General features: G+C 45.2%; 213 protein-coding genes, 3 tRNA genes, 2 riboswitches and 2 other annotated features. Of the genes, 19 read left to right on the top strand and 197 right to left on the bottom strand.

Going from position 1 to position 202,422, the window contains the following annotated elements:
• Positions 1–197 precede the first annotated feature (197 nt).
• The 12 genes from dpaL to Q0G26_RS01960 all read right to left on the bottom strand — a co-directional run bounded on the left by dpaL (position 198) and on the right by Q0G26_RS01960 (position 8,033).
• The gene (gene dpaL, locus Q0G26_RS02015; RefSeq protein ID WP_293828083.1) at positions 198–1,394 is read right to left on the bottom strand and encodes a diaminopropionate ammonia-lyase; all 1,197 of its coding nucleotides are present in this window, start codon (positions 1,392–1,394) and stop codon (positions 198–200) included.
• Between the two features lie 11 nt (positions 1,395–1,405).
• Entirely contained in the window at positions 1,406–2,029 is a 624-nt protein-coding gene (locus Q0G26_RS02010) for a CYTH domain-containing protein (protein ID WP_293828081.1), read from the bottom strand.
• On the bottom strand, positions 2,007–2,726 hold the full coding sequence (locus Q0G26_RS02005) for a TVP38/TMEM64 family protein (RefSeq protein WP_293828078.1): 720 nt from the start codon (positions 2,724–2,726) through the stop codon (positions 2,007–2,009). Before Q0G26_RS02005 ends, Q0G26_RS02010 begins: the two co-directional genes overlap by 23 nt.
• A gap of 121 nt (positions 2,727–2,847) precedes the next feature.
• Complete coding sequence (locus tag Q0G26_RS02000; protein ID WP_293828076.1) at positions 2,848–3,420, bottom strand: hypothetical protein; 573 nt, start codon at positions 3,418–3,420, stop codon at positions 2,848–2,850.
• A 600-nt stretch (positions 3,421–4,020) separates the two neighbouring features.
• Positions 4,021–4,494 (bottom strand): hypothetical protein, encoded by a 474-nt coding sequence (locus tag Q0G26_RS01995; protein ID WP_293828074.1) that lies wholly within the window; start codon positions 4,492–4,494, stop codon positions 4,021–4,023.
• Positions 4,467–5,048 (bottom strand): GTPase domain-containing protein, encoded by a 582-nt coding sequence (locus Q0G26_RS01990; protein WP_293828089.1) that lies wholly within the window; start codon positions 5,046–5,048, stop codon positions 4,467–4,469. Before Q0G26_RS01990 ends, Q0G26_RS01995 begins: the two co-directional genes overlap by 28 nt.
• A 26-nt stretch (positions 5,049–5,074) precedes the next feature.
• A complete protein-coding gene (locus tag Q0G26_RS01985) occupies positions 5,075–5,263 on the bottom strand; it encodes a hypothetical protein (RefSeq protein WP_021719948.1) in 189 nt (62 codons plus the stop codon).
• A gap of 52 nt (positions 5,264–5,315) precedes the next feature.
• Complete coding sequence (locus Q0G26_RS01980; RefSeq protein WP_293828071.1) at positions 5,316–5,912, bottom strand: hypothetical protein; 597 nt, start codon at positions 5,910–5,912, stop codon at positions 5,316–5,318.
• A 17-nt stretch (positions 5,913–5,929) separates the two neighbouring features.
• Positions 5,930–6,214, bottom strand: a complete 285-nt coding sequence (locus Q0G26_RS01975) for a PqqD family protein (RefSeq protein WP_021719946.1) — start codon at positions 6,212–6,214, stop codon at positions 5,930–5,932.
• Positions 6,211–6,405 carry a hypothetical protein gene (locus tag Q0G26_RS01970; RefSeq protein WP_293828068.1) on the bottom strand — a complete coding sequence of 65 codons (195 nt, stop codon included), beginning with the start codon at positions 6,403–6,405 and terminating at the stop codon, positions 6,211–6,213. The genes Q0G26_RS01975 and Q0G26_RS01970 overlap by 4 nt, the downstream gene beginning before the upstream one ends.
• A gap of 14 nt (positions 6,406–6,419) precedes the next feature.
• A complete protein-coding gene (locus Q0G26_RS01965) occupies positions 6,420–7,469 on the bottom strand; it encodes a radical SAM protein (RefSeq protein WP_293828066.1) in 1,050 nt (349 codons plus the stop codon).
• 327 nt (positions 7,470–7,796) lie between these two features.
• Positions 7,797–8,033, bottom strand: a complete 237-nt coding sequence (locus tag Q0G26_RS01960; protein ID WP_044484232.1) for a helix-turn-helix domain-containing protein — start codon at positions 8,031–8,033, stop codon at positions 7,797–7,799.
• A gap of 840 nt (positions 8,034–8,873) precedes the next feature.
• On the opposite strand from Q0G26_RS01960, the gene Q0G26_RS01955 reads away from it, so the two are divergent.
• A complete protein-coding gene (locus tag Q0G26_RS01955) occupies positions 8,874–9,425 on the top strand; it encodes a gamma carbonic anhydrase family protein (RefSeq protein WP_293696430.1) in 552 nt (183 codons plus the stop codon).
• Positions 9,426–9,631: 206 nt separating this feature from the next.
• On the opposite strand, the gene Q0G26_RS01950 is transcribed toward Q0G26_RS01955, so the two are convergent.
• Positions 9,632–11,035: a sodium:solute symporter family protein gene (locus Q0G26_RS01950; RefSeq protein ID WP_293828063.1), complete on the bottom strand. Its 1,404-nt coding sequence runs from the start codon at positions 11,033–11,035 to the stop codon at positions 9,632–9,634.
• Positions 11,036–11,362: 327 nt separating this feature from the next.
• Between Q0G26_RS01950 and Q0G26_RS01945 the strand changes: the two genes are divergently transcribed.
• Positions 11,363–11,439: transfer RNA gene (locus Q0G26_RS01945), tRNA-Arg, on the top strand.
• Between the two features lie 209 nt (positions 11,440–11,648).
• On the opposite strand, the gene ptsP is transcribed toward Q0G26_RS01945, so the two are convergent.
• The 9 genes from ptsP to Q0G26_RS01900 all read right to left on the bottom strand — a co-directional run bounded on the left by ptsP (position 11,649) and on the right by Q0G26_RS01900 (position 20,286).
• Complete coding sequence (gene ptsP, locus Q0G26_RS01940; RefSeq protein ID WP_293828061.1) at positions 11,649–13,268, bottom strand: phosphoenolpyruvate--protein phosphotransferase; 1,620 nt, start codon at positions 13,266–13,268, stop codon at positions 11,649–11,651.
• A 36-nt stretch (positions 13,269–13,304) separates the two neighbouring features.
• A complete protein-coding gene (locus Q0G26_RS01935) occupies positions 13,305–13,562 on the bottom strand; it encodes an HPr family phosphocarrier protein (RefSeq protein ID WP_293828058.1) in 258 nt (85 codons plus the stop codon).
• Positions 13,563–13,643: 81 nt separating this feature from the next.
• Entirely contained in the window at positions 13,644–15,548 is a 1,905-nt protein-coding gene (locus tag Q0G26_RS01930; protein WP_293828055.1) for a fructose-specific PTS transporter subunit EIIC, read from the bottom strand.
• Positions 15,549–15,570: 22 nt separating this feature from the next.
• Positions 15,571–16,488 carry a 1-phosphofructokinase gene (gene pfkB / locus Q0G26_RS01925; RefSeq protein ID WP_293828053.1) on the bottom strand — a complete coding sequence of 306 codons (918 nt, stop codon included), beginning with the start codon at positions 16,486–16,488 and terminating at the stop codon, positions 15,571–15,573.
• A complete protein-coding gene (locus tag Q0G26_RS01920) occupies positions 16,485–17,237 on the bottom strand; it encodes a DeoR/GlpR family DNA-binding transcription regulator (RefSeq protein WP_293828051.1) in 753 nt (250 codons plus the stop codon). Before Q0G26_RS01920 ends, pfkB begins: the two co-directional genes overlap by 4 nt.
• 211 nt (positions 17,238–17,448) lie before the next feature.
• The gene (locus Q0G26_RS01915) at positions 17,449–17,976 is read right to left on the bottom strand and encodes a hypothetical protein (RefSeq protein WP_293828048.1); all 528 of its coding nucleotides are present in this window, start codon (positions 17,974–17,976) and stop codon (positions 17,449–17,451) included.
• Between the two features lie 12 nt (positions 17,977–17,988).
• Complete coding sequence (locus tag Q0G26_RS01910) at positions 17,989–18,633, bottom strand: coenzyme F420-0:L-glutamate ligase (protein ID WP_210684837.1); 645 nt, start codon at positions 18,631–18,633, stop codon at positions 17,989–17,991.
• Positions 18,634–18,637: 4 nt separating this feature from the next.
• A complete protein-coding gene (locus tag Q0G26_RS01905) occupies positions 18,638–19,063 on the bottom strand; it encodes an acyl-CoA thioesterase (protein WP_009146111.1) in 426 nt (141 codons plus the stop codon).
• Positions 19,064–19,158: 95 nt separating this feature from the next.
• On the bottom strand, positions 19,159–20,286 hold the full coding sequence (locus Q0G26_RS01900) for an AI-2E family transporter (protein ID WP_293828033.1): 1,128 nt from the start codon (positions 20,284–20,286) through the stop codon (positions 19,159–19,161).
• Positions 20,287–20,436: 150 nt separating this feature from the next.
• On the opposite strand from Q0G26_RS01900, the gene Q0G26_RS01895 reads away from it, so the two are divergent.
• Positions 20,437–20,511, top strand: a tRNA-Arg gene (locus tag Q0G26_RS01895).
• Between the two features lie 796 nt (positions 20,512–21,307).
• Here Q0G26_RS01895 and Q0G26_RS01890 read toward each other — a convergent pair.
• The 8 genes from Q0G26_RS01890 to Q0G26_RS01855 form a co-directional block, all read right to left on the bottom strand.
• Complete coding sequence (locus tag Q0G26_RS01890; protein WP_293828030.1) at positions 21,308–22,453, bottom strand: hypothetical protein; 1,146 nt, start codon at positions 22,451–22,453, stop codon at positions 21,308–21,310.
• A gap of 126 nt (positions 22,454–22,579) precedes the next feature.
• Complete coding sequence (locus tag Q0G26_RS01885; protein WP_293828028.1) at positions 22,580–22,936, bottom strand: molecular chaperone Hsp90; 357 nt, start codon at positions 22,934–22,936, stop codon at positions 22,580–22,582.
• Positions 22,937–23,156: 220 nt separating this feature from the next.
• Positions 23,157–24,773: a gamma-glutamyltransferase family protein gene (locus Q0G26_RS01880; protein WP_293828025.1), complete on the bottom strand. Its 1,617-nt coding sequence runs from the start codon at positions 24,771–24,773 to the stop codon at positions 23,157–23,159.
• Between the two features lie 76 nt (positions 24,774–24,849).
• On the bottom strand, positions 24,850–25,569 hold the full coding sequence (locus Q0G26_RS01875; protein ID WP_044484609.1) for an amino acid ABC transporter ATP-binding protein: 720 nt from the start codon (positions 25,567–25,569) through the stop codon (positions 24,850–24,852).
• Positions 25,570–25,577: 8 nt separating this feature from the next.
• Positions 25,578–26,228 (bottom strand): amino acid ABC transporter permease, encoded by a 651-nt coding sequence (locus Q0G26_RS01870; protein WP_009146117.1) that lies wholly within the window; start codon positions 26,226–26,228, stop codon positions 25,578–25,580.
• A gap of 52 nt (positions 26,229–26,280) precedes the next feature.
• On the bottom strand, positions 26,281–27,048 hold the full coding sequence (locus tag Q0G26_RS01865; RefSeq protein WP_210684841.1) for a basic amino acid ABC transporter substrate-binding protein: 768 nt from the start codon (positions 27,046–27,048) through the stop codon (positions 26,281–26,283).
• Positions 27,049–27,145: 97 nt separating this feature from the next.
• A complete protein-coding gene (locus Q0G26_RS01860; RefSeq protein ID WP_366517713.1) occupies positions 27,146–27,925 on the bottom strand; it encodes a basic amino acid ABC transporter substrate-binding protein in 780 nt (259 codons plus the stop codon).
• A 248-nt stretch (positions 27,926–28,173) separates the two neighbouring features.
• A complete protein-coding gene (locus Q0G26_RS01855) occupies positions 28,174–29,778 on the bottom strand; it encodes an AAA family ATPase (protein ID WP_293828022.1) in 1,605 nt (534 codons plus the stop codon).
• 565 nt (positions 29,779–30,343) lie between these two features.
• Here Q0G26_RS01855 and Q0G26_RS01850 point away from each other — a divergent pair.
• Positions 30,344–30,961 (top strand): HD domain-containing phosphohydrolase, encoded by a 618-nt coding sequence (locus Q0G26_RS01850; RefSeq protein ID WP_293828020.1) that lies wholly within the window; start codon positions 30,344–30,346, stop codon positions 30,959–30,961.
• A gap of 100 nt (positions 30,962–31,061) precedes the next feature.
• Here Q0G26_RS01850 and nrdG read toward each other — a convergent pair whose 3' ends face one another.
• Together nrdG and nrdD are read right to left on the bottom strand one after the other, a co-directional pair.
• A complete protein-coding gene (nrdG, locus tag Q0G26_RS01845) occupies positions 31,062–31,601 on the bottom strand; it encodes an anaerobic ribonucleoside-triphosphate reductase activating protein (RefSeq protein ID WP_293828016.1) in 540 nt (179 codons plus the stop codon).
• A gap of 19 nt (positions 31,602–31,620) precedes the next feature.
• Positions 31,621–33,747, bottom strand: coding sequence for an anaerobic ribonucleoside-triphosphate reductase (gene nrdD, locus Q0G26_RS01840; RefSeq protein ID WP_293828013.1), 2,127 nt, complete (start codon positions 33,745–33,747; stop codon positions 31,621–31,623).
• A 466-nt stretch (positions 33,748–34,213) separates the two neighbouring features.
• Between nrdD and Q0G26_RS01835 the strand changes: the two genes are divergently transcribed.
• Together Q0G26_RS01835 and Q0G26_RS01830 are read left to right on the top strand one after the other, a co-directional pair.
• Positions 34,214–35,146, top strand: a complete 933-nt coding sequence (locus Q0G26_RS01835) for a DMT family transporter (RefSeq protein ID WP_293828011.1) — start codon at positions 34,214–34,216, stop codon at positions 35,144–35,146.
• A 199-nt stretch (positions 35,147–35,345) separates the two neighbouring features.
• Complete coding sequence (locus Q0G26_RS01830; protein ID WP_293828009.1) at positions 35,346–36,533, top strand: iron-containing alcohol dehydrogenase; 1,188 nt, start codon at positions 35,346–35,348, stop codon at positions 36,531–36,533.
• A 111-nt stretch (positions 36,534–36,644) separates the two neighbouring features.
• Here the strand turns inward: Q0G26_RS01830 and rpmA are convergent, their stop codons facing one another.
• The 6 genes from rpmA to guaA form a co-directional block, all read right to left on the bottom strand.
• Positions 36,645–36,938 (bottom strand): 50S ribosomal protein L27, encoded by a 294-nt coding sequence (rpmA, locus tag Q0G26_RS01825; RefSeq protein ID WP_021720615.1) that lies wholly within the window; start codon positions 36,936–36,938, stop codon positions 36,645–36,647.
• Positions 36,939–36,943: 5 nt separating this feature from the next.
• The gene (locus Q0G26_RS01820; RefSeq protein WP_009145438.1) at positions 36,944–37,270 is read right to left on the bottom strand and encodes a ribosomal-processing cysteine protease Prp; all 327 of its coding nucleotides are present in this window, start codon (positions 37,268–37,270) and stop codon (positions 36,944–36,946) included.
• A 5-nt stretch (positions 37,271–37,275) separates the two neighbouring features.
• The gene (gene rplU, locus Q0G26_RS01815) at positions 37,276–37,587 is read right to left on the bottom strand and encodes a 50S ribosomal protein L21 (RefSeq protein ID WP_009145437.1); all 312 of its coding nucleotides are present in this window, start codon (positions 37,585–37,587) and stop codon (positions 37,276–37,278) included.
• A gap of 129 nt (positions 37,588–37,716) precedes the next feature.
• Entirely contained in the window at positions 37,717–39,132 is a 1,416-nt protein-coding gene (locus tag Q0G26_RS01810; protein ID WP_293828006.1) for an Rne/Rng family ribonuclease, read from the bottom strand.
• Between the two features lie 121 nt (positions 39,133–39,253).
• On the bottom strand, positions 39,254–40,006 hold the full coding sequence (locus tag Q0G26_RS01805; RefSeq protein WP_293828003.1) for an EFR1 family ferrodoxin: 753 nt from the start codon (positions 40,004–40,006) through the stop codon (positions 39,254–39,256).
• 224 nt (positions 40,007–40,230) lie between these two features.
• The gene (gene guaA, locus Q0G26_RS01800; protein ID WP_293828001.1) at positions 40,231–41,784 is read right to left on the bottom strand and encodes a glutamine-hydrolyzing GMP synthase; all 1,554 of its coding nucleotides are present in this window, start codon (positions 41,782–41,784) and stop codon (positions 40,231–40,233) included.
• 378 nt (positions 41,785–42,162) lie between these two features.
• Here guaA and Q0G26_RS01795 point away from each other — a divergent pair, with 378 nt between their 5' ends.
• Complete coding sequence (locus tag Q0G26_RS01795) at positions 42,163–43,446, top strand: dicarboxylate/amino acid:cation symporter (protein ID WP_293827999.1); 1,284 nt, start codon at positions 42,163–42,165, stop codon at positions 43,444–43,446.
• A gap of 103 nt (positions 43,447–43,549) precedes the next feature.
• On the opposite strand, the gene Q0G26_RS01790 is transcribed toward Q0G26_RS01795, so the two are convergent.
• The 15 genes from Q0G26_RS01790 to Q0G26_RS01720 all read right to left on the bottom strand — a co-directional run bounded on the left by Q0G26_RS01790 (position 43,550) and on the right by Q0G26_RS01720 (position 56,025).
• Positions 43,550–43,625 (bottom strand) — tRNA-Thr (locus tag Q0G26_RS01790).
• A 76-nt stretch (positions 43,626–43,701) separates the two neighbouring features.
• The gene (locus Q0G26_RS01785; protein WP_293827996.1) at positions 43,702–44,505 is read right to left on the bottom strand and encodes an undecaprenyl-diphosphate phosphatase; all 804 of its coding nucleotides are present in this window, start codon (positions 44,503–44,505) and stop codon (positions 43,702–43,704) included.
• A gap of 201 nt (positions 44,506–44,706) precedes the next feature.
• Positions 44,707–45,801 (bottom strand): ATP-dependent 6-phosphofructokinase, encoded by a 1,095-nt coding sequence (locus Q0G26_RS01780; protein WP_293722834.1) that lies wholly within the window; start codon positions 45,799–45,801, stop codon positions 44,707–44,709.
• 23 nt (positions 45,802–45,824) lie between these two features.
• On the bottom strand, positions 45,825–46,289 hold the full coding sequence (brxF, locus tag Q0G26_RS01775) for a BREX-3 system P-loop-containing protein BrxF (RefSeq protein ID WP_021720626.1): 465 nt from the start codon (positions 46,287–46,289) through the stop codon (positions 45,825–45,827).
• A 163-nt stretch (positions 46,290–46,452) separates the two neighbouring features.
• Positions 46,453–47,190, bottom strand: coding sequence for an RNA polymerase sporulation sigma factor SigH (sigH, locus tag Q0G26_RS01770; protein WP_366517712.1), 738 nt, complete (start codon positions 47,188–47,190; stop codon positions 46,453–46,455).
• Positions 47,191–47,297: 107 nt separating this feature from the next.
• Positions 47,298–47,816 carry an NYN domain-containing protein gene (locus Q0G26_RS01765; RefSeq protein WP_293827987.1) on the bottom strand — a complete coding sequence of 173 codons (519 nt, stop codon included), beginning with the start codon at positions 47,814–47,816 and terminating at the stop codon, positions 47,298–47,300.
• Positions 47,817–47,828: 12 nt separating this feature from the next.
• Complete coding sequence (gene rlmB / locus Q0G26_RS01760; RefSeq protein ID WP_293689769.1) at positions 47,829–48,575, bottom strand: 23S rRNA (guanosine(2251)-2'-O)-methyltransferase RlmB; 747 nt, start codon at positions 48,573–48,575, stop codon at positions 47,829–47,831.
• Positions 48,576–48,584: 9 nt separating this feature from the next.
• Positions 48,585–49,286 (bottom strand): FAD-dependent thymidylate synthase, encoded by a 702-nt coding sequence (gene thyX / locus Q0G26_RS01755; RefSeq protein ID WP_293827985.1) that lies wholly within the window; start codon positions 49,284–49,286, stop codon positions 48,585–48,587.
• 44 nt (positions 49,287–49,330) lie between these two features.
• Positions 49,331–49,798, bottom strand: coding sequence for a ribonuclease III domain-containing protein (locus Q0G26_RS01750; RefSeq protein ID WP_293827983.1), 468 nt, complete (start codon positions 49,796–49,798; stop codon positions 49,331–49,333).
• Positions 49,798–51,243 carry a cysteine--tRNA ligase gene (gene cysS / locus Q0G26_RS01745; RefSeq protein WP_293827981.1) on the bottom strand — a complete coding sequence of 482 codons (1,446 nt, stop codon included), beginning with the start codon at positions 51,241–51,243 and terminating at the stop codon, positions 49,798–49,800. Before cysS ends, Q0G26_RS01750 begins: the two co-directional genes overlap by 1 nt.
• 126 nt (positions 51,244–51,369) lie before the next feature.
• Positions 51,370–52,845: a glutamate--tRNA ligase gene (gltX, locus tag Q0G26_RS01740; RefSeq protein ID WP_293827977.1), complete on the bottom strand. Its 1,476-nt coding sequence runs from the start codon at positions 52,843–52,845 to the stop codon at positions 51,370–51,372.
• 132 nt (positions 52,846–52,977) lie between these two features.
• The gene (ispF, locus tag Q0G26_RS01735; protein ID WP_293827975.1) at positions 52,978–53,478 is read right to left on the bottom strand and encodes a 2-C-methyl-D-erythritol 2,4-cyclodiphosphate synthase; all 501 of its coding nucleotides are present in this window, start codon (positions 53,476–53,478) and stop codon (positions 52,978–52,980) included.
• Positions 53,468–54,190 (bottom strand): 2-C-methyl-D-erythritol 4-phosphate cytidylyltransferase, encoded by a 723-nt coding sequence (gene ispD / locus Q0G26_RS01730; protein ID WP_293827973.1) that lies wholly within the window; start codon positions 54,188–54,190, stop codon positions 53,468–53,470. Before ispD ends, ispF begins: the two co-directional genes overlap by 11 nt.
• A gap of 11 nt (positions 54,191–54,201) precedes the next feature.
• Positions 54,202–55,332: a PIN domain-containing protein gene (locus Q0G26_RS01725; protein WP_293827968.1), complete on the bottom strand. Its 1,131-nt coding sequence runs from the start codon at positions 55,330–55,332 to the stop codon at positions 54,202–54,204.
• Between the two features lie 207 nt (positions 55,333–55,539).
• A complete protein-coding gene (locus Q0G26_RS01720; RefSeq protein ID WP_293827966.1) occupies positions 55,540–56,025 on the bottom strand; it encodes a CarD family transcriptional regulator in 486 nt (161 codons plus the stop codon).
• A 289-nt stretch (positions 56,026–56,314) separates the two neighbouring features.
• Here Q0G26_RS01720 and Q0G26_RS01715 point away from each other — a divergent pair, with 289 nt between their 5' ends.
• Both Q0G26_RS01715 and Q0G26_RS01710 read left to right on the top strand, forming a co-directional pair.
• Positions 56,315–57,121, top strand: a complete 807-nt coding sequence (locus tag Q0G26_RS01715) for an HAD-IIA family hydrolase (protein ID WP_293827964.1) — start codon at positions 56,315–56,317, stop codon at positions 57,119–57,121.
• Positions 57,122–57,246: 125 nt separating this feature from the next.
• Positions 57,247–58,329 (top strand): metallophosphoesterase, encoded by a 1,083-nt coding sequence (locus Q0G26_RS01710; RefSeq protein ID WP_293827962.1) that lies wholly within the window; start codon positions 57,247–57,249, stop codon positions 58,327–58,329.
• A 105-nt stretch (positions 58,330–58,434) separates the two neighbouring features.
• Here the strand turns inward: Q0G26_RS01710 and Q0G26_RS01705 are convergent, their stop codons facing one another.
• The 91 genes from Q0G26_RS01705 to metA all read right to left on the bottom strand — a co-directional run bounded on the left by Q0G26_RS01705 (position 58,435) and on the right by metA (position 138,926).
• Positions 58,435–58,827 (bottom strand): YegP family protein, encoded by a 393-nt coding sequence (locus tag Q0G26_RS01705; RefSeq protein WP_293827960.1) that lies wholly within the window; start codon positions 58,825–58,827, stop codon positions 58,435–58,437.
• A gap of 102 nt (positions 58,828–58,929) precedes the next feature.
• Positions 58,930–59,838 carry a fumarylacetoacetate hydrolase family protein gene (locus tag Q0G26_RS01700; RefSeq protein ID WP_293827958.1) on the bottom strand — a complete coding sequence of 303 codons (909 nt, stop codon included), beginning with the start codon at positions 59,836–59,838 and terminating at the stop codon, positions 58,930–58,932.
• A gap of 161 nt (positions 59,839–59,999) precedes the next feature.
• Complete coding sequence (gene rplQ, locus Q0G26_RS01695) at positions 60,000–60,338, bottom strand: 50S ribosomal protein L17 (protein WP_293722806.1); 339 nt, start codon at positions 60,336–60,338, stop codon at positions 60,000–60,002.
• A gap of 19 nt (positions 60,339–60,357) precedes the next feature.
• On the bottom strand, positions 60,358–61,323 hold the full coding sequence (locus Q0G26_RS01690; RefSeq protein ID WP_021719373.1) for a DNA-directed RNA polymerase subunit alpha: 966 nt from the start codon (positions 61,321–61,323) through the stop codon (positions 60,358–60,360).
• A gap of 71 nt (positions 61,324–61,394) precedes the next feature.
• Positions 61,395–61,988, bottom strand: coding sequence for a 30S ribosomal protein S4 (gene rpsD / locus Q0G26_RS01685; protein WP_293827955.1), 594 nt, complete (start codon positions 61,986–61,988; stop codon positions 61,395–61,397).
• Between the two features lie 16 nt (positions 61,989–62,004).
• Positions 62,005–62,397 (bottom strand): 30S ribosomal protein S11, encoded by a 393-nt coding sequence (gene rpsK, locus Q0G26_RS01680; protein ID WP_009145409.1) that lies wholly within the window; start codon positions 62,395–62,397, stop codon positions 62,005–62,007.
• Positions 62,398–62,419: 22 nt separating this feature from the next.
• Complete coding sequence (rpsM, locus tag Q0G26_RS01675) at positions 62,420–62,788, bottom strand: 30S ribosomal protein S13 (protein WP_009145408.1); 369 nt, start codon at positions 62,786–62,788, stop codon at positions 62,420–62,422.
• Positions 62,789–62,805: 17 nt separating this feature from the next.
• Complete coding sequence (gene rpmJ / locus Q0G26_RS01670; protein ID WP_004092858.1) at positions 62,806–62,919, bottom strand: 50S ribosomal protein L36; 114 nt, start codon at positions 62,917–62,919, stop codon at positions 62,806–62,808.
• A 28-nt stretch (positions 62,920–62,947) separates the two neighbouring features.
• A complete protein-coding gene (gene infA / locus Q0G26_RS01665) occupies positions 62,948–63,166 on the bottom strand; it encodes a translation initiation factor IF-1 (protein WP_009145407.1) in 219 nt (72 codons plus the stop codon).
• Between the two features lie 12 nt (positions 63,167–63,178).
• Positions 63,179–63,829: an adenylate kinase gene (locus Q0G26_RS01660; RefSeq protein ID WP_293827953.1), complete on the bottom strand. Its 651-nt coding sequence runs from the start codon at positions 63,827–63,829 to the stop codon at positions 63,179–63,181.
• Positions 63,830–63,841: 12 nt separating this feature from the next.
• Positions 63,842–65,098, bottom strand: coding sequence for a preprotein translocase subunit SecY (secY, locus tag Q0G26_RS01655; protein ID WP_293827950.1), 1,257 nt, complete (start codon positions 65,096–65,098; stop codon positions 63,842–63,844).
• Position 65,099: 1 nt separating this feature from the next.
• The gene (gene rplO, locus Q0G26_RS01650; protein WP_009145404.1) at positions 65,100–65,540 is read right to left on the bottom strand and encodes a 50S ribosomal protein L15; all 441 of its coding nucleotides are present in this window, start codon (positions 65,538–65,540) and stop codon (positions 65,100–65,102) included.
• Between the two features lie 20 nt (positions 65,541–65,560).
• A complete protein-coding gene (gene rpmD / locus Q0G26_RS01645; RefSeq protein WP_021719369.1) occupies positions 65,561–65,740 on the bottom strand; it encodes a 50S ribosomal protein L30 in 180 nt (59 codons plus the stop codon).
• A 13-nt stretch (positions 65,741–65,753) separates the two neighbouring features.
• The gene (rpsE, locus tag Q0G26_RS01640) at positions 65,754–66,254 is read right to left on the bottom strand and encodes a 30S ribosomal protein S5 (protein WP_009145402.1); all 501 of its coding nucleotides are present in this window, start codon (positions 66,252–66,254) and stop codon (positions 65,754–65,756) included.
• A gap of 17 nt (positions 66,255–66,271) precedes the next feature.
• Positions 66,272–66,634 (bottom strand): 50S ribosomal protein L18, encoded by a 363-nt coding sequence (rplR, locus tag Q0G26_RS01635; protein WP_021719367.1) that lies wholly within the window; start codon positions 66,632–66,634, stop codon positions 66,272–66,274.
• Between the two features lie 25 nt (positions 66,635–66,659).
• Positions 66,660–67,208 (bottom strand): 50S ribosomal protein L6, encoded by a 549-nt coding sequence (rplF, locus tag Q0G26_RS01630; protein ID WP_040565066.1) that lies wholly within the window; start codon positions 67,206–67,208, stop codon positions 66,660–66,662.
• Between the two features lie 27 nt (positions 67,209–67,235).
• Positions 67,236–67,634 (bottom strand): 30S ribosomal protein S8, encoded by a 399-nt coding sequence (gene rpsH, locus Q0G26_RS01625; protein ID WP_009145399.1) that lies wholly within the window; start codon positions 67,632–67,634, stop codon positions 67,236–67,238.
• Between the two features lie 31 nt (positions 67,635–67,665).
• Positions 67,666–67,851 carry a type Z 30S ribosomal protein S14 gene (locus Q0G26_RS01620; RefSeq protein WP_009145398.1) on the bottom strand — a complete coding sequence of 62 codons (186 nt, stop codon included), beginning with the start codon at positions 67,849–67,851 and terminating at the stop codon, positions 67,666–67,668.
• A 16-nt stretch (positions 67,852–67,867) separates the two neighbouring features.
• A complete protein-coding gene (rplE, locus tag Q0G26_RS01615; protein WP_009145397.1) occupies positions 67,868–68,413 on the bottom strand; it encodes a 50S ribosomal protein L5 in 546 nt (181 codons plus the stop codon).
• 27 nt (positions 68,414–68,440) lie between these two features.
• On the bottom strand, positions 68,441–68,770 hold the full coding sequence (gene rplX / locus Q0G26_RS01610) for a 50S ribosomal protein L24 (RefSeq protein WP_009145396.1): 330 nt from the start codon (positions 68,768–68,770) through the stop codon (positions 68,441–68,443).
• 37 nt (positions 68,771–68,807) lie between these two features.
• On the bottom strand, positions 68,808–69,176 hold the full coding sequence (gene rplN, locus Q0G26_RS01605) for a 50S ribosomal protein L14 (RefSeq protein WP_009145395.1): 369 nt from the start codon (positions 69,174–69,176) through the stop codon (positions 68,808–68,810).
• A 38-nt stretch (positions 69,177–69,214) separates the two neighbouring features.
• Positions 69,215–69,475, bottom strand: a complete 261-nt coding sequence (gene rpsQ / locus Q0G26_RS01600) for a 30S ribosomal protein S17 (RefSeq protein ID WP_021719365.1) — start codon at positions 69,473–69,475, stop codon at positions 69,215–69,217.
• A gap of 32 nt (positions 69,476–69,507) precedes the next feature.
• A complete protein-coding gene (rpmC, locus tag Q0G26_RS01595) occupies positions 69,508–69,702 on the bottom strand; it encodes a 50S ribosomal protein L29 (RefSeq protein ID WP_009145393.1) in 195 nt (64 codons plus the stop codon).
• Positions 69,702–70,154, bottom strand: a complete 453-nt coding sequence (gene rplP, locus Q0G26_RS01590; RefSeq protein ID WP_021719364.1) for a 50S ribosomal protein L16 — start codon at positions 70,152–70,154, stop codon at positions 69,702–69,704. The genes rpmC and rplP overlap by 1 nt, the downstream gene beginning before the upstream one ends.
• Positions 70,155–70,160: 6 nt before the next feature.
• On the bottom strand, positions 70,161–70,829 hold the full coding sequence (gene rpsC, locus Q0G26_RS01585; RefSeq protein WP_009145391.1) for a 30S ribosomal protein S3: 669 nt from the start codon (positions 70,827–70,829) through the stop codon (positions 70,161–70,163).
• 27 nt (positions 70,830–70,856) lie between these two features.
• Positions 70,857–71,189, bottom strand: a complete 333-nt coding sequence (gene rplV, locus Q0G26_RS01580) for a 50S ribosomal protein L22 (protein ID WP_009145390.1) — start codon at positions 71,187–71,189, stop codon at positions 70,857–70,859.
• Between the two features lie 20 nt (positions 71,190–71,209).
• Positions 71,210–71,485 carry a 30S ribosomal protein S19 gene (rpsS, locus tag Q0G26_RS01575; RefSeq protein ID WP_009145389.1) on the bottom strand — a complete coding sequence of 92 codons (276 nt, stop codon included), beginning with the start codon at positions 71,483–71,485 and terminating at the stop codon, positions 71,210–71,212.
• A 31-nt stretch (positions 71,486–71,516) separates the two neighbouring features.
• Positions 71,517–72,347 carry a 50S ribosomal protein L2 gene (rplB, locus tag Q0G26_RS01570; protein ID WP_009145388.1) on the bottom strand — a complete coding sequence of 277 codons (831 nt, stop codon included), beginning with the start codon at positions 72,345–72,347 and terminating at the stop codon, positions 71,517–71,519.
• Between the two features lie 23 nt (positions 72,348–72,370).
• Positions 72,371–72,661, bottom strand: a complete 291-nt coding sequence (gene rplW, locus Q0G26_RS01565; RefSeq protein WP_293827947.1) for a 50S ribosomal protein L23 — start codon at positions 72,659–72,661, stop codon at positions 72,371–72,373.
• Complete coding sequence (gene rplD, locus Q0G26_RS01560) at positions 72,661–73,287, bottom strand: 50S ribosomal protein L4 (RefSeq protein WP_293827945.1); 627 nt, start codon at positions 73,285–73,287, stop codon at positions 72,661–72,663. Before rplD ends, rplW begins: the two co-directional genes overlap by 1 nt.
• Positions 73,288–73,319: 32 nt before the next feature.
• The gene (rplC, locus tag Q0G26_RS01555; protein ID WP_293827943.1) at positions 73,320–73,961 is read right to left on the bottom strand and encodes a 50S ribosomal protein L3; all 642 of its coding nucleotides are present in this window, start codon (positions 73,959–73,961) and stop codon (positions 73,320–73,322) included.
• 15 nt (positions 73,962–73,976) lie between these two features.
• Entirely contained in the window at positions 73,977–74,288 is a 312-nt protein-coding gene (gene rpsJ / locus Q0G26_RS01550; RefSeq protein WP_021719359.1) for a 30S ribosomal protein S10, read from the bottom strand.
• A 171-nt stretch (positions 74,289–74,459) separates the two neighbouring features.
• Positions 74,460–75,650 carry an elongation factor Tu gene (tuf, locus tag Q0G26_RS01545; protein ID WP_009145072.1) on the bottom strand — a complete coding sequence of 397 codons (1,191 nt, stop codon included), beginning with the start codon at positions 75,648–75,650 and terminating at the stop codon, positions 74,460–74,462.
• A gap of 39 nt (positions 75,651–75,689) precedes the next feature.
• A complete protein-coding gene (gene fusA / locus Q0G26_RS01540; RefSeq protein ID WP_210684867.1) occupies positions 75,690–77,792 on the bottom strand; it encodes an elongation factor G in 2,103 nt (700 codons plus the stop codon).
• A gap of 35 nt (positions 77,793–77,827) precedes the next feature.
• Positions 77,828–78,298, bottom strand: a complete 471-nt coding sequence (gene rpsG, locus Q0G26_RS01535; RefSeq protein WP_009144757.1) for a 30S ribosomal protein S7 — start codon at positions 78,296–78,298, stop codon at positions 77,828–77,830.
• Positions 78,299–78,344: 46 nt separating this feature from the next.
• Positions 78,345–78,725 (bottom strand): 30S ribosomal protein S12, encoded by a 381-nt coding sequence (gene rpsL, locus Q0G26_RS01530; protein WP_009144758.1) that lies wholly within the window; start codon positions 78,723–78,725, stop codon positions 78,345–78,347.
• A gap of 52 nt (positions 78,726–78,777) precedes the next feature.
• Positions 78,778–79,047 carry a ribosomal L7Ae/L30e/S12e/Gadd45 family protein gene (locus Q0G26_RS01525; protein WP_293827940.1) on the bottom strand — a complete coding sequence of 90 codons (270 nt, stop codon included), beginning with the start codon at positions 79,045–79,047 and terminating at the stop codon, positions 78,778–78,780.
• Positions 79,048–79,323: 276 nt separating this feature from the next.
• Entirely contained in the window at positions 79,324–79,656 is a 333-nt protein-coding gene (locus Q0G26_RS01520) for a hypothetical protein (RefSeq protein WP_293827938.1), read from the bottom strand.
• A gap of 29 nt (positions 79,657–79,685) precedes the next feature.
• Entirely contained in the window at positions 79,686–80,207 is a 522-nt protein-coding gene (locus tag Q0G26_RS01515) for a nitroreductase (RefSeq protein WP_293827936.1), read from the bottom strand.
• A gap of 126 nt (positions 80,208–80,333) precedes the next feature.
• Positions 80,334–81,545 (bottom strand): DUF1343 domain-containing protein, encoded by a 1,212-nt coding sequence (locus Q0G26_RS01510; protein WP_293827934.1) that lies wholly within the window; start codon positions 81,543–81,545, stop codon positions 80,334–80,336.
• A 181-nt stretch (positions 81,546–81,726) separates the two neighbouring features.
• A complete protein-coding gene (locus Q0G26_RS01505; protein ID WP_293827932.1) occupies positions 81,727–82,074 on the bottom strand; it encodes an arsenate reductase family protein in 348 nt (115 codons plus the stop codon).
• 12 nt (positions 82,075–82,086) lie between these two features.
• Positions 82,087–83,241, bottom strand: a complete 1,155-nt coding sequence (locus tag Q0G26_RS01500) for a S41 family peptidase (RefSeq protein ID WP_293827930.1) — start codon at positions 83,239–83,241, stop codon at positions 82,087–82,089.
• 25 nt (positions 83,242–83,266) lie between these two features.
• Positions 83,267–84,412, bottom strand: a complete 1,146-nt coding sequence (locus Q0G26_RS01495; RefSeq protein WP_293827928.1) for a M23 family metallopeptidase — start codon at positions 84,410–84,412, stop codon at positions 83,267–83,269.
• A gap of 14 nt (positions 84,413–84,426) precedes the next feature.
• Positions 84,427–85,314 (bottom strand): permease-like cell division protein FtsX, encoded by an 888-nt coding sequence (gene ftsX / locus Q0G26_RS01490; protein ID WP_293827926.1) that lies wholly within the window; start codon positions 85,312–85,314, stop codon positions 84,427–84,429.
• The gene (gene ftsE, locus Q0G26_RS01485) at positions 85,304–85,990 is read right to left on the bottom strand and encodes a cell division ATP-binding protein FtsE (protein WP_293827923.1); all 687 of its coding nucleotides are present in this window, start codon (positions 85,988–85,990) and stop codon (positions 85,304–85,306) included. The genes ftsX and ftsE overlap by 11 nt, the downstream gene beginning before the upstream one ends.
• Positions 85,991–86,006: 16 nt before the next feature.
• Positions 86,007–87,089 (bottom strand): polysaccharide pyruvyl transferase CsaB, encoded by a 1,083-nt coding sequence (gene csaB / locus Q0G26_RS01480; RefSeq protein WP_293827920.1) that lies wholly within the window; start codon positions 87,087–87,089, stop codon positions 86,007–86,009.
• Positions 87,086–89,185: a DUF5693 family protein gene (locus Q0G26_RS01475; protein ID WP_293827918.1), complete on the bottom strand. Its 2,100-nt coding sequence runs from the start codon at positions 89,183–89,185 to the stop codon at positions 87,086–87,088. The genes csaB and Q0G26_RS01475 overlap by 4 nt, the downstream gene beginning before the upstream one ends.
• Before the next feature lie 28 nt (positions 89,186–89,213).
• A protein-coding gene (prfB, locus tag Q0G26_RS01470) for a peptide chain release factor 2 (protein WP_337365634.1) occupies positions 89,214–90,318 on the bottom strand; the annotation gives its coding sequence in 2 pieces (ribosomal slippage) (positions 89,214–90,248 and positions 90,250–90,318; 1,104 coding nt in all).
• Between the two features lie 119 nt (positions 90,319–90,437).
• Positions 90,438–92,888 (bottom strand): preprotein translocase subunit SecA, encoded by a 2,451-nt coding sequence (secA, locus tag Q0G26_RS01465; protein ID WP_366517711.1) that lies wholly within the window; start codon positions 92,886–92,888, stop codon positions 90,438–90,440.
• Between the two features lie 139 nt (positions 92,889–93,027).
• Complete coding sequence (gene raiA, locus Q0G26_RS01460; protein WP_293827911.1) at positions 93,028–93,567, bottom strand: ribosome-associated translation inhibitor RaiA; 540 nt, start codon at positions 93,565–93,567, stop codon at positions 93,028–93,030.
• A 196-nt stretch (positions 93,568–93,763) separates the two neighbouring features.
• Entirely contained in the window at positions 93,764–94,177 is a 414-nt protein-coding gene (locus Q0G26_RS01455) for a DUF296 domain-containing protein (RefSeq protein ID WP_293827909.1), read from the bottom strand.
• Positions 94,167–95,387, bottom strand: a complete 1,221-nt coding sequence (locus tag Q0G26_RS01450; RefSeq protein ID WP_293827907.1) for a M20 family metallopeptidase — start codon at positions 95,385–95,387, stop codon at positions 94,167–94,169. Before Q0G26_RS01450 ends, Q0G26_RS01455 begins: the two co-directional genes overlap by 11 nt.
• Positions 95,388–95,404: 17 nt before the next feature.
• On the bottom strand, positions 95,405–96,274 hold the full coding sequence (locus tag Q0G26_RS01445) for a MetQ/NlpA family ABC transporter substrate-binding protein (protein ID WP_293827904.1): 870 nt from the start codon (positions 96,272–96,274) through the stop codon (positions 95,405–95,407).
• A gap of 17 nt (positions 96,275–96,291) precedes the next feature.
• On the bottom strand, positions 96,292–96,957 hold the full coding sequence (locus Q0G26_RS01440; RefSeq protein ID WP_293827901.1) for a methionine ABC transporter permease: 666 nt from the start codon (positions 96,955–96,957) through the stop codon (positions 96,292–96,294).
• Positions 96,957–97,976 carry an ATP-binding cassette domain-containing protein gene (locus Q0G26_RS01435; RefSeq protein ID WP_366517722.1) on the bottom strand — a complete coding sequence of 340 codons (1,020 nt, stop codon included), beginning with the start codon at positions 97,974–97,976 and terminating at the stop codon, positions 96,957–96,959. Before Q0G26_RS01435 ends, Q0G26_RS01440 begins: the two co-directional genes overlap by 1 nt.
• 23 nt (positions 97,977–97,999) lie before the next feature.
• The gene (locus tag Q0G26_RS01430; protein WP_293827897.1) at positions 98,000–98,911 is read right to left on the bottom strand and encodes a dihydrodipicolinate synthase family protein; all 912 of its coding nucleotides are present in this window, start codon (positions 98,909–98,911) and stop codon (positions 98,000–98,002) included.
• A gap of 247 nt (positions 98,912–99,158) precedes the next feature.
• A complete protein-coding gene (locus Q0G26_RS01425; RefSeq protein WP_293827895.1) occupies positions 99,159–99,566 on the bottom strand; it encodes a GNAT family N-acetyltransferase in 408 nt (135 codons plus the stop codon).
• Positions 99,566–99,919 carry a CGGC domain-containing protein gene (locus tag Q0G26_RS01420; protein ID WP_293827893.1) on the bottom strand — a complete coding sequence of 118 codons (354 nt, stop codon included), beginning with the start codon at positions 99,917–99,919 and terminating at the stop codon, positions 99,566–99,568. The genes Q0G26_RS01425 and Q0G26_RS01420 overlap by 1 nt, the downstream gene beginning before the upstream one ends.
• Positions 99,916–101,115 (bottom strand): hypothetical protein, encoded by a 1,200-nt coding sequence (locus tag Q0G26_RS01415; RefSeq protein ID WP_293827891.1) that lies wholly within the window; start codon positions 101,113–101,115, stop codon positions 99,916–99,918. Before Q0G26_RS01415 ends, Q0G26_RS01420 begins: the two co-directional genes overlap by 4 nt.
• A gap of 61 nt (positions 101,116–101,176) precedes the next feature.
• Positions 101,177–101,947 (bottom strand): ABC transporter ATP-binding protein, encoded by a 771-nt coding sequence (locus Q0G26_RS01410; RefSeq protein WP_293827885.1) that lies wholly within the window; start codon positions 101,945–101,947, stop codon positions 101,177–101,179.
• A gap of 2 nt (positions 101,948–101,949) precedes the next feature.
• A complete protein-coding gene (locus tag Q0G26_RS01405) occupies positions 101,950–103,005 on the bottom strand; it encodes an iron ABC transporter permease (protein ID WP_366517721.1) in 1,056 nt (351 codons plus the stop codon).
• A gap of 2 nt (positions 103,006–103,007) precedes the next feature.
• Positions 103,008–104,054 (bottom strand): ABC transporter substrate-binding protein, encoded by a 1,047-nt coding sequence (locus tag Q0G26_RS01400; RefSeq protein WP_293827879.1) that lies wholly within the window; start codon positions 104,052–104,054, stop codon positions 103,008–103,010.
• A 97-nt stretch (positions 104,055–104,151) separates the two neighbouring features.
• Positions 104,152–106,527 (bottom strand): TonB-dependent receptor, encoded by a 2,376-nt coding sequence (locus tag Q0G26_RS01395; protein WP_366517720.1) that lies wholly within the window; start codon positions 106,525–106,527, stop codon positions 104,152–104,154.
• A 124-nt stretch (positions 106,528–106,651) separates the two neighbouring features.
• Positions 106,652–107,056 carry a hypothetical protein gene (locus Q0G26_RS01390; RefSeq protein WP_293827875.1) on the bottom strand — a complete coding sequence of 135 codons (405 nt, stop codon included), beginning with the start codon at positions 107,054–107,056 and terminating at the stop codon, positions 106,652–106,654.
• A gap of 224 nt (positions 107,057–107,280) precedes the next feature.
• A riboswitch (cobalamin riboswitch) is annotated at positions 107,281–107,452 on the bottom strand.
• Positions 107,453–108,180: 728 nt separating this feature from the next.
• Positions 108,181–109,860 carry a 2-isopropylmalate synthase gene (gene leuA, locus Q0G26_RS01385; RefSeq protein WP_293827873.1) on the bottom strand — a complete coding sequence of 560 codons (1,680 nt, stop codon included), beginning with the start codon at positions 109,858–109,860 and terminating at the stop codon, positions 108,181–108,183.
• Between the two features lie 76 nt (positions 109,861–109,936).
• Positions 109,937–110,171, bottom strand: a binding site (T-box leader).
• A 202-nt stretch (positions 110,172–110,373) separates the two neighbouring features.
• On the bottom strand, positions 110,374–112,998 hold the full coding sequence (locus tag Q0G26_RS01380) for a calcium-translocating P-type ATPase, PMCA-type (RefSeq protein WP_293827871.1): 2,625 nt from the start codon (positions 112,996–112,998) through the stop codon (positions 110,374–110,376).
• A 255-nt stretch (positions 112,999–113,253) separates the two neighbouring features.
• Positions 113,254–113,712 (bottom strand): YbjN domain-containing protein, encoded by a 459-nt coding sequence (locus tag Q0G26_RS01375; RefSeq protein ID WP_293827869.1) that lies wholly within the window; start codon positions 113,710–113,712, stop codon positions 113,254–113,256.
• A 101-nt stretch (positions 113,713–113,813) separates the two neighbouring features.
• Positions 113,814–114,995, bottom strand: a complete 1,182-nt coding sequence (locus Q0G26_RS01370) for an FprA family A-type flavoprotein (RefSeq protein WP_293827867.1) — start codon at positions 114,993–114,995, stop codon at positions 113,814–113,816.
• Between the two features lie 12 nt (positions 114,996–115,007).
• A complete protein-coding gene (locus tag Q0G26_RS01365) occupies positions 115,008–116,732 on the bottom strand; it encodes an ABC transporter ATP-binding protein/permease (RefSeq protein ID WP_293827865.1) in 1,725 nt (574 codons plus the stop codon).
• A gap of 165 nt (positions 116,733–116,897) precedes the next feature.
• The gene (locus tag Q0G26_RS01360; RefSeq protein WP_293827863.1) at positions 116,898–118,028 is read right to left on the bottom strand and encodes a sodium ion-translocating decarboxylase subunit beta; all 1,131 of its coding nucleotides are present in this window, start codon (positions 118,026–118,028) and stop codon (positions 116,898–116,900) included.
• A gap of 108 nt (positions 118,029–118,136) precedes the next feature.
• Positions 118,137–118,526: a biotin/lipoyl-containing protein gene (locus Q0G26_RS01355; RefSeq protein WP_021719200.1), complete on the bottom strand. Its 390-nt coding sequence runs from the start codon at positions 118,524–118,526 to the stop codon at positions 118,137–118,139.
• Positions 118,527–118,581: 55 nt separating this feature from the next.
• Entirely contained in the window at positions 118,582–118,932 is a 351-nt protein-coding gene (locus tag Q0G26_RS01350) for an OadG family protein (protein ID WP_009145659.1), read from the bottom strand.
• Between the two features lie 60 nt (positions 118,933–118,992).
• Complete coding sequence (locus Q0G26_RS01345) at positions 118,993–120,492, bottom strand: carboxyl transferase domain-containing protein (RefSeq protein ID WP_210685480.1); 1,500 nt, start codon at positions 120,490–120,492, stop codon at positions 118,993–118,995.
• A gap of 161 nt (positions 120,493–120,653) precedes the next feature.
• Positions 120,654–121,085 (bottom strand): methylmalonyl-CoA epimerase, encoded by a 432-nt coding sequence (mce, locus tag Q0G26_RS01340; protein ID WP_293827861.1) that lies wholly within the window; start codon positions 121,083–121,085, stop codon positions 120,654–120,656.
• 34 nt (positions 121,086–121,119) lie between these two features.
• Complete coding sequence (gene meaB, locus Q0G26_RS01335) at positions 121,120–122,058, bottom strand: methylmalonyl Co-A mutase-associated GTPase MeaB (RefSeq protein WP_293827859.1); 939 nt, start codon at positions 122,056–122,058, stop codon at positions 121,120–121,122.
• A gap of 80 nt (positions 122,059–122,138) precedes the next feature.
• Positions 122,139–122,528: a cobalamin B12-binding domain-containing protein gene (locus tag Q0G26_RS01330; protein WP_293690592.1), complete on the bottom strand. Its 390-nt coding sequence runs from the start codon at positions 122,526–122,528 to the stop codon at positions 122,139–122,141.
• A gap of 43 nt (positions 122,529–122,571) precedes the next feature.
• Positions 122,572–124,221 (bottom strand): methylmalonyl-CoA mutase family protein, encoded by a 1,650-nt coding sequence (locus Q0G26_RS01325; RefSeq protein WP_293827857.1) that lies wholly within the window; start codon positions 124,219–124,221, stop codon positions 122,572–122,574.
• Positions 124,222–124,484: 263 nt separating this feature from the next.
• Positions 124,485–126,023: a succinate CoA transferase gene (locus tag Q0G26_RS01320; protein WP_293722725.1), complete on the bottom strand. Its 1,539-nt coding sequence runs from the start codon at positions 126,021–126,023 to the stop codon at positions 124,485–124,487.
• A 423-nt stretch (positions 126,024–126,446) separates the two neighbouring features.
• Positions 126,447–128,171: an NADH-dependent [FeFe] hydrogenase, group A6 gene (locus Q0G26_RS01315; RefSeq protein ID WP_293827855.1), complete on the bottom strand. Its 1,725-nt coding sequence runs from the start codon at positions 128,169–128,171 to the stop codon at positions 126,447–126,449.
• 14 nt (positions 128,172–128,185) lie between these two features.
• Entirely contained in the window at positions 128,186–129,976 is a 1,791-nt protein-coding gene (nuoF, locus tag Q0G26_RS01310) for an NADH-quinone oxidoreductase subunit NuoF (protein WP_293827850.1), read from the bottom strand.
• A 74-nt stretch (positions 129,977–130,050) separates the two neighbouring features.
• Entirely contained in the window at positions 130,051–130,419 is a 369-nt protein-coding gene (locus Q0G26_RS01305) for a (2Fe-2S) ferredoxin domain-containing protein (protein ID WP_293827848.1), read from the bottom strand.
• A 4-nt stretch (positions 130,420–130,423) separates the two neighbouring features.
• Complete coding sequence (locus Q0G26_RS01300; RefSeq protein WP_293827846.1) at positions 130,424–130,951, bottom strand: ATP-binding protein; 528 nt, start codon at positions 130,949–130,951, stop codon at positions 130,424–130,426.
• Between the two features lie 25 nt (positions 130,952–130,976).
• On the bottom strand, positions 130,977–131,486 hold the full coding sequence (nuoE, locus tag Q0G26_RS01295) for an NADH-quinone oxidoreductase subunit NuoE (RefSeq protein WP_249747318.1): 510 nt from the start codon (positions 131,484–131,486) through the stop codon (positions 130,977–130,979).
• 114 nt (positions 131,487–131,600) lie between these two features.
• Positions 131,601–132,371: a PHP domain-containing protein gene (locus Q0G26_RS01290; RefSeq protein WP_293827844.1), complete on the bottom strand. Its 771-nt coding sequence runs from the start codon at positions 132,369–132,371 to the stop codon at positions 131,601–131,603.
• 3 nt (positions 132,372–132,374) lie between these two features.
• On the bottom strand, positions 132,375–132,728 hold the full coding sequence (locus Q0G26_RS01285; RefSeq protein ID WP_293827842.1) for a serine kinase: 354 nt from the start codon (positions 132,726–132,728) through the stop codon (positions 132,375–132,377).
• On the bottom strand, positions 132,718–134,097 hold the full coding sequence (locus tag Q0G26_RS01280) for a [Fe-Fe] hydrogenase large subunit C-terminal domain-containing protein (protein ID WP_293827839.1): 1,380 nt from the start codon (positions 134,095–134,097) through the stop codon (positions 132,718–132,720). The genes Q0G26_RS01285 and Q0G26_RS01280 overlap by 11 nt, the downstream gene beginning before the upstream one ends.
• Before the next feature lie 28 nt (positions 134,098–134,125).
• Positions 134,126–134,569 carry an anti-sigma regulatory factor gene (locus Q0G26_RS01275; RefSeq protein WP_009145643.1) on the bottom strand — a complete coding sequence of 148 codons (444 nt, stop codon included), beginning with the start codon at positions 134,567–134,569 and terminating at the stop codon, positions 134,126–134,128.
• Between the two features lie 5 nt (positions 134,570–134,574).
• Entirely contained in the window at positions 134,575–134,928 is a 354-nt protein-coding gene (locus Q0G26_RS01270) for a DRTGG domain-containing protein (RefSeq protein WP_366517719.1), read from the bottom strand.
• Between the two features lie 221 nt (positions 134,929–135,149).
• Positions 135,150–136,250: an RNA-guided endonuclease TnpB family protein gene (locus Q0G26_RS01265; protein WP_293722709.1), complete on the bottom strand. Its 1,101-nt coding sequence runs from the start codon at positions 136,248–136,250 to the stop codon at positions 135,150–135,152.
• A gap of 340 nt (positions 136,251–136,590) precedes the next feature.
• Complete coding sequence (locus tag Q0G26_RS01260; RefSeq protein ID WP_293827835.1) at positions 136,591–137,880, bottom strand: O-acetylhomoserine aminocarboxypropyltransferase/cysteine synthase family protein; 1,290 nt, start codon at positions 137,878–137,880, stop codon at positions 136,591–136,593.
• A gap of 35 nt (positions 137,881–137,915) precedes the next feature.
• On the bottom strand, positions 137,916–138,926 hold the full coding sequence (metA, locus tag Q0G26_RS01255) for a homoserine O-succinyltransferase (protein ID WP_293827833.1): 1,011 nt from the start codon (positions 138,924–138,926) through the stop codon (positions 137,916–137,918).
• A gap of 87 nt (positions 138,927–139,013) precedes the next feature.
• Positions 139,014–139,273: a binding site (T-box leader), on the bottom strand.
• Positions 139,274–139,682: 409 nt separating this feature from the next.
• On the opposite strand from metA, the gene Q0G26_RS01250 reads away from it, so the two are divergent.
• The 4 genes from Q0G26_RS01250 (at position 139,683) to Q0G26_RS01235 (ending at position 140,826) form a co-directional block, all read left to right on the top strand.
• Positions 139,683–139,943 (top strand): DUF4160 domain-containing protein, encoded by a 261-nt coding sequence (locus Q0G26_RS01250; protein ID WP_276764708.1) that lies wholly within the window; start codon positions 139,683–139,685, stop codon positions 139,941–139,943.
• 17 nt (positions 139,944–139,960) lie between these two features.
• The gene (locus Q0G26_RS01245; RefSeq protein ID WP_293827831.1) at positions 139,961–140,215 is read left to right on the top strand and encodes a DUF2442 domain-containing protein; all 255 of its coding nucleotides are present in this window, start codon (positions 139,961–139,963) and stop codon (positions 140,213–140,215) included.
• Positions 140,216–140,336: 121 nt separating this feature from the next.
• A complete protein-coding gene (locus Q0G26_RS01240; protein WP_277259171.1) occupies positions 140,337–140,576 on the top strand; it encodes a DUF2442 domain-containing protein in 240 nt (79 codons plus the stop codon).
• Between the two features lie 64 nt (positions 140,577–140,640).
• Positions 140,641–140,826, top strand: coding sequence for a hypothetical protein (locus tag Q0G26_RS01235; RefSeq protein WP_293827827.1), 186 nt, complete (start codon positions 140,641–140,643; stop codon positions 140,824–140,826).
• A 171-nt stretch (positions 140,827–140,997) separates the two neighbouring features.
• Here Q0G26_RS01235 and Q0G26_RS01230 read toward each other — a convergent pair whose 3' ends face one another.
• The 36 genes from Q0G26_RS01230 to Q0G26_RS01055 all read right to left on the bottom strand — a co-directional run bounded on the left by Q0G26_RS01230 (position 140,998) and on the right by Q0G26_RS01055 (position 179,133).
• Entirely contained in the window at positions 140,998–141,933 is a 936-nt protein-coding gene (locus tag Q0G26_RS01230) for a glycosyltransferase family 2 protein (RefSeq protein WP_293827825.1), read from the bottom strand.
• Positions 141,934–141,986: 53 nt separating this feature from the next.
• A complete protein-coding gene (locus Q0G26_RS01225) occupies positions 141,987–142,973 on the bottom strand; it encodes a hypothetical protein (RefSeq protein WP_293827823.1) in 987 nt (328 codons plus the stop codon).
• Positions 142,974–143,073: 100 nt separating this feature from the next.
• Positions 143,074–144,063, bottom strand: coding sequence for a Stealth CR1 domain-containing protein (locus Q0G26_RS01220; RefSeq protein ID WP_293827820.1), 990 nt, complete (start codon positions 144,061–144,063; stop codon positions 143,074–143,076).
• A 153-nt stretch (positions 144,064–144,216) separates the two neighbouring features.
• The gene (locus Q0G26_RS01215; protein ID WP_293827818.1) at positions 144,217–145,227 is read right to left on the bottom strand and encodes a glycosyltransferase; all 1,011 of its coding nucleotides are present in this window, start codon (positions 145,225–145,227) and stop codon (positions 144,217–144,219) included.
• 9 nt (positions 145,228–145,236) lie between these two features.
• Positions 145,237–146,388, bottom strand: a complete 1,152-nt coding sequence (locus tag Q0G26_RS01210; RefSeq protein ID WP_293827816.1) for a glycosyltransferase — start codon at positions 146,386–146,388, stop codon at positions 145,237–145,239.
• 11 nt (positions 146,389–146,399) lie between these two features.
• Complete coding sequence (locus tag Q0G26_RS01205) at positions 146,400–147,158, bottom strand: glycosyltransferase family 2 protein (protein WP_293827813.1); 759 nt, start codon at positions 147,156–147,158, stop codon at positions 146,400–146,402.
• A gap of 336 nt (positions 147,159–147,494) precedes the next feature.
• A complete protein-coding gene (locus Q0G26_RS01200; RefSeq protein WP_293827811.1) occupies positions 147,495–149,420 on the bottom strand; it encodes an LTA synthase family protein in 1,926 nt (641 codons plus the stop codon).
• Between the two features lie 14 nt (positions 149,421–149,434).
• Positions 149,435–149,734, bottom strand: a complete 300-nt coding sequence (locus Q0G26_RS01195; protein WP_293827808.1) for a winged helix-turn-helix transcriptional regulator — start codon at positions 149,732–149,734, stop codon at positions 149,435–149,437.
• A 79-nt stretch (positions 149,735–149,813) separates the two neighbouring features.
• Positions 149,814–151,088, bottom strand: coding sequence for a DUF4143 domain-containing protein (locus tag Q0G26_RS01190; protein WP_293827806.1), 1,275 nt, complete (start codon positions 151,086–151,088; stop codon positions 149,814–149,816).
• A gap of 355 nt (positions 151,089–151,443) precedes the next feature.
• Positions 151,444–152,121, bottom strand: a complete 678-nt coding sequence (locus Q0G26_RS01185) for an RloB family protein (protein WP_281737843.1) — start codon at positions 152,119–152,121, stop codon at positions 151,444–151,446.
• Positions 152,112–153,320: an ATP-binding protein gene (locus Q0G26_RS01180; RefSeq protein WP_366517718.1), complete on the bottom strand. Its 1,209-nt coding sequence runs from the start codon at positions 153,318–153,320 to the stop codon at positions 152,112–152,114. Before Q0G26_RS01180 ends, Q0G26_RS01185 begins: the two co-directional genes overlap by 10 nt.
• Positions 153,321–153,601: 281 nt before the next feature.
• Positions 153,602–154,960 carry an MATE family efflux transporter gene (locus Q0G26_RS01175; RefSeq protein WP_293827801.1) on the bottom strand — a complete coding sequence of 453 codons (1,359 nt, stop codon included), beginning with the start codon at positions 154,958–154,960 and terminating at the stop codon, positions 153,602–153,604.
• A gap of 145 nt (positions 154,961–155,105) precedes the next feature.
• Positions 155,106–156,998 (bottom strand): ABC-F family ATP-binding cassette domain-containing protein, encoded by a 1,893-nt coding sequence (locus tag Q0G26_RS01170; protein ID WP_293827798.1) that lies wholly within the window; start codon positions 156,996–156,998, stop codon positions 155,106–155,108.
• Between the two features lie 99 nt (positions 156,999–157,097).
• Positions 157,098–157,367, bottom strand: a complete 270-nt coding sequence (locus tag Q0G26_RS01165) for a barstar family protein (RefSeq protein ID WP_293827796.1) — start codon at positions 157,365–157,367, stop codon at positions 157,098–157,100.
• 10 nt (positions 157,368–157,377) lie between these two features.
• A complete protein-coding gene (locus tag Q0G26_RS01160) occupies positions 157,378–157,908 on the bottom strand; it encodes a ribonuclease domain-containing protein (protein ID WP_293827794.1) in 531 nt (176 codons plus the stop codon).
• Positions 157,909–157,923: 15 nt separating this feature from the next.
• Positions 157,924–158,532 carry a hypothetical protein gene (locus tag Q0G26_RS01155; RefSeq protein ID WP_293827792.1) on the bottom strand — a complete coding sequence of 203 codons (609 nt, stop codon included), beginning with the start codon at positions 158,530–158,532 and terminating at the stop codon, positions 157,924–157,926.
• Between the two features lie 740 nt (positions 158,533–159,272).
• Entirely contained in the window at positions 159,273–159,854 is a 582-nt protein-coding gene (locus tag Q0G26_RS01150) for a hypothetical protein (protein WP_293827789.1), read from the bottom strand.
• 19 nt (positions 159,855–159,873) lie between these two features.
• On the bottom strand, positions 159,874–160,533 hold the full coding sequence (locus tag Q0G26_RS01145; protein WP_293827787.1) for a hypothetical protein: 660 nt from the start codon (positions 160,531–160,533) through the stop codon (positions 159,874–159,876).
• 464 nt (positions 160,534–160,997) lie between these two features.
• On the bottom strand, positions 160,998–162,584 hold the full coding sequence (locus Q0G26_RS01140; RefSeq protein WP_366517717.1) for an FAD-dependent oxidoreductase: 1,587 nt from the start codon (positions 162,582–162,584) through the stop codon (positions 160,998–161,000).
• Between the two features lie 35 nt (positions 162,585–162,619).
• Positions 162,620–163,294 (bottom strand): 4Fe-4S dicluster domain-containing protein, encoded by a 675-nt coding sequence (locus Q0G26_RS01135; RefSeq protein ID WP_276706372.1) that lies wholly within the window; start codon positions 163,292–163,294, stop codon positions 162,620–162,622.
• A 34-nt stretch (positions 163,295–163,328) separates the two neighbouring features.
• Positions 163,329–164,165, bottom strand: a complete 837-nt coding sequence (locus Q0G26_RS01130; protein ID WP_293827782.1) for an FAD/NAD(P)-binding protein — start codon at positions 164,163–164,165, stop codon at positions 163,329–163,331.
• Positions 164,158–165,216, bottom strand: coding sequence for a 4Fe-4S dicluster domain-containing protein (locus Q0G26_RS01125; protein ID WP_293827780.1), 1,059 nt, complete (start codon positions 165,214–165,216; stop codon positions 164,158–164,160). The genes Q0G26_RS01130 and Q0G26_RS01125 overlap by 8 nt, the downstream gene beginning before the upstream one ends.
• Positions 165,209–166,198 carry a 4Fe-4S dicluster domain-containing protein gene (locus Q0G26_RS01120; RefSeq protein WP_293827777.1) on the bottom strand — a complete coding sequence of 330 codons (990 nt, stop codon included), beginning with the start codon at positions 166,196–166,198 and terminating at the stop codon, positions 165,209–165,211. Before Q0G26_RS01120 ends, Q0G26_RS01125 begins: the two co-directional genes overlap by 8 nt.
• Positions 166,186–166,626 carry a hydrogenase iron-sulfur subunit gene (locus tag Q0G26_RS01115; protein ID WP_345740549.1) on the bottom strand — a complete coding sequence of 147 codons (441 nt, stop codon included), beginning with the start codon at positions 166,624–166,626 and terminating at the stop codon, positions 166,186–166,188. The genes Q0G26_RS01120 and Q0G26_RS01115 overlap by 13 nt, the downstream gene beginning before the upstream one ends.
• A complete protein-coding gene (locus tag Q0G26_RS01110) occupies positions 166,617–168,605 on the bottom strand; it encodes a CoB--CoM heterodisulfide reductase iron-sulfur subunit A family protein (RefSeq protein ID WP_293827774.1) in 1,989 nt (662 codons plus the stop codon). Before Q0G26_RS01110 ends, Q0G26_RS01115 begins: the two co-directional genes overlap by 10 nt.
• A gap of 11 nt (positions 168,606–168,616) precedes the next feature.
• Complete coding sequence (locus Q0G26_RS01105; protein ID WP_293827772.1) at positions 168,617–169,006, bottom strand: 4Fe-4S dicluster domain-containing protein; 390 nt, start codon at positions 169,004–169,006, stop codon at positions 168,617–168,619.
• The gene (locus tag Q0G26_RS01100) at positions 169,006–169,809 is read right to left on the bottom strand and encodes a CoB--CoM heterodisulfide reductase iron-sulfur subunit B family protein (RefSeq protein WP_293827769.1); all 804 of its coding nucleotides are present in this window, start codon (positions 169,807–169,809) and stop codon (positions 169,006–169,008) included. The genes Q0G26_RS01105 and Q0G26_RS01100 overlap by 1 nt, the downstream gene beginning before the upstream one ends.
• Positions 169,810–170,065: 256 nt before the next feature.
• On the bottom strand, positions 170,066–171,112 hold the full coding sequence (locus tag Q0G26_RS01095; protein ID WP_293827767.1) for a WYL domain-containing protein: 1,047 nt from the start codon (positions 171,110–171,112) through the stop codon (positions 170,066–170,068).
• Between the two features lie 78 nt (positions 171,113–171,190).
• Positions 171,191–172,453 carry an MBL fold metallo-hydrolase gene (locus Q0G26_RS01090; protein ID WP_293827765.1) on the bottom strand — a complete coding sequence of 421 codons (1,263 nt, stop codon included), beginning with the start codon at positions 172,451–172,453 and terminating at the stop codon, positions 171,191–171,193.
• Between the two features lie 41 nt (positions 172,454–172,494).
• Positions 172,495–172,707 carry a cytoplasmic protein gene (locus Q0G26_RS01085; protein ID WP_366517716.1) on the bottom strand — a complete coding sequence of 71 codons (213 nt, stop codon included), beginning with the start codon at positions 172,705–172,707 and terminating at the stop codon, positions 172,495–172,497.
• Between the two features lie 266 nt (positions 172,708–172,973).
• A complete protein-coding gene (locus tag Q0G26_RS01080) occupies positions 172,974–174,032 on the bottom strand; it encodes a hypothetical protein (protein WP_293827760.1) in 1,059 nt (352 codons plus the stop codon).
• Between the two features lie 500 nt (positions 174,033–174,532).
• The gene (locus tag Q0G26_RS01075; protein WP_293827758.1) at positions 174,533–175,726 is read right to left on the bottom strand and encodes a hypothetical protein; all 1,194 of its coding nucleotides are present in this window, start codon (positions 175,724–175,726) and stop codon (positions 174,533–174,535) included.
• 309 nt (positions 175,727–176,035) lie between these two features.
• Positions 176,036–176,977 carry a hypothetical protein gene (locus Q0G26_RS01070; protein WP_293827756.1) on the bottom strand — a complete coding sequence of 314 codons (942 nt, stop codon included), beginning with the start codon at positions 176,975–176,977 and terminating at the stop codon, positions 176,036–176,038.
• 85 nt (positions 176,978–177,062) lie between these two features.
• Positions 177,063–177,341: a DnaB-like helicase C-terminal domain-containing protein gene (locus tag Q0G26_RS01065; RefSeq protein ID WP_366517715.1), complete on the bottom strand. Its 279-nt coding sequence runs from the start codon at positions 177,339–177,341 to the stop codon at positions 177,063–177,065.
• Positions 177,316–177,840 (bottom strand): hypothetical protein, encoded by a 525-nt coding sequence (locus Q0G26_RS01060; protein WP_293827751.1) that lies wholly within the window; start codon positions 177,838–177,840, stop codon positions 177,316–177,318. Before Q0G26_RS01060 ends, Q0G26_RS01065 begins: the two co-directional genes overlap by 26 nt.
• Before the next feature lie 573 nt (positions 177,841–178,413).
• Positions 178,414–179,133 carry a hypothetical protein gene (locus Q0G26_RS01055; protein ID WP_277250000.1) on the bottom strand — a complete coding sequence of 240 codons (720 nt, stop codon included), beginning with the start codon at positions 179,131–179,133 and terminating at the stop codon, positions 178,414–178,416.
• Between the two features lie 325 nt (positions 179,134–179,458).
• On the opposite strand from Q0G26_RS01055, the gene Q0G26_RS01050 reads away from it, so the two are divergent.
• Entirely contained in the window at positions 179,459–180,709 is a 1,251-nt protein-coding gene (locus Q0G26_RS01050; protein WP_293827749.1) for a DUF4143 domain-containing protein, read from the top strand.
• 152 nt (positions 180,710–180,861) lie between these two features.
• Here Q0G26_RS01050 and Q0G26_RS01045 read toward each other — a convergent pair whose 3' ends face one another.
• From Q0G26_RS01045 to Q0G26_RS00995, 11 genes are all read right to left on the bottom strand, one after another.
• The gene (locus tag Q0G26_RS01045) at positions 180,862–182,265 is read right to left on the bottom strand and encodes an alanine/glycine:cation symporter family protein (protein ID WP_293827747.1); all 1,404 of its coding nucleotides are present in this window, start codon (positions 182,263–182,265) and stop codon (positions 180,862–180,864) included.
• Between the two features lie 143 nt (positions 182,266–182,408).
• Positions 182,409–183,053 carry a hypothetical protein gene (locus tag Q0G26_RS01040; protein ID WP_293827744.1) on the bottom strand — a complete coding sequence of 215 codons (645 nt, stop codon included), beginning with the start codon at positions 183,051–183,053 and terminating at the stop codon, positions 182,409–182,411.
• Between the two features lie 2 nt (positions 183,054–183,055).
• Entirely contained in the window at positions 183,056–184,102 is a 1,047-nt protein-coding gene (locus Q0G26_RS01035) for a glycosyltransferase family 9 protein (protein WP_021719467.1), read from the bottom strand.
• Positions 184,102–185,145, bottom strand: coding sequence for a lipopolysaccharide heptosyltransferase I (waaC, locus tag Q0G26_RS01030; protein ID WP_293827741.1), 1,044 nt, complete (start codon positions 185,143–185,145; stop codon positions 184,102–184,104). Before waaC ends, Q0G26_RS01035 begins: the two co-directional genes overlap by 1 nt.
• A 2-nt stretch (positions 185,146–185,147) precedes the next feature.
• A complete protein-coding gene (gene gmhB / locus Q0G26_RS01025; RefSeq protein WP_293827739.1) occupies positions 185,148–185,654 on the bottom strand; it encodes a D-glycero-beta-D-manno-heptose 1,7-bisphosphate 7-phosphatase in 507 nt (168 codons plus the stop codon).
• Positions 185,644–186,618 (bottom strand): ADP-glyceromanno-heptose 6-epimerase, encoded by a 975-nt coding sequence (gene rfaD / locus Q0G26_RS01020; RefSeq protein ID WP_009145598.1) that lies wholly within the window; start codon positions 186,616–186,618, stop codon positions 185,644–185,646. Before rfaD ends, gmhB begins: the two co-directional genes overlap by 11 nt.
• Positions 186,615–188,105, bottom strand: a complete 1,491-nt coding sequence (gene rfaE1, locus Q0G26_RS01015; protein ID WP_366517710.1) for a D-glycero-beta-D-manno-heptose-7-phosphate kinase — start codon at positions 188,103–188,105, stop codon at positions 186,615–186,617. Before rfaE1 ends, rfaD begins: the two co-directional genes overlap by 4 nt.
• A complete protein-coding gene (locus Q0G26_RS01010; protein WP_293827737.1) occupies positions 188,095–188,658 on the bottom strand; it encodes a D-sedoheptulose 7-phosphate isomerase in 564 nt (187 codons plus the stop codon). The genes rfaE1 and Q0G26_RS01010 overlap by 11 nt, the downstream gene beginning before the upstream one ends.
• 11 nt (positions 188,659–188,669) lie before the next feature.
• A complete protein-coding gene (locus Q0G26_RS01005) occupies positions 188,670–190,148 on the bottom strand; it encodes an OstA-like protein (protein ID WP_293827735.1) in 1,479 nt (492 codons plus the stop codon).
• Positions 190,149–190,271: 123 nt separating this feature from the next.
• Entirely contained in the window at positions 190,272–191,201 is a 930-nt protein-coding gene (locus tag Q0G26_RS01000) for a hypothetical protein (protein WP_293827733.1), read from the bottom strand.
• A gap of 149 nt (positions 191,202–191,350) precedes the next feature.
• Complete coding sequence (locus Q0G26_RS00995; RefSeq protein ID WP_293827732.1) at positions 191,351–192,256, bottom strand: VirK/YbjX family protein; 906 nt, start codon at positions 192,254–192,256, stop codon at positions 191,351–191,353.
• Positions 192,257–192,403: 147 nt separating this feature from the next.
• Between Q0G26_RS00995 and Q0G26_RS11455 the strand changes: the two genes are divergently transcribed.
• Positions 192,404–192,505: a putative holin-like toxin gene (locus tag Q0G26_RS11455; protein ID WP_366517709.1), complete on the top strand. Its 102-nt coding sequence runs from the start codon at positions 192,404–192,406 to the stop codon at positions 192,503–192,505.
• A gap of 144 nt (positions 192,506–192,649) precedes the next feature.
• Here the strand turns inward: Q0G26_RS11455 and thiC are convergent, their stop codons facing one another.
• Both thiC and Q0G26_RS11450 read right to left on the bottom strand, forming a co-directional pair.
• Positions 192,650–193,951 (bottom strand): phosphomethylpyrimidine synthase ThiC, encoded by a 1,302-nt coding sequence (gene thiC / locus Q0G26_RS00990; RefSeq protein ID WP_293827730.1) that lies wholly within the window; start codon positions 193,949–193,951, stop codon positions 192,650–192,652.
• Between the two features lie 63 nt (positions 193,952–194,014).
• Positions 194,015–194,113, bottom strand: a riboswitch (TPP riboswitch).
• Positions 194,114–194,309: 196 nt separating this feature from the next.
• A complete protein-coding gene (locus tag Q0G26_RS11450; RefSeq protein ID WP_366517714.1) occupies positions 194,310–194,357 on the bottom strand; it encodes a hypothetical protein in 48 nt (15 codons plus the stop codon).
• 568 nt (positions 194,358–194,925) lie between these two features.
• Here Q0G26_RS11450 and serC point away from each other — a divergent pair.
• From serC to Q0G26_RS00975, 3 genes are all read left to right on the top strand, one after another.
• Entirely contained in the window at positions 194,926–195,999 is a 1,074-nt protein-coding gene (serC, locus tag Q0G26_RS00985; protein WP_293827728.1) for a 3-phosphoserine/phosphohydroxythreonine transaminase, read from the top strand.
• Positions 196,000–196,287: 288 nt separating this feature from the next.
• Positions 196,288–197,874 carry a phosphoglycerate dehydrogenase gene (serA, locus tag Q0G26_RS00980; protein WP_293827726.1) on the top strand — a complete coding sequence of 529 codons (1,587 nt, stop codon included), beginning with the start codon at positions 196,288–196,290 and terminating at the stop codon, positions 197,872–197,874.
• Between the two features lie 36 nt (positions 197,875–197,910).
• Entirely contained in the window at positions 197,911–198,549 is a 639-nt protein-coding gene (locus Q0G26_RS00975; protein WP_293827721.1) for a histidine phosphatase family protein, read from the top strand.
• A gap of 79 nt (positions 198,550–198,628) precedes the next feature.
• Here Q0G26_RS00975 and Q0G26_RS00970 read toward each other — a convergent pair whose 3' ends face one another.
• A complete protein-coding gene (locus Q0G26_RS00970; protein ID WP_293827719.1) occupies positions 198,629–198,922 on the bottom strand; it encodes a DUF2442 domain-containing protein in 294 nt (97 codons plus the stop codon).
• A 152-nt stretch (positions 198,923–199,074) separates the two neighbouring features.
• Between Q0G26_RS00970 and Q0G26_RS11445 the strand changes: the two genes are divergently transcribed.
• On the top strand, positions 199,075–199,176 hold the full coding sequence (locus tag Q0G26_RS11445) for a putative holin-like toxin (protein WP_363316993.1): 102 nt from the start codon (positions 199,075–199,077) through the stop codon (positions 199,174–199,176).
• Positions 199,177–199,673: 497 nt separating this feature from the next.
• Here Q0G26_RS11445 and Q0G26_RS00965 read toward each other — a convergent pair whose 3' ends face one another.
• The 3 genes from Q0G26_RS00965 to Q0G26_RS00955 all read right to left on the bottom strand — a co-directional run bounded on the left by Q0G26_RS00965 (position 199,674) and on the right by Q0G26_RS00955 (position 202,272).
• A complete protein-coding gene (locus Q0G26_RS00965; protein ID WP_293827716.1) occupies positions 199,674–200,888 on the bottom strand; it encodes an S-layer homology domain-containing protein in 1,215 nt (404 codons plus the stop codon).
• A gap of 368 nt (positions 200,889–201,256) precedes the next feature.
• Positions 201,257–201,808, bottom strand: a complete 552-nt coding sequence (locus Q0G26_RS00960) for a hypothetical protein (protein WP_293827713.1) — start codon at positions 201,806–201,808, stop codon at positions 201,257–201,259.
• An 80-nt stretch (positions 201,809–201,888) separates the two neighbouring features.
• A complete protein-coding gene (locus Q0G26_RS00955; protein WP_293827711.1) occupies positions 201,889–202,272 on the bottom strand; it encodes an endonuclease domain-containing protein in 384 nt (127 codons plus the stop codon).
• Positions 202,273–202,422: the final 150 nt, after the last annotated feature.

Genomic DNA, 202,422 nt, shown 5'->3' with positions numbered 1-202,422 from the left:
GGGGTTGGATTCGAACCAACGAAGCGAAACGCGGCAGATTTACAGTCTGCTCCCTTTAACCACTCGGGAACCCATCCGTTTGCGACAAAAAGAATTATACAGGATTTAGGCCAGTTTGTCAACAGCTTTTCCTAAATTTATTTGCATTATTTTTCAAAACAGCTGTAAGCCACATCACTAAGCTATTTTTTTACACCTTAAAGCTTATCCAGGCTATAGTCTCCGGACCAGACAATGCTTCTGTATTTCGCCGGCGCCGTATCACCTTCGGTAGAAATGCACAGCACAACAGAGCTTTCATCAAGCTGCAGAAGAGACTTGGCCTGTGCGTCACTACGTCCCAGCAGGGCAAAGCCCAGACCTGCTGCGCCGCTTTCACCGGAAACAATAGCAGCATCACCACTTAAGGGATTGCCTAACACGCGCATGCCATAGGCAGCAAATTCATCCGGCATAGAAACAAAATTATCTGCATAACGCCTGAGCATCTCCCAGGCAAGGCTGCAGGGTTCGCCACAGCACAAGCCGGCCATGATGGAAGCCAAATCGCCTGTAACATTATGAAGCCTTCCGTCATCAGCCTTAGCTGTCCTGAAAATGCAGTCAGCCCTTTCAGGCTCCACTATGGTGATAACCGGTTTAGCTTCTTTATAATAATCAGCCAGAAAGGCAGCAACAGCACCGGCCATTGCGCCTACGCCTGCCTGCAGAAAAACATGCGTCGGACGCACGCCCTGCAGCTGCTGCACTATTTCATAACCCATAGTAGTGTAGCCCTGCATAATGTGCAGCGGTACCTCTTCATAGCCTTCCCAGGAAGTATCCTGCACCATAATGCCGCCGCAGTCAGCAGCCACCTGTCTTGCCAGGCGTACAGTGTCATCATAATTAACATCCGTGATATATGCTTCAGCACCAAAGGCTTTGATTGCCTCCAGACGCGCCAGTTCCGTTCCCTTAGGCATCAGCACGATAGCCTTCTGCTGCAGACGGTTAGCTGTCCAGGCAACGCCTCTGCCATGATTGCCGTCTGTTGCTGTAACAAAGGTCAGCTCGCCCAGCTTTTCCCTCACCTCACGCGCCATCAGCTTATCGTAGGTAAGCTCCTCCACCGGAAGCTGCAGGCGTTTGGCCAGCTCGCAGGCAATAGCATAGCTACCGCCCAAAACCTTGAAGGCATTCAGACCAAAGCGATAGCTTTCATCCTTAACATAAATATCCTTAACACCAAAAAGCTGCGCCAAATTTCGCAGACGCACCAAGGGCGTAACCGTATACTCCGGGAAGCTGCTATGAAAGCGGCAGACCTTTTGTGCCTGCTCATAGCCATAATAATTGACAAATGAAGTGTCCTGTTCTTTATGCTGATGCAGATAATGTAATAATTCCGCCATCGTCCTGCTCCTTATTTTGCCTGCAGAAGTGCCAGGCCACGTGCAAACTTGCTGCGTTCTTCCGCACGCAGCTCCACCTGCGAGGCAATTCTGTTCTTAAGCTCCAGCAACGCGTCTACAGTGCCGCTCATAAGCTCAAATTCGACCTCATCAATGCTGTCACTTTGCTCACCGCAATGAATGGCGCCCTTATCAATTGCCAGCTCAATAACAGCGCCTTCATAATCCAGAATATAGGTTATGCGCTCCACATCAACCGTAAACAAAGCATGTACGCCAGCAGGAGCAAGCTCGCTAAGCTCATAGCCCAGTCCAAGCGCTGCAAAGCCGTTCAGCTCAAGCTTGGCCTCCTGCAGCGGCAGGTTCAGCTCCAGGCGCTCGCTCAAGCCTTCCTTGCTCTGCTTAGAAGTCTTTACCGTCGCCTCAAAGCTGCCATCGCCCTTATCGCGCACGCGGTAAGCAATACCATGCTGCGTCAGCGTCATATCCGCTGTATCATAATAGGTACTTACCAGACGGCGTTTTTTGTAGCTGCCGGGGCGCATGGCCTGCTGCATGAAATCCAGCTGCAGCATTTTCTCCAGGCCTTCTCTGCTGAGCAAAAGCTTCAATTCAATCTCTGTATTCTTTGCCATTATTATCACTGCCCTTACCAAAAATTTTTAAACTTCCCAACGCCTGCGCCGCAGAATTCTTCTGCCACCAAACGAGCGGTAGGCCAAAAGCCAGCAGCGTCACCGCCAGCGCCGCATAAAAGCGTGGCGTACCAAAAGCATCTGCCAGAAAGTTATAGGCAATCGCCCCAGGAAGCATGCCAAGAACCGTGGCTGCCGCATAAATCTTAAACGGCAAACGCACGCTGCCGGCAATAATACTCACCGGATCATAAGGAAAAATCGGCACTGTGCGCAAAATAATCATCTTCTTAAAGCTGCCATCGCCAACAAGATAACGCGTCAGGCGTTCACCCCAGCTGCCGCCGAAATTGCGCAGCAGCCAATTACCGCCGCCAAAGCGCCCCAAAAGATAGCAAAAGCTTGCACAGCCAAAGCCCCCAAGAAGCAGGAACAAGATGCCCCACCAGGGACCGAACAGCACGCCTGCGCTCAGGTTCAAAAGCAGCGTCGGAAATAAAAGCAGCGGACGAATCGTGTACACCGCCACATAAATAAGCGGTGCCCACACGCCAAAGCCCACCACCCAACGGCGGATATCCTCAGCACTGTGCGGATGCGGGTTATACGGCGATTCGTACAGGCCATATAAAATTGCCCCCAACGCCAGCAGATAGACAAACACGCGTAAAAGTAAATATAGATATTTTTTCTTCATATAAACCTCTGATTTTCAAACTCTCATCTATTATACGGCGTTTGGAGGAATTTACGCAAGCAGTATTGGCAAATTGTTTCCAAATATAAAAAGGCCGCCACTTACGTGGCAGCCCCGCGTCCTAGTCGACGCGTTTCACCTTGTAGACAGGAAGGTTATCCTTTTGGGCCAGCTCCAGGAGCTCGGCCAAGGCCTTGCCGGTACCGTACTTGCTAGCAAGCAGCTCGCGCATAGCTCCTTCAGAGTAGAAGGTGCTGCGACGAACAAGCGACGAGGTGTAGGAACCATCGGCGCAACGTCCGGGAACGGCATAATCTGCGGTGATTTTCCGCTTCAATTTATCGTTGGTAATGTACAAGCCTGTGCAGGATTCCTCCGCCAGGTAGCAGGACCAGCTGCGCGGTGCGAACTTACGCACCAGCGCCTCCCAGAAAGCAGGCTGCGGGCCATCTGCAGATATATACTTGATAAAGAGCTGTCCTTTGCCGTCGAACTGGATTTTTTCAACGCCAGCGCGGAGATCAAAGGCCTGGATGCCGGCGCCCTCAGCGATGAAGCCGAGCCAGCCGCAGCCAAAGGCAGATTTCGGTTTGCGCTCATCCTTGCGCGTCCAGCGCTTGAGCTTTTTAAAGAGGTTTGCCAGCTCCTCTTGAGAACCGTAGACATATAAATTTGTGTAACAATAATTTGCCATATAAGAATCATCCTTTCTTTAAAACACTTAAATAGGCTAGAAAAAGGCAATAAAAAAAGCCATTATGGGAATCAATTTTTGGGTACACTAATAGCATACACACTACTAGTACACACAATCTTAGATTTTTCCCGTAATGACATCTTACAATTCTTATATGGTTGAATTATAGGTAGCGGCTTACGCGCTACCTATATTGTACAATACAATACAAAGTGTGTCAAGAAGTTTTTGAGAAGTTTTTTACTTCTCTTACTCTGCACCACTACTTTTGGTGCAAAAAGAAAAACTGCACAGTTAATCATAACATATATCCCTGTAAGTAAAGTCTTCACAAGGGTTCTAATCCTTTATTTTATGGCATTTGCAGCTATTTAAAGAAATTTTTATTTATATTATATTAAAATTTTCGAGCCACTGTTTTTTAGCAAAAAGGCTGAAAAAAGTGGTGCAACTGGTGCAAGTAGAGCATTTTCTCCACCTGCTCCGTCAAGCTCAAAGCATGCATGCATACATCCACCTTCATGCTGCACCACGAGGCAAGCAGGTAGATGAAAAATAATACACACTTCAAGCATTCTCAACCCTAGTTTTTATGCACTAATCGCAACTCTTTTTATTTTTTATTTCTTCTTTACTATTTATTACTTCATATTCAAGAATTTTCTTTGCCATTTCGTAACAATTATCTATATAATATTTTCCTAATGTTTTGGTCATAGCAAAACCAGCACAAGCTGCTACAACTGGTCCGACATAAGGAATATATTTTAAAAATCGTTTTTTAGCATATCGTTCAGCTACTTGCCTAAGAACCAACATTATACCTTCTTCGGTAAGATATGCAAGCACCTTATCCGCAAGTTGTTTCCCTACGGGTCCTAATACAGTCATGTATTTCTCTATAACTGTTTCATCAAGCCCAAAACTTTCTCTAATTTCTTGAGCCATCTTATAAAAAGCCGCTAAATCAAAGCTAACATCAACACCAGGGATAGGATTTAAAGCATTAGCAGCTACCGCCCAAGCATAGGTATTAATATCATCTAAACATTTTCTTCTTTTTCTAGCCAACTCTTGAATACTTTCTGCTTTAAAGCCGCAATGATTTTATCCTTCTTTACATCATCAAGGTCAGAAGCAAAAATATCGTCCTTTAATTCTTTAATCCCAATGCCAGTCTTACAGCTTGTAAAATAAACTTTTATGTCTGTAGCACCTACTTTAGAATAAACATCTTCAACGATTTCTTTCTTCAGATCGTCTAGTGTCCTTTCACCATCCCATATATCGTCTTCCTTATTGCGCACAATAAAATAAGGATGCTTCCTAGATTGATTCCATTCCTTAAATTTTTTAAATAACTTTCCGTCGGCATCATGTAATTTACCGGCAAATACGAACAGATACAAATCATAATCCTCTACAGAAAATTGTTTGCACCAGTCTTCAAAAGGAAATCTTTTCGTGTCATATCCAGGCAAATCAACGATTCTCAATGCTCCCCAAGATGCTTCTTGGCTTTTCACTGTGGTATCTGTATATACTCCAGATTTAAATAAATTTTTGCCTATCAATTTGTTAATAACACTCGATTTACCTGCACCCGGCTGCCCGACTAAAGCAATTTTAGTATGCGTACCCTGATTTCTTTTTATTTTTGAAGAACAAGATTAGATCTAAACGACACTATATCATTTGAACCTTTTGAAGCTGCCATCCCAACCGCAAGACCAACTACTGATGCTACGCCAGCTAATTCAGCTACGCTAAGTGCTGCCAATGGTATTATGCCTTTAACCTTAGATTGAGTTACTAAACAAGGCTTTCTATATTTTTTCATTATCGTAAATCTCCTCTTACAAAACAGGCAATGATATTTTTATATTTAGTTGTTAATTATACATCAGCTTTACATAAATTTTCGATGGTTCCCAATTATGTTCTGTATTCTTCTCAGAATTAACACGAAGCCTAATATATTTACCAGTATCTTTATCTATCATTGCGGAAAGTACACAACCATCTTTATATTCAATAGCTAATACAGTGCCGGGAAAATAGTAATCAATCACTCCAAATCTCGTGATATTTTGGGCTGTATGTTCTTTGATTTCTCTTTCATTTGCTACCCTGTTAGATAGCTTAAGCAATCTTGTGCATAACGTTGTACTTTGTATTTCTGTAAGTATATGCGCAGAAGTTTTCCCAGAAAAGGCAGATTGCCAATCTTTATCTAATCTTGTCTTACGTATGGTATATTCTGAACTTAAAACTGTACGTAGTTCATCAGGATATTCTTTATCCCATACTGGTGTAAAGTCACCAATATATGCATCAAGAGCAGGGGTCTGCCATTCTATATCAGATGGTATGTAAATTTTGGGAAGCGGCGAAGGCTTTAATGTATAAAATGCACCCAATACTACTAATACAGACAAGATTATACCTGCTAATACTTTTTTTGTAATTTTCATGGTCGTAAATTTCATTATCGTACCCTCCGTAATTATTCTTCTAGTCTCACAAGTCTTTTCCATTGCAATTCTCTAATCAAACATAGAATATCTTCTCTTAATTCATTTTCATCAACATCATACGTTTGCAGCAACATATCAGCAATATCAGAAGCTGTATTTTTGCAATTACTCAAAGAAATTATTTCTCCACCTATTTTATTCAAGTAACATATGTCCAGTTCTTTGCCATATAACACCATAATATCTTTTTCCCAACGTTTTTTCAAAGAAATATCGACAAGCTTTTTATGCTTAAGCCACTCCCATGTAATCATGCTCTCCCCTCCACTTCAACTAGTTGCTGAACCTTACCCCAACCAGTACGACCATTCAGCATCTTTTTGACTTGTGTCCCAACAGCCACACCTACAGCAAAAGCTTCAATAGCCGCCGCCAAACCGGCTGGAATAACCCCTTCAATACTCACATTTGAAATAACCATTGGTTTCTTATATTGTTTTTTCATTTTAACTTGTACCTTCATATTCTTATATCATCATTGACGTGATTAAGTATATTACCTTTCTGCTTTTCAGCATCAATAGAATTTATAAACTCTAAGACTTTTGGATTATGCCAAGCATATTTGCCCTTATTTTTCCAAATAGAATCTATCGTTTCGTCCAAAATATTGCCTATTGTAAAAGGAGTCATGCAATCTAATCTAAAATCTCCATTCGGGCGGATAATACCACCACTATTAGGAGCAGATACATATCGTTCCATAGATGTATTAACATTCATAGATCTTTCAATTCTTATTTTTCCTGCATATTCCCTAGACAATTTATCAATCTGTTCATAAAGATAATTGCGTTGCTCATGTGTTAAAAAAATATCTTTATTAAAAATAGCTCTACCACTTGGCAATATCTCACCAATCATAATGCTGCCAGCACCTACTGAATAAGCTAATTTAACCATATCATCTAAATAAGGCAATGTTTTAGGAGTAACAGAATGTGCTATAACCAATGGTATTCCACTATCAGAAATTTCCATTGCTCCATTAACAGCTTTCTCCCAACTGCCTTCTACACCTCTAAACGAGTCATGCAACTCAGGTGTTGAACCATCAATAGAAATTTGAAACCAAAAATAGCGGTACTTAGAAAATCTTTTGACTTTTTCTTTGCTTAACAACATACCATTCGTAATAACAACAAACGAAGTCCCGTCTTCATGTAGTATATCCATAATATCAAATAAATCTTCTCCTAGAAGCAATGGTTCCCCTCCGGAAATAATGCATTGAAAAATGCCACCTGCTTCAACAATTTGTTTAGCTAAACTTTTCCACTTTTGCGGAGTCATGCTTGTATATTGAACACGATCAACATCCCCAGATCTATTATAACAATGCTTACATTTTAAGTTACAAGCTCCTGTCAGTTCAAATTGTAAAGTAATTGGGAAAGAGAACTCCTTTGGATACAAGTCTGCTGCTTGCATAGCAATAATATTTTCTGCTTCCTGTTTTGCTCTCTTTAAATCAACAGCATTAAAAATTTTTACATAATCCTTACTCAATCTATCTTACCTCCACGAATCATATTACAGTAATGGTGCAATATTTTATAATACTCTTCAACATCCATACCTTCAAAATATAAATGATACAAGTACTCCCCTCTACAAATATTAGGTCTTTTATTGTATATCGAGCACTTATTATTAATTAAATATTTGCATATTCCGTCTCCTCTATTGAAATTTTTCATTGCAGGTATTTTATATAAATGTTTGCAACATTCTCCACATTGATTGCAATCAAATATTTTACCATTTATAATTGTTACTTGATCCAAAATATTCTCCCTTATAATAGGTGATAGTATGTATACAAACTATCACCTATCAAGCCAACATTTCATTTTTTATCAGCAAATTAACATCAATCTCCAACGCATCAGCAATCTGATACAGAGTTTCTAAAGAAAAACTGTTGCCTCTATTCCCTCGCTCAATCTGCCCAAGATAAGCGGCACTCATACCAATCCGCTCGGCCAGCTCTGCTTGCGTATAGCCTTTCTTTTTTCTATAATATGCTATTTTCAATCCAATATTCTTGTAACGTGTAGCAAACAACGTCATCACCTCTTGTCAAGCTTCTCTTTATAATATTAACAGTTTATATAAATTATTTTTTAGGTATATAGTCTGCTTTTTTAGGTTAATAGCTTCAATCAGCTTTTTTCTCTTTTTTAGTTAATCTTTGAAAACAACTTGCAACTTCAATTCAACTTGCTTGCAACCATATACGATTGCTTCTGCTCAATTATTTTTTCAAGAAGCGACAGCCCCTCACTGCCGCTTCCTGCACCCATCAAGCCTCTCGCTTTACCTCATACACTGGCAAGCCATCGTACTGAAATGTTTCCACACTAGCGCGATTATCAAAGGCTTGCATACCTGCCCCTTGGGCAATAAAGCCAATCCAACCAGAGCCGAAAGGCGTACGCTCTTTGCGCTCGTCCTTGCGCGTCCAGCACTTGAGCTTTTTTAAAGAGGTTTGCCAGCTCCTCTTGCGGACTATGAACATATAAATTTGTGTAACTGTAATTTGCCATATAAGAATCATCCTTTCTTTATAACACTGAATATGCGAAAAACGCAACAAAAAAAGCTATTATAATGAAATTTTCGCATAGGAAAATATCATTATAATAGCCTAAAATTCTTATATAAACAAATGTATACAGCTTGTCTAAGTGCTGTGTGGTTATTATATAGCGAATCAGTAAATCTGTCAAGGTAACACAAAAATTTTTTCTACCGCCCACCCACAACTAAATCCAATCCTTCACATCTGCAAAATAAATGTGAACGCCTTGACTTTATTATCTGCTCATATGATAATAATAGTGTGAGAAGAAATTGTTTATCTTTCAAGACTGCCGCGAAGGCAGCCAATTTATAGAAAGTGGTGATAAGATGATTTTTAAATTTGAAGCACAAGCCCCCAAAATTGACGAGAAGGCCTACGCCTTTAATACTGCTACCCTGATTGGCAAGGTTGAGCTTAAGGAGTACGCCAGCGTCTGGCCCGGCGTTACTATCCGCGGCGACGTTAACCGCATCGAGGTTGGCCGCTACAGCAATATTCAGGACAACAGCGTGCTGCACGTTGCTGATAACTACGCCTGCATCGTCGGTGATTATGTAACTGTAGGCCACTGCGCTCTGCTGCATGCCTGCACTGTTGAGGACCACTGCCTCATCGGCATGCATTCTACCGTACTTGACGGCGCTGTAATCGGTCACGGCTCTATCGTTGCTGCCGGTGCTGTTGTAACCAAAGGCACCATCGTACCGCCGAATTCCCTGGTTGCCGGCATTCCTGCCAAGGTTATCAAAACCCTGGACGAAAAAGGTATCGCCGCTATCCACGCTCAGGCGCTGAAATACAAAACCCTGTGGACCGAACGCTACGGCCTGCTGCCTGACAATGATGGTGAACGTTATCACGGTGAAAAAATCGTTTAATTTCTCCAAGCAAGGAAGCATGACAATGTCCTCTGATTAATCAGGTCACGCTTCACTCATAATGCAAAAAAATCCCGTTACACAGCGCAAGTCTGTGAACGGGATTTTTGCTTACAGCAAACACTTAACCTTATAATCAAAAAGCCATCTCCGCATTCCTCAAGAACAACGGAGATGGCTTTTCAGCTTCAAATATACTTTTTTATTTAGTTGCTTTCGGCAGCAACAGCTTTTTTAGCCGGGCAAACAATAGCTACAATAGCGTAAGCAACAATGCATACCAGCCATTCCATATAGATTACGTTCGGGAAAATGCGTACTACCGGGGTAAGCTGCCACAGCACCAGCAGCACCAAACCTGCCAGCAACGTCCAGAAGCCTGCGGCTTTAGAAGCATACTGCGGGAAGAACAGCGCTACGATTACGATAACGCTGAAGGCAGCAGTCAAAGATAGACCAATCATAATCGTACCCAAAATGCTGGATACGCTCATAGCAAGTCCCAAGGTAAGAATACCACTGATAATGATGCAGGCACGTGTCATCAGCAGCTGACGCGCCTGGTCACACTGCGGATTGATGAAGCGCTTGTAAATATCACTGGAGAACAGGGTACCAGCACTCAACAGCAGGTTGCAGGCAGTAGATACGTCTGCAGCCCACAGAGCTGCCAGAGTGATACCTGCCAACACCGGCTGCAGGCCTACGATAACCTGCGGCAGCGCCAATGCAGCCTGCGCATCAGGATACATAGCCTTGGCAACAAGACCAAGGAAGGCAGCCAGAACACCTACCGGAAGCATCAGAATGCCGCCCCAGACGAAGCCTTTTTTAGCAGTTGCAGCGTCTTTAGCGCCCAAAGAAATCTGCAGAATACTTTGCAGAGAAAGATTTACGGTAATCAAAGTTACAACCCAGCTGGTGATGGTTACAGGACCAACACCGTCAATAAAGCTGAACCAGGGCACATTAGCCGGCAAAGCAGCAGCCAGATGATCCATGCTGCCGATTTTTTTGAACTGAATAACAGTTGCCGCCAAAATGCCAACGTAAATCAGGATAATATTCAATACATTAGATAAGGATGCAGACCACATACCACCGATAAAGGTAATACCGATAAAGGTGATAGCGCTGACAATCATACCTGTGTGGAAATCAAAGATATCCGGCAGGATTGCGTGCAGAATACTGCCACCGGCAATGTATTGCAGACTGATAATTACCAATTGGATAACAATCTGGCATAAAACGCCTAAAATTACCGCGCCCTTAGTATGATGGCGTTCAATAAGCTCGGTGATAGTCGTAATGTTCTGCTCACGATATTTTTTTGCCATGAACAGGCCCATAACAATCGCACCCAAGGCCCAGGCAATGGTATACCAGCCGGCACTCAGACCAACGCGGAAGGCGTGCTCAGAAACGCCGATAGTCGACGCACCGCCAACAGCCAGACCGATGATAGTAACACAAATCAGAGGCGCAGAAAGTCTGCGTCCCGCAAGAGCAAAGTTTTCGTTGTTTCCTTCACTACGTTTTTTAGCATACCAGCTGATAGCGAACAAAGCAACAATGTACAATATTAAGATAACTAAAGAAACAGGCACAAAAAATCCTCCTTTAAATTATACATGCCTGTTAAAGAAATACAACGTCATAGCTGGCAGTATCCCTATACTGCCTCACATCAGACCTAATCGTGCAGACTTCAACAACATATAATACAAAACCATTTGTGCTGTCATTACAATTCCCCATCGCCCATACTGGCAAGCATCCCTATGCAGACCTCATATGCGCCTCCTGATGCTTCCTTGCAAAGCAGCCACAGATATATTAGCTAAATTATAGCCCGACAAGCAAAAACAGTCAAGATTTTTTCTAAAAAAGTATTGACAAAATATCGATTTGCCGTTAAAATAAATACTGTTGTTGGCCTCGTAGCTCAGCTGGATAGAGCGTTTGACTACGAATCAAAAGGTCGCAGGTTCGAGTCCTGCCGAGGTCACCATTTTGAAATTGACATCGCAAGAAATTGCGGTGTTTTTTTGTTTTTCTGATAAAAAATAATCCTTCGTATACAAAAAAAGAACCAGTCATACAACCGGTTCTCCCCAAAGCAACAACAAAGCATTGCCGCCGAAAGCTGCCCCTGATACTGCTCACGCATTATCAGGGGTATTTTCATGCGTTATATAGAAATATGAGTATGAGTAAAAATTACAGGCTGCGGATTTTTTTGCGCAGCGGCAGAATGCTTGCCGGACTTACGGAAAGCTCGTCCATGCCCATGCGTACAAATTCCTTCGTCAGGCTCAAATCAGCGCCCAGCTCGCCACAGACGCCGCACCAGATACCTGCTGCATGCGCTCCCTGCACCGTCATTTCAATCAGGCGCAAAATTGCAGGATGGTGTGCGTCAAAGAACGGCTCTAACCGCTGGTTCTGGCGGTCTATCGCCAAGGTATACTGACTCAAATCGTTTGTACCGATGCTGAAGAAGTCAACTTCTTTCGCCAGCTCCGCGCTGATCAGCGCTGCCGCCGGCGTTTCAATCATAATGCCGACTTCCATCTTCGGATCGTAAGATACGCCTGCATACTTCAGCTCTGCCTGCACCTCGCGCAGAATTTTGCGCGCCTTGCGCACCTCTTCAACGCTGATAATCATCGGAAACATCACCGCCAGCTTGCCATAAGCAGAAGCGCGGCAGATAGCGCGCAACTGCGTAGCAAACAGCTCCGGTCTTTCCAGACAGATACGGATAGCGCGATAGCCAAGCGCCGGATTTTCCTCCTGCGGCAGCTCGAAGTAATCAGCCTGCTTATCTGCACCGATATCAAGTGTACGGATAATAACACGCTTGCCGGCCATAGCTTCCGCTGCCAGCTTATATTTTTCAAACTGCTGCTCCTCGGTCGGATAATCCTTGCTTTCCAGATAAATGAACTCGCTGCGGAAAAGGCCGATGCCCTCTGCATCGTTCGCCAGCACGCTGGCCAGGTCACCCGTGCCGCCGATATTGGCATAAACATGCACCTGCTGGCCGCCGCCGGTAATGCTCTTTTTACCCTTGAGCTCCTCCAAGAGCTTTTTATGCTGTGCATCCTGTTCCATCTTCGCTTTAATACGTTCCAACGTTGCTTCATCAGGATCAACGAAAACCTCGCCGGTGTAGCCATCAACCGCTACCAGCTTGCCGTCATATTCTTCACCGATGCTGCTGCCGGTGCTGACAACCGCAGGAATACCGATAGTACGCGCCAAAATTGCCGTATGCGAATTTACGCTGCCTGCCGCAGTGACAAAACCTTGCACACGCGATTTATCAAGCTGCACAGTTTCGCTGGGAGCCAGGTCGTCTGCTGCCAGAATATAGCGGCCACTGCCGCTTTCCCAGCTGCTGCCTGCATCACCCAGGCAGCCAAGCACTTTATTGGAAATATCCTTGACGTCGGCAGCACGTGCACGCATATAATCATCTTCCATCGAAGAAAAAATTTCTGCAAAATTAGCTGCGGTAGTCTGCACTGCATATTCCGCATTAACCTGCTGTGTGCGGATAATGCCTTCAACGGACTCGATATAATCAAGATCCTCCAGCATCATCTGATGGATTTCAAAAATAGCGGCATTATCCTTGCCTACATCTACAACAGCCTTTTCATAAAGCTCTGCCAGCTTAGCAATAGCCTCCTGACGTGCTGCCTGAAAGCGTGCTACCTCAGCCTCGGCATTCTGCACCTTACGGCGTTTAACTGCTGCTGCATTACGACGCAGTACAGCCAAGGTTCCCAGCGTAACGCCACCGCAAACGCCCTTACCCTTTAATGAAAGCATCTTATCACCTCGCGAAAAATCACTCTTACTGCGAAATTACAGGTTAGCTTTGAAGAAAGCCTCCAAAGCTGCTGCTGCTGCGTCCTCATCAGCACCCTCGCAGGTAACGGTAATCTCTTCACCCTTTTTTACGCCCAAGGCCATAACACCGAAGATACGCTTCAAATCGCCTTTTTTAGCACCCTTAGCAATAGTGGTACTGCTGGCAAATTTAGCAGCCTCTTTAACGAGCAGTCCTGCCGGACGTGCATGGATACCTGCTTCGTCAGTAATAACATAAGTAAATTGTTGCATTTTTATTTCCTCCGTTTCGCTAATGAAAATAATCTACCGCTAAATTCTTAAAATCCTGTTTTTTATCTTTTTCTCTATCTGTTATTCGTTCACGTTCTGTTTAACAAACCCCATAAGCACAGCTGCCAGCACACTTCCTGCTGCCAGAGCTGCAAAATACATCGGCCAGTTCTGCACTACGCCGAAAACAAACACGCCGCCATGCGGTGCCGGAACGCTGCAGCCAAAGGCCATGGACAAAGCACCGGCTACACCGCTGCCCAAAGCGCAGGTCGGAATTACACGCAGCGGGTCACTTGCTGCGAAAGGAATTGCACCCTCAGTAATGAAGGACAGGCCCATAATAAAGTTAGTCACACCAGACTGACGCTCCTTAGAAGTAAATTTACTCTTAAACAGCATGGTGCACAGTGCAATCGCCAGTGGCGGCACCATACCGCCAATCATAACGGAAGCCATAATCTCGCTGCTTACGGCGCTGCCGTCAGCTGCAGCCAGAGAAGCAGTACCGAATACATAGGCCGCCTTGTTCAAAGGACCGCCGAAGTCGATGGACATCATAGCACCCAGCACAAAACCCATCAGTACCTTACTGGTTGTGCTCATGCTTGCCAGCGCACCTGCCAGCCATTGGTTGAAGGCTGCAGTCGGCGGGTTGATAACGTAGGTCATCAAAATGCCCATAAGCAGCAGGCCGATAACAGGATACAGCAGAATCGGCTTCAGGCCTTCCAGGCTGTCAGGCAGTACACTGAATACCTTGCGCAGTGCCAGAATCAGATAACCGCCGATGAAGCCTGCAAACAGCGCGCCGAAGAAGCCGCTGCCGCCGGAGGCTGCCAAAAAGCCGCCTACGATACCCAGCATCAGTGCCGGACGCTCGCCGATACTCATAGCGATATAGCCTGCCAGAATCGGCATCATCATGCTGAACGCCAGACCGCCGATGTTCTTGAAGAAGGCTGCCAGCGGCGTACCGCTGCCAAACTTAGCTGTACCGGCAAATTCCATATCGAACAGGAAAGCTAGCGCGATAAGAATACCACCGCCGATTACAAACGGCAGCATGTGAGAAACGCCATTCATCAGATGCTTATAAATTTGTCTCCCCAGACTTTCCTCAGCATCTGCCACGTTACTGGTCGTTTCGCTGCCACCCTTGCCTGCGTAAGCAGGAACCTTACCGCTCAGAATCTCCTCGATAAGCTCCTTCGGCTTGTTGATACCGTCAGCTACCTTAACGAAGATAACAGGCTTGCCTGCAAAGCGCTCTACAGGCACATTCTTGTCAGCAGCCACAATAATGCCTTCGGCTTCTTCAATATCTGCTGCCGTCAGTTTATTTTTTACGCCGCCGCTGCCATTGGTTTCAACCTTCATAGCAACGCCCAGCTTACCGGCCATCTCCTGCAAAGCCTCTGCTGCCATATAGGTATGTGCAATACCTGTCGGGCAGGCAGTAACAGCCAGCACCTTGCGCTGCTTAGCAGGCTCTGCTGCCGGTGCCTCTTCTTCCTCGTCCTCAAACTTTTCGTTTTCGTATTTATCGATAACTGCCAAAAAGTCCTTAGCGCTGCCGGCATTCAGCAGCTCACTGCGAAAGTCATCATTCATCAGCAGCATGCTCAGATGGCTCAGCACATCAAGATGCACATTATCCTTCGTATCAGGTGCAGCAATCAGGAAGAACAGCTTCGCAGGCTCTCCGTCCAGACTGTCGAAGTCAACACCGTCCTTTACCAGCATAGCTGCCAGTCCCGGTGCCTTTACCGCACTCGTCTTGGCATGCGGAATAGCAATGCCTTCACCGATACCTGTGCTGCCCTCCTCCTCACGACGCAGCACGCAGGCTCTGTATTCATCCTTATCAAGCAGATTACCGCCGCTCTCCATAAGCGTAATCAAATGCTCCAGCGCTGCTGCCTTATCCTTAGGCTGCGCTTTTAGGTCAATGCTTTCTAACTTCAGCAAATCAACTATTTTCATCTTATTTTTTGCCCCTTCTTTTTTATTTATTAGTCACGCCCTGTAAAATAATTTCATCAATATCCTTACGTGTTGCCAGCCAATCATTAAACGCGCTTGCGCTGCCTGCAGCTACGCCCAGGCGCAGCGCTTCCTCATAATCCTGCGTTTTGAGATAGCCTGCCAAAAAACCTGCCACCATACTGTCACCGGCACCAACAGAGTTTACTAGCTTACCCTGCGGTGAAGCCATCATATGCTGCCTGCCATTTTCGTCCAACAGTACAGCACCGTCCGCTCCACGCGAAACCAGCACATTACATGCTCCCTGCTGCTGCAGCTTCAGCGCAGCAGCAAGAATATCCTCCTCATTCAGCAACGGTCCCAGGCCAAAGAACTCTCCTAATTCCTCATGGTTTGGTTTGATTAAAAACGGCTTATATTTCAGCACCTTGAGCAGCAAATCGCCGGTAGCATCAACCACAACCCGTGTGCAAGCAGGCTGCAGCAGCTCCAGAATCTGCTCATAAATATCATCCGGCAGCGAAGCTGGTATGCTTCCTGCCAGCACCAAAATATCATCCTGCGTCAGTCCCTGCAGCTTGGTGAAAAGCTTTTGCAGCTCTTCCTTGCTCAGTTGCGGCCCCTGACCGTTCAGCGCCGTTTCCGAGTCCGAAATAATCTTCGTATTAATGCGCGAGTAGCCTTGACCAGCCTGAATAAAATCGCAGCGGCAGCCTGCCTCCTGCAGCAGGCGTTCTATCTCTGCACCGCTGAAGCCGGCTGTAAAGCCCAAAGCTACCGATTGCAGCCCCAAATTTTGCAGTACCAGCGAAACATTGATTCCCTTACCACCCGGATATATATTTTCTACTTGGGTGCGGTTAATCTCGCCTACTGCAAAATCATCAACCTTTACCACATAATCCAAGGAAGGGTTAAAGGTTACAGTATAAATCAAAGCACAATCACCTCCGTATGCTGCTTATAAGGCTTAACGTTCAAGCCCTCCTGCGCAGCTGTAATAATCACGCCATTGGACAACGGGCCGAAGGACACGTTCGACAGTGCTTCAAACTTGCTGGCATCTGCAAGCACATAGCATTTATGGCAATGCTCCATCGCCACGCGCTTATTCATGGCCTCCTCTATATCAGGAGTAGTGAAGCCCTCTTCCACCGTAATGCCGTTGGTTCCGAAAAAGCCCTTGCTGAAATGGTAAGGCTGCAGGGAAGCAACCGCTTCCGTACCGATTACCGCATCAGTTGTTGCCTTTACGCGTCCTGCAAGCAGCAATGTCTTCAGGCCGCGCTGCGCCAGCTTCTGTGCCAGCGTAATACCGTTCGTTACATAAACAGCATCCTTTTCCGTCAGATAAGTTGCCAGCTGCTCGGTTGTCGAGCCTGCATCAAGAAAAATAAAATCGTTGGGACGCACCAGCGTTGCCGCATACGCAGCAATTGTACGCTTATCTTCAATGTTACGACTGTATTTTTCCTGCATATTGCGCTCCTGCACAGGCTCCGCCTCGCGCAAGGCAGTCGCACCGCCATGCACCTTGCGTACCTTGCCCAAGCTGTCCAACTGCACCAAATCACGGCGGATAGTGGACTCAGAGGTTTCCAGAAGCCTTGCCAGCTCCGGTACTGTCGCCGCACCGTCACGCGTGACAATGCGGACAATTTCTTCAAATCTTTCTTGTGTTAGCATGAGCATCTCTCCTCTTGCAGATATTATATAACCATTTTCACGCAAAATCAATCATTTTTGAGCAATAATCTGCATTTTTTTGAATTTTTTTTGCAGATTATCTTCAGCACTTCCAAGGCAAAGAAAAATGGATGCCTCTCCTATAGCAAAGAAACATCCATCATAAAGTATCATTTATATAATTTTAAAGGCAGTGCATAAAAGCGTCAGCTTATTTTACCAAAGCACGCATTTCATCCGCAGTTAGAGTAAAGTATTCCTTTACGGTATAGAGCTCACGGCGACCGCGGCAATCAGCAAACAAAGCAACATCAACATCAGGAATATTTTCCATTGCTTCCTCTAAGCTCTTGCCGTTTTTGGCATAAGATTCAAAGCGCAGGACAAATTTTTCGCCGGTACCTGCGGGAACCAGCATTGCTTCAAAATAATCATCCTCGCGCAGATAGCCCTCACGGTTAACCTTGCCACGCAGCAACACATCACCATACTGCTCCTGCGGCAGATAAATACGCATATAAGCATCCAGAATCGTACCTTCCTGCTTACCTACGTTATCAAAAGGTACTTCCAGGGAAAAATCAATTCTGTCGGCATATACCTTGTCTAAAACAGCCTTAGTGCGTTGCTTTAACAGCAGACGCATTACAGCATCACCCTGCATAGAAATATATACACCTACAATTATAACGCCCAAAATAAACAGTCCTACAAGGACTCCCACAATCGTCATCAGCATCTTGCTTCCTCCTTACGCCTTATGATAATCCTTGATAATGCAGATTGGTGTTTTTTCACTGCCGTTGCCAAAGGGATTATCAATGAGGATTTCCGCAACCTTATCAGGATCAACGCCCTTGGACCAGCCAAGCACAGCAGAACGCTTTAAATCGTTAACGTCGGCAATAGCAGCGCCATAACAGCCGCAAGCCTTGGTAATAGCTTCGGCAACCTTTTCCGGTTCTGCCGGACCATAAACAATATGCTTGTCATACGGAGGCATCGTGCCGGTAACGTCGTCAATCAGGCGTGCCTGCTTGCCTGCCATACGGTAGAAAGTACCGCTTACGCCTACGCATTTAGCAGCAAAGCCGCAAATTACTGCCCACAGAACGCGCGCACCGCCCTCTGCGTCAATCAAAGACTGCATGCTGTACCAGCTGCTGATACTGCCCTTAGCAGGGAACAGATGCGACAGCACCTTGGCCAGCGGTCCAGGATGGAACTCCTCGCAACGCATTGCTCTGCCCTGGGTAATTGCTACTACGCTTTCGGCAGTGCAGACAACATCGTTAGGGCCGATTTTATCCTTGGCATATTCCAGAATAGCATCACAGATATCATCGTGATGAGTCAAAATTCTTGTCGGCACAGGAACAATCTTATACTTTTCCATACTCTCACATCTCCTCCGCAGCCTTATCCGCTGCATATACCTTCTGAATTTTATCATACCATTCAGGCTTCAGACGAACAATGTGGCCTTCATTATCGGTAAACACATTGCGCGTATGTCCTTCCACCGCTACAGCGCCGTCGCGCAGACGGATAACAGTATAATCAAATTCCATTTTTGCTTTATTAAAGGCACTCATTTTTACCTGTACTTCAAAATCATCATCAAAGGTACAGGAATTTTTATACTTGGCGCGCACCTCGGTAATCGGGAAAATAACGCCGTCAGCCATCAGCTCGCCCAGGGAAATACCGCAGGCACGCAGATATGCTACACGTCCCATTTCAAACCAGCGCAGATAGTTGGCATGATGCACAACACCCATCATATCAGTTTCAACAAAACGCACCTTATCTCGTATTGTAATCATAAAATCCCCTTTTCATCTTCAAGGCTGCCTGCAGATAACAGGCTTACAATCAATTTATTATTATAGCACTTTTAGCGCCAAGTGCCTAACAAATCTTATAAATTAGGTAAATTTTTCTCTGCCAGCAAACGCTTAACCTTTTCAGCCAGCAAAGCATAAAGCACGGAAAACAGCGGTACGCAGACAATCATACCGGCAACACCGCCAAGGCTCGCGCCAATCGTCACCGCCGCCAGCACCCACAGCTCCGAAAGACCGACAGCCTTGCCCACAATCTTAGGATAAAGCAAATCAGCCTCAATGCGCTGCAGCACAATGTATAATATGATGAAATACCAGATTTTCTCCGGCGCAGCCACCAGTATTAAAAAACAGCCGATAAGAGCACTGATTAAGGTACCCAGAATCGGTATCAGGCTCAGCACCGCTACCAGCAGTGAAATTACCATCGCATATGGGAAGCCGCAAAGCTTCATACCCACGAAATACATCACGCCCAAAAGCAGCGCCACTACCAGCTGTCCACCTACAAAGCCGCGGAAAATCTGCTCTGCCGTCTGTAAAACATGCAGGATATAAGCGGCACGTTCCTTCGAGCAGAAGGCAAAAATTACGCATTTAAAGTTGCGCACCAGGCGATGCTTTTCCAACAGGCAATAAATTGCTACGACAAACCCGACAACACAACTTGCGAGTACCTCCAGAAGTGATGCCGTTGCCAAAAACGTCTGCTCCAGCAAAAGACGTTTGTTGTTCTGCAGATAATTAAGCAGCGTCTGATAAACTTCCTTAGCCTGCGCCTGTACTACAGCCAGCTCGTCTGCGGAGAAGGAAAGCTCTTGCGCCTTCTGCTGCAGATAAATATTCAGCTTAGCCAACGCCGGCGGCAGCATCTTGACGAGCATTTTCATGCTGGCATGCAGCTCAGGCACAATCGTCAGCACAAAGAAGGCCAAAAAGCCAATGATAATCGCAAGGCTCAAAAGCAGGCACACGGGGCGCTCGAAACGCGATACCACGCTCTGCTTAAAAATCCTGCGCCAATATTGTTCCAGCTTGTTCATCAGCACGTTGACGATAAAAGCCATACAACCGCCAATAACAAACGGCAGCAGAATATCATATAAACCTGCCAGCAACCGTAAGCTAACGCTGTAATTCCACAGCGCCCAAATCAGCACTATCGCAAAGGCCAACAGACAATACGGATTTCTTTCTTTCATAAGCAACCTCTATTCCAAGCGCATGTCCAAGGTAATACATGCTTATTAAATTAATAATATTATTGTAACATATAAGAGCGTGCAAGACAAAAAAGATGGCTTTTCTTTGCATAAGTTTCACATCTGTGGTATAATTCCATTGTAGTTTTTGCGCCTGTAGCTCAGTGGATAGAGCAATGGTCTCCGGAACCGTGTGCGGAGGTTCGATTCCTCTCAGGCGCACCAAAAAAGAAAAGTACCCTTTCCATTTGTTTGGGAAGGGATTTTTTATGCACGAATATTATCGACTGGTTTTATATTCCTGTGTTTTCACTTTTACCCAAACATATGTTAAAATTAATTAGTGCTACCTCAGCGGTAGGCGGTTGCTCTCCTCGGAGGGCTTTGCGGCTCTCCTATTGCAAGAATCCATGTCCTTATGGAAATCTACAAGAAAGAGGGTGGCGCCGATGAATATTCTTGAAGTCCTCGCTTTATTAGGCTTCGGTTTGGCTTGTGTCAAATTCGGCTATGAACTCGGTAAAAACGCAAAAAAATAACCGCCCAGTATGCAAACTTGCGGTTATTTTTTAACTACATGATTTAAAAGGCAACCGTCTATCGGTAGCACTTTTTCTATGTTTATTATACTATATCCAACAACTAAAGACAAGTAGTTTATAACTTTTAATATCGTACAATACAATCATGCTATTTCTCCGGAACCGTGTGCGAAGGTTCGATTTCTCCCAGACGCACCGACTCGGTAAAAAAATAACCGCCCCGTCCTAGGAAAACGAGCGGTTATTTTCAACTAACATTTTCTAAGGGCAACCGTCTATCGGTAGCACTTTTTCTATGTTCATTATACTATATCCAACAGCTAAAGACCAGTAGTTTATAGCTTTGAAATTCGTTACATAACAAGCATACTATTTCTCCGGAACCGTGTGCGGGGGTTCGATTCCTCTCAGGCGCACCAAAAAAAAGAAAAGTACCGCTAAAGCTTTTGAAGGCTTTAGCGGTTTTTTGATACTCATTTTCAGTTTAGCTTGCTCAAATAATTCTTCAGTCCACGCGCACGATTATCAACTGCTTCGCTGATACGCGTAACGCGCTCTTTATCCAAATACGGACTTATCGATAAGGTATTGCGTACTATCTCAGCGCAAGCATCAATACCATTAATATCAATAAAACACTCTTTAACTAAGGTAAGCTGCTTTTTCTGCGAATCCTTAAACGGCATAGCAGGTAGCGCTGTTCCTATTTCGCTATTCAAGGATTCGCACCACAGGCTTGTACCATTATCAAATAACGGTGCCGGACCTAGGAACTTCAAAGAATCAACATCACGGATAAAACCGAAATTACCATAATGCCTGTCGCTATTCTCAATCAGGTAATCCAGGCAAAGCATCTGTTGCAAATAGCTTGCAACATCAGGTATTTGCAAATAGTCGCAGCATCTGAGGAAATGTCCGTAAGCAGAATCATTATTAGATCTCGGAAGAATCTCCTTTACAAAATAAGCAGGCACAAATTCTGTTTCCGTAGTAATAAAATTAGGACAAAGGCACAGCGGACGATTATCCTCTATAATCAGCTCATAGGGAACATGCTTAATCGCCAAAGCCTCCGCTAACTTAGCGATAGCAATTTCATTATATGGTTGCTGCAGCAGCGGCACGGAACCTGCTTTGGCAAGATACGTAATACCATTGATTTTTACCCATTTTTTCTTTAGCCAGCCATTGCTTGAAGCATCCGGCGTAAACGGGTTTATCGCAGGCCTGGAGGATTCCTTTTGGAAAAAAGCTTCTCCTAACTCCTTAGAAAAATCGTTAGTGAAAAAGTTAACCTCCTGCCATGTCAGCTCACTGCCAACAGGCTTCAGCCAATATTGATCGGACAGACTCAACCCCAAACTGCGCTTGCTCAAAACCGCCGGAGATTCTACATCATACAAATGCAAAATATACCGCAATCCGTCGCGACTGGCAGGAATAATACGGCTACGCCACCATTGATTTAATCTGTCCACGAGCTTATTGAAATCATCGGTAAAAATACCTACCGGGAAGGCTTCTGGATTATATACCTGCAGCACTTCGGTTATGTAACCTGCAGCGGACATCGTTGTCTTAACCAACGGAATATTTTTATTCATGATTATATACTTATCCATGCTTTTCCCTCCTTCAGTATTTTTTATATTATACCGCAAGCAGCATTTTTTTGAAAGAAAATTATAACCGCCCGCATCTCACCTTCACAGGAGACACTGGCGGTTAATGTTATTGTTGAAGATTAATTACAGCAGCTCTGCCTTTTTATCCAGAATTGCTTTGCAGGCAGCGCAGGCCGGGCAATCACAATAGGCAGCACCGGCAGCCTTGATTTCCTTAGCATGTGCCAGAATATTTTTAGCCAGTTCAACGCCAAAAACGCCAACACCTGCTTCAGAATCAGCAAAAGCAATCAGGCCATCAATCGGCATGATATCTGCTTCAAGTTCTGCGATATAAGCTTTGGTTTCCTCTGCTTCTTCCGCAGTACCAACAGCAGCCAGCCATTTTTCGGCAGCAGCCTTTGCTTCGGCGCTGCAGCTCGGAGCAGCAATCAAAGCTTCAGTTTGTTCTTTTACAAAATTCAAAGTTTCTTGTGTCATAATCTGTTAACCTCCTTGTGATGCAATGCGCATCATCTGTACATATCATAGTACCAAAGCGCAAACATGTAAAGTACGCACTTTCATGTGCGCTAGTTACCGCAAGGTTACTATTGTAGTATCCTGCACATTCACATTCTCAGAATAGTAGCTTGATGATAATGACATTCGTACTGCAAGCAGCGAAAAGTATCATATTAATGCACCAAAACTTATAAAATTACCAGGCAGCCACTGTTCCGTCCGCACGCGGCTCCGTTGCTCCCGCCAGTACGCCGTCAGCGCAGCGCCAAATGATTTCGCCCCTGCCAAAGCTGGTGTAATCGCTCATAACGCGCACCTCATGACCTTGCTTGCGCAGCTGCTCCACTACCTCCGGCGCAAAGCGGTCCTCCAGCCACACCTCGCGTCCGTCAATCCACTGCCAGCGCGGCGCATCAAGCGCAGCCTGCGGATTCAGCAGGAAATCAATCGTGTTCATCAACACCTGCACATGACCTTGCGGCTGCATATAGGCACCCATAACACCAAACGGACCAACTGCTTCACCGTCCTTAGTCAAAAAGCCTGGGATAATTGTATGATAAGGCTTCTTACGCGGCAGCAGGAAATCATCAGAAGATTCGTCCAGGCTAAAGCCTGCACCCCTATCATTAAAGTTAATGCCATAACCAGGCAGCACAACGCCACTGCCAAAGTCTTTGTAGTTGCTCTGGATAAAGGAAACCATATTTCCCTCGTTATCTGCAGTACACAGATAAACAGTACCGCCGCAGAAGGGCTTGCCTGCTTTCGGCAGCAAGGCCTGCTCGCCAATCAGCGCCCGGCGTTTGGCTGCATATTCCTCGCTCAGCATAGCTTCCACCTTAGTACGCATATAGCGCGGGTCGGCAATATACTGCATGCCATCGGCAAAGGCCAGCTTCATAGCCTCAATCTGCTTATGCAGCGTTGCTACGCTATCACGTCCGTCAAAATCAAAACCCTTCAGGATATTCAAAGCCATCAGCGCTGTAATACCGTGACCGTTTGGCGGCATCTCCCACACATCATAGCCACGATAATTAATATGCACCGGTTCAACAAATTCTGCACGATAATCAGCCAAATCCGCCAAAGTCAGGCAACCGCCGGTCTTTTCACTGAAGTCGACAATCTTTTCGGCAAGCTCACCGCGATAATAGCTTTCGCAGTAGCTTTCCGCCAACAAGCGCAGTGTTTTGGCATGGTCAGGCAAGCGCACCAGCTCTCCTGTGCGCGGTGCCACCCCTTGAGGCGCAAATGTTGCAAACCAAGGTGCAACAGCAGGATTATCCTTATACGGCGCCAGCGCATCAATTCCCTCCTGCCAGAAGCGTGCTACTATCGGCGAAACAGGATAGCCGTTTTCCGCATAGTCAATAGCAAGTGCAAACAATTGCGCAAAGGGCAAACGGCCGAAACGCTTGTGCAGCTCCGCCCAAGCTGAAGGCGCCCCCGGAACCGTCACAGCCTGCCAACCTCTGAACGGCATTTTATCTGTATGTCCTGCAGCACGCACTGCCTCCGCCGTCAGGTTTTGCGGCGCATAACCGCTACCGTTGATGCCATAAAGCTTATCCTTTACCCAGACAATCGCAAAGCAGTCGCTGCCAAGACCGTTATTCGTAGGCTCCACTACGGTCTGACAAATTGCTGTGGCTATGGCGGCATCTACCGCGTTGCCGCCTTGCTGTAAAATTTGCAGGCCCGCCTGCGACGCCAATGGCTGCGAGGTGCAAACCATCCCGCGTCTGCCATAAACTACGCGACGGCGCGAAACATAGGAATATTGTTGTCCGTCGAATTGAATTTGCATAGTTATCACTCCATAAGTTATGATTAGTTGAAAAAAGCACACCTTTGCAGATGTGCTTTTAATAGAATTTGAGTAATTATAAAATCTTGGACAGGAAGTTTTTAGTGCGTTCCTCTTTCGGATTGCCAAAAATCTCCTCAGGAGTACCTTCTTCCAAAATTTTGCCGCCGTCTACGAAGCATACACGGTCGCCAACCTCACGGGCAAAGCCCATTTCGTGAGTAACAACAGCCATGGTCATACCTTCGTTAGCCAGCTGCTTCATAACATCCAGAACCTCGTTAACCATTTCCGGGTCAAGAGCACTGGTAGGCTCGTCAAACAGCAAAGCCTTCGGCTTCATGCACAGCGCACGCGCAATAGCAACACGCTGCTGCTGACCACCACTGAGCTGATCAGGATAATTGTTGGCTTTATCTTCCATGCCAACCTTTTTCAGGTACATATGCGCAGTCTTTTCTGCTTCATCCTTAGAAACGCCACGCACCTTCATCGGTGCCAGCATCAGATTCTGCATAACAGTCATATGCGGGAACAGATTAAAGCGCTGGAATACCATGCCGACTTCCTTACGGATTTCGTTGATATTAGCCTCACCGTTCAGAGGAATACCGTCGATAACGATGCTGCCACCGGTAGGCTCCTCCAAAAAGTTGATGCAACGCAACAGAGTACTCTTACCGCTGCCGCTAGGGCCGATAATAACAACAACCTCTTTTTCCGCAATAGTCAGGTTTACACCCTTGAGTACGTGCAAATCACCAAAGCTTTTCTTCAGATCTTTGATTACAATCATTTCCTTGCTCATTTCGTGTCAAACCTCCGCTCCAGATAACCGGTAAACCTTGCAACAGCAAAGGTCATAATCAGATAGATAATAGCTACAGCCATCCAGATTTCAAAGGAAGCGTAGGTACGGGCAATAATAAGCTGGCCGCGACGTGTCAGTTCTTCGAAGCCGATAACGGAAACCAGAGAGGAATCCTTCAGCATGGCGATAAACTCATTGCCCAGAGGCGGAATGATGCGCTTGAAGGCCTGCGGCATGATGATATAGCGCATAGTCTGCGCCCAGGTCATGCCAAGGCTGCGGCCTGCTTCCATCTGGCCCTTGTCGATAGACTGGATGCCGGCACGGAAGATTTCGGCAACATACGCACCACTGTTGATAGAGCAGGCGGAAATTGCTGCCACAAACGGATCAACACGGCTGCCGATAATGTTAGGCAACGCAAAATACACGAGGAAGATTTGTACCAGCAGCGGGGTGCCGCGGATAAAATCGACATAAACATTGGCAAAATAACGCAACGGCTTAATGCTGCACAAACGTGCAATACCGATCATGCAGCCAATCAGCAGACCGAAGGTAACGCTCATCGCCGTAATCTCTACGGTAATAGCGGCACCGGCCAACAAAAGCGGAAACGAATTTGCCATAAGCTCAAAATTCATATTCTCCCAATCCCTTCTAAATTCTTAGTTTCAGGCCGGAGATAACTACTGCTTATTTTTTCTCTCCAAACCATTTAGTATAAAGCTTATCATATTCGCCGCTCTTTTTCAATTCAGCTAAAGCTTTATTTAAATCACCGGCCAGCTTGCTGCCTTTTTTAACAGCAATACCGTAAGGCTCAGCTTCCATTCTTTCACCAACAGTTTTAGCAAAATCCTTGCCTGCTTTGGTCATATAGTATTCAACAACCGGAGCATCACCGATTACAGCATCAGCACCGCCGTTTTTCAACTCCAGAGAAGCCTCGTCCTGAGTATTGAATGCCTTTACCTTAGCGCCTTCAACAGTTCTGGATTTGTTTTCACCGGTAGTACCGATTTGGCAGGCAATAGTTTTGCCCTTCAAATCATCGATGGATTTTACATTGCTGTCTTTACGTACCATGATCATCAGACCTGAGGTGTAATAGGATTCAGTAAAATCAACAACCTTTTTACGCTCGTCGGTAATGGTCATACCGGCAATAGCAACATCAATATTGTTGGAATTCAGCGCCGGAATCAGAGCATCAAAGCCCATGCTTACCATTTCAACCTTGTAGCCCATTTGCTTACCAAGAGCTTCTATCAGTTCAATATCAAAGCCGGTCAGATCCTTGCTGCCTTCCTTAGGAAATTCAAACGGTGCAAATACAGGCTCAGTGCCGACACGCAAAACCTTTGCGCTGTCAGCAGCCTTTTTTTCTTCACCGCCGCAGCCGGTCAGCAACATGCTGCAGGCCATAATAGCCATCATTAAAAACACTAATACCTTTTTCATTTGTTGGTCCCCCTCATTTTTTCTTTTCTAATTTTTTAATATCAAACGGAGCACGTCCGGCAATAAAACCCTGTCGTGCTCCGTAGTGAACAAAATATTATTTCTTTACTTCACCAAACCAGGTTTTGTAAATCTTGTCATATTCACCATTTTTCTTCAACTCAGCCAAAGCCTTGTTGATTTCGCCCGCAAGCTTATCATTACCTTTTTTTACAGCCAGACCGTATTGCTCTGCTTCCATGATATCACCAACAGTCTTCATGCTGTTGTTGCCACCCTGTGCCAGGTAATAACCAACTACAGGACTATCATTGATAATCGCATCAACGCCTTTGTTTTTCAGTTCCATAACAGCTTCATCATTAGTGTTGAAAGCAGTTACTTTAGCGTTAGCAACTTTTCTTGCATTCTTTTCACCGGTGGTACCGATTTGGCAGGCAATACGTTTGCCTTCCAGATCTTTAACGCTCTTAACTTCGCTGTTGTCCTTATTTACCATAACGATCAGACCAGAAGTATAATAAGGCTCAGAGAAGGTAACAGCCTTTTGACGCTCTTCGTTAATGCTCATGCCTGCAGCAACAACATCAATGTTACCTGAGTTCAGTGCCGGAATCAAAGCATCAAAGCCCATGCTGACAATTTCAACCTTGTAGCCCATTTGCTTACCGATAGCACGTGCCAGATCCATGTCAAAGCCATCGTAGCTCTTGCTGCCTTCTTTTTGGAATTCAAAAGGTGCAAAGGTAGGCTCGGTACCAACGCGCAGTACCTTTTCCGGTTCAGCAGCTTTTTTATCGCCACCGCCGCAGCCGGCAATCATCATAGAAGCAGCAGCCAGAACTGCCATAACTAAAAATAAAATCTTCTTCATCATCAATTTCCCCTTTCGATATTGTAAGCCATTTTTGAGATACGTACATTATATACCTAAATTCCCGCAAGGTAAAGTATTTTTATGAAAAAAATCGGTATAAAAATAAAAATTTGCTGCATTTTTTTTCAAAATGCAGCAAACTGTAATTTAGGTAACAAAAAAGACAGTACAATCACCATTACGTAGAGTGAATCACGGTCAATAAAGAAATGCTATTGGGGCAAATCCTTCCCATACCATCTGACTTCTTAATTTAGCAAATCCAATAAATTCTCGACGTTATTTACATTAACAACACTTTTAAAAAACAGTTCTGCTGAAAAAAACTTAATTTCTCCCAAAGCTGATTCAAGAGTGTCATTCTCGCCGGTATAAATAACGTAACGTCCTTTTATTTTGCCAAAGCTCTCCTCAATATAATTATTGAACTCTTCGTTTGCTAAATTTTTAACTTGATTATCAGCTTTATATTGTGAATACCCCACTTCAAACAAATATGTATCCTTGTACTGCTTATCAACTATAGCCAGATTAACTTCTTTACCATCAGAATTTCTACGAATTTTAGTCACATAATAATTTTCATGAAGCGCCTTATAGGTATCATAGATAACAAGGTTTGCTAAAATAGCACCTTTAATTTGACGCTCTGCTTTTTCTATGAATTTTTCCTTATTCTCTAAGCCGCATACTTTTAAATTTTTCCAATGCTCATCACTAGTAATTAATCTAAGTAATTCTGTAGCATGACTATAAACCATGCCCGCCTGGCTTATAATCTGCATATTTCTTCCGCGAACAGGCTGCTCCCCTTCTACCGAAAGATATGTTGGAACAGTCAATACCAAATCCAAATCCTCAAGAAATTTTCTTATAACATCTACATCTTCTTGCCTCATATTGACATGCATTTCATCTTTATTCAAAACTTCTAACGATTTTTTTATCTGCACATCAAGCATTTCAACATCCAAATGATTGCGGTAAAGAAAATTTCGATCATTATCAACGCCAAGATGCAAAGGATGTGATTCAAAAATACCATTATTTCGATTAATCGCAGAAACAAGAAAATCCTGATTCATCTGATTAATACATCTATGAATAGTTGAAACAATATCATCTTCAGGATACAACAAAGTAAGTGCATGAGTATCCTTATGCTCATTTCCACGAACCGAACGAATAATATTTTTTACAATAGCCTTATTAGTATATTCTATCGTAGAAGATCCATCTTTATAAGGTGATTCCTCTTTCAATGTTCCACCAAACTGGATATAATCATTAAGTCCTTTACCTAATAATCTATTGTATTCCGAAAAAGAAACATATGAAGTATGTACAGGCTTAAGGCGGTCCATCATATCATCTTGAGACAATAAAGTAAAACTCAAAGAATCCGTACCCGCAACAATAATATTCAAACCCTGATTACCATAATAATTAGATAAAACATTACCCTGACCAACAAAATCTTTGATCAAAGTTATTCCATCTATAAAAACATAATTATAATCTTCTTTGATTGCGCTATTTAACAATTCATATAATTCATTAATTTCAGGTTTATGAACAATATTGTTATTACGATCCTTAATTATATTTTCATATTCATCAGAACAACTAAGATATAAACACTTATAACCTTTTGCGTGCAGTTCCTTCGCTATCTGATTAAGAAGTACCGTTTTCCCGGTAGAAAGCAAACCACCTATAGTACAAATTTGTCCTTTAGTGCCCTTATGGCTATTCACGAAATCCTCTATTTCAGAATAGCAATTACGTTTATCTTGATAAACATCAAGCTTATCGATATCTACAATTCTAATCTGCTTAAATTTTTCATCCATAACAATCACCTCGTATAAACTACAAATTTACCACACTAATAATAACAATCTACCTATTACCATGCTAACTAATTACAGTATAAAGCATTACTTTAATATCAGACAAGGAGTAAATATCCATATTAAGATCAACAGGAGAGAATTTTCTTCAAAATCCTCTCCTGCTTCATAATCCCAATATGTAAAACAATTCTCAATTTACTTCATCTTGTTTTCTTGCACAAAAAACAACTCAGCTGACCTGGTTTTCGCCCCCACACTCGCCTGCTGGAAGGTTCGCTCCTAAGCATTGCGCTCCCCACTACTACCTCTCTCGCCCATAATTTTTTTGCGGCAGGACTTACTTCTAAGCTGCACCGTGCTCACAGCAAAATTTTGCTGCTTACGTGGATCGTTTCGCCTGCAACTGGCATCGACTTGCAACCACAGACCTGAGTTGTCCTATCTATTATAATGGCTAAAAAATTTTTTTGCAAGTCAATCGGCCTGCATACTTTTATCTTTTGTCAAAAAGTGCTATACTATTTGTACTCGATATTGAACGGATAAAAAGGAAATACGCTTTATGATTGCTATACCACAATGCCTGGACTTTGCAGATGCTCGCCTGACGAAGGATATCTGCGAGTTCTATTTAAGAATGCTGGAAATTAAAAATAGGGAAATTTATCTGCATAGCCAGCAGGTTGCCAATTATTCTGCCAGTACGGCGGCTAAGCTAGGTCTGCCTGCCAGCGAGGTTTCGCAGATAAAAACAGCAGCACTGCTACACGATATCGGTCAGCTTTCCGTACCCAATATTATTTTGGCTAAGCTGCCGTTTCTTTCTACGCGCGAGCAGTCTATTTATAAACGTCACTGCATTGCAGGCTCCAGCATGCTGGAGAACATTCCCGGCTTTGATACCATCAGCGATATCATCCGCGCCCACCACGAAAAATGGGATGGTACAGGTTATCCCAAACGCCTTAAGGGACAAAACATTCCTATCGGTGCACGCATAGTTGCTGTTGCCAACTATTATGACCGCAACCTTAACCCCTGCACCCAGCATTGGCAAAAAACTCACGCCGACGCTATCATCGAGCTGCAGAACAAGGCAGGCCTTGATTTTGATCCGGCAATAGTTAAAGCCTTTATTGAATCAGTTATCCCACAATCATTACGCACACAATTAAAATAGCATTGTCAGTCCTGCCAAGACCGACAATGCTATTTTCTTTCACAAAGCTTCCCTGCATCTTTATGCCGGAAAGCTTTGCTGTTTATTGTTTTGTATATCACTAGATGCTTAAGCCTTCGCCATCATCCCATTGTACAATGCCATCTGCCTTCAGCGATTCCTGCACCAGGATTACACGTTGGTTTTCGCTGCCGCGAAAACGCAGATTAGGATTTTTCAGCTCCAGCTTAAATTCTCCGTCTACCAGTACGTCAATGTAGGACAACATTTCCTCAGTGATTTCCCATGGACCAAGATTACCGGTCAGCATATCCTTTTCGAAATTATAACCGCTGTAGCACCAGATATCCTTATTGGGAAAGCGTTCCCTTACCTTACGTAAAAACGGCAAAAGTGCTGCCTGATTAGCAGGCTCAAAGGGTTCGCCGCCCAAAAGCGACAGGCCACGGATGTGCTCGTTCTCCAACAGCTGCAGCAAATGCTCTTGCGTTGCTTCCGTAAAAGGCTGGCCGTAATTAAAATTCCAGGACTCCGGGTTAAAGCAGCCCTTACAATGATGCGTACAACCGCTGACAAACAGCGATACGCGCAAGCCCGGTCCGTTAGCAATATCCAGATTTTTTATTTCTGCGTAATTCATTACGCTCTCACCTCGCAAATTACAGATGCATTACTCTGGCTTTGATTTCCTTAGTCTTGCCAACATTCCAGAAGTTCTCTCCCAGATAACCGCAGGTACGGCGAATAACTGTCATCTTGGAATGATCCTTGTTATGGCATGCCGGGCATTCCCATTCGTTATCATCGTTAATGGTAATTTCACCGTCAAAGCCGCAAACATGGCAATAATCGGATTTGGTATTAAACTCCGCGTATTGGATATTGTCATAGATGAATTTGACAACCTCTTCCAATGCTTCAGTGTTGTGACGCATATTGGGGATTTCTACATAAGAAATTGCGCCGCCGGAAGAAATGTTCTGGAACTGGCTTTCAAAGGAGAATTTGCTGAAAGCATCAATCTTCTCACGCACGTCAACGTGATATGAATTGGTATAATAACCCTTATCGGTAACATCTTCAATAGTTCCGAAGCGCTCCTTGTCGATACGTGCAAAGCGGTAGCACAGGCTTTCTGCCGGTGTACCGTACAGACCGAAGCCAAGACCGGTCTGTGCCTTCCATTTATCGCAGGCACCGCGCAGACGGTTCATAACGCGCAGGGCAAAATCCTTGCCTGCAGGATCAGTGTGGCTTACACCCTTCATCAGTTTGGTCAGCTCATAAAGACCGATATAGCCAAGAGAAATGGTAGAATAACCGTTTTCCAGATATTTATCAATGGTCTCCCCCTTACCCAGACGGGCAATAGCACCGTACTGCCAATGTACAGGGCTGACATCACTCTTAATGCCCTTCAGCGCATTGTGGCGGCACATGAGCGCTTCAAAGCACAACTCCAGGCGCTCATCCAGCAGCTTCCAGAACTTCTGCTCATCACCCTTGGCAACAATGCCAATCTGCGGCAGGTTCAGGGAAACTACGCCCTGATTGAAGCGGCCTTCAAATTTATAGTTACCGTTTTCATCCTTCCAGGGAGACAGGAAGCTGCGGCAACCCATCGGGGAGAAAACATTTCCTTCATAGTTTTCACGCATTTTCTTAGCGCTGATGTAATCAGGATACATACGCTTAGCGCTGCATTTTACTGCCAGACGTGTAATATAATCGTACTTGCCGCCCTTCAGGCAGTTATGCTCATCCAGAACATAAACCAGCTTTGGGAAGGCCGGGGTTACATAAACGCCCTTATCATTTTTGATGCCCTGGAGACGCTGACGCAGAATTTCTTCTACAATCATAGCGTTTTCCTTCAGATACGGATCATCCTTCTGCAGATTCAAAAACAGGGTAACAAACGGAGATTGACCATTGGTGGTCATCAAGGTATTAATCTGATACTGAATGGTCTGTACGCCGCCCTTCAGCTCGTAGCGCAGGCGCTCGTTTGTCAGACGCTCCAGAGTTTCCTCATCAATATTGCCTCCGGAGGTTTCCTTGATGCTCTTTTTAAACTTTTCGTAGCTCTTACGCAGATATTTGCCCAGATGACGGATATCAACAGACTGACCGCCGTACTGGCTGGAAGCAACGGATGCAATAATCTGTGTCATAACGGTGCAGGCAACCTGGAAGCTTTTAGGACTTTCAATCATTTTGCCGTTCATAACCGTGCCATTATCCAGCATATCGCCGATATTAATCAGGCAGCAGTTGAAAATAGGCTGAATAAAATAATCGGCATCATGAAAATGCAGCACACCTTCCTCATGCGCTTTGGAAATCTTTGCCGGCAGCATGATACGCTTCGTCAGATCCTTGGAAACCTCACCGGCAATCAGGTCGCGCTGGGTAGCAGCCATCGTTGCATTTTTATTACTGTTCTCTTCCATTACGTCCTTATTGCTGTTGCGGATTAAGGACAGAATAGAATCATCAGTAGTGTTGGCCTTACGCACCAGAGCACGTTTATAACGGTAAATAATATATTGTTTAGCCAGCTCAAATTTACCTGCGTCCATCAGGCTATGCTCTACCATATCCTGAATATCTTCCACAAGCAGGCGCATACGGTTACGAGATTGCACGCTATCCGCAATTTCTTGGATTTTATCCTCCTCTATACGAAATTCCGGCTCTACGGCAGCATTGGCTTTTTGAATAGCAACAACAATTTTAGCGGCATCAAAGTCTACTGTCTTACCATCGCGCTTAATAACTTTCATAACCTTTCAGCATCCTTTCTTGTAAAATTTTGAGATATAAATCCAAGCCTTCGTATAATAACTAAGTTGCATAAGTAATTCTTAAAATACACCTATACGTGATTCAAGGCTCTGACCATAACAGCCAAAGCCCTGAGTTTCTAATAAAAAACTACTACGATTACTGGTAGTTTTTTCGGTAGCTTTATTCTACCACAATATATCGTGGGTGTCAAAGATAAATTCATCAATATGTTGATATTTTTGCTTGTAGACGATTTTTTTGCCAACTTTGCACTTAGCTTTATTTTTGTCTTTTTCTGCCAATTGCTTTACAAAAAAGTCCTGCGCAAGAGAATGTTCTGCAAGAAAATAGACCAAATTATTACGCTCAACAGCGATTTTTCAAGCTGTTACCTTTGTACACGCATCACAAAATATGGTATAATATTTTTTATCTTATTGTTTTGTTATAGGGGTGTTGTTTATGCAAAAATCAACAGAAAATAATCACAGTACACGCGGCGTTTTTATGCTCACATTGTGTGCCTTCATTTGGGGTACTGCCTTCATCGCGCAAAGCGTCGGCGGCGATTACGCCGAGCCTTTAACCTTTAACTGTGCTCGCAGTGTTTTGGCTACTGTCTTTTTGTTCGGCTGCTGTTTATTGTTCGACAAAACGGCAGGTAAGCGCTTTACGGTTTTAGGCAGTGATGATCCTGTATATAAAGACCGTTTGCTTAAGGGCGGCATCACCTGCGGTCTGTTCCTTTCACTCGCCTGTTTTTTTCAGCAGCTTGGCATTATGTATACCACAGTCGGCAAGAGCGGCTTTATTACAGCCCTCTATATAATCCTGGTACCTGTTTTGAGCTATATCTTCTACCGTCGCTCCGTTTCCCTGCTACAGGGCATAAGCGTCATCGTAGCAGCTGTAGGTATGTACTTCATCTGCATCAACGAAGGCTTCTCTATAAACAAAGGTGATTTATACACCCTTATCTGCGCCTTCTGCTTCGCCGCGCAGATTATCGCTATAGAAAATATCATAAAAAACCTTGATGGTGTGCGCCTGTCACTCATACAATTTATGACCTGCACCGTAGTCAACGGCGTGCTGATGTTTATTTTCGAAACACCGTCCATGAGTAATATCATTGCAGGCTGGGCACCTATCGCCTACGCCGGTATTATGTCCAGCGGTGTAGCCTACACGCTGCAAATTGTCGGCCAAAAACATGTCAGCTCCCTGGTTGCCTGCATGCTGATGAGTTTGGAATCTGCCTTTGCGCTTGTAAGCGGCTGGCTGATTTTAGGACAGGCTATGAGCAGCCGTGAAATCTTTGGCTGCGCTCTGGTTTTTGCAGCTATTACCTTGGCGCAGCTGCCAGAAGAAATACTGGGATTAAAGAAACGTTAAGCCTTATGTTTAAAATAAATTGACAAAGAAAATATAATTTCCTATAATAAGCAAAGTAAGAGAGATTTCTGATAGCCGTATGTCAGTCCTCTCCAGATTTGTTTTGAGAGAGACTGCCTACGACACTAGGCAGTCTTTTTTGTTATTACTTCATCGCATTTAGTCAATGCTAATTTATTACTCGCAAGGAGCTGACATTATGGAACATTTTCAGATTCACGCACCCACACAGATAATCTTTGGTAAAAATACCGAAAATGAAGCCGGTAAATGGTGTAAATATTACGGTGCCCACAAGGTACTTGTTCACTTTGGCGGCCACAGCGCTAAGAAAAGTGGCCTGCTTGACCGCGTCTGCGCCAGCCTGCAGGATGCAGGCCTGGAATACGTGCTGCTGGGAGGCGTTGTGCCCAATCCGCAGCTTTCCATGGTTAAAAAGGGCGTAGAGCTGTGCCGTGAGGAGAACGTTGATTTTATTCTCGCAGTCGGCGGCGGCAGCGTTATCGACAGCGCCAAGGGCATCGGCTACGGCCTTGCTAATCCCGGAGAGGTTTGGGATTATTACGCCAAGAAAAAAGAGATTACCGCCTGCGCTCCGCTCGGCGCTGTGCTGACCATTGCGGCAGCAGGCAGCGAGATGAGCAACTGCAGCGTTATTACCAACGAGGACGGCATGCTCAAGCGTGGCCTTTCTACCGATTACGGCTACTGCAAATTCGCTATAATGAACCCTGAGCTTACCTATACTCTGCCTGCATACCAGACAGCCAGCGGCTGCACCGATATCATGGTACACACCCTGGAGCGTTACTTTACCGCACCTGCCACACATCAGCTGGCACTAATCGACGGCATTGCCGAAACTTTGCTGCGCAACGTTATCCGCTATGCCAAAATCGCGCTCAAGGAGCCGGATAATTACGATGCACGCGCCGAAATTATGTGGAGCGGCACCCTGTCCCACAATGAAACTACCGGCGACCGCACCTTCGGTGACTGGTCCTGCCACCAGCTGGAGCATGAGCTGAGCAGCATGTTCGGTGTTGCTCATGGCGCAGGCCTGGCAGCAGTCTGGGGTAGCTGGGCACGCTATGTTTATAAAGAGAATGTAGGCCGCTTTGCACAGCTGGCAGCTAATGTTTTCCATATTCCCTATAACTTCCGTAATCCTGAAGCCACAGCTTTGGAAGGCATCGCAGCAATGGAAAGCTTCTTCCATCATATCGGTATGCCTACCAGCATTCACGAGCTGACAGGCAAGGACCTCACAGAAGATGAAATCAAAGAGCTGGCATATAAATGCAGCTTTATGAATACGCGCACAATCGGCCAGTTTAAAGTACTGACCATCGAAGATATGGAAAATATCTACCGCGCAGCAAAATAAACTGCTGTTAACACCAAAAAGCTTCCCCCTGCGGGAAGCTTTTTATACTTTAAGTACCTGAAATACAAAAAACTCCGTAACCCAAGGGTTACGGAGTAATTTTTATGAAGATTACATTGCTGCTTCTTCAACAGGATATACACTGATTTGGCGTTTGTCGCGGCCTTTGCGTTCAAATTTAACGCGACCTTCAACCTTAGCATAAATAGTGTAGTCCTTGCCCATGCCAACATTGTTGCCCGGATGGAATTTAGTACCACGTTGACGAACGATGATGCTGCCAGCGGTTACCAGCTGGGTGTCATGAGCTTTGGTACCCAGACGTTGTGCGTTAGAGTCACGACCGTTGTGGGAGCTACCAGTACCTTTTTTATGTGCATGTAATTGCAGAATAATTTCAAACATTACTTTCACCTCCTATGTTCTTGAATGCGAACATATTGCGGACACTGACGCGCTATTGATTCCACTCCATAAATCATGGTTTGCAATATAGCCTCTGTCAGGTCGGTAGGAGCACTGTTCAATGCTACCTCGAAGATTCCGTCCTCCTGATTAACGACATAGGACGGATTGAGTTTCAAATGTTTTTCCAAGCCAAGCAAGGGAGCCTGTGTCAGAGCGGAAACCGCACTGCAGACAATGTCTGAGCCTTCTTCGCTGTAACCTGCATGACCACTGACCTTATAGCCGGTAATCATACCCTGCCTGTTCCTGAATAAATCAACACTTACCATAAAAATTATGCGTTAATAGCGGTGATTTCAACAGTAGTGAACGGTTGACGATGACCTTGACGTTTACGGTAGTTGGATTTAGCTTTGTATTTGAAAACGAAAATTTTGTCTGCTTTGCCGTGTTCAACAACTTTAGCAACAACTTTTGCACCTTCAACTACGGGCTTGCCAATCTTAACATCAGCATCATTTACAACGGTCAGAACTTCTTCAAAAACTACTTCAGCGCCAACTTCTGCGTTCAGTTTTTCAACTTGCAGAGTTTCGCCTTCGCTTACGCGGTATTGTTTGCCACCGGTTTTGATAATTGCGTACATCTATTGCACCTCCCTTAATGATAGACTCGCCAAATACGGTACCCTGACGCCAGGGATTTTCAGAACCTCTCTGCGCGGTTGGGGACGGACCAAATCAGTCCATACTGGAATATTTTACCTTAATGTCTGCTATTTGTCAACACCGCTGTTATCTAAAATCATAAAACTTTCTACATGCAGGGAAGCATCTGCCTCAACCTTCAGGGTGCAGGCCAATTCTCTTTCCCAAGCACGCAAATCCTTGCTCACAAGCCACTCTGCCAGCCATGGATTAGCAGTAATCAAAAGATTCTTTGAGCTGCTGCGGCGCTTCAGCAAAGTACGCAGGCGACGCTTAATTTCCAAAGAAAGATTTTCTCTGCTCTGCACACGTCCGCTGCCGTTGCATACCGGGCAAGGTGTATATAATACGCTTGATAAATTCTGACGCGATTTTTTTCTGGTAATCTCCACCAGATTCAGTACCGTGATATCCTGCACCTTTGGATGCATTTTATCACCCTTCAGCGCCTGCTGCAGCGAATTCATAATCTCTCTCTTGTGATTATCGGTATGCATATCAATAAAATCTACTACGATAATGCCACCAATATCACGCAAACGCAGCTGACGCGCAATCTCCAGCGCTGCCTCGCGGTTAATCTGCATAATCGTTTCTTCCAGATTTTCGCGACCGCTGAACTTGCCGCTGTTGACGTCAATAACAGTCATAGCCTCGGTGTGATCGATAACAAGATAACCGCCGCTCGGCAGAGTCACCTGTCTGTCGCTGATGCTGGCAACTGCTTCTCCCTGCTTATGATATTCAAAGATATCCTCCAAACCCTGATACAACGTTACCCTGATATCCTGTGCCTGCGGCATCTCGGCCAACAGCTCTTCCACACGCTTATAAATAGGCAGATTATCAATCACGATTTCCGTCAGCTCCGGACGCAGATAATCGCGCACAATACGGATAGGCAGATCAAGCTCACGCCTCAACAGACAGGGAGCCTTCGCTACACGCTCACGTGCCGCCAGCACCTTCCAGTCAGCCGCCAGCTCCTGCACGTCGCGCTCCAGAAGCTCACGCGCAACACCGGTCGCCGCCGTGCGCACCACAATACCCATGCCGGCAGGACGCACACCCTCGCAAATCGTATTCAGACGCTCGCGCTCCTCCTTATCGGTAATCTTACGTGAAATGCCCACATAATCCGCCTGCGGCAGCAGTACAACATAGCGTCCGGGCAAGGTAATTTCGCGGTTAGCGGTAGGACCTTTAGTACCGCGTGCATCCTTAGATATCTGCACTATCAGGCTTTGGCCTTCAGTAACGTCCTTTTTATTACCTAAATACAGAAAAGCGTTTTGTTCCAGACCGATATCAACAAAAGCGGCCTGTATGCCACGGACTACATTGCAGACCTTTCCCTTGAACACACTGCCTACAAGATGCTGCTCTTCCTTGCGCTCTACCAGATATTCCATCAATATTCCGTTTTCCAGCAACCCCATACGGGTTTCGTCTTCGTTGGCGCTTATAATTATTTTAGCTATCATCGCTACTCTCCGCTCTTAAATAATCATGATATTATATTGTAGCATAAATTGCGCCTGCTGGCAAAAGCAACGGCATTTCTGTATGTTAAAAATACATTAAAGCGCATCTAAGCAAAAGCTCTTAGAAAAAGGTTTCATTCTTGTTTCTGACAGCCTTGAATGCAGCAAGCATATTATCTGTTTTCTGCTGCAAGGGAGGCGGAAGCATTCTTGCCTGCTTAGGACACGCATGAATACAGGCCATGCAAAGAATACATTTTGCTGCATCCGTAGCCATCTTGCCGTCCACAATCGCAATAGCATCTGTCGGGCAGATTTTTGCGCATGCGCCGCACGCTGTACACGTTGGCAAAGAAAGCGGCGCTGCCGCTACATTCATCTCCGGCTTATAGGGACGATTACCGGGAACATGAACATTTTCTGCGGAAGTACTGTTCTTCACTGCTTCGGCAAATGTACGGATTTCTTTTATATCCTCCGCATCCGGTCTGCCTGCGCCAACCTCCGGTACAATAGAATGCTGCGCCACAAAGGCTGCAGATGCTATTACCGTAAAGCCGCCTTGAATCAGAATATCATTCATCTCCAGCAAAGCATCTTCATAGGCTCTGTTGCCGTAAACTGCAATAGCTACGGCCTTCTTCCCCTTACCGGCAAGCGTTTTTATTTTTTCACGCACGACAGAAGGAATTCGTCCGGCAAATACGGGCGCTGCAACAATAATCAGCTCACCCTGCGGCTGCTTCGTCGGCGTTTGCTTATCTCCCAAATCATGCCACACTACATCTTTGCCTATGGCAGCGGCAAAAATATCGCTTATCTTTTTCGTTCCTCCCGTGGGACTGAAATAATAAACCTCCATTATATCTGACATTTTTCGTCCTCCCTTGCTTTGCACATACTTATAATAATTTTAGCTGCAGCCTCTTCGAAAAGTTTTTCCTTTTGAGCAATAATTATGCATCACTTGATATTATTGTAAAACAAAAAGCAAAATATGGCCAGCGCATAAATATATACAGACGCAAAAATCCCTTAGCTATGTGTGTTCTACTCACAGCTAAGGGATTAGTTTTTACTATTGTAATGTATCAGAAATTATTCGAACTCAATAGTAGCAGGCGGTTTGGTGGTATAGTCAAAGAGTACGCGGTTGATATGCTTAACCTCATTGACAATACGGTTAGCAGCAGTAGTAATAGTTGCCGGCGGCAGCATGGTTACTTCTGCAGTCATGAAGTCGGTAGTAGTTACCGCACGCAGAGCGATAGCATAATCATAGGTACGCTCGTCACCCATAACGCCTACGCTGCGCATATTGGTCAGAGCTGCAAAGTACTGGCTCGGACGCTCGCTCATCGGCAGCTTGTCTACCTCTTCACGATAAATTGCATCTGCATCTTGTACGATAGCAACCTTTTCCGGAGTTACATCGCCGATGATACGGATTGCCAGACCGGGGCCCGGGAACGGCTGACGTGCTACCAGATTTTCAGGCAGACCCAGCTCACGACCGGATTGACGAACCTCGTCCTTGAACAGATCACGCAGAGGCTCAACGATTTCCTTGAAATCGACAAAATCAGGCAGACCGCCAACATTATGATGACTCTTAATAGTTGCAGATTCGCCGCCGAGGCCGCTTTCTACAACGTCAGGATAAATGGTGCCCTGTGCCAGATAGTCAACCGCACCGATTTTCTTAGCTTCTTCTTCAAATACGCGAATGAATTCTTCGCCGATAATTTTACGTTTGCCTTCCGGAGCAGTTACGCCTGCCAGCTTGCCGTAGAAGCGTTCGCGTGCGTCAACGCAGATAAAGTTGATATCGAACTGACCACCTTCACCGAAAACAGCGCAAACCTCTTCACGCTCGTTTTTGCGCAGCAGACCGTGGTCTACAAATACGCAGGTCAGCTGCTTGCCGATAGCCTTAGCCAGCATAGCGGCACAAACGCTGGAATCAACACCGCCGGACAGTGCGCACAGAACCTTGCCATCGCCGATTCTTTCTTTCAGCTCGGCAACCGTCTGCTCTACGAAGGAATCCATTTTCCAGGTACCTGCACAGCCGCAAACATTGTAAACGAAGTTGCTCAGCATCTTGGTGCCGTTTTCGGTATGCAGAACCTCGGGATGGAATTGAACGCAATATAATTTGCGTGCTTCATCCTCTGCAGCAGCAACCGGGCAGTTCGGAGTGCTGGCAACAATCTTGAAGCCGGGAGCTGCGGTTTCGATATAATCATTATGGCTCATCCAGCAAACATTCTTCTCGGAAAGGCCGGCGAACATCGGGCTGGTGGTGTCGAGGTCAACAACGGTTTTGCCGTATTCGCGCTCAGGAGCTACGCATACATGACCGCCGAGCATATGCATCATCAGCTGGCTGCCGTAGCAAATACCAAGAACAGGAACGCCCCAGGTATAGATTTCCGGATCAATAGTAGGAGAATCCTCCAGATAAGCGCTGTTAGGACCGCCGGTAAAAATAATACCCTTCGGATTTTTAGCCTTAATTGCTTCCAGGCTATGCTTATAGGATACGATTTCGCAGTACACGCCGCTTTCACGTACGCGTCTGGCGATTAACTGGTTGTACTGCCCGCCAAAGTCAATTACGAGCACCATTTCTTTTGCATTGTTTTGCATCAATCCTTCACTCTCCTTCAAAAATAAACATGCTGCTTGAAGTGCAGTTATGTAAAAAATTATACGTTTTTAATATATTATAGATTACCATAAACGGCATGAAAATGCAATGAAAATGCTATTGCAGCGCCCATCTGACTTGTTTTGACTAAAGAATACTGCGTGGTGTTGATGCAAAATGCTTTTCTACAATAAATATTGATGAAATACAGCGAAACAAGCTAAACTTCAATTAATATTCCCGCCTACTAAAGAGGCATTTACATATTTTTCAGAAAATGCTATAATATTCTTTAGGTATGTCGCAAGGCTACCTAGGGAGTATTAGCTGCCAGAAATTCTAAAAAATCTGACAGCACCTATTTTAGGAGGGATATAATGCAGCAAAATGCAGATGTGAAGGATTTAGCACAAAAAGTGATAAATCAAAACAAATCACAAAACAACAAAAGTCAATTTATTCTATGGATGGGCGCACTTGTAGTCGGTGCTGTTCTCGGTTATATGGGAATCAAACCCCTGAATGAATTATTCAATTTCATCGCTACCGTTTATACACGCCTCTTCCAATTTATCGCCGTACCTACCATTGCTTTAGCCGTAATTACCACATTGGCTGCTTTGGGAAGCAAAAAAGAAACCGGCCAGATTTTTGCTCACGCCGTAGTTTACACCTTTTTGACTACTGTTTGTGCAGCAGGCATCGGTCTTGCTATCTATCTTTGGGTAGCTCCCGGCAACCTGCCGGCAGAAATTGTCGGCAGCGGCATGTCCAATGTACCGCAAAATCTTGGCAAGTTAAGCTACTATGACCACATTTTAAATGTTATTCCTAACAACATGCTGCAGCCGTTCCTCGCAGGCAACGTGCTTTCCGTAATGCTGATTGCTGCTGCTATGGGTTTAGGTCTGGCATTTATGCCTAAAACCGAAAACAGAGAAGCTCTGCTGAAAGCAGTATTAGGCTTCCAGGAGCTGCTGTTCACTCTTATTAAAGCGCTACTGTTCGTACTGCCTCTCGGTATTCTGGCATTCGCAGGTCAGCTTTCCGCACAGATTGAAGCCGGCGTAATCGTTGGCGCTCTGGGCAAATACACTCTGGTTATCATGGCCAGCAACTGTGTTCAGTTCTTCATCGTTCTGCCTATCTTCCTGCTGGCAAGAGGCCTGAACCCGATTGATGTATTCAAGAAAATGTCTCCGGCAGTCGCTGTTGCACTGTTCACCAAGAGCTCCGCAGGCACCCTGCCTGTAACCATGGCGTCCGCTGAACAAAACATGAAGGTTAACAAAGCTGTTTCCCGCTTTGTACTGCCTATCTGCACCACCATCAACATGAACGGCTGCGCTGCCTTCATTTTGATCACTTCCATTTTCGTTATGCAGAATGCAGGCTTTGAGCTGTCCATGACCACCATGCTTACCTGGCTGCTGGTATCCGTACTGGCTGCTGTCGGTAACGCAGGCGTACCGATGGGCTGCTACTTCCTCACCCTGTCTCTGATGAGCGGCATTGGCGCTCCTATCGGTATCATGGGTATCATCCTGCCGATTTATACCATCATCGATATGGTTGAAACCGCCGAAAACGTTTGGTCTGACTCCTGCGTTTGCGCAATGACCGACCACGATCTCAAAGGAAAAATTGCTGAAGAAGAATAAGCTGTAAAGCAAATAACTGCTAATTCGCTGTGAATTAGCAGTTATTTTTTTGCAGGAAAAACAAAAACGCCGTCAGATAATCATCTAACGGCGAAAAATTCATTGGAGCTGGCAATAGGAATCGAACCCACAACCTGCTGATTACAAATCAGCTGCTCTGCCAATTGAGCTATGCCAGCACAAAATTCTTTTATTATTATAAAGGATAAAGCCTGTTTTGTCAATACTTTCGCAAGCAAAGATTTTAGAGCAGGCTTACATGTAGAAATACCAGTAGGTGAAGCCTGCGAGCAAAATACGATAAACAGCAAAACTGGTCAAATCATACTTATGCAGGAACTTCAGGAACCACAGCACCGAAGCATAGGCAACAACAAAAGAAACCACAAAGCCAATTGCCAACACCTGCAGGTCTCCAACAGAAAGGCTGCTGAGATTTTTCAGCAAATCATAGATGCAGGCTACAAACATCAGCGGCACAGCAATCAAAAAGGTGTAGTTTGCTGCAGCATTACGCGTCAGGCCAACGAGCAGGCCGCCGGCAATCGTACTGCCGCTACGGGAAAACCCGGGCCACAGGGAAAGGAATTGATAAATGCCAACCCATACTGCCTGACGGATAGAGATTTTATCAACATCATCCACCAGCTCAGCCTCACGGCCTTTAGTCTTATATTCTGCAAACATCAGCAGCAAGCCACCTAAGAAAAGGCCAATTGCTACTGTAAAAGGAGAAAACAGATACTCCTTGATATAGTGATAGAGGAAGAAGGCTATCAGCATAACAGGCACGATACCGGCAGCTACGTGCCAGACAGAAAGTCCTTTGTTGATGTCCCAACCATCCTTAGTAAAAAATCTGGCAAAGCGCTCTTTGTAAATAAAAACAACAGATAAAATGGCACCCAACTGTACAAACACATCAAAAACATCTGCCAGCTGGCCTTCAAAGCCCAACACGTGACCGACAATAATCATATGACCGGTAGAAGAAACCGGCAAAAATTCCGTCAGACCTTCGACAATACCCACAATAACAGCAATTAAATTTAAGTCCATGATTTACTCCCTTTCGCAAACACTAAGCCTTTTTATTATACTCTGAATCACGCTTAACTGCAATGAAATCTCACTATTTTTTAAAATTTTTCACACTTCTTAAAGCTTCCAGATAAAAAACAGAGGATGGTGCTAACACCATCCTCTGTAATATAAAATTCTTATCTTAATCTGGGGTTAAATCTATTAATCAAGTTTAAATTAATCGCCAAAGCACAATCCCAGCTGGCGTCCTGTGCGAATGATTTCGCTGTCTACAGGAACCTGACGCGGTTTGGATGCTGCCTTTTGAATAAAGACGGTAACAATCTGATCATGGTACAGTGAAACCATAACATTATATTCACGTCTCAGGCAAGCCTCTGCTGCTGCCACACCGTAACGCGTTGACAGCACACGGTCAAACGCTGTAGGCGAACCGCCACGCTGCAGATAACCTAATACGGTACAGCGTGATTCGATGCCTGTCTGCTCTTCAATGGCCTGCGCCACCTTTTCGCCTGCACCGCCAAGGCGGATTGGCTCAAAGCTGCCCTCGACCATACGTGCGATTGACATCTCGCCACCCTCAGGGCGTGCGCCTTCGGCAACAACAACAATACTGAAATTCTTGCCGGCAGCTTTACGTGCCTGAATCTTAGCAATCACCGGTTCCAGCTTATAAGGAATTTCCGGTAGCAAAATAACGTCCGCACCGCCGGCAATACCACTGTGCAAAGCAATCCAGCCGGCATAACGGCCCATAACCTCCAACACCATAACACGGTGATGTGATTCGGCTGTAGTATGCAGTCTGTCAAGCGCTTCGGTAGCCATAGCCATAGCAGTATCAAAGCCGAATGTCCGCTCTGTGCAGGGCAAATCGTTATCAATAGTCTTAGGCACACCAACAACCTTAATATCGCATTCACGCGCCAGCTCAGCACCAATATTCAAGCTACCGTCGCCGCCGATAACAACCAAGGCCTCTATATCGTATTTGCGCAGGTTTTCAACTACCTTTTCGCGCATATCCTTATATACAAGCTCACCATTTTCTTCAACAGCAAAATGGAAGGGATTATCACGGTTCGTAGTGCCTAAAATTGTTCCGCCACGCGGCAAAATGCCGGATACTGCAGCATAATCCATTAATTTGAGATTATCGTTTATCAGACCGTTAAAGCCATTGAGTACGCCATAAACCTCACAATCGTTCTGCAGGAAGGTTTTTACGACTGCACGGATTACAGCGTTTAATCCCGGGCAGTCACCTCCGCCGGTCAAAACAGCAAAGCGACGTTTTTTCTGCTCCATATCAAGCCTCCGCTTATTAACTATTAACCTTCTACGTTCCAGATCTTAAAGCCATCGGGGCTGATACGGATAGCTTCGGTACCGTCAAATTTGTCATAGCACAGGTTACCGTTATCAATGTATCCTGGCCATGCGGTTACGATGGTAAACTTTTTGCTCAGTTTACGCATCAGACTGTCGGTATTGATGTGGAATACAGGTACAAACAAGGTCTGCAGTCTGTCAAGAATGATAACATCAGCATTATAGCTTGCCAGAATGTCCGCAAACATATCCGGAGCATACAAGCCTCTGTCAGCAGCCGGAATTGCCAGGAATTCCTCACTGATCAGCATACGGCAGTCAACATAGGTCCATTTTTGAGATTCTGCAGCTTCACGCAGCACTTTGCTTTTGCCACTGCCCGGTTTGCCGGTAACAATAACAACATTTCCTTTGTCGGCCTGAGCCTCTGCTACAACCTTCACTAATTCTTCAACTTGATTCATTTGAAAAACCTCCTCTAACACCGAAGTGTCAATTTTGCTTTACTAACTTGTTAATATATCTATTCGCTGTACTTGCGTAAAATCCTCTTAATAAAAAAACACCATTCTGAAAATTTCAAAATGATGTATATTTTTGTTACAGTTTTATCAATTATCCGCAGTTTCAGGAATTTTTATTCTTAAAACGCTCATACGGATCAATCGCCAGCAGTCCGCTGTAAACTGTACGCAGGTCAGTAATGTCTCCTTTGCTGATGATATATTTTTCAAGTTTACGCTTTACACGCTGCAGCGCATTATCAATAGATTTGATATGACGCCCCAGCTCAGCAGCAATTTCCTGATAGGATTTGCCATCAAGATAGCTCATCAGAACCTTCCATTCCAGGTCACTGAGAATTTCATTCATCTTGCTTTCAATATCGCTGAATTCCTCACGACTGATAATCATATCCTCCGGATTAGCAACCTTCACACCGCTGATGACATCAAGCAGTGTACGGTCACTGTCCTCCTCGTAAATAGGCTTGTTAAGCGATACATAGGAGTTGAGAGGAATATGCTTCTGTCTGGTAGCAGTTTTGATCGCCGTAATAATCTGCCTTGTTACACACAACTCAGCAAAAGCGCGGAACGAAGCCTGCTTATCAGCACGAAAATCACGAATAGCCTTATATAGACCAATCATGCCTTCCTGAATGATGTCTTCGCGCTCGGCACCTATTAAAAAATAGCTACGAGCTTTGGCTCTGACGAAGTTTCTGTATTTATGCAGCAGATATTCCTGTGCTAAAACATTATCATGCTGCTGTGATTCTAAAACGATTTCCTCATCAGTCATTTTTGCAAAAGCGTCATTAGGATCGTTTTGCATTACAGTATCTGTAGCCATCAATAGCATATCCTCCGTCTATTTATCTATCTGCCACTGTCTTGCAAAACAGTTATCGCAAATTTTTCATAACAAAAGCGTTAGTATTTTTATTATATCCCGAGCAGTGCTTTACGTCAACTTTTATCCCGGCGCAATTTTTCCAAATGCGCCAACACATGTCCGCTCACCCTGCCGCCAAGCTCATTTCTGTTCAAGGCGCGTCTGGGAACAGCCAAACGATTGGCGATTTCCTTTTTTGCCTTATAATACTGCTCACGAAATTCTCGGGAGGAAATACGGTAGGCACCTGCTCCCAAAATGTTAATCTGCTCCGCGTAGTCACTGGTGACAACAAAAACCTTGGCCTGTACGTGCCGCAACTCATAGGTGCGACGTTCAATCCAGGAATCTGCTGTTTCACCTTCATTAGTAAAAACAACATCAATGCCATGAATCTTTTCGGACGCAGCAACGCCTGCCACCTCCTGCGCATCAAAAACTACGATGGCACGATACCCCTTAAAGGCAGCATATTCTGCCACACCCGCTACCAAAAGCTCGCGTGCATGCTCCAGGTTTTCCTGGCGGAGCTGGGCAAAATCCTTCCAGGCGTTAATTACATTATACCCATCAATTATCAGATATTCGCCCATGCCTTCACCTCTTTAGAATTGATGTCGTTGACGCACTACCTCGTACATCAGGACAGCACCAGCTGCCGATGCATTCAGCGAATTAACGCCGCCATTCATAGGAATGCTGACAACATCATCACATTTTTGTTTAACCAGTCGTCCTAAGCCTCTGCCTTCAGCGCCAATTACCAGCACAATCGGACCGCTCATATTGGCAGCATAAAAATCAACGCCATCCATATCAGCGCCCACAACCCAACAACCACGCTGCTTAAGCTCTTCAATGGTCTGGGCGATATTGCCGATTTGCACAACCGGCACATATTCCACCGCACCAGCTGAAATTTTAGCAACAACAGCATTCAGTGGACAGCTGCGGCGACGCGGCATCAATACACCATGTACGCCTGCTGCGTCGGCACTGCGGATAAGCGCGCCCACGTTTTGCGGATCCTGCAGCTCATCAAGCAGCAGAATAAATGGCTCTTCATTTTTTTCTGCTGCACGGGCAAAAACATCATCCAGGGTGCGGAAAGCTATCGGCGCCGCCAAAGCAGCTACGCCCTGATGACGCAGGCCCTTAGCCAGCTTATCCAGCTTTTCGGCCTTTACAGTCTCTACAGGCACGCCCTTTTGCTTTGCCAAAGCAATGATTTCTCCCAGGCTGCCGCCATGAGCACCTTCCTGCAAAAGTATTTTATTTATTGAACGCTGACTGCGCAAGGCTTCACTAACCGCATTACGTCCAGCTATTAAATCATTATTCTGCTCAGCCATAGTTTCTCCTTACTGCTTTTGCTCTGCCTTGGCTTTTGCTGCCAAAATTGCCTGCAAGCGTCCGCAGGACATAGCGCCCTCATGACAAACGCCTTCAGATACACAAGTCGGACCTGCATTTTCGAAAATAACCGGCGCTACAGCCTGGCATTGGCGCAGCATCTCATTAGCCAACGCACGGATTTCCCATTGTGCACGTGTGCAACAGCGCAGGCTGAAGAAATTCAGCAGAGAACGCGCGTTAAACGTGCAGACAATCTTCGTCTCTGTTGCGTTAGGCAAAATATAACGAGCATCCTCAGCAGGAATACCTAGCGCAATAAATTCGTCATACATTGCCTGAATTTCAGCCATCAGCTTACCAAACTTTGCCTTAGCCTCAGGTTTGGAGGCAATAGAAGCAGGCACAATTGTTTCAAAATCATGCTCCTTCACATAGCGCTGAGATTGCTGGGAATAAGAAGCAATACGGTGGCGCACCAGCTGATGTGTCAAAACGCGGGATACGCCTTCAATCGCAAAGGTAAAGGTTACATGCTCCAGAGTAGACAAATGCCCCATGCTTACCAGCTTACGTACAAGGTTCGCTGCCTGCTCATCGCTGATTCTTTCTTCCAGCTGAGCAGCACCAATCGGAGAATAGCACAAGCGTGCGCTCATTGCCACAGTACGCTCCGGCTCCGGCGTATGACGTACTAATTTTACCATCATCGTTATCATCTCCTCTCTTTATTTATAGGCAAATAGAGGGGGTATTATTTCTTTTGATTTTCCTGCATATATTTGCTGATAATTTCAAAGGAAAGATCCATAACCTCCTGCAGGCGCTCCTCACGTTCTTCGAGGAAAAGCCAGCCCAAAAGTGCTTCAAAGGCTGTTGCCATCCGGTATTCATGTACGGAGGCACTTTTCGGCACCATCGACTTGGCATTGCGTCCGCGGCGGAAAACAACGCTTTCCTCCTCGCTCAGACTCGCTTCCAGCTGTTGCATTGCCTGACATTGGCACACTGCTGAAACCATCTTGGAACCGATGTCATGCACAATGCGTACATGCTTGGAGTTTGGCAAAAGGCGCAGACGTACATACATAGAAAATACTACGTCACCGATATACGCCAGTAATATAGGATTTATTTCCTTAGTTGCAGGAAAAGGAGCACCGGCAGCCGCACAGGCTGCCAGGGCATGCTCCTTTAGCATTTTGTATTGTTCAAATTTCATTATTGCTTAGACCATTTTACGCCTTGCGGAGTATCCTGCAGCACAATGCCGATTTCATTCAGCTTGTTGCGCAGCTCATCTGCCAATGCGTAATTTTTGTTTTTACGTGCATCCTGACGCATAGCAATAAGCATTTCCACCAGCTCAGCTTCCTTGCTGTCGCCTGCTTCTTCTGCAGCCGGAGCAGCAGTTTTTTCCAGTACGCCGATGATAGAGCAGGTTTCTGCAAAGACATCGTTGAACATAGCAACCAGCTTGCCGTCAGGTTTAATGCCGGCATCAACAACTGCCTTATGGTAAATGTTGATTTCCTTAGCCAGGGCAAACATATGGCTGATAGCCAGCGCAGTATTGAAGTCATCGCGCATAGCTTCCATAAATGCTTCACGCAGCTCTTTAACCTTCTCGCGCAGTGCCAGGCTTTCGGCAGTCGGGCCTGCACTCAGCATTTCGCTCAGCTCGCCCAGTGTTTCCTGTGCCTGACGCAGACGTGCAAGGCTCTTTTGTGCTTCGGTAAGACGTGCATCGCTGAAATCCAGCGGGCTGCGATAATGAGTCGAAACGATGAAGAAACGCAGAGTTTCCGGATCGTAATGCTCTAAGATATCAATAACCATGAAGAAGTTACCCAGAGATTTGGACATTTTTTCTTCGTTAACGGTAATAAAGCCGTTATGCAGCCAGTAATGTACGAAAGGATGAATACCGGTGCAGCCTTCAGACTGAGCAATCTCATTTTCATGATGCGGGAAGATCAGATCACTGCCACCGCCATGGAAATCAAAGGTTTCGCCCAGATATTTCATGCTCATGGTAGAGCATTCAATATGCCAGCCGGGACGACCAGGTCCCCAGGGACTTTCCCAGGCAGGCTCGCCCGGTTTAGCAGATTTCCACAGCGCAAAATCCATCGGATTACGCTTGCGGTCATCAACGTCTACACGTGCGCCGGCCAGCATATCTTCCAGATTACGGCCGGAAAGCTGACCATAGTATTTGAATTTTTCTACACTATAGAAAACGTCACCGTCAACAACATAGCCATAGCCATTGTCAATCAGGCATTGCACGGTAGCGATAATATCATTGATATGCTCGGATACGCGCGGATAAACATGTGCACGACGTACATTGAGCTTATCCATTACTTCAAAGTAGGAATCAATGTAGCGGTTGCAGATATCATACCATTGTACGCCTTCTTTATTGGCAGTGTTGATAATCTTGTCATCAACATCGGTAAAGTTCTGTACATGGGTTACGTCATAGCCTTCATGCTCCAGGAAGCGGCGGATAACGTCCCAGGTTACGAACGGACGCGCATTACCAACGTGCGGATGGTTGTACGGAGTAACGCCGCAAACATAAATGTTGGCTTTGCCGGGATGAATAGGTACGAATTCTTCTTTTTGTTTGGTGAGAGTGTTGTATACTTTAATAGTCATAATACTTCTCCTCTGACACCCCTGGTCATCGCCTGAAGGCGATGACAGTCCCGGTATAGACTAAAATTTACTTATCAGTCGCATTTATAGGGACACAAGAAGTGTTGTTTATTCTTCTAAATAATATTACAGATTTACGCCTGCTTTTGCCAAGCTGGATTTAATACGTTTTGCAGTACGCTCAACGCCCAGCAGCGGAACCATTGCTGCCAGCTCAGGACCATGTTGGTTGCCGGTCAGAGCGACACGAATCGGCATGAATACATCCTTGCCCTTCAGCTTGGTTGCTTTCTGAATCTGCTTGAACAGAGCTTTGACTGCAGCATTGTCCAGGTTTTCTACCTTCGGCAGCTCTTCCAGCAGCATATTGATAACGGTCGGTACAGTTTCAGCCTTCAGGACTGCTTCTGCTTCCTCGTTTTCAAAATCGAATTCATCATTGAAGTACATTTCTACGCATTCAGGAATCTGTGCAGCATAGGAAATGTGCTCCTGTGCGGTTGCTACAACGCGTTTGAGCCAAGCCAGCTTTTCGCCTTCTTCTTCGCCGGTCATGTAGCCTGCAGCAATCATGTGCGGTTTAGCAGCTTCAAAGAATGCTTCCGCATCCAGCTGACGCATATAGTGCTGGTTAATCCAATTCAGCTTGTCGATATCAAAAACAGCGGGGTTCTTAGCAACACGGTCCATGCTGAATTCGTGAATCAGCTCGTCCATGCTGAAGATTTCCTGCTCGCTGTTCGGAGCCCAGCCCAAAAGTGCCAGGAAGTTGTTGATAGCTTCCGGCAGATAACCCAGCTGACGATATTGGTCAACGCTGGTAGCGCCGTGACGCTTACTCATTTTGGTGTGGTCCTTGCCCAGAATCAGGGAAATATGACCGAAGGTCGGTTGTTTGAAGCCAAGTGCATCATAAACGAGGCATTGACGCGGAGTGTTGGACAAATGCTCTTCAGCACGGATTACATGAGTAATGTGCATCAGTGCATCGTCGATAACTACAGCATAGTTATAGGTCGGGATGCCGTCGGATTTAACGATAACGAAATCACCGATATTATTGGAATCAAAAACTACATCACCACGAACCATGTCGCGAACGAGAATCTGCTGGTCGGCAGGAACACGGAAGCGAACGGTCGGTTTACGGCCTTCAGCTTTGAACTGAGCAATCTGCTCTTCAGTCAGATGGCGGCATTTGCCCATGTAACGCGGCATTTTGCCTTCTTTAATCAGGCTCTGGCGTTCTTCCTCCAGCTCCTCATCGGTGCAGTAGCAATAATAAGCCTTACCTTCAGCCAGCAGTTTGTCAGTATATTTTTTGTAGATATCAAGACGTTCCATCTGATGGTACGGGCCATTCGGTCCGCCAACATCAACGCCCTCATCCCAATCCATACCCAGCCACTTCAAAGCAGCCTTGATGTTTTCCTCGGATTCCGGGGTAGAACGCTCACGGTCAGTATCCTCGATACGCAGAATCAGCTTGCCGCCGGTTTTGCGGGCTAGCAGATAGTTGAACAGCGCACTGCGCGCACCACCGATATGGAACGGGCCAGTCGGGCTCGGCGCAAATCTTACTCTAACTTCATCATTACACATTGATATATCCCTCCAAATTTATCTATTAACATTAGATTTACCAAAAAGCACAATCACTCCGGTTCCGGCTAAAATAAATTTCCTTCCACCGGTATATCCAACCAGATTACACTTATCAGTCTAATTATTATATCACATCTTGACAAGGCTCGCCACAGCTTCAGCGGCAATACCTTCGCCTCTGCCTGTAAAACCGAGCTTTTCTGTTGTTGTCGCCTTAACATTTACGGCAGACTCAGCAACATCCAAGACCTTGGCAACATTAGTACGCATTTCGGCAATATAGCCTGCCAGCTTCGGGCGTTGGGCAATAATCGTCACATCTACGTTATTAACCTGCCAGCCTGCCTCCTGCAAAAGTTTTTTGACATGCAACGTCAGCTGCATGCTGTCTGCCCCCTTAAAGCGTTCATCCGTATCAGGGAAGTGCTTGCCGATATCGCCCATAGCGGCAGCGCCCAAAAGCGCGTCCATCAGCGCATGCAAAGCCACGTCGGCATCACTGTGGCCTAAAAGGCCTTTTTCATAAGGCACCTCAACACCACAGATAATTAATTTACGGTCTTCTACCAGCTTATGTACATCATAGCCACAGCCAATGCGAAACTGCGGCATCATAATTTTATTTTCCATATTCCTGCTCCTGTTGTGCCAGCAGATTTTCTGCAAAGAGCAAATCCTCCGGCGTGGTAATTTTGATATTTTCGTAGCGTCCCAGCGCTGTTGCTACCTTATGTCCCATCAGCTCTACTACCGAAGCATCATCGGTAACTGCAGCAGGATGTGCTGCCAACTGTGCGTAAGCCTGCTTCAGTAAAGATGCTGCAAAAATCTGCGGTGTCTGTACTGCCACCAGCGTACTGCGCTTAGGCGTAGCAGTTACGATACCGTCAGCATCAACAACCTTAATAGTATCCTTCACCGGAACAGCAGCAATAGCAGCGCCATGCTCCTTGGCGGCCGCTAAGGTGCGTTCAAAAACAGCGCGTCCCGCAAAGGGACGCGCGCCATCGTGTACAGCGATATAACAGTCAGTTTCTTCTACTGTCGCCAGCGCATTGGCAACGCTATCCTGACGTTCCTTGCCGCCGGCTACCACGCAAAACGGCAACGTCTTAAAATACGCCTCCTGATAACCGGCTAAAAGCTCCTGGCCTTCTGCCACCTCCTGCGGCGCCAGCACGACAACAGCACGCTTCACAAATCCTGTTACAGCCAGCATATGCAGACAGTGCACCACAAGTGGTGCACCGTTCAGCATAGCAAAGGCCTTATTAATCCCCAGCCCCAAACGCTTACCTGCGCCTGCAGCCGGAACAATTACAATAAGTTCATCCTTGCCCATCTTAAAAGCTCCTATTTTGTTTTAGCGAAAATCATTCTTCCGGCAGAGGTCTGCAGTACGCTGGTTACCACAACAATCGCACTGTGACCGATAAAATGACGGCCGTTTTCTACGACAATCATGGTACCGTCGTCAAGATAAGCAACAGCCTGTCCCTGCTCCTTGCCTTCTTTAACCAGGAAGACATTCATTTCCTCGCCGGCAACAACTACTGGTTTAATGGCATTCGCCAGCTCATTGATATTCAATACCTTAACGCCCTGAATGCCGGCAACCTTATTAAGATTATAATCATTGGTGATAATGTCAGCATTAGCCTGTCTTGCCAGACGCACAAGCTTCGCATCCACGCCTTCTAAATCATCGTAATCATTGTCTACAACCAGAATACGATTCTTGTAGCTGATTTGCAAATCATGCACCAAATCCAGACCACGACGTCCTTTGGCACGCTTCATGTTGTCCGAAGAATCCGCCAGCTTCTGCAGCTCCTCCAGGACGAAATTTGGCACTACCATCTGTCCATCTAAAAAGCCTGCGGCCATAATATCCATGACACGTCCGTCAATAATGACGCTTGTATCAAGCAATTTATTGCTACTATACAGACGGTCACCCAACGGTCCTTCCAGAACACTTTTTTCTTCACTGGCAGGTTTAACAGGTTTACGCGTAGGAATACGGTTGAAGAATTCCACAATATCATTGTGCTTGCGTAAAGCCAGCTTAGCACCGACAACCGAGAGTACAAGACTGAGTCCGATAGGAATAAATGGTCCGATAACCGGCAGTCTTGAAAAAGGACTACCAATCAGATTTGCTAAGATCAAGCCAATACCAATGCCAAAAACCATTACCAGGATATCACTGGTAGGCACATTAGAAAGAGAAACTGTCAAGCGCTCAGCGTAATTGAACAACCATTTTGTAATAAACGGCGCCAATACTAAGCCCAACCAGGAAGAGATAAAAAGACCTGGCAGTGTCAGAATCATTGTAGCAAAGGTAACACCAAGTAAGCCGTTGCCGTGCAAATCATAGCCTAAGTAATTTGATAAAAGCGGTAATGATAGATTTGTTAGTATGAGTCCGGTTACAATAATAATTAACGATATGCTCAGGCTAATAATTTTTCTCAGCATTACATTTCCCCCTTTCTTTAAAATTTGTTGCATAGTAGTTCTTGTTACTACTATATCAATTATATAATACAGCTATAGTCGTCAAAATACAAGTAAATAACTTTTTTAAATATGACATTAATGAAAAAAACACCTAAAATTTTTGCAAAAAAACCGTTTTAAAGCAATTGACAATGCAACAGCCTTAAAACGGTCCATATATCATATTCAAATGCAACAGCTATCTAACCATTTGCCTGCTCTCTCTGCATCCAGATCCCTGATCAGCATAACCTCACTTTGCAAAATCTGTTTCGTGCTATGCAGCAAGCGGCGCTCACCTACTGATATTTTTTTACTGCGCTCTAAAATAGTCAGGATTTTAAAGATTCTTGCAACCTCAGCAACGCTGCCGCTTTTTATTTTCTGCATATACAGCTGAAAGCGCCGATTCCAGGAAATTGCTTTTACCGACTGCACATCCGGCACTTCTTGCAATACATTGGCAATTGTATTCAAGGTTTCTTCATCACCGATGTAACGGAGTCCTAATTTTTCGGCATTCTCGACCGGTACTGCTACTGTCATATTTTCAAAAAGCATTTGTAAAATATAGTATTCTACCTTCTCGCCATCCTGCATATGTGCTTCTATATCCTTAACAATAGCACCGCCATGGATAGGATACACAACTCTGTCACCTGTTGCAAACATCTTCAACCCTCCTAAAAATTAATCCTTATGAATATATTGTAGCACGCCCCTTCTTTATTGTCAAAAATATTTTATTTTATCACTATATTATAAATCTGTCAACCTCTAACTATGATACAACACTAACTTCAGAATTCTTTTAACATTTAGCGATAAAAAAGCACTCAAGAAAATAATATTTTACAAACTATTAACTAATTCTTGTTTCTGCTGTCATTGCAGCTATTGCAAAAGACGTTTTTTTCTTGCATAATATAAGTGTCTAAAACAAAAAAGGAAGTATAAAATTATGGATAACAACGAAAAACATGAATTACTATTAACGCAGCTGCGTACCAAAAAAGGTTTTATCTGCGATATGGATGGTGTTATCTATCACGGAAATAACCTGTTACCGGGAGTAAAAGAATTTGTCAACTGGTTGTACGAGGAAAAAAAGAGCTTTTTATTTTTGACTAACGCCAGTGAACGCAGTCCCAAGGAGCTGCAGCAAAAGCTTTTGCGTCTGGGACTTGACGTTGATGAAAGTCATTTTTATACCAGTGCTCTTGCCACTGCCAAATTCATCCATTCACAGGCACCTAGCTGCAGTGCCTATGTTATCGGTGGCCCCGGCCTGGTAAATGCACTTTATGATGCCGGTATCACCATGAATGATGTTAATCCGGACTATGTTGTCGTCGGAGAAACCAATTCTTATAACTACAATATGATTCTCAAGGCAGTAAGCCTTATTAACCAGGGAGCACGCCTGATTGCCACCAACAGTGACCTTACAGGACCGTCTGATTTCGGTATCATCCCCGCCTGCCGCGCATTGGTTGCACCTATAGAGCTCGCTACCGGCAAAAAGGCCTACTTCGTCGGCAAGCCTAATCCGCTGATGATGCGCACCGGACTGCGTCTTTTGGACGTACATTCGGAGGATGCTGCCATGATAGGCGACCGTATGGATACGGATATTGTTGCCGGCATGGAAAGCGGCTTGATGACTGCGCTTGTCCTTAGTGGTGTAAGCACGCCTGAGAACATTAAGGAATTCTCCTACCGCCCATCCATCATCTTAAACGGCGTCGGTGCTATTCCAAGCAAATAACACTCTGCAATAAGGACTGTCTTCAGCGGCAGTCCTTTTTCTTTGCTTTCCTCTTGACTTAAAGTGCAGTCTAACATATATAATATAAACAGGAGATTAATATACAAAGGAGCTTTAGTAACAAGATGCGAATTTTTCTTTTCGTCGGTACTATTGATGCTCTCATGAGTATCATCGGTTATATGTATTATCGCCACAATCTGCCCTTCGGACGTACGCTGGCCTTTGGGCTTCTATATCTTTTTATGGCACTTGGTACTGCTATCAGCGTTATGCTGCCGCAGGGAACACCGCATTTCCTGCTCAAACTTACAGCATGGATTGAAGGCCTCTGGATTGCCTTTTGCTACTATACACTTCTGCTGGCAATCCTGCACCTTCTCTGTTGGCTTATCAGTAAAATAGGCAACTGGCAGATGCCTTCAGCAAAAATAAGTATTATCGGTCTTGCCTTTATCTGCTGCTTCATTACCTGGGGCAGCTATCGCGCCTTTCATCCCACGGTCCGTACAGAATCGCTGGTAACAGAAAAACTGCCGCAAAATGCACATTATAGAATTGTCTTTCTCACTGACCTGCACCTGGGACGTATTCTAGGCCATAACTATGCTGAACATCTCGCTGCACGCGTCAATGCTCAGAACCCGGACTTCGTAGTTGTCAGCGGCGATATGCTTGACGAGCGCATCTTTTACGTAGAAGAAGAAGATACTCTTTCTGCCTTGGCACAGATTAAAGCGCCTGTCTATATGGCCTTCGGTAACCATGATTACCTCGATGAACCCTTACGCTGGCAGCAAATGCTGACAGAAAAGGGCTTTCATATCCTGCGCAACAATGACACTATAATCGATAGCAAAATCAAAATAACAGGCATTGATGACTACAGCAAAAACCGTACCAATGATCAGCTTATAAGACTGGCAGATAAAAATAAGGAATACTACAATATTCTGCTTGATCATCAGCCACGTCGTATGGACGCTGCAGATGATGCTGGGTATGACCTTTATCTGGCAGGTCATACGCACACTGGACAGCTTTTCCCTAACCGTCTTGTGACGAAGAAAATGTACAAGCTGGACTACGGCCGTACCGATTTTGGTAATCTTACAGCCATCACCAATAATGGCTATGGCTTTTGGGGACCACCTGTCCGTACAGAGATTGCACCAGAAATGGTTGTATTGGAGCTGCGGGGAAAATAACTCTTATTGAAAAAATAAAAAATACGCAACAGAAGAATTTAAACTGTTGCGTAAAAAGTTCAGGACCACTGCGTGTTTATAGCGTAGTGGTCCTTTTGATTGATATTATTCTGCTTTTTCTTCTTTGGGTGCTTCAACAATTATTTTAGCATCAACAACATTCTTTTTAATAGACTCAATGCCACGTTTGCAACCAGCCATTGCCTTATAGCCTTCACCGGTAGCAATAATCTGTCCGTTAGTTGCTTTCAGGCGGAAGCGGAATTCGCCTGCCTTATCCTTATAAACCTCAAATTTTGGATGCTTACAGGGGGTAAAGCCTTCTACCGTCTGGTCCTCAATCGGAGCAATCGGTGCATTATTGATAACGCTGGCAATGCCTTTACGACAGTACTTTTCATCCTTATAAACCTGGGAGCTGGCAATTACTTCACCATTTGCAGCCTTCAGATTGAACTTAACGCCATTTTTTGCCTGAGAAATTACGAATTTACCCATTTTGTAGCCTCCTTTAAATTTATTATGGTCTCTAAGTTTATTTTATGCCATCAGCCCTAAAAAGACAAGTATTTTTATTGTAAACATATGAGTTTGCAGCTTTTAATCAACCATATTTTCTAATGAGCCAATTTTTTCGATGGAGCAGACGATTTTATCGCCATGCTGCAAGAATGTCGGCGGCTTCATACCCATACCGACACCTGCCGGAGTACCGGTAGCTATAATTGTTCCTGCAGCCAGTGTCATACCCTCTGACAGCTCTGCAATTGCCCCACAGACAGTCTGAATCATATAACGGGTATTACTACTCTGGCGCAGCTGTCCGTTAACGGTACAGCTAATATCAAGCGCCTGCTCATCCCCAATCTCATCAGCAGTAACAATGCATGGTCCCATTGGCGTAAAACCGTCAAGGCTTTTTCCCAAATACCATTGCTTATGACGCGTCTGCAGATTACGTGCACTGATATCATTAATAATTGTATAACCAAAAATATAATCTCTGGCGTTTTCTTTGCTTACACCTTTAGCATCTTTAGCTAAAATCACTCCCAGCTCTGCCTCATAGTCAAGGCTGTCTACCAAGCCTTCATAACGCGGAACACTTTCGCCACTTGCTGTAGCTCTGTTTACACGCTTGGAAAAATAAATCGTATAGGGACGTTCACCACCAAAGGCTTCACTGGAAAAACGCCCTGCTTCCTGAGCATGTGCGTCATAGTTAATGCCAAGGCAGACTACATCCTGACGCGGATGAACAATAGGTGCCAAAAGCTTCACTTCTGCCAGGTTTACAGCTGCTCCCTGCAGCACATCCTCATTTTCTGCCAAACGCTCCAGCTTTTCCTTTACTGCCGGTGTATAGCAGCAAATAAGTTCATTCATATCATCAGTTGCCAGCTCGGGCACCAGTCTTGCCAATAAGCTCAATCTATAGACCGCAGCCTCTTGCTGAAAGCCGACAAGTATTTCCTGTTTTCCATTAATCTTCACTGTATAAAAACGCATTATCTTTTCCTCCTCATATTATGGTATATATCTGACTAATACTATGAATATCCTTCAGCATGCTTGCTGATTAGCGGATTTTACATACCACTATTATACACAGACTTTTTTCAGAACGCAAAAAAAGCAGGAACCTAAGTTCCTGCTTTTCCAGCTCTAAATTAGATAAGTTCGATGATAGCCATTTCAGCTGCATCGCCACGGCGAGGACCTACTCTGTAAATACGAGTAAAGCCGCCTTGTCTGCCTTCATATTTCGGAGCAATTTCTTCAAACAGTTTTTTGGTAATGGTTTCGTCAACCAGAACTGCCATAACCTGACGACGAGCATGCAGGTCATTGCGTTTAGCCAAAGTAATCAGTTGAGCGGATTGCTTAGCAACTTCTTTAGCTTTGGTAACGGTAGTTTCAATCTTACCATATTTGAAGAAGGAAGTTAAAATGCTGCGAAACAGAGCCTTACGGTTGCTGGAGTTACGACCCAGTTTTCTGTATGCCATGTACTTCTGACCCCCTTAGTTATTCTTCATCGTTTTTGCGAAAATGCAAGCCCATATCCTCAAGTTTCTTTTTAATCTCTTCAAGAGATTTGCTGCCTAAGTTACGGACTTTAATCATATCAGCTTCGGTTTTCTGGATTAATTCTTCGACAGTATTGATTCCTGCACGTCTCAGGCAGTTATTGCTGCGAACGGACAAATCCAAATCGTCGATAGACATTGTGTTTTGACCTTCTTGCTTGCTCGGCTCCGGAGCTTCAGGCTCAGAACCGCCAGTAACAGTGATTACAGAACCTTTGCCATCACTGGTCTGGAAGAGCTTGAGATAGTCAATCAGGATGGTGGAAGCCATGTCAACAGCTTCATCAGGCTTCATGCTGCCATCAGTCCAAACTTCCAAAGTAAGCTTGTCATAGTTGGTAACATTACCTACGCGGGTATCGTTAACAGCAAATTTCACTCTGGTAATAGGAGAGTAAATGGAGTCTACCGGAATTACGCCGATAGGCTGATCAGGCTGTTTATTTTTGTCCGCGGGTACATAGCCACGACCTTTATCAATATGAATTTCCATATTGAAAACTGCGTCTTTATCCAAAGTCGCAATGTGCAGTTCAGGGTTCAAAATTTCAACATCGCTATCAGCAATGATGTTAGCTGCAGTAACTTCCTGTTCACCGGAACATTCGATACGCAGAATTTTTTCCCCTTCACCTTCCATTTTAAGGCATAATGCCTTGATGTTCAGGATGATATCAGCAACATCTTCGCGAACACCTGGAATAGTAGCAAACTCATGCAGAACACCGTCAATCTTGACATATGTTACTGCTGCACCCGGCAGGGAGGACAGCAGAACACGACGCAGGCTGTTGCCCAGTGTAATGCCGTAGCCTCTCTCGAGCGGCTCCCAAACGAATTTGCCATAACGACCATCTTCGCTGACATCAGATGTAACCATCTTAGGTTTTTCAATTTCAATCATTCGGAAAGCCTCCTTCTATCGCGTATTACCACAATACGTCTCATAAGTGGGTGGCACAAGATATTCACTAATTATTTGGAGTACAACTCTACGATGAAGTGCTCTTCAATAGGAACATCAATTTCCTCACGAGTCGGGAAACGGTCTACCTTGCCGCTAATGTTAGCAGCGTCCAGTACCAGCCAAGCCGGAACTGCTTTGGTAGCCAGAGTTTCGTCCATGCCTTTAAAGTATTCTTTAGCACGGCTGTTTTCCATAACGGTTACAACATCGCCAACTCTAACCAATGCGGAAGGAATGTCCAGACGTTTGCCGTTAACAGCAATGTGGCCATGTCTTACGATTTGGCGAGCCTGACGGCGGGTGTTAGCCAAGCCGAGGCGGAAAACTACGTTGTCGATTCTTCTTTCGAGGAGGATCAGCAGGTTTTCACCGGTGATGCCTTCCATCTTTTTAGCTTTATCATAGTAGCCACGGAATTGTTTTTCCAGGACACCATAGATAAATTTAGCTTTTTGTTTTTCAGTTAACTGAATGCCATATTCGCTCTTTTTTCTGTTTTGGCGGCGAACTTGGCGTTTAGATTCCTTGCTAATGCCCATGAATGCGGGAGCTAAGCCCAAAGATCTGCATCTTTTCAGGACAGGAGTTCTATCAATTGCCATCTATTTACACCCCCAATTATACTCTTCTACGTTTCGGCGGACGGCAGCCATTATGCGGAATCGGAGTAACGTCTTTAATAGAGTTAACTTCCAGACCTGCAGCCTGAAGTGCACGAATTGCTGCTTCACGGCCAGCGCCAGGACCTTTTACATATACTTCTACTTGTTTCAAGCCATGCTCCATAGCAGCTTTGGTTGCTTCTTCAGCAGCCATTTGTGCAGCAAACGGAGTGCTCTTACGGCTGCCACGGAAACCGAGGCCGCCTGCGGAGGCCCAGCTCAGAACATTACCTTCGGTATCAGCGATGGTAACGATAGTATTATTGAAGGTGGAGCGGATATGTGCTACACCGTTGATTACGTTTTTGCTAACTTTTTTCTTGTTGCGAACAACTTTCTTGCCAGCCACTGGTTTATCCCTCCCTCGCTAATTATTTCTTCTTGCCTGCAATAGTACGTTTCGGACCTTTACGGGTGCGGGCATTGTTTTTAGTGTTTTGACCACGAACAGGCAGACCCATACGATGTCTTCTGCCACGATAGCTGCCAATTTCAATCAGACGTTTAATGTTCAGGGATTCCTCACGACGGAGGTCACCTTCAACTTTATAGTCCTGATCCAGAGTTTCACGGATCTTAGCAACTTCTTCTTCAGTCAGGTCGCGAACGCGAGTGTCCGGGTTAATACCGGTTTTAGCTAAAATTTCACGAGAGAGAGTCAGGCCGATGCCATAGATGTACGGCAGAGCATACTCAATACGTTTATCTCTCGGTAAATCGACACCAGAAATACGTGCCATTAATGTGCACCTCCTTCTTATCCTTGTTTTTGTTTATGTTTCGGGTTTTCGCAAATTACCATTACATGGCCTTTACGTTTAATGACTTTGCATTTTTCACATATTGGCTTAACAGACGGTCTTACTTTCATAATTTAAACCTCCTCTTTGCCTGTTGGATTATTTATACCGATAAGTAATTCTTCCACGATTGAGGTCGTACGGAGTAAGCTCCACGGTAACCTTATCACCAGGCAATATCTTGATGAAGTTCATACGAATCTTACCGGATATATGTGCTAAAATTGTATGGCCGTTAACCAGTTGAACTTGGAACATAGCATTGGGAAGTGCTTCTAAGATTGTACCTTCAACCTCAATAACATCCTGTTTGGACACTGCAGTACCTCCTTATTTGCTACATCCGAGACTAGCTTTAACGTCAGCATATACTTTATCAATAGGCTGCAAGCCATCGATTTCTTTGTACAGGCCTTGTTTTTTGTAGTACTCGATTAACGGTTCTGTTTGTTCATGATAAGCATGCAGACGATTTACAACGGTTTCTTCTTTGTCATCATTACGTTGATAAAGGTTACCACCGCATTTATCGCAAACATCTTCTACCTTGCTGGGATTGAAGCTTACATGATAGGTAGCACCGCAAGCTTTGCAGATGCGGCGGCCAACTACACGAGCTACCAGCTCAGAGTCAGGAACAGAGATATTAACAACACCGGTCAATTTAATGCCCAGGTCTTTGAGGATTCCGTCGAGAGCAACTGCTTGCTCCTCAGTTCTCGGGAAGCCATCTAAGATGAAACCATTTGCACATTCGGGTTTGGACAAGCCTTCACGAACAATGCCGATGGTTACGACGTCGGGGACAAGTCCGCCAGCGTCCATGTATTTTTTTGCCTCTTTACCAAGTTCGGTGCCTGCGCTTACTGCTGCACGGAACATGTCTCCTGTGGAGATATGAGGGATTTTAAATTCATCAATGAGTTTTTCTGCTTGAGTGCCTTTACCAGCACCCGGAGGTCCCATTAAAAGAATGTACATTCTGAACTCCTCCTATTTCATAAAGCCATGATAATGACGCATCAGCACCATGGACTCTATCTGCTTCATAGTTTGTAATGCAACACCAACAACGATCAACAAAGCGGTACCACCGAAGTACACACCTTCAATGCGAGTTACCCATCCGATAACGTTCGGCATCAGCGCAATTAATGAGAGGAAAATCGCACCGGCCAAAGTTATTCTGGACATTACCTTGTCAAGATATTCTGTAGTAGGATTACCAGGTCTTAAACCGGGAATAAAGCCACCGTTCTTTTTGATATTATCGGAAAGATCTCCGATGTTCAGGCTTACTGCTGTATAGAAGTAAGTGAAGAACAAAATCATCAGAACATATAATGTGGTCTGCAGCGGGCTGCCCCACTGAAAGAGCTTACCCATTGCTTTAACCCAAGGAACATCAACGAACTGAGCAATTGTTACCGGGAACATCAACACCGAAGAAGCGAAGATGATGGGGATAACTCCTGCCTGGTTGACCTTCAGTGGGATATAGCTTGTATGACCGCCATAAGCCTTTTTACCTACTACACGCTTAGCATACTGAACGGGAATTTTGCGAATACCCTCAGAGATAATAATTACGAAAACTACCATCGCCAGGGCAATAGCCGCGAACAAAATAACGTTCAATAAGCTTACCGTGCCAGCCTGCAGATATTGAAAAATTACCTTAAGTCCATCCGGCAGTCTGGATACGATACCGGCAAAGATTATCAGGGAAATACCATTGCCGACACCGCGAGCTGTAATCTGCTCACCTATCCACATAAGGAAAACTGTTCCTGCTGTAAGGGTGATAGCAATAAGCAGGATTGAGAAAATCCCGGGGTTATTAATCGCCATCTTCAAGCCATAGGCCATACCGCAGGCTTGGACAAACGCCAAAGCCACCGTCAGCATACGTGTAAGCTTTGTCGTTTTCTTGAAGCCTTCCTCACCTTCCTTGGACCATTGTTCCAAGGTCGGTACAACTACCTTCAATAACTGTAAAATAATTGAAGCATTGATATATGGGGTAATACTCATAGCAAAAATGGAGAATTTGCTCAAGGCGCCGCCACTGAACATATCAAGCAGTCCGAAGAGATTGCCGCTACGGAAAAGCTGTTCAATGACAGAAGCGTTTACGCCAGGAACAGGTATATGTGTTCCAGCCCTGAATACGATGAACATGGCGAGAGTAAATATAACTTTTTGCCTGAGTTCTGTTATTCTAAATATGTTTGCAAGGGCTGCTAACACTTTAGATCACCTCAATCTTACCGCCAGCTGCAACGATTTTTTCTTCAGCGGATTTGCTGAAGCCCATAGCTTGTACAGTAAGCTTTTTGGTTAATTCGCCATTGCCAAGAATACGGATGCCGTCGCGAATGTTCTTAACAACACCTTCTTCAATGAGCATTACGGGTTCAACAACGGTGCCGTCCTCAAAACGATTGAGTACGGAAACGTTGATTTCAACATAATCTTTACCAAATTTATTGTAGAAACCGCGTTTAGGAAGACGCAGGTACAGAGGTCTTTGACCACCTTCAAATCCAGGGCGCTTAACACCGCCGGAACGGGATTTCTGACCTTTCTGGCCTTTACCGGAAGTCTTGCCCAAGCCACTGCCCAAGCCACGACCTACGCGAACTGCTACACGTTTAGATCCCGGAGCGGGAGACAATTCATGTAAATTCATCTTCAGTACACCTCCTTGTCTTACGCTTCTTCAACCTTCACGAGATGTTCAACCTTGTGAACCATGCCGCGAATAGTCGGAGTATCTTCTTTAACAACGCTAGTATTGATTTTACCTAAGCCCAGAGCTTTAACGGTTGCACGCTGATCTTTGGGGTAACCGATCAGGCTGCGGGTCAGGGTGATTTTAATTTGTGCCATGACAAAGTCCTCCTTAGCCCAACAATTCTTCTACGGTTTTACCACGCAGAGCTGCAACAGCTTCAGCACTCTTCAAGGATTTCAGACCTTCAATGGTTGCACGAACCATGTTGTTCGGGTTGGAAGAGCCTTGAGATTTAGTAAGAATATCACGAACGCCAGCCAATTCCAGTACGGCACGTACAGGGCCGCCAGCGATAACGCCGGTACCTTCTGCAGCCGGTTTCAGGAATACGCGGCCTGCGCCGAATACACCGATGTTTTCATGAGGAATAGTAGTACCAACCAGCGGTACAGTAACCAGGTTTTTCTTAGCGTCTTCAACGCCTTTACGAATAGCTTCAGGAACTTCTGCAGCTTTACCCAGGCCCATGCCTACATGACCATTTTCATCACCTACAACAACAAGTGCAGCGAAGGAGAAACGACGTCCGCCTTTAACAACCTTAGCAACACGGTTGATGAAAACGACTTTTTCTTGTAATTCGTTTTCTTTATTTTCGAAGTTCGCCACTTTATTTCCTCCTTCTCTTAGAATACCAGGCCAGCTTCGCGAGCAGCTTCAGCCAGGGCAGCTACACGGCCGTGGTACAGATAACCACCACGATCGAATACAACTTCTTTTACACCCTTAGCCAGCGCTTTTTCAGCGATTGCTTTGCCTACAGCTTTAGCAGCCTCAATGTTGCCGCCGTAGTTTTCTTTCAGATCTTTTTCAACGGTGCTGGCAGCAGCGATAGTTTCGCCGGTCTCATCGTTAATAACCTGTGCATAAATGTTGGACAGGGAACGGTATACGTTCAGACGAGGTTTTTCAGCAGTACCGATAATATATCTACGAGAACGGAGATGACGTTTTTGACGTTTCTCGTTTTTATCAACTCTGTTAAGCAAGAGTTTCACTCCCTTCTTTTAGAAATTATTTCTTGCCTTTAGCGCCGGCTTTACCAATCTTACGACGAACATGTTCGCCTTCGTAACGGATACCTTTACCTTTATAAGGTTCAGGCGGACGCAAAGTACGGATATCTGCAGCAACTGCACCTACAACTTCTTTATCAGCACCGCTAACAACGATCTTGTTCGGAGCGGGAACTTCAAAAGTAATACCTGCAGGCGGCTCTTTTACAACCGGGTGAGAGAAACCCAGAGTGAAGTTAATGTTTTGGCCTTGCTTAGCAGCACGGTAACCAACACCATTAATTTCCAGAGTTTTGCTGAAGCCTTGAGTTACACCAATGATCATGTTGTTGATCAGGGTGCGGGACAGACCATGCAGAGAACGGTTTTCTTTTTCATCGTCCGGACGTTCAACAGTGATTACACCATTGTCCATGGTCAGCTTCATGTTTTTATTGATTTGGCGAGCTAATTCGCCTTTAGGACCTTTAACGGTCACGTGATTATCTTCAATAGTAACTGTTACACCAGCGGGAACAGTAATTGGCATCTTACCAATTCTAGACACGTACGAGCACCTCCTATCTTTTCAGTATTACCATACGTATGCAAGAACTTCGCCGCCCAAGCCTGCTTTACGAGCAGCTTTGTCGGTCATCAAGCCTTGGGAAGTAGAAATTAATGCAATACCCAGACCTCCGAGGACTCTAGGCAGTTGGTCTTTTTGAGAATATACTCTCAGACCAGGTTTGGAAATACGTTTAATACCGGAGATAACCTTCTCTTTATTAGCACCGTATTTCAGGCTGACGCGGATAACATTTTGTTTGCTGTCAGCAATAACTTCGAAATCTTTAATGAAACCTTCGGCTTTCAGGATTTCAGCAATAGCCAGCTTAATCTTGCTGCCGGGGATCTCAACTTTATCATGATGAACTGAATTTGCGTTACGAATACGGGTAAGCATATCAGCAATCGGGTCAGTCATTACCATACTTAAATACCCTCCTTCCTTGTTGTCTGTCTTACCAGCTTGCTTTGGTTACGCCCGGAATAGCTCCTTTATAAGCATATTCACGGAAGCAGATACGGCAGAGGCCAAATTTACGCATATAGCCATGAGGTCTGCCGCAAACTTTGCAGCGGTTATAATGACGAACTTCAAATTTCGGTTCGCCTTTCCATTTTTCGATCAGGGCTTTTTTAGCCAATGTGTTCCCTCCTCACTTATGCGCCGAACGGCATTCCGAGGAGTTTGAGCAGCTCTCTAGCTTCCTCGTCTGTCTTAGCGGTAGTCACAATGATGATATCCATGCCACGAACTTTATCGATCTTATCATATTCGATTTCCGGGAAAATCAATTGTTCTTTCAGACCCAGTGCGTAGTTACCACGGCCGTCAAATGCGGAAGCATTTACGCCACGGAAGTCACGTACGCGCGGAAGAGCGAGATTCATCAGTTTATCAAGGAAATAGTACATACGGTCGCCACGCAGGGTTACTTTAGCACCCAGAGGCATGCCTTGACGTACTTTGAAAGCTGCGATGGATTTCTTAGCTTTGGTGATAACAGGTTTTTGACCTGCGATCTGAGTCATATCAGCAACTGCGCTTTCCAGAGCCTTGCTGTTGCCTACAGCCTCGCCAACACCCATGTTGATGACAACTTTCTCGATTTTAGGGATTTCCATTACGTTTTTATATTGGAATTTGTCATGCATAGCCTTAGCTACTTCAGACAAATATTTTTCTTGCAATCTGGTCTTTGCCATTCAGTTATTTCCTCCTTTCCCGGAAAATTATTTATCGATTACTTCACCGCATTTTTTGCAGGTTCTTACGAAAGCACCGGCAACTTCGGTCTTTTTAATACGGGTAGCTTGTTTGCAAACCGGGCATACCAGCATTACTTTGGAAGAAGCGAGCGGAGCTTCTTTAGTAATGATGCCGCCTTGAGGATTTGCCTGAGACGGTTTGGTATGACGTTTTACTTTATTCACGCCTTCAACAACCACTTTGGCTTTCTTAGGCAGAGCTTCAACGATCTTACCTTGCTTGCCTTTATCCTTACCGGACAGTACAAGAACGGTATCGCCTTTTTTAACATGCAGCTTTACAGCATTTGCCATGTCAAGAACACCTCCTTACAGTGCGTTATCTAATTTCTTACAGCACTTCCGGTGCCAGAGAAATGATTTTCATGAAGTCTTTTTCGCGAAGTTCGCGGGCAACAGGCCCAAAAATACGAGTGCCGCGCGGGCTCTTGTCGTCTTTAATTACAACTGCTGCGTTCTCATCAAAACGGATGTAGGAACCGTCTGCACGGCGAACACCTTTAACGGAACGAACAACAACTGCTTTAACTACGTCGCCTTTTTTTACAACGCCACCGGGTGATGCATCTTTAACAGCACATACGATAACGTCACCGATATTAGCATATTTACGGTAAGAACCGCCTAATACACGGATACACATAACCTTCTTAGCGCCAGTGTTGTCACCAACATTAAGGATAGTTTGTTGTTGTATCATGGATTTCCCTCCCTTGCCGGACTAACTCTTCGGCAAAATTATTTAGCACGCTCTAAGATTTCAATAACGCGCCAGCATTTATCTTTAGACAGCGGACGAGTTTGCATAATTTCAACTACGTCGCCAACATGTGCTTCGTTATTTTCATCATGAGCTTTGAATTTAATAGTATGTTGTACGCCTTTTTTGTACAGCGGATGCTGAACGAAACGTTCTACTGCAACTACGACAGTTTTCTGCATTTTATCGCTGACAACTTTACCAATACGGGTAACACGTGCGTTTCTTTCTTCGGTCACGACTGTTTCCTCCTTGTTATACTTCAAAACAGTTAAGCCTTGAGCTCACGTTCACGCTGGATTGTTTTGATACGGGCAATGGATTTCTTAACGTCACGAATTTTCATCGGATTTTCACATTGACCGGTTGCCATTTGAAAACGCAGATTGAAGAGTTCCTCTTTCAAATCTGCCAACTTGGTGTCTAACTCAGCAGCAGACAATTCACGAATTTCTGTTGTTTTCATTAAGCTTCACCACCCTTTTCTTGTGCGGCAGCTTCAGCTTCCTGTTGAGCGCGAGTTACAAATTTGCATTTGATAGGCAATTTGTGGCTAGCAAGACGCATTGCTTCTTTAGCAACTTCTTCGCTAACGCCGTTCATTTCGAACAGTACGCGACCAGGTTTAACTACTGCTACCCAGTACTCCGGAGAACCTTTACCAGAACCCATACGAGTTTCAGCAGGTTTTGCAGTAATCGGTTTATCCGGGAAAATTTGAATCCAAACTTGACCGCCACGTTTGATATAACGTGTCATTGCGATACGGGCTGCCTCAATCTGGCGGTTGGTAATCCAAGCGGGCTCCAATGCTACCAGACCGAAATCGCCATGAGCGATTCTGTTACCGCGCATAGCACGGCCAGTCATACGACCTCTATGTTGTTTACGATGTTTAACTCTCTTCGGTAATAACATGTCTGCTTATGCCTCCTTTGCCGGAGCAACTTTAGCTGCTTCTTTGCTTTCAGGAAGAACTTCACCTTTGTAGATCCATACCTTAATGCCGATACGACCATAAGTGGTATGTGCTTCTGCAGTGCCATAATCAATGTCAGCACGCAGGGTGTGCAGAGGAATGCTGCCTTCACGATAGGATTCGCTGCGTGCAATTTCAGCACCGCCAAGACGACCGCCGCAGGTAATTTTGATACCTTTAGCACCCATACGCATGGTACGGCCAACGCATTGTTTCATAGCACGACGGAAAGCGATACGGCGTTCCAGCTGTGCTGCAATGTTCTCTGCAACCAAGGTTGCGTCCATATCCGGGGTTTTAACTTCTACAATGTTGATTTCGATAGCGCTCTCAGTCATTTTCTTCAGGTCGGATTTCAGCAGTTCAATGTTGCTGCCTTGACGACCGATTACCATACCAGGTTTTGCAGTATGGATGGAAATGCGGGCTTTATTAGATGCGCGTTCGATTTCTACTTTAGAGATACCGGACAGGAACAGTTTTTCTTTGATGAACTCACGGATTTTAATGTCTTCTAACAAGAATTTCTCATAGTCTTTGCCAGCGTACCATTTGGAATCCCAGCCTTTGATAACGCCAACACGGAGACCATGCGGATTAACTTTTTGACCCACTATCTTTTCCCTCCTTCTGACGGGATATTATTTTTCTTTAACTGCTACAGTTACGTGGCTAGAACGTTTCAGAATTTTGAAAGCCTGTCCACGGGAACGAGGATGAATACGTTTCATGGTCGGACCTTGATCTACTGCACAGTAGGATACGATCAGGTTATCCACGTTCATGTCAAAATTGTGCTCTGCGTTTGCTACTGCACTGCGCAGAACTTTCTCGATTACCTCAGAACCAACCTTCGGGGTATATTTGAGGATCGCGAATGCTTCACCAACGGATTTGCCGCGGATGAGATTGATTACGATGCGCAGTTTGCGCGGCGCAATACGGATATATTTTGCAATTGCCTTTGCTTCCATTGTTTGGTCCCCCTTTCCCCTTATTTTAAGCCGGTGCTCTTATCTGCGTGACCTTTGTAAGTACGAGTAGGAGCGAATTCTCCTAATTTATGGCCTACCATATCCTCGGTAATGAATACCGGAACATGTTTGCGTCCGTCATGAACCGCAATGGTGTGACCAACGAAAGACGGAAGAATAGTAGAGCTGCGAGACCAGGTCTTAACAACTTTTTTATCATTAGCGGCATTAAGCACGTCAATCTTTTTCAAAAGACTTGCATGGACAAAAGGTCCTTTTTTAACTGATCTGGACACTAGGTTAGCCTCCTTTCCTTATCCTGTTTTATTATTTGGTTCTACGTTTCAGAATTAACTTAGTAGAAGCTTTCTTCTCTCTGCGAGTACGAGTACCGAATGCACATTTACCCCAAGGAGTAACAGGACGTTTACGACCAACGGGGGAGTGACCTTCACCACCACCATGCGGATGGTCGTTAGGATTCATAACAACGCCGCGGTTAGCAGGACGGATACCCAGCCAACGGCTGCGGCCAGCTTTACCGATGCAGATGTTTTCAGCATCAATGTTACCAACTTGACCGATGGTTGCACGGCAGTTGATATGTACTTTACGGATTTCGCCAGAAGGAAGACGGAGCAGAGCGTAGTCGCCCTCTTTAGCCATCAGCTGTGCGCTGGTACCAGCACTACGAGCCATTTGGCCGCCTTTACCAATTTTCATTTCCACGTTGTGTACGGTAGTACCAAGCGGAATGTTTTTCAGCGGCAGGCAGTTACCGGTTTTGATATCTGCGTCCGGACCGCTTACTACGATATCGCCTACTTTCAAATCAAGCGGAGCGATGATGTAACGTTTTTCGCCGTCAACATAGTTGATCAGAGCAATGCGAGCGTTACGGTTAGGATCGTATTCAATGGTAGCAACCTTAGCCGGAATGCCGTCTTTGGTGCGCTTGAAATCAATGATACGATATTGTTTTTTATGACCGCCGCCTTGATGACGAACAGTCATTTTACCGGTATTATTACGGCCTGCATGTTTACCAAGTTTCTCAACAAGCGGGCGGTAAGGCTTGTCAGTCGTAATCTCTTCGAAGGCAGACACAGTAATAAAGCGTCTGGAAGGAGAATACGGATTAAAGCTTTTAATAGCCATTTAATTTACCTCCTATACGTTAATTACATTCCTTCGAAAAGGGGAATCGTATTGCCTTCAGCAAGCTTCACGATAGCTTTCTTATAATCGGAACGTTTGCCAACATATTTACCCATGCGTTTGGTTTTGCCCATTACGCGGATGGTATTTACATTCAATACTTTTACGTTAAAAATCGCCTCAACAGCTTGGCGGATTTCTACTTTGTTAGCATCCAGGGGAACCTGGAAAGTGTATTTGTTCTCCTGCATCATCTGAGAAGTCTTTTCAGTGATGATGGGACGAATCAGTAAATCGCGAGGATTAGCAGCCATTATGCGAGCACCTCCTCAATTTTTTCTACAGCATCTTTAGCAAGGAATACCTTTTTGCTGTTCAGGATATCAAAGCAGTTCAGACCCATGTTGGTGATGGTGTTTACTTTCGGCATGTTACGAGCGGAAAGAGCAACGTTTTCGTTGGAACCATCAGTGATCAACAGAGCTTTAGTATCAGCAGCTTCAAAAGCTTTCAGCATGGAAGCTACTTGTTTAGTTTTCGGAGCGTCAAAAGCAAGGCCTTCAACAACTACCAGTTCACCAGCTGCTACTTTAGCAGACAGTGCGCAGCACAGAGCTAAGCGACGTGCTTTACGAGGCATTTTCTTTGCATAGCTGCGAGGTTGGGGACCAAAAGTGGTACCACCGCCAACCCATACGGGAGAACGGTTAGAACCGCAACGAGCGCGGCCAGTACCTTTTTGTTTCCAGGGTTTACGACCGCCACCGCGTACCATAGCACGGGTTTTAGTAGCGGAAGTTCCTTGACGTTGGTTTGCCAGCTGCATTACGATTGCTTGATGTACTACAGCTTCGTTGAACTCAGCGCCAAATACGGAATCATTTAATTCTATTTCACCGGTTTGTGCACCGGAAAGATCATATACTGATAACTTCGGCATTAGAAGCATCCTCCTTTCTTTCGCTTATCTTATTATTTGTTAGGTTTTACGGTTTCCTTCAGTACTACGTAAGAACCAGTAGCACCCGGAATAGCACCCTTAACCAGAATAAGATTACGTTCTGCGTCAACCTTAACAATGGTCAGACGTTGAACAGTTACATTTGCATTACCCATACGGCCAGGCAGTTTTTTGCCTTTGATTACACGGCCGCCAGGACCGGAATGCATGGGGCCCATAGAACCAGGCTCACGGTGAGATTTAGAACCATGTTTCATAGGTCCGCGAGAGAAATTGTGGCGCTTAATAGTGCCTGCAAAACCTTTGCCGCGGGAAACGCCGCTTGCGTCAATCAGTTCGCCTGCAGCAAAAATATCAGCAGCGATTTTATCGCCTACCGCATATTCGGAAGGAGCAGCCAGACGCAGCTCTCTGACAAATTTAACCGGTGCTACACCAGCTTTGTCAAAATGGCCTTTCATCGGTTTGGTGGTATGTTTTTCTTTAATTTCACCAAAACCAAGTTGAACAGCATTATAACCGTCTGTTTCTTCGGTTTTGTTTTGAAGTACAACGCAGGGGCCTGCTTCTACAACAGTAACAGGAATCAGTCTGCCATCAGCTTCAAAAATTTGGGTCATGCCCAGTTTTTTGCCTAAGATACCTTTAGCCATTATTGCACCTCCTCCTTACAGTTTAATTTCAATATCTACGCCAGCGGGCAGGTCAAGACGCATCAGAGCGTCAACAGTCTTACCGGTGGGTTCCAGAATGTCTACAAGACGTTTGTGAGTACGCATTTCGAATTGCTCACGGGAATCTTTGTTAACATGCGGAGAACGCAGAATAGTGTAAATGTTTTTTTCTGTAGGAAGGGGAATCGGACCGGAAACTTGTGCACCGGTACGTTTTGCAGTTTCTACAATCTTAGAAGCACTTTGGTCAAGTGCTTTATGATCATACGCTTTCAGGCGTATTCTAATCTTTTGAGACTTAGCCATTAAAAAATATCCTCCTAAATTCGCCCAGTTTCTATGAACGGACATACTCCGTGAAAATCTCCCTGTCTAACAGGCAAGCAACCTTTCACATCATCGCAGGGCCATACCAACAAACATAAGAATAGAGGGGAGGTTAACCCCCCTCATATTCTTCCAGGGATCTAACTAAAATTATTTCTCTTCTACTTCGGAAACAACGCCAGCGCCAACGGTACGGCCGCCTTCACGGATAGCGAAACGCAGACCTTTTTCGATAGCGATCGGGGTGATCAGTTCTACTTCCATGGTTACGTTATCGCCAGGCATTACCATTTCTACACCTTCCGGCAGTTCGGTTACGCCAGTTACGTCGGTAGTACGGAAATAGAATTGCGGACGGTAGCCGTTGAAGAACGGAGTGTGACGGCCGCCTTCTTCTTTGGTCAGTACATAAACTTCACCTTTGAATTTGGTGTGCGGATGAATGCTGCCCGGTTTGGACAGTACTTGGCCACGCTCGATTTCTTTACGGTCAACACCACGCAGCAGGCAGCCGATGTTATCGCCAGCTACTGCTTCGTCCAACAGTTTGCGGAACATTTCTACGCCGGTTACTACGGTAGATTTTTTCTCGTCTTTCATGCCAACGATTTCTACGGTGTCGCCAACTTTAACAGTACCACGCTCTACACGGCCGGTAGCAACGGTACCACGACCGGTGATGGTGAATACGTCCTCGACAGGCATCAGGAACGGTTTGTCGGTTGCACGTTCCGGCAGCGGAATGTAGCTGTCAACAGCGTCCATCAATTCCATGATTTTTGCTTCGTATTTCGGGTCGCCTTCCAGAGCTTTCAGAGCGGAGCCTGCAACAACAGGGATGTCATCGCCGGGGAAGTCATAGGAGCTCAGCAGTTCGCGAACTTCCATTTCTACCAATTCCAGCAGCTCTTCGTCGTCAACCATATCTACTTTGTTCAGGAATACAACCATTGCAGGTACGCCTACTTGGCGAGCCAGCAGGATGTGCTCACGAGTCTGAGGCATCGGGCCGTCAGCAGCGGATACTACCAGGATTGCGCCGTCCATCTGAGCAGCGCCGGTGATCATGTTCTTTACATAGTCAGCATGGCCCGGGCAGTCAACGTGTGCATAGTGACGGGTTGCGGTTTCATATTCAACGTGAGAGGTGTTGATGGTAATACCACGTTCACGTTCTTCCGGAGCTTTATCGATCATGGAGTAGTCCATGAATTCTGCGCCGCCTTTTTCAGCCAGTACTTTGGTGATAGCAGCAGTCAGAGTAGTCTTGCCATGGTCAACGTGACCGATGGTGCCGATATTCAGATGCGGTTTAGTTCTTTCATATTTAGCTTTTGCCATTGTGAATTTCCTCCTTAAGGTTGTTTGTTAAAACTAGGCTTAGTTGGTGCCTTTGTTTTTAGCAATAATTGCCTCAGCAATGTTTCTGGGAACGTCTTCGTAGTGGTCTACTTCCATGGAGTAGTTACCACGGCCTTGGGTTTTGCTGCGCAGGTCGGTAGCATAACCGAACATCTCAGCCAGCGGAACGAATGCATTGATTACTTGTGCACCGTTACGAGCTTCCATGCCTTCGATGCGGCCACGGCGGGAGTTAACGTCGCCGATTACGTCGCCCATGTATTCTTCAGGAACTGTAATTTCTACTTTCATGTAAGGCTCAAGGATAACCGGGTTAGCTTTTTCAGCACCGGACTTGAAGCCCATAGAACCGGCAATCTTAAATGCCATTTCAGAAGAATCGACTTCATGGTAAGAACCATCATAAACAGTAACTGCGATATCAACCATCGGATAACCGGCAACTACGCCGTTTTCCATAGCTTCTTTAACGCCTGCTTCGATAGGAGCGATGTATTCCTTAGGAATAGCGCCGCCAACAACTTTGTTTTCAAACAGGAAGCCTTCGCCAGGTTCACGCGGGGTGATTTCCAGCCAGCAATGACCGTATTGGCCTTTACCACCGGACTGACGAACAAATTTACCTTCAGATTTAACAGCTTTGCGAATAGTTTCGCGGTAAGCAACCTGCGGGTTACCAACAGTACAACCTACTTTGAATTCGCGCAGCAGACGGTCAACGATGATGTCCAGGTGAAGCTCGCCCATACCGGAAATAATGGTTTGGGAAGTTTCAGGATCAGTGTGAACACGGAAGGTCGGATCTTCTTCTGCCAGTTTTTGCAGGGCGATGCCCATTTTTTCCTGGTCAGCTTTAGTTTTCGGTTCAACTGCAACGGAGATTACAGGGTCAGGGAATACCATAGATTCGAGGATGATCTCGTTTTTCTCATCGCAGAGAGTATCACCGGTAGTGGTGTCTTTCAGACCTACAGCAGCTGCGATATCACCGGAGTAAACTTGTTCAATTTCTTCACGGTGGTTAGCATGCATTTGCAGGATACGACCGATACGCTCACGTTTACCTTTAGTGGAGTTATATACATAAGAACCAGCAGTCAAGGTACCGGAGTATACACGGAAGAATGCCAGCTTACCAACAAACGGGTCGGTAGCAATCTTGAATGCCAATGCAGAGAACGGAGCTTCGTCGCTGGACGGGCGCTCGTCTTCTTCGCCGGTTTCAGGATTTACACCTTTGATGTTAGGAACATCTGTCGGTGCAGGCATGAATTGGATTACAGCGTCCAGCATCGGTTGAACGCCTTTGTTTTTGTAGGAAGAACCGCAGCAAACCGGAGTCATTTTGCAAGCGATGGTTGCTTTACGGATACCAGCCAGGATTTCTTCTTCGGTCAGCTCTTCGCCTTCCAGATATTTCATCATCAGCTCGTCATCGGATTCAGCAACAGCTTCAACCAATGCTGCACGGTATTCCTCAGCTTTCTCTTTCATGTCAGCCGGAATTTCTACGAACTCTTCTTCTTTACCGAGTGCATCATCATAAACGATTGCTCTCATTTTGATCAGGTCGATCATGCCTTGGAAAGTATCTTCAAAGCCGATAGGCAGTTGAATAGGTACTGCATTAGCATTCAGACGAGTCTTCATCATGTCAATTACACGATAGAAGTCTGCACCGGTAATATCCATTTTATTTACATATGCCATACGGGGTACATGGTATTTGTCAGCCTGACGCCATACGGTTTCGGACTGAGGTTCAACACCGCCCTTAGCACAGAAAACTGCAACGGAACCATCAAGTACACGCAGGGAACGTTCAACTTCTACAGTGAAGTCAACGTGGCCCGGGGTATCGATGATGTTGATACGATGTTTATCGAATTGGTGCTCGGAACCTTCCCAGTAGCAGGTGGTTGCAGCAGAGGTGATGGTAATACCACGCTCTTGTTCCTGAACCATCCAGTCCATGGTAGCAGCACCTTCATGGGTTTCACCAATCTTATGTACTCTGCCGGTATAGAACAGAATACGTTCGGTGGTGGTGGTTTTACCAGCATCGATGTGAGCCATGATGCCGATATTTCTAGTTCTCTCAAGCGGAATTAATCTGCCCACTTCTTTATCCTCCTCAAATTAACTGAGACAGGTCATTACCAGCGGTAATGAGCAAATGCTTTGTTTGCTTCTGCCATCTTGTGGGTATCTTCGCGTTTCTTAACAGCTGCGCCAGTGCCATTGGAAGCGTCCATGATCTCACCAGCTACACGCTCGTACATGGTGCGCTCACCACGCAGACGAGAGTAGTTTACCAGCCAACGGATACCCAGGGTGGTTTTGCGGTCAGCACGTACTTCAACAGGTACTTGGTAGTTTGCACCACCAACACGACGGGCACGAACTTCCAGCAGCGGCATTACGTTCTGCATAGCAGCATCGAACACTTCCAAAGGATCTTTGCCAGTCTTTGCACGAACCAGGTCGAATGCATCGTATACAATACGTTCTGCAACGCCTTTTTTGCCGTCGAGCATAATTTTATTAATAAATCTAGTTAAAAGCTTAGAACCGTACACCGGATCCGGCAGTACGTCTCTTTTAGTTACAGGGCCTTTTCTCGGCATGTGTTTCCCTCCTTAGGATTAAATCATTCTTAATGTTTTCTTGAAATTATTTCTTTGCTTTAGCACGTTTTGCACCGTACTTAGAGCGAGATTGGTTGCGGTTAGCAACGCCTGCAGTATCAAGAGCACCGCGAATGATATGGTAACGCACACCAGGAAGGTCCTTGACTCTTCCGCCTCTGATCAGAACAACACTGTGTTCCTGAAGATTATGGCCGATACCCGGGATATAAGCAGTAACTTCGATGCCGTTGGTCAAACGTACACGAGCTACTTTACGAAGTGCAGAGTTAGGTTTCTTCGGGGTAGTGGTGTAAACACGAGTGCAGACGCCACGTTTTTGCGGGCATTCTTTCAATGCCGGCGCAGTAGATTTGCTTTTCAGAACCTCTCTACCTTTGCGAACCAATTGGTTAATTGTAGGCATATCGGCACCTCCTTTCCAAACAATTAGATTTTAATGATTATAAAAACTCAGCTCACGCCAAGCCCTTATCAGCTTTAAGTACCGCAGCCGCTGCTGCCTTGACGTTGATGTTGCAGGCTCTGCCGATTTCCAGCATCGTTTCTGTGTTTTCAATCGGTACTGAATTTTCCCGACACAGTTGCATCAGCCTGCCGGTAACTCTCTCGTCCGCATCACTTGCGATATAGACGACAGCGGCAACTTGTCTTACTACAGCTTTTTCTGTCTGCTTAACGCCAACAGTACGCTTTTCAGCTTGCTTTAAAGCTTCAAGTGCCATCATGTTACCTCCTTCATCGAGCGCATAGCTCTCCCGCGATACTTGTATATTGTAACATCTCATGCACATCATGTCAACACTTTTTAGCAACTTTTTTAAAAAAATTAGTAGTGCTTTCTGCCGTGTTAATGCACTTCTTTCTTTACACGCAGCCAAGTGTTTCATTGACTTTTTCTTCATGCATAAAGTACACTCAAGGAGTACTTTTTCAGCAAAGCTTTCACCTGAAATATCGCATAAAAAAAGAGCTGCCAATGCTTATGACAGCTCATATGTATATTATTTTGCAACGCCCGGGAAGGAAGAAACGTATTTGATTTTTATATCAGGAAAACTATCAACAAACTGAACTCTGAAATCTTCACCGTACTCAACAAATTGCCACTCACCTATATTATTAGGAAAGCTTTGAACAACCTTTACCTTCAGGTCCGGGAAACTGTCGACTACCTTTACCTTAATATCCGGGAAGCTGTCCACAATTTTCACCTTACCGCATAGCTTGATGTTTTTGTAGTAGCCTGCACTATTGATTGGAGTGGCTGCTCCCGCAATACACGGAAAAGCCGCAACCAACAGCACTCCTAAGCATAGAATTGTTTTTTTCAGCATCTCGCTTCCCCCTTTCGTTGCAGACGCTTTTATTTTACATAGAATACACGATTTGCTTTACGCGGAGCAGCCTGAGGTACAGGTCCGTCAGCATAACCAAGGATGCAGTGGCCTACCCCCTCATATTCTCCTTCTATCCCCCACTCTTTCAGCAGCTGCTTGCCTTCTTCAGAAGCAAACTCTTCCTTAGCACGGTTAATCCAGCAGCTGCCAAGTCCTACAGCGTGAGCTGCCTGCATCAGGTTACCCATGATAAGGCTTGCGTCATAAATAGCATTCTTGTTGCTCTTCGGCGCCAGCACAATCAAAACAACAGGCGCACCATAAAATGTATCACTCTTCGTACCCATAATAGCACGGTTCATCTGCGACAGCTTGTCACGCACCTCTTTATTCGTAACCGCAACAATAATTGAATCCTGCTCGCCATGACCGCTGGCAGCATAAAGACCGGCTTCAATAACCTGGTCAATCAATTCCTGCGGCACCATGTCTGCCTTATATTTGCGTACGCTTCTGCGTTCCTTTAATGCTTGTAATTCTGCATTCATTTTATGTCAGCTCCTTATCGTTAATAAAATAAAATTTTAGGCTTTTACACTACACTAATTTATTCTTGCCTGCGCCGTTATTATCCTGCCGGGAAATGCAACAAAAATGTTAATTTCTCCGCAGCTTTACTTGTACAGCAGATAAGGCTTTACCTGCTGCGTAAAATCCGCACATTCCTGCTGCCAGCGTGCAAAAGCTGTTTCTGCAGCTTCTCCTTCACGCAGGCTGCTTTCGCCCAAAGCTATATCAAGCTTATAGCCTTTACTGCCATAGCCACGCTCCGGCGTTTTAATCTGCTCAGGATATAGGCTTTTAAATGTAGAAAACAAGATATAATCCAGCTCAGGCAGATTAACTCTGCGTACATCAGTAAGATAAATTTCAACACCCTGCACCAGCTCATCTTGATAAGCGCCATAGCGCGGTGTAAAGCGCGCCGCTCTAAAAGCTACGCCTGCAAGCTGCCTTGCATCTAATGCTGCCTTCACTGCATCTGCATCAGCAAAGGGTGCTCCCACAAAGTAAAATGGCTTAGCTGTACCGACGCCAACAGATAAGTTACTGTCGCCACACACACCGGTAACACCATACAGCAGCGCTGTTTCCGGCGTAGGAATCAATGGTGACGTCTGCACCCAGGGCAGGCCTGTATCCTGCCACAGCTGTCTGCGATGCCAGCCCTTCATAGGTATAACTTTCAAATCGCAGTCAATATGCTGTGTACTATTGATATAGCGGGCAAATTCACCAATTGTCAGACCATGGCGTAGCGGTAGCTCATAAAGACCTATAAATGTTTTATATTCAGGCTTGAGCACAGGTCCCTGGATTGTTCCGCCTAAAGGATTGGGGCGGTCCAAAACGATAACCTGCTTCTTTTCTTTGGCGCATTCTTCCATTATATACGCAAGCGAAGAAAAATATGTATAGTGACGAATGCCGACATCCTGAATATCAACGACCATTGCATCAATCTGCGCCAGCATTTCCGGTGTCGGCCTACGCGTTGCTCCATATAAGCTGTGCACCGGGATATGCTTATAGCTGTGGCTTGCAAAGGTTTCTCCTGCAGCTACAGCGCCAAAAAGACCATGCTCCGGCACAAACAACGCAGTCAGATTATATTTTTCCTGCAGCAAGGCCTCACTGCTGCGCAGCCTGCTGTCCACACCGCTCTGATTCGTAAACAACCCTAACCTTTTTCCTGCAAGCTGCTCCTGCACAAACGGCTCATCAATGCGTTCAATCCCTAGTGTGACTCTGTTTTCTTTAGCTGCTGCCGTCATTGTCAACAGCATTATTAATAAACTGCATAATATGCCTATCAGCTTCTTCATAAAATCCCTCCCAAAACAACTACATATATATTTTAGCACATTTGCCGCTCATATGATGGCAAAGTATGTTTCCTTGTCAAGCAAGAAAGCAGACAGACCATTAGCGTAAAGTCTGCCTGCTTATCTTTAGATTATTTCTGTATTAAAATTTTTCAGATACGGACAAATTACTTAGCCTGCATTACAGCTTCTCGTCATATTCAGCCTGTTTAAAGCCAACAAGCACACCGCCGTCATAAATTACCAGCGGACGTTTCACAAGCATACCATCGCTCGCGAGCAGCTGCAGCTGCTCGTCCTCGCTCATTGTCGGCAGCTTGTCCTTCAGTCCCAGCTGCTTATACAAAATGCCGCTGGTATTGAAGAAACGTTTCAGCGGCAGGCCGCTGGCTTCATGCCAGGTACGCAACTCGTCAACCGTCGGATTGTCAGTCTTAATATCACGCACAGTAAAGCTCAGGCCCTTAGCCTGCAGATACTGCTCTGCCTTCTTGCAGGTAGAGCATTTAGGGTAACAAACAAATAACATTTTTATACCTCCTTACTGCAGCTGCTGCAGCAAATAATCTTCTGCCGCCTTCAGCTGAACATCAACGGTAGCGTCATCTGGCAGCTCCACCTTCACATCAGGCTCAATGCCTACATTATGAATAGAAACACCGGACGGAGTATAATATTTAGCCACCGTAATTTTAACGGCAGTGTTATTGTCCAGGCGATATACAGACTGCACACTGCCCTTGCCAAAGGTTTTTACACCAAACAGTTTACCGCTCTTGGTATCCTTAATGGCACCGGCAACAATTTCAGACGCGCTGGCACTGCCATGGTCGACAAGCACAGCCAAAGGATATTTTACCTTTTCCAGGCTTGATGTTTCTTCATACTTGTTGCCGTTTTTATCTATAACAGAAACAATCGGTCCCTTAGGCACCAGCATTTTGGCAACATCAACACCTGCATTCAAAATACCGCCAGGATTTTCACGCAAATCAAGTACTAAAGCCTGCATGCCCTGCTTTTCCAGCTCAGCATATTTTTTGGCAAAGTCATCACCAGTGTTTTCATTAAACATGGCAATTCTTATATAACCGATTTTGGTATTCGCCAGCATTTGTCCTGCAACAGACGGATTTTTGATTTCAGCTCGTACAACATTTACCTTACGCAGCTTTCCCTCTTTATCCTTGAGCTCCAGCGTAACTATTGTTCCGTATTTTCCGCGGATTTTATTGGCTACCTGTTCCATATTCATCTCACGCGTAGACTTATCATCAATAGCAGTAATAATATCACCGCTCTTAATGCCTGCCTTCGCACCAGGGTTATCTTCCAAAGCAGAAATAACCACATAGTCATTACCGCGCTTACCAAAAACAATACCAATGCCGCCAAAACTGCCAACTGTCATTTCGCTCAGCTGCTGAAAATCCTTCTTGTTCAGATAAACCGTATAAGGGTCGCCAACAGACTCTACCATGCCTTTAATTGCACCATCAAACAGCTGGTGATTGTCTACCTCGCCGTTATAATTGCGCTTCAAAAGCTTCATAGTGCGCAAAAAGCGCACTGATTCCGAAACACTGCCAGTCAACCTGTTTAACAGCACAGCTTCAGTTCCTACGATTGCTGCAGTAGTCAACGCTGCTGTCAGCAGGCAGCAGGCTGCGAGCTGCCATCTTCTTTTTCCAAACAATTCTATTGCCTCCGTTTTCTGTCTATCATGGCAAATAATTTAACGGCTCTGTAAGCTCACCATGCAAACGCACCTCAAAATGACAGTGCGGACCGGTAGAATAACCGGTGCTGCCTGCATAAGCAACAACCGTGCCCTTGCTCACATATTGCCCCTCACCAACATTCAAAGCCGAATTATGAGCATACAAAGTAACAAGACCGCCGCCATGGTCAATCATAATGCAATTACCATAACCGCCCAGCCAGCCACTGTAAACTACAGTGCCGCTGTCAGCAGCATGAATCGGCGTTCCCGAATCAACGGCAATATCCATGCCGCTATGATACTTAGTCGTACCAAAAATCGGATGCGTTCTCCAGCCATAGTAGGAGGTAATCGGACCATTGCAAGGCCACATAAACTGACCTGTACCGCCTTGTCCTGCAGGTGCACCACCGCCACCTGCTTCCATATTACGCAGCATAGAGGCGATATTTTCCGAAATAGCCAACAGACGCTCATATTCCTCCTGGCTGGACTGCTGCTCCTCCTGTGCCTTGTAAAGCATATAGGCACGCTGCTCGCGCAGCTTATTGACCTTAGCCTTTTTAGCCTCCAGCTCAGTCTGCGTAGCCTTAATTTCCTTCATTTCAGCTGCCAGCTGCTCCTTACGGCTGTTGATTTCCGCAGCATCCTGCTTCAGCTTTTCCAACAGCTCCAGGTCGCGGCTGATGATTTTCTGCAGCAAATACATGCGCGAGGAAAAATCACTGAAATCCTTGGCACCCAAAAGCACATCAAGATAATTGATCTGGCCGTTGATATAAATATCACGCAGACGCTTGCGGTAAATCAGCATCCGCTCCTGCATCTCCTGCTGCTTTTTTTCCAGCTTGGCCTGGTTATCATTGATTTTTCCCTGCAGAGCATCGCTTTTTTTCTGCAGATTATTTGCCTGTGCCTGCAGCTCGTTAAGACTGCCCATAACCTCACTCAGCTCCGCGCTGGCGCTTTCAGCCTTCCTGCGCGCCTGCTCCTTGCGCGTCTGCATACGCTCCATACGCTGGCGCACATCGTTCAGCTCCGCACGCTTGTCGTCAGCAGTATCAGCAAAGCACAAAGCACCATAAATCGGCAGCACCGCCAACCACAAGGCCAGCAGCAAGCCGCCAAGCTTCTTTTTCTCCATCACATCTGCCTCCCTTAAACGCGCAAAAACTTACGCAAGGAGATATAGCTGCCCAAGGCACCGATACCGGTACCGGCTGCCAGCAAAAACATTGTTACATAAAACAATAAAGGAGATGTCGGCAGCAATGGCAAAAAGGCCAATGTAGCATGGATTCTTTCCAATAGACCGGCATAAATACTGTTAATACAAAGAGAAGCAATTACCGCACCGAAAAAGCCTAAGGTCATACCCTCCAGCAAAAACGGCCAACGGATAAACCAGTCGGTAGCACCAACATATTTCATAATAACAACTTCCTTGCGGCGGGCAAATACCGTCAGACGGATAGTATTAGAAATGATAAACAAAGTTGCCATAGCCAAAAACACAACCAGGATGATGCCGCCAAAACGCAGTATTTTAGTCAGCGAGAATAAATGCTCCACAACCTCCTGACCGAATTTTGCTGTCTCCACCTTGGGCAGCTGTCCGATAGAAGGCGTAATCACCTTAATGCGCTCAGGATTATCAACCTGCACCTCAAAGGAATTAGGAAATGGATTCTCCTTACCCAGGCTGTTCAGCAGCTGCTCCTGATCGCCAAGACGTTCCTTGAAGCGAGCTAAGGCCTGCTGCTTGCTAACAGGTGTAACCTTTACCACTCCTGGCATCTTCTTCAGCTTCGCCTCTACTGCCTGCAGCTCCTCCGCCGAAGCACTGTCCTGCATGTAGACTGACACTTGTACCTGACTTTCCAGATACTGCGCCAAATTGTTGGTGTTGAGGAAAATCAAAAGAAACATCCCCAGCACTAACAGCGAAACTGCCACTGTTGAAATAGAAGCAAAGCTCATAAAGCCATTACGCCTGATGGATTTATAGGTTTCCTTGATAAAATATTCTTTTGTACTAAAGCTCATAGCCATATACCCCGCTTGCCTCATCACGTACGATCTTTCCGTCTTCAATGGCTATAACACGCTTGCCCATAGCATCAACTATTTCCTTATCATGAGTTGCCATGACAATCGTAGTTCCTTCAGCATTGATTTCCTTAAAGATTTCCATAATATCCCAGCTTGTTTCCGGGTCCAGGTTGCCTGTAGGTTCGTCTGCGATTACAAAAACGGGATCATTGACAATAGCACGGGCAATAGCAATACGCTGCTGCTCGCCACCGCTCAGCTCGTTAGGATAAGCATTGCAGCGATGACGCAGACCTACAAGGTCTAATACATTAAGCACTCTGCGCTTGATTTTGCGGCGCGGAGTTTCAATTACCTCCATAGCAAAAGCTACGTTTTCATAAACCGTACGGTCCGGAAGCAGGCGGTAATCCTGGAAAATTATGCCCAGCTGACGCCTCATATACGGAATCTCATTGGGTGTCAGCGATAAAATATCCACGCCATTAACAAAAATGCTGCCCGTGGTCGGCAGAACCTCACGGAACAGCATTTTGATAAAGGTAGACTTACCAGCGCCGCTAGGTCCTACAACAAAGACGAATTCGCCTGGTTCAATATGAATATCGACGTTCTGCAAGGCAACAGACCCACCAGGATATACCTTGCTTACATCAGTCATTTTCAGCACTACCTTCAATCTCCTCTCAATTTAATAAATCAAAGGCTTCCTTTGCATTTAAAAAAGCTTTCGCTCTCAATGTATCCAAAAGTCCATGAGCAGCATTGGCAGAAGCCAGCGCCTTGCGCGCAGACGCAACTACCTGCGCAGCCTGCAGTGTTTCCACAGCTCCTGCGCTGATGCCGTTAATGTCTTTAACAAAGCCGTCAATTTTGGGGTCATAGGATACAGCCACAAAAGGCAGCTCCATAACTGCAGCAAAAATCAGTGCATGCAGACGCATACCGATAAGCAGATTAAAGTTACCCATCAGCGACAAAAACTGCTCGGTATCACAGCTGGTATCCAAAACAGTACTGTCTGACTTACGCCTCATAAAATGCTGTAATCTGCTGCAAGCCTCCAAGTCAACAGGATACTGCAGCGGCAATAGCACAATATGCGCCTTATATTCCTTTGCCAGGATATCGGCGGCTTTAGCAAGCTCCAACAGATATTTATCATCCTCCTGCCACTTGCGTACACTGATTGCTATCAGCATTTTATTTTCAGGAATTTTAAACTGCTGCAGCAGCTCGAGTCCTTTTTCTTTACTTTCCTGCGGCAACGTCAGTACAGAATCGGCTGTAAGCTGCACCTTTTCCGCAGGCACACCGATGCGACGCAGCTCATAAAGCGAATCCTGGTCACGTACAGTTATCAGATCCACCCTGCTACAGATAAATTTAGTCAGCCTGCGCATCAGCCTGTTATGAATAGGGCCTATCCCCTGTCCAAAAAGCATGACCTTCTTTTTGAGCAGTAAACCCAAAGCCAGGATGAAAAGATAATATAACAGACTGCGCTTACTTGTAACATCCTGAAGCAGACTGCCACCGCCGCTGAGCAGCAGGTCACAGTCCATCAGGGCAGCAAAAATTTTGCAAAAGCTGAAACGATGAAGAGAATTCACCTTGTGTTTTGCAGCAGTAGCGGGCGGATTGCCCGAGATAACCGTCAGCTCCACGGTCTTTTCTGTACTGCGCAAAGCCTTAATGATCGCGGTCAGCATAGCTTCATCTCCGGCATTAGCAAATCCATAGTATCCGGAAATCACGATCTTACTCATTCTTCAAGGTATCTCCTTCTAAACTTCACAACAAAAGGCAACAGCATGCCAAGCACCAGTACGGCGATTACGCCGAATACTACGCCAACAGCATAGCCGTCAAGAGCACGCACAAAGCTCATTACAACCGGTGTACGCATATGACAGAAGGTCTGCACCAGACTGCCTTGTCCGATAACTGCTGCACAGGTAAGCACAAACTGCCACCAGCGCGGAGCACAGCGATAAACAGCAAGCACTGCAACGAAAAATGCCGGATGCCCGATCATAAATTCTTTTTCGCGCGGACGTGCATACATCAGCTGCTCTAAGAAAGCACGCATCTTTAATTCAATTGCCGGTACAGGCACACCACCGGTGTGACCGCTGCGGCCGACAAAATAATAAGCAATAAACAGCAGCACCGCAAGCACTGCTACATGACGGAATGTAATCCCTGTATCAAGCAAACCGTTCAGGCGCTCCCACAGAGTTTTCAAGCCCTTGCCCACAACCTGCAGCAGGTCATAGCGCTTCATAAAGAGAACAGCTGTCAGCATAACCGGCAGAATAAAGGTTAATTTTACGCCGCGGTAGATGTCTATCTCCAACAAGAAACGGCTGTCTGTCAAAATAGCAGACAGGAAGGCTGCACCTACCAAAGACAAAGCGATAGCCAGCGCCAGCTGCCAGATACCATTCCAGCAGATAGCAAGCAGGCTGTGCTTATCACTCGTATTTTTATCCCAGATATTAAAGATAACATTCATCGAAAGCACCGGGAACACACTTGCTGCCGCCAAAGCCAGTAGCTGACGCGTAAACAGGCCGCGACCGATAAACAGCAGTGCCAGAGCACCTGCAGCAAAAACTGCCCACAGTGCTATTTGCTGCTTACCTCCCAAGTTAAAGAGCAGCGCAAGATACAGCACTACACCTGCGGCAATCGCCAATACAATAGGAATAAAGCTTACCTTTGCAGGGAAGTACGGTGCAAAGCCATCTTTGTTTTCGGCGCTGAAAACACCTGCTTCGCCGATAGTATAACCACGCGCTTCAACGCTGGCCTTAATATCACGCACATATTTTAGGTTAGTCTTCATAATATCCTGACCACCCTCAGGCATCAGGAAGGGACGGATATAGTTCACGCGGATATTGCGCTCCTCGTCCGTCAGCGCCCAACGGCGCAGAGCCTCGCCCACGCTGATTTTCTTCTGCTCGGTCGGGTCGATAACATAGGAACGGGCAGCCTTGTAGTCATTGAACTCAGCCAAAGGCAACAGTCCGTCGATTTTAGCAAACTGCAGCTGGGTGTAATGCTCCAGCATTACCAGCGTCATGTTGTTTTCCTGCATACGCTCGCCCAAATGCTTCATTTTATTAGGATAGCCAACAACCTCGGTGCCGCAGGGCATCAGAGCATCAACAGGCACACCGGCTTCCTTAATGCGGGCAAAGATACTGTCAATCTGCTCATCCGTTACATCCACATAATTTTGCGGACGCACGATAATTTTGAAGCCTAAAGCAGCAACCTTGCGCATATCCTGCACCGGCAATCCCAAGGGAGCCTGCAACAGTCCCTGAGGCTCATCGTATTTGCCCTCAGGCAGAGGCGTAGTGCTGCCATTGATTTTGATAATACGCGGATTTTCGCTTACAACCTTCACACGGTCAGCACCGTAGCGCAGGCACAAATCCTGCTCCACATCATCTAAGACCGACTGCTTGTCGGTAGCAGCAACGTAAGCAGCATTTTCCTCAACATCGCCGGCGCCAACATTAGCGAAAACACCCATGCCGGAACCAAGCGCAGCTGCCTGACGCAGCTCGCCGCCGGTTACCGTCTGGATTTCGCCATTGTTAGTCAAGCGCTCCAGCGTAGTATCAAAAATCATCAGTGAGTTGATGCCTGCATCCTTAAACTGGCGCAGTACATCCTCCTCAGGCAATCCCTGCAAGGCAGCCAGTCTACGTAATCCCTCGTACTCCATAGCCATTTCTACAGTATTGTTTTTTTGTTCAACATCGTGACGGACAACGTTCAGCCATAAGGCACAAACCAGACCGATTACGATTACTGCCAAAAGGAAAGGATTATATCGGCTTTTCATAAAATTCACCTGTCCAGACCTCGCTTTATTAAACCTTCTTCTGCTGGCTACGCAGATATGCTTCTACGAACGGCATCAGATCACCATCCATAACAGCCTGGATGTTACCGGTTTCGCAGCCTGTACGATGGTCCTTAACCATAGTATAAGGCTGGAATACATAGGAACGGATTTGGCTGCCCCATTCGATATTCTGGTAATCACCGGCAATATCGCTGACAAGAGCATCCTGCTTAGCCTTTTCGTATTCATATAATTTTGCACGCAGCATCTGCAGGCAACGCTCACGGTTCTGAATTTGGGAACGCTCATTCTGACATTGAACAACGATACCCGTCGGTTCATGCGTCATACGTACAGCAGAGGAGGTTTTATTGACGTGCTGACCGCCGGCACCGCTGGAACGGTAAACATCGACGCGCACCTCATCCATATTAATATTTACATCAACAGTATCATCAAGCTCAGGCATTACGTCTACCGCAGCAAAGGAGGTATGACGACGAGCGTTGGCATCAAACGGAGAAATGCGCACCAGACGGTGTACACCCTTTTCAGAGCGCAAGAAGCCATAAGCATTATGGCCGTTAACCTGAATAGTAGCACTTTTTACACCGGCCTCATCACCCGGCTGATAGTCAAGCATTTCCAAAGCAAAGCCGTTTTGCTCAGCAAAACGGGTAAACATACGCAGCAGCATGCTGGTCCAATCCTGCGCTTCAGTGCCGCCTGCACCTGCATGCAGTGTCAGGATAGCATTGTTGGCATCATATTCACCGCTGAGCAGCATACCCAGCTCCAAATGCTCAAGCTCGCTGCGGCATTTTGCCAGCAGCTCATCCATTTCAGGAAGCAGGCTTTCATCATTTTCTTCGGCAGCCATCTCCTGTAAAGCCTCTAAATCTTCAACGCCTGCGCTCAATTTATGGAAGCCATCAACCTCTTCCTTTAAGCTGTTAACGTCCTGCGCTGTTTTTTGCGCCTTTTCCGGATCATCCCAAAAAGTAGGATCACCCATTTTATGTTCTAATTCTGCAATACGATCTTCTTTGACAGCGATGTCAAAGAGATCCCCTCATTTCCTCTAATTTTGCTTGCAGATTTGTAATTTCAGGCTTATATTCTTCAATCAACAAAATTCCTCACAACCTTTCGTGTAGCAAATATTAGTTATTTACGGCCTCAGCCGTTTTGCCGAGTTCTTGCAAACAAGGCTAAAGTAAGTCAGCAGCAAAAGCTGCTGACTTAAAAATTATTTCTTGGGTTCAGCTTTCAAATTACCCTCGTCACCCTCGGGAGTCGGGTTATTAGTGGAAGCATTTTCCAGTGGATCTTCAACCTGCGGTTGGGTAATAACATTGACGCGGTAAATGTAGCGGACAACGTCTTCCTTGATAGCCTCCATCATAGCTTCAAACATGTCATAGGCTTCAAATTTGTACTCAACCAGCGGATCCTTCTGTCCATATGCACGCAGACCAACGCCTTCACGCAGCATATCCATAGCATCCAGATGTTCCATCCAATGGTTGTCTACAACCTTCAGCATAACCAGGTTTTCCAGCTCACGCATCAGTTCAGGACCAATTGCGTCCTCACGTGCCTGATAATTATCATCAGCAACCTTTTGCAGGTATTCAGCCAGTTCTTCACGGCTGAGGTTTTGCAGATAATCTACAGTCAGCAGACCACGCGGAGCATAGAAGTCCTCAGCGTAGTTAATCAGAGCCTGCAGATCCCAATCCTCAGAGTAAACCTCAGGCGGCGCATACATGGTCATAGTACGTTCAACGGTTTCATCAACCATTTCCTTGATGGTATCCTTAAGATTTTCCTGATGCAGGATTTTATGACGTTGAGAGTAAATAACCTCACGCTGCTGGTTCATAACATCATCATATTCCAGGACATGCTTACGAATGCTGAAGTTACGTGCTTCAACCTTCTTCTGAGCATTTTCGATGGACTTGGTAACCAGGCTGTGTTCAATCGGTTCATCGTCCTCCATGCCCAGCTTATCCATGATGCCGGCAATATTATCACTGCCGAACAAGCGCATCAGGTCATCCTCCAGGCTCAGGAAGAACTTGGAAGAACCGGGGTCACCCTGACGGGCGCAACGACCGCGCAGCTGGTTATCGATACGGCGGCTTTCATGACGCTCAGTACCGATAATGTGCAGGCCACCTAATTCAGGTACGCCTTCACCCAAGGTAATATCGGTACCACGGCCTGCCATGTTGGTAGCAATGGTTACAGCGCCATATTGACCTGCATGAGAAATAATCTCAGCCTCTTTTTCATGGTACTTAGCATTCAGCACGTTATGCGGAATGTTGCGGCGTTTGAGCATTGCGCTCAGCTCTTCGGACTGAGCAATAGAAGTAGTACCAACTAGTACCGGACGGCCGGACTTATGGCATTCTTCAATCTCATTAACCGCTGCCTTGTATTTGGCAATACGTGTTTTATAGATAACATCAGGATAATCAATACGGATCATCGGCTTATTGGTAGGTACAACAACAACCGGCAGATTATAAATCTTCTGGAACTCCTGCTCCTCGGTCTTAGCGGTACCGGTCATGCCGGCGAGCTTTTTGTACATACGGAAGTAGTTCTGGAAGGTAATAGTTGCCAGAGTCTGGCTTTCGCGTTCTACCTTTACGCCTTCCTTAGCTTCGATAGCCTGATGCAGACCTTCGGAGAAACGACGTCCGAACATCAGACGGCCGGTAAATTCATCAACGATGATAACCTGACCATCCTTAACCACATAATCGCGGTCGCGATGCATCAAAGCCTTAGCCTTCAGAGCGCACATAATCTGGTGGGAATAGTCCACACCATGCTCATTGTCATACAGGTTGCCGATGCCCAGCATTTTTTCTGCCTTGGCAATACCCTTTTCGGTAGGCGCTACCTGTTTTTGCTTTTCATCAACAGTATAGTCCTCGCCTTCTTCCATGTTGGCAACAACACGGGCCAGAACCTGATACAACTCGGTGGATTTTTCACCTGGGCCGGAAATAATCAGCGGGGTACGCGCTTCGTCAATCAGGATACTGTCGACCTCATCGACAATACAGTAATTCAGCTCACGCTGAACCATCTGATTTTCATCAACTACCATGTTATCACGCAGGTAGTCAAAGCCGAATTCGTTATTTGTACCGTAGGTAATGTCTGCAGCATATGCAGCCTTACGGTCGGGGAAATCCATATCATGCACAATCAGACCAACAGACAGGCCAAGGAACTTGTAAATACGGCCCATATCCTCGCTGTCGCGACGTGCCAGATAATCATTGACAGTTACAACATGTACGCCCTTGCCGGTCAATGCATTCAGATATACAGGTGCAGTAGCTACCAGGGTTTTACCTTCGCCGGTACGCATTTCAGCGATTTTGCCGCGATGCAGCACCACGCCGCCAATCAGCTGCACATCAAAATGACGCATGCCGGTAACACGTCTGGATGCTTCACGGACAACGGCAAATGCTTCCGGAAGAATATCATCCAGGGTTTCACCCTTTTGCAAACGTACCTTAAATTCGCCAGTCTTGGCTGCCAGATTGGCAGAGCTAAGGCTTTCCATATCCTTTTCCAGACTATTAATCTTATCTACGATTACACGAATGTTCTTGATCTCTTTTTCGTTGGGGTCACCAAAAATTTTCTTTAAAATGCCTTCGAGCAACACGATCACTCCTTAAAATTATGGTGTTTGAAAAGACTATACACCTAATTTTAAATTATAGCAGAATCTCTCTTAAAAAGCAAAAAGCACAGGAGCAAATCCTGTGCTTTTTTGTGAAGTTTAGGTTAAAATATTTGTTTTATTTCAGTTCCGGGCTCAGCAGACCATATTTGCCATCCTTGCGGCGGTAAACCACATTAGTAGCACCCAGATCAGGATCGTAGAATACGAAGAAATCGTGGTTCAACAGGTTCATTTGCAGGATTGCTTCTTCCGGAGTCATCGGATGCATGATGAAGCGTTTATTCTTGATAATTTCGAATTCGCCTTCATCAGCAGCCTCTGCAGCCGGTACCGGAGCAGGAACAGCAGTATCAGCAAAGTTGCTGTATTTTCTCTTCATCAGACGAGTTTTATATTTGTGAATCTGACGTTCAATTTTCTCTACAACCAAATCAATGGAGGAATACATATCTTTCGTGGTTTCCTGAGCTCTCAGCAGGATGCCGCTTGCGGGAACCGTAATTTCTACAATATGGTTACCTTTCTCAACCTTCAGTACTGCAGAAATGTCACCAACAGTCTTAAACTGCTTAGTAACCTTAGTAATTTTTTTCTCCACATACTCTTTCAGAGCCGGGGTTACATCAATGTTTCTGCCTTTTACGTTTACACTCATAATCAATGCCTCCTTTGGTATGTCGCCAAATCGCTTTGGTGCTACCATTTTTCTATCAAGGGCTCGGGCTTTATCCCTTTGTTTCTATATTTCGCTATAGAGGCGAAAACTCCTGCTAAAGTTTGCGCTTTTTTTATTTTTTTCACATATTACTTATGAAAGTGTTAAATTTTAACAAAACTTGCTTAGCAGCTATTCAGGCAACATCATCTAGTGGTACCATAAAAACACGTAAGGCTCTAAAGGCTCTGCCACTGCTGAGGCCGCCGCCAATAACGTGTCCGCCTGCAATAGCGCAGGCCGCATGGATATGCACAAAAAGCGGACTGTCCTTATCCGGATAAATATCCTCCAGCTCTGGCGGCATTTTTTCGATAGGCATAACCTCGCCGCAAAACTGCACAATTTCTCCGGCAGCACTTACAGGCACCCTGCCACAGCGTAAAGGCAGATGATTTTGCACAGGAGTAGTAAAAACCATATCAATTACGCTGCCAATAGCACCGGTAACATAAACATTTTTCCACCCTTGCTGCAGAATAAAGGCCGTCAAAAATTTTTTAATATCTTCACCCTGAGGCACAGTAACCTCATAAAATTTATTTACCATCTTTTGCTGCTCCCTGCTGACAAAAATCAAGCGCCATCCCGGCCATCGTCAGCATCCCGCTGGTCAAGGCCTTACGATCCACAGTAAAGCGGCCGCTATGGATAGGTGTAAACGCTTTTCCCTGCGTGCGGCAGCCAATGCGGATAAAGATACCTGGATAGCGTTCTTTAATATAGGCAAAATCCTCAGCACCCATGGTAGCAATTTTAAGCTGTTTAATATTTTCAGCGCCTAAGACGGGAGCCAGTACCTCCTGTGCTTTTGCTACCCAAGCAGCATCATTATGCAGGGAGGGAGGTCCCTCCAGAATAGTAACTTCACTAGTAGCTCTTTGAGCAGCGCAAAAATGCTCGCACACTTCTTTAACGCGTTTCTGCAAATATTTACGTGTTGCAGGCTCTAACGTTCTGATTGTGCCACGCAGATACACCTTATCAGGAATAATGTTATAAGCATTTCCCTCAGAATGAATGCTGCAAACAGAAATTACAGCGCTGTCTAAAGCGCAAACCTCACGTGCCACAAGATTTTGCAGCTGTTGCACAAGACCGGCTGCAATCATTACCGGATCGACAGTCGTATAAGGATGCGCACCATGACCACCCTTACCATTAACAGTAATATCAAAGGTATCAGAGCTTGCCAACAGCGCTCCGCTTTGCAAGCCGATTTCTCCGGCATATAAATCCGGCATCATATGACAGGCACATACAGCATCAATTTTCTCCAGCGGTACGCCGGCTGTCTGCAATAAAAATTTTGCTCCATTCAGTCCTTCTTCCGCAGGCTGAAAGAAAAAATATACAGTGCCGGCAATCTGCTTCTTGAAAGATGCCAGTACACGCATCGTTCCTAATAAAATAGACGTATGAGAATCGTGTCCGCAGGCATGCATAACGCCTGGAACCTCGCTGTGCACCTCGTGGTCCGCATCCTCCTGAAGCGGCAACGCGTCCATATCAGCACGCAAGAGCAGCGTTGGACCGTCAGCAGCTCCCTGGAGCTTGTATAAAAGCCCTGTCGGGCCAATCGGCAAAGGCTCGCCATACACGCCATAGCCTTTTACTACAGCGCGGACAAGCTTACTTGTATTATATTCTTGCAAGGATAATTCAGGATGTGTATGCAGCTCCTTATAAACTGCATACACATCCTTTTCAACTGCTGCTACAGCAGCCTTCAGCCTATCCTGCAATATCTTGTTCAACATAGGCCATCACTCTTTTCTTATTTGCTGCGCAGGTATTCAGGTAAAATCCAGAACTTGCTTTGTGTCTTCATAAAGTCCTTGAATTCAGAAGATTTATAAGCAGCGATAACATCCTGCACCCAAGCTTCATCCTTATGCTTGCCATTGACAACAAAGCACATCATATTAGGAGCCAGAATATCCTCCTGACGTTCACCGGCAAGAGCGCTGTTAAAATCAATCTTGGCGTTATATGCATCCGAGCCACGCAAGATTACAAAGGCAAAGTCAGAGCGTACACCTGCAATGTTAGGTCCCTTCATTAAAACAAGCTGCAGATGATGCGGGTTTTCAGCAACATCCGCCAATTTATATTTAGTAGGATCAACGCCCTCTTTCATTTTAATCAGGCCCGTTTCCTTCAAAAGCTGCAGGGAACGTGCTTCGTTGGAGGCATCGTTCGGAAAGGCAATCTTGTCGCCATCAGCAAGCTGCTTTAAATCAGTCTTGCTGCCTGCATAAATACCGGCAGGAACTGTCGGCACCTGCAAGGCAGGATAAAGATTCGTTTTCTGGTCCTTATTGATGGTGTTGACATAAGCAGCATGAGAATCAACATGCATATCAATCTCATCCTCGCTCAAGGCCAGCTCGCGTTGGACAGAATCAGTAATTTCTACAGGCTTTAATTCATAACCTTTTTTCTTCAAAATAGGTACAATGCCTGCTTCGAACATATCACTGGTAGCTGTCGGCAAGCGACGGTATTTAATAACCTTATGTTGCTTAGCACCCTCGCTGATTTGGGTTGCAGCAGCATCCTTGGAGTTATCAGAACCGCAGCCAACCATAAACAGCGTAAACAACGCACCTAAAATTGCCAAATAAGTTAATTTATGCTTCAGCATTTTTTACACTTCCTTTACTATACATGTCTGAATCTTTGTGCCAGATAATTACCAAGTGATTGGATAATCTGTACTAATATAATCAAAATAATAACGGTAACAGCCATCAGCGGCATATTCAGGCGCTCATAACCATAGGTCAGAGCCAGATTGCCTACACCACCGGCGCCAATTGCACCAGCCATCGCTGTCGAGCCCAACAGCCCTATCGTGCCTGTTGTTATTGCCAGCATTAAGGATGGCATAGCCTCCGGCAGTAAAAAGTAACGTATAATCTGCCAGGTAGTCGCCCCCATAGATTGCGCCGCTTCTATGATGCCTCCCTGTACCTCCAGCAGTGAGCTTTCAAATAAGCGTGCCAGATAAGGTGCAACATGCAGAACAAGTGGGATGATAGCTGCTGTAGTGCCAATTCTTGTCCCTACAATAAATTTGGTCAATGGCATAACCGCCACGATGAAAATAATAAAGGGAATACTACGTACAATATTGACTATAGCACCCAAAATATTAAATACCCATTTGTTTTCCAGGGGACCTCGCTCGCGCGTCAAAACCAAAACAATTGCAATCAGCATACCTAAGATTGCACCGGCTACCAAGGAGACAGCAACCATATAAATCGTCTGATTAGCAGCCTCAATCAGTGTAGAAGCAGGCACACGCAAATATTCCTGAATCATTAGGCAGTTACCTCCTTCACTTCATAATGTGCATATAAATAGCTGTCAAAGCGTGCCAGTTCTTCTGCATCCCCCTTAGCCAGTATGCCTACACTGGTCAGGATGGAACCCTGCATCTCCATAACAGACATGGACAAGGTTTTCAGTTCCAGCTTAAACTGCTTACGCAAATCCGGCACAAAGGTGTCACAGACATTGCCGTTTAAAACACGCAGCTTATAAATGCGAGCAGGCCCTTGCTCCTGCATAGCCTTGGCAAAAATAGTATCCGGAATAAAATCATCTACTACCAGATTAATAAAATCCTTCGTCAGCTGCTGCTTGGGATGAGCAAAAATTTCCTTTACTGTACCATTTTCAATTATCTCGCCCTCAGCCATTACCGCAACCTTATTGCAGATTTTGCTGATAATGTTAATCTGGTGCGTGATAAGAATAATCGTTACGTTCAGCTCCTGATTGACCTTACGCAGCAGACGTAAAATTGAATCTGTTGTTTTAGGATCCAAAGCGCTTGTAGGCTCATCACACAATAAGATGCTGGGATTTGTTGCCAAGGCTCTGGCTATGCCAACTCTTTGCTTTTGTCCACCGGATAAATTTTGCGGATAAACATTTTGCTTATCACTTAATCCCACGAACTCCAGCATCGCCATAACCTTTGCTTTAATTTCTTCCTTCGGCGTATTGTTCAGCAGCAAAGGAATAGCGACATTATCATAAACTGTCTTAGAGCTCAAAAGATTAAAGCTTTGGAAAATCATAGCAATATCTTTGCGTATTTGGCGCAGCTCCTTGCCATCCAGCTCGTTGATAACCTTGCCCTTGACTACGACTTGTCCTGAGGTAGGCTTTTCAAGTGCATTTATCAGGCGTACAAGTGTAGATTTTCCGGCACCGCTATAGCCAACAATGCCATAAACGTCGCCTGCTTCGACAGACAAATTAATATTTTTGCAGGCTTCAAAGGTTGTCCCCTTTACCTTAAAGCTCTTGTTAACATCTTTTAGATTGATAATCATCAATATACCCTCAGTAAGCGTTATACGCTGTATTTTTCCAGAACACCCATTTTATCCATTATTTTTTCCAAGCGTTTCAAATCCTCGCCGTCATATGCTTCATAGGGATGACGCAGATGACCTCCTGGCAATCCCAGCAGCTTTAAGGCTGCTTTGATAACAATAGGATTAGAATAGGTGTAAAGCTCCATCAACAGTGGGAACCATTTGAAATATTCTGCTCGGCATTCTTCAACAATCTGCATATCTGTCCAGGGACGGGAATATTTTGCAGCCTCCTTCGGAATGATATTGCCGCCAATGTTTGCTGTACCACTACCGCCAACAGCTAAAGTCGGAATTACAATGGAGTAGCCAGGAGCATCACAGCACATTATTTTTACCTTGCCTTCACACAAGCGTTGTACCTGAACAAGCTGCGCAACACTTCCGGTAGCTTCCTTGTCTACTACAAAATTAGGATGTCTGTCTGACAGCAGCTTGATTGTTTCCGGCTCTACCTGAACGCCTAAGCGTGACGGATTGTTGTAAATGCCGCAAGGAATGGATACTGCACTCATGCAGGCATCAAGATGATGATAAGCTGAATGCTGCGGAATCAGCACATACGGCGGAACCGTGAAGACTACGCCATCAGCACCCTGCTCTTCAACATACTTAGCAAATTCAATACTTGCTTCCGTAGTTAAGGCAGCAGCTGAAAAGAATACCGGGATTCTTCCCTTGGTCATCTTGATTACTTCCTTAACAATCTGTTTCTTTTCTTCTAAGGAAAGCAAGGTGACCTCGCCGGCAGAGCCAAGAATAAACAATTGCGATGTACCATATTTTATCTGACGGTCAATTAAGGTTTTAAAACCGTCAAAATCAATTTCATTTTTTGCTGTAAAAGGGGTAGGCATTGCTACCCAGGAACCATTAAGATTAATCATATCAATCCCTCCAATTTTAAAACATAGTAAACAGATAAGTTTTATAGGTTGCTGAGAATTATACTATCAAACAAAGTAAAAGTCAACGCTTTTTACAGCATTTCCTGAAAAAAGACGCTAAAAAAAGAGAGTCACACCGCAAAGTGTAACTCTCGTAACATAAAGCACTAATAGGCAATTTTTAAGTGTTGTAAGTCCCCATAGTTTGAACAACAAATCCAGCCTAATGCCAACCTTTTTACCATCCTTATCTTATAAAAGCGCAGCAACCATACTTTTCGACTCTTTTTAACCCAAGGAATTCATAAAAAGCAATATTTTTTTCACTTGCTTCTGTAAGGAGCTGTAGTTGATAGACGTCGGCGTACTTTGCCATAACATTTCGCATAAGCTGTGAGCCAATACCATGCCGCTGAAACTCCGGCAGCACTATTAAATCCTGCAGAAAAACTACAGAAGCACCATCACCAACAGCACGGAGTATCCCCACAAGCTTATCATCGACATAGGCCGCTAAAACATAAAGTGAATTCTTATAAGCTTGCCTTAGCATTGCCGGATTATTGGTATAATTGCTCCAGCCAACACTGCTATATAACGCCATAATTTCGGCTTCATTGTAGGTGTTGTATTCTGTAAATCTAAGCATATTCATCAGTGCGTACCTTCCACAATCGTCAGTCCCATAGCTTGCAGACGCTCGCAAATTTCTGCAATAGTTTTGCAGGTAACCTCATCGCCATATTCCGTGCGTTGCTTAACGCAGACACCAACATGCACAGCATCCGGCTTCAGGCCTATAATACGCTCCAGCTTTTCTTCTATGCCATCCTGATGCTTCAAACGGCAGTCTTCGCAGCCATTGCAGCTCCAAAAGGCCTCCAACTCCAGCTGTTCCTCACCATATCTGGCGAAGGAACCGCTTTTTGTATTAAAAGCACGCATGCAGCCTGCACCGGTACAGACGTCATTAGATTTCAAACAGCGTAAAATTACAATACGTTTCATTCGTGCCTACCAAAGTCCTTGCTGATTTTGTTCTTAACCTCACGGCAATCTTCCACAGTCAGACCGATTTTCAGCGCCACATCCTGCCAGGAATTCTTCGGCGTTTTCAAATCAATAACATCCTTAATATCCAGACCGGCCTTTTGTGCCAGCAGATAAGCACTGTTGATATGATGCATTGCGTAACCCATATGCATATATTTTTTGGTTACCTTTTGCGGGATATCCATGCGTTCTGCCAGGCGGCGCGCCTGATAATCCACGCAACGGTCAAAATATACCTGCGGTGTCAAGCCAAGCACATATTTCATACGCTCCCAAGAATATTTATCGCGCAGGTCAATGATTTCCTGCAGTGTCTTTTTACTCATGTAGGCATGCAGGCAGATATCTTCCAAGCCTTCAAAGCCATATTTTTCGTATAGCGGCAGCAGCTCCGCTTCATCAAAAAGATAATCAGCGTGGAAAATCCGTACTACTCTTTCCGCTGTCATGTTACGCGTATGCAAGCCGGCAAAGCCTGCACCGCTACGCTGACCGCGTCCTCTGAAGGCAAAAGGTTTGTCCTGTTTTGCTTCCTGCTGCAAGCCAAGCTTTGCCTTAACCTGCTCCCAATCACAGGTAACAGTGCGCATTGGCAGCACTTGTGCCAAAGTTTTACCACTTTCCTTGGCCAGCTTGCCAGCCTGCTGAATATCGCCCAGCGGATAGCCCTGTCGCAGATATTTCAACGCCGTTTCTCTGTCTACGGGGCTGTCGGCAGGCAGATAGCTTGCCTGATATTCCATATATTTTTCAGCATACAGCTTGGGCGTCAGTCCTAACTGCGCACGCACCCTGCCCCAGGTTGCAGGCTGACGCAGCTGCAGCACCTTTTCTACCGGCTCCCCGGACAGATACGCATACAAGCAGGCTGTATTCATATCGCCATAGCTATGACCGATATTCAACAAGCGCAGCATATCAGAATAACGATAGCCATATGCTGACTGCAGCTTTTCCGCAGCCTCTGCATTGGAAAGCTGCGGCCGGCGCATACGCGGCGGCATCGGCGGACGCTTGCCGTCCTTGGGCGGCGGCATTATCATTTTGCTTTCCTGCGGCGGTGCAGGCTGAGCAGCGAAGGCAGCAGGAGCTGCTACGCTGCCGGCGAAGAACATGGTCATGAACGCCGGAATCAATAATAGCTTTTTCATTTTTTACCCTCCTTGAACAAAAAAATATTATAGTACAGATGGTGCCTTATCCGCCGCCGTCCTACATCCAATGTTGTGGCAGATACACAATATTAATCCTTCCGGACGAATCCTCATCCACTCTGCAGCGCACCTCATACATATCATAAATAAACTTTTCCGTCAACAGCTCACGCGGAGTTCCCATGCCTACAATCTGTCCGTCCTTAATTGCTACCAGACGGTCGCAATACATCGCTGCGATATTCAAGTCATGGACTGCTGCCACAACAGTCAAATCAAGTGATTTTACAATATCCATAATCTGCAGCTGGTACTTGATATCCAGATGGTTCGTCGGTTCATCCAGCACCAGACATTCCGTCTGCTGCGTCAGTGCCCGCGCCAAAATTACACGCTGCTGCTCGCCACCGCTCAAGGTAGCAAAGCTGCGTTCTTCAAAATCCGCCAGACCTACAGTCGCCAACGCTTCGCGTGCAATGCGGTAATCGTTGAGATTATCACGCTCCAGCATTTTCTTGTGCGGTGAGCGTCCCATCAGTACAACCTCCAACACCGAAAAATCAAAGCTGTAAACATTATGCTGTGCCACTACCGCTAACTGCAGCGCCGATTCACGGTAAGAAAGCTCGTCCAACGGCGTTCCGTTGAAGGTAATTTTGCCATCCGTAGGCTTCTGCACACGGTAAACACATTTCAGAAAGGTACTCTTACCGCTGCCATTAGGGCCGATAATGCCCACAAATTCCTTATTATGCAGGCTGAAATCTATTCCCTTAAGAATTTCCTTTGGTCCGAAGGCCATTTTTACTGCTTCTGCTAAAATCTCCATTATCAGTTACCTCCAAAGCCATAGGTTTTCTTAATCATCAAATATACAAAGCACGGAGCACCAATAAGCGAAATCAGAATGCCGATTGGCAGCTCGGTGCGCGGAATAATTACACGGCACAGGCCATCAGCGATTACCAAAAATACCGCACCGGTCAAGGCACTGACTGGAATAAGCTTTTTGTGGTCGGTGCCTACCAGCATACGGATAACATGCGGTACTACCAGGCCGACAAAGCCGACCATACCAGCGGCATATACTACAAAGCCGACGATAAGAGAGCTCACGAGCAGATAAATCTGTCTGTAAATATGTAAATCCGTACCCAAAGTCAAAGCGGATTCATCGCCTAAAAGCATCAGGTTGAGCATACGGCTCTGCGTCCAGAAGAACATTACTGCCAACACTACGATTGGTCCGATAACTGCCAGTGTTTCCCACTTGGCACCGGCAAAGCTGCCCATCATCCAGTAGGCAATGGTCTGCATGCCTTCTTTATTATTGGCAAAATAAACGATAAAGCTGGAAAAGGCACCGCAGACTGCGCTCAGCGCCATGCCTGCCAAAAGCAGCTTTACAGAATTGCTGCGTCCGCCCAGGTTAGAGATAAAAAGTACGCCCAGCGACATAGCAAAGGCACCGATAAAGGCTGCAATGCCGACAAAGTTTTCACCCAGCGCCACACCGATACCCAGCAGAATTGCCGCCGTTGCACCCAGCGAAGCACCGGAGGAAATACCCAAAATATACGGGTCCGCCAAGGGGTTCTTTACTACAGCCTGCATGATAACGCCGCAAACCGAAAGGCCCATGCCTACTAAGGCAGCCAGCACCAGGCGTGGCAAGCGCAACAGCCAGATAATATCATGCACAGGTCCGCGGTCAACGCCTTCGATAGGCTGTCCGCTAAACAGTTGCTCCATAACCGTATTGTAAATGTTTACCAACGGCAGTTTAACCGTGCCAATAGACAACGCCCAAAACAAGGCAATTACCAGCAAAGCAAGCAATCCCAGGCAGATGAACAGGTACCCCTGCTTCTTCAAAAAATCAACCATCATCATTTCTCCTTATACAAATCCGGGTACATACCGGCCGCAATAATTTTTATGCCATCATAGGTGCGCACGCCCGAGCTGTAAATAGCATACAGCGGCAAGGCTACAACACGTCCTTCCTTCACGCAGCGCAAATTTTTCAGCGCCTTGTGCTGGGTAACGCGGTCAAGCATATCCTGCTCACGCCCGTAGTTAAATTCTGTTACCACAATAAAAATAACATCCGGGTCAAGCTCCACAACCTGCTCCAGGCCAATGCTGCGCTGCTTTTCTGCCAGCAGTTCACCGTGCAGCTCTTTGACAATATTGCCGGCCAAGGATTTTTCGCCGTATACCGTCGGCTCCTTGCCCATAAATTCCAGCACCAGAGCACGCGGACGCTTTTGGTAGCCTGCAGTCTGACTGATGGCAAAATTAACCTCCTGCTGCATCTGCCCTACAAGCTGCTGCGCCCTTTCGTTTTTATCAAAAATTTTGCCTAAGTCAAGAATATCCTTGTATTCGTTTGCCAAGGTACGCGGTTTGCTGTCAATCATAGATGAACGTGCAATAAAAGTGTTTACTCCGCGCTTATGCCAAAAATCGGTACTACGCAGCACCTTAGGCATAAAGGTAGAATGCCAGCCGACAAGCAAATCAGGCTTCAGCATCATGGTTGTTTCCAGGTCTAAAAGCTGCAGTCCGGTATAAGGTATTTTGCTGTACTGCTCCTGATATTCCTTACGGAAAAACTTTTTATCCGGCACGCCGTTGCCGGCAATAATGCGGTCACCTACACCCAAAGCCAGCAATGTTTCAATGCTGTTCTGCCAGACTGCCACCACTCGCTCTGGCGGCTTCGTATATGTCATCTTCTCAGGCTCGCCCTGAGTATTGTAGTTTTCGATAGTTACCGGATAGTGCGCAGGGTTATAGGCATATTCTGCCGGTTGGTTAAAGCGCAGCAACGCTTCCGGATTTTCCTTTACCGGCAGGGTAAAGATGTTGCGCTCGCAGCCGGTGAGCAACAAGCACAATCCCAACAGCACTCCTGTTATTATTTTTTTCATTTGCTTCCTCAGCTTAGTAAGAATATGGCAAAGCACTACTGCGCCGGCAGTAGTGCTTTACCTAAAAAGAGATAGAGTATGATGTATCAGTCAAAAATTAGAAGGTATATTTCATACCAACCATCCAGCAACGACCGGGCATTGCAGAGCTGCCGACACCATTCCAAGAGTTATAAGAAGTTTCATAAGCCTCATTGGTCAGGTTGCTTACGATTACGTATGCAGTCAAGTCTTTATTAATCTCATAGTTCATGTTCCAGTCAAGAACTAAGAAGCGATTGTTGGTGAATGCATAATCGCTGCAGCCGGTATACCAGTTAGTCAGTAAGCCGGTGTATAATTTGCCGTTTTCATAAGAAAGGTTCAGGGAATAATGGTTTTGCGGACGCAGGCTGTTGATAGCAGTGTTGATATCAGCAGGATTCTTATAGCCCCAGCTCGGATCAAGTACCCAACCGTTTTTAGCCATCCATTTATCCTTCATATGAGAATAGGATGCGCTCAAGGTGAAATGCTCATCAAATTGATGATCTACAGTCAGATTGAAGGATTGTTTATCCTCTTTAGCATTAACAGCGGTATTTTTGATTTCACCATCAACGAAAATAGGTAATGTTGCAATAGCATTGCTCATACGGGTCCAGTCATAATGTACCGCAACACTGGTCTTATCACTTAAATCTTTACGTAAGCCTAAAGTCCAGGCATCGCCTTTTTCATCATCCAGAGGAGTTTTGAATACACCATCAACGCTTGTGTAGTCACCTTGTTTTAACGGACGGAATACTTTAGTCCAGCCAAAATACATGCTGCTGGTATCATCAAACATATATTGGGTATTAATTACTGGGGTAAGCAGATGAGTATCGCCCTTACCCTGTGTTTTGCCTTTATCATTAGTTGTTTCAAAAGCACTGTATTTTGCATAGCGCAGAGAAGGAGTAATATCCCATTTATCGCTCAGATGGATTTTATCCTGAATATAAGCTGTAGTAGACTTTCTATCTACATGACTGGTTGTAATCTCTCCGGTTGTATTGTTAATTCTCTTGGAGAAATTCTTAGCCTTGTCATAGGTTACGCTAGCAATAATATCATTTACACCTACGGTTTTAGCATATTGCAGTTGAACGCCACGGTTCTTTTCTTCATGCCAGCTGGTAGGTTCCTGTGCAGCGCCACCGGTTTTTTCCAACCATTCTTTAACCTTTTCCTGGTCGCCATCCGGGAACGGAGCTAAGTTTTGGCTAATCCATTGGGAAAGCTGTTCGTTAGTTGCGCCATTAGGAAATGCAGCTTTATATGCATCAGCTGCGCCTTTACCGTTTACATACCATTTATATTTATCACGGTGAGCATAGCGATGGTTCTGATCATATACACGGATAAAGCTTTCCATGCCGTTTTCTTTATTAAATGTATACTGTACATCCCAGTCATTATTTTTGAATTTACTGAAGGAGCCGTATACCTGACCATCTAATGCATAAAGGTTATGATAACCGGGATTTTTAGCATCGCCAGTTAATGTACCACCAACTAATTTATTATTTTCATCTAATTGGCCTACAGTAGCTTTGAAAATAATATCGTTCCAGTCTTTTTCATTCCAATATTTCATGTTAGGTACAGCAATAGGATAGCCATCCTTGCCTTCCTTAAAGTTGTACCAAACCTTTAAGTTTTGCTTATCATTGAAGTCTTTATCTACACGGAAGTTAACGCCATCTTCCTTCCATTTGGATCCGCCCAAGGAACCGTTAGAACCGACAATACCGTCTTTATAACCGGTATCACCGGACATATCACGGTTAGCGGAAATAAAGTAATGCCAGGAATTGTCATCACCGGCACTACCGGAATAGCTGATAGCATATTTATGTTTGTGCCAAGAACCGGTAGACAAATCGATAGAGCCAACATTCTTGTCACCGCCCTTACGGGTAATAATATTGATTACACCGCCGGTTGCATCACTGCCATATACGGAAGCGCCAGGTCCTTTGATAACCTCAATTTTATCAACGTTTTCCATATTGGTTACCTGATCAAGGTTTACACCAGTAGATTTGGAACCGGATTTTGTACCACTGCCGATACGAGTGCTGGCAGCATTGTCTACACGACGGCCGTCAACCAAAATAATTACACGGGTATCACCATTGATGGAAACGCCATTGTTATAGAACTGATAACCATATTCACCGCCACGATAGCCGGGGTTTTGGAAGGTTACGCCAGGAATACGTTTGATTGCTTCGGTCAAATCAGTATAATGACGTTTTTCAATTTCTTCGCGGGTGATAACCTTAACGTCACCGCCGGTACGATAGTAGGACTGCTCAGTAATAGTATCGCCGAACTTGTTTTTAACTGCGTCAGCCTCTACAATCATGCTATCTAAGGTATAGCTGTTCAGGTTTTCGTCAAATGCTGCGCTTGCGCTTGCACACAGGCCCATTACCATCATCATAGCAGCCGCAGCTGTATATCTTCTCTTCATGTTACTCATACACTTCTTTCTTAATCATTATGAATGTCGACAAACATTCACATATTCATCTTGAGAGCATAAAAAAGCTCTACTCATCAAAAAATCAGAACCGCGCACCGTTAATATACGTAAACGTATAGGTCTGCGCCGTTACCCAGCTGCCAACGCTTTCGTCAGCAAATTTGCCAAAGTTAAGATTCAGCTTACGCGAACCATTGGCAGGAATTTTGCATAGCGGAAACTTTACCGGTCTGCCAGTAAACTGCTTCTGCTCGCCATTTTTGTCTGTGTAGGTAACACGCATAATAAAGTCATTCAGCTTAGTGATAGTCAAATCACTGCGCTTGTTGACAAAGGTGCCTGTTACACACAGCTCGCCGCCGTTAACCCATACCTTGGATGTTGTCCAGTCCAAAATCATTCTGTCGCTAGAAACCTCCGCAGCACCGGCAAGTGCTGGGCACATCAAGGCCAAAATTAAGGTCAGCAGCATAAATATCCTTTTCATAGCTCCTCCTTTCTCTCGTAATTCTTGAGCATACTGGGAAAAATTTTATTTTCATAAAAGCATCTGACCAAGCTATCCTTGTTCCGCTTGTCAGATGTTAATATGCAAGAATAATAAATATACTTTATGCAAACATTGCAGTCAAAACAAAAGCGTCTCGCCGTACTTTGACGGCAAGACGCACTTATCCCTCGGAAAGCGCAATCCTGTACATCGCAGGTTGGTTGAAAGGCCCTATATCAGGCAGTTCTTCTGGCTCTGCTTCACTGCCAGCCTTGTCTTCCCGGTTCCCCAGTGACATTATAAGGCCAACTCCACATTACAGCTGCGGGACAGCACAGGTTTTGCACCTGTTTACCTATTAAGTATAAATACACCTGATACGCTTGTATTCTCTTGTTATCTAGTTAGTTTCTTAAATTTTATAGCAATATGCCATACAGTGTTTGCAGGTTCTCAAAGAGGAAAATGCTTACATGAAAAACTCTCTAAATTGTCAATTATGTATATTGGCTTTTTCCCTTATTTTACAATAACTTCAATTACATAATTAGTCACTGCTAGAATTATAGCATGTTGCCCCCCCCCCGTCAAGCAAAAGTACATCAAGTACTTTTGGCTTGCAGGTGCTTACAGCACCTGATAAATCAAAAAGGACTCCGTAATTTTAAAACGAAGTCCTTAATGTTTAAAGCATTATTATATTGTAATTATATGTCAACAAACAGACAACTATATTCTTAGTATGGCGTAATATACTTGGCCAGGTATCATACAGCTATGCCTGTTTTTCATATATTTAATTTTCCGTTAGCCAAAAACGCTGCAAAGCCTGCTCCACAATTTTATTTAGGGAAATATTGTTCTGTAAAGCGCAAATCGCCGCCTGCCCTACGGCCGACGGCGCTTGCTTCTTTCCCTTATTTTTAGTTCTTTCCCTTGTTTTTCCAAAAAATCTTTCCCTTATTTTGGAGGTTATCAAAGCCGGCTTATCTATTTTTCTGGCGCCGACCTTTAGCAAAATAATATATACAGGGGCTATTTTCTAATATATTTTTTCTTTACCCCGTACTAGCAAATATTTTCTAACCACTATTCACTAACAACTACTCACTGACCACTATTCACTTTTCCGCGCGATTGATAGCGCAGATGATACCGCGCAGCGCTGCCACGTTGATGTTAGAGTGAATGCCTACGCCGAAGATGTGTCCATTATTTTTCTGCTTCAGCTCGATGTAGCAAATGCCCTTTGCATCAGAGCCCTTGGAGATTGCATGCTCATGGTAGTTGACGAATTCGTAGCCATCAATTCCGACACCGTTGAGTGCCTGGAAGAAGGCATCGATAGGACCGTTACCTACTCCGACTACGCTTTTATTTTCGCCTGCAACCGAAATTTCACCTTCAAAACGGCTGTGGATGCTGCCATCAGCTTCGTTAAGCTCGGTAAAGCGATGACGCAGCAGCTGGTACTTGCCGGCAAAATCTATGTATTCCTTGCGGAAGAGCTGCACAATCTGCTCGCTGGAAAGCTCATCGCCGTATTCATCAGCCGCAGCCTTCACGATATTGCCGAATTCCGGATGCATTTCCTTTGGCAAATTGAAGCCAACGGTATGCTGCAGCACGAAGGCAGCGCCGCCCTTGCCGGACTGGCTGTTGATGCGGATAACAGGCTCGTATTCACGATGAATATCTGCCGGATTAATCGGCAGGTACGGTACCTCCCAATATTCGGTACCGCTGTTTTTCATGTACTCATAGCCCTTGCGGATAGCATCCTGATGTGAACCACTGAAGGCGGTGAAGGCCAGCTCGCCGGCATACGGCTGACGCTCAGGCACATGCATTTTTGTGCATTCCTCATAAACCTTTTTGATATCCAGGATATGTGAGAAATCCAGCTCGGGATCAACATTTTGCGTAAACATGTTGAGAGCTACAGTTACGATATCAAGGTTACCTGTACGCTCGCCATTGCCGAACAAGGTGCCCTCGATACGGTCCGCACCAGCCAAAAGTGCCAGTTCAGCGCAGGCAACGCCAGTACCACGGTCATTGTGCGGATGCACGCTGACGATTGCTGCCTCGCGGTTTTTAATATGACGGCAGAAGTATTCAATCTGGTCGGCATAGGTATTCGGCGTACACATTTCAACAGTAGAGGGCAGGTTGAGGATAATTGGGTTTTCTTTTGTCGAACCCATTTCCTGCATCACTGCTTCGCAAATTGCCACAGAGAAATCAATTTCCGTACCGGAGAAGCTTTCCGGAGAATATTCATAGCGAATGTTCATGCCGCTGCGAGCAACTTCTTCTTCCGTCAGCTGACGGATAAGGCGCGCGCCCTGCACAGCGATATCGGTAATACCGTCCATATCCTTGCTAAAAACAATTTTGCGCTGCAGTGTGGAAGTAGAGTTGTAAAAATGGATGATAACATTTTTAGCACCGCGTACTGCCTCAAAGGTTTTGCGAATCAGCTCTTCACGCGCCTGCACCAGAACCTGTACGGTTACGTCATCGGGAATATGTCCGCCTTCAATCAGGGTACGCAGAATTTCGTATTCTGTTTCCGATGCGGAGGGAAAGCCAACCTCGATTTCCTTAAAGCCGCAATCTACCAAGGTGTGGAAAAAGCGGATTTTTTCAGGAATACCCATCGGTGTTACCAATGCCTGGTTGCCGTCGCGCAAATCAACACTGCACCATACAGGTGCTTTGGTAATCGTTTTATCAGGCCATTGACGGCCGGTAATTTTTATTTGTTCAAACGGAATATATTTTTTCTCCTGCTGCATGATTAATTTCCCCCTAGCTTTTCTTAGCGATTATAAACAAAAATCCCCGTCCCTAACCTGTGTTATTGATAACACAATTAGGGGCGGGGAACAATTCCACGCTGTACCACCCTATTTCAACAGCACTTCAACAGCGCTGTCCTCTCAGCCTCCAACAAGGCCTTTGCCTGTAACGTGACCACACGTCCTTTCCTACATATCAGAAAGGCAACTCCGGGATCAGTATACATATAACCATTGGCATCGCTTTACACCAGCCAGCGACTCTCTTAGCCCATCCGGTCATATCTTCTTCCCTTCACCGTTTTTTTAGGGACGATATTTAATTCGTTGAATGCTATTATACTTACTCTGCTTTTAATTGTCAACATTCTTTTTGAAATTATTTTTCTAGCAGAAATATTGTAAACAATGTAACAGCAATTAGTGTGCTTCTATCCACGAAAAATTATCCACAGATTCTCTGCTTTACTCACAGATTATCCACAGACTTATCAACAGTTGTGCGTAACTTTAGTTCTTACTTACGAGCTTACGCAGTAAATCAACAACGATTATTGAAGCACCAAACAGGACAACAACGCCCCATTCATGCGCATTGAGCGGAGTTGTACGCAGTACGCGCCCACCAATAAAGGTCAGCAGTACCTGAATAGCAACTATCAGCGCCATTACCTGCAAAAAGCCCTTGTTCAGACTGATATTCCGTAAAAGGTTGAAGCCATCAGTACGCACATTAAAGCCATTGGCTACAGCCATGAAAATGTAGGTACAGAAGAAGCCGGTATAGGTGTAAATATGGTTATCAGCATCGCGGAAGAGGTGGTCAACCCACGCACTCTTGTAGAAGGCAATGCCCACAATGGTCATATACAGGCCACTGATAATAACGCTCGTCAGCATTTTTTTGCTGACAATCGGCGCACTGCGGCGCTTCGGCGCCTCGCGCAGATACTGCGCCAGCGCCGGCTCGCCGCCAAAAGCGAGCGCAGCTAGGGTATCCATTACCAGATTAATCCACAGAATCTGCGTAATCGTCAAAGGTTCATCAATATTGATAAAGGGAGCGATAAAGTTAATGGCCACAGCTGAGAAATTAATCGTCAGCTGGAAGACAATAAATTTGCAGATGGAATTGTAAATCGTTCTTCCGTATAAAATAGCCTGCTTGATGCTCAGGAAATTATCGTCCATGATAACGATGTCGCCTGCTTCCTTGGCTACCTCTGTACCGCTGCCCATAGCAAAGCCTACATCAGCCTTTTTCAGCGCCGGAGAATCATTTACGCCATCGCCGGTCATACCGGTTACAAGATTCAGCTCTTGCGCCAGGCGTACCAAGCGCGATTTATCCATCGGCAGAGCACGTGCCACTACACGCAGATGCGTCAGCTTAGCCTTAACCTCATCATCACTCATCTGTGCCAGCTCGTCGGAGGTCCAGACTACATCCTCTGCAGTTTGCAGCAGGCCTGCATCCTTAGCAATAGCCACGGCTGTTTCCTTGCGGTCACCGGTAATCATTACAACCTGTACGCCAGCCTGTTGTACTGCTTTAATTGCCTCGACAGCCTCCGGTCGTACATCGTCACGTATTGCTACAACACCGGCAAGCGTCAGTCCCTTAGCAGGCAGGTTATCTGCAGGCACACCTTCATAGGTGCACAAAGCCAGCATTCTTATCGCCTGGCCTGCAAGCTCAATCATTCTGTTATCCAGACCTGCTTTCATCTCATCAGTCAACGGCAAACGGCTGCCATCATTTGACCAATACCAATCGGTAGCCTGCAGCAGCTTTTCCGGGGCACCCTTAATCAGGCAGTATGCTGCCCCGCCATCAGCAGGAGCAACCTGTGCCCAGGAATATTTGTTGGCACTGTTGAAGGGAATAAAGCGCTGGCGCTGCGGCAGCTGCGGCAAACGATAGGCACCGACATAATTGTTTAATGCTGTTTCCGTCATATTACCGCCGACAATCTTACCGTCCGTCACGGTAGAAGATGTATTGATTAAAACCTGCTGGCAGGTCAGCTCCTTAAGACGCGCCGGCAGCTTGTCAAAGCTATTGATTTCCTGCAGATCACCTGTTATGAAGCGCACTACCTCCAGCTGTCCCTTGGTAATCGTACCTGTCTTATCAGTAAACAACAGGTTAAGACTGCCTGCCGTCTCAATGCCGACAAGCTTACGCACCAGGACATTATCTCGCAGCATTTTACGCATATTGAGTGAAGAAACAATAGCAATCATCAGCGGCAAGCCTTCCGGTACTGCCATTACGATGATGATTATCGCCAAAATTACTGCCTGCACCAAATCAGCAATTACTGTTGTCATATCAGCAAAATACGCTGCAAAACTGCCTGCAAGATAGATTTTGTGCAGCATTACTGCTACCGCTATCAGCACACCGCCGGCGTAACCAAATTTACTTATCTGCTCCGCCAGGCCCTTCAGCTTCAGCTTCAACGGACTGTCACGTTCATCATCCTTCAGCTCCTGTGTCAGCTGGCCGTAAACAGAATTATCACCAATCTTCACCGCCTGCATCACCGCAGTACCTTCTACCACAACGCTGCCACGGAACAGCTTGTGTTCATCCAAAAAGTCAATTTTACCGTCATCCCATTGGAACTCAGCAGGTGCAACAGTTTTTTTAGCTTCCTCGCTTTCACCGTTCAGCGCTGCCTGGTCCAGCTTCAGCGTTCCCTCCAGCAAAATACCATCTGCCGGAATTTTATCACCAGCCTCCAGGATAATGGCATCACCAACTACAACATCATCAATAGCGATTTCCAGCGGCTCGCCGTCACGCCACACCTTGCAGCGGATGCGGCTGGCTTCCTCCTGCAGCTTTTGAAAGGCGTTTTCATTGCTGTATTCAGACCAGGTGGAAACAAATGTCGCCAAAATAATCGCCATGAAAATGCCTATTGTTTCAATCCAATCTCCATGACCAAGATAAACAAAAAAGGCATTTACCAGGAGCGCTACTATCAGGATACGGATAATCGGGTCCTGAAAGTTATCCAGCAGCTTGCTCCAAAATGTTTCTCGTGGCGGCTGCGTCAAGGTATTATTACCGTACTTGCGCCGAGACTCTTCTACCTGTTCTTTGCTTAAGCCATACTTACTCATTTTTTCCTCCTCTGACTTTACGTCTGCTACTTGTCGAAAATTGCAGTAAATCGTGCAAGTACACTCTTCACCTTATATTATATATTAAAAAAGGGCGAGACAATGCTGTAAAATAAAAATTTTACAACAAAGTCTCGCCACTTAATTACAAAGCCGGATTCTATTGAATCGTACTGACGGCAGTGTAAACACCAGCCCTAAGGCTAGTGCCGGCTACTCCCCTTATCTAAGAAAGTACCATATTTTTTTAACAGCTTATTCAGCCCAAACAGCTTTCATCAGCTTAGGATATTCAGTGTTGAGATGGTCAACAATTACATCAATTACTGCATGAATCATTTGCGGAACAAATTGTTCATCGGTAGAAGGAATGCAGCTTTCAATGATGATATTGCCAGCTTCATCAGCATAATATTTAAACACCTTGTAGTTTTCGTTCAAAGCGTTCAGATGTGCCAGAACTGCAGCCTTGTTAGCTTCTTTAACCAGACCGGCGCCTACGCGAACCTGCAGCATTACATAGATGCTGTCATCAATTACCAGCATAGTCGGCAGGTTTTGACCTTGAATGCCAATAGCAGAACGATAAACAACCGGATGCATGAAGCTTTCTTCAGGAACTTCGTCTGCCTTAGGAACTTCGAATACATCGCCCCAGTTAATTTTGTTTTCTTCAAGGAATTTTTTGTAAACTTCAGCTTTCTTATTCATCATAAGACCTCGCTTTCATTGTTATACTACTATTATACACTATTATCGTTATTTGTGTACTTTTTTTATTAGTAAATATATTCGTTTTACACAAAATTCACAGCTCATTCAGCTTTTATTTTTAGGGCAAATTCATAACCATACTTTTCTGCGGCTTCAAGCTCAGCCTGCTGCGGCGTCCACTTGCAGTTAAAACCAGGTTCTACGGCATCGAAGCAGCTTTTTGTGAGAAGCTCTTCCATATCCTTCTGCGCGCCGCCAGCCCAGCCGAAGGTACCGAAGGCTGCAGCCTTTTTACCTTTAGCGCCCAGTCCCTTAAGATAAATCAGCAGCGAACCCATATTCGGCAGCATGCTGCAATTAAGCGTTGAAGAGCCTGCCAAAAAGCCGGATGCAGTAAAAAGCTCTGCTGCTACCGTACTGTTAGGTGTAACGCCCATTTTGAATACCTTCACTACAACACCGGCATTGGCAGCACCACGCGCAATTGCCCGCGCCAGCTTTTCTGTACCGCCCCACATGCTGTCATAAGCAATAACAAGGCTGCCATCCTGTACACCGGCTCCCCACTCACTGTAGCAGCGCAGAATATCAGGAATATGCTTTGTCCAGATTACACCATGGGAAGGCGCAAGCATTTTAATCTCCAGACCGCCAAGCTTTTTCAATGCGTTGCCAATCAGCTTAGCATAAGGCCAGAGAATGTTGGCAAAGTATTTTTTTGCTTCGTAGAATAGTTCGTCCTGATTCACTTCACAGTCAAAACGCTTGCTGGTAGCGTAATGCTGACCAAAGGCGTCATTAGAGAAAAGTATTTTATCATACTCACTATAGGTAGCCATGCTATCAGGCCAATGCAGCATAGCCATCGAAGCGAATTTCAAGGTGCGCTTACCGATATTTAAGGTTGCGCCGTCCTTAACTACCTCAAAAGCAAAGATGTTTCCGTAATGCTGAATAGCCTCGTTTTTGCCCTGCATCGTAATGTAAAACTTTGCTTTGGGGCACGCCTTGGCCAACGCAGGCATAGCACCGGAATGGTCAGGCTCAACATGGTTAATAATAATATTTTCGATAGACTCCAGCGGTGTTACCTGGCTGATGTTGTTAAGAAGCTCTTCGGTAAAGGGTGCTTTAACCGTATCAATCAAGGTAATTTTTTCATCCATAATCAGATAAGAGTTATAGGTTGCACCCCGCTCGGTTTTGTAGCCGTGAAAATCACGCACAGCCCAATCCTGGACACCAACGTCATAAATGTTTTCAGCAATTTGTAATGGCAGCATAAGAAAACCCCCTTATAATTTTTCAAGCGTAACTTGACGAGTAACTTTATTCAAGCGCAAAACATGCTCATGATATTTATTAAGCGTACTGCGATGACCAACGCTGACAACAGTAGTCTGCGGCAGACGCTCCTGCAGCAGGCTGTACATGGTCGCCTCAGTGTCTTCGTCTAACGCAGAGGTTGCTTCATCGAGGAAAAGCCATTGCGGCTGCTGAATGTGCGCACGCACAAAAGCCAGACGCTGCTGTTCACCGACAGAAAGCACATGGCTCCAATCAGCCTCCAAATCCAGCTTGTCCTTAAGATAGCCAATCTGACATAAATCCATAAGATAGATAAGCTCTGCATCATCAACAGGTTTATTGCCCGGGTAATTAAGCGCAGCACGCAGTGTGCCTAACGGTAAATAAGGCTTCTGCGGAATAAACATCAGCTTGTCGCGCTCAGGTAAAAATATTTTGCCGTCGACAAAAGGCCAAATTCCAGAAATAGCACGCAGCAAGGTACTTTTACCGCTGCCGCTGACACCCTTAATCAAAACATTATGCCCAGGTTGCAGAGTAAAGCTGATGTTCTGCAAAAGCGGTTGGCCATCGGGAAGATTAATCTGCATATTGCTTACCTTAACAGCATCAGCTGCAGCAAAACGTTCCACATGGAAGCGTTCTGCCTGCTGGGAAACATCATGCATATGATGGCCAAAATAAGTTAAACGCATGACAACAGCCTGCCATTGGGCAATGCTGCTGTACATATCAACAAAATACGAAAGCGAATCCTGCACACGGCCAAAGGCACTGGCAACCTGCATCAATCCGCCGAGTGTTACTTCTTTCGTAAGATAACGATTCATTGCTACAACAAAGGGAAAAATAATTGCGATCTGCGAATAACCGGAGTTTAAGAAAACAAGCTGCTTTTGCTTATTAACAAGCTTCCAGAAGTTATCAAGAAGCATTTTAAAGCGTTGCTTAAAGACACTGCCTTCCTGCGCCTCACCACGGTAGAAAGCGACACTTTCAGCACTTTCACGCAGGCGGATCATGCTGAAACGAAAGTCTGCTTCATACTTTTGTTGGATAAAGTTTATTTTTACCAGCTTACGGCCTACCAGATGTGTAATATAGGTACCAATCACCGAATAAAGCAGTGATGCCCATAGCATATAACCATTAATCGTCCATGTCTTACCCATAACGGTAAACGTAAGACTGCCAGAAAGATTGTAGAGGATGACAACAAATGACGCAAAGGTGCAAAAAGCCTTGAGAATACCTATACCAAAGCTTAAGGTCATTTCGACAAACTGACGCACATCCTCACTGATACGTTGGTCAGGGTTATCCGTATCCTTACCGAACATCTGCAGATTATAATAGGTTTTGTTTTGCAGCCAGATGTCAATAAAGCGTGTTGTCAGCCAACGACGCCAATGCAAAATCAACGTCTGCTGTAAATAGTAGGAGTACACTGCTAATAAGATATAGATAGCAGCTAACCAGGAAAAGTGAATCAACTCATCAAAAATCTTTTGCGCGTCGTAGTTTTGCAAAGCACTATAAAAGCTGTTATTCCATTGGTTAAGCAATACCAGCATATAAACTACGCCAAGTGTCAAAACTATAATGCACCCTAATAAAAAGAAAGCCTTTTTCTTTTCTTCTGATTGCCAATAGCTTTTAGTAAGGTACCAGACATCTCTAAAAAACTGTCTGGTCAGATTAAAACGTTGCATATATTCAGGACTCCTCTATCAAAAAATGCCATTCTATTCTTGAACAGTTCTTTTTTATTATACTATAAATATCGGAGTTAGAGTATCGCCAGCCGTAAAATTTACATTTTAGATACAAAAAAAAGAGCTCACACTAATGTGTGAGCTCTTGAAGTTAGCTAATGATTATTTGCCAACAGGACCGATCATAGCCAGCATGGTACCTGCAGCAACTGCAGTACCGATAACGCCTGCTACGTTAGGACCCATAGCGTGCATCAGCAGGAAGTTAGCCGGGTTAGCTTTCTGACCAACTTTTTGAGATACACGAGCAGCCATAGGAACTGCGGAAACGCCAGCGGAACCAATCAACGGGTTGGTCTTGCCACCGTCTACCATGCACATCAGCTTACCGAAGATAACGCCCATAGCAGTACCAGCTACGAATGCAACCAGGCCGAGAACGATGATCAACAGAGTCTTAGCATTCAGGAAAGACTCAGCGCTCATGGTCAGACCAGTACCGGTAGCCAGCATGATGGTTACAGTGTTCATCAGTGCGTTTTGTGCGGTGTCGGACAGACGATCCAGGCAGCCAGCTTCTTTGAACAGGTTACCAAGCATCAGCATACCAATCAGAGCGGTTACGGAAGGTAACAGCAGAGAAATAACGATGGTGCACATGATCGGGAAAGCAACCTTTTCAAAGTGAGAAACCGGACGCAGCTGTTGCATAACGATCTTACGATCTGCTTCAGTGGTGAACAGTTTCATGATAGGAGGCTGAATCAGCGGAACCAAAGACATGTAGGAGTAAGCAGCAACTGCGATTGCACCTAACAGCTGAGGAGCCATTTTAGCAGCCAGGTAGATGGAAGTCGGGCCGTCAGCACCACCGATGATGCCGATAGCAGCAGCCTCTTGTACGGTGAAGCCAAGCAGCATAGCGCCCAGCAGAGCTACGAATACACCGCCCTGTGCAGCAGCGCCCAGGAGCAGGGTTTTCGGGTTAGCCAGCAGAGGACCAAAGTCGGTCATAGCGCCTACGCCCAAGAAGATCAACGGAGGGAATACTTCGTGGTGAATACCATACATGATAACGGACATAACACCAGGTTCTTCGAAACCGTTTTTAGGAATGTTAGCAAGAATACAACCGAATGCGATCGGGGACAGCAGCAAAGGCTCAAAACCTTTACCAATAGCCATATAAAGCAGAACCAGACCTACAACGATCATGATTACGTGACCGCTGGTCAAAGCGGAGAAACCGGAGTCTGCCCATACGGAAGACAAAGCAACGACAAATGCTTCCATTTAATATCCTCCCAATTTTCAATTTGTGGAAGGGGCTCTGCGAAAAGCCCCCTCCAAGGATCAAGGGTATTTTAAGACTTACTGATATTGCGAACTATCGAGTAAGAATTAGAGAACGATCATAACGTCGCCGGTAGCAACAGTTTGGCCTGCGGAAACGCGAACGTCGGAAACAGTGCCATCAGCCGGAGCCATGATTTCGTTTTGCATTTTCATAGCTTCCAGAATCAGCAGAACGTCGCCGGATTTAACAGCGTCGCCAGCTTTTACGTTAACGGACAGAACTTTGCCCGGCATAGGAGCGGAAACGGTGGTTGCACCAGCAGCAACCGGAGCAGCAGCTTTCGGAGCCGGAGCCGGAGCAGCTTTCGGAGCGGGAGCAGCAGCCGGAGCCGGAGCAGCTTTCGGAGCAGCTTTCGGAGCGGAAGCAACAACGCCTGCTTCTTCAACTTCAACTTCGTATGCGGTACCATTTACGGTGATAGTATACTTTTTCATGGATATAATCCTCCTTAAAATCTCGTTTTTTAATTAAAATTGCAAACTTTATGCATTAGAAGCATTCTTTACGAACGCTAATAGCTTCAACACGACTGCTTACAGTCCATGCAGATTTAGCATCAATACGACGAACGCAAGCGATTTGGTCTGCGCTAACGCCGCAAGCTGCTACTGCTGCAGCGATAACAGCGATAATTTCGCTATCATCTTGAGCTGCTGCAACCGGAGCTGCAGCGGGAGCTGCTGCCGGTGTAGGAGCTACTGCCGGTTTAGCAACTTTTTTTTTAGTCGGATCGATAACTTGGAGTAAGTTCATCAATACGCCCAGAGCGATCAGTACGCCGAATACGATGGTCATATTGATTAAAGCAATCAACCAAGGATTAGTAGTAACAGGACCCATTTATTTCACCTCATCTTATCTTAAAATAGGTTGTTTAAGCACTAAGCAATTGCTTGTGAATTACAAAGGAATGTTGCCGTGGCGTTTTGCCGGACGGGTTTCGCGTTTGCTTTCCAGCATTTGCAGAGCGTTGATGATGGTGGGACGAGTATTTTTCGGTTCGATAACCATGTCAACCATGCCGCGCATTGCTGCTTGGTACGGAGTAGCGAAGTTGTCGATGTACTCTTTGGTCTTAGCTTCAACATCAGGATCTTTACGGAAGATGATGTTAGCAGCACCAGCAGGACCCATAACTGCGATTTCAGCGGTCGGCCATGCGATAACTTGGTCAGCGCCCAGATCTTGAGAGCACATTGCCAAGTAGGAACCGCCGTAAGCTTTACGGGTAACCAGAGTGATTTTAGGAACAGTAGCTTCAGAGTAAGCATACAGCATCTTAGCGCCGTGACGGATAATGCCGCCGTATTCTTGGTTGCAGCCAGGCAGGAAGCCAGGAACGTCAACCAGGTTCAGCAGAGGAATGCCGAAAGCGTCGCAGAAGCGGATGAAACGAGCGGATTTATCGGAAGCGTTGATATCCAGGCAGCCAGCCATAACTTTCGGTTGGTTAGCAATGATACCTACGGTTTGACCATCCATACGAGCGAAGCAAGTGATGATGTTGGTTGCCCAGTATTTTTGGTTTTCATAGAATTCGCCGTTATCTACGATAGATCTGATTACATCATACATATCGTAAGCTTGGTTGGAGTTGTCCGGCAGCAGAGTGTTCAGGCTGTCGTCGGTACGCATCGGGTCATCACCAGTCTCTACGATCGGAGCACCTTCAACGTTGTTGGAAGGCAGGAAGGAGAGCAGGTAACGGATTTGTTGCAGGCAGTCTTCGTCGTTTTCAGCAGCGAAGTGAGCAACACCAGAAGTGCTGTTGTGGGTCATAGCGCCACCCAGTTGTTCTTGGGTTACATCTTCACCGGTAACGGATTTAACTACTGCAGGGCCGGTAATGAACATTTTGGAAGTGTTCTTTACCATGTAGATGAAGTCGGTCAGTGCCGGGCTGTAAACAGCGCCGCCAGCGGAAGGACCCATAATTGCAGAAATCTGAGGAACTACGCCAGAAGCAATGGTGTTCTCGAAGAAGATTTTACCATAGCCAGCCAGAGCGTCGATAGCTTCCTGGATACGAGCACCGCCGGAATCGTTCAGGCCAACCAGCGGAGCACCCATTTTCAGTGCCAGGCGTTGTACTTTAACGATTTTAGCAGCATGCATTTCGCCGAGGGAGCCACCTTCAACGGTGAAGTCCTGTGCGAATACATAAACCAGACGGCCATCGATGGTGCCGTAACCGGTGGTTACGCCTTCACCAGGCAGTTCTTTCTTTTCTTGACCGAAGTTGTAGCAACGATGACGTACAAAACGGTCGAGTTCTACGAAGGAACCTTCGTCGAGGAGAGCAGCGATTCTTTCACGAGCAGTCATTTTGCCGGATTCATGTTGTTTAGCAACACGTTTTTCGCCACCAGCAGCCAGAATTACTTCGGCTTTTTTGAGCATTTTCTCAATTTTTTCTTGAGTAGACAAATCTTACACCTCCATCATTATTGGGAGAACAAATTTATACACAGATGCTGAAGATATATCACTTGTATATCTCCAGCATTATGTAGCTTAAATTATGGGACCTTAAATCGCCCTAAATCTACGCAGCTAATAAATTAGTCTTTGTAGGTTGCAGCCGGTTGGCACAGTTCGAGCAGCAGGCCAGCGGATTTCGGATGAACGAAAGCGATTTTCATGTTGCCAGCACCATTACGAGGAGCTTTGTCGATCATGCGAACGCCAGCTTCGGTCAGGTCAGCAATAGCAGCTTTGATGTCATCAACGCGCAGAGCCATATGTTGGATGCCAGGGCCGTTTTTAGCAACGTATTTGCCGATAGGACCATCGTTGTTTTCAGTGATATCAACCAGGAGCTCAATCAGGGTTTCGCCGCAGGGAACAAATACGGTAGCAACACCTTGTTCTTTAACTTCTTCAGTACCAGTAGCTTTCAGGCCCAGTACCTCAGTGTAGATTTTTGCAGCTTCTTCCAAGGTACCACTGCAAGCGATACCTACATGGTCAACACAAATAGTTTTGAATGCCATAATAAATTCCTCCTAAAATTGTTTTTTTGGCGGTTTATTTTAAAACCTTGCCAACAATATCATCAACGACAGAGTACGGCTCAATCTCGCGGGATTGCATTTTAACAACCAGGTTGTCAAATTCATCCGTTTGAATGACGTTCTTGTCGATGTAGCGATTTACATGGTCATTAAGCATAGCGGTAACCTCGTTTTTAATACGAGCTTTACGGATATCGTTTAATTTACCACTCTCAATCAAATATGCCTTGTGAGCCTCAATAGAGTCCACAACAGCCTCTATACCTTCACCCTTGCTGGCAATGGTCCTGTTAATCGGAGGACGCCAGCCAACATGTTCGGGATTTAATTCGAGCATCATCTCAATCTCAATGTTGAGCTTGTCTGTACCTTCACGATCTGCTTTGTTAATCGTGAACAGGTCACCGATTTCAAGTATACCTGCTTTAATAGCCTGGATATCGTCGCCCATGCCAGGAATTACTACTACCATAGTAGTATCTGCGGTCTTTACAATGTCAACCTCAGATTGTCCTACGCCTACGGTTTCAACGATAATTACATCCATGCCGAAAGCATCCATTAATTTAACAGCGTCACCTGCTTTTTGAGACAGGCCGCCAAGGCTGCCGCGAGTTGCCATAGAGCGTACAAAAATGCCCTCGTCTGCGGTCAGATCCATCATTCTGATACGGTCGCCTAAGATAGCGCCGCCAGAATACGGGCTAGTGGGGTCAATTGCTACGATACCTACGGTCTTGCCGCGTTTACGGTATTCTTTAGCCAATTTATCAGTCAGAGTACTTTTACCAGCACCCGGAGGGCCAGTGATACCAATTACATAAGCATTACCAGTATGAGGATAAATTTCTGTCATAACTTTGACAGCATCATCGTATTCATTTTCAACAGCAGTGATTGCTTTAGATAATGCAAGACGAGAATGATTTAATAACTTATCTACTATTTCCATAATTCACACCGCCTTGTTTTGGATAGTGAATATTTTATAAGGCAAGCCGGGACAAACCCGGCTTGCTTTAAGGGATAAAATTATTTAACGTTAGCGTTGATGAAATCAACAATTTTGCTGGTCGGGGTGCCCGGAGTGAATACTTCAGCAATGCCAGCAGCTTTCAGGCCAGGGATGTCAGCGTCAGGAATAACGCCGCCGCCGATAACCAGAACGTCGGTCAGGCCTTTTTCTTTCAGCAGTTCAACTACTTTCGGGAAAAGGGTGTTGTGAGCGCCGGACAGCAGGGACAGTGCAACAACGTTTACGTCGTCTTGCAGAGCAGCTTCAGCGATTTGTTCCGGAGTCAGACGGATACCGGTGTAGATAACTTCAAAACCAGCGTCGCGCAGAGCACGAGCTACAACTTTAGCACCGCGGTCATGGCCATCCAGACCCGGTTTAGCAACTAAAACTTTAACGTTAGCCATTATAGTTTACCTCCGTATATTGGTTGTGTTTACAAATTACAAATTAGAGAGTGGTATGAGGTTGGTATTCGCCGAATACTTTTCTCATTACGCCGCAGATTTCGCCTTCGGTTGCGTATGCACGAACTGCATCCAGAATCAGAGGCATCAGGTTTACATTTTCATCTGCGCAGCCAGCTTCCAGAGCTTTCAGAGCAGTTTCTACAGCAGCGTTGTCACGGCGAGCTTTCAGAGCAGCAATCTTTTCAGCTTGCAGCTTGCCTACAGAACCGTCTACGCGCAGCAGGTTTTTCGGAGCTTCTTCTTCTTGAGTGAATTTGTTAACGCCAACGATGATACGGTCGCCTTTTTCGATTTCCATCTGCCATTTGTAAGCAGAGTCTTGGATTTCTTTTTGGATGTAGCCTTTAGCGATTGCTTCAGGAGCGCCACCGATTTCGTCAATTTTCTTAATGTATTCCCAAGCTTCAGCTTCGATCTTATCGGTCAGAGCTTCTACATAGTAGGAGCCGCCCAACGGATCAACGGTGTCAGCCAGGCCGGATTCGTAAGCAACGATTTGTTGGGTACGCAGAGCGATGGTTACAGACTCAGTGGTCGGCAGTGCCAAAGCTTCGTCTTTGGAGTTGGTGTGCAGGGATTGAGTACCACCCATTACAGCAGCAGCAGTTTGCAGAGCAACACGAACGATGTTGTTGTTCGGTTGTTGAGCAGTCAGCATGGAGCCAGCGGTTTGGGTATGTACACGCAGCATCATGGATTTCGGTTTTTTAGCACCGAAACGCTCTTTCATAACTTTGGACCATACACGACGGGAAGCACGGAATTTAGCAACTTCTTCGAGTACGTTGTTATGAGCATTCCAGAAGAAGGACAGACGGCCTGCAAATGCGTCAACGTCCAGACCAGCTTTGATAGCAGCTTCTACATAAGCGATACCATCAGCAATGGTGAATGCGATTTCCTGAGAAGCGGTGGAACCAGCTTCACGGATATGGTAACCGGAGATGGAAATGGTGTTCCACAGCGGTACGTTCTTGGAGCAATATTCAAAAATGTTGGTGATCAAACGCATGGACGGTTTCGGCGGGAAAATGTAAGTGCCGCGAGCAGCATACTCTTTCAGAATATCGTTCTGAATGGTACCACGCAGTTTGTCAGCGGAAACGCCTTGTTTCTCAGCTACTGCAATGTACATAGCCAGCAGTACGGAAGCAGGAGCGTTGATGGTCATAGAAGTGGATACTTTATCCAGGGAAATTTGGTCGAACAGGATTTCCATGTCAGCCAGGGAGTCGATAGCTACGCCTACTTTACCAACTTCGCCTTCAGCCATCGGATCGGTGGAATCATAACCGATCTGGGTCGGCAGGTCGAATGCGCAGGACAGGCCGGAACCACCGTTAGCCAGCAGGTAACGATAACGTTTGTTGGATTCTTCAGCGGTGGAGAAACCAGCATACATACGCATGGTCCAGAAACGGCCACGATACATGGTCGGTTGAACACCACGGGTGTAAGGATATTCACCAGGGAAGCCCAGTTTAGTCATGTAGTCAAAGTTTTCACCAAGATCTACCGGGGTGTACAGTCTGTTAGGAACCAGGTTTGCGCGTTCAGGGTTTTTTACCAGTTTAGCTTCAACTTCAGCATGATATTTTTCTAAACCAGCTTTAATTTCTTCAAATGCCATTCTCAAATCCTCCTTAAAATATTTGTGTTTCATATTTCGGATTGGACGGTTCCGAAATGATGGTGAGAGTGTTCCGTCTATGACGGCTATATATGGCAAAGTCTAGGGTGAGACTTCGTCAACTGAATTTATCAGGCAAAGCCTTGGGTGAGGCTCTGTCTATATATACCTGCCGGCGGGAATCTCACCCACCGGCAAGCACATTACATAGTTTAACCTATTTTGCAAAACTTAACAAGGGGTTTCGCAAAGTTTTTTTAAAATTATTTACCTTCAACCATGCCTTCCATGGAACCGGTTTCAGCAAACAGTTTGTAGCAATCGAATGCTTCTGCCAGGATGTGCGGGGTTTGGCTGTTGCCGCAAGCTTCGCAAGCGCGTTTGAAGTAGTCATACAGCCAAGGTTGATATTTCGGGTTAGCAATCTGATCGATGATGATCGGAGCTTTTTCTTTCGGGCTCAGGCCACGCAGGTCAGCAACGCCACGTTCGGAAACGATAACGTCAACGTCCAGAGTAGCATGGTCGATATGGCTGCAGAACGGAACTACGGAAGAAATCTTGCCGCCTTTTGCCAGGGAGTTGGTGAAGAATACGGTCAGGTAGCCGTTACGAGCGAAGTCGCCGGAACCACCAACGCCGTTCATCAGCTTGGTGCCGCAAACATGAGTGGAGTTTACGTTACCATAGATATCAACTTCAATAGCAGTGTTCATTGCAATTACGCCGATACGACGAGCAACTTCAGGGCTGTTGGAGATTTCTTGCGGACGGAGCAGCAAGTATTTTTTGTAGTGTTCTACGTTCTCGTAGAATTTCTTTTGGCACTCAGGAGACGGAGTCAGAGCGGTACCGGAAGCAACGCGGAGTTTACCAGCGTCGATCAGGTCGAACATACCATCTTGAATAACCTCAGTGTAAACGGTCAGGTCTTCGAAATCGGAGTTAACCAGACCATTGATAACTGCGTTAGCAACGGAACCTACGCCAGATTGCAGCGGCAGCAGGTTTTTCGGCAGACGGCCTTCTTTAACTTCGTTTTTCAGGAAGTTAACGAGGTTAGCGCCCATATGTTTAGCGTCGTCGTCGATTTCGCCCAGCGGACGAACGATGTCAGGACGGTCGCAGGGAACTACTGCAACGATTTTTTCTACTTCGCAAGGAATGTAGGTGGTACCGATGCGGTCTTCCGGAGCGGTGATAGGAATCGGTTGACGATTCGGAGGATCCAGAGGAATATAGGAGTCATGCATGCCTTCCAGGCCTACCGGTTGGGTGGTGTTAACTTCAACGATAACTTTTTTAGCACCAGCTACATAGGAAGAGCTGTTGCCCATGGAAGTGGTCGGAATCAAGCCAACCATGCCATTGCCGAGGTCATTGATTTTGCAAACTTCAACGATTGCAACATCCGGACCGGTCGGACGGCCAGCCATGTAACCATAGCGAACCATTTGAGCCATGTGAGACAGATGAATATCAGCGTATTTTACTTTGCCAGCGTTGATAGCTTTACGCATGGTGCCGTTGGTCTGGTAAGGCAGACGACGGTCAATGATGTCAGCTTCAACCATTGCTTGGTCAATTTCAGGACCAACAGATGCGCCAGTCCAAACGTTAACTTTGAAAGGAGTTTTTTTGCCCTTTTCAGCAAGAGCCAGAGGAACAGCTTTCGGATAGCCAGACGGGGTGAAACCGCTGACACCTAAATTGTCACCATCTTTTACGAATTCTGCAGCAGCTTCAGCGCTCATCACTTTATCAGCTACTACGTCACAAATGCGATCTTTAATATCGATCATGTTTACCTTCCTCCTTTTAATTAGGACATTGTGTTTTATAAGGGTGTTACCCCTGTGCATATAACTTATCAGCAATGCCTTGTGACATTACAAATAAGATATTACCTGTTTTTAAGCACTTCACAAATATTTCATACTTGACTATTTAGTCATTTCGACATATAACAGAAAACTCCTGCTTATGCTATAAATATTTTTTTAAATGCTTCTTTTGTTCTGCTACAATTATAACACATTTTCAGAAAAACTTCACTTTTTTCTGTCAAATTTTTCCTGTGTTTTACATAGCAGGTAAAATGCACTCAACGCTATATATAATACCAGCAAAATTGTAACACTGCAAGCTTTTTCTTTACAAATTTACAAAACACCCCCTTCTTTCTGCGGAAAAAAAAGGGGTTTTGTATTATCCAGATAGAACAATTAACGATTTTGCGCGTGGTAATGTGTGTGCAGTAGACTATGAGCCTTCTCAGAAAGAGGTTTGCCTAACCACGTATCATAAAGTGTTTTTATTTCCGGGTTTTCATGCGATTTTCGTAATTCGCTTGTACGGTCGCAGTTAAAAATCGCTTCACGGCGTTTTTCCCTGATGGAAGCATCCACCGGCACAGGCTGACCACCACCGCCGATGCAGCCACCCGGGCAGGCCATAACCTCAATAAACTGGTAGTCTGCAGTTCCTGCCTTAATGCGTTCCAGCATTATCCTGGCAGATTTAAGCGTATGTACTACAGCAACCTTTACAGCTGTACCTGCAACATCAATAACCGCCTCGCGTGTCTGCTCCATGCCGCGTACTTCATTATATTCAACCTTAGGCAGCTCCTTGCCGGCAACAACCTCGGCCACAGTACGCAGAGCCGCTTCCATTACGCCACCGGTCGTACCGAAGATAACGGCAGCGCCGGTACCGGTACCCAGCGGAGAATCAAACTCTGCCTCCTCCAGCGCATTAAAGTCAATACCAGCCTCACGGATCATGCGTCCCAGCTCGCGTGTAGTGATAACCACATCTACATCGCGATAGCCGCTGGCGCACATTTCCTCACGTGCAGCCTCCGCCTTTTTCGCAGTACAGGGCATTACGGACACACTGACTATTTTTGCCGGATCAATGCCTGCACGTTCAGCAAAGTAGGTTTTGGCAACAGCACCAAACATCTGCTGCGGAGATTTGGCAGTAGACAGATGCGGCAGCAGCTCAGGATATTTCAGCTCAATCATATTTACCCAGCCCGGACTGCAGGAGGTAATCATCGGCAGCACGCCACCGTTCTGCAAGCGCTGCAGGAACTCATGACCTTCCTCCATAATCGTCAGGTCGGCAGAGAAGTTGGTATCAAAAACCTTATCAAAGCCTAAATGACGCAATGCTGCTACCATTTTGCCGGTAACAACCTGACCTGCCGGAATGCCCAGCTCCTCGCCCAGAGCAACACGCACTGACGGAGCAGTTTGTACTACAACAACCTTCTCAGGATTGTTGATTGCATCCCAAACCTTGTCGGTATCGTCCTTTTCCACGATAGCGCCTGTCGGGCAGACATCAGCACACTGGCCGCAGTAGGTGCAGGCACTGTTGAGCAGGTCATGCTCAAAGGCTGTGGATACCATGGTATTGAAGCCACGGCCGGCAAAGCTGTAAACGCTCATGCCCTGCACATCACGGCAAACACGAATGCAGCGTCCGCAGAGAATGCATTTTTCCTGATCGCGTACCAAAGAAGGATTACTGTTGTCAATAGTACGCGCCCTTGTTTCGCCACCCTCGAAGCGCAGCTTACGCACGCCCAGATCAGCGGCAATTTTCTGCAGCTCGCAGTCGCCATTCTTCTGACAGCACAGGCAATCCTTCGGGTGATTTGTCAAAAGCAGCTCCAGCACAGTTTTGCGTGCTTCGCGTACCTTGGAGGTATTGGTTTTTACTACCATACCCTCGCTTACAGGATATACGCAGGAAGCAACCAGAGTACGCGCACCGCTGGCCTCTACCATACACAGGCGGCAGGCACCCTCCGGACGCAGGTCCGGATGATAGCACAGCGTAGGAATATAAATACCTGCGCTGCGTGCAGCCTCCAGAACGCTGGAGCCTGCCGGGGCCTGAATCTGTTTTCCATCTATTGTCAAATTAACCATCTGCATCTTCAGTCCCCTCCTTATGCTTTACTGATTGCCTTAAACGGGCACGCTGCCATGCAGGCACCGCATTTAATGCATTTATTCTGGTCAATAACATGTTTTGCTTTCGGTGAACCGCTGATAGCCTGTACCGGACACTGACGTGCGCACAGCCCGCAGCCGCGGCAGGCATCGCTGATTTCGTAATGCAGCATCTTTTCACAGACGCCTGCAGGACAGCGCTTCTCTTTGATATGCGCCTCGTATTCATCTCTGAAATATTTCAAGGTGCTCAAAACAGGGTTAGGAGCGGTTTGTCCCAAGCCGCAAAGAGCTGTTTCCTTGATATTCTTGGCAAGGCTTTCCAGCAGCTCGATATCGCCCTCGCGTCCCTGTCCCTCCGTAATACGGGTAAGGATTTCCAGCATACGCTTCGTGCCTTCGCGGCAGGGAGTGCATTTGCCGCAGGATTCCGATTGCGTAAAGTTCAAGAAGAACTTAGCAACATCAACCATGCAGGTGTCCTCATCCATAACAACCAGACCGCCGCTGCCCATCATAGCACCGGCAGCAATCAGGGAATCGTAATCTACAGGCAAATCCAACATGCTTTCGGGCAGACAGCCGCCGGACGGACCGCCGATCTGTACAGCCTTAAACTTTTTGCCGTTGGTAATACCGCCGCCGATATCATAGATAATCTCGCGCATGGTAATGCCCATTGGCACCTCTGCCAGACCGGTATTATTGATTTTGCCGGTCAAAGCGAAAACCTTGGTGCCCTTGGATTTTTCGGTACCCAGTTGGCAGTACCAGTCTGCGCCGTTAACGATAATCTGCGCAACATTGGCAAAGGTTTCTACGTTGTTGATATTCGTCGGCTTGCCCCACAGGCCGCTGACCGCAGGGAAAGGCGGACGCGGGCGCGGCATACCGCGCTTACCTTCGATAGAAGCCATCAGTGCAGTTTCTTCGCCGCAGACGAAGGCACCTGCACCCTCTTTGATATGAATAGTAAAGCTGAAATCGCTTTCAAAAATATGCTCGCCTAACAGGCCCATTTCTTCGGCCTGAGCAATAGCGGTACGCAGGCGTTTGATAGCCAGCGGATATTCCGCACGTACATAGATATAGCCTTCATCGGCACCCATAGCATAACCGCAGATAGCCATGCCCTCCAATACACGGTGCGGGTCGCCCTCCAGAACGCTGCGGTCCATAAATGCGCCCGGGTCGCCCTCGTCAGCATTACAGATAACATACTTTTTATCGCTCTCGGAGTTTTTGGCAAACTGCCATTTCATACCGGTCGGGAAGCCGCCGCCGCCACGACCGCGCAGGCCGGATTTTTTGACCTCGTCTACAACCTCCTGCGGAGTCATCTGCGTAATAGCCTTAGCCAATGCCTCATAACCACCTACAGCGATATACTCTTCAATAGCCTCCGGGTTAATCGCGCCGCAGTTAGCCAACACCAGACGATGCTGCTTTTTGTAAAAGCCGATTTCCGAATAACGCGGAACCTGCTCCTGATTGATTGGTTCACGATAAAGCAGACGCTGTACGATACGTCCTTTATATAAATGTTCTTCAACGATGGTTTTAACGTCCTCCGGCTTCACACCACAATAGAAGGTGCCTTCCGGATAAACGATAACCAGCGGTCCGTGCTCGCAGAAGCCATGGCAACCGGTTTCCACAACCATAACCTCATCCTGCAGGCCGAACTTTTGCAGCTCTCTGGCAAAAGTCAGCTGGATTTCCTTCGAGCCGTTAGCCTTACAGCCCGTACCGCCACACACTAAAACGTGAGCTCTTATATGCTGCATAATATTTTCCTCCACCTGTTTTGTTTACAAGCTATGATACAACAGCTCCTCCGGCTGTGTACCCTGCCTGCGGCTTATTCCTGATCCAGCCTGCCTACGACAAGCTCTTCTACAATATGACCGTTTACCACATGCTCTGCGATAATTTTGGCTACATCCTCAGGGGTTACCTTGCCATAGGTAATGCGTGCTTCACCTGGACGCACTACATCCACAAGCACCTCTTTTTCGCACATGCCGATGCAGCCTGTCTGCTGTACCTGCACGTCAAATAAATGACGCTTGTTCAGCTCCTGCAAAATAGCGCTCATAACCTCGCGCGCACCGGCAGCAATACCGCAGGTACCCATGCCGACAATAATTTTCGTTTCCGAGCTTTGACGCAGCTTGATATCTGCTTTCAGCTTATCTCTCAAAGCGTGTAAATCCGCTAAGCTTTTCATTCGTTTATACCTCCTTACCCTGCACCTGTGCCAGCTGTTCTTGCAAATAAGCTCCCAGCCAGGCGTATATTTCAGGATTGGCAAAGTCACACGCTTCGCCTAATATTTCTCTGACCTCCTGCGTTCTGAACACCAACGAGCCGTTGGCACCGTTATAGGCAAATTCCAGCTCCAGCTGCGGCGCCCCCGCCAACAGCACCTGCACACTGCTCACAATATCTCCCAGCGGAGGCCGGTCAATATTATCTGCCGCGAAATATGCAGTCAGCTCGGTTCCCTTCCCGGGCGCAGATTGCAGCTCCAAATGTCCGCCGCATTGCTGCGTAACCATATCTATAAAGGGAATCCCCATACCTACCTTTCTGGTAGTACGGCTGGTAACAAAGGGGTCACGCACCCGCTGCAGCATCTCGCTATCCATGCCCTTGCCGTCATCGCGAACACTGAAAACGAAGTACCCCTGTTCATTTTCGCTGATAGTCAGCCAGATGTGACGAGCACCGGCAGCCACAGAATTTTGGGCTATATCCAAGATGTGTAATGCCAGCTCCCGCATTTTATTTATACCTTGCCAAGATGCCTGCCAGCTTATCGGTGGTCAGGCGTCCATGCGTATCATCGTTAATCTGCATAACCGGCGCCAAACCGCAGGCACCGATGCAGGCTACAGTTTCCAAGGTAAAGCGCAGGTCGTCGGTCGTATGTCCGGCCTTAATGCCCAGCTGCTTTTCCAAGGCCTGCAGAATTGTTTTGCCGCCACGCACATGGCAGGCAGTACCCTGGCAGACGCGAATAACATTGCGTCCGCGCGGATTAAGATGGAACAATGAATAAAAGGTTACTACGCCGTAAATTTCGGAAATCGGCGTACCTGTTTTATCGGCAATATACTCCAGTACATCCTTAGGCAAATAGTTGTACAGGTTCTGCACTTCCTGCAGAATAGGAATCAACGGTCCCTTGACATCTGCGTATTTTTCCAGAATGGCATCTATGCGCTGCTTTTCCGGATTATCGCCGCCGCAGCAGCTGCATTTACGCTCAAGACGGTTTTCACTATTGTTCATACTACCCCTCCTCTAAAGGATTTTTTGTAAACTTACTCACTCAGTATACCATTTTGCAGTTAATTGTACAATACTATTTACGTGATTTTTGTTATATAGTGTACTCTATTTGCGTTATTCTTTACAAAAGTCTGAAAATTGTCCCGCCAGGACACTGCGCATCCCTTTACCAGCAAGAGCCAATTTCAGCTCTGCTATCGTTAACGCCTCCACCTGCAGTAAATTTTTCGGTCCCTGCACAAAATCATAAATATTATGTGCATCGGAATCCGTAACAAACGGCAGATAGCCTGCCAGACGCTGCAGCTTCGACTGCAGCTTGCGCTGCCAGCCTGCTGCAGAAATTTCAGCAGCAGCAAAGCCAAAGTCCGGCTCAATAAAACCAAGCTGTCCCAAAATGCTGTAGGAAGGACGGTCAATGTGAGCGGCAATAGTAAGGCCGCCCAAGGCGGCAACCTGCTGCACCACCTGCGCCGCTGTCAGCGACAGCGGTGCGTGCAGCAGACGCTGCTCCTCACGCACAAACTCGTCCTCGGCATCTACTACATACTGAGCACCAAAGCGTTCTGCATCATTCAGCATGCCGTTCATATGCTCATCAACCAGCAGCTGCCATCTCTGCAGCTGCTCCAGCGTATCAAACAGCGCCACAATATGCGCCTCTTCACTGCTTTCCACTTCCATACCGGGAAATACCTTCACGCCGTAGCGCTGCGCTGCCTCCAGCGCAGCCGGCACATTGGCACTGGCATTATGATCGGTAATAGCAACCGCGCCAATGCCATACTCGGCGGCACGCATCACAATATGATGCGGTGTCATCTCTACCTCAGCACAGGGCGAAAGCAGCGTATGTACATGTAAATCCGCCAGAACTGTCTGCATTGCTTAGTCCTTCTTGCCAACACCCAATGCGTACAGCTTGCCGATAACCTCAAAGGCAGGCGCTTCGGTTGCTGCCACAACAACGTCATTCAGATTTGCCTTATGCAGCGTATCCTCCGCAACCGGACCGTCACCTGCTACAATAACTGCCGCAAAGCCGATCAGCGAAGCAACGGCAGCAACATTCTGATGTCCCTGCATCGTTACCCAAACCATACCAGGCTGTCCCTGGCCCATAGCATTACTCAGTAAATCGGAAGCATAACCGCCTTCTACCTCTGCATATAAAGCATCCTCGCTTACATCCTTAGTCAGAAGCTTCAAATCAAGCTTCTCAATCATCTCTTTAACCTTCATCGTTCTCTGCCTCCGTTTTATTTATTTCTGCCGGCTCATGATAAATAGGAATCTGCTTAGCCAGCTCCAGCATGCCCTGTGACAATTTATGTACACTGGCACGCAATTTAAAAATACAATCTATCTCGTGCGCCTTGCCCTGCACGATATCCTCCGCCAAGCCCTGACAGCTGGGTGCACCGCAGGCACCGCAGTCCAGACCGGGCAAGGAGCAGAGCACCTCTTCCATGCGCTCGAACTTTTTCATTGCTTCCATGATATCATCATCAAGCTGCATCATGGGACGTGCCACCAGCTTCTTGCGGTAAGCCTCCGAATGCGGGAAGTCCTCCAGCACCATCGTGCGCGCCATCGCCTCACGCCTGTCCGCCGGCTCCTGCACTCGTAGGCTGGCAATACGCCTGCGCAGGTTGCATTCGGCCACGAACTTGTTTTCTGCTGCCAAAAGGCCGCCCAGGCAACCTCCTTTGCAGGCACTGCACTCCACATAATCAAGCTGCGGCATTTTATTCATAGAAACCTGCTCCAGCAGGTCATACACATTATCAATGCCGTGAATTGCCAGACCGTTGGTAATTCCGGCGCTTTCTATTTCGCCGCCATATGTTCCCCAGGCCATACCGTAGGAGGAACCGGTGCGCACATTCAGCTCATGCGTACCGCCAAGATTCTTCAGCAGCAGTCCGTAAATCTCCGACAGACTGAAGCTGCCGGTAAGCTCCGTATGATGCACATCTACCGACTGGCGGATATTAGTTTCCTTGGACGGACAAGGCGAGATAAACCACACGCCTATCAGCTCCTTAGGCAGCTGCTTGCGCGCCGCCGCTTCACGCTTCACGTAAATTGCGGCAGCCTCTACCGGCGGCAGTACAGGCACCACCTGCTTAATCAGCTCTGGAAACTTTACCTGAATCAAACGCATAACTGCGGGGCAGGTAGATGAAATCAACGGCTTGCGTCCGTTGCTGTTCTTTTTTACATATTCTTCTATTTCCAGGGCGATATACTCCGAAGCCAGTGAAACATCAAAAATTTCATCAAAGCCTATATTATGCAATCCCTGCCAAATGCTTTCCAGCGGGATATTATCCGGGAACTGCGCATACAGCGAAGGCGCAGGCAGCACAATATTATAAGCATAATCGGCCAGGCCCTCCAGCGTGTCGGTTTTCACATTAAAGGCATGATAGGGGCAGCCTGCAGCGCAGGCACCGCAGTCAATACAGCGGTCGCCCAAAATCTCCGCCTTGCCGTTGCGCACGCGAATGGCCTCTGTCGGACACAGCTTGACGCAGGATACGCAGCCCTGACATTTATTCCGCTGCAATTCCACCGAATGGAAATATGTTGTTGGTTGAGGAGCCATTGCGTATCACCTCGTTTCCTAAAATCTCTTATAAATCCTCGCTCTGGTGCTTGAACTGCATCGTGATGCAGGTACCTTCGCCCACCTTGGACTGAATATCAAACTTATCAGAGCACTTTACCATATTCGGCAGGCCCATGCCGGCGCCAAAGCCCATCTGACGCACATAATCAGGCGCAGTAGACCAGCCCTCCTGCAAGGCCTTATTGATATCAGGGATGCCGGGGCCGTGGTCAGTTACCGTAATTACGGTAGCATCGGGGAAAACCTCGGCCGCTACATTACCGCCGCCAGCGTGAATAATAACATTCATTTCTGCTTCATAGGTACCAATGGCAATACGGCGCACAATATCTGCCGGAATGCCCAGGCGTTGCAGCATCTTTTTTATTTTAGAAGAGGCTTCGCCTGCGCGTTCAAAATCGCCGCCCACGCAGTCAAAGGCCAATTTTACGGATTTACTGTCTGTCATTTGCATTACTCCTTTTTGCTGCAGCCACGGATACCTGCTCCGTAAAGAATGCCGCAGGCTTCAAATAAGGTATAATCGGTAGCCAGAACCGGCAGATTATTTTCCGCCGCTGCTGCCACAATATCAGCATCAGGCACCTTTCCACGCACAAATACCAGCGCGCTCAGCTCCGTCATATCGGCGGTGCGCACTACCTGCATATTAGTCAGTCCCGTGCACAGCAAGGTGTTGCGTTTGGTAAAGGCCAGAACATCGCTCATCATATCACTGCCGCAGCAGGACTCAATTTGGCGGTGCATCAGCTCACTGCCTGTCAGAACCCTGGCCTGCAGCAGCTTTTGTACATTATACAAATCCATACACATAGCCCCTTCCTCCATTTATTACAGCTATATCTAAGCAAAATATCTGTTTTTTGCCAGACTTGATTACATTTATTGTACACTTTAATACGCAAGATTTGACATACTCACCACGCCTAAAGGCGGGGGATTCTGGGATGATAGCGAGCTTTGCCTACTAGATGCAGGTCTTACGAGCTCTCTCCACAATGGTTGATGCCCCAACCATATAGATCTATTTATCCGAGGGCGATTCTTTCGCCTTCGGTCTTTATGTTTATGGCTGCATTCGTATCTCGATTATGCTTTGTATTACAGCTAGGGCAAATCCAACTGCGGATTTTCAAGTCTTTCGTTTCTTTGTTTCGATAGCCACAATGACTGCACAGCTGGCTAGATGGATAGAATTTATCTACTTCTACGACTTTTGCACCTGTTCTGCTTGCTAAATACTTTAACTTTTGTACAAAGTCTGCAAAACCCAGGTCGGAGATTTTTCTTCCGAAACGCTTTTGCATAGCCTTTAGATTTAGATTTTCCAATGCTACAAGTGCATATTGTCCAACAATTCGTTGTGCCATTTTCCAGTGGAAATCACTACGCTGATTTGCAACTCGTTTATGTAGTCTAGCAAGCTCTAACCTAGCTTTTCTACGATTATTTGAGCCTTTTTTCTTCCTGGATAGGTTACGATTAGCTTTAGCAATCGACGTTGCATTTGCCTTGAAAAAAAGTGGAGATACAATATCTTTTTTGTCTGACGCATATAGAAATGTTTTTAGTCCGAAGTCGTAGCCGACGCTTTTACCTGTTCTTGCCAATACTTCGTTCTCATTTATATCGCATACGAAATAAATGTAGATATCTCCTAATGTGTCCCGTTTAATTGTGACTGTTTTCACTGTACCTTCTATTTCACGAGACTTGAAATAGCGATACTTCTGCTTTGCTATCTCAATGATATTGCCACTACGGAGCTTCCAACCTGCCTGTTTCAACGTGTAGGACTTATATTTCTTTATTTTCTTAAATGATGGCGGAGCTGTGCGGATATTGTGTTTCAAATTTCTAAAAAACAATTTGTATGCCCTGTCTATGCGGTCGGTTATATCCTGTACCGCTTGTGAGCCTATATCTTTGATATAGCTGAATTTATATAGCTTATTGAGCTTCGTCAGGTGCTTTTGCAGCTGATATTTATTGAGCGATTTCCCGTATAGAGAATAGTATCTCTTATGAAGTGCAATACAATGATTATAGATAAGCCCTGCTGCACTAATTTGTTTATGGAGTTTTTTATTTCTTTTCGCTCTATACAACTTAAAGCAATAGGTTTTCATCTCTTGCACCTCCCTACTTCATTTTCTGATTCTCTATATACTGCTTAATAACAGATTTAAGATTTTTATCTGTATTTAGGACACTAAACCATATTATATTTATACGAGTACACTATGTTATTATTGAATTTGCAGGTTGTTTTTGCCATATTTAAAGTATAGCAGAAAGATGGTAGATTGCAAGTATCTATAAATTAAAATGTCTAGCTCTCAACACTTGCGTAAAGGTCGCTAGATACGCCTTATATCCCCATACCTAAAAGCAGAGGCTTTACGGCGTTTTTGGTAAAAAAGCAGACCGGCCCCCACGGACCAGCCTGCAAATTTCATTATAAAAGCTTTATTCTGCAATACCTGCCAGCGCCTGCTGCAAATCAGCCAGCAAATCTGCCTTATCCTCCAAGCCGCAGGACAGGCGCACAAGGCCTGCCGGAATGCCCGCTTCCGCTAGCTGCTCATCCGTCATCTGGCGATGCGTCGTAGTTGCCGGATTCAGGCAGCAGGTGCGTGCGTCGGCAACATGCGTTTCGATTGCCGCCAGCTGCAAGCGTTTCATAAAGGCTTCCGCCGCCTTGCGTCCACCCTTCAGGTTGAAGGATACAACGCCACAGCCACCGTTGCCCAGATATTTTTGCGCCAAGTCATAGTATTTATTGGACTTCAGTCCAGGGTAGTTGACATATTCCACCTGCGGCTGCTGCTCTAAAAATTCCGCTATAGCCTGAGCATTTTCTATATGACGCGGCATGCGCACATGCAGCGATTCCAGACCAAGATTCAGGATGAACGCACTTTGCGGCGACTGCATCGCGCCAAAGTCACGCATCAGCTGCGCCGTTGCTTTGGTAATAAACGCGCCCTCCTTGCCAAACTTTTCGGCATAGGTAATACCGTGATATGATTCATCGGGTGCACACAGGCCGGGGAATTTGTCGGCATGCGCCAGCCAGTCGAACTTGCCGCCGTCGATAATCGCACCGCCCAGGCAGGCAGCATGGCCATCCATATACTTCGTCGTGGAATGCGTTACGATGTCTGCACCCCATTCAATAGGACGACAGTTAATCGGCGTGGGGAAGGTGTTATCCACGATTAAAGGCACTCCATGACGATGGGCAGCGTTGGCAAATTTTTCAATATCCAGCACCGTCAGTGCGGGGTTGGCAATAATTTCGCCAAAGACTGCCTTGGTGTTCTCCTGAAAGGCAGCGTCCAGCTCCTCGTCCGTGGCATCGGGAGAAACAAAGGTTGCTGTTACACCCATCTTCGCCAGCGTTACGTCAATCAGATTATAGCTGCCGCCGTAAATGGAAGAGGAAGCAACAATGTGGCTGCCTGCCTCGCAGATGTTAAACAGGGCAAAGAAGTTTGCCGCCTGTCCAGAGGAAGTTAGCATCGCCGCAGCGCCACCCTCCAGCTCAGCAATTTTTGCTGCTACGAAATCGCAGGTAGGGTTTTGCAGGCGGGAGTAAAAATAGCCGGTAGCCTCCAGGTCGAACAGCTTGCCCATCGCCTCGCTTGTATCGTATTTAAAGGTTGTGGATTGGATGATTGGAATCTGGCGCGGTTCGCCGTTGCCGGGTTTATAACCACCTACTAAGCATTTTGTATTAAGTTTGAAATCACTCATTTGCTATCTCTCCTTTAATTGTTCTCATCATCATATTATTGGTTAGCAGGAATTGCGGCACCCATGCGCTGCAGCTGCAAAAGAATTTTGTTATAATCACCCAAAGCCTTATCCAGCTTATTACCGCTCGCCGGTGCCAGCTCGTGCAAATCATAGGGCGTATCCTGGTAAACAATGTTCAGCCAGTTCATATAGAACAGATGCGCGTAGCTGCGCCATTTAAACACCGGTTCTTGCGTTGTATCGCCATCGGGGAAGTAGAATTCCGGCAAATCAATCGGCAAATTCTTTTTCTTATCGCGGAAATATTCATTAGCCAGGGTATAGCGATCATATTCGAAATGGCCTAAGACGAAGATACGACGCAAATCCTTGGTAGCGCAGATGTTGATGCCGTGTTCTACTGAACGTGACAGAACCTGCAGTGCTTTGCAGGCATCAATCGCATCATCGTCCACCGCAGTATGACGGGACTGCGGAATGAAATATCTGTCGTCAAAGCCACGCAACAACGGATGATTTTTCACCGTCAGGCCGTAGGGGAAGATGCCAAACATTTTCGCCGGCAAAATCGTTTTGTTTACGCCGTAATAGTGGTACAAGGCAGCCTGCGCGCCCCAACAAAGTGTCATCGTGGAATAACAGTGATATTCGGCCCAATCAAGATAAGCTTCTATTTCCTTCCAGTAATCAACCGCCTCAAAGGGAATGGTTTCTACCGGTGCGCCCGTCATCAAAAAGGCATCGTAATAACGGTCCTTGATATCATCAAACTCCAGATACGCACGGTCAAGATACGAATTATCGGTGTGAGTGGTTTCGCGGCTCACGGTACGACAGAAGTCAACTTCTATCTGCAGCGGGGAATTACCCAAAAGGCGTAGTAGCTGAATCTCCGTCGGCTTCTTCAGCGGCATCAGGTTCAGCACGCACACCTTCAGCGGACGAATACGCTGCGTCGTCGCGCGCTGTTCTGTCATGGTAAAAATTCCTTCCTCCTGCAGTTGGCAGATCGCGGATAAATGGTCGTTGATTTTAATCGGCATTATTTGTTCCTCCTACATTTCCTAACTTTAATTATCAAACTTGCTACAGGAGGATGAGCAATAAAAAAGCTTCCGTTCCTGTAAAAATACAGGGACGAAAGCGTTGCTTCGTGATACCACCCTAATTCATCCATATGTCACCACATGGACCTCATCAAGTACGCAGGGATTGTTTACCCTTTAATACTCCAGCACTGTAACGGGTGCACCCGGACGACCTAAATGCCAGCATCTCAGTCCATCGGCTCCAAGACCATCTTCAATGTCACCACCTGCTCCTTCTTGCACCATTATGAAGGCTCTCTTTGCCAGGCTCGTACATTTACTCTTCTCTTCATCGCCCATTATTAAGTTATGTGCATGATAATACAGTAATTCTTTGTAACTGTCAACAAAAAGTTGCAGTTTTCTCGTAGAAAAAGAAGATAGAGTAGATTTTGTAAAGTAGGTTACAGAAATTTGCAGGAAAATGTTGGTAGTAGCCAAAAGCACCGACATCTACAGTAGCAATTGTATCGCTGATTTATTTTCGTTATTTTCAGAATCTTCACTTGACTTTCTTCTCCTTTTTATTTATACTTATCTTAGCTTCACATTCACAACAAAATAAGCAGAGCCTACCGGCTCATGTCGGTAGTATTTAGCAGTACCTACGGTATCCGAAACTTCCGGATGCTATGTGTACTGCTTTTTTGTTCAGCACCTTATGTTGTATTTTGCTGGAGCAAATATTATAATTAAAGGAGAGAAAACAGTATGCCGGCTATTTCAATGTTTTATGGTATTATTATTAAGATGTACAACAACGGTGAACACAATCCGCCTCATTTCCATGCATCATATCAGGGATATTATGCTACATTCAATCTTGATGGTGAGCTAATTGAAGGAGATATGCCAAAAAGACAGATTAAATTTATAGCAGCCTGGACAGAAATTCACAAAGATGAGCTAATAGCCAATTGGGAACTGGCTATTAACGAAGAACCATTATATAAAATTGAACCATTGCGTTAAAAGGAGTGACCACAATTATGAAAACGCCAGTATGGGTAGTTACCAACGTACAACCGCAAAAGGATTATACGCTGATTTTAACCTTTGCCAGCGGCGAAAAAAAGCTTTTTGATGCTCGCCCACTTCTTGCCAAAGCAATCTACAAACCATTGAACAATCTCAGTTTTTTCCTGACAGCTAAGGCTGATTGTGGTTCCGTAGCTTGGAGCGATGAAATTGATATTGCACCGGAATATTTATACGAGTGCAGCTTTCCTTTGCAGGTTATTTAAGCTGTTACTTAAATTTGCTAATGTAAGAGATGAGTTAAACGCAAATTGGATTTTGTTATCTGCCTGTGACGGCTATTTTAAAATTGAACCATTACGTTAACAATTATTAGAGGTGAAAATTATGCTTAGACCAACCGCTATCAGCGTAACTGTACAAAAGGATTATACTCTAAAGGTTATTTTCAATAATGGTGAAACTAAAATATTCGACGTAAAGCCTTATATCAAAGGTTCGTGGTATAGCAGGCTCAAGGATTTTTCTTATTTTTCTTTAGCAAAGGCAGACGGATTTACTGTCATCTGGCCTGAAGGTCAGGATATTTGTCCTGACGAGCTTTATTACAATAGCGTGCCAGTATAGTTTCAGCCAACGCAGTAAAAAGTAACCATACCTACCATACCATCCAAAGAAGGGACTCGCAACTATGGATAATTTCAGCAAGCAAATTTATGAGGCTGGCATTAATGACGGAAGAGCTGAAGGCGAGGCTGAAAGCATCAAAAATCTTATGTCTACACTGAATGTCTCCATCGACCAAGCCATGGATATTTTAAAAACTCCGCCCGAAGAGCACCAGTACTTCAAGGACCTGTTAGCTAAGGAGCTGTAGGCTTCGTCTATCCCCAAATTAAACCTGTCCCAAAATGACAATACCCATTTTCTGATGCCAGAAAATGCACCAGTTGGATGTCGTTTATATTTTAAGCAATAAAGATTTTGACCAGGACCGCAAAAGCGGTCCTGATTTTTTTATACGGCAGAGTTGACGCTTACTCCAAAATTACATATAGCCTCTGAAGTGAGCATACCATACGCACAACTTCTTCCTTTTTGCCAGAAGCATCTTCACCCAAAACTTATTTCTTAAACCGATAATTTCAGATTTAGTCAATCGTTCCTTAAGATAATCACAAATTTCTTGCTCCTGCAGTAATGAAAGCTCATTATCAGCATACTGCCTAAACAAGCACTTCATTGTTTCCTTAACCATTATTTTATCCAGTGCTTTTAAACAATCAACATTACGCTCTACAGCTAACCGCCTGTTTTTCATGCGCCCTAGAAAAAGATCGTACAAATTTTTAACAGTTTTTTGCGCAGTAATAGAATTTACATTTTGGCGATTGTAATAATAAAGCTTATCCGGTATACATTCGATTCTCTTTGCATTAAGGCAAATAGCAGGAATTGTCAGTAAATCCTCGTAAACCATCCCTATTGGAAATCTTATATCCCCAAATAAATCTTTTTTATAACATTTATTCCAAACATACGAAGGCCATACATCTGCTAAAATATTTTGCTTGATTACTTCTGTGCTTTCGGCTGTAAACACCTTGTTTTTCTCATAATCCTTGTAAACCTCTATAAGTCCACAAATAACCATATCTGCACCAGTATCAGCTATTTTCAAGGCAAATTTTTCCAAATAATCATCAGCAATGTAATCATCAGAATCAATAAAGATAATATAATCGCCCTCTGCAATATCAAGTCCCGCATTTCTAGCTGCACTGATGCCCATGTTTTTCTGGTGAATAACCTTAAAGCGTTGATCCAGCTTTACATATTTATCAATAATAATATTACTATTATCTGGCGAGCCATCATCTATGATAATACATTCAAAATCTTTGAATGTCTGCCTCAACATTGATTCCAAACATTTGTCGAGATATTTTTCAACATTATATACCGGAACAATAATAGAAAACAAATCCTTTTCTCCTCTCATATGTGATTTCAGCAATAAAGCAAATTATGAGCAAGCTATATTTTTTCAAACTTTGATGGTTGCGGAAACAGCGACTCCATAAACTGCTTGACTTTCGTCTTTTCTTCCAACGTAGTATCAGCACTTGAATTTATACAGAAAAATTTTGGCTTATATTTATTAATTCTTTTATGTAGTTTTGATGAATTATCCGTATCACATAGGCTTTCCCACTCAACCTTTTTTAAAAAGTGAAGATGCAAACGCCATGGTTTTGGGTTGGTAACAATTTTCAATTCTGCGTTACCGGAATACACCATATCTAAACTAAATAATATTCTCTGTATGTCATCAGGTTTTCTGAACCTATTCTGAAAACATTTGCTTAAGCGATTTTGAAATTTATCAAGTGTAACAAGAAACAGTGACTTCCGATAAGCATCTATATTATGATGCAATTCATATGATTCCTTCTTACCATATGTATTTTCTAACAGCTCCAAGGAATTGAGTACCGTACCATAATAAGTATATTTCGTTCCACGATAAGCCATAAGTTTTTTGCGGCGAATTGCTTTCACTCTTACAATAGGCTTATCACCAGCAAAAAAATCTTCCTGATATACTTTTTTCCCAAAAAACATATCGTCATTACCGTAAAGAAACTTTTCCGAAAGCTTGGGGATAAACGGCAAAAAGTATTCTATTACAGCAGAATTAAAGCAGGGTATGCTTTCCTGTGGCATTATCTCCGAATGGTCTATAACAGTAACCTTTTCATATTTCGTATTCAGCCATTTAGGTACCTGCCTATCGGTCACTATGTATACATGATTAATCCACGGTGCATACATTTCCAAAGAACGCAGCGAATATTTAAGCTCTTTGTTGTCAAAAAAACGTATATCGCCAACAGCTTCATTATTTTCCTGCTCACTGTTATCTTCAATCTTTAAGTATTGCTGCTTACGTTTTTTAAATGCAGAATCATTACCGTCGCACCACAAGTACACCATATCTATTTTATTATCTTGTTTAATCATATTAATCATCTCTTTCTAACTAATCACTAATATATATTAAGAGAATTAGATATTTTGCAGCCTAATTGTTACGCTGCACATAGATACAATCAAACGATTACTATATGCTTTTTTCAAACCTAGATGGTTGCGGAAACAGCGACTCCATAAACTGCTTAGTTTTCATTTTTTCTTCCATCGTGGCATCAGCACCTGAATTTATGCAGAAAAGTTTTGGCTTATACTTAACTATTCGCGGGTATATCTTAGGAGCATTGTCTGCATCGCAATAGCTTTCCCAATTAACCTTTTTCAAAAAGTCAAGACGCAAACGCCATGGTTTAGGATCAGAAACAATTTTCAATTCTGCCTTTCCCGTATATACCATGTTTAAGTTAAACAATATTCTCTGAATATCATTAAATTTTCTAAACCTATTCTTAACACATTTATTTAAGCTATCCTTAAATTTTTCAAGTGTAGAAAGAAACATCGACTTACTATAAGCATCTATATTATGGTGCAACTCATAAGGTAAGCTCTTGCCATAAGCTTTCGCCAATATTTCCAACGAATTCAGTACAGTTCCATAATAAGTATACTTTTTTTCAGGATTATATGAAAGCTTCTTCCGACGACTTTTTTTTACGCGTACAATCGGTTTATCTCCCACAAAAAAATCTTCTGGTTTCGTCTCATTGCCAAAAAATGTATCGTCATTACCATAAAGGAACTTTTCCGAAAGATTTGGGATAAACGGCAAAAAGTATTCTATTACGGTGGAATTAAAACATGGTATGCATTCCTGTGGCATTATCTCCGAATGGTCTACAACAGTAACCTTTTCATATTCCACATTCAACCAATATGGTACCTGCCTATCCGTAACTATATAGACATGATTAATCCACGATGCATACATTTCTAATGAACGCAATGAATACTTAAGCTCTTCGTTGTCATAAAAGCGCACATCGCCAACAGCTTCAATATTTTCCTGCTCGCTACTATCTTCAAGCTTTAAGTATTGCTGCTTGCGTTCTTTAAAGTCAGCGTCATTGCCATCGCACCATAAATATACCATATCTATTTTATTATCTTGTTTAATCATATTAATCATCCACCATTAATTAAGCATTAATGAATGCATACTATATTAAGGCATGGATATATTTAAAATAATATAGATTCAAAATACTACGCTATATATTAGTCTACACCGCATACCGATATAATAACGAAAACTATTGGCACATTTATTTTCTCACCGCAATATTTTTTTGCATTTTTTGCTGAATAAAGATATTTTTGCAGAAATTATATGGATAATATTAAAATCTCCACTAAATTTAAGCCAAATCTTATATTTAGAATTCAATTTACAGTAGCTATCTTTGTCAGATTTGTATTTTATTAACTCCGGAATGATTTTCTCCTTATACATCTTTTTTTCACTATCTGTCCCACAAGCATAAACAGCAGTCATACAAGATAATAAAGCCTTTACATATAAACTTTTACATTCTTTGATACAAGGAATATTTTTCGCTACACTATATTCAAATGCCTCTTTACGCGCCAAAACATAATCCCATCTTGCTTTAGGAGTAAAGGATGTTTGTGTAATAGAGTTGCCATTATAATAATAATTATAAAAAACCTTGTTTATATATCCTACCTTTTCTGCATTAGCTAAAAACAAATACGAAGCAACAGAGTCCTCAAAAACACGTCCCACAGGAAATCGAACATCTCCTATAGCTTTTTTAGTATACACTTTATTCCAAACTGCAGCACCATCATTTGCTAAACAGTCTATTAAAGCTTCTCTGCCACTAACAATATGAATACTTCCATCTCCATATGCTTCTTTTATCTTTTTCCTAGGCTTTATTCTCTGTACCCCACAAGTAACAATATCCAGATTATTATCTTCCATCACTTGTATCATAGTGGAATACATATATGGCAAAATACTGTCATCGCTATCTATAAAACTAATATACTCTCCTTTTGCAACATCTATTCCTGCATTTCTAGCAGAACTAACGCCTCCATTTGGTTTATGTATTACTCGTATACGCGTATCTTTCTTTGCATATTCATCACAAATTTTTCCACAATTATCAGGGGACCCATCGTCAACCAAAATTACTTCCATATTAGGATAATCTTGTGCAAGAATGCTATCTATACCTCGTCTTAAATATGCTTCGACTTTATAAATAGGTACAATAACAGAAATCAATTTATATTTTTTCTTACATTCATTCATGATATTCTCCTAAAATATTCTTTGTTTTTTAACTTTGCTCAAAAAATTCTTAATCAAATTCTCATGGCTATAAGCCTCATTAGCTTCTATCAACCCTTGCTTATACTGCCCATGCTTCTCCGGATAACTGTTAACAAAAGTTTCCAACTGCTTAGTAAATGCATCAACGCTATCCAGGGCGACAGCCTCACCAACATTATATGCCTGCAAAACCTCCGGATTCATTTCCGGTGACTGCAAAATTGGCTTATAAAAACCAATAGCAGTAAACAACATCGCACTCCAATGATAGCGATAACGCTCTGCAGCATAAGGCGCTATTATAACATCAACCCCAAGCAACGCCTTTTGCCACTCTTCACCAATCAGATTTTTATGCCAAAATTCAATACCAGGAACATCCCTGTATTCACTGATAATCTTTTCAAACTCTTCGCTGTCCTCTGTACGTGCCGTCGCTCCCTGCATAATCAGCTTTACAGGAACAGTAAACTTAGCACGCTTAAATGCATCTAAAAAGAAGCGTACATTCTTTTCACGACGATATTGACCAAAAAAACCCAAGGTCAACGGCTCCGTATACGTCAAATTTTTATCTACAGGCAAATCCTGCGGCTTAAACACAGGTGGAACAATCAAATCTACATTTTTCAAGCCATCATTTGCAAAATCATTACGCAAGGTAATAACCTTCAGATGAATATTAGGATAGCGTTCACAACGCTTTGCCTGTTTCACAAAATTAGCTTTTTCCTGAGGGTTAATACCATGGAAAATAATATATACAGGTATCTTGCTGTTCTTTAAGTCAGTATCTAAAATTGCGCGCAAATATCTGTAGGTTGCTGTAGGAATAATGATAGCATCATAATTATTTTCGCTGCTTTTTTTATAAGCAGAATTAAACCACTTTCTGCGCCTACTTTCACGCTTTACAGATAACCACAGCTTTTGAAACTTATTGGCACCTGCATAAGTTACAACCTCTCCACCTTCAAGGTAATTAACCTTAGCATTATATTTAATTTTAAAAGGGAAATTCTCTGGAACCAGCATCACCGGTTCATGCCCTTGGTTATTCAGCTCATCAACCAAGATACGATCAAACTCAACCTCATGACCTGCTGGCATAATGATACTTTCTAAAATCGCTATTTTCATTTTATCACATCCTACAGCTTGCCATTGCTCTTATATAAGTAGTACAATTTCACGTATTTTGTCATAGTATAAAAATAATGATCTACAGACAAAATCCAACCAAGGCGGCCATCTTTAAAACCGCCATTTAAAAAGTATACCTTTATAAATGCCCATAACGGACGACAAACTATATCCCTAAAAAAACTTACTCCCTTACCAGCCTTTTTATATTTTTCAGCAGCAAGAGTAGTATAATTATTGAATTTATTAAAATACTGCTGCCAATTATCATACGTATAATGGTACATATGGCCTTGCATTTTTTTATTAGGATAGGGAGTTATAATTGCCGGATGCACATATCCCTCAACATAAGAGTCCTTAGCAGGCATTACACGGCATACATAGTCAGGACGCAAAACACCATGTTCTGCTTTATCATAATGGAATTTATTAATACGTTTTATCCAATAGGCAACCTGCTCATTTTTCACAACAGCTGCTTCAATCTCTTTTGATAACTCCGGTGTGCAACGTTCATCTGCATCTATAAAAAATATCCAGGGAAACTTTGCTTGCTGAATTGCAAAAGTCTGCTGCCCTCCCCAATCGCCATTCATGCTACGATGAATAACACGAGCGCCCAGACTTTCAGCAATCTCTTGTGTTTTATCTGTACTGCCATCATCTATAACCAAAATATCCTCGGCAAAGCTGCAGCTGGTAATGCAATCCCCAATATTCTTTTCTTCATTTTTTGCTAAAATCAAAACGCTTATCTTGGCCATTTAGGTCACCTTTCCTTATATACTATTTTAGATTTTTATCGCTATCCTTATCAGATGAAAAATGCTTGCCTAAGTAATAATTTTTCATTTTAATAATATTCACTAATTACTGTCAGAATGCTTCATCATGAGTCATTCTTGTGTTAATTATCAATAAGTCTCTCTATTAACGAACATTAATATCTCAAAATATTCGTATTTGTAATTTTATACAAACTAATAAGTGTTTTAATGACTTTTTTATTGAAAGCTCTTTTTAATTATACCATATCTGCTATCATGTGTGTTAACAAAAAGGCCATAGACCGCAATAAATTACGGCTATGGCCTTCCTTTTTACTTTACCGCATCATCCTTCAGCACACGCCAAGCACCCACTCCGCGCACACTGTTGATATAATCCGTTATTTTTTTATCAGCACTGCTATCTTGCGTATAAATCTTGCCATCTGCAGCGTAAAGCCTGTGATTAAACACTACATCTTGATTGTCAAACATATTTGATTGCAATGCAGCATAAGTAAAGCCAACGGGTCCAATAATCTCTGCTAAAGTTCCTGCCAACTGCATATGGTCCCCAACAGATTTATCATTAAACCATGCTTGCTGCACACCGGCACCATAAAAAATACACGGTATAGACGACAAAGTGCGAGTATCCTGTTCCTTAGCAAAGCTGAAGCGCTCCGAGTGGTCACCGGTAATCACAAAAAGCGTATCACTATACATGCTTTGCGCCTGCTTTACAAAATCACCCATCGTTTTATCCGCATACCAGATATGACCAAGCTCGGTAAGCGTTTTTTCATCATTGGCGATATCTGCAGGCAGCTTGCTCTTAACCTTTGCTCTTGGGAAGCCCATACCATCCACATCAATGCTGTAAGGAGGATGATTACTTGTTGTTAATACCACATGGAAAACCTTTTCCTGCTCTTTTTCCTTACTCATATAAGCTTCAATCTGCTTAAACAAAACAGCATCCGAACAGCCCCAGGCATTACCGCTATTATCACTGAACTCATCTGCACAATGGAATTCATCAAAGCTTTGCGCTTTAGTAAATTTGCCGATATTTTGCCATCCGGAAAAACCACCATACCAAAAAACAGTCTTATAACCAAGCTGCTTCATAATATAGCCAATACCGGTAGCATACTTGCCATTAAAGCTGTTTGCCTGATAGTTTTCATATAAACCCATATCAGGAATACCGCTTACCAAACCATTAACAGCAGAAATTGTTCCGCTGCCATGAGGCAGCATAGTAGCAACGTGAGCAGCATCAGTGGAATTTTGCAGGGCCAGCATATTATCAACTAATCCCAAATCCTTGTACTTAGGTAAAAATGGCCAATTACCAAAGCTCTCGCCAACTATAAGCACAATGTTACGAGGCTGCTTAGCCAGCTTAGGCTGTTTAACTGTATGTATAAAAGCCTTATCTATGCTATCCGCAGCTGTGTTGCCACCGCTTGCAGCAATTTTTTCACGCAGCTGCGCAACTGTAATATTAATATTTGTCACCTTATCAATTTTACGCTTCATATCGCGTACACGGTATAAAGCCTGGCCATCATCCAAAATTGCTTCGTTCAAAAGATTAGATTTTAAGCGTGCGGCACTTTCCCAATTGATAGAATGAGCATAGTTAAAAGCACCACCATAACGCACAAATACACATAAAACTGCCAGTACAGGCGATGTCAATGCAATTACCAGTTTTTTATGCTGTACGACTTCAAAGGATTTGCCAGGCAAATTGCGTAACCATATACGCAATCCATAAGCCAAAGCAATGCCCAAAACCAGAGCCAACGGAAAACGCCACAATAACTGGTACTCTTTAACCGCAGTCACCAAGATTGCATAAATATCATCATGCGCACCATTTATCAGCATCATATTAAAGGCTGCATTAAAAATCTTGTAATACGGTATGCGCGTCATAAAGCAAACCGCAAAGAAAACTAAGGCCATAGCATGCCAGCCAAAACGCAGCTTATCTGCCGGCCAATTTTTTAAAATAAGCTTCGGCAGTGTTGCAAACACAAAGCCAATCAAAGCTATCATGCCCGCAGTCTTTAAGCTTAAGCGCAGTCCTAACAGCAAAGCCATCGGAATGTCGCTATAATCTCCATTAAGCTGTCCGCTATAAATAGCAATAAACGCTATACGAAATACCGTAAAAACCAGGCACCAATAAATAAATGCCTTGAGATCCTGTTGCAGGTTCTCAAAAAATCTTGCGTAAGAATTCATTTTGAAGTTCTCCTTTAATATCTAACAATCCAAGAACCATATTTTTTCGAACCACTTCGTTCTAAACGTCCCATGTCAGAAAGCTTTTTTATTGTTCGCTGAACAGTCGCTCTACTTAAACCTGTAGTTTCTGTAACACCTTTTTGTGTTAACGCAGGATTTTGCGTAAAAAGAGACAGCAACAACTTTTCATTATCACTTAAAGCCTCATTCAATGCTTCACTTAAAGCCTCATTTTCTGATGCTTTAAAATTTAGGTTTGGCAGGGTTACTGTAAACTCAACATTATTAGACCTAAAAAGTGGATTTTGCATATTTTACCAACTAATTACCATTTATACACCAAACATATTTTTCCGTTTCGATATGCAAACCACACCATTTTTCACACTTCTACACACAAAACGCAGCATAAAGCGGTACAGACTTAATATTATTCTCAAAGCCAAAATTGCGCATTGAAAGACGTATACTCTGCTTAATCCCATATCGCTTCACAAACGAATCCAGGCTTTTGGATTTTACATGAATATTCGCCTTACACTCTATAGGCACAACCTCTCCGTTTTGCACAATAACAAAGTCAACCTCTGCAGTTGCTGTGCTGGTCCAATAATTCAGCTTATACCCGTTCGCCTTTAACTGGATTGCCACATAGTTTTCTGTTAAAGCACCCATATATTGTCGAGCTGCCACCAGGCTTTGCTTCGTCAGCTGCAGACGACTGTTAAAAAGTCCGGTATCACTAAAGTACAACTTAAACGAGCTTAAATCCTCATAAGCAGCCAAAGGCATTAACCCCTGCTCACACTTAGTACATTTTAAGACTATGCCAGACTGAATCAGCCAATCAATAGATGCTCCATAAAGTGAAGAGCGCGCACCGGTGCGAATAAGCTTGTATTGAAACTTATTGTTTTCCCTAGCAAGCTGCACTGGTAAGGAATCATAGGCTTCTGCAATCTTCACGCTATCTCCCTTACCTGCATATTTTGCCATATCCGCTACATAGGAATTATAAATCAGACGCTTCAGCTCATCTGCATCGCCATCATTTAAAGCAGCAGCTACAACAGCAGGCATACCACCGGTAAGCAAATAATCCTCATATAAGTTCAAGGCTTCCTTGTGCAAGGTATCCGGTAAAGGCTTATTAGTAGCATAACATTGGCGAATCAAATCTACCAGCATCTCCTTATCCCTTGCCCAAAGATATTCCTCTAAATCCAACGGATACAAATTTTCCAACTGCACCTTGCCTACAGGGAACGAATATTGCTGACGATTAATGGCTACGCCAAGCAAGCTGCCTGCCGCAACTACACAATATTCCGGAGCCTGCTCCGCAAAATACTTTAGTGAAGTCAAGGCATGCTCGCAGCTTTGTATTTCATCAAAAATAATCAGCGTCTTCTGGGGAAAAATTTTAACACCGTACTGTTCTTCGATAACCTTGATAATATAGGCAGGCGTCAGCTTCACTTCCAAATATCCGGCTAATGCTTTATCCTCTTCAAAATTAACATACACCATATTTTCAAAGCAGCTTCGGCCAAATTCCCGAAGAATATATGTTTTACCTACCTGCCTTGCTCCATACAACAGCAAAGGCAATCTATTTTTATCATTCTGCCATTTTTTTAGGCGCTCCATTATCTTGCGGCGCATCACTTCACCCTCTTTCTCTATATTTCTTTATCCTTCTATATTCATCATTCTAGACCAGAAGCTCCCATTCGTCAAGAAAAATGTAATTTATTCCATTTTTTCCTACGAAAAAATGGAATAAATTACATTTTTTCTAATGAATATCGTGCGCGTACATTATTCTATTCCGCAGCTACATTTTGAATACAAAATAAGAAAATCGGAAAATTGACTGCAATCGTCAAACATGGAGATTTTCCTTAAGAAATCAGTTTAATCCCTACTGAATTCACTATTTTGCTATATCCAATGCCAATTGCACTAAAAATCCCCCTGACAAATCAACGCCAAGGGGATAAAACTATATAAACTTTTATTATTTTAGATACGGAAGCAGTTTTTCTATTAGGCGATATACCTCTGTTCCGGGCGTGGATTGAGAAGCCTTCTTGCCTTTGTTAATATTAGCAAGTTTCTTGGCATTACTAATAGCCTGCTCCATATAAGGTTCCAAAAGCTGGTACATATCAGACCTGTTTTTCTTATATTCACTTGTGTTTAATTTAGCCAGGCATGAACTGAGCTTTGCCCAATATTCCTGACGATGTAAATCAGAGTGAATAAATGAGAAATGCAGCAGGAACCATAGTTCAATGCATTGATTTGACCAAAGCGCGTGATAAGTAGTTTCTTCGTTACTATAAGTATGGCAAAGGTCGACAACCTTATCAATATTTTGCGCAGGAAAATCGTCAGTATCATAGACAATCCATACGTGCTTATAGATATTGGAGCTTTTGGCAACTTTTTGCTTTACTTTCTGTAAAAGATTGAGAGTATTATCACCTACACCAATGATATCTAACTGCACTCTGCCACGATATTTGCTGTTGATAGTGTTTTTGACACCTTGGAAGTAAGCTGGCTCTGTACTTATACCTTCGGTAGTTATAAGATGATACTCAGGCTGAATTTTCTTTGGCGTATCACGTCTAGGTTTAAGCCAAGATTTCTTCAAATCTCCTTTTTTCGGCGGTTTTAAGCTCATCGCCATTCACCATCCTTCAGCATATTCTGCAAGTATGGGTCTGCACCGTAACGTCCCTCAAGATATTGCTTGTCATAAGCGGCAGTATTGTTGATACGCTCGTTATTTTCCCTGCGAATCTCATATAGAGAGTATAGTTCACTGCTGTGATCATCTCCTTCAGCAGCAAACCAAATCTCGTCACGGCGGTAAACAGTGTTTTTCATAGTCGCTATATCATGAGAGGTGAAGATAAGTTGTGCTCCATGCGTATTTAGCTTAGGATTTTTAAACAACGCTATGATGTAACGCAGCAACTTCGGATGAAGCTTGGCATCTAATTCGTCAATAACTGCTAGCCGGCCTTCTGCTAAAGCAATCAGCAGTATCGGCAATGCTGCAATGAGCTTTTTAGTACCATCGGATTCATCTTTATAGGATAACTCGTAAGTTTTTCCATGCAGTGTTCTTTGCATGATAAGTTGCTTACTATCGTTGTCATAGCGATAGCCGTTGATATCAATACCCATATCATTTAAAGCACTGATAATTTGCTGGCGTATGGTTTTGTTATCAGACAGCATTATCTGTAATTCAGCTTCAGGATTAGCATAGCTGCGGATAATGCAGCTTTCAAACCATTTTTGGGCGTCATTGATAGCAGGTATATCATAGTTGATTGCCAAGAACGATAAGTAGGGCATTTTGGGATTTACGTCTCTATTGATAGATGCTTTATTTATACTGGAGCCTAAAGTAATAATTTTTCCTTCTCGGTCAAAAACATGGGCGGTACGTTTGCCGCCTATTTTTTTTCTGTCCAATACTTCGGCAATGATTTCATCATGCAGCATAGAAAGGTAATAGCGGTACTCATAGCCATTGGTACGGAAGTAAAGCAGGAATTCTGTAGGCTCACTAGAGGTTTTTTCATCAAACAAGAAAGGCGTGCAAGATACTTTTTGCTGTACTATAAGGTTAGTACGAGTTTTTTCCATATCATAAATTGGTTTTACCACGGTGGAGATAAGGCAGGTTAAAGCCTGCAGCATATTTGTTTTACCGCCACCATTAGGTCCATAGATAGCTGCTACGGATAGAAGGCTACTCGCTGGCTTACAGTCAATAATATTTTCAGCAAACTCCGGCAGATTAGCTGCTTGCATATCGAAGACAGTTTCATCTTTATAGGATTTGAAATTTTTAAATGAAAATTGACAGAGCATGAAATCAACCCCTTTCATGCTCATTGTAACATTAAAAACGCTAAAAATCAATTTTATAAGCCTGTATCAGAAAATATTTTATGGAAAACGGCTCATTAACTTGCAAAATTGCTTTTTTAATGTTACTGGAAGTGCGTTTAGGCGTTTTTTCACTAAAACTCTAAACAATTGGCATTGATTAATATTGTATCATTTTTCAACGAATATTGTATGCGCACATTATTCTATTCTGCAACTACATTTTGAATGTAAAATAAGGAGCAGCTTACGCCGCTCCCTATCTATTCTTCATCTTTCTTTATCCTGCGCTGCAGCAAAACAAGACGCAACGACAAAACAACAGCACTGCAAATTACGCCGATATCCAAGCTCTGCCAATAAGCAAAGGCCCCGTTATTGAACTTGTAATCCAAAAGCAGGCCCACCGGCAGGCAGATTGCCCAATAGGCCAGCATGCTGCACCAGAACGTAGCATTAACATCCTTATAGCCACGCAAAATGCCCTGAATCGGCGCCGCGATTGCGTCGCCACCCTGCCACAGCAATGCGTAGATAATAAACACCTTCACCAGCTCAATAACATACGGATTCGTTGTATAAATGAGTGCGATATACTCACGTGCCACCAGCTCCAGTGCCATATAAACTATAGCGATAAAAAGGCTCAGCTCCAGGCCCAGGGCAGTGTAATCACGCGCTCCCTGATAGTTTTTCGCACCGTATTCAACGCCTACCACAATCGTCAGCGCCAGCGAGAAGCTCATCGGGAACATATAAATGAGCGACGAAAAGTTAAGTGCCGCCTGATGCGCAGCAATCACCTCTGTGCCGAATTTGGCAATAAACAGCGCCACAACGCCAAAAATACTCGTTTCCATAAAAATGGCCACGCCCATAGGCACGCCAATGCGCAGATATTCTGCTACCAAATGCTTAACAGGACGCACAAAACCCAGCACATCGTACTGCCTGAACGGTTGCAGCTTCGTCACCACCACCGCGAACATCACTAAAAGCAGCCAAAAGGTAATGCCCGTTGCTACACCGGCACCAATGCCGCCCAAGCGCGGTAAGCCCAGCTTGCCGAAAATCAGCACATAGTTCAGGAAGGCGTTGACAGGCAGCGCCAACAGATAAATCTTCATCGAAAGCTTGGTATAACCCAATGTATCAACAAGACTGCGCAGTGGCGTGATGAGGAAGAACGGCAGCACGCCTATGCCCAAACCGGCCATATACCACAGCGCAATGTGATAAACCTCCGGCGCCAGGCCCATGCCCTGCAAAAACGGCGGCAAAAAGATAACGCCGCCGACAATTATCAGCACGGAAAAGGCTACAGCCAACAGCATGCCGTGACGTACTACCGTAGAGATTTTTTCTTTTTCGCCTGCACCCAACAGGTTGGCAATCAAAGGCATCGCCGCCAGCAAAATGCCTGCAAAGCAGGTCTGCACTGGCATCCAGATATTACCGCCAATCGCAGCGCCGGCCAAATCTGCATCACCTGCCTGACCGGACATACTGGCATCAAAAAAGTTCATGCCCATAATCGCAATCTGCGTACCGATAATCGGCAGCATAACGCTCAGCAGACGCTTAACCTTATCCTTATAATCCTTGTGTAAAATTTTTAGCATATCCTTACTCCCATTTTCCCTAATATAACAAAAGCCACACGGCTGCAAACACAGTCGTGTGGCGAAAAGATGACTCTTGAATCAGAAAAAATCCACAACAATTTTTCAGATTTAATTTTAACAATAAGCAGCCTGCTTGTCAAGCTCAGCCTTCTGCTTCTGCCAATTCGGAAAGATAAGCCCAACGATCAACCATCTCATCCAGCTTTTGCTGCACCGCCTCCTGCTGCTTCGTCAAATCTGCCAAGCGGGTAAAGTCGCTGCCGCATTGGTTGATTTCTGCGCCCAGCATTTTCAGCTCTGCCTCACTGCGCGCAATCTCCTGGTCCAGTCGCTCCAGCTCCAGGCGTTCGCCATAGGTCATTTTCTTCTTGGCAGGCTCTTCGGCAGGCTTCGCCGCAGCCACCGGCTTAGCCTTGACAGGCTGCGCCTGCTGCGCGCTTTCCTCCTGCAGAGCTTCCACATAATCGCTGTAGCCGCCGATATACGGCTTGATGCTGCCATCCTGCTCCAACGCAAAAATCTTTTGCGCAAAACGGTCGAGGAAGTAACGGTCATGGGAAACGGCGATAACCGCACCGGCGAAGCTATCCAGATAATCCTCCAAAACAGAAAGCGTCGGGATATCCAGGTCATTTGTCGGTTCGTCCAAAAGCAGCACGTTCGGTGCCGTCATCAGCACACGCAGCAGATACAGACGGCGTTTTTCACCGCCGCTGAGCTTGGACACCGGCACCCATTGCAGCTCCGGCGGAAAGAGGAAGCGCTCCAGCATCTGTGCTGCGCTGATGCGCTGACCATCGGCCGTTTCAATATAATTATTCGCTTCCTTGATATATTCCAGCACACGCATATTGCTGTCCGGGAACTCGCTGTGCTGCGCAAAATAACCAATCTTCACAGTCTGGCCTACGCGCATTTCGCCGCTCGTAGGCTGCAGCTTGCCGGCGATGATATCCATCAGCGTTGATTTGCCTGCGCCGTTAGGACCGACGATACCGATGCGGTCATTACGCAGCAGGATATAGCTGAAATCCTTGATATAATCCTTGCCGTCCCACACCATACCGATATCTTCCAGCTCGATAATAGTTTTACCAAGACGGCTGCTGACAGAAGACATCTCCAGATTTGCTTCCGTCTTCACATTCTTCACTTCCGCTTCAATCTGAGCAAAACGCTCCACGCGGTCCTTCTTTTTGGTACGACGTGCTTCCGCACCACGACTGATCCACGCCAGCTCGCGGCGATAGATGTTGCGCAGCTTTTGCGCAGCAGAGGCCTCCGCAATGCGGCGTTCCTCACGCTTTTGCAGGAAGAGGCTGTAGTTGCCGACATAAACATAGCCCTTGCCGCCATCTATCTCCAAGGTGCGGTTAACAACACGGTCAAAGAAATAACGGTCATGGGTTACCATCAGCAGAGCGCCCTTGCGCGCCAACAGCTTTTGCTCCAGCCAGGCAACAGTAGCGTTATCCATATGGTTGGTGGGCTCGTCCAAAATCAGCAGGTCCGAAGGACGCACCAGCACACCGGCCAGGGCCACGCGCTTACGCTGACCACCGCTCAGCTCGCCCATCTGCTGCTGCAGATTAGTAATACCAAGCTGCGTGAGCACTGCCTTCGCTTCACTCTCCAGCTGCCAGGCATATTTATCATCCATCTGCTGCTGCAAATCCAGCAAATGCTTCTGCAGCTTTTTGTTATCAGGCTCCGCTGCAGCCTGCTCCACCGCAGTTTCGTAATCGCGCAACAGCACCATCAGCGGCGAATCACCTTTAAAAACCTGTTCCAATACAGTTGCGTCTGCCTCAAACGGCGGATCCTGCGGCAGATATTCCATCACCACGCCGCCGGGAATCGTCAGCTTGCCGTCACCGGCCTCGTGATTGGCAATCATGCGTAGCAAGGTACTTTTACCGGTACCATTGACACCGATAATACCGTACTTGTCGCCCTCTTCTACGTTAAAGGTAATATTTTCAAACAACAATCTGTCGCCATAGCTGTACGACAAATCCTCTGCACTTAAAATCATTTTTCTTATCTCCCTGTGAAAAATTTACACTCTAAAATTATAACACGCCTGCGGATAAAAGTAAAAAGGACGAACCGCCAAGGCTCGCCCTTCGTATTGCTATTTTACCGTTACCTGTAAATTATCGTTTTCTTCCGCTGCGTCCTGCAAAACCTGCAGTAGCTGTTCGCCATACCAGCCCAGCTTTTCATTATCCGCAACGTTGGCAGGCACAATGATCTGAGTAGGCTCGGCGATTTCCGTCAGGCAATCATACAGCGCGTCTAAATTTGCGCCGTAGTATACAGGCAATGCCAGCGCGCTGCGCAGATATTTATGCAGCGCAGGCACGGAGGTCATGCGCTCAAGGTCTAATGTGATTGTTCTCATGATAATCTCCTTATTTTCCGTAAAGCTTGCTGAAGGACTTGTAATGATCGCCAGTGTAGTAAATCAGGCCATCGTTGGAAAAGACAATGCGCTTCGCGTTACGATTGCCCTTCACGTAATCAATGTCGCATTCCTTCCAATTGCGGCCGTTTTTCTTCGGCAGCTTGCCTTCATAATTGCCGTAGCGGTCGCCGCCGATGGACTTGCCGGGTGCAACCTTGTCGAGGGTACCTTTTGTCTGCCAGCCTAACTTTTTGGCCTCGTTTTTCGTAATATAATTGTGCGGCAGGCGCTTATATTCGTTGATGTAGGCAGCAACGTGCTCCTTGTCGGTGTAAGCAGCGCTTTCGCTGATTTTGATTTTGCCGCTGTTTTCCTTGACGTTGGCCGCAGTATTCTGTCCATTGTTGCTCTTGGTTGTATTAACAGTTGTTGTCTGAGTTGTCTGCTTATCGTTGGTCTTAGGGCTGTTACTGCCGCAGCCGGCAATTATGCTGACGCTGAGCAGCATCGCCAGGAAGAACGCTAAAAGTTTTTGCATAAGGATGCTCCTTTCTTAAAAACCACCATCATTATAAGCTCTTGCGATTACATACGAAGGCTCATAATAGGCACTGGCATTATAATTATCAATCACTTCGCAAATAGGATTATTATATACCCGCAGCATGCCCTGAACGTAATCCTCATCAGGCTGCAATGTAGCAAGAATAAGACGCATGTACACCTTGCCCATCGCAGTAGCCGCCGGAATTTGCTCGCATAAATCCTTATCACCCGCAGTGATATCAAAAGTACCCTGCTGCAGGTGATAATCTGCAATCCAATCAGCTTCAACCTGCATAGGATTAACGCTGTGCAGCACGTTGGCCACGCTGATTAAATGACGCAGCTCAGCTTCGCCTATGGTATTAACTACATAAGCGTTATGCTGCTTTAGCTTACGGGCCACACGCTCCACCATATAACACATAAAGTACAAATCATTTTTCACAACTTCACTCAACTCAATAATATCATCGAATGATTTTGCGGAACGTCTTAGATATTCATGACCACCATCTACTGCACAAGCGCCACAAGAACAAACTTTATAATCATGTACCGACAATGATTCTATTACATCACCACATATTTTACACTTGATTGCATTTCTGATAATCATTACCTATCCCTCCTATCTTCTCATTATATCATATACAAAAAATTGGCGCACCATATCATGATACGCCGCGCAACCAAAAGTTCACAAGTAATTTCTTGAAAAAACTCTGCTTCATGTTATATTATAAATAAAGAAGACAACCGCCCACAAAGTGGGTTGCCGCTTTAGATTTGGTTTGAAAAACCGCCTTGTAGCTGCAAATTACAGAGGCGGTTTTTCTATGTCTAGACTATCTGCTGTACTGAAAGATAAAAGTCAGCAATGCCAAAATGAAGATTCAACTAAAAAAACAGCACTACTACCAATACGCCGCCCACCCCAAAAGTTCACAAGTAATTCCTTGAAAAAAACTCCGCTTCATGTTATATTATGAGTAAGAAGACAACCGCCCACAAGGTGGGTTGCCTGTTGGTGTTTAGCTAGAAAGCCGCCCCGCCAAACCTGCAAAGTTTTGGGGCGGTTTTTCTATGTCCGAGATTACTTTCTGTTCTGGAAAATGAACGTCAGCAATGCTACGATAAAAATTCCAAAAGACATTAAGTCCTGAAAACTGAAATATACCATAGACATCACCTCCATTCCGAAGAAATTCGGCAATGCCACCCTGCAACACGGTTGTCTTAAAATATATTTTAGCATATAAAACAAAAACATACAACGAACAAGCCGTGAAGTTTGCCGTTGTATGTTTTTTATTTATATCTTGTTTTTACCTTACATCTCTTTTGTTTATGTTTTTTTCAAGGTCCCGATACTACAAAAAATTCCGCATTCTGATTTTCATCTATCATTTTTCTTACATAATGAATAAAACGACTATAAAAATCTATAAGCACGGCTTTTTTAGGAAGCATATATATTAATTTTTCTTCAAGAGGTATTGTATCATCAAAGCATATTCGTAAGCTGATATTACGATAAGCCTTAATGGCACGATTCAAATCAATAATCTCATGTATTCGTGAACTATGCGTATTACCTTCCAACAACATCACAAGCTCTTCCAACTCTTGTAATATCTGCTCAACAACACTTAACAGATAAAAATTATCACCCCAATGCTCAAATTCATCAGCAGGCATATAAGTGTCTTGATTATATTTTGCATCAAAGTAACGTGCAAAAATATCCTCCAGCAAAAAGGCTGAATCATCTTCATCTATAGAAATATGAACCTTAAAATTGACTTCACCACTATTACCGTCAGATATTCCGTACCACACATAAGAATGGTCATCATGTTCTCCGGTATATATCGGTATACGATCCTCCTCGGTTAATATATACTCTTCAGATTCAGGCATGTTTATCTTGTTAGCCATAAAACGCTCCCTCAATACGTTACATATCCAACTGTAAAAGTTTAAGTTCGTCCTCAAAATTCAAATCAAATACTTCGCCGCTCTTAGATAATAAGCCTAACGCAAATGCTTTAACAACTAACAATTGCCGTATATTTATATCATCAGTCCAAGTATAAAAATGATAGGTATTTATTCCATATTTCTTCAAACACTCCGTAAAACATTTTGCTACAGCATACGCAAAATCGCTTAACCAAACTTTAGTCTTATACGCCTTGTTTTCACTATCACTAGATCTTTTAACAGTAATATTCAGCATAGCATCAGGCTTATTAAAATAGTGCAAATCAAAATTTATATTCCATTCATAAGTTCCAGGCTCTTCGTCCCACATAAAGCTAACTTTTTCAGGGACGCTAGCCCATTCATTGCCATCATTATCGATAAATGGACCTTCATATTCTTCTGTTTCAATAAAAAAATTTTCATATTGGTTATCATAGTCAAAGAAAAAATAAGCTGCTTCTAACAAACCGGTCGGAATACTAGTATGCCAAATTGTAGCAACATATGACGTAAATTCTATAGCATTTATGTAGCACTTAACATCAGCCCAGCCTGCTTCTCGCGGCAAAACTTCAAATTTTACAGGACAATCTTCTCGTATAACTATATTATTCCAATCTATACTATTCACAACCTATCCTCCTATCTTCTTCTCATTATATCATATACAAAAAAACAGCGCACCATATCATGATACGCCGCGCAACCAAAAGTTCACAAGTAATTCCTTGAAAAAAACTCTGCTTTATGTTATATTATGAGTAAGGAGACAACCGCCCACAAGGTGGGTTGCCGTTTGAATTTGGTTTGAAAAACCGCCTTGTAGCAGCAAATTACAGAGGCGGTTTTTCTATGTCTAGACTATCTGCTGTACTGAAAGATAAAAGTCAGCAATGCCAGAATGAACATGCCAAAAGCCATCAGGTCTTTGAAATCATAGTTCCTCATAGACATCACCTCGATTCTCTTAGAGAATTTCGGCAATGCCACCCCGTAAACGGTTGTCTTAAAACATATTTTAACATATAAAACAAAAACATACAACGAACAAACTGTGAAGTTTGCCGTTGTATGTTTTTTATTTATCTTCTATTTTTACCTTACATCTCTGCCATGAGTATAAACCGGCAGCAGCTTCGGCGACAGCTCGCCCTGCACGCCAGCAGCCTTTTCTTCCTCAGCGTAGCGACGTACATGCGCCAGGCTCAGCTTGCCCAGCTTAACAGACTTCGCTGCTTCGGCAGCCTTAGTACCGGCAATGCGGCCAAAGACGATGATATCCAGCAGGCTGTTGCCCATCAGACGGTTGGTACCGTGAATGCCACCAACAGCTTCACCGGCAACAAACAGTCCCGGCAGCTTGGTTTCCGCATCCTTGTCAATCAGAATACCGCCGTTTTGGTAATGCAGCGTCGGATAAATCAAAATCGGTTCCTTGCGCAGGTCAATGCCGAACTTAGCATACATGCGCAGCATACCTGGAATACGTTTGGCAATCGTACCTTCGCCATGCAGCATTTCAATCAGTGGCGTATCGAGCCACAGCGCCACACCGTCGAGCGCCTTCACGCCCTTGCCGCGGGCAGTACACTCGCGAATGATGGACGCAGCCGCCACATCACGAGTTTCCAGCGGATGCATAAAGATTTCGCCTTCGCTGTTTACCAGCTGCGCACCAATCGAGCGCACCTTTTCGGTAACCAGCGCGCCATAAATCTGCGCCGGATAAGCAACACCCGTCGGATGATACTGAATTGCATCCGCATAAATCAGCGGCGCACCAGCACGGTAAGCCATAACAAGGCCGTCGGCAGTCGCACCGTAATGGTTAGATGTCGGGAAGCCCTGATAATGCAAGCGTCCTGCACCACCGGTTGCCATGATTACGCATTTGGCACGCACAACCTTGTACTCCTGCGCGTCAAAATCCCACAGCACTGCACCGGCAGTTTTGCCCTCCTCGTCGAGCAGCAGCTCGACTGCGGGCGCAAACTCCAGCACCGGAATGCCGCTGTTCTGCACCTCGTCACGCAGTACGCGCATGATCTCCGCACCGGTGTAATCGGCGCAGGCATGCATACGCTTACGGCTCGTGCCGCCGCCATGCGTCGTTACCATAGTGCCGTCCTGCTCCTTATCGAACATAACGCCCAGCTTGCTCAGCCAGTCAATCGCCAACGGTCCGTTGGTTACCAGTTCTTCCAGCAGCTCGGGAATATTTTTGTAGTGACCGCCGCCAAAGGCATCCAGATAATGCTGCGCCGGGGAATCGTTGCCCTTATCCGCAGCCTGAATACCGCCCTCAGCCATCATCGTGTTGGCATCGCCCATGCGCAGCTTTGTAACTACGAGGACATTCGCACCGCCGTTATGTGCTTCCAACGCAGCGGAAGCACCGGCGCCGCCGCCACCGATAACCAACACATCAACGTCATAGTCCACTTTTTCCAAATCAAGCTCTACATCCTGCAGGCGGCTTTTGCCCTCCAGCAGCTGTGCCAATTCTACCGGCACCTTCTGTCCCTTGTTGGGACCAACCTCCAGCACCTTGAAGCCCTTGGAGCTATAGTCCGGATGGAACTCCTTCAGCAGCTCGTCCTTTTCCTCTGCCGTAAAGCGTTCAATAGAAGCGTGCAGACGTTGGGCACGGGTAGCTTCAACCTTAGCCATAGATTTTAACATATCTTCAGTAAATGCACTCACCTTGCCGCACCTCCTTATTTTTCAATCTCACGCTTGTTATACAGGTCTTTGATTTCATCCAAAGGCATATTTTTAAGCTTTTCCAACAGTGTTACATAATCGCCGTTTTCAATTTCGGCAACACGCTTGGCCAGATGCTCGCACTTCGGCGCAATATATTTGCCCGTCAGGCGACGGCACAGCAGGCCGACAGCGCTGTGGCTGATTTGCGCCGGGCAGCGGGATGCACAGATGTTACAGCCAACGCAGTCGAAGGAAGCATGCGCTGCCTTCTCATATTCGCCGCGCTGAGCGTAAGCAATATACTGCATAACATTCAGGCCCTGCGGACAGCCCTTGGTGCAGGCATTGCAGCCGATGCAGCTGAAAATTTCCGGATAAAGCTGACCGACAATATTATCGCTTGCCTTAATCTCTTCAATATTAAAGGTACGCTTGTTAATTGGGAAGGAATCAATCTTGCCAACGCACATGCCTTCCTCAACCTTCGTCTGGCAGGAAAGCACAACCTTCAGCTCCGTGCTGCCCTTTAAACGATAAATTACTGCGCATGCTCCGCAAAAGCCGCTGCGGCAGCCGCAGCCGCGCACCAGCTTAAAGCCTGCATATTCCATGGCATCCATAATGGTCAGGGTTGCCGGGACACTGTACTTTTTGCCCAGCAGGTAAACAGTTACCATTTCTTCCATATTTTTGCTCCTTATATTTTCTTCTCCAAAAAAATCAATACTCGTCCGGCATTTCATCCAGCTCATCGCAAGTAAATACCGGCCCGTCCTTGCACACATACTTCTTGCCGATATTGCAGCGACCACACTTGCCCACACCGCACTTCATGCGCAGCTCCAGCGTCGTATAAACCTGCTTCTTCACAAAGCCCATCTCAATCAACGCCGCCAGACACAGCTTAATCATAATCGGCGGACCGCACAGCAGCACCGTCTTATCCGGCGTAAACTTCAGGTCCTTCAGGAAGTTAGGCACAAAGCCGACATTGCCCGTCCAACCCTCCTGCGCACGGTCAATCGTCAGATGCACGCGCGTATCCTTTTGCGCCGGCCACACATTCGTCAGCTCGTCGTAACGCACAAAATCTTCCTTACTGCGCGCACCGTAAACAACATCAATGCTGCCGTAATCGTCACGCTTATCCAGCATATAATTGATTACACTGCGCAGCGGCGCCAAACCGATGCCACCGGCGATAAAGAGCAGATCCTTGCCTTTCAATTTATCCTCAACCGGGAAATGATTGCCGTAAGGCCCGCGCACCGCAATCTGCTGACCAGGTTCAATATCAAAATGCAAAAAGTTCGTAATCGAGCCACAGCGTTTAATGCTGAACTCCATATATTTTTCGTTCGTAGGAGAGGAGGTAATGGAAAAAATCGCCTCACCCTTACCGGGAACGGAAAGAATAGCGCATTGTCCCGGCAAATGCTCAAACAGCTTACCGCCGCCGATTTTCTCCACGCGGAAGGTTTTTACATCAGCTGTTTCCGTGCAGATATCCGTCACCACGCCAATCTGCGGAATCAAAGTATCCTGACAATTACACATCCTGCTTCACCTCCGCTTTTTCCAAGGCCTTAGCAACCTTGACAATATTAAGCTGCACCGGACACTTTTGCAGACAACGTCCACAGCCGACGCAAGCATATTCACCTTCGTTGTTCTCCGGGAAATATACCAGCTTATGCATATAACGCTGACGGAAGCGCTCCACCTTCGTCTTACGCGGACTGCCATGAGCCATCAGCGTAAAATCCTTCGCCATGCAGCTGTCCCAACAGCGATAGCGCTGCGTGCGCTCCTCAGTCTCCTGATAATCACGGATATCATAGCAATGACAGGTCGGACACACATAGGTGCAGGTGCAGCAGGACAAGCAGCCTGCAGCCAGCTGCTCCCAGATTTTACTGTGGAAGACCTTCAGCTCGTCCTTCGTCAGCGCGTCATTTACCTTGAAATCATGCAAGGGCAGTACGCTCAAAATTTTTTGCGTCTGCTCCTGCTGCTCGCTTACCGCTGCCGCAGCATCCGCAGCTGCCTCCGCCAGCACACCGGCGCTGACAAGCTTCGCTGTCAGCTCCTCGCCCTTGGCTGTCACAGCCTGCCAGCAAAGCTCCTCGCCCACCAGCCAGGTCTGCACATCCGTCTCCGGAGCGCCCGCGTCAATGCCAAAGGCATGACAGAAACAGGTTTCTTCGGGAGCACTGCAGCCTAAGCCGATAAGCACGCATTGCTCACGTCTTGTTTTGTAATATGTATCAACAGGCGCTTTTAAAAATACCTTATCTAAAATTTGAAAGCTGCGCGCATCGCAGGCACGCACGCCCATGACGATCGTCGTACCGGCAGGCGGAATATTCTGCTCCAACGCCAGCTCCTTGCCGCTCATCTTAAAGGTCAGCAGATTTTCTACCTGCGGGAAGAAAACATCCTTCGCACTGCGGTTCGTCAGCAGTGCATCCAACGCAACCTCCGCATCCTCGCGATACGGCGCGAAGTCCGCATGACCGCTCTTGTTCTTACAGGGCAGCAGCAGCGTACCGATATTTTGCAGGGCTGCATATAACTTCGGCAGCTTATCCTTTGCTATCTTATACATGCTGCTCCCTCCCTTCTACCGCACTGTTGGCCTCAGGATCGTTCTGCTTAAAGCTTACCTGCGGTGCAGGTGTTTCGCTGTCCGCACCGGCCTGATACTGACCGAAGAAGCTGTTGATATCCTTCATGAACTTCATATTCAGCAGCTCCAGATGAATTCCCTGCGGGCAAACACGCGCACATTCACCACAACCGGTGCAACGACCGGCAACATGGAAGGCACGGATGATATGATACATCTGCTCCTCAACCTCGTCGGCATACGCCTTGCCTGCTACCGGAGTGTCCGGCTTATCAAAAATGCACTGCTCGCAGCTGCACGCCGGGCAGATATCACGGCAGGCATTGCAGCGAATGCACTTGGAAAGCTCGCTTTGCCAGAAGGCAAAACGCTCTTCCTCGCTCATCGCTTCAATCTCCTTGACCTTGGCGAATTTATCACCGGTAAACTGCGGTACAGGCAACGGCTCAGCCAGCTCCTCATCCGCAATTTTATAAGCAGCGCCCTTGCACATCAGGCATTTGTTCAGCAGCACGTCAGCCTTTGCCAGACGCTTTTCGCCATAAGCAGTGTTGACAACAACCTCGTCACCGTCCACGCTCACGCTGATGATGCCCTTAGCACCGGCAGCCTTAATCTTTTTGATATCCAACATACCGCTGCAGGGTGTTCCGATGGCATAAACAAGCTCACGCTTAATGCGGTTATCCTTCAGCAGCTGGTTCACTCCGTATGTATCGCAAGGCTTTAAGAAAACAGCCGTCTTCTTGCCTGCATGGCTTGTTTCGATTAAATATTTGCAGAGATTGGCAGGACAGAACTCGTTATAAACAAGCTTGTCACATTCGTCCGCACTGCTTACGGCAGCAGGTGCGTTATCGTAAAAGAATTCGCCTGCCTGCCAGGCCAGCACACGCTCTACTGTGCCCTCTGCCAACAGTTCGGCTGCACGCTTCTGCAGCAGCTTTTCTATTTTTTGCATCGCAAATCCCTCAACTTTACATTCTCACCCAATGCCGCAATATGCTCGGCAAAATCGTTCATCACCTGTGCAAAGCGTGCGCCCTCGGCCGCACTTACCCATTCCACACGGAAGCGCTCACCGGCCACGCCCAGATAATCAAGCATGCTGAGAAGCAGCGTCATACGACGGCGTGCATAATAGTTGCCGGTAGAATAATGGCAGTCGCCGGGGTGACAGCCGCACATGATGACACCGTCCGCGCCACGCTGAAACGCGCGCAGGATAAAGAGCGGATTCACTCTGCAGGAGCAGGGAACCTTGATGATTTTGATATTAGCAGGATAATGCTTGCGGGCCGTTCCGGCGCCGTCAGCACCGGCATAGCTGCACCAGTTGCAGCAGAAGGCCACGATTTTCGGTTCAAAATTTTTCTTCTCTAGCATAATGCATCCACCTCTGCCAGAATTTGTTGATTAGTAAAGCCCTGCAAATCCATAGCACCGCAGGGGCAGGCTACCGTGCAGGCACCGCAGCCCTGGCACAGCGCATTGTTTACCACCGCAACGGTGCGTGTTTCGCGCACACCCAGCTTCGTGATAACCTGCTTGCTCTCGCCGGTAATCGCGCCGTAGGGGCAGACATGCGTGCAAGCCAGACAGCCGCTGCAAATGCTTGTATCGCACTGGGCAGTGCAGGGGTTCGTCAGCAGCTTATCCTTCGCCAGCAAGCCGACAACCTTAACAGCCGCCGCACCGGCCTGCGAAACAGTTTCCGGAATATCCTTCGGTCCCTGGCACATGCCGCTGAGGAAAATGCCTGCCGTCGGACTTTCAACAGGACGCAGCTTCGGATGCGCCTCTACGTAAAAGTCATCGTTGTCAATGCTGGCCGTCAGCATCGTTGCCAGCTTGCGTGCATCGGGAGAAGGCTGCACAGCCGTCGCCAGTACTACTAAATCAGGATTCAGCATCAGCTTGCGACCGCTGTTCAAATCGCTGGCGAAAACCGTCAGCCTGCCATCGCCGTCAACAACAACCTTGCCTACCTGACCGCGTACATAATGCACGCCGTATTCCTCCACCGCACGGCGTTGAAACTCGTCAAAGCCCTTGCCCGGAGTACGTACATCTATATAAAAAACAGTTACATCCACATCAGGATATTTTTCACGGATATACATCGCATGCTTGGCATTATACATGCAGCAGATTTTACTGCAGTAGCTCTTGCCGCGACCGCTCACATCACGCGAGCCTACGCAGGAAACAATGATAACCTTCTTCGGCTCCTTGCCGGTAGACGGACAAACAAGATGACCTTCGGTAGGACCTGCCGCATTCGTCAGACGCTCCAGCTCCAGCGAGGTGATAACATCCTTGCTGGCACCGTAGCCATATTCACCGAACTTGTCGAGAGGCAGCGTTTTAAAGCCCGTTGCCAATACAATTGCGCCGTATTTTTCCGTAATCAGCTCATCGGTCTGCGTGTAATCAATAGCTCCTGCCGGACAGAGCTTGGAGCAGATTCCGCATTTACCGGTTTTGAACTTAATGCAGGCCTCACGGTCGATAACAGGAACCTTAGGAATGGCCTGCGCAAAGGGAATATAAATCGCGCCGCGATTCTTCAGTCCCATATCGAATTCGCTCGGCGTTTTGCGGGACGGACATTTTTCGGTACAAATGCCGCAGCCGCTGCACATATCAGCCTTCACGCTGCGTGCTTTTTTGCGGATTGTCACATCAAAATTACCCACAAAGCCGCTTACGCTTTCTACCTCGCTATAGGTATAAAGCGTAATATTTTCATGATTCGCTGCATCCACCATCTTCGGTGTCAGGATGCAGGCAGAGCAGTCGAGTGTCGGGAAGGTTTTGTCGAGCTGCGCCATACGGCCGCCGATTGTCGGCTCCTTCTCCACAATATCTACCTTATAGCCTGCTTCCGCAATATCCAGCGCTGTCTGAATACCGGCGATACCGCCGCCGATAACCAGTGCGCGCTTCACTACCTGGCTTTCGCCGGGCTTCAGCGCTCCATTAAAGCGCACCTTGGCAATTGCCGCCTTGGCTAATTTAATCGCCTTCGCTGTCGCTTCGACCTTATCCTTCAGCACCCAGGAGCATTGCTCACGGATGTTGGCAATCTCTACCATATAAGGATTGATGCCAACGCCCTCTGCACATTTGCGGAAGGTTGCCTCGTGCATACGCGGCGAGCAGCTGCAGACAACAATTCTGTCCAGCTTATAATCAGCCACAGCCTTGCGAATCAGCTCCTGGCCTTGCTCGGAGCACATATATTTATAATCGATGGCATAGGCAACGTCCGGAATTTGGCGTACTGCCTCTACCACCTGGGCAACATCTACCGTGCCGGCGATGTTGCTGCCACACCAACAAACAAAAACACCAATCTTTTGCACGTAGCTTCCCCCTATTTATTGTATTTTCTAAAGGCTGCCACCAAAAGCTGCTGCGGCATATCGCTCGGATAATGCTCCACACTTTCGGCAGGCAGCTTATTGTTGCCCTGCTGACGAATCTGCAGCAGACGCAACGCCTCCATAACGCGCGCCGGGCTCACGCCGCGCGGGCAGCGCTCCTCGCACGCCATGCACGACAGACATTGCCACGGTGCGTCAGCCTCCAGCAGCTCGGACGCATGACCACTGTTTAAGTCCCACACTACGCGGTGGGGCAAAAGGTCCATTTTAGACGCAGCTTCGCAGTTCGCACTGCAGCGGCCGCACTGCATACAGCGGCTCACGTCGGTAGCAGCAAGGCGCAGAATAGCCTCTGTCAATTGCTTTTCATCAACAGCCATTATTCCGCACCTCCTTCGCTCTCCGCAACACCAAGTGCTTCAGCAAGAAGCTCCGTAAAGTAACGCGTCGGCAGGCTGCCTGCGGCACCATTAGCCGTCAGGTTATACGCACACAGCGGGCAGGCCGTAACCAGCTCCTGCGCACCACAGCTTGCAGCATTATTTTTAATTTCGCTGACGAGCTTTTCGCATTGCGCCTTATCCTTCAGCGCCAGATAACCGCCGCAGCATTCATTGCGCATGCTGTAAATAATCGGCTCTGCACCCAACGCTTTAATAAAGGCTTCCATAACAGTTGGACTCTCTACGTCATCGAGGGTCAAAACCGCTCCCGGTCTAAGCAGCAAACAGCCATAATAAGCGCCAACCCTGCGTTCCTTCAAAGGATGGCTCACCAGCTGCGCCAGCTTTTCCCAACCGATTTCATCACGCAAAACCTCCAGGTAATGCAAAACCCGTGTTTCACCGGCATAAGGCTCCTCCAATTGCAGATAATTATTCACCTTTTGGCGAATCTCCGCATTCGTTGCCATATCGTGGTTCACACGTTTGATGACATGGTAGCACGCACTGCACAGCGTCACCAGTACGCCGCCGTTTTCACGCGCTGCCACAAGCGCACGCACCGCACTCAGACGCTCGGCAATAGCATCGGGTGCCATCGGGTAAACCGCGCCGCAGCACTGCCATTCCGGCAGCTCCACCAGCGGAAAGCCCAGCACCTCAGCACAGCGTCGTGCTGCCATATCCAGCTGCTTCGCCTTCGTTGACAGCGTACAGCCAGGATAATAATTATAAATCATCGTCTTTCCCTCCTTCGCAAAGGACATAAAACAACCTTGACCAAAAAATTGCTTTATTACGTATCTATTCTACATTAATTCTGAAAATACTGCTAGTAGCAAAGAAAAATTTTCTGAAATAATGCCTGCAACATATAGGAGCACTACACGTGATTGCTATAAGCTTGTAAAAGCGCAAATTATCCACAGCAAAAAAGCACCGCCTGCACTGCAAAAACGCAGTACAAACGATGCTTTATTGATAAAATTATTTAGCTTAGCTGTTATACAGCTCAAGCTGCTTTTGCAAATATTCCCTATACGCCGCTCGTACACTATCGGGGCCAGCGATAATTACATCGCCGTCAAAACCTGCCACCCAGCCCAAAAAGCCCGCGTCAGACTGCACTTCAACGCTCGTAGCAAAATATTCCTTATCATCCGGGCAGTCGTACATGTTAATCCTATTACCAAACCTTGCCAGAATATCAAGGCGACATTTCTGCTTACAATGCAGACTAACTCGCTGCGTCGTACCATAACGCATATTAATATGCTCGCGCAGATAATCGCAGATATTTTTGCAAGAATCCTTAAGCATTTTGTAATCCGTGCTATCCGTCAGCTTATTCGCTGCTTTTCCCTGCACCCGCACATTTACCATACGCGACAGGCGGTAGTGACTGAAATTTTTGTATTCACCCGTGCAGCCAATGACATAATAATCATCATTCATTGGCACGAAATAATACGGACTCACAAAATATTCCATTCCCTCATGGCTCAAATCCTTCTGCTGGGGATTGGGCACAAACTTATAGTTATATTGGAAGCTAAGCTGCTTTTTATCCCTAATCGCCTCCATAATCTTATCAAAGTTATACTTCGTCTTACTTAGAGCCACATTCAGACTTGCATCACAAATAACAGCCTCCTTCAGGAACTTCCTGTCGGTAGGTGTACCCAACTGAAAAATCTTATTCACGAGCTTTTTCGCATCCTCCGCTGTCAAAAAGCGGGCTGAAGCAACTGCGTCTGCCAACATCTTGAGCTGGTCACACCCGAACGGCTTATTCTCATAATTTAGATACTTGCCATCGTTATGGTTTTCACAGGCTTCCAACTTGTAACCACACGCCTCAATAGTCTGCAAATCGCGCATAATCGACTTGCGGTCCGGCTCATGATCGCACACACCGTCCTCCAGCAGCTTCGCAATAATCTGCGTAATGTTCAGCGGATGCTGCTCATCCGTATTCTGCATATATTCAAACACGCGCAATAAGCGGCATTTGTTAAGATATTTTGCGTTCTGCTCTGCCATGCTATCAACCTCACTTCCAGTGAAACGCTCTGCGTAGATATTCTCTATTTTTCATGATATACGCAACTGCTAAGAAAATCAATACTGTCTGTACCTGATTTCCGCCTGCTCTGAATGAATTATCGCCACATACTCGCGTGGATTCACAAACCTGATAATCTCCTCCACTACCTCTTTTGACGCGTGCCCGCTCGTATGCAGCTGCACTGTATTGCAAGCAGCACAGGCCTCAGCCAGCTCCGCATTATAATACTCTGCACCTTTGTCCTTAATATAGCCTGACCATTGAGAATAAATCACGAGTGGCTGCAGGTCGCTATATTTAGCCACTAGCCTTTGCAGCTTCTCCGCAGCCTGTGTTCCGCTCAGAAAAATCAGCGCGCCACGTTCACGCAGCTTTTTTTCCTGCAACTTGTAGGCCAGTTTATCCTCTAACACTTCCTTGTCTAGCAGCAAGCTGTACATTCCCGGCAATCTGACCTGCCTGTCCTGTTGGCAATTATTCAGATAAGCATACAAATCCTGCTTATATTGATAATAGCTCTGCACCTGCCCCAGCATATATCTGCTTGCCAGCACAATCTTATGCGCATCCCGTGCAGCACGATAAAAATTGCGCAGGCGGATAAAATTCGTCGACGAACAGATGCAAAAGACCAGCTTATGCTCTCGCATCAACGCACAAGCCTGCGTAAGAAGTTCATCTTCCGTCAGCAGCTCGCCCTCCTCGCGCGTCATATTTGTGCCTTCGGTAATCAGAATATCTACAGGCTTAGAACGCAGCTCCAAGCCCAATACATAATGCAGCAACAGCTTTTTAAGCTTCTCGCCCATAAAGCCATGCGTGCGGAAATCACCCATATGCAAAATACGCTTATCCGGCGTTTCAATCAGAAACATCATCGCCGCCTCTGCCGAATGGTCGATGGTGTAAGGCGTGACTTTAATATCGCCAACCTGCACAACCTGCTGAGGCCAGAGCACATGATTACGCGTTTTGTCTTCCAAAATTTCAATCTGCTTCTTGTACTGCGCATCGTGCTTCGCCAAAGCGTGGTAAATATTGAGCAGCGCATAGCGGCACATCTGGCTCATGTACAGTGGAATCCCCGGGAGTATTTTATCGAACCGCCCGATGTGGTCACCATGATAATGCGTGAAGAATACCGCATCGTATTGCTGCTCGCCAGAAGTCAGTCCTTCGACCTCCAGCGCTTCTTTATGCTTGCTGCCCGGCAGATTCTCGCCAAAATCAATGCAAATCTTCGTTGTGTCTGTGCTAATTAAAGTAACGCAGCCGCCAATCTGGTCGGCATGAAGAAATTCTATGTTGGTAGACATCTTATCGCTCCCTATTATTTATCTCAAACTATCATTGTATCTTAGCAGCTAAACCAATAATCTCTCATCTTCTGCAAAAATTCTTCTGTCAACGGATAGCCTGCACTCTCGCCTATAACAGCATCTATGCCACAATATGGACACAGTGCAGTTAAGTCAAGATCAACCCATTCTAACTCTTCAGTGTCAAAAACTTTAAGGCAATGAAAACATCCACATCTTTTATCATGTTCAAGCAGTCTTCTGTTAAACATACAATATTCATGCGCTGTGATATAATCAGGCTCACATTTTTGTTCTGTATTATCATTTTTATGAAAATTTATCTTTTGCATTTTATCTCCATCCTTCCTAACAAAAAACATTTTAGTAGTTACATCAACCATGCTGCTTTCAAAGAACTTTGTAAGGATAGTATACGGCAAGCGATATGGCAAAAATGGTATAGCTGATGCTTGTTTTTGGGTAAAGAAAAACGCCCCGACGCGCGGGGCGAGAGAAGTACTGCTTCAATAGTTTTTCAAACAGGACTACTCTTCTTAACTTTAGGCAACTCCAATTCAAATTTTATATTACTATAATCGATAACTCCATTCGTATTCATTAACTTAATCAATGGTTCCCAATTGTCAATTATATCACTGTGTAAAACATCGCATATCATGATGCCATTCACTTTATAATTAGTCAAATCAAGTTCTAATTTTTCATAATTTCTATGCGATACTTTTTTCCCAGCATTTTTAATTTTAGATTTTACTATTTTACCATAACCATCGCCGATTTTCTGATTTACAAAAATATCATTTACATAATTACTATAAAAAAATATTTCTGTTAAAACACCGACCATTTTGTTTTTTGTTTTAAGTTCGTAAACGTTAATAACTTTTTCCTTATCATCTAAGGCCCAAAAATCAATAGCCGCTGATCCACCTGTAAAAACCACATTATCTTTCTTTACTTCGTCTTCATATAATCCAACAGGTAATTGTCTATCAATAATAGTATCTTTAGCGAAGCCTAAAATATTTTCCTTTAATTCATTGTCAGTACCAAACATCCATTCTACGTATTTTTCTAATCCTTTATTCCATAACTTATATTCATTAGTTTCTGCTTCTCCCACAGGAACATTATTCTTGAATTCATGCTCTCCACTTAAATAGCTAATGAAATTATCCCTAAATCCTTTTAACATATCACTGAGGTCAAACCATTCGCCATATTGTTCTTTAAACTTCAAAATTCTATACAAAAATCTTCCTAAGCAGCCATTGGATGGTTTTGCTATATTATAATCAGAATTACTAACTCCCTTTACACCCAATACTATTTTCTTTAAGTCTTTCTTTCTATAATCAGCCTCTGCTTTTATGATTAACGCCCATGCTTCAAATGCAGCAGCATCATCTTGCATATTAAATTTATCTTTAACTAAGCCAGCAGCTGCAGCGCTTAGTTCCATAGTAAGAGTAGCTTCTTTTTCATCATATTTTAGTGTAATATTATTAGGAAATTCACTTAACGTTATACCTATGTCTTTTGTTAAAATCTTTTCTGCTTCCTTGTTTTTCATCACCCAAACCTCCTCACGCAATAAACTACTTATTTATTCTACGCACTAAATTAAAACTCCTGCAATCCCACTCCAGCACACCGCATTCTCTCTGTAAATAACAAATCACGCAAAATACATCATGATAAAAGCCAAATGCGAGATGACTTGCCCATCCCGCATCCAACTAATTATAATAAAGCCTTCTGCTTATTATGTAACCGCAGGTTTATTTATGCTTTTTACACCAAATATAAGAAACAGGTTAAAGCCAAAATAACAGCTCACTAAATATGTTTTGCGTTATTTAGTTTTCAAAAAACTTTGTGAGAATAGTATACGGCAAACAATATGGCCAAAACGGTATAGCTGACGCTTGTTTAGGGTAAAGAAAAACGCCCCGACGCAAACCGCAGCGAGTGAATAAATTTACGGATTTCTTATTTTTACCGTATACCATAAAATTCATTGAAACGAAAACGCTAGAGCGCCTACCACAGAAAGCCAAAAATAAACTGATACTATTTTACAATACATCCTGCTGAAAGATTGTATTTTACAGGTTTAACATAGTATAATTTTGATTTTGTTCTATTTTTATTCATTATTTCAATTATATTACTCATCGCAAGCAATGGATGAATATTATTATCATCAAACAAAATAATACCCTTAACCTTTTTAGTTACTTTAGTTACATTTCTCTTTGCAAATAAATATATATAATCATAATTACGATAATTTTTATCAGTAGGACTACTAATATCAAATATTTTTTTTACACATAAATCATACATGAAGTTAGCATAGAAGAAAATCTCCGTTAATGCACCTACCATCTGATTTTTTGTTTTCAGTTCATAAATTGTTAACTCATCTCCGTCAACAGAATTTAATGACCACAAATCAAGAAATCCACCAGAAAATATTCTGGTGCCTTTAGACACAAATCCTTCAAATAAGCTAACAGGAAATTGTCTACCTATACATTCAGCATCATTTACATACAATTTCAATTTGCCATCCGACATTTGTTGTTCAACAAAATATTCCTTGGAAATCTTAGATTTATCATCATATTCTGCAATTGAAGATATTCTTTTAGGCTCACACCGAGGTATATTATTTAAAAATAAATTATTCTTTAAGTATCTATCAAAACATTTGCACAAGCACTCTAAATCAGCATCTAATTCAAACCATCCTGAACCCTTTACCTTACCATATTGTTCAGAAAACCTTAATACTCTGTATAAAAAGCGTCCAAAATGGCATCTATTTTTATCTGATATATTCCAAAATAACTTATGGAACAAGCAATCGGTCAACTCATTCATTGACAACTTCCCCAAAACTAATTTATCAATCCACTTCTCATTTTCCACAATTGTAGTTTTTTCAGCAAAATCATCATCTTGATCCATAGATTTTGATAAACTCCTCAATTCCTCATCTAATCCAGAAACACATAATTTTATATTTAAGTTTTCATTAGCAGCTCTAATGGCTAAAACCCAACCTTCAAAGCAAGCATTATTATCTTGCATATTAGTTACTTGACCAGACTGATTATTTATTATTCCAGTTGCTTCTAGAAGAAGAGTCATAGTTAAATTATTTTTTCCATCAAAATCTATGGATATTTCTTTAGGAAAATCCTTCATCACTACGTCTAATTCTTCTTTCAAAATTTTAACTGCATCTTGATTAGCCATCGTCAAAACCTCCAATCACAACTAAGATACTTACATATTCTCCACCATCAACTGAAACTTCTGCACTCCCTCTCCCTCACGCCTGCACGTGAACAGTTTATTTATGCTTCTTGCATTCATTATAACAAGCAGGCTAGGGCAAAAATAGTAGTTCACTAAATATGTTTTGTGCTATTTAGGTTTCAAAGAACCTTGTGAAAATAGTATACGATAAGTGATATGGTAAAAACAGTATAGCTAAAGTTTACTTTTGCAAGAAAAAAGCTGCGGCACTAAGCCGCAGCGAATGAAGTTCATACTTGCTTTTATTTATGCCTGATATTCGGTAATATCACGCATTTTATCAACATACAATCCATATCCGACATTAGACGCATTAGCAATCAAAATGTTAAACGTGTAATTATTACAATCTATTTTAGATAACACATCTCCCAGTTTCGTTTTATCAGGGTCATGGTTCGCAAAAATCAAAGCTACTTCAGGCTTATTTTCCGACTCATTTTCCGGCTCATTGAATTTTATTTTTACATCATATTGCTTCTCTTGAAGCCCATCAACCAAACCTAACTTACATTTTTGCTTAAATACTTCTTCCCAGTCCGTATATATCGCTTGACGCTCACTTAACGGTTTGGCAAAAAAATTCTTAAAATCTTCAAGATGTTTTTCTATACCAGCAGTCCCATCCAAAGCCTTGTCTCCATATTTCATTTCCATCAGCACAACAGAACATTTCCTATTATCTTTACGAATCCAAGACTTTGATTCCCATTTTAATGCCACAATGTCAAAACGTGATTTACTTCTATCGTTATCATCTGCATATTCAATATCAAGTATATAATAATCTGTCGATTTGGAAATATCTCCTTGGTTATTGTTTTCTCTCACTAATAACTGCTGAAATTCCCTTTCGTACTTAGGATTCTTATGAAGCCACATGTCCATCGCTTGTTTATAATACGGAATATTCTTGACAGCTTGCTGTATTGTAGGGTTACAAATTACTATAATCCCAGTATTTCTCCAAGCCTCTGTATCGCAATAATTTGAATCGAAACAAATTTCATATGTTCCGCTCCCCTTTTCTGTAATTCTAAAAAGGCTGCCACCACGATAATAAATATTGATGCATTTCCCACGTAACTCTAAATCCAAAGTATCATCTGCCAAAACTCTTTCTAACAATGAACTTAATTTACCAGTTTTTAAATCATCTAAAAAAACTTCAGAAATCGCTCTTGCCATCGTCAAAACCTCCAATCACAACTAAGATACTTACATATTATCCGCAATCAACTGAAACTCCTGCCACCATTCCACTTTTATTAATTTAACAAGCTTCATCTCTTTTACTAAATCCTACAAATTTAGTACACTTCTTATCGAAAAACAAATTAACCGTATCAACAGGTCCATTACGATGCTTGGCGATAATCAGCTCTGTATGCTTGTTCTCCGTATCTGGTTTATAATAATCCTCCCGATAAAGAAAAGTAACAATGTCTGCATCCTGCTCCAAGTCAATAAGCATTGCACCCAATACAGCCTGCTCTGCTTCTATATTTTGCGGAGGTACTCTTTTCTCAAGAATAAATCCCACACTCCCCATCTCCCACACTTCTCACATCATCTTTATCCTTATAAATCTTATCATTAACCCAAAATCCGCCTTTTGGCAGCATAAACTCCCGCGCCAAAAATTCCACTACCTTTGCAGAATTTAACAACCTCTTAGAGCCATAAATCCCAAACTTCTTCTGCTGCACTTCGTAAAGTATTCTGCCACGCGAAAAATAGTCAAACTCGCAACCTGTAAACTCAGGATATTTTTTTAATACATCTTCATACCAAATATCCATGTGAAAGACATTATAATCTATCTGCAAATCATCTGTATTGCTCTGCTCATCATAATCCTGCCCCATCTCCACCACAGCATACTTTGCATCAAGCAATGGAGCTTTATAAATGATAAACTTACCCTTGCCTACGTGCCAATAAATCCCTATAAACGAATCAAGCAAATCTAGCGGAATAAGTTGCTTCAATGTTACAGGTTGTAAATCTTCTACCGTCCCTTCTACACGTCCTAAACCTTTAATCAGCATTGCGCGACCTCCTTGAGCTATTTTCTGCAATAAATTTTTATAGCTTCATTTTAGCGCAACAGCTGTGGCAAAAATGGCGCGATGTAACGTGTATAATGTTTGCTTATTTTCGGTAAACAAAACGCAATCCGCAAAATAACAAAAGCCAGACGCAGGATGACTTGCCCATCCCACGTCCAGCAGTTATAATAAAGTCCTCTGCAAAACAGCTTCTGTATATCATGTAAACCAAAGATTAGCTATTTACGCTTAACGTAACTACGAATAACGATTATCGTGTTTAGTCGCTTGGTGTTTGGCAGTATAATAATATGCATCTAGCATATTTATTATATCATCAAGCAAGTTGCGATTTTTATCCTAGCTCTGCACTTTTAACGACCAATAATCATAGCATAGGTATCTTAACCTCTCCGCCAAGACAGCTTAATATAGCCAAAATTTCTTTGTTTCCCATAATTTAGGAAGAAATATGGTTGCAATCTATAAATCAAAAGCTGTTTGCAGTTAGCTTTACTATCAATATTTAATTGCTTGTAGACATAAACAAATTACGCCTACGTATAAACAAGTTTATTTATTTTGCAGCTTCTCCAGATGTGTGTAAATATAATCAAGATCAGCAGTAACAGGGAAAGCAGGCACAGCCTTGTTATCTATCCTGCTTGTGAGCGCAGCTGCTTCAATCGCATCACTCAACTCACTCGTCAGCTCTAAAAGACGGTCATATTCAGTTTTAGCAGCCTGTACCGCTTCAAGTATAGGCGTTTTAACATGCGTTACTGTATATTCTGCTATCAGCTTCTCATTATTACGGCTAAAGGCAAGCTTTTGAACCTCGTCCTTTTCCGTTTCGCCCATATTTGCAATACAATCGTATAATGTAAGCGTCTTACGCAAATCATTAGCATAAATAACTGCTGCATCATAACTGTAAGCATTAGCACCAATCTTTAAACTAAGCTTAGTTTTAGCAATCGCTTCCGCCAAAAGTCTGCGGCAATCTGCCAAATAATTATAAACAGCAATCAGTTTTGGCAATGCATAACCTTTGGTATTATATGATTTTAATACCTTTACTTCATCCTTATAGATTTGCTGCTCCGTAGGAAAAAGGTAGTTTAATTCGCTACGTTTATAAACTTCCTTATTCACTAGAAACTTATTGGGATTAGCAGCTGCTGTTGTTTTAGTGTTAACAGGTGTTTTTATAATCTCCAAGTCATCACCAACAATATCAGTCATAAGTTTGCCAATCTGTTTTTGATATTGAAATGCCTTTTTTAAGTTCATGTTTTGCACCCTCTCTTATCTCATACATATAAAACTTCTACCAACAACTCAGTATTTGTCTTACTTCTTGCATTCATTATAACAAGCAGGCTAGGGCAAAAATAGTAGTTCACTAAATATGTTTTGTGCTATTTACTTTTCAAAGAACCTTGTGAAAATAGTATACGATAAGTGATATGGCAAAAACACCATAGCACGCACCTGACAATAAAACTTCGGTGAAAACAGCATCGCGATGTTGTTTTCACCGAAGTTTTGTTATATAATGAGCTTACAACAATGATAAACTACTATCGTTCTATATATTTCTAAAGGAGGCTCTGTCATGTATATCAAACGCTATGTTGAGCAAACCATCCTCGATGCAGCAGCATCTTTCCCCTGCATAGTAATCTATGGCCCTCGCCAGGTCGGCAAATCAACAACAATTAATATGCTATTCGGTGATAAAATTCCTATGGTCACTCTTGATGACGCAGATGACCGCGCCCTAGCTATTAATAATCCACGCTTGTTTCTTGAACAATATGGCTGGCCCGTAATTATTGATGAAATTCAAAAAGCACCTAATCTGCTGGATGAAATAAAAATAAAAATAGATGAGCAGCGTTTGGTCTGGCTGCGTAACAACGAAAAAAGACAAATTATGTATATTTTGACTGGCTCTAACCGTTTTGAGCTACAAGAAGGTATCAGCGATTCCCTTGCAGGCAGATGTGGAGTAATCGAAATGCTTTCCCTTTCCCAAGCAGAAAAATATGCATATCCTAATAACTTGTTTTCTGCTGATATCCAAAAATTAATAGCATTAGAACGCAGCAAAAAAATTTCTTATAGAACCAGGCGAGAAATTTATCAAGACATTTTCAATGGCGGCATGCCAGATATTTTTACCGGCATCTCCAAACGAGATATTTATTTCAAAGCATATGTCGATACATATATCGAAAAAGATGTCCGTAAGCTTATTGCTGCTTCCAGTGAAATGCAGTTCAGAAACTTTATTTCTATTGTCGCTTTAAGAACTGCGCAAGAGCTGCATTATGACGAAATTGCCCGCAATGTCGGCATAGACGTAAGAACATGCAAAAAATGGATTTCCATTTTAGAAACCTCTGGTATTATTTACCTGCTACAACCATATATGGCTAACATTTCTAACCGCATTATTAAAGCACCTAAAATGTATTTTTTGGATACTGGTCTCTGCGCTTATCTCTGCAAATGGCCTGATGCGGAAATGTTGGAGAAATGCGCTATGAGCGGTGCATTTTACGAAACATATATTGTCAGCGAACTCGTCAAAAACTTTTACGCTCATGGTAAAACACCTAAGGATTTCCTGTTCTATTATCGGGATACTGACCAAAAAGAATTTGATTTATTATATGTTGATGGTTCTAACATCTGTCCTATTGAAATAAAGCAGGGTGTAGCACCTAAAAAAGCAACAAAAAACTTTAGCGTTCTTGATAAGTATCATCTTAACATTACTACTGGCTTAGTTATTGATTCTTGCGATAAGATAAGACCTATAAATGAGCAAACCTACTATATCCCTGTATATCTGATTTAAGCGCAAAAGCTTCGGTGAAAATAGCATCGCGATGTTGTTTTCACCGAAGTTTTTATATTTACGTCCCACTTCTCTGTCACCGATAAGCAAATTAACTTTACAAGCAAAAAAGAGCTGCTACGAAATCTCGTAACAGCTCCAAGAAACAAATATTAATCCTGCCAGTAGTCCAGCTTTTGAGTCAGACCGATCTTGCTGGCCTTAAACTCAGGATTCTTACCGGCATTGCGCTGCTCGGTGTAATCATCAAGCGCACGCAGAGCAGGACCGCCCAGAATGCAGATAACCGGCAAGTTGATAATTGCCATGAAGCCCATGGTAACATCCGCCAGATCCCACATAGTACCCATGCTGGAGCCTGCACCGATGAAAATCAGTACGCAAGCCAGAATGCGGTAGCACAGGGTAAAGGTTTTGCCCGGAACATGCTTCAGAACATAAGCAAAAGCATTATCTACATAATACAGGTTGCCCAGCAGCGTAGTGAAGGCAAACAGTACCATGGATACAGTGATAAACAGCTTAGCATAATCGCCCATGCTTGCTGCCAAAGCTGCCTGTACATAAGGCGCACCGGCAAGCTCTTTAGTCGGCTCGATGCCGGAGCTCAGGCACATGAAAGCGGTAGCGGTGCAGATCAGCAGGGTATCAATAAACACGGACAGCATCTGTACCAGGCCTTGCTTAACCGGGTGAGAAACGTCAGCAGCAGCAGCAGCGTTCGGCGCAGAACCAACACCTGCTTCGTTGCTGTACAGACCGCGCTTGATACCGAACATCATGCAGCTGCCGGCAAAGCCACCGAAAATTGCAGTGAAATCAAATGCTTCAGCAAAAATTCTGCCTACAACGCCAGGAACCAGGTTGATATGCATAATAGTAAGGATAAATGCTACAGAAATGTAGATAACGCCCATCAAAGGAACCAGAGTAGAGGTTGCTTTGATAACACGCTTGCCGCCGCCCAGCAGGCAATAGCCAACGAGCACAGCCTCTACAGCGCCGATAATCCAGGGAGTTGTATCCGGATTATAGAAGCTCAGAGCAGCAAAGGTGGATTGCAGATTATAGGAGCACAGCATGTTAAATCCGCAGCCATAGGTTACAATCAGGGCCACAGCAAAGAGCACTGCCAGACCGCGGCTGCCCAAAGCAGCTTCGATGTAATAAGCCGGGCCGCCGTAGCTGCCGTGCGGACCACGTTTCTTGTAAATCTGTGCCAGGGTGCTTTCAATAAAAGCAGAAGCGCCGCCGACAACAGCAATAACCCACATCCAGAACACAGCACCATAACCGCCGAGGCAGATAGCTGTGGAAATGCCGATAATATTACCGGTACCTACACGGGACGCAGTAGATACCATCAAAGCCTGGAAGGATGATACCGCACCGGATTCAACAGGCTTCTCCAAAATAACACGAATAGTTTCCTTAAACATACGCGCCTGCACCAGACGAGTACGCAGAGTGTAGTACAGGCCTACACCGATGAGCATGATGATCAGCAAATAACTATACATAAAATTGCTGATTGCTCCAATAATTTCTCCGAACATAAATGTTGCTCCCCCTTTTTTAGTTTGTTTGTTAATTATAACATATTTATTTGCTTTTCCAAAATTCAGAAAGGACGATGGCCTGTAAAGCTAACACTTTAGCACGATATAATAAATCAATTAAGTAATTTTGATAACCTACTCTAGTTTAAGCCTTGCAAGCATTCCTTAAGACTTGCATAACACGGATGCTCCAAATCAAAGGCTCCTGCCAGGGCAGCCTCGCCCAAGCGCATGCCCACATACCTGTCTGTTCCTGCCAGATATGTGTACAGTAAATGCCTGCTATAATTCACTAATCTGTTCTCACGCCCGCGGCAGCAATTTACTGACTGCAGATACTCCGCGCTCATATTATACAGATTATAATAATCACTGCACTCCGAGCTTTCCCGCCGCAGCGACTGCAGCAGCATATCCTCAAGATAACCCTTTTGCCAACGTTTAGTAGCTTTTTTGCCGGGAAAGAAAAAGTGCGTGCAATACTCCACTCCTTTAAAGAAAGTATTGTCACGCACCGCAAAAAATTTCTGCATTCGGCGTTCGCGCTCATCAGCCGCGTCGGCAAAGAATACTGCTTTTTGCACTATTTCTCTGCCTTCCAGCTGTATAAGGCGTTTAGTCAGCAAGTCTAACTTATCGATACTCTGATAATTTACAATCTGCATGTTAGGCAAGCTGATACCCTGCTTAAATAAATGCCGGAGATAAGCGTGCATAAACTGCGCCATCTCCACTCTTTCACACAGCAATAAAACCTCTCCGGTAATAATGCTTTGCTTACTCAAAATTATTTCTCCTTTTGCTGCAGCATCTGCTCAGCGGCCTGCACAACCTGCTCTACCGTCAGACGTGTCATGCATTGCATATCATCACACTTATGCTTCATGCCACCTGCACAACCAGGACAGGGCGGCAACGCTGTCACAATAGTTGCATCCTTGGTATAAGGACCGTACAGCTTCGGGCTTGACGGACCGTACATCGCTACGATAGGCACCTTCTGGCTGATTGCTACGTGCATCGGGCCGCTGTCGTTGGTAATAATCAGGCTGCAGCGACGCATTGCCGCTGCCAGCTCGCCAATACGGAAGCTGCCGGTTGCTACAACAGGTGTCGTCTTCATAAAGCTGACTGCCTCCTGCACCATTTCTTCGTCCATCGTACCGCCAAAGAATACAGGCTTATAGCCCTTTTCCGCAAGAATATCTGCTACCTTGGCAAAGCGCTCCGGCGCCCAGCGCTTGGTAACAACAGCACTGCCGATATTAAAGCCTACCAGCTTATCGGTAGCAAATACGCCGTGCTCGCGCCAGAATTCTTCTGCATGCTGCTGATATTCTTCGCTCGGGAAAATCTCCAGACCATTATGCTCCAGCTTTTGTACGCCAAGCTGCGTCAGCACATCAAGATACATATCTGCCGCATGGATTTTACGATTGAGCGGTGTAAACACATCCCAAAGCGGCTTGAACAGCGTGTGTGTTGTACCGCAACGCAATTTCACTTTGGTAAAAGCATCAATAAAGCTGCAACGCTCATTCGGATGCAGGTTAATCAGCACATCAAAGTCCATCTTGCTCAGACGGCGGGCACAGGCCATCAGCGCCAGCAGGCTGTTGTCCTTACCCTTCTTGTCAATCGTAATAACCTCATCCAGATACGGATTGTGCAGCACTACATCCTTCAGCTTCTCATCCGCCAGAAAGGTAATGTGCGCATCCGGTGCTGCCTTACGCAGCGCATGGATAAAGGGCGTGGTCAGCGTCAGGTCTCCCAGATGCATCAAAAATGTTACTAATATTTTTTTGCCATTTAATTCTACAGCTTGTGCCATCAGCCCTCTGCCACCTTTTCCTGATAAATTTTATAAACCATTTCCGGCGTTATATCATGCATACAATGCCAGTTATCACATTTTTTCTTCAAGCAGCCTGCACACTTAGCCGGTGAAAGCAGTACCGTGGAATTTTTACTGCCATATGGGCCTGTGCGGTCAGCCTTCGTCGGGCCGTACATTGCCACAAGAGGCTTTTTCAAAGCCGCTGCAAAATGCAGCGGGCCGGTATCCGCACTGATATAGAAGCTGCAGCCCTTTATCAGCGCCGCCAGCTCACGCAGGCTCGTCTGTCCCGTCAAGTCGATAACCAGCGAGCTTGCTGCGCCTTCGGCAATCCTCTGCCCCTTGACTGCATCATCCGGACCGCCTGCCAGCACTACAGCAGTACCATCTGCCGTAAGCTTTTTCGCCAGCTCGATATAATGCTCGACCGGCCATTCCTTCGTCCACCAGCGTGCACCGGGAACAATCACAACATAATCGCCGCCCTGCCAGCCGGCCTCCTGCAGCTTATGCTGCACCGAAGCTGTTTCCTTGCTTAAATCCGGCATCGGGAATTCCACATCATCCAACGAATCAACCTTCGCGCCAAGATAACGCGCCACATCCAGATAACGCTCGATAACGTGATCCTTGCTATGACTGCCACCAATCGCCTTGCTGATAAAGCCGCTGCCCTCGCGCATTTCGCAATAACCGATGCGGTTACTGCAGCCGCTGATAGCAGCCATTACCGCACTTTTGAAAAGGCCCTGCATATCTATCACCAGGTCAAAATGCTTGCTATGCAGCAGTGCGCGCATTTCGCGAAAATATTTCAGCTTATCACTGAAGCCCAGCTTATTAAATTTTACCTTATCAAAATAAAGCACCTCGTCAATCACCGGCGGGTCCGGTACAAAGCCGGCAAACTGCGGATGCACCAGCCAGGTGATTTTGGCCTGGGGATAACGCTTGCGCAACGCCGCCGCAAAGGGCAGCGTATGCAGGATATCACCCAACGAACTCATTTTGATTAACAGGATGTTCTGATACTCCATTATCATCTCTCGCTTACAATATTTTTTACGAAATCCAGCAGATTACCGCCCGTGTAAAGATAGCCTTTGACACCGGCAGCCTCCGCTGCCTCCACATCGCGCTTGCTGTCACCGACGAGGAAGCTCTGCTCCTTGTCGATTGCATATTCAGCCAACGCCTGCAGCAGCATGCCCGGTTTGGGCTTGCGACAATCGCACACCCCGGTATATTCCGGCACGCTACCCTCGGGATGATGCGGGCAGTAGTAGATTTTCTCTATTTTACCGCCTGCCGCAGCAATTTCACGCTGCATATACTCGTGCAGCTCATCCATCTGCTCTACAGTATAATAACCACGCGCAATGCCGCTCTGGTTCGTTACAATAAAAATTTTATAGCCAAGCTGCGTCAGATACGCCACAGCCTCGCGGGCACCATCAATCCAGCGCAGGTCCTCAATTTTGTAGAGATAGGCTACATCAACATTGAGTACGCCGTCCCTATCGAAAAATACCGCCTTAGCCTTCATAAACGTAGTAACCGCCGGTCTTGTCAAGCAGCTGGCAATATTCCTCGGCAGCCTCTTCAATCGGAGTAAAGCCTCCGTCATAGCCTGCTGCCAAAAGGTTGGTGTCATCTGCTTCAGTAAAGCTCTGGTATTTACCCTTCAGTACTTCAGGGAACGGTACATATTCCAGCTCGCCGCTGCCAAAATGGTTCAACACAGCCTTAGCCAGAGTATTGAACTGATGCGCATGGCCGGTACCGCAGTTGAAAATACCGCTGATTTCCGGATGATCCCAGAAATAGAAGTTTACCTTAACAACGTCCTTTACATATACAAAGTCACGAGTATGCTCGCCCGGGCCATAGCCAGCGTATTCGCCAAACAGACGTACCTTGTGCTCAGCCTTCCATTGGTTGTACATTTGGTAAATCATAGAAGCCATCTTGCCCTTATGGTTCTCCTGCGGACCGTATACGTTGAAATAACGCAGGCCTACTACCTGGCTTTGTGCCTGCGGCAGCAGACGGCGCAGATAGTTGTCGAAGAACAGCTTGGAGAAAGCATAAACGTTCAGCGCTTCCTCACATGCAGGCTCTTCACGGAAGCCATGTGCACCGCTGCCATAGGTGGAAGCGGAGGAAGCATACATCATCTGAATCTTTCTGTCGAGGCAGAAATGCAGCACGTTTTTAGTATACTCAAAGTTATTTTCCATCATGTATTTGCCGTTATATTCCATTGTATCGGAGCAAGCGCCCTCATGGAAGATAACGTCGATTTTCTCATGGTTAAATTTGCCAGCCTTCAAAGCATCCATGAAAGCATACTTATCCATATAATCCTTAACCTTCAGGCCCTGGATATTTTTGAATTTAACCATGTTGGTCAGGTTATCGACAACAAGAATGTCATCAATACCGCGGTCATTTAAGCCTTTAACAATATTACTGCCGATAAAACCGGCACCACCAGTTACGATAATCATAATTTGCCCTCCTTAACCATTTTGGCAATCTTTTCCACCACACCGGTTGTGGAATAACCATCTTCAAATTCTATAATGCGCACCTCGCCGGCATATTCACGACCAGCGACCTCTTCAGGCTTGTAATCGCCACCCTTGACGAGAATGTCGGGACGAATTTTTTCAATCAGCTCAGTCGGAGTATCCTGGTCGAACAGCACCACCGCATCTACACAGGCCAATGCAGCCAGCACACGCGCACGGTCCAGCTCATGCACCAAAGGTCTTGTCTCACCCTTCAGGCGACGCACGGAAGCGTCCGTATTCAGGCCGACAATCAAATGCTTGCCGAGGTTGCGCGCCTTCTCCAGATACGTTACGTGGCCTACATGCAGAATATCGAAACAGCCGTTGGTGAACACAATCTTTTCGCCGCAGGCTCTCCAGGTTGCAGCCAACGAAGCAATCTCCTGCCAGCTCAGCGTGCGATAGCCACGTCCCTGCTTGCGTTCCTCCGTCAGCAGGTCCTTCAAAAGCTCGTCACGGTGCACCGGATAAGTGCCAACCTTGGCCACAACAATGCCTGCAGCACGGTTCGCCATATACACAGCGTCAGCCAGCGAAAGCTTGCCGGCAACACCGGCAAGAAGCGTAGCCGCTACCGTATCACCGGCACCGGAAACATCAAACACTTCAATGGCGGTAGCAGGGCTATGCAGCACCTGCTCAGCATTAACCAGGCTCATGCCGCGCTCGCTGCGGGTAACAACCACATTTTTGATATGGAATTTTTCACGCGCAGCCTGCGCCATGCTGACAACTGCTTCATCAGAGTTTTCACGCTGACAGCCTGCAGCCTCACACATTTCCTTTAAATTAGGCGTAATAAAATCACAGCCATCATATTTGGACCAGTCTGCTCCCTTAGGATCAATCAGCACCGGTATATCATAGGCCTTGCCCTGAGCAATTACCCATTGGCAAAAATCATCCGAGCAGACACCCTTGGCATAGTCCGAAACAATAATACCATCCAGGCCTTCGTCAAGCAGTCCTGCCAGCCAATGACGCAGCTCAATGATTTCTTCAGGGAATAAATCGCCGGTTTCTTCAAAATCAAGTCGCAGCATCTGCTGATTGCCACCCAAAACACGCAGCTTGGTAATAGTCTTGCGGCGCTTGCTTTTCACCAATCCCTGATGATTGATGCCTGCATCATCCATCAGCTTTTCCAGCAGCAGACGGTTTTCGTCATCACCTGTCACACCGCCCATAAAGACCTGGCATTCCAAATGCGCCAGATTGGCAGCAACGTTGGCTGCACCGCCCAGCACGGAATTTATCTTTGTAATACGCGTTACCGGCACAGGTGCTTCCGGCGAAATGCGTTTTACCTCACCATGGAAATATCTGTCCAGCATCACATCACCGATAACAGCAATGCGTACATTCTTAATTTGTTCTGCTAAAAAAGTTGTTACAGCTAAATCAGCCAAATTATTCACCATCCACCAGCTCACATAAAATGTGACCTATCAAAATATGCATTTCCTGCGCACGGGCAGTAACCTTCACCGGTACAGCGATGCACTCGTCGCACAGCAGCTTCATTTTGCCGCCGCCCTCAGCCGTCATGCCTACGCAGAACACACCCATGCTCTTGGCCAGCTCGACAGCTTCCACAACATTAGCGCTGTTACCGCTAGTAGAAATGCCTACCAGCACATCACCAGGACGTGCGAGCGCCTGCACCTGACGCACAAAAACCTTATCATAGCCGTAATCGTTGCCGACAGCAGTCAGAATAGAGGTATCCACCGTCAGTGCGATAGCAGGCAGACCTGCGCGTTCCTTTTGGAAGCGGCCGACAAATTCGGCAGCCAGATGCTGGCTATCAGCGGCACTGCCGCCATTACCGCAGAACAAAACCTTGTTGCCATTGGCCAACGCTTTTTTTACTTCTACAGCAATGCGCTCAATCTGTGCCAGAATCTCGCTGTTCACCACAGCATTTGCCACCTGCAGATGGTCCAGAAAGCGTTGCTTAATAATCTCTTTCATTTTCTACCTCATTACCAGTTTACAAAATCAAATTTAGCTTCAAATGCACTATCTTTACTATCAATATCTTTATGCTTATAAATCAGAGAAAGCTGCCAGCAGCAGAACTTATGCGTCCAGCTGTATCTTGTTTCGTAATTTTCCTTTTGGTCTAAATCATAGCGGTTGACAATGGTAAAGCTGTTCTTGTCATCCATAATATATTGCAGACCATTGCGCAGCTCTTTGGCCATATCAGGCTGATCGTAGGTAAATACATCTGTTGTAAAATCCTCACGATAATAGCCAACCCAGGTATTCCATTTCGGGCTGATTTTCTGTCCCAAGGTTGCATAGTAAACATTGGTAGACTGCAAAGAATCCTCTGCACTCTCACGTGTCCATTTCTTGCCAATCGTCAAATCCAAAGAAGTATTTTTGCTGTTGAACAGATAAATGCGGTCATGGTTAAGGAAGGCACCATATTCTGTATGCCAGCTCTTGCGTCCAGTATCATCATTTTTCCACAAACCACGCTCAAAGTAAGCATTGTAAGTCAAAGGCAGGCCAGGAGCGATATGATGAGTTTTATAATTAAAGCGTATATTGTTCTGCTTCTCTACCCATTCGTCATCGTCCTCATACCAGCCGTTTTCGTAGGTAACCTTAAAGTTACGCTCGTTATGTTCCAAGCCGTAAACAGGCTTATAGCCAGCCTTGCTGTAATAATTTATATCAGCATAAATTGTATCCTTGTCTCCTAACGGACGCTCATAGGAAAGATTGACATAAGTTCCCTTATCGCTGTCCTTGAAGCCGATATGCGGCAGGATACGTTCCTTGGATTTTTCCGTCAGGCTGCTTTCCCAATAATCACGGGAATAGATATGCTTACCGCGCACAAAAACCTTGACGTCGCGTGCTACCATTTTATCATGCGGATAAATTTCAAAGGTCTTAGCCTTGATTTCCAAACATTTAGGATGCTTTACTGCCGGGCAGCGACTGGTGGAACCACCCTCATCAAGAATCATTTTGTCCGGATAGATGGCAGCATGCGGAGCAGCAAAGAAGTCCTTACCGTTCTTGCCGGTCAATTTTTTCATTTCACCGGTCTTATTGTTAAAGTTATAATGGCCCCAGGCAGCCTGAGTTTCACTTTCTCCCTCTACCAGCTTACCACCCTCTAATAACCAGATATCGCCAGTTTTCATATTGCCTTTTACCTGCGTTGTATAAATATCCTGGCCATTTTGTGATACCCTGATATTACCCTCGGCATGAAAATCGCCGCTGACAGTATCATATACTGCATGCTCACCTGTCAGGTGAATTGGCAGTCCCTGCTGCTTTTCTGCATCCAGCTTTTCGCGATGTGGCAATGCAGCATTCGGCTCACTGACAGAAACCGGACTCAGCATACTGTCGCTGTTGCTGTTGCTAAATTGTTCTGCATAAACAGGCATGCACATGCCCAAAGCTAATGTGGCAGCTATAAAAGTCTTATTCATACGAAAAAACTCCTTCTCTATAATTGCAAATGAAAAATTTCATAATAATCCACTTAACATTATACCATAAAAAAAGCAAAAGCTCACTCGAAAGAGTGAGCTTTTCACGTATAATTTTCGATTTTATTCCTGATATACTGCACCCTGCAGGGTAGTATCTGCAGCAGTTTGCACATAGGTTTCACAGCCAACCGGGATAGTTACACTGTTGCCCTTAACAAAGGCACCGCCAACCAGGCCTACAGGACCAAGAACAATCATACCGCCAATAGCAGCTCCGGCCGCACCGGCAATGCTTTCAGCCTTTTGTTTAGCCAGCTCGTCTACGGTAACAGGAATCTTGGTACCATCTATACCATAGATATAAGTAAAGTTGATATCAATACGGCCATCCTTGCCAAAGATACCAGGCTGAACAACCTTTTTCACTTCACCGACACCGGTTGCACCCTTCGGCAGTACCAGTACATCGTTTACGTACAGGTTATCAGCAGCTTTGAAGTGCACTGTATCGCCCTGGCGACTCATTTTAGTGCTCAGCTCGGAAGTAAAGGTGATTTTGAAAACAGAATCCTTCGGCAAAGTCACATTCTGTACAGGCACATTGCCATCTTCATAGGAAGCAAGCTTCAGCAGATTTTCCAGGCGTCCGCTCAAAGAACCGGTCTGGTTCTGACCATAGAGAAGCTTTTCAGTTGCTTCAATACGGTTTTTTGCTGCGCCACCGGACATGCTTTCGTTCATCTTCCATTCTACTACATTGAGCTTAGTAGCAAAGGAAGCCTCTCCGTTATCAGGAGTACCTTCAAGGTAATCGTACATATTATCAACGCGGTTGATTATTGCATCACTCGTAATAGTGCCGTAAACGTCATCCTCAAGACTGTCCATACGCTGCAGCAGGGAACCGCTTTGCTCCGTACCGTAAAGCATTTTTTCCATGGCACCAATTTTTTCAGCCATGGGAACAGCAGCATCAGCTGCAAAGCCCGGGATTACCGTTGTAAAGCAAAAGATAAAGGTCAACAATAAAGTTGCAAGCTGTTTTTTCAATTTTCTTACCTCCAATCAGAGCTATATATTTTTATTATAGCATGTTTTGTCTAAAAAAAACAGAGGTTCTCTTCTGAACCTCTGCTTTATCCAATGTAAAATTTGTACCGTTTGTTACTATAAATAATATTACAAACAACACACCAGCTTTATTTTTTATAACTACCGACAGCAGTCTTAATCGCTGCCTTCATCTCATCCATTTTAGCAAAACGACGGCGGTGCTGTGCTCTCTTCGACGGCTTCAGCTCCTCCATAGATTTACGGTGCTCTGCGGTCGGCATAATATAGAAGCGGCGGTCAGAGCAAATCACGCCTTCGCACTCCTGCCAGAAGGCGCCGAAATCTGTTTTCAGCTTGCGGTCTACACGAAGATGGTTCATTGCATAGTAACCATCGTTAGTAACAGCAAAAATATTTTCAATGCCTATTGCGTCAGCAAAGCAACGCAGGCCATAGAACATCAAATTTTTAGTACGATAGCCAAAGAAGGCCTTCGTCATGCCTTTAATCAGCTCGCTGCCGTTCTGCGGTCCCTGCAGGGCGCCGATATAAATAACGTTCTTGCCATCTGTTTTATTTTTAGCCAGCCAGAACATAATCTGGTATAAGGGTTCACCTTCGTAAAACAATGCCAGTGACAGGCAACCTTCCTTGCGCTGACCGGAATGAAACCACAACTGCAGCGTCAGCGGTCTGTCATCATAGGAGTCCTCCCACAGCTGCACCATTTCACCCTTGCTGTACAATTTATCCATCAGCTCCGGCTTGAACAGCTCTTCCATAATCAGCAGATGATTCTGCACCAGCTCTACACGTTCATCCCAGGTTGAGCCTTTATAGAAGAACGCTCTGGTAGTCTGTTCCAAAAGTGCAGGTGTTCCCTGCAGCCACGCCTGACGCTTGCTATTCGCAGCAAAAAACTGCAGCAGTTCGTCAACCTTGCCGCTATGCATAGCGCAACGCGTGCGGAATACAACGTAACGCTTCATTTCCTTCAAAATATGTGTCTGATACAAGCTTTTGCCAACATATTCTAAAATATTTTTCTCCATCAGTTACCTCTAGAAATATTATTATTACCTATATTATAGCATAATTCAGAATGATAAGCACCAAGCATTCTTGCTAAAAATATGTTTATGTGTTAAAATTTTCATGACAACCGTTTTACAGGGTGGTATTGCCTTCATTCTTAAAGAATGGAGGTGATGTCTATGGTATATTTTACATTCCAAGATCTTATGATTTTCGGTATGTTTATACTGACATTACTGACGTTCATTTTTCAGAACAAAAAGTAATTTGCTCATAGAAAAACCGCCCCTGTAATTTACCAGATTCCGAGGCGGCTTTTCAAGTCAATTCAACTGGCAACCCACCTTGTGGGCGGTTGTCATTTTCTATATTTAATATAGCACATTCATATTATTTTTTCAAGTAACGGCTCAGTTCTTTCTCATATGCTCTTCGAGGTACTGACCGACAATTTTAACAGCGCAGTAATCACCGCACATAGAGCAAGCTTCGTCATCAGATTTGTTCTTGCGGCAACGATACTCCTTAGCCTTCACCGGATCAATCGCCAGATCAAGCTGCGCCGGCCAATCCAGAACCTTGCGCGCTTTGGCCATCTTCAGGTCCCACTCCCATGCCTGCTTGTTACCATTAGCCAAATCAGCAGCATGAGCAGCGATACGGGTAGCGATGACGCCCTCACGCACGTCATTTAAGTCAGGCAGGCCCAAATGCTCTGCCGGAGTTACGTAGCACAGGAAGTTGGCACCGCTTACTGCAGCCAGAGTGCCGCCGATAGCGCTGGTAATATGATCATAGCCGGGAGCAACGTCAGTTACGAGCGGTCCGAGCACATAGAAGGGTGCACCGTGGCACAGGCGTTTTTGCAGCTGCATGTTCGCAGCAATCTGGTTGTAGGGCACGTGGCCGGGGCCTTCTACCATAACCTGTACACCCTTATCCCAGGCGCGCTGTGTCAATTCACCCAAGTTCAGCAGCTCCTGAATCTGCGCTCTATCGGTAGCATCAGCAATGCAGCCGGGACGCAGGCCATCACCCAGGCTAATAGTTACGTCATATTCAGCACAGATATCAAGAATTTCATCATAGTATTCATACAGCGGGTTTTCAGCTTCATTGTGCAGCATCCAGCCAGTGATAAAGCTGCCGCCACGGCTGACAACGTCCATAACGCGGCCTTCGTCAATAAGTGCCTTCAGCACATTTTTGTTGATACCGCAATGAATGGTCATGAAGTCAGCGCCATCTGCAGCCTGTTGGCGGATGACATCGAAGATGTCCTCTTTGGTCATTTCAACTACTGCGCCACGCTTTTTGATAGTTTCTACCGTTACCTGATACATCGGTACAGTACCAACCATTACAGTGGAAGCCGCAATAATTGCCTGGCGGGAGGCACTGATATTGTTGCCGGTGGAAAGATCCATTACAGAATCTGCACCTGCATCAATTGCAGCCTGCAGCTTTGCCAGCTCCGGTTCCGGATCAGGATAGCTGCTGGAGGTGCCGATGTTAGCGTTAACCTTTACGGTAAGACCGGTGCCTACACCGCGCGGAATAATATTTTTATGATTGATATTACAGGGAATAGCAATAGTACCGTTTGCTACGCCTTCGCGAATAAATTCTGCAGTTACATGCTCCTGCTCTGCGACAATTTTCATTGCTTCGGTAATCACACCTTGGCGTGCCAATTGCATTTGTGTTGCCATAATTTTTCCTCCTTATAATTAAAAGACCGCTTTCCTGTCGGAAAGCGGTTGAATTATCTTTTTGCAGAAATCTGCTCGCTTTCCTACGCTGGTTTTAACCAGATTCAGGTTCAAAGGGTCGGATGTCAGTCCTCTCAGCAAATTGCGCCCCTAGCGGTTACGTTATTTTGTTTACATGCTTACTTTAACATGAACAGCGAAAATACGCAAGTTAAATATGCACAACTTGCAAAAAAACTGGCAGTGTGCTATATTATAGATGAAAAGTGACAACTGCCCACAAGGTGGGTTGCCCGCTAAGAAACAGAAGAGCTGCCCTTACCGGTCAAAGTATTGGGGCAGCTTTTCTATGTGCATTTTACTTACGGTTCTGAAACACGAACGTCAGCAATGCCAGTATAAACATACCGAAAATCATAAGATCCTGGAATGTAAAATATACCATAGACATCACCTCCATTCTTTAAGAATGAAGGCAACACCACCCTGTACCACAGTTGTCAAAATCATTTTATAATATAAACATATTTTTAGCAACACTCTGTAACCTACGTTACAAAACAGCTTAAAAAATTGTATACATAAAAAATCTTTACAAAAACACTTGACTCTAAAAGCAGGCGTGCTATAATCATCTACAAATCACATTACGCAACGCAATGATGGAGAAGCAATGTGCAGGTCTTTTCAGAAAGCTGGCGGTTGATGCAAGGCAGCAGCGAAGCACACTAGTTCCGCTCCGAAGCGGCAAATGACGAATTTGACGGGTGCGCCCGATACAGCGTTCAGAGTTGGCCATAGGCAAATTGGGTGGCACCGCGAGCAGTCCTCGTCCCAAGATAGGGATGAAGGGCTTATTTTTTTAGGTGAAGCAATTTGGCAATGGCAATTTGGGTGGTACCGCGAGATAAAGGCAAGCTCGTCCCAAAGGGATGTGCTTGCCATATTTATTTTCAGGAAGAAGGAAAGAACAAATGAAAAGAGCATATAACTTTAACGCCGGTCCCTCCGCTATGCCGCTCGAGGTACTGCTGGAAGCGCAGGAGGAGTTCTTAAACTACCAAAACACCGGCATGAGCATCATTGAAATGAGCCACCGCAGCAACGAATACGCTGCTCTGCATGCTGAAACAAAGCAGCTGCTGCGTGAGCTGATGGAAATCCCCGAGGATTACGAGATTATGTTCATCCAGGGCGGCGGCAGCACTCAGTTTTTGATGACAGCGGCTAATTTCCACACAAAAAAATACGCTGCTTACGTCAACACCGGCGTCTGGGCCAAGAAGGCTATGGCGGAAGGAAAATTCTACGGCGAGGTTTATGAGGCCGCTACCAGCGCCGATAAAAACCACAGCTACATTCCGCAGGAGTTCAACCTCCGCCCCGATACTTCTTATGTACACCTTACTGCCAACAACACGATTTACGGCACTGAGTACAAGGATTTCCCCAAGTTCGACGTTCCCGTTATCTGCGATATGTCCAGTGACATTCTTTCGCGCAAGGTGAACGTCAAGGATTTTGATCTTATCTACGCAGGAGCGCAGAAAAACCTTGGTCCTGCAGGCGTAGTTATCGTCATCGCCAAAAAAAGCTTTTTGGCAACAGCACGTGAGGAGCTGCCCACGATGCTGAAGTACAGCACCTTCGCCAATAACGATTCGCTGTACAATACACCGCCTGTCTTTGCCATTTATATGGTTAACAAAACTCTGCACTGGATTAAAAAGCAGGGTGGCGTAAACGCTATTGCCAAGAATAATGCAGCGAAGGCTAAGCTCATTTATGACGTTATCGACAACAGCAACGGCTTTTACAAGGGACACGCTGCTCCCGAAGCTCGCAGCAACATGAATATTACCTTTAATCTGGCTACACCGGAAATGGAGAAGGATTTCGTGGCTAAGGGCAAGGCTGCCGGCTTCGTCGGCATCGGCGGTCACCGCCTGGTAGGCGGCTGCCGCGCCAGTGCCTACAATGCTGTGCCGCTGGAGGCCTGCAAGGCGTTGGCGGAGTTTATGGAAGAGTACATGAAAGCAAACAAATAATACTTTTGAATATATGCGGCACAATTAATATATCATTCCGCTCAGAAAAAATTTTCCCGTGCCCTTAGGGCACAACGCAAATTTCGTGTGGAACCAGAACGAAGCTTCGGTAAAATTTGTCAGACGGTAAAAGATCGTTACACACCCTCGCTTCTATGGTTCCAGACACTCATTTGCTAAAATTTTTATTCACTACACGATATATCAATTGCTCGCTTTATCCTAATAATCAGTTACTTACTTCACCCCACATAACCTACAAATTATACATAAAGGAGATAAATCACCATGAAAATTTTTGTCAGCAACGATATCAGCGAAAAAGGCGTAGCTCTGCTGCGCGAACATTTTGATGTAGATGTAATGCCCAACATGAAGCCGGAGGAGCTTATCAAGGTTATCAATAATTACGATGGCCTGGTAACCCGCAGCATGACCAAGGTAACCAAGGAGGTTATCGAAGCCTCCACCCGTCTGAAGGTTATCGGCCGCGCCGGTGTTGGCGTTGATAACATCGATATCCCTGCCGCTACTGCTAAAGGCATTGTTGTACTCAACACACCGGAAGGCAACACCATGGCAGCTACCGAGCACACTGTTGCTATGATGATGGCTATGACACGCCACATTCCGCAGGCTCATCAATCCATTCAGGAGGGCAAATGGGACCGCAAATCCTTCGACGGCATTCAAGTGCAGGGCAAAACCCTTGGCATCATCGGCGTTGGCCGTATCGGCAGCCGCGTTGCCAAACGTATGCAGGCTATGGAAATGACCACCATTGGTTACGACCCGTATATTACCGAAGAACGTGCGCATCAGGTTGGCGTTGAGCTGGTTGATTTTGACACTCTGCTGGCTAAATCCGACTACATCACCATTCACACTCCGCTCACCAAGGAAACGGAAAAGATGCTGAATGCCGAAGCTATTGCCAAAATGAAGGACGGCGTGCGTATCGTTAACTGCGCCCGCGGCGGCTGCATGGATCCCGAGGCTATTGCTGAGGGCGTTAAATCCGGTAAAATTGCCGGCGCCGCTATCGACGTTTATCCGACCGAACCGCTTACCAAAGAGAATAACCCCTTCCTGGGCCTGTTCAATGTTGTACAAACTCCGCACCTCGGTGCTTCCACCATTGAAGCGCAAATTGGCGTAGCTGTTGACGTTGCTTACGGCGTAATTGATGCTCTTGAGGGACGTCCGGTTATGACCGCAGTTAACATGGCACCTATCCCGAAAAGCGTGGCAACAGTTATCCAACCTTACTTTAAGCTGGCAGAGCGCATGGGTACCGTGGGCATCTATCTGGCAGACGGCCCGATTAAGAGCGTGGAAGTGGAATACACCGGCGCACTTGCTGAAACTGAAACCCAGGCACTCACAACCGCCTTCCTCAAAGGCCTGCTGAACCCGATTCTGCAGGAAAGCGTTAACTTTGTCAATGCTCCCGGCATTGCCAAAAAACGCAATCTGGAGGTTAAAGAGGTTAAGGCTAACAAGCCCGGTTACTTCACTACTGCTATCAATGTAAAAATTGCTACCGCTAAAGGCACACATAAAATTGAAGGCACCCTGTTCGACGGTAAGCAGCCTAAGATTGTGCAAATTGACCAATATCATGTTGACTTCAATCCCGAAGGCTACCTGCTGCTGGCACCGCACGTAAATAAGCCTAATATGATTGGCCAGATGGCTACCATTTTAGGCAGCGCCGGCATCAACATCAACGGCATGCAGGTTGGCAGCACTCCTAAATCCGACACCAATATTATGGCAATTGCTGTTGGCGACGACATTCCGAACGATATCATGCTGCAGCTGCGTGGTGTAGAAGGCATTATTGATGTTAAGCTCATCAATTGCGAAGGCTAATGACAGTAGCCAAATAAAGTACAGCGAGGAAGTTTTATGAGAATAATTTTAGTCCGACATGGTGAAACAACCTGGAATATAGAAGGAAGATACCAAGGGCAGGAGGATACGCCGCTGAGCGAGCGTGGTCTGCGCCAAGGTCACCTGCTGGCCGAGGGCTTGCACCACATCCCTATTGATGTGTGCATCTCCAGCCCGCTGCAGCGCTCCTACCAGACCTGCAAGTTCTGCGCTGACCTGCACCAGCTGCCGGTAGCAACAGATGAGCGTCTGCTGGAAATCAATCATGGCAGCTGGGAAGGCGTGCTGGCGCCGGAAATTGCCCAGCAATTTCCGCAGGAGTTTGCTCTGTGGCACACCAAGCCGCACCTGGTGCAGATGCCTGACGGCGGTGAAAGCTTGGAGGATGTGCGCAAGCGTGCGCGCGCTGCCTTTGACGACTATGCAGAAAAATACGCCGGCAAGACAGTGCTGGTTGCTGCGCATGACGCAGTAAACAAGGCGATCATCTGCGATTTGCTTGGCCTTGATATGTCGCACTTCTGGCAGATTAAGCAGGATAACACCTGCATTAATGTGCTGGAATATAACGAAGGTGTTTGGCGCGTAGTACTGCTGAACTCCACCAATCATTTAGGCTTCCTGTTCAGCGGAATTGAGCAGGCCGGCCTGTAATTCAATAAAGCAAAATGACCGTCTTGCGCAGCAAAAGCTGCGAGGACGGTCATTTTTTGTCTTCCTTGTCAAAAATATCCTATGCACTTTTTCTTGAATCAATACCATTTTTGTAAAGTTCCTCTGGCGCAATATCAATATCACCATCGTTCCATACAACAATTCCATAATCAATATATACCTGTTTAAAAAGCTCTTCATCAAGCAGAGGCTTAAAGGCAGGATAATTGAGCATAGCCTTAAAATCATAGATTTTAGCTTCACCGGTATTAAATCTTACCCATAATTTCCAATCAGCTAACGGTCGCACACCACATATCTTTAAAGCAGGGCTTGCATCACCAGCATAAGCGATACCATCTTTAATGAACATATTAATCCCTCCTAACGTAATGGATCAATCTCATTCACAAGTTTTTAATAAAACTATTACTAAGTCTTTTCTTTCTTGTCAAAAATTTGTTTACATGATACAATAATAAGGACAACCGTGTTGCAGGGTGGCGTTGCCGAAATTCCGTTGGAATGGAGGTGATGTCTATGGTATATTACACCTTCCAGGATCTTATGATTTTTGGTATGTTTATACTGGCATTGCTGACGTTCATTTTTAAGAACAAAAAGTAAAATGCACATAGAAAAACCGCCTCTGTAATTTGCTGTTCACCGAGGCGGATTTTTCTGACCCTTTGAATCGGCAACCCACCTTGTGGGCGGTTGTCTTTCTATTTTTATTATACCACATTCATATATTTTTGCAATACAGTAATCTAGGCACATAGAAAAACCGCCTCTGTAATTTGCCATTCACCGAGGCGGATTTTCTTTCCTCCTTGAACCGGCAACCCACCTTGTGGGCGGTTGTCTTTCTATTTTTATTATACCACATTCATATATTTTTGCAACACAGTAATCCAGACATAAGAAAACCACCCCAAAACTTGCCAGTAGCAGGGTGGATTTTCTTTTCACTGTAAAACTGGCAACCCACCTTGTGGGCGGTTGTCCTTTTATTTTTATTATACCACATTCATATATTTTTGCAACACAAAGCCCCCTCACCTTGCGGCGAGGGGGCCTTTATACGCGCGTGTATTATTTTGTGTTACTTGCTAATGGTTAAATTAGAAAGTGAAGGTTACGTCAGCCCAAACGCGTTGGTCATCAACCTTGCTGTCCAGTTTGCTTTCGGTATCGTAGTAAACTACAGTACCAACGATGTTCTTAGCGAAGGTGTAGTTAGCGCCAACGCCATAGCCTTTGAAGCCATCGCCACAAAAGGTGTTTGCATCAGTGGTGTGTGCAATGTAGGTTTGGCCACCCAGGTCATAGTAGTTAGCGAACAGGCCCCAGGAGCCAGCTTCGGAAGCTTCAGCACCTTTGTAGGTCAGGCCAACAGTCCAACCATCAGAATCAAGCTCTTGCTCATCGCCATCTTTAGAGCTCATATCACCTTTCAGGTACATAGCAGACAGGTTTACATCACCCATGGTGTAGTCAGCACCAACATACCAAATAGCATTGTCATCATCTTCAACGTCACCAAGGTCTTTGTAGTTTACATAACCAGCAGCAGCATTCAGGTCGCCGAAGGAGCCTGCCAATTCGCCACCAGCATAGTTGCCACCATCAACTTCGGTAGCTTTACCAGCAAAGCCGGTTACTTTAACTTTGTCGCCGTAGGAAACTTCAGCGCCATCAACCAGGTCATCATAGATGTTGCCGTTAGCGAAGAATGCATTGTAACGACCAGCGGTTACAGCCAAGCCACCGATTTTACCTTCAACATATGCACGGTTGAATTCAGTTTTTTCTTCGCCTTTGTTAGCATCTTCACCATAGAAGTTTTGAGTGTTTTCAATCATGCCAGTGTAGGACCAGTCATCATTGATTTGACCGTTAATCCAAATACGGGAACGCAGATCGTTTTCGAAAGAATTATGGTTGCCATCTTCATCAACGTTAGCATCGCCTTGTTTGCTCATGTATTTGTAACGCAGTTCGCCGGTTACTTTTACATTGTCAGCTTTTTTCTCCAGGTTAGCAACGCGAACGCCCAGGTTGTCCAGTTCGTCAGCGAATTCAGCAGCCAGTTTATCAACGTTAGCGCCTTTAGCCATTGCTTTAGCAACGATTTGAGCCATTTCATAACGAGTCATCAGTTTGTCGCCACCAAAAGTGGTGTCGCCGTAGCCTTCGATTACGCCAGCAGCAGCCAGTTTGTTGATGCTGTCATAAGCCCAGTGACCAGCAGGAACGTCAGAGAACGGGTTAGCAGCGTATGCGGAAGCAGTTACGCCCAGAGCCATAGCCATAGCTAATACTAAAGATTTTTTCATTTTAATTTCCTCCTTTAGGAAAATACATTTGAAAAATCCTGCTCTGCCTCTTCGCCTTGGTTTTGATACTCAGCTAGCCACAGCTTTCAGTAAGAGTTGCCTTGTTTCCTCTACCATACTCTTTGCAGCCTGCATTTTTCGCTACCCTCAGCAGTTAGCATAAGCAAATTTTTCATGACTCTATTGTACCACTTTTTTAATTACTCTACAAGTCCTTCACAAAATTTTCTTAATTCATGTAAATAAAGAAACTCTACTTCTCAAACAATCATTTATCTGCAAGCTTTTCTTTGCAAGTTTTTCTTCGCAATACAAAACCGCCTCTGCAATTTTTGCAGAAGCGGCCTGATGTTTTAGCTAATATAGAATTATTTAACACGCAGAGCACGGTCTACTTCGATGCGTACTGCACGGCCAAATTCTTCATGAGTCCAATCCCAACGGCTGGTCAGAGCTTCAGGAATGGTTTTATCGCTGTAAATGCGGTGCTCGTAAGCTTTACCGGTGAGCTTGTTGTAAGCAACTGCATAGCCTTGCAGGTCGATTTGCAGTTTACGCTCTTCGCTGGAATCGATAGCTTTGTCATCCAGCTTATCCAGCTGAACAGCGATAACGATATCAACATCGCCATCTTTAGCAATCTTTGCCAGGGTTGCAGCGTCAGGAACCTTGTTGCCAATCTTAGCAGCATCAATAACAGCGGTCAGTTTGTCGTTTTCTACTACTACAAAGCCTTTTTTGCTGTTCAGCACGGACAGAGCGTTTTTGTAGAAAACCTGATTTGCCAGCTCGTCGCCACCTTCAACATTGTTGATTAAGGGCAGCAGGGCAACGCTGGCAGCTTCAGCTGCACCAAAGCAGGGGATGCTGAAGCAGATAGCCATAACAGTCATCAATAAATAACGTAAAACCTTTTTCATTCTTATTCCTCCAGACGCATTAAAGTAATGCAGAATATAGGTATATTTTAACATAAATCTATAGAAAAATACAGTGTTTGCTAAAAATTTTCTGACTGAAGAGTCATGGGGAGTAAATTGCGTTCTATATCCCAACAAACCTCTTGAAAATTACATTCTAACTGCTGATTCGTATAACGCAGCACTTTCAAGCCGTATCCCTGTAAAACCTGTGTGCGCTCTGTATCATATGCTATTCCCTGTTCTGTGTAATGTTGGCTGCCATCGATTTCTATGACCAGCTTAGCTGCGTGGCAGTAAAAGTCGACGATGAACCCACTTATTATTCTTTGCCTTTGCCAGTGAAGTCTATGCTTCGATAAATAACAGTACCATAAATGCCTTTCTTGAGGTGTCATATTTTTCCTATTATTTTTGGCAATAGGCACAAGCTTAGCATTGCGTTCTCTATAATTCGAATCCACAGCCTTGTTTCCCCCTTCCGTCTGCTCGCTTTGCTCGCAGCCACCTTCCCCGAGGGGCAGGCAAGACTAATATCGATTGCTTCATATTCTTCCGAGCTTTATTTGATTATAGCACACTTTCCTTTCAATAGCTTGACTTATTGCCCTAAG

The sequence above is a fragment of the uncultured Phascolarctobacterium sp. genome (assembly GCF_934190775.1).
Taxonomy (GTDB): Bacteria; Bacillota; Negativicutes; order Acidaminococcales; family Acidaminococcaceae; genus Phascolarctobacterium_A.
The sequence above is the reverse complement of the archived record's forward strand: the minus strand, read 5'-3'. Positions and strand labels throughout refer to the sequence as shown.

Coding starts and splice junctions, on each gene's coding strand:
- dpaL (WP_293828083.1), bottom strand. CDS start 1,394: ATGGCGGAATTATTACATTATCTGCATCAGCATAAAGAACAGGACACT.
- Q0G26_RS02010 (WP_293828081.1), bottom strand. CDS start 2,029: ATGGCAAAGAATACAGAGATTGAATTGAAGCTTTTGCTCAGCAGAGAA.
- Q0G26_RS02005 (WP_293828078.1), bottom strand. CDS start 2,726: ATGAAGAAAAAATATCTATATTTACTTTTACGCGTGTTTGTCTATCTG.
- Q0G26_RS02000 (WP_293828076.1), bottom strand. CDS start 3,420: ATGGCAAATTATTGTTACACAAATTTATATGTCTACGGTTCTCAAGAG.
- Q0G26_RS01985 (WP_021719948.1), bottom strand. CDS start 5,263: ATGAAAAAATATAGAAAGCCTTGTTTAGTAACTCAATCTAAGGTTAAA.
- Q0G26_RS01980 (WP_293828071.1), bottom strand. CDS start 5,912: ATGAAATTTACGACCATGAAAATTACAAAAAAAGTATTAGCAGGTATA.
- Q0G26_RS01975 (WP_021719946.1), bottom strand. CDS start 6,214: ATGATTACATGGGAGTGGCTTAAGCATAAAAAGCTTGTCGATATTTCT.
- Q0G26_RS01970 (WP_293828068.1), bottom strand. CDS start 6,405: ATGAAAAAACAATATAAGAAACCAATGGTTATTTCAAATGTGAGTATT.
- Q0G26_RS01960 (WP_044484232.1), bottom strand. CDS start 8,033: ATGACGTTGTTTGCTACACGTTACAAGAATATTGGATTGAAAATAGCA.
- Q0G26_RS01955 (WP_293696430.1), top strand. CDS start 8,874: ATGATTTTTAAATTTGAAGCACAAGCCCCCAAAATTGACGAGAAGGCC.
- ptsP (WP_293828061.1), bottom strand. CDS start 13,268: ATGCTTTCATTAAAGGGTAAGGGCGTTTGCGGTGGCGTTACGCTGGGA.
- Q0G26_RS01935 (WP_293828058.1), bottom strand. CDS start 13,562: ATGCAACAATTTACTTATGTTATTACTGACGAAGCAGGTATCCATGCA.
- Q0G26_RS01930 (WP_293828055.1), bottom strand. CDS start 15,548: ATGAAAATAGTTGATTTGCTGAAGTTAGAAAGCATTGACCTAAAAGCG.
- Q0G26_RS01920 (WP_293828051.1), bottom strand. CDS start 17,237: ATGCTAACACAAGAAAGATTTGAAGAAATTGTCCGCATTGTCACGCGT.
- Q0G26_RS01915 (WP_293828048.1), bottom strand. CDS start 17,976: ATGCTGATGACGATTGTGGGAGTCCTTGTAGGACTGTTTATTTTGGGC.
- Q0G26_RS01910 (WP_210684837.1), bottom strand. CDS start 18,633: ATGGAAAAGTATAAGATTGTTCCTGTGCCGACAAGAATTTTGACTCAT.
- Q0G26_RS01905 (WP_009146111.1), bottom strand. CDS start 19,063: ATGATTACAATACGAGATAAGGTGCGTTTTGTTGAAACTGATATGATG.
- Q0G26_RS01900 (WP_293828033.1), bottom strand. CDS start 20,286: ATGAAAGAAAGAAATCCGTATTGTCTGTTGGCCTTTGCGATAGTGCTG.
- Q0G26_RS01890 (WP_293828030.1), bottom strand. CDS start 22,453: ATGGATAAGTATATAATCATGAATAAAAATATTCCGTTGGTTAAGACA.
- Q0G26_RS01885 (WP_293828028.1), bottom strand. CDS start 22,936: ATGACACAAGAAACTTTGAATTTTGTAAAAGAACAAACTGAAGCTTTG.
- Q0G26_RS01880 (WP_293828025.1), bottom strand. CDS start 24,773: ATGCAAATTCAATTCGACGGACAACAATATTCCTATGTTTCGCGCCGT.
- Q0G26_RS01875 (WP_044484609.1), bottom strand. CDS start 25,569: ATGATTGTAATCAAAGATCTGAAGAAAAGCTTTGGTGATTTGCACGTA.
- Q0G26_RS01870 (WP_009146117.1), bottom strand. CDS start 26,228: ATGAATTTTGAGCTTATGGCAAATTCGTTTCCGCTTTTGTTGGCCGGT.
- Q0G26_RS01865 (WP_210684841.1), bottom strand. CDS start 27,048: ATGAAAAAGGTATTAGTGTTTTTAATGATGGCTATTATGGCCTGCAGC.
- Q0G26_RS01860 (WP_366517713.1), bottom strand. CDS start 27,925: ATGATGAAGAAGATTTTATTTTTAGTTATGGCAGTTCTGGCTGCTGCT.
- Q0G26_RS01855 (WP_293828022.1), bottom strand. CDS start 29,778: ATGGATGAAAAATTTAAGCAGATTAGAATTGTAGATATCGATAAGCTT.
- Q0G26_RS01850 (WP_293828020.1), top strand. CDS start 30,344: ATGATTGCTATACCACAATGCCTGGACTTTGCAGATGCTCGCCTGACG.
- nrdG (WP_293828016.1), bottom strand. CDS start 31,601: ATGAATTACGCAGAAATAAAAAATCTGGATATTGCTAACGGACCGGGC.
- nrdD (WP_293828013.1), bottom strand. CDS start 33,747: ATGAAAGTTATTAAGCGCGATGGTAAGACAGTAGACTTTGATGCCGCT.
- Q0G26_RS01835 (WP_293828011.1), top strand. CDS start 34,214: ATGCAAAAATCAACAGAAAATAATCACAGTACACGCGGCGTTTTTATG.
- Q0G26_RS01830 (WP_293828009.1), top strand. CDS start 35,346: ATGGAACATTTTCAGATTCACGCACCCACACAGATAATCTTTGGTAAA.
- rpmA (WP_021720615.1), bottom strand. CDS start 36,938: ATGTTTGAAATTATTCTGCAATTACATGCACATAAAAAAGGTACTGGT.
- Q0G26_RS01820 (WP_009145438.1), bottom strand. CDS start 37,270: ATGGTAAGTGTTGATTTATTCAGGAACAGGCAGGGTATGATTACCGGC.
- rplU (WP_009145437.1), bottom strand. CDS start 37,587: ATGTACGCAATTATCAAAACCGGTGGCAAACAATACCGCGTAAGCGAA.
- Q0G26_RS01810 (WP_293828006.1), bottom strand. CDS start 39,132: ATGATAGCTAAAATAATTATAAGCGCCAACGAAGACGAAACCCGTATG.
- Q0G26_RS01805 (WP_293828003.1), bottom strand. CDS start 40,006: ATGTCAGATATAATGGAGGTTTATTATTTCAGTCCCACGGGAGGAACG.
- guaA (WP_293828001.1), bottom strand. CDS start 41,784: ATGCAAAACAATGCAAAAGAAATGGTGCTCGTAATTGACTTTGGCGGG.
- Q0G26_RS01795 (WP_293827999.1), top strand. CDS start 42,163: ATGCAGCAAAATGCAGATGTGAAGGATTTAGCACAAAAAGTGATAAAT.
- Q0G26_RS01785 (WP_293827996.1), bottom strand. CDS start 44,505: ATGGACTTAAATTTAATTGCTGTTATTGTGGGTATTGTCGAAGGTCTG.
- Q0G26_RS01780 (WP_293722834.1), bottom strand. CDS start 45,801: ATGGAGCAGAAAAAACGTCGCTTTGCTGTTTTGACCGGCGGAGGTGAC.
- brxF (WP_021720626.1), bottom strand. CDS start 46,289: ATGAATCAAGTTGAAGAATTAGTGAAGGTTGTAGCAGAGGCTCAGGCC.
- sigH (WP_366517712.1), bottom strand. CDS start 47,190: ATGCTATTGATGGCTACAGATACTGTAATGCAAAACGATCCTAATGAC.
- Q0G26_RS01765 (WP_293827987.1), bottom strand. CDS start 47,816: ATGGGCGAATATCTGATAATTGATGGGTATAATGTAATTAACGCCTGG.
- rlmB (WP_293689769.1), bottom strand. CDS start 48,575: ATGGCTGAGCAGAATAATGATTTAATAGCTGGACGTAATGCGGTTAGT.
- thyX (WP_293827985.1), bottom strand. CDS start 49,286: ATGATGGTAAAATTAGTACGTCATACGCCGGAGCCGGAGCGTACTGTG.
- Q0G26_RS01750 (WP_293827983.1), bottom strand. CDS start 49,798: ATGAAATTTGAACAATACAAAATGCTAAAGGAGCATGCCCTGGCAGCC.
- cysS (WP_293827981.1), bottom strand. CDS start 51,243: ATGACTATTAAAGTATACAACACTCTCACCAAACAAAAAGAAGAATTC.
- gltX (WP_293827977.1), bottom strand. CDS start 52,845: ATGTGTAATGATGAAGTTAGAGTAAGATTTGCGCCGAGCCCGACTGGC.
- ispF (WP_293827975.1), bottom strand. CDS start 53,478: ATGGAAAATAAAATTATGATGCCGCAGTTTCGCATTGGCTGTGGCTAT.
- ispD (WP_293827973.1), bottom strand. CDS start 54,190: ATGGGCAAGGATGAACTTATTGTAATTGTTCCGGCTGCAGGCGCAGGT.
- Q0G26_RS01725 (WP_293827968.1), bottom strand. CDS start 55,332: ATGCTGAGAAAAATTATTAGCCTGAGCATATCGTTAATTATTATTGTA.
- Q0G26_RS01720 (WP_293827966.1), bottom strand. CDS start 56,025: ATGTTTGCAACAGGTGACAGAGTTGTGTATCCTATCCATGGCGGTGCT.
- Q0G26_RS01715 (WP_293827964.1), top strand. CDS start 56,315: ATGGATAACAACGAAAAACATGAATTACTATTAACGCAGCTGCGTACC.
- Q0G26_RS01710 (WP_293827962.1), top strand. CDS start 57,247: ATGCGAATTTTTCTTTTCGTCGGTACTATTGATGCTCTCATGAGTATC.
- Q0G26_RS01705 (WP_293827960.1), bottom strand. CDS start 58,827: ATGGGTAAATTCGTAATTTCTCAGGCAAAAAATGGCGTTAAGTTCAAT.
- Q0G26_RS01700 (WP_293827958.1), bottom strand. CDS start 59,838: ATGCGTTTTTATACAGTGAAGATTAATGGAAAACAGGAAATACTTGTC.
- rplQ (WP_293722806.1), bottom strand. CDS start 60,338: ATGGCATACAGAAAACTGGGTCGTAACTCCAGCAACCGTAAGGCTCTG.
- Q0G26_RS01690 (WP_021719373.1), bottom strand. CDS start 61,323: ATGATTGAAATTGAAAAACCTAAGATGGTTACATCTGATGTCAGCGAA.
- rpsD (WP_293827955.1), bottom strand. CDS start 61,988: ATGGCAATTGATAGAACTCCTGTCCTGAAAAGATGCAGATCTTTGGGC.
- rpsM (WP_009145408.1), bottom strand. CDS start 62,788: ATGGCACGTATTTCTGGTGTCGATTTACCGAGAGATAAACGTATTGAG.
- rpmJ (WP_004092858.1), bottom strand. CDS start 62,919: ATGAAAGTAAGACCGTCTGTTAAGCCAATATGTGAAAAATGCAAAGTC.
- Q0G26_RS01660 (WP_293827953.1), bottom strand. CDS start 63,829: ATGTACATTCTTTTAATGGGACCTCCGGGTGCTGGTAAAGGCACTCAA.
- rplO (WP_009145404.1), bottom strand. CDS start 65,540: ATGAATTTACATGAATTGTCTCCCGCTCCGGGATCTAAACGTGTAGCA.
- rpmD (WP_021719369.1), bottom strand. CDS start 65,740: ATGGCACAAATTAAAATCACCCTGACCCGCAGCCTGATCGGTTACCCC.
- rpsH (WP_009145399.1), bottom strand. CDS start 67,634: ATGGTAATGACTGACCCGATTGCTGATATGCTTACCCGTATTCGTAAC.
- rplE (WP_009145397.1), bottom strand. CDS start 68,413: ATGGCAAAGACCAGATTGCAAGAAAAATATTTGTCTGAAGTAGCTAAG.
- rplX (WP_009145396.1), bottom strand. CDS start 68,770: ATGGCAAATGCTGTAAAGCTGCATGTTAAAAAAGGCGATACCGTTCTT.
- rplN (WP_009145395.1), bottom strand. CDS start 69,176: ATGATACAACAACAAACTATCCTTAATGTTGGTGACAACACTGGCGCT.
- rpmC (WP_009145393.1), bottom strand. CDS start 69,702: ATGAAAACAACAGAAATTCGTGAATTGTCTGCTGCTGAGTTAGACACC.
- rplP (WP_021719364.1), bottom strand. CDS start 70,154: ATGTTATTACCGAAGAGAGTTAAACATCGTAAACAACATAGAGGTCGT.
- rplV (WP_009145390.1), bottom strand. CDS start 71,189: ATGGAAGCAAAGGCAATTGCAAAATATATCCGTATTGCGCCGCGCAAA.
- rplB (WP_009145388.1), bottom strand. CDS start 72,347: ATGGCTATTAAAAGCTTTAATCCGTATTCTCCTTCCAGACGCTTTATT.
- rplW (WP_293827947.1), bottom strand. CDS start 72,661: ATGGCTGCTAATCCTCGCGATTTACTGATTCGTCCCATCATCACTGAA.
- rplD (WP_293827945.1), bottom strand. CDS start 73,287: ATGCCGAAGTTATCAGTATATGATCTTTCCGGTGCACAAACCGGTGAA.
- rplC (WP_293827943.1), bottom strand. CDS start 73,961: ATGGCTAAAGGTATCTTAGGCAAAAAACTGGGCATGACCCAAATTTTT.
- rpsJ (WP_021719359.1), bottom strand. CDS start 74,288: ATGGCTAAGTCTCAAAAGATTAGAATACGCCTGAAAGCGTATGATCAT.
- tuf (WP_009145072.1), bottom strand. CDS start 75,650: ATGGCAAAAGCTAAATATGAAAGAACTAAACCGCATCTGAATATCGGC.
- rpsG (WP_009144757.1), bottom strand. CDS start 78,298: ATGCCGAGAAAAGGCCCTGTAACTAAAAGAGACGTACTGCCGGATCCG.
- rpsL (WP_009144758.1), bottom strand. CDS start 78,725: ATGCCTACAATTAACCAATTGGTTCGCAAAGGTAGAGAGGTTCTGAAA.
- Q0G26_RS01525 (WP_293827940.1), bottom strand. CDS start 79,047: ATGATGGCACTTGAAGCTTTAAAGCAAGCTGAAAAGCGTACTGTTGGC.
- Q0G26_RS01520 (WP_293827938.1), bottom strand. CDS start 79,656: ATGCTGAAAAAAACAATTCTATGCTTAGGAGTGCTGTTGGTTGCGGCT.
- Q0G26_RS01515 (WP_293827936.1), bottom strand. CDS start 80,207: ATGAATGCAGAATTACAAGCATTAAAGGAACGCAGAAGCGTACGCAAA.
- Q0G26_RS01510 (WP_293827934.1), bottom strand. CDS start 81,545: ATGAAGAAGCTGATAGGCATATTATGCAGTTTATTAATAATGCTGTTG.
- Q0G26_RS01505 (WP_293827932.1), bottom strand. CDS start 82,074: ATGTTATTTGTTTGTTACCCTAAATGCTCTACCTGCAAGAAGGCAGAG.
- Q0G26_RS01495 (WP_293827928.1), bottom strand. CDS start 84,412: ATGGAGAAAAAGAAGCTTGGCGGCTTGCTGCTGGCCTTGTGGTTGGCG.
- ftsX (WP_293827926.1), bottom strand. CDS start 85,314: ATGAGCTTTAGTACAAAAGAATATTTTATCAAGGAAACCTATAAATCC.
- csaB (WP_293827920.1), bottom strand. CDS start 87,089: ATGAGTAAGATCGTGATTTCCGGATACTATGGATTTGCTAATGCCGGA.
- Q0G26_RS01475 (WP_293827918.1), bottom strand. CDS start 89,185: ATGAAAAGCCGATATAATCCTTTCCTTTTGGCAGTAATCGTAATCGGT.
- raiA (WP_293827911.1), bottom strand. CDS start 93,567: ATGAGTGTAAACGTAAAAGGCAGAAACATTGATGTAACCCCGGCTCTG.
- Q0G26_RS01455 (WP_293827909.1), bottom strand. CDS start 94,177: ATGGTAAATAAATTTTATGAGGTTACTGTGCCTCAGGGTGAAGATATT.
- Q0G26_RS01450 (WP_293827907.1), bottom strand. CDS start 95,387: ATGTTGAACAAGATATTGCAGGATAGGCTGAAGGCTGCTGTAGCAGCA.
- Q0G26_RS01445 (WP_293827904.1), bottom strand. CDS start 96,274: ATGCTGAAGCATAAATTAACTTATTTGGCAATTTTAGGTGCGTTGTTT.
- Q0G26_RS01440 (WP_293827901.1), bottom strand. CDS start 96,957: ATGATTCAGGAATATTTGCGTGTGCCTGCTTCTACACTGATTGAGGCT.
- Q0G26_RS01430 (WP_293827897.1), bottom strand. CDS start 98,911: ATGATTAATCTTAATGGTTCCTGGGTAGCAATGCCTACCCCTTTTACA.
- Q0G26_RS01425 (WP_293827895.1), bottom strand. CDS start 99,566: ATGAATATGCTTAGATTTACAGAATACAACACCTACAATGAAGCCGAA.
- Q0G26_RS01420 (WP_293827893.1), bottom strand. CDS start 99,919: ATGAAACGTATTGTAATTTTACGCTGTTTGAAATCTAATGACGTCTGT.
- Q0G26_RS01415 (WP_293827891.1), bottom strand. CDS start 101,115: ATGAAAAAGCTATTATTGATTCCGGCGTTCATGACCATGTTCTTCGCC.
- Q0G26_RS01410 (WP_293827885.1), bottom strand. CDS start 101,947: ATGGAGATTTTAGCAGAAGCAGTAAAAATGGCCTTCGGACCAAAGGAA.
- Q0G26_RS01405 (WP_366517721.1), bottom strand. CDS start 103,005: ATGGTTGATTTTTTGAAGAAGCAGGGGTACCTGTTCATCTGCCTGGGA.
- Q0G26_RS01400 (WP_293827879.1), bottom strand. CDS start 104,054: ATGAAAAAAATAATAACAGGAGTGCTGTTGGGATTGTGCTTGTTGCTC.
- Q0G26_RS01395 (WP_366517720.1), bottom strand. CDS start 106,527: ATGATGATGGTAATGGGCCTGTGTGCAAGCGCAAGCGCAGCATTTGAC.
- Q0G26_RS01390 (WP_293827875.1), bottom strand. CDS start 107,056: ATGAAAAGGATATTTATGCTGCTGACCTTAATTTTGGCCTTGATGTGC.
- leuA (WP_293827873.1), bottom strand. CDS start 109,860: ATGCAGCAGGAGAAAAAATATATTCCGTTTGAACAAATAAAAATTACC.
- Q0G26_RS01380 (WP_293827871.1), bottom strand. CDS start 112,998: ATGAGTAAGTATGGCTTAAGCAAAGAACAGGTAGAAGAGTCTCGGCGC.
- Q0G26_RS01375 (WP_293827869.1), bottom strand. CDS start 113,712: ATGATGAATAAGAAAGCTGAAGTTTACAAAAAATTCCTTGAAGAAAAC.
- Q0G26_RS01370 (WP_293827867.1), bottom strand. CDS start 114,995: ATGCTGCCATTACAAATTGCTGAAAACATTTATGACGTTGGTGTCCAG.
- Q0G26_RS01365 (WP_293827865.1), bottom strand. CDS start 116,732: ATGCAACGTTTTAATCTGACCAGACAGTTTTTTAGAGATGTCTGGTAC.
- Q0G26_RS01360 (WP_293827863.1), bottom strand. CDS start 118,028: ATGGAAGCATTTGTCGTTGCTTTGTCTTCCGTATGGGCAGACTCCGGT.
- Q0G26_RS01355 (WP_021719200.1), bottom strand. CDS start 118,526: ATGAAAAAGTATACTATCACCGTAAATGGTACCGCATACGAAGTTGAA.
- Q0G26_RS01350 (WP_009145659.1), bottom strand. CDS start 118,932: ATGGGTCCTGTTACTACTAATCCTTGGTTGATTGCTTTAATCAATATG.
- Q0G26_RS01345 (WP_210685480.1), bottom strand. CDS start 120,492: ATGCTCAAAAAAGCCGAAGTAATTCTGGCTGCTGGTGGCGAAAAACGT.
- mce (WP_293827861.1), bottom strand. CDS start 121,085: ATGGCATTCAAAACTATTTGTGTTGACCATGTAGGTATCGCTTGCAGT.
- meaB (WP_293827859.1), bottom strand. CDS start 122,058: ATGGAAATAGTAGATAAGTTATTAAATCATTCTCGTCTTGCATTATCT.
- Q0G26_RS01330 (WP_293690592.1), bottom strand. CDS start 122,528: ATGGCTAACGTTAAAGTTTTAGTTGCTAAACCGGGTCTGGATGGCCAT.
- Q0G26_RS01325 (WP_293827857.1), bottom strand. CDS start 124,221: ATGGCATTTGAAGAAATTAAAGCTGGTTTAGAAAAATATCATGCTGAA.
- Q0G26_RS01320 (WP_293722725.1), bottom strand. CDS start 126,023: ATGATCGATATTAAAGATCGCATTTGTGACGTAGTAGCTGATAAAGTG.
- Q0G26_RS01315 (WP_293827855.1), bottom strand. CDS start 128,171: ATGCAGATGGTTAATTTGACAATAGATGGAAAACAGATTCAGGCCCCG.
- nuoF (WP_293827850.1), bottom strand. CDS start 129,976: ATGCAGCATATAAGAGCTCACGTTTTAGTGTGTGGCGGTACGGGCTGT.
- Q0G26_RS01305 (WP_293827848.1), bottom strand. CDS start 130,419: ATGAAAAGCTTAGCGGATTTACACGCTTTGAGAGATAAGCTGAAAGCA.
- nuoE (WP_249747318.1), bottom strand. CDS start 131,486: ATGAACAATAGTGAAAACCGTCTTGAGCGTAAATGCAGCTGCTGCGGC.
- Q0G26_RS01290 (WP_293827844.1), bottom strand. CDS start 132,371: ATGCAGACAGTTCTGGCGGATTTACATGTACATACGCTGCTTTCGCCC.
- Q0G26_RS01285 (WP_293827842.1), bottom strand. CDS start 132,728: ATGAAGGTTAAAGAGATGATTGAGAAGCTTGATTTGAAGCTTCTGACT.
- Q0G26_RS01280 (WP_293827839.1), bottom strand. CDS start 134,097: ATGGCTCCTCAACCAACAACATATTTCCATTCGGTGGAATTGCAGCGG.
- Q0G26_RS01275 (WP_009145643.1), bottom strand. CDS start 134,569: ATGACAGACAGTAAATCCGTAAAATTGGCCTTTGACTGCGTGGGCGGC.
- Q0G26_RS01270 (WP_366517719.1), bottom strand. CDS start 134,928: ATGGATTTGTATAATGTACAAAAGCTGCTGCAGGCCAGGGTTCTGACA.
- Q0G26_RS01265 (WP_293722709.1), bottom strand. CDS start 136,250: ATGAAAACCTATTGCTTTAAGTTGTATAGAGCGAAAAGAAATAAAAAA.
- Q0G26_RS01260 (WP_293827835.1), bottom strand. CDS start 137,880: ATGAGTGATTTCAAACTTAATACAAAATGCTTAGTAGGTGGTTATAAA.
- metA (WP_293827833.1), bottom strand. CDS start 138,926: ATGCCGATTAAAATCAACGACCATTTATCCGCGATCTGCCAACTGCAG.
- Q0G26_RS01250 (WP_276764708.1), top strand. CDS start 139,683: ATGCCGGCTATTTCAATGTTTTATGGTATTATTATTAAGATGTACAAC.
- Q0G26_RS01245 (WP_293827831.1), top strand. CDS start 139,961: ATGAAAACGCCAGTATGGGTAGTTACCAACGTACAACCGCAAAAGGAT.
- Q0G26_RS01240 (WP_277259171.1), top strand. CDS start 140,337: ATGCTTAGACCAACCGCTATCAGCGTAACTGTACAAAAGGATTATACT.
- Q0G26_RS01235 (WP_293827827.1), top strand. CDS start 140,641: ATGGATAATTTCAGCAAGCAAATTTATGAGGCTGGCATTAATGACGGA.
- Q0G26_RS01225 (WP_293827823.1), bottom strand. CDS start 142,973: ATGATTAAACAAGATAATAAAATAGATATGGTGTACTTGTGGTGCGAC.
- Q0G26_RS01220 (WP_293827820.1), bottom strand. CDS start 144,063: ATGATTAAACAAGATAATAAAATAGATATGGTATATTTATGGTGCGAT.
- Q0G26_RS01215 (WP_293827818.1), bottom strand. CDS start 145,227: ATGAATGAATGTAAGAAAAAATATAAATTGATTTCTGTTATTGTACCT.
- Q0G26_RS01210 (WP_293827816.1), bottom strand. CDS start 146,388: ATGAAAATAGCGATTTTAGAAAGTATCATTATGCCAGCAGGTCATGAG.
- Q0G26_RS01205 (WP_293827813.1), bottom strand. CDS start 147,158: ATGGCCAAGATAAGCGTTTTGATTTTAGCAAAAAATGAAGAAAAGAAT.
- Q0G26_RS01200 (WP_293827811.1), bottom strand. CDS start 149,420: ATGAATTCTTACGCAAGATTTTTTGAGAACCTGCAACAGGATCTCAAG.
- Q0G26_RS01195 (WP_293827808.1), bottom strand. CDS start 149,734: ATGCAAAATCCACTTTTTAGGTCTAATAATGTTGAGTTTACAGTAACC.
- Q0G26_RS01190 (WP_293827806.1), bottom strand. CDS start 151,088: ATGCGCCGCAAGATAATGGAGCGCCTAAAAAAATGGCAGAATGATAAA.
- Q0G26_RS01185 (WP_281737843.1), bottom strand. CDS start 152,121: ATGGCGATGAGCTTAAAACCGCCGAAAAAAGGAGATTTGAAGAAATCT.
- Q0G26_RS01180 (WP_366517718.1), bottom strand. CDS start 153,320: ATGCTCTGTCAATTTTCATTTAAAAATTTCAAATCCTATAAAGATGAA.
- Q0G26_RS01175 (WP_293827801.1), bottom strand. CDS start 154,960: ATGCTAAAAATTTTACACAAGGATTATAAGGATAAGGTTAAGCGTCTG.
- Q0G26_RS01170 (WP_293827798.1), bottom strand. CDS start 156,998: ATGATTTTAAGTGCAGAGGATTTGTCGTACAGCTATGGCGACAGATTG.
- Q0G26_RS01165 (WP_293827796.1), bottom strand. CDS start 157,367: ATGAGAACAATCACATTAGACCTTGAGCGCATGACCTCCGTGCCTGCG.
- Q0G26_RS01160 (WP_293827794.1), bottom strand. CDS start 157,908: ATGCAAAAACTTTTAGCGTTCTTCCTGGCGATGCTGCTCAGCGTCAGC.
- Q0G26_RS01155 (WP_293827792.1), bottom strand. CDS start 158,532: ATGATTATCAGAAATGCAATCAAGTGTAAAATATGTGGTGATGTAATA.
- Q0G26_RS01150 (WP_293827789.1), bottom strand. CDS start 159,854: ATGGCTAACAAGATAAACATGCCTGAATCTGAAGAGTATATATTAACC.
- Q0G26_RS01140 (WP_366517717.1), bottom strand. CDS start 162,584: ATGTTAAAATCTATGGCTAAGGTTGAAGCTACCCGTGCCCAACGTCTG.
- Q0G26_RS01135 (WP_276706372.1), bottom strand. CDS start 163,294: ATGGAAGAAATGGTAACTGTTTACCTGCTGGGCAAAAAGTACAGTGTC.
- Q0G26_RS01130 (WP_293827782.1), bottom strand. CDS start 164,165: ATGTGTAATTGTCAGGATACTTTGATTCCGCAGATTGGCGTGGTGACG.
- Q0G26_RS01125 (WP_293827780.1), bottom strand. CDS start 165,216: ATGTATAAGATAGCAAAGGATAAGCTGCCGAAGTTATATGCAGCCCTG.
- Q0G26_RS01120 (WP_293827777.1), bottom strand. CDS start 166,198: ATGCAAAAAATAGAAAAGCTGCTGCAGAAGCGTGCAGCCGAACTGTTG.
- Q0G26_RS01105 (WP_293827772.1), bottom strand. CDS start 169,006: ATGGCTGTTGATGAAAAGCAATTGACAGAGGCTATTCTGCGCCTTGCT.
- Q0G26_RS01100 (WP_293827769.1), bottom strand. CDS start 169,809: ATGATTTATAATTATTATCCTGGCTGTACGCTGTCAACGAAGGCGAAG.
- Q0G26_RS01095 (WP_293827767.1), bottom strand. CDS start 171,112: ATGGCAGAGCAGAACGCAAAATATCTTAACAAATGCCGCTTATTGCGC.
- Q0G26_RS01090 (WP_293827765.1), bottom strand. CDS start 172,453: ATGTCTACCAACATAGAATTTCTTCATGCCGACCAGATTGGCGGCTGC.
- Q0G26_RS01085 (WP_366517716.1), bottom strand. CDS start 172,707: ATGTTTAACAGAAGACTGCTTGAACATGATAAAAGATGTGGATGTTTT.
- Q0G26_RS01080 (WP_293827760.1), bottom strand. CDS start 174,032: ATGAAAAACAAGGAAGCAGAAAAGATTTTAACAAAAGACATAGGTATA.
- Q0G26_RS01075 (WP_293827758.1), bottom strand. CDS start 175,726: ATGGCTAATCAAGATGCAGTTAAAATTTTGAAAGAAGAATTAGACGTA.
- Q0G26_RS01070 (WP_293827756.1), bottom strand. CDS start 176,977: ATGGCAAGAGCGATTTCTGAAGTTTTTTTAGATGATTTAAAAACTGGT.
- Q0G26_RS01065 (WP_366517715.1), bottom strand. CDS start 177,341: ATGGGGAGTGTGGGATTTATTCTTGAGAAAAGAGTACCTCCGCAAAAT.
- Q0G26_RS01060 (WP_293827751.1), bottom strand. CDS start 177,840: ATGCTGATTAAAGGTTTAGGACGTGTAGAAGGGACGGTAGAAGATTTA.
- Q0G26_RS01055 (WP_277250000.1), bottom strand. CDS start 179,133: ATGAACTTAAAAAAGGCATTTCAATATCAAAAACAGATTGGCAAACTT.
- Q0G26_RS01050 (WP_293827749.1), top strand. CDS start 179,459: ATGTATATCAAACGCTATGTTGAGCAAACCATCCTCGATGCAGCAGCA.
- Q0G26_RS01045 (WP_293827747.1), bottom strand. CDS start 182,265: ATGTTCGGAGAAATTATTGGAGCAATCAGCAATTTTATGTATAGTTAT.
- Q0G26_RS01035 (WP_021719467.1), bottom strand. CDS start 184,102: ATGGCACAAGCTGTAGAATTAAATGGCAAAAAAATATTAGTAACATTT.
- waaC (WP_293827741.1), bottom strand. CDS start 185,145: ATGGAGTATCAGAACATCCTGTTAATCAAAATGAGTTCGTTGGGTGAT.
- gmhB (WP_293827739.1), bottom strand. CDS start 185,654: ATGAAGGCTAAGGCGGTATTTTTCGATAGGGACGGCGTACTCAATGTT.
- rfaD (WP_009145598.1), bottom strand. CDS start 186,618: ATGATTATCGTAACTGGTGGTGCCGGTTTTATCGGCAGTAATATTGTT.
- rfaE1 (WP_366517710.1), bottom strand. CDS start 188,105: ATGGTGAATAATTTGGCTGATTTAGCTGTAACAACTTTTTTAGCAGAA.
- Q0G26_RS01010 (WP_293827737.1), bottom strand. CDS start 188,658: ATGAAAGAGATTATTAAGCAACGCTTTCTGGACCATCTGCAGGTGGCA.
- Q0G26_RS01005 (WP_293827735.1), bottom strand. CDS start 190,148: ATGAATAAGACTTTTATAGCTGCCACATTAGCTTTGGGCATGTGCATG.
- Q0G26_RS00995 (WP_293827732.1), bottom strand. CDS start 192,256: ATGGAGAAAAATATTTTAGAATATGTTGGCAAAAGCTTGTATCAGACA.
- Q0G26_RS11455 (WP_366517709.1), top strand. CDS start 192,404: ATGGAGGTGATGTCTATGGTATATTTTACATTCCAAGATCTTATGATT.
- thiC (WP_293827730.1), bottom strand. CDS start 193,951: ATGGCAACACAAATGCAATTGGCACGCCAAGGTGTGATTACCGAAGCA.
- serC (WP_293827728.1), top strand. CDS start 194,926: ATGAAAAGAGCATATAACTTTAACGCCGGTCCCTCCGCTATGCCGCTC.
- serA (WP_293827726.1), top strand. CDS start 196,288: ATGAAAATTTTTGTCAGCAACGATATCAGCGAAAAAGGCGTAGCTCTG.
- Q0G26_RS00975 (WP_293827721.1), top strand. CDS start 197,911: ATGAGAATAATTTTAGTCCGACATGGTGAAACAACCTGGAATATAGAA.
- Q0G26_RS00970 (WP_293827719.1), bottom strand. CDS start 198,922: ATGTTCATTAAAGATGGTATCGCTTATGCTGGTGATGCAAGCCCTGCT.
- Q0G26_RS11445 (WP_363316993.1), top strand. CDS start 199,075: ATGGAGGTGATGTCTATGGTATATTACACCTTCCAGGATCTTATGATT.
- Q0G26_RS00965 (WP_293827716.1), bottom strand. CDS start 200,888: ATGAAAAAATCTTTAGTATTAGCTATGGCTATGGCTCTGGGCGTAACT.
- Q0G26_RS00960 (WP_293827713.1), bottom strand. CDS start 201,808: ATGAAAAAGGTTTTACGTTATTTATTGATGACTGTTATGGCTATCTGC.